Source organism: Staphylococcus sp. MI 10-1553 (assembly GCF_010365305.1).
Classification (GTDB): Bacteria; Bacillota; Bacilli; order Staphylococcales; family Staphylococcaceae; genus Staphylococcus.
On sequence record NZ_CP048279.1, the window covers coordinates 1,095,756 to 1,326,441 of the forward strand.

The 230,686-nt window shown below is 36.1% G+C and carries 242 protein-coding genes, 34 tRNA genes, 3 rRNA genes, 4 pseudogenes, 2 riboswitches and 1 other annotated feature (1 of these 286 running past the window's edge); of the genes and pseudogenes, 236 read left to right on the forward strand and 47 right to left on the reverse strand.

Annotated elements, in window-relative coordinates:
- The first annotated feature begins 139 nt into the window (after window positions 1-139).
- The 9 genes and pseudogenes from GZH82_RS04815 to dinB all read left to right on the forward strand — a co-directional run bounded on the left by GZH82_RS04815 (window position 140) and on the right by dinB (window position 7,600).
- Entirely contained in the window at window positions 140-1,024 is an 885-nt protein-coding gene (locus tag GZH82_RS04815) for an Rgg/GadR/MutR family transcriptional regulator (RefSeq protein WP_162681544.1), read from the forward strand.
- Window positions 1,025-1,096: 72 nt separating this feature from the next.
- On the forward strand, window positions 1,097-1,222 hold the full coding sequence (locus GZH82_RS14435) for a ryptide family R-Y-crosslinked RiPP peptide (RefSeq protein ID WP_275401869.1): 126 nt from the start codon (window positions 1,097-1,099) through the stop codon (window positions 1,220-1,222).
- A gap of 17 nt (window positions 1,223-1,239) precedes the next feature.
- The gene (locus GZH82_RS04820; protein WP_162681545.1) at window positions 1,240-2,631 is read left to right on the forward strand and encodes a radical SAM/SPASM ryptide class RiPP maturase; all 1,392 of its coding nucleotides are present in this window, start codon (window positions 1,240-1,242) and stop codon (window positions 2,629-2,631) included.
- Window positions 2,624-3,802 carry a ryptide export MFS transporter gene (locus tag GZH82_RS04825; protein ID WP_162681546.1) on the forward strand — a complete coding sequence of 393 codons (1,179 nt, stop codon included), beginning with the start codon at window positions 2,624-2,626 and terminating at the stop codon, window positions 3,800-3,802. The genes GZH82_RS04820 and GZH82_RS04825 overlap by 8 nt, the downstream gene beginning before the upstream one ends.
- Window positions 3,803-3,919: 117 nt before the next feature.
- Window positions 3,920-4,099 (forward strand): hypothetical protein, encoded by a 180-nt coding sequence (locus GZH82_RS13885; protein WP_203232848.1) that lies wholly within the window; start codon window positions 3,920-3,922, stop codon window positions 4,097-4,099.
- 679 nt (window positions 4,100-4,778) lie between these two features.
- A pseudogene (locus GZH82_RS14205) lies at window positions 4,779-5,480 on the forward strand (ATP-binding cassette domain-containing protein).
- Between the two features lie 159 nt (window positions 5,481-5,639).
- Window positions 5,640-5,786 carry a hypothetical protein gene (locus tag GZH82_RS04840; RefSeq protein WP_162681549.1) on the forward strand — a complete coding sequence of 49 codons (147 nt, stop codon included), beginning with the start codon at window positions 5,640-5,642 and terminating at the stop codon, window positions 5,784-5,786.
- Between the two features lie 93 nt (window positions 5,787-5,879).
- The gene (locus tag GZH82_RS04845; protein WP_162681550.1) at window positions 5,880-6,419 is read left to right on the forward strand and encodes a metalloprotease family protein; all 540 of its coding nucleotides are present in this window, start codon (window positions 5,880-5,882) and stop codon (window positions 6,417-6,419) included.
- Window positions 6,420-6,529: 110 nt separating this feature from the next.
- Window positions 6,530-7,600, forward strand: coding sequence for a DNA polymerase IV (gene dinB / locus GZH82_RS04850; protein WP_162681551.1), 1,071 nt, complete (start codon window positions 6,530-6,532; stop codon window positions 7,598-7,600).
- Here dinB and GZH82_RS04855 read toward each other — a convergent pair.
- Together GZH82_RS04855 and GZH82_RS04860 are read right to left on the reverse strand one after the other, a co-directional pair.
- Window positions 7,595-8,155, reverse strand: coding sequence for a 3'-5' exonuclease (locus GZH82_RS04855; protein ID WP_162681552.1), 561 nt, complete (start codon window positions 8,153-8,155; stop codon window positions 7,595-7,597). The two genes, dinB and GZH82_RS04855, sit on opposite strands and share 6 nt — an antisense overlap.
- 739 nt (window positions 8,156-8,894) lie before the next feature.
- Window positions 8,895-9,398, reverse strand: coding sequence for a ferritin (locus tag GZH82_RS04860; protein ID WP_162681553.1), 504 nt, complete (start codon window positions 9,396-9,398; stop codon window positions 8,895-8,897).
- A gap of 198 nt (window positions 9,399-9,596) precedes the next feature.
- Between GZH82_RS04860 and murT the strand changes: the two genes are divergently transcribed.
- From murT to GZH82_RS04940, 18 genes are all read left to right on the forward strand, one after another.
- Window positions 9,597-10,907, forward strand: a complete 1,311-nt coding sequence (gene murT, locus GZH82_RS04865) for a lipid II isoglutaminyl synthase subunit MurT (RefSeq protein WP_162681554.1) — start codon at window positions 9,597-9,599, stop codon at window positions 10,905-10,907.
- A 1-nt stretch (window position 10,908) separates the two neighbouring features.
- Window positions 10,909-11,634 carry a lipid II isoglutaminyl synthase subunit GatD gene (gatD, locus tag GZH82_RS04870; protein ID WP_162681555.1) on the forward strand — a complete coding sequence of 242 codons (726 nt, stop codon included), beginning with the start codon at window positions 10,909-10,911 and terminating at the stop codon, window positions 11,632-11,634.
- A 644-nt stretch (window positions 11,635-12,278) separates the two neighbouring features.
- Window positions 12,279-12,464, forward strand: a complete 186-nt coding sequence (locus GZH82_RS14210; RefSeq protein WP_238989650.1) for a lactococcin 972 family bacteriocin — start codon at window positions 12,279-12,281, stop codon at window positions 12,462-12,464.
- Window positions 12,465-12,489: 25 nt separating this feature from the next.
- Window positions 12,490-12,711, forward strand: a complete 222-nt coding sequence (locus GZH82_RS14215) for a hypothetical protein (protein ID WP_238989651.1) — start codon at window positions 12,490-12,492, stop codon at window positions 12,709-12,711.
- Between the two features lie 74 nt (window positions 12,712-12,785).
- Complete coding sequence (locus tag GZH82_RS14220) at window positions 12,786-13,445, forward strand: hypothetical protein (RefSeq protein WP_238989652.1); 660 nt, start codon at window positions 12,786-12,788, stop codon at window positions 13,443-13,445.
- A gap of 75 nt (window positions 13,446-13,520) precedes the next feature.
- Window positions 13,521-14,459, forward strand: a complete 939-nt coding sequence (locus tag GZH82_RS14225; RefSeq protein WP_238989653.1) for a DUF1430 domain-containing protein — start codon at window positions 13,521-13,523, stop codon at window positions 14,457-14,459.
- A 3-nt stretch (window positions 14,460-14,462) separates the two neighbouring features.
- Window positions 14,463-14,792: a YxeA family protein gene (locus GZH82_RS04885; protein ID WP_162681556.1), complete on the forward strand. Its 330-nt coding sequence runs from the start codon at window positions 14,463-14,465 to the stop codon at window positions 14,790-14,792.
- A gap of 553 nt (window positions 14,793-15,345) precedes the next feature.
- The gene (locus tag GZH82_RS04890) at window positions 15,346-16,044 is read left to right on the forward strand and encodes an SDR family oxidoreductase (RefSeq protein WP_238989692.1); all 699 of its coding nucleotides are present in this window, start codon (window positions 15,346-15,348) and stop codon (window positions 16,042-16,044) included.
- Window positions 16,041-16,544: a prephenate dehydratase domain-containing protein gene (locus tag GZH82_RS04895; protein WP_162681557.1), complete on the forward strand. Its 504-nt coding sequence runs from the start codon at window positions 16,041-16,043 to the stop codon at window positions 16,542-16,544. Before GZH82_RS04890 ends, GZH82_RS04895 begins: the two co-directional genes overlap by 4 nt.
- Window positions 16,545-16,717: 173 nt before the next feature.
- On the forward strand, window positions 16,718-18,253 hold the full coding sequence (istA, locus tag GZH82_RS04900) for an IS21 family transposase (RefSeq protein ID WP_162680792.1): 1,536 nt from the start codon (window positions 16,718-16,720) through the stop codon (window positions 18,251-18,253).
- Window positions 18,243-18,986: an ATP-binding protein gene (locus GZH82_RS04905; protein ID WP_162680791.1), complete on the forward strand. Its 744-nt coding sequence runs from the start codon at window positions 18,243-18,245 to the stop codon at window positions 18,984-18,986. The genes istA (GZH82_RS04900) and GZH82_RS04905 overlap by 11 nt, the downstream gene beginning before the upstream one ends.
- 15 nt (window positions 18,987-19,001) lie before the next feature.
- Entirely contained in the window at window positions 19,002-19,304 is a 303-nt protein-coding gene (locus GZH82_RS04910; RefSeq protein WP_162681558.1) for a cupin domain-containing protein, read from the forward strand.
- 1 nt (window position 19,305) lies between these two features.
- Window positions 19,306-20,058 carry an SDR family NAD(P)-dependent oxidoreductase gene (locus tag GZH82_RS04915; RefSeq protein ID WP_162681559.1) on the forward strand — a complete coding sequence of 251 codons (753 nt, stop codon included), beginning with the start codon at window positions 19,306-19,308 and terminating at the stop codon, window positions 20,056-20,058.
- Window positions 20,051-21,439 carry an ATP-grasp domain-containing protein gene (locus GZH82_RS04920; RefSeq protein ID WP_162681560.1) on the forward strand — a complete coding sequence of 463 codons (1,389 nt, stop codon included), beginning with the start codon at window positions 20,051-20,053 and terminating at the stop codon, window positions 21,437-21,439. The genes GZH82_RS04915 and GZH82_RS04920 overlap by 8 nt, the downstream gene beginning before the upstream one ends.
- 12 nt (window positions 21,440-21,451) lie before the next feature.
- Window positions 21,452-22,591 (forward strand): MFS transporter, encoded by a 1,140-nt coding sequence (locus GZH82_RS04925; RefSeq protein WP_162681561.1) that lies wholly within the window; start codon window positions 21,452-21,454, stop codon window positions 22,589-22,591.
- A complete protein-coding gene (locus GZH82_RS04930; RefSeq protein WP_162681562.1) occupies window positions 22,584-22,835 on the forward strand; it encodes a hypothetical protein in 252 nt (83 codons plus the stop codon). The genes GZH82_RS04925 and GZH82_RS04930 overlap by 8 nt, the downstream gene beginning before the upstream one ends.
- Window positions 22,836-22,893: 58 nt before the next feature.
- Window positions 22,894-23,724 carry a pyridoxal phosphate-dependent aminotransferase gene (locus GZH82_RS04935; RefSeq protein ID WP_238989654.1) on the forward strand — a complete coding sequence of 277 codons (831 nt, stop codon included), beginning with the start codon at window positions 22,894-22,896 and terminating at the stop codon, window positions 23,722-23,724.
- Window positions 23,708-23,878 (forward strand): chorismate mutase, encoded by a 171-nt coding sequence (locus GZH82_RS04940; protein ID WP_162681563.1) that lies wholly within the window; start codon window positions 23,708-23,710, stop codon window positions 23,876-23,878. Before GZH82_RS04935 ends, GZH82_RS04940 begins: the two co-directional genes overlap by 17 nt.
- Window positions 23,879-23,995: 117 nt before the next feature.
- On the opposite strand, the gene GZH82_RS14510 is transcribed toward GZH82_RS04940, so the two are convergent.
- Together GZH82_RS14510 and GZH82_RS04945 are read right to left on the reverse strand one after the other, a co-directional pair.
- Complete coding sequence (locus GZH82_RS14510) at window positions 23,996-24,100, reverse strand: ATP-binding protein (RefSeq protein WP_343236285.1); 105 nt, start codon at window positions 24,098-24,100, stop codon at window positions 23,996-23,998.
- A gap of 648 nt (window positions 24,101-24,748) precedes the next feature.
- Window positions 24,749-25,747: an FUSC family protein gene (locus tag GZH82_RS04945; RefSeq protein WP_162681564.1), complete on the reverse strand. Its 999-nt coding sequence runs from the start codon at window positions 25,745-25,747 to the stop codon at window positions 24,749-24,751.
- Window positions 25,748-25,844: 97 nt separating this feature from the next.
- On the opposite strand from GZH82_RS04945, the gene map reads away from it, so the two are divergent.
- The 5 genes from map to vraR all read left to right on the forward strand — a co-directional run bounded on the left by map (window position 25,845) and on the right by vraR (window position 29,466).
- The gene (gene map / locus GZH82_RS04950; RefSeq protein ID WP_162681565.1) at window positions 25,845-26,606 is read left to right on the forward strand and encodes a type I methionyl aminopeptidase; all 762 of its coding nucleotides are present in this window, start codon (window positions 25,845-25,847) and stop codon (window positions 26,604-26,606) included.
- Between the two features lie 97 nt (window positions 26,607-26,703).
- Window positions 26,704-27,093 (forward strand): hypothetical protein, encoded by a 390-nt coding sequence (locus GZH82_RS04955; protein ID WP_162681566.1) that lies wholly within the window; start codon window positions 26,704-26,706, stop codon window positions 27,091-27,093.
- 12 nt (window positions 27,094-27,105) lie between these two features.
- Complete coding sequence (gene vraT, locus GZH82_RS04960; protein ID WP_162681567.1) at window positions 27,106-27,807, forward strand: cell wall-active antibiotics response protein VraT; 702 nt, start codon at window positions 27,106-27,108, stop codon at window positions 27,805-27,807.
- Window positions 27,804-28,847 (forward strand): sensor histidine kinase VraS, encoded by a 1,044-nt coding sequence (gene vraS, locus GZH82_RS04965; protein WP_162681568.1) that lies wholly within the window; start codon window positions 27,804-27,806, stop codon window positions 28,845-28,847. Before vraT ends, vraS begins: the two co-directional genes overlap by 4 nt.
- Entirely contained in the window at window positions 28,837-29,466 is a 630-nt protein-coding gene (gene vraR, locus GZH82_RS04970) for a response regulator transcription factor VraR (RefSeq protein WP_014613482.1), read from the forward strand. The genes vraS and vraR overlap by 11 nt, the downstream gene beginning before the upstream one ends.
- Before the next feature lie 54 nt (window positions 29,467-29,520).
- Here vraR and GZH82_RS04975 read toward each other — a convergent pair whose 3' ends face one another.
- From GZH82_RS04975 to GZH82_RS04990, 4 genes are all read right to left on the reverse strand, one after another.
- Window positions 29,521-30,102 (reverse strand): beta-class carbonic anhydrase, encoded by a 582-nt coding sequence (locus tag GZH82_RS04975; RefSeq protein WP_162681569.1) that lies wholly within the window; start codon window positions 30,100-30,102, stop codon window positions 29,521-29,523.
- A 32-nt stretch (window positions 30,103-30,134) separates the two neighbouring features.
- Entirely contained in the window at window positions 30,135-31,481 is a 1,347-nt protein-coding gene (locus tag GZH82_RS04980; protein WP_162681570.1) for a YihY/virulence factor BrkB family protein, read from the reverse strand.
- 216 nt (window positions 31,482-31,697) lie between these two features.
- Window positions 31,698-31,985, reverse strand: a complete 288-nt coding sequence (locus GZH82_RS04985) for a YtxH domain-containing protein (RefSeq protein WP_014613485.1) — start codon at window positions 31,983-31,985, stop codon at window positions 31,698-31,700.
- Window positions 31,986-31,992: 7 nt separating this feature from the next.
- Window positions 31,993-32,451 (reverse strand): low molecular weight protein-tyrosine-phosphatase, encoded by a 459-nt coding sequence (locus tag GZH82_RS04990; protein WP_162681571.1) that lies wholly within the window; start codon window positions 32,449-32,451, stop codon window positions 31,993-31,995.
- Window positions 32,452-32,583: 132 nt separating this feature from the next.
- Between GZH82_RS04990 and GZH82_RS04995 the strand changes: the two genes are divergently transcribed.
- The 3 genes from GZH82_RS04995 to GZH82_RS05005 are packed head-to-tail and all read left to right on the forward strand — an operon-like array spanning window position 32,584 to window position 34,581.
- Window positions 32,584-32,787 carry a DUF1128 family protein gene (locus GZH82_RS04995; protein ID WP_162681572.1) on the forward strand — a complete coding sequence of 68 codons (204 nt, stop codon included), beginning with the start codon at window positions 32,584-32,586 and terminating at the stop codon, window positions 32,785-32,787.
- A gap of 21 nt (window positions 32,788-32,808) precedes the next feature.
- Window positions 32,809-34,041, forward strand: a complete 1,233-nt coding sequence (locus GZH82_RS05000) for an aminopeptidase (RefSeq protein ID WP_162681573.1) — start codon at window positions 32,809-32,811, stop codon at window positions 34,039-34,041.
- An 18-nt stretch (window positions 34,042-34,059) separates the two neighbouring features.
- The gene (locus tag GZH82_RS05005; RefSeq protein ID WP_162681574.1) at window positions 34,060-34,581 is read left to right on the forward strand and encodes an acyl-CoA thioesterase; all 522 of its coding nucleotides are present in this window, start codon (window positions 34,060-34,062) and stop codon (window positions 34,579-34,581) included.
- Between the two features lie 65 nt (window positions 34,582-34,646).
- On the opposite strand, the gene yfkAB is transcribed toward GZH82_RS05005, so the two are convergent.
- Entirely contained in the window at window positions 34,647-35,789 is a 1,143-nt protein-coding gene (yfkAB, locus tag GZH82_RS05010; RefSeq protein WP_162681575.1) for a radical SAM/CxCxxxxC motif protein YfkAB, read from the reverse strand.
- Between the two features lie 115 nt (window positions 35,790-35,904).
- Between yfkAB and GZH82_RS13890 the strand changes: the two genes are divergently transcribed.
- Both GZH82_RS13890 and GZH82_RS05015 read left to right on the forward strand, forming a co-directional pair.
- Window positions 35,905-36,066 (forward strand): SE1561 family protein, encoded by a 162-nt coding sequence (locus GZH82_RS13890; protein ID WP_019166471.1) that lies wholly within the window; start codon window positions 35,905-35,907, stop codon window positions 36,064-36,066.
- 75 nt (window positions 36,067-36,141) lie between these two features.
- Window positions 36,142-36,657 (forward strand): type 1 glutamine amidotransferase domain-containing protein, encoded by a 516-nt coding sequence (locus GZH82_RS05015; RefSeq protein ID WP_162683004.1) that lies wholly within the window; start codon window positions 36,142-36,144, stop codon window positions 36,655-36,657.
- A gap of 675 nt (window positions 36,658-37,332) precedes the next feature.
- Here GZH82_RS05015 and GZH82_RS05020 read toward each other — a convergent pair.
- Entirely contained in the window at window positions 37,333-39,078 is a 1,746-nt protein-coding gene (locus tag GZH82_RS05020; protein WP_162681576.1) for a pyruvate oxidase, read from the reverse strand.
- 200 nt (window positions 39,079-39,278) lie between these two features.
- Here GZH82_RS05020 and sgtB point away from each other — a divergent pair, with 200 nt between their 5' ends.
- The 5 genes from sgtB (at window position 39,279) to GZH82_RS05045 (ending at window position 43,732) form a co-directional block, all read left to right on the forward strand.
- Window positions 39,279-40,085, forward strand: a complete 807-nt coding sequence (gene sgtB / locus GZH82_RS05025) for a monofunctional peptidoglycan glycosyltransferase SgtB (RefSeq protein ID WP_162681577.1) — start codon at window positions 39,279-39,281, stop codon at window positions 40,083-40,085.
- Window positions 40,086-40,269: 184 nt separating this feature from the next.
- The gene (gene recX, locus GZH82_RS05030; RefSeq protein WP_162681578.1) at window positions 40,270-41,073 is read left to right on the forward strand and encodes a recombination regulator RecX; all 804 of its coding nucleotides are present in this window, start codon (window positions 40,270-40,272) and stop codon (window positions 41,071-41,073) included.
- A complete protein-coding gene (locus tag GZH82_RS05035) occupies window positions 41,066-41,380 on the forward strand; it encodes a YfhH family protein (RefSeq protein ID WP_162681579.1) in 315 nt (104 codons plus the stop codon). Before recX ends, GZH82_RS05035 begins: the two co-directional genes overlap by 8 nt.
- A gap of 15 nt (window positions 41,381-41,395) precedes the next feature.
- Complete coding sequence (locus GZH82_RS05040) at window positions 41,396-42,925, forward strand: ATP-binding cassette domain-containing protein (RefSeq protein ID WP_162681580.1); 1,530 nt, start codon at window positions 41,396-41,398, stop codon at window positions 42,923-42,925.
- 3 nt (window positions 42,926-42,928) lie between these two features.
- Window positions 42,929-43,732, forward strand: a complete 804-nt coding sequence (locus GZH82_RS05045) for a teichoic acid translocation permease (RefSeq protein ID WP_238989655.1) — start codon at window positions 42,929-42,931, stop codon at window positions 43,730-43,732.
- A 611-nt stretch (window positions 43,733-44,343) separates the two neighbouring features.
- Here the strand turns inward: GZH82_RS05045 and GZH82_RS05050 are convergent.
- A complete protein-coding gene (locus tag GZH82_RS05050) occupies window positions 44,344-45,321 on the reverse strand; it encodes a metal-dependent hydrolase (protein ID WP_162681582.1) in 978 nt (325 codons plus the stop codon).
- A gap of 90 nt (window positions 45,322-45,411) precedes the next feature.
- Here GZH82_RS05050 and mutY point away from each other — a divergent pair, with 90 nt between their 5' ends.
- From mutY to GZH82_RS05070, 4 genes are all read left to right on the forward strand, one after another.
- Window positions 45,412-46,455: an A/G-specific adenine glycosylase gene (gene mutY / locus GZH82_RS05055; RefSeq protein ID WP_162681583.1), complete on the forward strand. Its 1,044-nt coding sequence runs from the start codon at window positions 45,412-45,414 to the stop codon at window positions 46,453-46,455.
- A gap of 65 nt (window positions 46,456-46,520) precedes the next feature.
- Window positions 46,521-47,063: a nucleoside tri-diphosphate phosphatase gene (gene ntdP, locus GZH82_RS05060; RefSeq protein WP_014613502.1), complete on the forward strand. Its 543-nt coding sequence runs from the start codon at window positions 46,521-46,523 to the stop codon at window positions 47,061-47,063.
- A 186-nt stretch (window positions 47,064-47,249) separates the two neighbouring features.
- A complete protein-coding gene (locus GZH82_RS05065) occupies window positions 47,250-48,986 on the forward strand; it encodes an ABC transporter ATP-binding protein (protein WP_162681584.1) in 1,737 nt (578 codons plus the stop codon).
- A 326-nt stretch (window positions 48,987-49,312) separates the two neighbouring features.
- Window positions 49,313-50,890, forward strand: coding sequence for an FMN-binding glutamate synthase family protein (locus GZH82_RS05070; RefSeq protein ID WP_162681585.1), 1,578 nt, complete (start codon window positions 49,313-49,315; stop codon window positions 50,888-50,890).
- Window positions 50,891-51,492: 602 nt separating this feature from the next.
- Here the strand turns inward: GZH82_RS05070 and GZH82_RS05075 are convergent.
- Together GZH82_RS05075 and GZH82_RS05080 are read right to left on the reverse strand one after the other, a co-directional pair.
- Window positions 51,493-52,587: an FUSC family protein gene (locus GZH82_RS05075; protein WP_162681586.1), complete on the reverse strand. Its 1,095-nt coding sequence runs from the start codon at window positions 52,585-52,587 to the stop codon at window positions 51,493-51,495.
- Between the two features lie 93 nt (window positions 52,588-52,680).
- Complete coding sequence (locus GZH82_RS05080) at window positions 52,681-53,967, reverse strand: glutamate-1-semialdehyde 2,1-aminomutase (protein ID WP_162681587.1); 1,287 nt, start codon at window positions 53,965-53,967, stop codon at window positions 52,681-52,683.
- Window positions 53,968-54,049: 82 nt separating this feature from the next.
- On the opposite strand from GZH82_RS05080, the gene bcp reads away from it, so the two are divergent.
- From bcp to GZH82_RS05285, 42 genes are all read left to right on the forward strand, one after another.
- Window positions 54,050-54,508 (forward strand): thioredoxin-dependent thiol peroxidase, encoded by a 459-nt coding sequence (gene bcp, locus GZH82_RS05085; protein ID WP_162681588.1) that lies wholly within the window; start codon window positions 54,050-54,052, stop codon window positions 54,506-54,508.
- Between the two features lie 6 nt (window positions 54,509-54,514).
- Window positions 54,515-55,465, forward strand: coding sequence for a phosphoglycerate dehydrogenase (locus GZH82_RS05090; protein ID WP_162681589.1), 951 nt, complete (start codon window positions 54,515-54,517; stop codon window positions 55,463-55,465).
- A gap of 80 nt (window positions 55,466-55,545) precedes the next feature.
- Complete coding sequence (gene perR, locus GZH82_RS05095) at window positions 55,546-56,004, forward strand: peroxide-responsive transcriptional repressor PerR (RefSeq protein ID WP_162681590.1); 459 nt, start codon at window positions 55,546-55,548, stop codon at window positions 56,002-56,004.
- Between the two features lie 743 nt (window positions 56,005-56,747).
- A 16S ribosomal RNA gene (locus GZH82_RS05100) occupies window positions 56,748-58,298 on the forward strand.
- Window positions 58,299-58,402: 104 nt separating this feature from the next.
- Window positions 58,403-58,479 (forward strand) — tRNA-Ile (locus GZH82_RS05105).
- Between the two features lie 22 nt (window positions 58,480-58,501).
- Window positions 58,502-58,577: transfer RNA gene (locus GZH82_RS05110), tRNA-Ala, on the forward strand.
- A 290-nt stretch (window positions 58,578-58,867) separates the two neighbouring features.
- Window positions 58,868-61,789 (forward strand): 23S ribosomal RNA (locus GZH82_RS05115).
- A gap of 78 nt (window positions 61,790-61,867) precedes the next feature.
- Window positions 61,868-61,982: ribosomal RNA gene (gene rrf, locus GZH82_RS05120) — 5S ribosomal RNA — on the forward strand.
- Together the 16S, 23S and 5S rRNA genes with 25 tRNA genes alongside form the textbook arrangement of a ribosomal RNA operon.
- A gap of 12 nt (window positions 61,983-61,994) precedes the next feature.
- Window positions 61,995-62,070 (forward strand) — tRNA-Val (locus GZH82_RS05125).
- A 23-nt stretch (window positions 62,071-62,093) separates the two neighbouring features.
- Window positions 62,094-62,169: transfer RNA gene (locus GZH82_RS05130), tRNA-Thr, on the forward strand.
- 4 nt (window positions 62,170-62,173) lie between these two features.
- A tRNA-Lys gene (locus GZH82_RS05135) sits at window positions 62,174-62,246 on the forward strand.
- 4 nt (window positions 62,247-62,250) lie between these two features.
- Window positions 62,251-62,332: transfer RNA gene (locus tag GZH82_RS05140), tRNA-Leu, on the forward strand.
- A gap of 3 nt (window positions 62,333-62,335) precedes the next feature.
- Window positions 62,336-62,410: transfer RNA gene (locus GZH82_RS05145), tRNA-Gly, on the forward strand.
- A gap of 6 nt (window positions 62,411-62,416) precedes the next feature.
- Window positions 62,417-62,505, forward strand: a tRNA-Leu gene (locus GZH82_RS05150).
- 4 nt (window positions 62,506-62,509) lie between these two features.
- Window positions 62,510-62,583 (forward strand) — tRNA-Arg (locus GZH82_RS05155).
- A gap of 13 nt (window positions 62,584-62,596) precedes the next feature.
- A tRNA-Pro gene (locus GZH82_RS05160) sits at window positions 62,597-62,670 on the forward strand.
- Between the two features lie 22 nt (window positions 62,671-62,692).
- A tRNA-Ala gene (locus tag GZH82_RS05165) sits at window positions 62,693-62,768 on the forward strand.
- Window positions 62,769-62,805: 37 nt separating this feature from the next.
- A tRNA-Met gene (locus GZH82_RS05170) sits at window positions 62,806-62,879 on the forward strand.
- Window positions 62,880-62,904: 25 nt separating this feature from the next.
- A tRNA-Ile gene (locus GZH82_RS05175) sits at window positions 62,905-62,978 on the forward strand.
- An 8-nt stretch (window positions 62,979-62,986) separates the two neighbouring features.
- Window positions 62,987-63,079 (forward strand) — tRNA-Ser (locus GZH82_RS05180).
- A 17-nt stretch (window positions 63,080-63,096) separates the two neighbouring features.
- Window positions 63,097-63,170, forward strand: a tRNA-Met gene (locus GZH82_RS05185).
- A 14-nt stretch (window positions 63,171-63,184) separates the two neighbouring features.
- Window positions 63,185-63,261: transfer RNA gene (locus GZH82_RS05190), tRNA-Asp, on the forward strand.
- A 10-nt stretch (window positions 63,262-63,271) separates the two neighbouring features.
- A tRNA-Phe gene (locus GZH82_RS05195) sits at window positions 63,272-63,344 on the forward strand.
- Between the two features lie 7 nt (window positions 63,345-63,351).
- Window positions 63,352-63,427: transfer RNA gene (locus GZH82_RS05200), tRNA-Thr, on the forward strand.
- Between the two features lie 6 nt (window positions 63,428-63,433).
- Window positions 63,434-63,517, forward strand: a tRNA-Tyr gene (locus tag GZH82_RS05205).
- Window positions 63,518-63,524: 7 nt separating this feature from the next.
- A tRNA-Trp gene (locus GZH82_RS05210) sits at window positions 63,525-63,598 on the forward strand.
- Between the two features lie 2 nt (window positions 63,599-63,600).
- Window positions 63,601-63,673, forward strand: a tRNA-His gene (locus tag GZH82_RS05215).
- 15 nt (window positions 63,674-63,688) lie between these two features.
- Window positions 63,689-63,760 (forward strand) — tRNA-Gln (locus GZH82_RS05220).
- Between the two features lie 8 nt (window positions 63,761-63,768).
- Window positions 63,769-63,843 (forward strand) — tRNA-Cys (locus GZH82_RS05225).
- Window positions 63,844-63,857: 14 nt separating this feature from the next.
- Window positions 63,858-63,932: transfer RNA gene (locus GZH82_RS05230), tRNA-Gly, on the forward strand.
- Window positions 63,933-63,968: 36 nt separating this feature from the next.
- A tRNA-Leu gene (locus GZH82_RS05235) sits at window positions 63,969-64,052 on the forward strand.
- A 627-nt stretch (window positions 64,053-64,679) separates the two neighbouring features.
- Entirely contained in the window at window positions 64,680-65,738 is a 1,059-nt protein-coding gene (locus GZH82_RS05240; RefSeq protein WP_162681591.1) for a PTS sugar transporter subunit IIC, read from the forward strand.
- Window positions 65,739-65,924: 186 nt separating this feature from the next.
- Window positions 65,925-67,385 (forward strand): ABC transporter substrate-binding protein/permease, encoded by a 1,461-nt coding sequence (locus tag GZH82_RS05245; protein WP_162681592.1) that lies wholly within the window; start codon window positions 65,925-65,927, stop codon window positions 67,383-67,385.
- Entirely contained in the window at window positions 67,378-68,103 is a 726-nt protein-coding gene (locus GZH82_RS05250) for an amino acid ABC transporter ATP-binding protein (RefSeq protein WP_162681593.1), read from the forward strand. The genes GZH82_RS05245 and GZH82_RS05250 overlap by 8 nt, the downstream gene beginning before the upstream one ends.
- Before the next feature lie 158 nt (window positions 68,104-68,261).
- Window positions 68,262-69,392 (forward strand): tRNA epoxyqueuosine(34) reductase QueG, encoded by a 1,131-nt coding sequence (gene queG / locus GZH82_RS05255; protein ID WP_162683005.1) that lies wholly within the window; start codon window positions 68,262-68,264, stop codon window positions 69,390-69,392.
- Window positions 69,392-69,862 carry a tRNA (uridine(34)/cytosine(34)/5-carboxymethylaminomethyluridine(34)-2'-O)-methyltransferase TrmL gene (gene trmL / locus GZH82_RS05260; RefSeq protein WP_162681594.1) on the forward strand — a complete coding sequence of 157 codons (471 nt, stop codon included), beginning with the start codon at window positions 69,392-69,394 and terminating at the stop codon, window positions 69,860-69,862. Before queG ends, trmL begins: the two co-directional genes overlap by 1 nt.
- Before the next feature lie 192 nt (window positions 69,863-70,054).
- Window positions 70,055-70,654, forward strand: a complete 600-nt coding sequence (locus GZH82_RS05265; protein ID WP_162681595.1) for a 6-phosphogluconolactonase — start codon at window positions 70,055-70,057, stop codon at window positions 70,652-70,654.
- A gap of 20 nt (window positions 70,655-70,674) precedes the next feature.
- Window positions 70,675-70,836, forward strand: coding sequence for an SAS053 family DNA gyrase inhibitor (locus tag GZH82_RS13895; protein WP_203232849.1), 162 nt, complete (start codon window positions 70,675-70,677; stop codon window positions 70,834-70,836).
- Between the two features lie 122 nt (window positions 70,837-70,958).
- A complete protein-coding gene (locus GZH82_RS05270; protein ID WP_162681596.1) occupies window positions 70,959-71,402 on the forward strand; it encodes a hypothetical protein in 444 nt (147 codons plus the stop codon).
- Between the two features lie 229 nt (window positions 71,403-71,631).
- A complete protein-coding gene (gene fumC / locus GZH82_RS05275; protein ID WP_162681597.1) occupies window positions 71,632-73,017 on the forward strand; it encodes a class II fumarate hydratase in 1,386 nt (461 codons plus the stop codon).
- A 20-nt stretch (window positions 73,018-73,037) separates the two neighbouring features.
- A complete protein-coding gene (gene ppx / locus GZH82_RS05280; protein WP_162681598.1) occupies window positions 73,038-74,564 on the forward strand; it encodes an exopolyphosphatase in 1,527 nt (508 codons plus the stop codon).
- A gap of 75 nt (window positions 74,565-74,639) precedes the next feature.
- Window positions 74,640-76,808: an RNA degradosome polyphosphate kinase gene (locus tag GZH82_RS05285; protein ID WP_162681599.1), complete on the forward strand. Its 2,169-nt coding sequence runs from the start codon at window positions 74,640-74,642 to the stop codon at window positions 76,806-76,808.
- 188 nt (window positions 76,809-76,996) lie between these two features.
- On the opposite strand, the gene GZH82_RS05290 is transcribed toward GZH82_RS05285, so the two are convergent.
- Window positions 76,997-77,827, reverse strand: a complete 831-nt coding sequence (locus tag GZH82_RS05290; protein ID WP_162681600.1) for an RluA family pseudouridine synthase — start codon at window positions 77,825-77,827, stop codon at window positions 76,997-76,999.
- Between the two features lie 153 nt (window positions 77,828-77,980).
- Here GZH82_RS05290 and GZH82_RS05295 point away from each other — a divergent pair, with 153 nt between their 5' ends.
- The gene (locus GZH82_RS05295; protein WP_162681601.1) at window positions 77,981-79,105 is read left to right on the forward strand and encodes a GAF domain-containing sensor histidine kinase; all 1,125 of its coding nucleotides are present in this window, start codon (window positions 77,981-77,983) and stop codon (window positions 79,103-79,105) included.
- Window positions 79,105-79,731 carry a response regulator gene (locus GZH82_RS05300; protein ID WP_162681602.1) on the forward strand — a complete coding sequence of 209 codons (627 nt, stop codon included), beginning with the start codon at window positions 79,105-79,107 and terminating at the stop codon, window positions 79,729-79,731. The genes GZH82_RS05295 and GZH82_RS05300 overlap by 1 nt, the downstream gene beginning before the upstream one ends.
- Before the next feature lie 164 nt (window positions 79,732-79,895).
- Here GZH82_RS05300 and GZH82_RS05305 read toward each other — a convergent pair whose 3' ends face one another.
- Window positions 79,896-81,182 carry a dicarboxylate/amino acid:cation symporter gene (locus GZH82_RS05305; protein WP_162681603.1) on the reverse strand — a complete coding sequence of 429 codons (1,287 nt, stop codon included), beginning with the start codon at window positions 81,180-81,182 and terminating at the stop codon, window positions 79,896-79,898.
- 169 nt (window positions 81,183-81,351) lie between these two features.
- Here GZH82_RS05305 and GZH82_RS05310 point away from each other — a divergent pair, with 169 nt between their 5' ends.
- The 8 genes from GZH82_RS05310 to yhaM all read left to right on the forward strand — a co-directional run bounded on the left by GZH82_RS05310 (window position 81,352) and on the right by yhaM (window position 92,537).
- Window positions 81,352-82,260 (forward strand): cation diffusion facilitator family transporter, encoded by a 909-nt coding sequence (locus tag GZH82_RS05310; protein WP_162681604.1) that lies wholly within the window; start codon window positions 81,352-81,354, stop codon window positions 82,258-82,260.
- An 853-nt stretch (window positions 82,261-83,113) separates the two neighbouring features.
- Window positions 83,114-83,578, forward strand: coding sequence for an XRE family transcriptional regulator XdrA (gene xdrA / locus GZH82_RS05315; RefSeq protein WP_162681605.1), 465 nt, complete (start codon window positions 83,114-83,116; stop codon window positions 83,576-83,578).
- A gap of 567 nt (window positions 83,579-84,145) precedes the next feature.
- A complete protein-coding gene (gene ltrA, locus GZH82_RS05320) occupies window positions 84,146-85,432 on the forward strand; it encodes a group II intron reverse transcriptase/maturase (RefSeq protein WP_162683006.1) in 1,287 nt (428 codons plus the stop codon).
- A gap of 207 nt (window positions 85,433-85,639) precedes the next feature.
- The gene (locus GZH82_RS05325) at window positions 85,640-86,770 is read left to right on the forward strand and encodes a DUF445 domain-containing protein (RefSeq protein WP_162681606.1); all 1,131 of its coding nucleotides are present in this window, start codon (window positions 85,640-85,642) and stop codon (window positions 86,768-86,770) included.
- A gap of 88 nt (window positions 86,771-86,858) precedes the next feature.
- Window positions 86,859-87,203: a YlbF/YmcA family competence regulator gene (locus GZH82_RS05330; protein WP_014613544.1), complete on the forward strand. Its 345-nt coding sequence runs from the start codon at window positions 86,859-86,861 to the stop codon at window positions 87,201-87,203.
- Window positions 87,204-87,462: 259 nt separating this feature from the next.
- On the forward strand, window positions 87,463-88,650 hold the full coding sequence (locus tag GZH82_RS05335) for a metallophosphoesterase family protein (RefSeq protein WP_162681607.1): 1,188 nt from the start codon (window positions 87,463-87,465) through the stop codon (window positions 88,648-88,650).
- A gap of 3 nt (window positions 88,651-88,653) precedes the next feature.
- Window positions 88,654-91,578 (forward strand): ATP-binding protein, encoded by a 2,925-nt coding sequence (locus GZH82_RS05340; RefSeq protein WP_162681608.1) that lies wholly within the window; start codon window positions 88,654-88,656, stop codon window positions 91,576-91,578.
- Window positions 91,579-91,595: 17 nt separating this feature from the next.
- Window positions 91,596-92,537, forward strand: coding sequence for a 3'-5' exoribonuclease YhaM (gene yhaM / locus GZH82_RS05345; RefSeq protein ID WP_162681609.1), 942 nt, complete (start codon window positions 91,596-91,598; stop codon window positions 92,535-92,537).
- Window positions 92,538-93,093: 556 nt separating this feature from the next.
- Here the strand turns inward: yhaM and GZH82_RS05350 are convergent.
- The 5 genes from GZH82_RS05350 to GZH82_RS05375 form a co-directional block, all read right to left on the reverse strand.
- Window positions 93,094-94,050 (reverse strand): foldase protein PrsA, encoded by a 957-nt coding sequence (locus tag GZH82_RS05350; RefSeq protein ID WP_162681610.1) that lies wholly within the window; start codon window positions 94,048-94,050, stop codon window positions 93,094-93,096.
- A gap of 1,476 nt (window positions 94,051-95,526) precedes the next feature.
- Window positions 95,527-96,093, reverse strand: a complete 567-nt coding sequence (locus GZH82_RS05360; RefSeq protein WP_162681611.1) for a DUF3267 domain-containing protein — start codon at window positions 96,091-96,093, stop codon at window positions 95,527-95,529.
- 48 nt (window positions 96,094-96,141) lie between these two features.
- On the reverse strand, window positions 96,142-96,672 hold the full coding sequence (locus GZH82_RS05365; protein ID WP_162681612.1) for an HTH-type transcriptional regulator Hpr: 531 nt from the start codon (window positions 96,670-96,672) through the stop codon (window positions 96,142-96,144).
- Window positions 96,673-96,773: 101 nt separating this feature from the next.
- Entirely contained in the window at window positions 96,774-97,130 is a 357-nt protein-coding gene (locus tag GZH82_RS05370) for a YtxH domain-containing protein (protein ID WP_162681613.1), read from the reverse strand.
- 77 nt (window positions 97,131-97,207) lie between these two features.
- Complete coding sequence (locus tag GZH82_RS05375) at window positions 97,208-97,633, reverse strand: HIT family protein (protein ID WP_162681614.1); 426 nt, start codon at window positions 97,631-97,633, stop codon at window positions 97,208-97,210.
- Window positions 97,634-97,768: 135 nt separating this feature from the next.
- Between GZH82_RS05375 and ecsA the strand changes: the two genes are divergently transcribed.
- Both ecsA and ecsB read left to right on the forward strand, forming a co-directional pair.
- Window positions 97,769-98,506: an ABC transporter ATP-binding protein EcsA gene (gene ecsA, locus GZH82_RS05380; protein WP_162681615.1), complete on the forward strand. Its 738-nt coding sequence runs from the start codon at window positions 97,769-97,771 to the stop codon at window positions 98,504-98,506.
- Entirely contained in the window at window positions 98,503-99,717 is a 1,215-nt protein-coding gene (ecsB, locus tag GZH82_RS05385; RefSeq protein ID WP_162681616.1) for an ABC transporter permease EcsB, read from the forward strand. Before ecsA ends, ecsB begins: the two co-directional genes overlap by 4 nt.
- Window positions 99,718-100,290: 573 nt before the next feature.
- On the opposite strand, the gene GZH82_RS05390 is transcribed toward ecsB, so the two are convergent.
- Window positions 100,291-100,800, reverse strand: a complete 510-nt coding sequence (locus tag GZH82_RS05390; RefSeq protein ID WP_162681617.1) for an antibiotic biosynthesis monooxygenase family protein — start codon at window positions 100,798-100,800, stop codon at window positions 100,291-100,293.
- Window positions 100,801-101,109: 309 nt separating this feature from the next.
- Here GZH82_RS05390 and hemE point away from each other — a divergent pair, with 309 nt between their 5' ends.
- From hemE to GZH82_RS05460, 14 genes are all read left to right on the forward strand, one after another.
- A complete protein-coding gene (gene hemE, locus GZH82_RS05395; RefSeq protein WP_162681618.1) occupies window positions 101,110-102,144 on the forward strand; it encodes a uroporphyrinogen decarboxylase in 1,035 nt (344 codons plus the stop codon).
- A gap of 37 nt (window positions 102,145-102,181) precedes the next feature.
- Window positions 102,182-103,114, forward strand: coding sequence for a ferrochelatase (hemH, locus tag GZH82_RS05400; RefSeq protein WP_162681619.1), 933 nt, complete (start codon window positions 102,182-102,184; stop codon window positions 103,112-103,114).
- Between the two features lie 5 nt (window positions 103,115-103,119).
- A complete protein-coding gene (gene hemY, locus GZH82_RS05405) occupies window positions 103,120-104,523 on the forward strand; it encodes a protoporphyrinogen oxidase (RefSeq protein ID WP_162681620.1) in 1,404 nt (467 codons plus the stop codon).
- 262 nt (window positions 104,524-104,785) lie between these two features.
- Window positions 104,786-105,340, forward strand: a complete 555-nt coding sequence (locus GZH82_RS05410; RefSeq protein ID WP_162681621.1) for an RBBP9/YdeN family alpha/beta hydrolase — start codon at window positions 104,786-104,788, stop codon at window positions 105,338-105,340.
- Between the two features lie 672 nt (window positions 105,341-106,012).
- Window positions 106,013-107,299 carry a group II intron reverse transcriptase/maturase gene (gene ltrA, locus GZH82_RS05415; RefSeq protein WP_162683007.1) on the forward strand — a complete coding sequence of 429 codons (1,287 nt, stop codon included), beginning with the start codon at window positions 106,013-106,015 and terminating at the stop codon, window positions 107,297-107,299.
- 252 nt (window positions 107,300-107,551) lie between these two features.
- Window positions 107,552-107,623 (forward strand) — tRNA-Glu (locus GZH82_RS05420).
- Between the two features lie 109 nt (window positions 107,624-107,732).
- A tRNA-Met gene (locus GZH82_RS05425) sits at window positions 107,733-107,806 on the forward strand.
- A gap of 11 nt (window positions 107,807-107,817) precedes the next feature.
- Window positions 107,818-107,894: transfer RNA gene (locus GZH82_RS05430), tRNA-Asp, on the forward strand.
- A 10-nt stretch (window positions 107,895-107,904) separates the two neighbouring features.
- A tRNA-Phe gene (locus GZH82_RS05435) sits at window positions 107,905-107,977 on the forward strand.
- A 14-nt stretch (window positions 107,978-107,991) separates the two neighbouring features.
- Window positions 107,992-108,064 (forward strand) — tRNA-His (locus tag GZH82_RS05440).
- 19 nt (window positions 108,065-108,083) lie between these two features.
- Window positions 108,084-108,154: transfer RNA gene (locus tag GZH82_RS05445), tRNA-Gly, on the forward strand.
- Window positions 108,155-108,164: 10 nt separating this feature from the next.
- A tRNA-Asn gene (locus GZH82_RS05450) sits at window positions 108,165-108,239 on the forward strand.
- Between the two features lies 1 nt (window position 108,240).
- Window positions 108,241-108,312 (forward strand) — tRNA-Glu (locus GZH82_RS05455).
- A gap of 49 nt (window positions 108,313-108,361) precedes the next feature.
- Window positions 108,362-108,450 (forward strand) — tRNA-Ser (locus GZH82_RS05460).
- A gap of 62 nt (window positions 108,451-108,512) precedes the next feature.
- Here GZH82_RS05460 and GZH82_RS05465 read toward each other — a convergent pair.
- From GZH82_RS05465 to GZH82_RS05475, 3 genes are all read right to left on the reverse strand, one after another.
- On the reverse strand, window positions 108,513-109,559 hold the full coding sequence (locus GZH82_RS05465) for a tyrosine-type recombinase/integrase (RefSeq protein ID WP_162681622.1): 1,047 nt from the start codon (window positions 109,557-109,559) through the stop codon (window positions 108,513-108,515).
- A 135-nt stretch (window positions 109,560-109,694) separates the two neighbouring features.
- Window positions 109,695-110,714: an HIRAN domain-containing protein gene (locus GZH82_RS05470; RefSeq protein WP_162681623.1), complete on the reverse strand. Its 1,020-nt coding sequence runs from the start codon at window positions 110,712-110,714 to the stop codon at window positions 109,695-109,697.
- 14 nt (window positions 110,715-110,728) lie between these two features.
- Window positions 110,729-111,421 carry a helix-turn-helix domain-containing protein gene (locus tag GZH82_RS05475; protein WP_162681624.1) on the reverse strand — a complete coding sequence of 231 codons (693 nt, stop codon included), beginning with the start codon at window positions 111,419-111,421 and terminating at the stop codon, window positions 110,729-110,731.
- A gap of 196 nt (window positions 111,422-111,617) precedes the next feature.
- Here GZH82_RS05475 and GZH82_RS05480 point away from each other — a divergent pair, with 196 nt between their 5' ends.
- The 52 genes and pseudogenes from GZH82_RS05480 (at window position 111,618) to GZH82_RS05715 (ending at window position 148,153) form a co-directional block, all read left to right on the forward strand.
- On the forward strand, window positions 111,618-111,833 hold the full coding sequence (locus GZH82_RS05480; protein ID WP_162681625.1) for an XRE family transcriptional regulator: 216 nt from the start codon (window positions 111,618-111,620) through the stop codon (window positions 111,831-111,833).
- An 11-nt stretch (window positions 111,834-111,844) separates the two neighbouring features.
- Window positions 111,845-112,105 carry a hypothetical protein gene (locus GZH82_RS05485; protein ID WP_162681626.1) on the forward strand — a complete coding sequence of 87 codons (261 nt, stop codon included), beginning with the start codon at window positions 111,845-111,847 and terminating at the stop codon, window positions 112,103-112,105.
- 268 nt (window positions 112,106-112,373) lie between these two features.
- Entirely contained in the window at window positions 112,374-112,583 is a 210-nt protein-coding gene (locus GZH82_RS05490; protein WP_096636863.1) for a hypothetical protein, read from the forward strand.
- 13 nt (window positions 112,584-112,596) lie between these two features.
- Window positions 112,597-112,773, forward strand: a complete 177-nt coding sequence (locus GZH82_RS13900) for a hypothetical protein (protein ID WP_203232850.1) — start codon at window positions 112,597-112,599, stop codon at window positions 112,771-112,773.
- A gap of 80 nt (window positions 112,774-112,853) precedes the next feature.
- Window positions 112,854-113,060: a hypothetical protein gene (locus tag GZH82_RS05495; protein WP_162681627.1), complete on the forward strand. Its 207-nt coding sequence runs from the start codon at window positions 112,854-112,856 to the stop codon at window positions 113,058-113,060.
- Window positions 113,057-113,302, forward strand: coding sequence for a hypothetical protein (locus tag GZH82_RS05500; protein ID WP_162681628.1), 246 nt, complete (start codon window positions 113,057-113,059; stop codon window positions 113,300-113,302). Before GZH82_RS05495 ends, GZH82_RS05500 begins: the two co-directional genes overlap by 4 nt.
- Entirely contained in the window at window positions 113,295-113,780 is a 486-nt protein-coding gene (locus GZH82_RS05505; RefSeq protein ID WP_162681629.1) for a siphovirus Gp157 family protein, read from the forward strand. Before GZH82_RS05500 ends, GZH82_RS05505 begins: the two co-directional genes overlap by 8 nt.
- Complete coding sequence (locus GZH82_RS05510) at window positions 113,781-113,954, forward strand: NUMOD4 domain-containing protein (RefSeq protein WP_162681630.1); 174 nt, start codon at window positions 113,781-113,783, stop codon at window positions 113,952-113,954.
- Window positions 113,944-114,645, forward strand: coding sequence for an AAA family ATPase (locus tag GZH82_RS05515; RefSeq protein ID WP_162681631.1), 702 nt, complete (start codon window positions 113,944-113,946; stop codon window positions 114,643-114,645). The genes GZH82_RS05510 and GZH82_RS05515 overlap by 11 nt, the downstream gene beginning before the upstream one ends.
- Before the next feature lie 123 nt (window positions 114,646-114,768).
- Entirely contained in the window at window positions 114,769-115,992 is a 1,224-nt protein-coding gene (locus tag GZH82_RS05520) for a DEAD/DEAH box helicase (RefSeq protein ID WP_162681632.1), read from the forward strand.
- Between the two features lie 17 nt (window positions 115,993-116,009).
- Window positions 116,010-116,513, forward strand: a complete 504-nt coding sequence (locus GZH82_RS05525) for a DUF669 domain-containing protein (RefSeq protein ID WP_162681633.1) — start codon at window positions 116,010-116,012, stop codon at window positions 116,511-116,513.
- 28 nt (window positions 116,514-116,541) lie between these two features.
- The gene (locus GZH82_RS05530; protein ID WP_162681634.1) at window positions 116,542-118,848 is read left to right on the forward strand and encodes a phage/plasmid primase, P4 family; all 2,307 of its coding nucleotides are present in this window, start codon (window positions 116,542-116,544) and stop codon (window positions 118,846-118,848) included.
- 289 nt (window positions 118,849-119,137) lie between these two features.
- On the forward strand, window positions 119,138-119,446 hold the full coding sequence (locus GZH82_RS05535) for a VRR-NUC domain-containing protein (protein ID WP_162681635.1): 309 nt from the start codon (window positions 119,138-119,140) through the stop codon (window positions 119,444-119,446).
- A 196-nt stretch (window positions 119,447-119,642) separates the two neighbouring features.
- Window positions 119,643-119,804, forward strand: coding sequence for a hypothetical protein (locus tag GZH82_RS13905; RefSeq protein ID WP_203232851.1), 162 nt, complete (start codon window positions 119,643-119,645; stop codon window positions 119,802-119,804).
- On the forward strand, window positions 119,804-120,289 hold the full coding sequence (locus GZH82_RS05540) for a DUF3310 domain-containing protein (protein WP_162681636.1): 486 nt from the start codon (window positions 119,804-119,806) through the stop codon (window positions 120,287-120,289). Before GZH82_RS13905 ends, GZH82_RS05540 begins: the two co-directional genes overlap by 1 nt.
- A complete protein-coding gene (locus tag GZH82_RS05545) occupies window positions 120,286-120,537 on the forward strand; it encodes an SAV1978 family virulence-associated passenger protein (protein WP_162681637.1) in 252 nt (83 codons plus the stop codon). Before GZH82_RS05540 ends, GZH82_RS05545 begins: the two co-directional genes overlap by 4 nt.
- A 3-nt stretch (window positions 120,538-120,540) precedes the next feature.
- Window positions 120,541-120,726: a hypothetical protein gene (locus GZH82_RS05550; RefSeq protein ID WP_162681638.1), complete on the forward strand. Its 186-nt coding sequence runs from the start codon at window positions 120,541-120,543 to the stop codon at window positions 120,724-120,726.
- Window positions 120,723-120,980, forward strand: a complete 258-nt coding sequence (locus tag GZH82_RS05555) for a hypothetical protein (RefSeq protein WP_162681639.1) — start codon at window positions 120,723-120,725, stop codon at window positions 120,978-120,980. Before GZH82_RS05550 ends, GZH82_RS05555 begins: the two co-directional genes overlap by 4 nt.
- Entirely contained in the window at window positions 120,977-121,375 is a 399-nt protein-coding gene (locus tag GZH82_RS05560; RefSeq protein ID WP_203232852.1) for a hypothetical protein, read from the forward strand. Before GZH82_RS05555 ends, GZH82_RS05560 begins: the two co-directional genes overlap by 4 nt.
- A 2-nt stretch (window positions 121,376-121,377) precedes the next feature.
- Window positions 121,378-121,761, forward strand: coding sequence for a hypothetical protein (locus GZH82_RS05565; RefSeq protein WP_162681641.1), 384 nt, complete (start codon window positions 121,378-121,380; stop codon window positions 121,759-121,761).
- A gap of 1 nt (window position 121,762) precedes the next feature.
- Window positions 121,763-122,134 (forward strand): WDGH domain-containing protein, encoded by a 372-nt coding sequence (locus tag GZH82_RS05570; protein WP_162681642.1) that lies wholly within the window; start codon window positions 121,763-121,765, stop codon window positions 122,132-122,134.
- A gap of 19 nt (window positions 122,135-122,153) precedes the next feature.
- Entirely contained in the window at window positions 122,154-122,684 is a 531-nt protein-coding gene (locus GZH82_RS05575) for a dUTPase (RefSeq protein ID WP_162681643.1), read from the forward strand.
- Between the two features lie 63 nt (window positions 122,685-122,747).
- Window positions 122,748-122,975 (forward strand): DUF1381 domain-containing protein, encoded by a 228-nt coding sequence (locus GZH82_RS05580; protein ID WP_162681644.1) that lies wholly within the window; start codon window positions 122,748-122,750, stop codon window positions 122,973-122,975.
- Window positions 122,972-123,115, forward strand: a complete 144-nt coding sequence (locus GZH82_RS13910) for a hypothetical protein (RefSeq protein WP_203232853.1) — start codon at window positions 122,972-122,974, stop codon at window positions 123,113-123,115. The genes GZH82_RS05580 and GZH82_RS13910 overlap by 4 nt, the downstream gene beginning before the upstream one ends.
- A complete protein-coding gene (locus GZH82_RS05585; RefSeq protein WP_162681645.1) occupies window positions 123,115-123,291 on the forward strand; it encodes a DUF1514 family protein in 177 nt (58 codons plus the stop codon). Before GZH82_RS13910 ends, GZH82_RS05585 begins: the two co-directional genes overlap by 1 nt.
- A gap of 11 nt (window positions 123,292-123,302) precedes the next feature.
- The gene (locus GZH82_RS05590; protein ID WP_162681646.1) at window positions 123,303-123,725 is read left to right on the forward strand and encodes a transcriptional regulator; all 423 of its coding nucleotides are present in this window, start codon (window positions 123,303-123,305) and stop codon (window positions 123,723-123,725) included.
- Window positions 123,726-123,851: 126 nt separating this feature from the next.
- Window positions 123,852-124,229, forward strand: a complete 378-nt coding sequence (locus GZH82_RS05595) for a nucleoside triphosphate pyrophosphohydrolase family protein (RefSeq protein ID WP_162681647.1) — start codon at window positions 123,852-123,854, stop codon at window positions 124,227-124,229.
- Between the two features lie 5 nt (window positions 124,230-124,234).
- Complete coding sequence (locus GZH82_RS05600) at window positions 124,235-124,591, forward strand: HNH endonuclease (RefSeq protein ID WP_162681648.1); 357 nt, start codon at window positions 124,235-124,237, stop codon at window positions 124,589-124,591.
- A gap of 94 nt (window positions 124,592-124,685) precedes the next feature.
- Entirely contained in the window at window positions 124,686-125,156 is a 471-nt protein-coding gene (locus GZH82_RS05605) for a phage terminase small subunit P27 family (protein ID WP_162681649.1), read from the forward strand.
- Entirely contained in the window at window positions 125,156-126,859 is a 1,704-nt protein-coding gene (locus GZH82_RS05610) for a terminase large subunit (RefSeq protein WP_162681650.1), read from the forward strand. Before GZH82_RS05605 ends, GZH82_RS05610 begins: the two co-directional genes overlap by 1 nt.
- A gap of 11 nt (window positions 126,860-126,870) precedes the next feature.
- A complete protein-coding gene (locus GZH82_RS05615) occupies window positions 126,871-127,068 on the forward strand; it encodes a hypothetical protein (protein WP_162681651.1) in 198 nt (65 codons plus the stop codon).
- A gap of 5 nt (window positions 127,069-127,073) precedes the next feature.
- Window positions 127,074-128,345, forward strand: a complete 1,272-nt coding sequence (locus GZH82_RS05620) for a phage portal protein (protein ID WP_203232854.1) — start codon at window positions 127,074-127,076, stop codon at window positions 128,343-128,345.
- Entirely contained in the window at window positions 128,320-128,892 is a 573-nt protein-coding gene (locus tag GZH82_RS05625) for an HK97 family phage prohead protease (RefSeq protein WP_162681652.1), read from the forward strand. The genes GZH82_RS05620 and GZH82_RS05625 overlap by 26 nt, the downstream gene beginning before the upstream one ends.
- 78 nt (window positions 128,893-128,970) lie before the next feature.
- Complete coding sequence (locus GZH82_RS05630; protein WP_162681653.1) at window positions 128,971-130,194, forward strand: phage major capsid protein; 1,224 nt, start codon at window positions 128,971-128,973, stop codon at window positions 130,192-130,194.
- A gap of 15 nt (window positions 130,195-130,209) precedes the next feature.
- Window positions 130,210-130,368 (forward strand): hypothetical protein, encoded by a 159-nt coding sequence (locus tag GZH82_RS13915; RefSeq protein WP_203232855.1) that lies wholly within the window; start codon window positions 130,210-130,212, stop codon window positions 130,366-130,368.
- Window positions 130,369-130,377: 9 nt separating this feature from the next.
- On the forward strand, window positions 130,378-130,668 hold the full coding sequence (locus GZH82_RS05635) for a head-tail connector protein (RefSeq protein ID WP_162681654.1): 291 nt from the start codon (window positions 130,378-130,380) through the stop codon (window positions 130,666-130,668).
- Entirely contained in the window at window positions 130,649-130,981 is a 333-nt protein-coding gene (locus GZH82_RS05640) for a phage head completion protein (RefSeq protein WP_162681655.1), read from the forward strand. The genes GZH82_RS05635 and GZH82_RS05640 overlap by 20 nt, the downstream gene beginning before the upstream one ends.
- A complete protein-coding gene (locus GZH82_RS05645; protein ID WP_162681656.1) occupies window positions 130,981-131,358 on the forward strand; it encodes an HK97-gp10 family putative phage morphogenesis protein in 378 nt (125 codons plus the stop codon). Before GZH82_RS05640 ends, GZH82_RS05645 begins: the two co-directional genes overlap by 1 nt.
- A complete protein-coding gene (locus GZH82_RS05650) occupies window positions 131,355-131,717 on the forward strand; it encodes a hypothetical protein (protein WP_162681657.1) in 363 nt (120 codons plus the stop codon). The genes GZH82_RS05645 and GZH82_RS05650 overlap by 4 nt, the downstream gene beginning before the upstream one ends.
- 11 nt (window positions 131,718-131,728) lie before the next feature.
- Window positions 131,729-132,670: a major tail protein gene (locus GZH82_RS05655; RefSeq protein WP_162681658.1), complete on the forward strand. Its 942-nt coding sequence runs from the start codon at window positions 131,729-131,731 to the stop codon at window positions 132,668-132,670.
- Window positions 132,671-132,736: 66 nt separating this feature from the next.
- The gene (gene gpG / locus GZH82_RS05660) at window positions 132,737-133,183 is read left to right on the forward strand and encodes a phage tail assembly chaperone G (protein WP_162681659.1); all 447 of its coding nucleotides are present in this window, start codon (window positions 132,737-132,739) and stop codon (window positions 133,181-133,183) included.
- Window positions 133,184-133,224: 41 nt separating this feature from the next.
- The gene (gpGT, locus tag GZH82_RS13920; RefSeq protein ID WP_164905402.1) at window positions 133,225-133,368 is read left to right on the forward strand and encodes a phage tail assembly chaperone GT; all 144 of its coding nucleotides are present in this window, start codon (window positions 133,225-133,227) and stop codon (window positions 133,366-133,368) included.
- A gap of 15 nt (window positions 133,369-133,383) precedes the next feature.
- A pseudogene (locus tag GZH82_RS05665) lies at window positions 133,384-134,382 on the forward strand (phage tail tape measure protein); the annotation flags it as partial.
- Window positions 134,383-134,643: 261 nt separating this feature from the next.
- Window positions 134,644-138,510, forward strand: a pseudogene (locus tag GZH82_RS05670) (phage tail tape measure protein); the annotation flags it as partial.
- Entirely contained in the window at window positions 138,510-140,000 is a 1,491-nt protein-coding gene (locus GZH82_RS05675; protein ID WP_162681662.1) for a phage distal tail protein, read from the forward strand. The pseudogene GZH82_RS05670 and the gene GZH82_RS05675, both read left to right, overlap by 1 nt.
- A 15-nt stretch (window positions 140,001-140,015) precedes the next feature.
- A complete protein-coding gene (locus GZH82_RS14230; protein ID WP_238989658.1) occupies window positions 140,016-145,061 on the forward strand; it encodes a phage tail spike protein in 5,046 nt (1,681 codons plus the stop codon).
- Window positions 145,062-145,072: 11 nt separating this feature from the next.
- On the forward strand, window positions 145,073-145,222 hold the full coding sequence (locus tag GZH82_RS05690; protein ID WP_162680746.1) for a hypothetical protein: 150 nt from the start codon (window positions 145,073-145,075) through the stop codon (window positions 145,220-145,222).
- A 46-nt stretch (window positions 145,223-145,268) separates the two neighbouring features.
- Window positions 145,269-145,559, forward strand: coding sequence for a hypothetical protein (locus GZH82_RS05695; RefSeq protein WP_162681663.1), 291 nt, complete (start codon window positions 145,269-145,271; stop codon window positions 145,557-145,559).
- Between the two features lie 37 nt (window positions 145,560-145,596).
- Window positions 145,597-146,019, forward strand: coding sequence for a hypothetical protein (locus GZH82_RS05700; RefSeq protein ID WP_162681664.1), 423 nt, complete (start codon window positions 145,597-145,599; stop codon window positions 146,017-146,019).
- Window positions 146,003-146,398, forward strand: a complete 396-nt coding sequence (locus GZH82_RS05705; RefSeq protein WP_162681665.1) for a hypothetical protein — start codon at window positions 146,003-146,005, stop codon at window positions 146,396-146,398. The genes GZH82_RS05700 and GZH82_RS05705 overlap by 17 nt, the downstream gene beginning before the upstream one ends.
- A gap of 44 nt (window positions 146,399-146,442) precedes the next feature.
- Window positions 146,443-146,691, forward strand: a complete 249-nt coding sequence (locus tag GZH82_RS05710; RefSeq protein WP_020219676.1) for a phage holin — start codon at window positions 146,443-146,445, stop codon at window positions 146,689-146,691.
- 1 nt (window position 146,692) lies between these two features.
- A complete protein-coding gene (locus tag GZH82_RS05715) occupies window positions 146,693-148,153 on the forward strand; it encodes an SH3 domain-containing protein (RefSeq protein ID WP_162681666.1) in 1,461 nt (486 codons plus the stop codon).
- A 115-nt stretch (window positions 148,154-148,268) separates the two neighbouring features.
- On the opposite strand, the gene GZH82_RS05720 is transcribed toward GZH82_RS05715, so the two are convergent.
- Window positions 148,269-148,934: an NYN domain-containing protein gene (locus GZH82_RS05720; protein WP_162681667.1), complete on the reverse strand. Its 666-nt coding sequence runs from the start codon at window positions 148,932-148,934 to the stop codon at window positions 148,269-148,271.
- Window positions 148,935-149,615: 681 nt separating this feature from the next.
- Here GZH82_RS05720 and GZH82_RS05725 point away from each other — a divergent pair.
- The 5 genes from GZH82_RS05725 to GZH82_RS05745 all read left to right on the forward strand — a co-directional run bounded on the left by GZH82_RS05725 (window position 149,616) and on the right by GZH82_RS05745 (window position 153,496).
- Window positions 149,616-149,813, forward strand: coding sequence for a hypothetical protein (locus tag GZH82_RS05725; protein ID WP_162681668.1), 198 nt, complete (start codon window positions 149,616-149,618; stop codon window positions 149,811-149,813).
- A gap of 875 nt (window positions 149,814-150,688) precedes the next feature.
- A complete protein-coding gene (locus GZH82_RS05730; protein ID WP_162681669.1) occupies window positions 150,689-151,087 on the forward strand; it encodes a hypothetical protein in 399 nt (132 codons plus the stop codon).
- Window positions 151,088-151,389: 302 nt separating this feature from the next.
- On the forward strand, window positions 151,390-151,605 hold the full coding sequence (locus GZH82_RS05735) for a hypothetical protein (protein ID WP_162681670.1): 216 nt from the start codon (window positions 151,390-151,392) through the stop codon (window positions 151,603-151,605).
- A 646-nt stretch (window positions 151,606-152,251) separates the two neighbouring features.
- On the forward strand, window positions 152,252-152,443 hold the full coding sequence (locus GZH82_RS05740) for a hypothetical protein (RefSeq protein WP_162681671.1): 192 nt from the start codon (window positions 152,252-152,254) through the stop codon (window positions 152,441-152,443).
- 579 nt (window positions 152,444-153,022) lie between these two features.
- Complete coding sequence (locus GZH82_RS05745; protein ID WP_162680747.1) at window positions 153,023-153,496, forward strand: hypothetical protein; 474 nt, start codon at window positions 153,023-153,025, stop codon at window positions 153,494-153,496.
- Here the strand turns inward: GZH82_RS05745 and GZH82_RS05750 are convergent.
- From GZH82_RS05750 to GZH82_RS05760, 4 genes and pseudogenes are all read right to left on the reverse strand, one after another.
- Entirely contained in the window at window positions 153,476-154,096 is a 621-nt protein-coding gene (locus GZH82_RS05750) for an ATP-binding protein (RefSeq protein ID WP_162681672.1), read from the reverse strand. The two genes, GZH82_RS05745 and GZH82_RS05750, sit on opposite strands and share 21 nt — an antisense overlap.
- A gap of 10 nt (window positions 154,097-154,106) precedes the next feature.
- Window positions 154,107-154,508: a Mu transposase domain-containing protein gene (locus GZH82_RS14235; RefSeq protein WP_238989580.1), complete on the reverse strand. Its 402-nt coding sequence runs from the start codon at window positions 154,506-154,508 to the stop codon at window positions 154,107-154,109.
- Between the two features lie 75 nt (window positions 154,509-154,583).
- Window positions 154,584-155,303, reverse strand: coding sequence for an IS21 family transposase (gene istA, locus GZH82_RS14240; RefSeq protein WP_238989581.1), 720 nt, complete (start codon window positions 155,301-155,303; stop codon window positions 154,584-154,586).
- A gap of 162 nt (window positions 155,304-155,465) precedes the next feature.
- Window positions 155,466-155,717, reverse strand: a pseudogene (locus GZH82_RS05760) (Arm DNA-binding domain-containing protein); the annotation flags it as partial.
- Between the two features lie 600 nt (window positions 155,718-156,317).
- On the opposite strand from GZH82_RS05760, the gene ltrA (GZH82_RS05765) reads away from it, so the two are divergent.
- From ltrA (GZH82_RS05765) to GZH82_RS05775, 3 genes are all read left to right on the forward strand, one after another.
- On the forward strand, window positions 156,318-157,604 hold the full coding sequence (gene ltrA / locus GZH82_RS05765; protein ID WP_162683010.1) for a group II intron reverse transcriptase/maturase: 1,287 nt from the start codon (window positions 156,318-156,320) through the stop codon (window positions 157,602-157,604).
- 269 nt (window positions 157,605-157,873) lie between these two features.
- Window positions 157,874-159,073, forward strand: a complete 1,200-nt coding sequence (locus GZH82_RS05770) for an IS110 family RNA-guided transposase (RefSeq protein ID WP_343236286.1) — start codon at window positions 157,874-157,876, stop codon at window positions 159,071-159,073.
- Between the two features lie 272 nt (window positions 159,074-159,345).
- Window positions 159,346-161,037 (forward strand): IS1182 family transposase, encoded by a 1,692-nt coding sequence (locus tag GZH82_RS05775; protein WP_162681674.1) that lies wholly within the window; start codon window positions 159,346-159,348, stop codon window positions 161,035-161,037.
- Here the strand turns inward: GZH82_RS05775 and GZH82_RS05780 are convergent.
- Genes GZH82_RS05780 through GZH82_RS14245 form a run of 3 tightly spaced genes read right to left on the reverse strand, consistent with a single transcriptional unit; the run spans window position 161,026 to window position 162,826 of the window.
- Window positions 161,026-161,802 carry a DUF1828 domain-containing protein gene (locus GZH82_RS05780; protein WP_162681675.1) on the reverse strand — a complete coding sequence of 259 codons (777 nt, stop codon included), beginning with the start codon at window positions 161,800-161,802 and terminating at the stop codon, window positions 161,026-161,028. The two genes, GZH82_RS05775 and GZH82_RS05780, sit on opposite strands and share 12 nt — an antisense overlap.
- A 21-nt stretch (window positions 161,803-161,823) precedes the next feature.
- Window positions 161,824-162,273 carry a DUF6978 family protein gene (locus GZH82_RS14605; RefSeq protein ID WP_414715339.1) on the reverse strand — a complete coding sequence of 150 codons (450 nt, stop codon included), beginning with the start codon at window positions 162,271-162,273 and terminating at the stop codon, window positions 161,824-161,826.
- Window positions 162,274-162,319: 46 nt separating this feature from the next.
- Window positions 162,320-162,826, reverse strand: a complete 507-nt coding sequence (locus GZH82_RS14245) for a hypothetical protein (RefSeq protein ID WP_238989660.1) — start codon at window positions 162,824-162,826, stop codon at window positions 162,320-162,322.
- A gap of 13 nt (window positions 162,827-162,839) precedes the next feature.
- Between GZH82_RS14245 and GZH82_RS05795 the strand changes: the two genes are divergently transcribed.
- The 28 genes from GZH82_RS05795 (at window position 162,840) to GZH82_RS05925 (ending at window position 183,329) form a co-directional block, all read left to right on the forward strand.
- A complete protein-coding gene (locus tag GZH82_RS05795) occupies window positions 162,840-163,379 on the forward strand; it encodes a phage terminase large subunit family protein (protein ID WP_238989662.1) in 540 nt (179 codons plus the stop codon).
- An 8-nt stretch (window positions 163,380-163,387) separates the two neighbouring features.
- On the forward strand, window positions 163,388-164,800 hold the full coding sequence (locus GZH82_RS05800) for a phage portal protein (RefSeq protein ID WP_203232856.1): 1,413 nt from the start codon (window positions 163,388-163,390) through the stop codon (window positions 164,798-164,800).
- Window positions 164,784-166,136, forward strand: coding sequence for a minor capsid protein (locus GZH82_RS05805; protein WP_162681678.1), 1,353 nt, complete (start codon window positions 164,784-164,786; stop codon window positions 166,134-166,136). The genes GZH82_RS05800 and GZH82_RS05805 overlap by 17 nt, the downstream gene beginning before the upstream one ends.
- A complete protein-coding gene (locus GZH82_RS05810; RefSeq protein WP_162681679.1) occupies window positions 166,133-166,327 on the forward strand; it encodes an LSM domain protein in 195 nt (64 codons plus the stop codon). The genes GZH82_RS05805 and GZH82_RS05810 overlap by 4 nt, the downstream gene beginning before the upstream one ends.
- A 184-nt stretch (window positions 166,328-166,511) precedes the next feature.
- On the forward strand, window positions 166,512-167,102 hold the full coding sequence (locus GZH82_RS05815) for a DUF4355 domain-containing protein (RefSeq protein WP_162681680.1): 591 nt from the start codon (window positions 166,512-166,514) through the stop codon (window positions 167,100-167,102).
- Window positions 167,103-167,116: 14 nt separating this feature from the next.
- Window positions 167,117-168,049 (forward strand): sugar-binding protein, encoded by a 933-nt coding sequence (locus tag GZH82_RS14250; RefSeq protein WP_238989579.1) that lies wholly within the window; start codon window positions 167,117-167,119, stop codon window positions 168,047-168,049.
- 16 nt (window positions 168,050-168,065) lie between these two features.
- Window positions 168,066-168,389, forward strand: coding sequence for a phage head-tail connector protein (locus GZH82_RS05825; RefSeq protein WP_162681681.1), 324 nt, complete (start codon window positions 168,066-168,068; stop codon window positions 168,387-168,389).
- Between the two features lie 23 nt (window positions 168,390-168,412).
- Window positions 168,413-168,709, forward strand: coding sequence for a hypothetical protein (locus GZH82_RS05830; protein ID WP_162681682.1), 297 nt, complete (start codon window positions 168,413-168,415; stop codon window positions 168,707-168,709).
- Window positions 168,687-169,037 carry an HK97-gp10 family putative phage morphogenesis protein gene (locus GZH82_RS05835; protein ID WP_343236260.1) on the forward strand — a complete coding sequence of 117 codons (351 nt, stop codon included), beginning with the start codon at window positions 168,687-168,689 and terminating at the stop codon, window positions 169,035-169,037. The genes GZH82_RS05830 and GZH82_RS05835 overlap by 23 nt, the downstream gene beginning before the upstream one ends.
- A gap of 8 nt (window positions 169,038-169,045) precedes the next feature.
- Entirely contained in the window at window positions 169,046-169,432 is a 387-nt protein-coding gene (locus GZH82_RS05840) for a hypothetical protein (RefSeq protein ID WP_203232813.1), read from the forward strand.
- 17 nt (window positions 169,433-169,449) lie between these two features.
- Window positions 169,450-169,998 (forward strand): phage tail tube protein, encoded by a 549-nt coding sequence (locus tag GZH82_RS05845; RefSeq protein ID WP_162681684.1) that lies wholly within the window; start codon window positions 169,450-169,452, stop codon window positions 169,996-169,998.
- 53 nt (window positions 169,999-170,051) lie between these two features.
- Window positions 170,052-170,405 (forward strand): tail assembly chaperone, encoded by a 354-nt coding sequence (locus tag GZH82_RS05850; RefSeq protein WP_162681685.1) that lies wholly within the window; start codon window positions 170,052-170,054, stop codon window positions 170,403-170,405.
- Between the two features lie 68 nt (window positions 170,406-170,473).
- Entirely contained in the window at window positions 170,474-170,821 is a 348-nt protein-coding gene (locus GZH82_RS05855; protein WP_162681686.1) for a hypothetical protein, read from the forward strand.
- A gap of 12 nt (window positions 170,822-170,833) precedes the next feature.
- Complete coding sequence (locus tag GZH82_RS05860) at window positions 170,834-173,677, forward strand: phage tail protein (RefSeq protein WP_162681687.1); 2,844 nt, start codon at window positions 170,834-170,836, stop codon at window positions 173,675-173,677.
- 12 nt (window positions 173,678-173,689) lie between these two features.
- Window positions 173,690-174,610, forward strand: coding sequence for a phage tail domain-containing protein (locus GZH82_RS05865; RefSeq protein ID WP_203232857.1), 921 nt, complete (start codon window positions 173,690-173,692; stop codon window positions 174,608-174,610).
- A gap of 21 nt (window positions 174,611-174,631) precedes the next feature.
- On the forward strand, window positions 174,632-174,982 hold the full coding sequence (locus GZH82_RS05870) for a phage holin family protein (RefSeq protein WP_162683013.1): 351 nt from the start codon (window positions 174,632-174,634) through the stop codon (window positions 174,980-174,982).
- A gap of 18 nt (window positions 174,983-175,000) precedes the next feature.
- Window positions 175,001-175,948: a peptidoglycan recognition protein family protein gene (locus tag GZH82_RS05875; RefSeq protein WP_162681688.1), complete on the forward strand. Its 948-nt coding sequence runs from the start codon at window positions 175,001-175,003 to the stop codon at window positions 175,946-175,948.
- Between the two features lie 220 nt (window positions 175,949-176,168).
- A complete protein-coding gene (locus GZH82_RS05880) occupies window positions 176,169-176,714 on the forward strand; it encodes a hypothetical protein (RefSeq protein ID WP_238989663.1) in 546 nt (181 codons plus the stop codon).
- 18 nt (window positions 176,715-176,732) lie between these two features.
- Window positions 176,733-177,098 carry a hypothetical protein gene (locus GZH82_RS05885; protein WP_162681689.1) on the forward strand — a complete coding sequence of 122 codons (366 nt, stop codon included), beginning with the start codon at window positions 176,733-176,735 and terminating at the stop codon, window positions 177,096-177,098.
- A 473-nt stretch (window positions 177,099-177,571) separates the two neighbouring features.
- Entirely contained in the window at window positions 177,572-177,769 is a 198-nt protein-coding gene (locus GZH82_RS05890; RefSeq protein WP_162681690.1) for a hypothetical protein, read from the forward strand.
- A gap of 221 nt (window positions 177,770-177,990) precedes the next feature.
- Window positions 177,991-178,242 (forward strand): hypothetical protein, encoded by a 252-nt coding sequence (locus tag GZH82_RS05895; RefSeq protein ID WP_162681691.1) that lies wholly within the window; start codon window positions 177,991-177,993, stop codon window positions 178,240-178,242.
- A gap of 479 nt (window positions 178,243-178,721) precedes the next feature.
- A complete protein-coding gene (locus GZH82_RS05900) occupies window positions 178,722-178,910 on the forward strand; it encodes an XRE family transcriptional regulator (RefSeq protein WP_162680748.1) in 189 nt (62 codons plus the stop codon).
- Window positions 178,911-179,321: 411 nt separating this feature from the next.
- Entirely contained in the window at window positions 179,322-179,885 is a 564-nt protein-coding gene (locus GZH82_RS05905; protein WP_162683016.1) for a restriction endonuclease, read from the forward strand.
- A gap of 188 nt (window positions 179,886-180,073) precedes the next feature.
- The gene (locus GZH82_RS05910) at window positions 180,074-180,178 is read left to right on the forward strand and encodes a hypothetical protein (protein ID WP_162681692.1); all 105 of its coding nucleotides are present in this window, start codon (window positions 180,074-180,076) and stop codon (window positions 180,176-180,178) included.
- A 696-nt stretch (window positions 180,179-180,874) separates the two neighbouring features.
- Complete coding sequence (locus GZH82_RS05915) at window positions 180,875-181,090, forward strand: hypothetical protein (RefSeq protein WP_162681693.1); 216 nt, start codon at window positions 180,875-180,877, stop codon at window positions 181,088-181,090.
- 983 nt (window positions 181,091-182,073) lie between these two features.
- Window positions 182,074-182,403 carry a hypothetical protein gene (locus tag GZH82_RS14255; RefSeq protein WP_238989664.1) on the forward strand — a complete coding sequence of 110 codons (330 nt, stop codon included), beginning with the start codon at window positions 182,074-182,076 and terminating at the stop codon, window positions 182,401-182,403.
- A 12-nt stretch (window positions 182,404-182,415) separates the two neighbouring features.
- Entirely contained in the window at window positions 182,416-182,853 is a 438-nt protein-coding gene (locus tag GZH82_RS14260; protein WP_238989665.1) for a hypothetical protein, read from the forward strand.
- Window positions 182,854-183,224: 371 nt separating this feature from the next.
- Window positions 183,225-183,329 carry a hypothetical protein gene (locus tag GZH82_RS05925; RefSeq protein WP_162681692.1) on the forward strand — a complete coding sequence of 35 codons (105 nt, stop codon included), beginning with the start codon at window positions 183,225-183,227 and terminating at the stop codon, window positions 183,327-183,329.
- Window positions 183,330-183,719: 390 nt separating this feature from the next.
- Here the strand turns inward: GZH82_RS05925 and GZH82_RS05930 are convergent, their stop codons facing one another.
- Together GZH82_RS05930 and GZH82_RS14265 are read right to left on the reverse strand one after the other, a co-directional pair.
- A complete protein-coding gene (locus GZH82_RS05930) occupies window positions 183,720-184,274 on the reverse strand; it encodes a site-specific integrase (RefSeq protein WP_238989666.1) in 555 nt (184 codons plus the stop codon).
- 35 nt (window positions 184,275-184,309) lie between these two features.
- The gene (locus tag GZH82_RS14265; RefSeq protein WP_238989667.1) at window positions 184,310-184,555 is read right to left on the reverse strand and encodes a hypothetical protein; all 246 of its coding nucleotides are present in this window, start codon (window positions 184,553-184,555) and stop codon (window positions 184,310-184,312) included.
- A gap of 415 nt (window positions 184,556-184,970) precedes the next feature.
- Here GZH82_RS14265 and GZH82_RS05935 point away from each other — a divergent pair, with 415 nt between their 5' ends.
- Window positions 184,971-185,168: a P-loop NTPase family protein gene (locus GZH82_RS05935; protein WP_203232858.1), complete on the forward strand. Its 198-nt coding sequence runs from the start codon at window positions 184,971-184,973 to the stop codon at window positions 185,166-185,168.
- Between the two features lie 275 nt (window positions 185,169-185,443).
- Here the strand turns inward: GZH82_RS05935 and GZH82_RS05940 are convergent, their stop codons facing one another.
- Window positions 185,444-186,421: a leukocidin/hemolysin toxin family protein gene (locus GZH82_RS05940; RefSeq protein ID WP_162681694.1), complete on the reverse strand. Its 978-nt coding sequence runs from the start codon at window positions 186,419-186,421 to the stop codon at window positions 185,444-185,446.
- 1 nt (window position 186,422) lies between these two features.
- On the reverse strand, window positions 186,423-187,355 hold the full coding sequence (locus tag GZH82_RS05945; RefSeq protein ID WP_162681695.1) for a leukocidin/hemolysin toxin family protein: 933 nt from the start codon (window positions 187,353-187,355) through the stop codon (window positions 186,423-186,425).
- Between the two features lie 499 nt (window positions 187,356-187,854).
- Between GZH82_RS05945 and GZH82_RS05950 the strand changes: the two genes are divergently transcribed.
- The 11 genes from GZH82_RS05950 (at window position 187,855) to menC (ending at window position 198,324) form a co-directional block, all read left to right on the forward strand.
- Complete coding sequence (locus GZH82_RS05950; RefSeq protein ID WP_162681696.1) at window positions 187,855-188,403, forward strand: histidine phosphatase family protein; 549 nt, start codon at window positions 187,855-187,857, stop codon at window positions 188,401-188,403.
- 141 nt (window positions 188,404-188,544) lie between these two features.
- On the forward strand, window positions 188,545-189,615 hold the full coding sequence (gene ulaG, locus GZH82_RS05955) for an L-ascorbate 6-phosphate lactonase (protein ID WP_162681697.1): 1,071 nt from the start codon (window positions 188,545-188,547) through the stop codon (window positions 189,613-189,615).
- Window positions 189,616-189,642: 27 nt separating this feature from the next.
- Entirely contained in the window at window positions 189,643-191,070 is a 1,428-nt protein-coding gene (locus GZH82_RS05960) for a PTS ascorbate transporter subunit IIC (protein ID WP_162681698.1), read from the forward strand.
- 23 nt (window positions 191,071-191,093) lie between these two features.
- A complete protein-coding gene (locus GZH82_RS05965; RefSeq protein ID WP_162681699.1) occupies window positions 191,094-191,372 on the forward strand; it encodes a PTS sugar transporter subunit IIB in 279 nt (92 codons plus the stop codon).
- 12 nt (window positions 191,373-191,384) lie between these two features.
- Window positions 191,385-191,852: a PTS sugar transporter subunit IIA gene (locus GZH82_RS05970; RefSeq protein ID WP_162681700.1), complete on the forward strand. Its 468-nt coding sequence runs from the start codon at window positions 191,385-191,387 to the stop codon at window positions 191,850-191,852.
- 16 nt (window positions 191,853-191,868) lie between these two features.
- Window positions 191,869-192,507 carry a 3-keto-L-gulonate-6-phosphate decarboxylase UlaD gene (locus GZH82_RS05975; RefSeq protein ID WP_162681701.1) on the forward strand — a complete coding sequence of 213 codons (639 nt, stop codon included), beginning with the start codon at window positions 191,869-191,871 and terminating at the stop codon, window positions 192,505-192,507.
- Window positions 192,507-193,370, forward strand: coding sequence for an L-ribulose-5-phosphate 3-epimerase (locus GZH82_RS05980; protein ID WP_162681702.1), 864 nt, complete (start codon window positions 192,507-192,509; stop codon window positions 193,368-193,370). The genes GZH82_RS05975 and GZH82_RS05980 overlap by 1 nt, the downstream gene beginning before the upstream one ends.
- On the forward strand, window positions 193,363-194,058 hold the full coding sequence (gene araD, locus GZH82_RS05985; protein ID WP_162681703.1) for an L-ribulose-5-phosphate 4-epimerase AraD: 696 nt from the start codon (window positions 193,363-193,365) through the stop codon (window positions 194,056-194,058). The genes GZH82_RS05980 and araD overlap by 8 nt, the downstream gene beginning before the upstream one ends.
- A gap of 63 nt (window positions 194,059-194,121) precedes the next feature.
- On the forward strand, window positions 194,122-195,756 hold the full coding sequence (locus GZH82_RS05990; RefSeq protein WP_162681704.1) for a BglG family transcription antiterminator: 1,635 nt from the start codon (window positions 194,122-194,124) through the stop codon (window positions 195,754-195,756).
- 175 nt (window positions 195,757-195,931) lie between these two features.
- On the forward strand, window positions 195,932-197,335 hold the full coding sequence (menE, locus tag GZH82_RS05995) for an o-succinylbenzoate--CoA ligase (RefSeq protein ID WP_162681705.1): 1,404 nt from the start codon (window positions 195,932-195,934) through the stop codon (window positions 197,333-197,335).
- A gap of 2 nt (window positions 197,336-197,337) precedes the next feature.
- On the forward strand, window positions 197,338-198,324 hold the full coding sequence (menC, locus tag GZH82_RS06000; RefSeq protein ID WP_162681706.1) for an o-succinylbenzoate synthase: 987 nt from the start codon (window positions 197,338-197,340) through the stop codon (window positions 198,322-198,324).
- Here the strand turns inward: menC and yidD are convergent.
- Window positions 198,300-198,551 carry a membrane protein insertion efficiency factor YidD gene (yidD, locus tag GZH82_RS06005; RefSeq protein WP_162681707.1) on the reverse strand — a complete coding sequence of 84 codons (252 nt, stop codon included), beginning with the start codon at window positions 198,549-198,551 and terminating at the stop codon, window positions 198,300-198,302. The two genes, menC and yidD, sit on opposite strands and share 25 nt — an antisense overlap.
- Window positions 198,552-198,609: 58 nt before the next feature.
- On the opposite strand from yidD, the gene ytkD reads away from it, so the two are divergent.
- From ytkD to GZH82_RS06020, 3 genes are all read left to right on the forward strand, one after another.
- On the forward strand, window positions 198,610-199,080 hold the full coding sequence (gene ytkD / locus GZH82_RS06010) for an RNA deprotection pyrophosphohydrolase (protein ID WP_162681708.1): 471 nt from the start codon (window positions 198,610-198,612) through the stop codon (window positions 199,078-199,080).
- Window positions 199,061-199,837 carry an alpha/beta hydrolase family protein gene (locus GZH82_RS06015; protein ID WP_203232859.1) on the forward strand — a complete coding sequence of 259 codons (777 nt, stop codon included), beginning with the start codon at window positions 199,061-199,063 and terminating at the stop codon, window positions 199,835-199,837. The genes ytkD and GZH82_RS06015 overlap by 20 nt, the downstream gene beginning before the upstream one ends.
- A gap of 308 nt (window positions 199,838-200,145) precedes the next feature.
- Window positions 200,146-201,831, forward strand: a complete 1,686-nt coding sequence (locus GZH82_RS06020; protein ID WP_203232860.1) for a hypothetical protein — start codon at window positions 200,146-200,148, stop codon at window positions 201,829-201,831.
- A 124-nt stretch (window positions 201,832-201,955) separates the two neighbouring features.
- On the opposite strand, the gene pckA is transcribed toward GZH82_RS06020, so the two are convergent.
- On the reverse strand, window positions 201,956-203,548 hold the full coding sequence (pckA, locus tag GZH82_RS06025) for a phosphoenolpyruvate carboxykinase (ATP) (RefSeq protein ID WP_162681710.1): 1,593 nt from the start codon (window positions 203,546-203,548) through the stop codon (window positions 201,956-201,958).
- Between the two features lie 247 nt (window positions 203,549-203,795).
- Window positions 203,796-203,907: riboswitch (SAM riboswitch) on the forward strand.
- Between the two features lie 105 nt (window positions 203,908-204,012).
- Here pckA and metK point away from each other — a divergent pair.
- The 3 genes from metK to GZH82_RS06040 all read left to right on the forward strand — a co-directional run bounded on the left by metK (window position 204,013) and on the right by GZH82_RS06040 (window position 207,218).
- The gene (metK, locus tag GZH82_RS06030) at window positions 204,013-205,212 is read left to right on the forward strand and encodes a methionine adenosyltransferase (protein ID WP_162681711.1); all 1,200 of its coding nucleotides are present in this window, start codon (window positions 204,013-204,015) and stop codon (window positions 205,210-205,212) included.
- Window positions 205,213-205,299: 87 nt separating this feature from the next.
- The gene (locus GZH82_RS06035) at window positions 205,300-206,211 is read left to right on the forward strand and encodes an NERD domain-containing protein (protein WP_162681712.1); all 912 of its coding nucleotides are present in this window, start codon (window positions 205,300-205,302) and stop codon (window positions 206,209-206,211) included.
- Between the two features lie 170 nt (window positions 206,212-206,381).
- A complete protein-coding gene (locus tag GZH82_RS06040) occupies window positions 206,382-207,218 on the forward strand; it encodes an aldo/keto reductase (protein ID WP_162681713.1) in 837 nt (278 codons plus the stop codon).
- A 100-nt stretch (window positions 207,219-207,318) separates the two neighbouring features.
- Here the strand turns inward: GZH82_RS06040 and crcB (GZH82_RS06045) are convergent, their stop codons facing one another.
- Genes crcB (GZH82_RS06045) through GZH82_RS06055 form a run of 3 tightly spaced genes read right to left on the reverse strand, consistent with a single transcriptional unit; the run spans window position 207,319 to window position 208,363 of the window.
- Window positions 207,319-207,666, reverse strand: coding sequence for a fluoride efflux transporter CrcB (gene crcB / locus GZH82_RS06045; protein WP_162681714.1), 348 nt, complete (start codon window positions 207,664-207,666; stop codon window positions 207,319-207,321).
- Window positions 207,663-208,028: a fluoride efflux transporter CrcB gene (gene crcB / locus GZH82_RS06050; protein WP_162683019.1), complete on the reverse strand. Its 366-nt coding sequence runs from the start codon at window positions 208,026-208,028 to the stop codon at window positions 207,663-207,665. The genes crcB (GZH82_RS06045) and crcB (GZH82_RS06050) overlap by 4 nt, the downstream gene beginning before the upstream one ends.
- 32 nt (window positions 208,029-208,060) lie before the next feature.
- A complete protein-coding gene (locus tag GZH82_RS06055; RefSeq protein WP_162681715.1) occupies window positions 208,061-208,363 on the reverse strand; it encodes a hypothetical protein in 303 nt (100 codons plus the stop codon).
- A gap of 152 nt (window positions 208,364-208,515) precedes the next feature.
- Here GZH82_RS06055 and GZH82_RS06060 point away from each other — a divergent pair, with 152 nt between their 5' ends.
- On the forward strand, window positions 208,516-209,226 hold the full coding sequence (locus tag GZH82_RS06060; RefSeq protein ID WP_162681716.1) for a transaldolase: 711 nt from the start codon (window positions 208,516-208,518) through the stop codon (window positions 209,224-209,226).
- Between the two features lie 176 nt (window positions 209,227-209,402).
- Complete coding sequence (locus tag GZH82_RS06065) at window positions 209,403-209,852, forward strand: hypothetical protein (RefSeq protein ID WP_162681717.1); 450 nt, start codon at window positions 209,403-209,405, stop codon at window positions 209,850-209,852.
- Window positions 209,853-209,854: 2 nt separating this feature from the next.
- Here GZH82_RS06065 and GZH82_RS06070 read toward each other — a convergent pair whose 3' ends face one another.
- Both GZH82_RS06070 and GZH82_RS06075 read right to left on the reverse strand, forming a co-directional pair.
- Window positions 209,855-210,286, reverse strand: coding sequence for a competence protein ComK (locus GZH82_RS06070; RefSeq protein WP_162681718.1), 432 nt, complete (start codon window positions 210,284-210,286; stop codon window positions 209,855-209,857).
- A 2-nt stretch (window positions 210,287-210,288) separates the two neighbouring features.
- Complete coding sequence (locus GZH82_RS06075; RefSeq protein WP_238989670.1) at window positions 210,289-210,843, reverse strand: sigma-70 family RNA polymerase sigma factor; 555 nt, start codon at window positions 210,841-210,843, stop codon at window positions 210,289-210,291.
- A 131-nt stretch (window positions 210,844-210,974) separates the two neighbouring features.
- On the opposite strand from GZH82_RS06075, the gene GZH82_RS06080 reads away from it, so the two are divergent.
- From GZH82_RS06080 to ribH, 7 genes are all read left to right on the forward strand, one after another.
- Window positions 210,975-211,199, forward strand: a complete 225-nt coding sequence (locus GZH82_RS06080) for a hypothetical protein (protein ID WP_014613594.1) — start codon at window positions 210,975-210,977, stop codon at window positions 211,197-211,199.
- Between the two features lie 156 nt (window positions 211,200-211,355).
- Complete coding sequence (gene sagB / locus GZH82_RS06085; protein ID WP_162681719.1) at window positions 211,356-212,219, forward strand: peptidoglycan release complex glucosaminidase SagB; 864 nt, start codon at window positions 211,356-211,358, stop codon at window positions 212,217-212,219.
- 405 nt (window positions 212,220-212,624) lie between these two features.
- Window positions 212,625-214,193, forward strand: coding sequence for an FAD/NAD(P)-binding protein (locus GZH82_RS06090; RefSeq protein ID WP_162681720.1), 1,569 nt, complete (start codon window positions 212,625-212,627; stop codon window positions 214,191-214,193).
- 175 nt (window positions 214,194-214,368) lie between these two features.
- Window positions 214,369-214,503: riboswitch (FMN riboswitch) on the forward strand.
- Between the two features lie 144 nt (window positions 214,504-214,647).
- A complete protein-coding gene (ribD, locus tag GZH82_RS06095; protein WP_162681721.1) occupies window positions 214,648-215,694 on the forward strand; it encodes a bifunctional diaminohydroxyphosphoribosylaminopyrimidine deaminase/5-amino-6-(5-phosphoribosylamino)uracil reductase RibD in 1,047 nt (348 codons plus the stop codon).
- Window positions 215,695-215,698: 4 nt separating this feature from the next.
- Entirely contained in the window at window positions 215,699-216,328 is a 630-nt protein-coding gene (locus tag GZH82_RS06100; protein ID WP_162681722.1) for a riboflavin synthase, read from the forward strand.
- Between the two features lie 13 nt (window positions 216,329-216,341).
- On the forward strand, window positions 216,342-217,523 hold the full coding sequence (gene ribB, locus GZH82_RS06105) for a 3,4-dihydroxy-2-butanone-4-phosphate synthase (RefSeq protein WP_162681723.1): 1,182 nt from the start codon (window positions 216,342-216,344) through the stop codon (window positions 217,521-217,523).
- Between the two features lie 17 nt (window positions 217,524-217,540).
- Window positions 217,541-218,005 carry a 6,7-dimethyl-8-ribityllumazine synthase gene (ribH, locus tag GZH82_RS06110; RefSeq protein WP_275401876.1) on the forward strand — a complete coding sequence of 155 codons (465 nt, stop codon included), beginning with the start codon at window positions 217,541-217,543 and terminating at the stop codon, window positions 218,003-218,005.
- A gap of 658 nt (window positions 218,006-218,663) precedes the next feature.
- On the opposite strand, the gene GZH82_RS06115 is transcribed toward ribH, so the two are convergent.
- Entirely contained in the window at window positions 218,664-219,650 is a 987-nt protein-coding gene (locus tag GZH82_RS06115) for a proline dehydrogenase family protein (protein ID WP_162681725.1), read from the reverse strand.
- A 496-nt stretch (window positions 219,651-220,146) separates the two neighbouring features.
- Between GZH82_RS06115 and GZH82_RS06120 the strand changes: the two genes are divergently transcribed.
- The 4 genes from GZH82_RS06120 to GZH82_RS06135 all read left to right on the forward strand — a co-directional run bounded on the left by GZH82_RS06120 (window position 220,147) and on the right by GZH82_RS06135 (window position 223,277).
- Window positions 220,147-220,479, forward strand: coding sequence for a hypothetical protein (locus GZH82_RS06120; RefSeq protein WP_162681726.1), 333 nt, complete (start codon window positions 220,147-220,149; stop codon window positions 220,477-220,479).
- Window positions 220,480-220,620: 141 nt separating this feature from the next.
- Window positions 220,621-221,445 carry an alpha/beta fold hydrolase gene (locus tag GZH82_RS06125; RefSeq protein WP_162681727.1) on the forward strand — a complete coding sequence of 275 codons (825 nt, stop codon included), beginning with the start codon at window positions 220,621-220,623 and terminating at the stop codon, window positions 221,443-221,445.
- 160 nt (window positions 221,446-221,605) lie between these two features.
- Window positions 221,606-222,556 (forward strand): L-lactate dehydrogenase, encoded by a 951-nt coding sequence (locus GZH82_RS06130; RefSeq protein WP_162681728.1) that lies wholly within the window; start codon window positions 221,606-221,608, stop codon window positions 222,554-222,556.
- 310 nt (window positions 222,557-222,866) lie between these two features.
- Window positions 222,867-223,277 (forward strand): transcriptional regulator, SarA/Rot family, encoded by a 411-nt coding sequence (locus GZH82_RS06135; RefSeq protein ID WP_162681729.1) that lies wholly within the window; start codon window positions 222,867-222,869, stop codon window positions 223,275-223,277.
- A 650-nt stretch (window positions 223,278-223,927) separates the two neighbouring features.
- On the opposite strand, the gene mnmM is transcribed toward GZH82_RS06135, so the two are convergent.
- Window positions 223,928-224,491, reverse strand: coding sequence for a tRNA 5-(aminomethyl)-2-thiouridylate-methyltransferase MnmM (gene mnmM / locus GZH82_RS06140; protein ID WP_162681730.1), 564 nt, complete (start codon window positions 224,489-224,491; stop codon window positions 223,928-223,930).
- Entirely contained in the window at window positions 224,488-225,441 is a 954-nt protein-coding gene (gene mnmL / locus GZH82_RS06145) for a tRNA modification radical SAM protein MnmL/YtqA (protein ID WP_162681731.1), read from the reverse strand. Before mnmL ends, mnmM begins: the two co-directional genes overlap by 4 nt.
- A 152-nt stretch (window positions 225,442-225,593) precedes the next feature.
- Here mnmL and GZH82_RS06150 point away from each other — a divergent pair, with 152 nt between their 5' ends.
- From GZH82_RS06150 to GZH82_RS06160, 3 genes are all read left to right on the forward strand, one after another.
- Entirely contained in the window at window positions 225,594-226,769 is a 1,176-nt protein-coding gene (locus GZH82_RS06150; RefSeq protein WP_457853115.1) for an MDR family MFS transporter, read from the forward strand.
- A 69-nt stretch (window positions 226,770-226,838) separates the two neighbouring features.
- Window positions 226,839-227,030: a binding site (T-box leader), on the forward strand.
- A 47-nt stretch (window positions 227,031-227,077) separates the two neighbouring features.
- The gene (gene leuS / locus GZH82_RS06155) at window positions 227,078-229,492 is read left to right on the forward strand and encodes a leucine--tRNA ligase (RefSeq protein ID WP_203232872.1); all 2,415 of its coding nucleotides are present in this window, start codon (window positions 227,078-227,080) and stop codon (window positions 229,490-229,492) included.
- Window positions 229,493-229,518: 26 nt separating this feature from the next.
- Window positions 229,519-229,830, forward strand: coding sequence for a rhodanese-like domain-containing protein (locus GZH82_RS06160; protein WP_162681734.1), 312 nt, complete (start codon window positions 229,519-229,521; stop codon window positions 229,828-229,830).
- 568 nt (window positions 229,831-230,398) lie between these two features.
- Here the strand turns inward: GZH82_RS06160 and GZH82_RS06165 are convergent.
- Window positions 230,399-230,686, reverse strand: the 3' portion of a protein-coding gene (locus tag GZH82_RS06165) for a BaiN/RdsA family NAD(P)/FAD-dependent oxidoreductase (RefSeq protein ID WP_162681735.1). 969 nt of this gene lie beyond the right edge of the window; 288 of the gene's 1,257 nt are visible here — the last part of the coding sequence; its start codon lies off the right edge, out of view; its stop codon occupies window positions 230,399-230,401.

Consider the following 230,686-nt stretch of genomic DNA (forward strand, 5'->3'; position numbering starts at 1 on the left):
TGATTTCACCGCATATACAAAGCTCAATAGCTCATATAAAAAATTTTTTTATTACGGAGGGAAAAATGATGTAAAATTTAATGTTCTTGATACAACGTAAACATTTATTCGTAATTTCTATATGAAGTGGAGGTATCATATGAATAATTACGGCAAAACTTTCAGAAAAATAAGAAAATCTAGAGGTGTAAAACTTAAAGATATTTCAAAGATGGGGGTTTCAGTCTCTCAATTATCTCGCTTTGAAAAAGGTGAGACGAACTTAACCATTTCGAAATTTATATTAATATTAAATGAAATTATGATCCCATTGGATGAATTTATGAATGAAGCACATGATCTCCGAAACAATAGTTTAAATGAACGATTCGAACATTTGAATTGTTTTATTATTGAGAATGATATTTCATGTATGAAACAGTTATTACTTGAAGAAATAAAGAAAAATACACATAGAAGTCGTTTTTATCAGTTAAACTTGATACTCATTAAGATTCGTCTACAAGTTTTGACAGGAGAATTGTATTATACAAAAGAAGATTTGGCGAATTTGATTGATTACCTTTTTAGCACGGAATACTGGGGATATTATGAACTACATCTCTTTACTAATACTTTAGACGTTATAAATCATGAGACAATGATGCTCTTATCACGAGAAATAGTATCACGAACAGAGTCGTATAATAAAATACTATTGCATCGTCGAATGTTTTCAGCAATGTTGTTACATGGATATATGACTTGCATTGAAAGAGGAAAAATGAAAGATGCTTATTTTTTTGAAAAATGTATAGAGAGATGTGTGTTTACTGAAACAGAAATTTACGAAAAGCTTGTTTTTCAATATGCTAAACAATTTTGTATTTATAGCAAGTCATCTAGTGAGGTCGCTATCAATGAAATGAAAAAAATCATTGAAGTTATGCGTTTAGTAGAAAGTAATCATATAGCTTCTGTCTATGAAGCACATTTAAAACGTATTTTATGTAAAAAAAATATGCATATACGGGACAGTTTATAAAATGCTCTTAATTGTATATTACAATATCATTGTAAGCTTACAATAAAATTAATAATATCAGAGGTGGATAATATGATTATTGAGTTCACAAAAGAAGAATTGTTACAAATGCAAGCTATTGATGCGATAATGAAATCCTCTAACAGAGAATTAAATGAAATGAATGCGAGTAAGTATATTACGCGACGTCGATACTAATAAAAAGGTGATGGAATATGATTTATGAATTAGAAGAAGGTGTACTACGAAAAATAGAGGAAAGTAACAATCTTGAATTGGTTCCACTTACAACGATCTATCAACAGTCTATTAATGATGAATTTACCCTTTTGATTAATTCATTTAAAAATAAAGTGTTGATAGTTGAAAGTAAAAAAATTAAGGATAACACGTTGGAAATTGATTATAGATTACGTGATTGGTTTGATACACCTTCTTCTAATAAAAATCAATTTTCGTCAGATACTCTATATAATAAGGAAATGTTATCATCCTCAAAAAAGAAAATACAAATTTCTTTAGCAATTACTTATTCTTGTAATTTAAGATGCAGTTATTGTTTTCAGCAGAAGTATGATGATCTCGTTAGAAAACCGATGTCTTTAGAAGCACTTGAAAAAATTTTAGATAAAATTTCATTAATCCTTAATCAAAATCCAGAAGTAGATGTTACTATTGGGTTATTTGGTGGAGAACCACTATTGCCACAAAATGAAAAAATTATTGATAGAATTTTTCAATATTGTGTTGAAAATAAATTGAAGATAGACATTACTACTAACGGGATTTTTTTGCCTTATTTTGTCAAAAAGATAGTGATATATAGAAGTATTATTTCTGTTATAGCAATTACTATTAATACATTACCGAATAAATATAATGAGACAATTAAAATAACGAAAGTTGCAAATAATGTTGAGAAATTATTAGTGATTACTGATTTATTATTAGATTATAATTTAGTTATAGACGTAGGAACAAATTTTGATAAGAATAACTTAAGTGAACTATTGCTAATCTATCATTATTTTAACGACAAAGGGTATTTTTCAAAATCGAATTTTCATTGGAATATCGGAAGGGTTGATGATCGTCTTTTTGATACTGGTTATGATGAGTATATTGTTTCTGAGACTGATATACTTCTAGAGTTAATGAAATTACCTAAACAAATTCCATCAAACCTTCATGCAGGCTTTATTCAAACGTGCAAGAACTTAACTGATAAGTTGGACTTGTCTTTTAATGAATCCCAAATTAAAGGTACATATAATTACTGCTGGAACGTATCCCCTTATGATAGAGTTTTTTACATTGACAATGAACTTAATTTGTTTAGATGTACTGTAACAGTAGGACGCCCTCAATATATTCTAGGAAACTTAAACGATATTGATTTAATGAACTACCAACATGAAACGAAAAGCTTTTTAGATTATAAAGATTGTCAGATTTGTCATATAGGTGGTTTTTGTTCTGGTGGGTGTAAGTTGTCTGCTGATATTGATTTTGTTAAACAATGTAAAATGGAAAAAAAGGAATTTGAAAAGTTTGTGGAGACAATTTTGATTCCACAAGTAAGGGAGAAACTGAAGAGAAATGACTAAGGCGATTAAACAATTATTAATCTCTCAAGCAGTTAGTAATTTAGCAGATGTGTTTTTTAGGGTTGCAATTATAGCAAATGTATTTGTAATCACAAAGTCGGTCATTGCGACATCAACAGTCCCTATTCTTATTGGTTTATCCTCTTTTATCGCTAGTTTTTTAGTCCCTTTAGTTACAAAGAAAATAGCATTAAATCGGGTGCTTTCATACACGCAATTGGGTAAAACAGTGTTGTTAGCGTTGCTATTAGTGATGTTGTATTTTGGTGAAATGATTGATATTCCAATATTGTACTTTTTTGTGATTATGATTTCTATACTTGATGGATTTGCAGCACCAGTATCTTATGCAATTGTTCCAATCTATGCAACAGATCTAGGGAAAACCAATGCAGCGCTTTCAATGAGTAATGAAGGCGTACAATTAGTGGGATGGGGGTTAGGTGGATTATTATATGCCACTTTAGGTTTGATAACAAGTACGATAATCATTTTATGTTTATATATTATCTCCACAATTCTGTTTTTTGCGTTACCAGCTGTCAAAACAAAAATGATAGAATCTGAGACAAGTATAGAAACGATAACGAGAGGATGGCGCTTGGTGATTGTTGAGCCTAAATTACGATTTTTACTACAAGCGAATCTTTTAGAAATATTGGCAAATACGATTTGGGTGTCATCGGTCATCCTTGTATTTGTGACTGAATACTTGCATAAAGATGAAAGCTATTGGGGTTATACTAATACAACTTATTCTATTGGTATTTTGTTAGGTGCTGCCATTGTCTTTCGATTATCAGACAAAATACTTCAATATAAATGGCAAAGCATCTTGTTTTCTTTAATATTCATGTCAATCGTAACAGTTTTAATTATTGAATATACAGATGCTGTGGCTTTTTTGTTTTTTTCTTTGTTTATTGGTGTGCTTTCTCAGTTGAAAGAAGTAGCAGAGAGCGTTTTTCTACAGGAGACGGTGGATGAAGCAGATCTCGTCAATGTATATTCTGTAATTGAGGTCATCTCAACACTCGCATTTTCAGGTTTTGTTTTTGTGATGAGTTCAATCACAGATGTTTTAGGGGTGACATTCAGTTTTTGGATTGTCTTCTTCTGTTTACTATTGGAGTGTTTGCTTGTATTCAAAAATAGAAAGCAAATCGTCTGACATTTCTTATAAGCTTATTCTTCTAGTATTTATCGGTCTCGCTGTAGATATATCCTAAAATAGAGTATTAAAAAGATAAGAATATGAACAAAAATAAACGCAATGCTTTAACTTGATTTGGCTAAAATCCGTCTTATTCTAGGATTTATAAATGTTAGAGCTGAATGTAAAGATTTTGAAATGCTTTTTCCTAATCTTAATACTCAAATACTTAGAGGTACTATTACAATGTTAAAATCACTTGAATTTTCTACAAATGTAATTATATCAAGAGATTGGGGACTAAAAGAAGGGTGATATGATGGAAATATTTACTAAGATTATAATTTTTGTTATGGCTCAATTTTCTAATTGGATAGGAATACAAGGTATGTCTTTAAAAAAAGATAATAAAAGAACATTAGAGAAAACGAAATTGAAGAGGTAACGTGTTATAACAAGTTTTATAGAATATTTTTATTCAACGGGTAGTACATTATGAGGTTTCCTAGAAGTCCTTGGTTTGCTTTTGCTACTTTTTACAGATTGACTGGTGCTAAAGCTTGGGTGTTTTGGATAATTTGAGGACATTTTTTATCTTGATCTATAAAGAAATAAGTTCAAGATAATTATAGAATAAAATGGTAGGATTGTTGTCTTCACTCATGTTGTTAGCTGCCTGGAGTATTCGCTTCCTAACAGATGTTGAAACGGTATTTGATTAAAGAGGGTGAATGATTTGTCAGTATTAACACGTAAAGACATCAGATGTGAGGTGTGGGGATTATGATTTGAAGCGGATGATTTAACGATTGAGGAAGGCGATGTCATTGGCCTCATTGGAAAGAACGGGCCGGAAAGACGTGTTTGTTAAAAATATTAGCAGGACAGTTGAGCAATGATTCAGGTCACAACTCAGGCAATCCTCTAACCTATTATAGTGAATGGTGTATAGATGAGTACTTCAGAATATCGCATTGCTGGTGTCAAAACGAAGATGGATGTGAAACAAAAGAAGCTCCAGAAGAGTATTGTGCAACTACAGAATAGGTTAGAAGAGTTAAAACAACCAAATCGTGTTGAGGATAAATATGATATTTCTTTTTTATCACAACTTCATCGTTTACCAAAAAGGAAGATGATCATTCCAAGTCATGAAGCGAAAATTGGACAGCAATACTTATGGCATACCCCAACTATCCATTTAAATAGTGGTGATAAATTAGGAATTATTGGGAGAAATGGTGCAGGCAAAACAACTTATTTGAATGACATAGTTTCAGTTATACCCCCTACCTATAAAATTTGTTATTTTTGACAAAATCATTTTCAATTTTCAGATCCAAAGATGACAGTGTATGAAACGATTGTCGAAGCTACGAATGGGCATTTAAGCGAACATCATATTAGAACTTTGTTGGCATTGTTAGATTTTAAAAGAGACAAGGTTTTTCGATTAGTAGGAGATTTAAGTCAAGGAGAGCGCGTGAAAGTTTCATTATTGTCTCTCTTGGTTTCTGAGTCTGATATTTTGATTTTAGATGAAATGACCAACTTCTTAGATTTAAAGGCTATCGAAGCAATAGAAAAAGTGCTTGTTTCATATTCTGGCATACTGATATTTGTGAGTCATGATCAGTATTTTGTGCAACATTTAGCCACTTCGATTCTAGACATTGATACTTTTAAGGATATTTAGAAGTTATAGGGAGATTTGAATTTCCTATAGATCATACAATTATATAATGAGACACTTATGCGTTGTAGGTGTCTTTTTTATTTAAGAAAAGAACCAAATTACCACAAATGAACTCAAATCAATATCTATGCGTGCATCCAAATATTATAGATAAGAAGGATGTTTGTATTTGAAACAACAAAAAGTGTGTGTAGTAAGATTGAAGCATTTCAAAAAATGATGAAAAATGCTAAACTAGAAGCTGAAATGTGTCTTCAACGCCTAATGAATATGGAAGTGAAATGTACAATCCGATCGATGGAATAAATATAGGGCTCAAGACGTACAATTTGCTTACATCGTTTGGGTATAATAAGCGTGACCATGAAGTTAAGCGATACATCATAAGAGGGTGAATGCATGTATAAAATTGATCTATTTCAAAATCAACAGATCATGAAACGTTTTTTATTACTTCAATTTATTGTCATTCTTGCGTTTATTGTATTAAGTTATAAATGGTCGATGACGGCAGTTTCATTACAAGAACAACACCTTTTTACGAATATCTTAATAGGGGTATTAGGATTTTTTGTGGTGGTGTTATGTCATGAAGGTATAAAGATGATGTTGCTTAAAATGATGTCAGTCCAGTTACGCACATATCAAGTGAAAAACGGTGTCTTATTAACAGTTTTACCGCATTATTACTTCAACCGTATGACATTTTCGACCATCATGTTAATGCCCATTGCCTTAGTAGGGATGTTGTTATTTATTGTTTTTATTAATATGCCATACACGTCGATTATTTTTACGTTTGCGATTTATATGGGATATAGCCTATTGTCGTTATACTTAGTCTTTATAGCGTTAAAAGATAAAAAAGCACAATATTTTGAAATGACTGAAGCAGGTTTAGTGATTTATCGAAAAAAACCATCAGAACATTCAGCGTAATCATAGGATGGATCTTCCACGTTTTACTTGCGTGTGAAGGTTCTTTGTTTTTGAAAGGATAAATAAAATATGTGTTGTGAGTGGGCTATGTCTAGAGAGGAGGTTTTAAAGTGAAAGAACGGCGTATTATTCATATTGATATGGATTTTTTCTTTGCACAAGTCGAAGTGAGAGATCATCCGAATTTACGTGGTAAGCCTGTCATTGTTGGTGGTAAAGCAAGTGGCCGTGGTGTTGTATCTACAGCATCTTATGAAGCGCGCGCTTTTGGAGTCCATTCGGCAATGCCCATGGCGCGTGCACATCAACTTTGCCCTAATGGTTATTATGTGACGCCACGCTTTGAAGTGTATAAAGAAGCCTCACAACAAATTATGGAAATATTTAAAAGTTATACAGAACTGGTTGAGCCGCTTTCACTTGATGAAGCCTATCTGGACATCACTGAACTCGTACGTCCAGATCTCCCAGCTTCAAAAATTGCCCAATATATTCGTCGTGATATTTACGATAAGACACAACTAACAGCAAGCGCAGGGGTGTCCTACAATAAATTTTTAGCAAAACTTGCAAGTGGGATGAACAAGCCAAATGGGCTGACGGTAATTGATTACCAAAATGTGCATGACATATTAATGCAACTCGATATTGGAGCTTTTCCAGGTATTGGCAAAGCGTCTAAAGAAAAAATGCATGCGAAAGGGATTTATAACGGTCAAGACTTGTATGAAAAGTCCGAACGAGAACTGGTCAATTTGTTCGGTAAACGAGGACATCAGCTATTTCAACGTGTACGTGGCTATGATGACAGAGAAGTGGACGCCGAAAGAATTCGCAAAACTGTAGGTGCTGAACGTACATTTTCACTCGATACAAACGATGATGAAGAGATTTTACAAAGAATTGAAATGTTAAGTGATATAATTGCACAGCGTCTCGAAAAAATGAACCAGGCAGGACACACGATCACTGTTAAAATTAAAACGCATCGTTTCGAAAATTTTTCTAAGCAACACAGTTTAATAACACCGGTTAGAGATGCAGATGAAATATATCAAATTGCGTATGAATTGTATTATGAATTAAAAGAAGCAGAAGTCCCGATTCGTTTAGTTGGTGTGACGGTAGGTGGTTTGCAAGATGCCTTTTTTAGAAATATGACGATATATGACTTTTTATAAAATATCTTTATCAGTCAGTTGTTTGCCATAAACTTGGAGTACATTTTCAAGACTAGGATAGTGTTTCAGCAAACGATACGTAATCATTGCACAGGCTTTCGCATCATTTAAAGCATCATGATGGCCATGAAAATTAAGTTTGAAATAAGACATCAAATGTTTTAAACCGTGACGACGTGCAGATACAGTACGTTTCGCGAGTTGGTATGAACAAAAGTAAGTCATTGGTGGTGTGATGAGCTTTTCTGCTTGGATGCTGGCGTGCAAGACTGACATATCAAAGGCAGCATTATGTGCAACAACTGGTAAGTCACCTATAAATTGCATCATATAAGGATAAACATACGCAAAATCTGGCGAATGTTTTACATCATGTGCATGTATACCGTGGATTTCAGTATGACGTAATCCAAAAAAGTCATTAGGATTCACTAATGTATAAAAAGTTTCTACAATCTCATTGTCAATGACTTTAACCATACCGACTGAGCAAATACTCGTTCGTTTATAGTTGGCAGTTTCAAAATCGAGAGCGACAAAACTATTTTTTACCATAGCCTTACATCCTTTCAAAATGATAGATAAATATTAGCACATTTGGGCGAGAGTTAAAAATAGATGATGCTGAAGCGGTTTGTGGAAAAATGAATTACTTTTCATTCAATACATTTGATAACAATCGAGAAATGAGGACAAGTTAAGCAACATCTCGTCCAGTTTTGAATTCAATTGGGGGGATTTTTGTCAGAAAGTCATGTTCTATATCTGTAGGAAGAAAGGTTAGGGTACAATTGAGATTCCCTAGCCTTTTATGCGGAAAGTTAAATTTAGTCTGTAATGATTGTTTAAAGGAATAGGTCCATAAAATTAAATTTTCATCGCTTTAAAAGTTTGCCCTCATTGATTCACAGTCTTTTATATCAGATTGCAAAAATGAACGAGACTCTTGAGGGATAAACCAAAGACTTAAATATGATTTCTGATATTTAACAGCGACCACTGTTTATCGCAGTAGCTGTCTGACTTCTCAATGCTTGTACTTTTGAGAAGTCTAGTCAGCCTTGCGGGGGCAGTACGACGAAATCTTTGTTGCACATGAGATTTCTGTACTGCTCCCAAAATCCATCAACGTGTCTGCAAATGTAAAAGTTTAATCATAGCGTTGGTTAGTTGTAGGATCAGCCCCTAAGAACGCGAGCCCATAATGGCAACCGTGAACTCCAGAATTGTTATCAATGAGGGCAATTTGATTCATATACGATTTAATTGAATTACAAATGTATTAAACAAATGTTTATGCTTCAACTTCAAATTTACGTGCCGCTAATTCTTTTTCATAAAGATAAAGCGCATTTGAATCATCACCAATACGTTTTAAATAATCGATGTGTGTTTCAAACATTGATTCTTCTTCAACTTGTTCATCTAGAAACCAATTTAAAAATGAAATCGTCGCATAATCTTTATGTTCATGTGCAATTTCGGATAAATCATAAAAGCGATGTGTCACGTCTTGTTCTTGTTTTAAACCATCTTCAAATGTTTCAAGAATACTGTTGAACTCGACTTTTGGTGCATCAACCTGACTAAACACAGCTTTTTCACCACGGTCATTAATGTAATCATAAATTTTTTGACCATGAAAACGTTCTTCTTTTGCCTGTTGGATGTAAAAATTCGCAAATCCCTCGTACGAATGATAATCACAGTAAGAAGCCATCGCCATATAAGCATGTGCTGCAAAAAATTCATGGTTCATTTGACGATTTAATGCATTTAATAATTTTTCATTTAACATATCAATCACCCCTAAAATCTTTGGTATTTATCCATTGTACCCTATATTGCGGACAATATTCAAAAGAACGTTGTATTGAAAGCTTTTTTTATCGAAATGTACAACGGTAATCAGTCCATGTTGAGCAGTTATCTTTTTATTTGGTAATTTGTGTCACCATGATATAATATTGTAGGAAATCGGAGGAGAATTTTGAATATGAGACAATGGACAGCAATTAATATGGCAAAGATCGCAAGAAAAGCAAGTCGCGCAACAGGGCGTAAAGGGACAGATTTACCAGGTCAAGTTGCGCGCAAAATTGATCAAAATATTTTACGTAAATTGGCTAGTCGAGTGGATGAAGTTGTGTTTGTCAGTGGTACAAATGGTAAAACAACGACATCTAACTTAATCGGTCATACGCTAAAAGCAAATGATATCAAAATTATTCATAACAATGAAGGTGCGAATATGGCTGCTGGTATTACATCAGCTTTCATCGTCCAATCGACACCTCAAACTCAAATTGCCATCATTGAAATTGATGAAGGCTCTATTCCACGTGTATTAAATGAAATGACACCTACAAAAATGGTGTTTACAAACTTTTTTAGAGACCAAATGGACCGTTTTGGTGAAATTGACATTATGGTAAATAGGATTATTTCAGCGATTCAAAATAAAGGGATTCAGCTGTTATTAAATGCCGATGATCCATTTGTCACACGCTTAAAAATCGCAAGTGATCATGTCACATATTATGGTATGCAAGCCCATGCATATGACTTTGAACAGTCAACGATGAATGAAAGTCGATATTGTCCGAACTGTGGGTCATTACTGAACTATTCCCACATTCATTACAATCAGCTCGGTCATTATACATGTCATTGTGGCTTTAAACGTGAAACACCACAATATGAAATTTCTTCATTTACTGTGGACCCGTTTATTGAAATGACGGTCAATGACACTACGTTTAATATGAAAATTGCAGGAGACTTTAACGCATATAATGCACTTGGAGCCTATACAGTATTAAGAGAATTAGGTCTCAACGATGAATCGATTCGTAAAGGCTTTGAATCATACACATCTGATAATGGGCGTATGCAGTATTTCGAAAAAGGACAGAAAAAAGCACTTATTAATTTGGCGAAAAATCCTGCTGGCATGAATGCATCAATTGCTATGGGAGAAAAGTTAGATGAATCAAAAATTTATGTTTTGAGCCTCAATGATTTTGCGGCTGATGGTAGAGATACGTCATGGATTTATGACGCTGACTTTGAAAAGCTGAATGAGCAAACGATAGAAGCAATTATTGTGACAGGCTCACGCGCAGAAGAATTGCAATTGCGATTAAAGCTTGCGGAAGTGACAGCACCTATCATTTTAGAAAAAGATATTCATAAAGCAACTGCGCTGACGATGGACTACAATAGCTTTACGGTTGCGATTCCGAACTACACATCTTTAGCACCAATGCTTGAACAACTGAACCGTTCATTTAAGGAGGTTGATTAAGATGCATGAACTCACTGTCTATCATTTTATGCCAGACAAACTCAATTTATATAGTGATATTGGCAACATTATGGCGTTGAAATATCGTGCCAAACAGCGTGGGATTCATCTTAACGTTGTCGATGTGAATGATACTGAAAATGTCGACCTTTCTAAAGCGGATATTTTCTTCATCGGTGGTGGAAGTGACCGTGAACAAAGTTTGGCTACGGAGTCATTGCGCAAAATTAAAACGGAATTGAAAGCAGCGATAGAAGATGGGTTACCTGGCCTCACAGTTTGTGGAGGGTACCAGTTTTTAGGTGAAAAATATATTACACCTGATGGCCAAGAACTCGAAGGCTTACACATTTTAGACTTTTATACAGAATCTAAAAAAGAACGTTTAACAGGTGATATCGTTATCGAAAGTGATACATTTGGAACTATCGTTGGTTTTGAAAATCATGGGGGCCGCACGTATCATGATTACGACACATTAGGTACTGTGACACACGGTTATGGTAATAATGATACTGACTTTAAAGAGGGTATTCATTATAAAAACTTGTTAGGGACGTATTTGCACGGTCCGATTTTACCGAAAAACCATGAGATGACGGACTATTTATTGAAAGCTGCTGCAGAACGAAAAGGCATTCCGTTCGAGCCACTCCATATTGATAATGCGGAAGAAGAACAAGCTAAACAAGTATTAGTAGACCGAGCGCGAAAAAATAAAAGCTAAAGAAAAAGACTGAATAAAAAATTTTTGTATCTTAAATTTTATATTTCAGTGATTGCCATTATGGGTTCGCGTTCTCAGGTGCTGATCCTACAACTAACCAACGCTATGATTAAACTTTTACATTTGCAGACGCGTTGGTGGATTTTGGGAGTAGTACAGCAATCTCATGTGCAACAAAGATTTCGTCGTACTGTCCCCGCAAGGCTGACTAGACTTCTCAAAAGTACAAGCATTGAGAAGTCAGACAGCTACTGCGATAAACAGTGGTCGCTGTTAAATATCAGAAATCATATTTAAGTCTTTGGTTTATCCCTCAAGAGTCTCGTTCATTTTTGAAATCATTTTGCCCATTCAATAAAAAAATAAATGAGGGGGGTTTTTTATATAAAGGAATATTTTCTTGTTCGCTAAAGTATATATTTTCTCTTGAGGAGTAATAAGACGCAATAAGGGTGCATTAATGCAACATGATGATATTGTAAATATAGTTATAAAAATATATAATATATGTGTAAATTTATTAAAAAGGGGGGAGTAACTATGAAAAACAAATTTTTAAGTACATTTGCTGCAGGGTTATTAGTGGTTTGTATTTGTGGCACAAGTATAGTTAGTGCAAAAACTATCTATACTGACGGAGGAAAATGGAGTTATGGGTAGGAAGCGAGTATGTTTGGTCATATTATAGCCAAAACCATAGATATCATAGTTCGACCGCAATAGGGAAGTATGAATCAGAAAGTGGATTTACTGAACCTAGAGAAGAAGCTAAACCATCGGCAGAAAAACGATGGTGGTGGAGTAATGAATCATATTATAATGTTTACTAGTTACCAAGTTTTTAGGAGGTGAGCGATGAAGTGGATGAAACACTTTTTAGATGTGGTCACGCTCACACTAATAAGCTTATTTTTAATTCTTGTACTGTATGAAGAGGATAGCGAAATACTTACTGGAAATCGCGTGAATCTTGAAGTTGAAAGTTGGAACTATGAACATTCGAAAGCAGAAGTTTTTGAAAAGTTTGAGAAGGTTGCGAAAGACGCAGCGCAGATATTGCGATTATTAAAGTCGTAATAGTTCATAAAGAACACCAAGTCGATAAAGCAATTTATGCGTTTAAAAAGGCAAATCATCACTCAATAACACCGATGGACACCAAATATAGTTATCACCATTTAACGCATGATGAATTGATGCAGCGAGATGTACGTGGTGATTATTTCATATTAGATGATATTGCTAATAAGGAACAATTGAAAACAGCTTTAGAAAGTGTCGGTCTTAAGTTGAGGATTGGACCTGTACAATCATGGATAATCTATGGGGATGTGCTCATTAATCGAGGCGTGTTACTTCCTTTTGTTACGTTATTAATCATTTACGCATTATACTATTTACATGATGGGAGCCAGAATTTTAAAACATACGCGACGATGCGTATGCATGGATATCGCTTTTACAACTTATTTTTTCTGAATATTAAGAGTATTTTGTTAAGATGGTTCTTATTAGCGGTAGGTATTGGACTCATTTCGATAGGATTGTTGAAATGGTTAGGATTGGATGGGCAACTCGAGTATTTTGTAAGTCGTCTCATCGTAGTGGATGTTCTATTGTGGATGATTTTATCTATCAGTTCATTACTATCTTATTTCTTACTTATCAATATGAATGTCCTTTTAATGATTAAAGGGCTTAAGCCGTATCGATTACTGCACTTTATCAATTATGCAACAAAATTGAGTATGCTATTTATGCTCACGTTTCTCATTTTGCCAAACGTTAATCAAATGAAAAAGTTAGAATAAATTCAAGAAACAGAAGCATGGTGGGGTAAACTAGATGATTATTACACAATTGAGTTGAAACCCATACGGCGTAGTATGAACGAAGAGATGGAATTTGCGAAACGATATCATCAAATGTTTATATACAGTGAGCAACATGAACAAGCATTATTGATGAATCAAAATGTATTGTATGAACCAAGTCAAACAAATTATACGCCAGACGAAGGAAATGTGCTGTTTGTCAATCAAAACTTTGTTGATTTTTTTAAGTCTCAATTACGAGATTTACCGAATTTAGAAGACCGACCTGGACAAATAGAGTTGTATTTACCTTCTCAAGCTAAAAATGAAGCCTCAGCCATACGTGCAGATTTTCAGGATTGGGTGAACTATCAACTTCCAAATCCAGAATCAAAGACAAAGGTGCAAGTGACGCAGTTGAAAAATCCTTACGAAATTTATGCCTTCGATGTGCGCACTGGATTATCTACAGTCTATTTGAAATCCCCTGCGATTTTAATGTTAAATGCCAAAGACTTAACGGATGATTTTTATTATTCCACATTATCACAAGGTGAATTGATTTTTAAAAATTATGAAAATATTGTCCGTAATATCGACCGCTTTAATTTGAAGGATGACGTGCAAGGTGTAACCAATTATAAAGACAGCGTTATGAAAATGTATCGAGAAGCACAAACGAAATGGATGGTGTATAGCTTTTCTAGCGCAATCGCTATGGCAGTCTTGTGTATCGTCACGTTATTAGATGTATTGCATTACTTTGAACAGCACCGTCAATGGTTGCTCATGCGAAAAATGTTTGGCTTCAGACGTTGGCAAAACTATCGCAACTATATCATATTAAGTGGTTTATTTACTGCTCTTATTGGCGCGTTCTTATTTGAAAAGACACAAAATAGCAATGTGCTATGGATATTTGGCGTGATTTTGCTGTTTCAATTCGTCATTCAATGGACTTACATCCATTATTTAGAAAAACAATTTAATGTATTAATTAGGGAGGTGTAGGTAGTGAAGAAACTTATTTTAGTTGCGTTTGCTATTATTGTAGTGGCAGTGGGGTTATTTTTAGCTTTTGCACGTATTCCCTATGTCGATTATTTTAATCCCTTTCTTAAAAAAGAGACCTCTTATGCAGTAGTGCCATTGGGAACACAAACATATGTGGATATTCAAGCATATGATGAATCGGGCGAACCACTCAAATATCGTTTGAATTTCGGTGGATATGATGCCCAGTCTGATCATGTAAAAGTGATTCACAAAGGTAAATACGTCTTTGAAATCGAATATATTCATGACCTTTCAAAATGGCCTAAAGAGGTGAAAGTGACAGAATGATTGAATTGAAAAATGTGACGATTCAAAAAGGGAAACGTAGAGTTAATAGACAAAAAGAAACTCAATGATTTAGAAAAACGATATCTTAAGTGAGGTTCTATAGAATCAAAAAATAAAAGAATATATTAATTGGATATCTTTAAAAATTTTTAACTCTCCTTTTTCAAATCTATAGAGTAGATGGATTACAAATACCTTCGCGTAAATATTCTATAAAAATATTAAATGTTTACTTCTAAATTTCATTTTTTATATAGCATTATTTCTTCTTTTAACAACTTTATTTATGTATATTATAACTAAAATTTCAAAAAATGCGCATATGTGCATATAACTATATGATAATAATTTTATATATTCAAAGAAATTTTATAAAGGGGTGAAATTATGAAAATGAAGTTATTTTTTTCTAAAAGTTACTATTGTTTTTTTATTACCGTAATAGCGTTTGGTAATCCGATTATAGGAAATCATTTATGGTAGTTTCTAGATTAAAAAAACACATAGCTATTGGCATCTTATAATAGGAGGAAGTAAAGGGATTGGAAAATCTATTGCTAAAGAACTATTAAATAAAGGTGAGAATGTAATAATTGTTTCTAGGAATTCTAAATCCATAACATGTAATACATTTTGCGAAGATAGCAATATTTTGTTACTTAATTATGATATGAGTGAAATTGATAGTGGGTTTAAGATAAAAGACTTTTTAATCAGTAATAATATTCAAATTAAATCACTTGTAAATTGCTTGCCGGGATCACAAAGTAATAGAATTGAAGATTTTGAAAAGAAACACTTGATAAGCGCAATAGAATCTAAATTATATCCATATATTCATATGGTCTTATTGCTAAAGGACTCTTTTTGGGGTAGCGGAAGTGTAGTTAATATTATAGGAACAAATTGGAAACATCCTGATTCAAATATGTTTATAAATAGTATGGTTAACTCGGCTATCGTTAATGCTACAAAAAATTTAGTTGTAGAATTAGCAGAATATAATGTGGTAATTAATAATATACATCCTGGATTTGTGAAAACAGAAAGATTTGGTATGTATATCGAGCATCATTCACGTATAAATAATTTAACTGAAGATGAAACAATTAATATTATAAAAAATAAAATTCCTTTAAAACAGATAGGGAAGACAGAGGAATTAGCCAAGTTAGCAGTTTTTTTAATAGAGAGTAAATATATTACCGGTCAAAATATTAATTTTGATGGAAGTTATAATAATTCACTATGAAAGAGAATGAAAAATATATAATTGCAACTTTAGGCCCTATGGGAAGTAGTTCGTATTATGTAGCTAATAAGTTACAAAAAGTGAAGGAGATTATCTTATTTGACACCTTTGAAGAGGCGTCTGATGCGTTATTAGATAACAAATGTGACAAATTATTAGTTCCACATGCTTATCCAAATATAAATAATTTTTATATGAATCCGAAACTTAGAGTAATTAAAACTTTTATTGAAAAAACTCCTGTTTATGGAATTGCTACTAGACTATCTAATAAGAATGACGATATAAGTAAAATAGTTACACATACTGCCCCCGTACCTTTACTAGACTATTACAATGTTCATTACAATGGCCAATTAGTACTAGCAAATTCAACAAGTGAAGCTGCTAAATTAGTAGCAAATAAAACTTATGATTATTGTATAACAAATGAAGAAGCATTGAATAGATATAATTTGAGGAACTATGCCTGTGAAAACAACGCTCTAACAGTACCATAAAAACGCAGTAAATGAGACCACCCAAATCGCATTTTCCAGTCGCATTAAAAACGCTAATTTGATACCACCTGAATAAACTCCTTACTGGAGTTTATTTTTTTACGCTTATTACTACTTTTTAATGATATAAAAATACTTGTACACTTTGTACAAATTTTTTTTGGAGGGATTTTATGCCTAATTATTTAGAAATTATTAGACTACATGAGTTGTCATTTAGTCAAAGGAAGATTTGTGAAAGCGTGGGTTCAGGTAGGACTTTGGTAAAACGAACAATTGATATTGCTAAGGAAAATCAATTATCGTATCAGATATTAAGAAATTGGGACATAGGAAGAATATCAGATATGTTTGATGTTAGAAAAAATCAATCAAAAATGAAATTTAAAGATAATGATTTTACGATGCCTGACTATAAAGAGCTTTCAAAATCATTATCCCAACCTGGTGTTACTATGAAATTACTTTGGGAGGAGTATGTGCATGCTTGTCGTTTAAATAATAGGGCTTACTATCAATTAACTCAGTTCAGAAAGTACTTTAATGAATACTTATCAAAACAATCTTTTTCAGAAATAATTCGTCATAAAGCTGGAGAAAGAGTTGAAGTTGATTGGGCTGGTTCTAAAATCCGTTGGATTGATCCTACAACAGGTGAAGTTATTTATGGGTATTTGTTCGTTGCTGTCTTACCTTTCAGTGGATATGCATTCGCCTATGGTTGTACCGATATGAAACAAGAAAATTGGATAAATGCACATGTGGAAATGTTTAATTATTTTAGAGGTGTTCCTACTTTACTTGTATCAGATAACTTAAAAACAGGAGTGATTAAAAACTCAAAAACAGGTATCATACTTAACCGTAGTTATGAGGATTTAGCCACTCACTTTAGAACAATCATAATGCCAACACGCGTTCGTAAACCAAAAGATAAAGCTACAGTAGAAAATACTGTTAAGCAATTAACAACTTATATCATTGCCAAGATGAGAAACTATCAATGTTTCAGTATAGAACAATATAACAATCTCCTGCTAGCAGAATTAGAGAAATTCAATAAGAAACCTTTTCAAAAGAAAAAAGGATCTAGATTTTCCTTGTTCGAAGAACATGAACGCAGTGCACTTCAGAGTTTACCAGCCTGTAAATATGAATTCTGTGAGTATAAAACAGCTAAAGTTTTTGCTAACTCACATATAACATATAAGAAGCATAACTATTCTGTTCCTCATCAATATATTGGCGATACTGTTCAACTTAAAATTTCAAAAAATACTATTAAGATATATAAAAATGAAACATTATTATGCGAACATTCAACTCTATATAAACATCCTGGTGGCTATACTTCTATTAACGACCACTTTCCTACTAATAGTAGCACACATGGTGAGTGGAACAGTAAGAGATATTTAAAATGGGCATCTAGAATCGGACCTAATACAAGAATTGTTGTGGAGAAAATGTTCGAGGAAGGTCCTGAGCAGCGTCACTATAAAAGAGTTCATTCCTTATTAAAATTGGCAGACAAATATACAGATCGCACTCTGGATAATGCCTGCCTAATCTCCTTAGAGAAATCAATGAATCCTGGATTTAACTTAATAAAAAATATATTATCAAGTGGAGCTTTCCAATTAAATTCTAACAGCGGTAATGCTCCTGAACAATCATTTTTAAGAGGAGCTAATTACTATGATAAATAATAAAGAAAGATTAAGTAACCTAACAAGATTATTAAGAGAAATGAAAATGTCTGTTATGGCAGATCATTTAAGTGATATCTATACTAATCAAAGTAATCAAAACCTATCCACTTTAGATATATTAGAAAAAATAATAATAGAAGAATCAGATACTAGATTAAGGAATAAAAAAGAGAGATATAGAAAAGCTGCGAATTTATCTGTGATTAATGCAAGATTAGAGAATTTAATCTATTCATCCAAAAGAAAATTGAAACCTGAAACGATTGAACAGCTATCTACTAATGACTATATTCTTTACAATAATAATGTCATTATTCAGGGCGCCACCGGCACTGGCAAAAGCTATCTAGCCTGCGCATTAATCAACCACGCAATTGACAATGGACATACAGGGTTATTTTTTAGAATGACTGATTTACTAAGTAAATTACAACAAGCTGAATATAATAATACGTTGGATAGATTATTAAAGAAACTTGGAAGAGCTGATATTTTAGTAATTGATGATTTCTTATTAACTAATACAACTGAACAAGAACAAAAGTATTTAATGGAAGTGTTTGAAATAAGAAGCCGCGAAAAGTCATTAATACTTTGTTCGCAAATGACTTCTGTAGAATGGCATAAGAAATTAGGCGGTGGAGCCATCGCAGATGCGATTTTAGATAGAGCTGTATCAAAGTCATATAAAATATTTTTAGAGGGTGAATCATTGAGAAAAATTAAATAGTAGTACTGGTACCAAATGGCCGATTTATGTGGTACTGAAAAACGCGATTTACATGGTCCCGTAAATCGCGTTTTTATGGTTCTATTAGCGCGTCGTATGCAGCCTGAACACAAACATAAGAATAAGCAAATAGGAGTGTGTATTGGTGGTGAATATGACATGTTTATAGAAAATGAAAAATGTCATATGAAGTTTGGGCAGGTATATTTCTGCGAATCTAGGGAAACGCATAGTGCTGTAAATAATGAAAATACTAATTCAAAATCAATTAATATTTTTATGCCTCCAAGATATAATCGAATTGAGAAGGATAAATAGTATGAATTTTCATGACAAAGTTGTAATAGTTACCGGTGGATGTTCAGGAATTGGTCTAGCTACCTCGATAAAGTATAAAGAAAATGGAGCAAAGGTGTATATATTAGACATAAATGAAGATAAAGGTAAAACTCTTGAAAAAGAATACCATAATATAAAGTTTATAAATACAGACTTAACGAACGAAAATCAATGTAAAAAAGCAGTAGATTATATTTTTAAGAATGAACGTCAAATTGATGTATTGGTTAATAATGTTGGAATAGAGATAGATGAAAGTATACATGAGAGTACCTATGAGAAATTTGACAGAGCAATGAAAGTCAATGTGTATAGTATGATTTATATGACAAAATTAGTAATAAAAATAATGATGAATCAAAAAATGGGTAACATAGTTAATGTTTGTTCAGTGGCGGGAAGGATAGCATGGCCACACATACCACTATACAATACAACTAAAGGTGCAGTTTTACAATTAACTAAATCTGCTGCATTAGAATATGCTAAGTACGGTATTAGAATAAATGGTGTTAGCCCGGGACTAATATTAACGCCGTTAAATGTAGAGTCATTTAAGAAACAAGGAAATTATAGTGAAGTCATAAAGGAAAAGTTGAAGGCAATACCGCTTGGTGTTATAGGAGAACCTAGTGATGTAGCAAATTCAATAATATTTTTATCAGATGATGAAATGTCAAGATATATTACGGGTACAGACTTAGTCATAGATGGAGGTTATTCTATTGTTTAAAAATCGAAAAAATATATTAGTATTAGCTGATTTAGGAGGATGTCCACCTCATTATTTTTATGAAAATATCGCGCAGAATTACAATATTGTATCTTACATTCCAAGACCATTTGCGATCACTAAAGACCATTTTGATTTAATTAACAAGTACTCTATAGCTGTTATTCAGGAAGAATCGTATTTTGAAAATATCTCATCATTTACAAAAACAAATGATGTATATTGGGCTATGGATGAACATAATTTTAGCTTAGAAGAAGTAGTGAATAAATTAATTGAGTTGTCTAAAATGTTCAATATACAAGCAATTACAACAAATAATGAACTATTTGTTGAGCCAGTAGCTGTGGCTAGTAAAAAGTTGGATTTAAAAGGTGCGGGGTCAAAAGGCGCGAAAAATGCAAGGGATAAATTTTTGATGAGGCAATGTTTTAATAATTCGAAAGCTAGGACGGTTAATTGCAAAAAAGTAGATGATCTTAATGACTTAATTATTGCCTCAAAAGAATTAGGATTCCCCTTTATATTGAAACCAACATACTTAGCCAGCTCTTTGGGTGTAACTTTGTTCAAGGATAGTAGCGAGTTAGAGCAAAAATTTAATGAATTAAAAAAGTTTGTAGATACTCTTACTGTTCCAAAATCGGTTAAGCCATCATGTATATTCATAGCTGAAGAGTATTTAGTAGGAAATTCTAGCGAATGGTATGGTGTGGAAGGGTATGGGGACTATGTAAGTATAGAAGGAATAATGAAAGATGGTCAATACTATCCCATAGCTATAACAGATAAATCACCTCAGATAGGATTTACTGAAACTTCACATATTAGCACAAGTGTATTAAGCGCAGATAAGCAAAAATTAATTATTGAAGCTGCAAAATATGCAAATGAAAGCTTAGATTTGGAAAACTGTGCTACTCATACAGAAATGAAACTGCTTCCTAATTTAGAAGTTGGTTTGATTGAAACAGCTGCTCGTTATGGTGGTTGGAATATAATTCCTAATACATCTAAAGTTCTTGATATTAATTATCCAAAACTACTAATAGATGTACTTACTTCAAATGTAAGTGATCAATATCTAGAAAATATAATAGCCAAAAAACCAAAAAAATTTATTTCTGATTTTCATATTTACCTAAAAGATGGTGAAAATGTAAATACAGATATTATATTTGAAGGCTTAGAAGATACAAGTCAATATATCAATCAAGATGTGAAAGTTAATAAATATGATGAGATACCTAAAAAGACAATTCTTAAATATGAAGATTTTACTGCATTTAATAGTGTTGCTTTTTATGAATTAGAGAGTGCAAATAGTAATTCATTAGTACAGACTATTAATAATATTAGAAAGAATATTAATTTTAAATGAGTAGGTGATTAAATGAAATATAATTCAAGGAATATGCTTTGGGGACAATCTTTGTCTTTTATGGGTGATTATTGTATACTTCCAGCATTACTCATTATGTCAACTTACTATGAAAATAAATGGATGACTTCTGGTGTGGTTATTGCCAGGAGTCTTCCCCTAATTATTCAGCCATTCGTTGGTCATTTTATTGATAGGATGGATAAAATAAAAATTATGGTTATAACAGACATAATCAGAGCTATATTATTTTCTATACTATTGGTAATACCATTAGGTGAAAATCCTATTCTATTTATATCCATACTGTTTCTATCGTATTTTGCGGGTATATTTTTTAATCCAAGTAGACTTGCGACCATGTCTCTACTAGGTGAGGATATTAAAATAGTTAATATATTATTTGCACGCTATACATGTGTATTTATAACTGTTGGAGCATTATTAGGTGTATTATTTGTCTATATTGGTAACATAAAGTTATCAATTTTGCTTAATGTAATAACATTTTTAATTTCAGCTTTTTTTCTATACAATATTAAAATACCAAAAACAAAAAATAGAATTGAGTCGATAACTTCTAGGGAATTATTTAAGGGGTTTAGCCATATTGTAAATAATAAATATATATTTAATGCTATATATACTATGTTTTTAATGGCATTAATGTGGGGGATTATATATAGTTGGTTTCCCATTATTGGTAGTAAATTAGATGAAGATATAGGAACTTTTCTAATAACTATAGCTATTGGAATTGGTGGTTTATTTGGATCTATAATTGTCTCTAAAATTGGGTTTAATTCTAAAAAAGGTATCATATTATTTTCACTATTTAGTATTGGATCGTTATTATTTTTTATATTAAGTCCAAATTTTTTGGTTGGGTTTTTAACGGCTATAATATTTTTCGCTAGTATGGAGTATGGTGAAGTAATTGCAAAGGTAAATGTTCAAGAAAATGCGGAAAGTATTTATCAAGGTAGAATATTTTCTGTTTCGGAATCTATAATAGGGATTTCTATTTCAATGGGTTCTATTCTGATAAATATATTTACGACTAAAATAGTAAGTATAATGGTTGTAATATTAGTGTTATTTTATTTAGTAAATTCAATCATTATATATAGAGAGAAGATTATAAATGAATAATTTAACATTTTCTGACTATTTTTATGAGATATCTTCAACTTCTTATGATGGAGAAAAAAAATTAATAAATTTAGGACAGGGTAATCCACATATTAATATTGAAAAAGAAGCATTGCAGTTGCTTAAAAGATTAATAGACAATCCTAAATCACATATATATCCTCAAGCAAGTGATGAGAATATATTAAGAGAATCTTTAATGAAAAGGTATAATAGCTTATATAATATAAATATAACTACCTAAAGATATAACAATAGTTAGTGGAGCTAAAAAAGCATTTTACTTAATATGTAATGTTTTATTGGACGACAGATCTAAAGTTTTACTTATAGATCCAGCATATCCTGATTATCAGAGAGCTATATTAAATTTCACTCAAAATATATATAAATTAGATGCCAATAATAGACTACCTAATGTATCTGATATTGAAGAAATGGTGAGATCTAAAGGAATAAACGTCATTATTTTTAACTATCCTAATAATCCAACAGGTACAATAGCTAATACAGATTTTTGGGAAAGAGTTCATAATTTATCAAAAATATATAACTTAAAAATAATAAATGACTTTACATATAGTGACTATGTCTATACAGATACATCTAGCAGTATGTTTAGTTCTTTAAATAATGTAAGCAATGATTATATGTATGAAATTTATTCATTTTCAAAGAATTTTACTATTCCTGGATGGCGAATAGCAGCAATAATATGCTCACAAAGAAATATAGAAAAAATTAATTTTTTAAACAATATAATGGAATCTGGGATATTCACACCAATGATTATAACTCTCAATCAAATGATCTTATCTAATCAAAAAAGAGTAAAAGTTAGTTTATACCATAAGAAAGCTAAGTTACTTTGTAAGAAAATACAAACACTAACAAATTGGGAATGTAGTGTACCTGATAGTGGAATGTTTCTATGGATAAAATTAAAAAATATTAATTCTTGGGAATTTTTTAAGGAAAAGATGGAAAATGAGAATTTAATTATATTACCAGGTATACTGTATGGTGAAAAATATATTAATTTTATAAGATTATCACTAAATTTTAATTTACACGAAATAGATGAAATTATCACTAGATTAGTAAATGGAGAAAAATATGATGAGATTAGCTAATATGAGAGAGAAAATAAATGAAATAGATGAGGGTATAATTCATTTGCTGAATGAAAGAATGAATATATCCAAGATGATTGGAATAGAAAAAAAGATAATAATATTAAAGTGGAAGGTAGATTTAGGGAAGATGCTATTATTGAAAAGCTTTTAAATATTAATAACTTAGATGATGATTTTATTAAAGATATCTATAAAGTCTTATTCAAATGTTAATAGCGGTTTGAATATGATGTTTTATGGCGGTTTGAAAATGTCGTTTTTTAGCGGTTTAAGAATGATGTATGTTTAAACTTTTTGCGCTTTTATAATCTTTAAGTCGGTATGAATCCCCTGTTATTTTAAATATTTTTGAATGATGAATGAGTCTATCAATTTAATAGTCAATGATAAATGATATGATTATCAAAAAGCACCACACTAATGAAATCATATCATCAAATACATCATAACACCTTATTCAAAAAAAGAAAATTGAACGGTATAGTTCAGTGATGTCAATTTTAATTAACATGCCCTTGACAAATCGTATTAAGAGACTGGGACATGACGCTATCCCAGTTTTTTATACATAGATTAAAATAATATTGATTTAATTTAGTGAAATATTTTGATGAATCTTATATCAGAACTAGCTTTCATTTGGTGTATTTGATGGCATGTTGCCTAATGGCTGAGACTCCTGAGGGATAAATCAAAGGCTTAAATGTGGTTTCTGATTATTAACAGAGACTACTGTTTAACGCAGTAGCTGCCTGACTTCTCAATGCTCGTGCTTTTGAGAAGTCTAGTCAGCCTTGCGGGGGCAGTACTACGAAATCTTTGTTACACATGAGATTTCTGTACTGCTCCCGAAAATCCAATTTGCCTTCACTTTAATTTATCAAACTTAGGCAAATCTAGTTGAAGCTTCAGCGCCTCGGAGAGCGAAGTCATAATGGTAATCATGAAAATCAAAATTGTTATGAGAGCAATTGCAGAAATATGAAACGTAAGATCATATAAATTTTTTATATCAACGCTGTTACTTCACTTTATAACGCAACAGTAAAATACGATAAATCAACAAAATCTCATAAATGGTATGACTTTTAACTTGGTTGTCATCAAACTCATTCAAACCTTTAACCGAATTCTTCAATGTCGAAGCTGCTTTTTTCTCCGGTTTAAACGTGCCGCAATTAAAAATTTGGTCCATCCGCTGTGATATCGAAATCATCGCTATTTTCTCTTCGTCTGTAAAAATCATCATCGCATCATTTGGTAAATAAATAATATTCGACAAATGTGTAATCATCAGTCGATTTTCATGCGCACGATTCGTCAAACGTCTTAAACGCAACCATTCATCGGATTGACTGCGACTTTTATGATAATTTAATTCATCTTTTTGATATCCCAGTAATTCTTCAATACGTGAGTTCAATACATGTAACTTTTGTACCGCTTGATCACTTTTTTTAGAGTGAAATAATCCGATGACAAGTTCTTTCATACGCGTATCAAATAAATGATAAATTTCACGTTCTGATTTTTCGATAAGGACATCGATTTGATCGTAGTATTTCGGTGGCAAAATGATAAAGTTCACCAGTCCGGCTGTACCTAATCCTATGAAGGCTGTTAATAAGCGTGAAAAAAAGTTAAAATAATAATCTTCGTGTATATCTGGAATCATTGCTAAAGCGGTAAGTGTCGCAACCGTTATCCCGACGTGTAAGTTCAAGCGAATACAAAGTAAGATTGTCAAAGTTGCAGTTAAACCATAAGTGAGCGCTGAGTCATCACCTAAAAAGTAAGTACAGACGACAGCGATAAATGCACCAATGACTGTTGCTGGAAGTCGTTTGTAACCTTTTCGAATGGAAGCTTTAACTGTAGGTTCTATTGTCACTACTGCTGATAATATAGCAAAAATGGGGTTAAGATTCAGTGATAAGCAAAATAATGCAGTTAAAAATGTAGCTAAACCGGTTTTAATCGTACGGGCACCTACTAAATTTTTGTACCATTTTTCCTTCATAATTCAAAATCTCCTGTTCCATACTTCATTATTAGTATATCAAAATTTTTTTGTTATAATAAGGACTGTATAAACTTTTAGAAGGAACGGGATAACAATGATAGTAAAAACAGACGAAGAATTACAGGCATTAAAAGAAATAGGCGCGATTTGTGCTGAGGTTCGTGATACAATGCGTGAAGCGACTAAGCCAGGCGTGACAACGAAGGAACTCGACCAAATCGCTAAAGATATGTTTGAACAAGCGGGTGCTATTTCTGCCCCGATTCATGATGAAAATTTCCCTGGACAGACATGTATTAGTGTTAATGAAGAAGTCGCACACGGGATTCCAAGTCAACGTGTCATTCGTGAAGGTGACTTGGTGAATATTGATGTATCAGCATTGAAAAACGGTTATTACGCGGATACAGGCATTTCTTTCGTTGTAGGTGAAACGAGTGAGCCGATGAAGCAAAAAGTATGTGACGTTGCAGAAGAAGCTTTTGAAGCCGCAATGAAAAAAATTAAGCCTGGATCTAAAATCAGTCAAATTGGTAAAGCAGTTCATGCTGTCGCGCGTAAAAATGATCTGACTGTTATTAAAAACTTAACAGGTCATGGTGTAGGTCAATCTTTACACGAAGCCCCTGCACACATTTTAAATTATTTCGATCCACATGAAAAAATGTTATTAAAAGAAGGGATGGTACTTGCCGTTGAGCCGTTCATTTCTTCTAATGCGACATATGTGACTGAAGGTAAAAATGAGTGGGCGTTTGAAACGAAAGATAAAAGTTATGTCGCTCAAATTGAACATACTGTCATTGTGACAAAAGACGGTCCTGTACTAACAACAAAAATCGACCGCGATGAATAGTTTCGGACTTAAGTCTTAATGGGAAATGGTTCTGTAGCCTATTATCAAGGTTATAGAACCATTTTATAATAGGGGTAACGTTAGAGGTGATTCTAAAATGTTACAACTATTAAAAAGCTATTTCGAAAGGTTTTTTCATGATGTTTATCAACAACTGTTTCATCAATACTTGAATCGATTAGATATAAAAATTCAAAACATTGACTGTGCTATGGCTTATATCGAACGCAAAAAATGTCAAATGCGGATGATGATTGACAGAAGAACGATTGAATTGGAAAATAAATATATCGACTTAATGAATGAATATCATCTCTCAAGTGCGAAAGTGATTGAGGGTGGAGACATCAATTCGATTAAAAGTGATTTGAATGACATTGAAAAAGAGTATGCGCAATTGGAAAATTACTTCCTCAAGTTAAGAGAAGATAAAGGTTTGATGAAAAAGGAATGTGATTTTGTTCAATCTTTAATGTATGCATACTAGAAAGGTGGAAATATGACACAAAAATATATTTCGACCGAATTACTCATTATTTTTACTGCACTGATGATTATTGCGAACCTTTACTATATCTTTTTTGAGAAAATTGGGTTCCTCTTCGTATTATTATTAGGCAGTATTTTAATGTATGTCGGTTATATTTACTTTCATAAAGTGCGTGGATTACTATTCTTTTGGATTGGCGCATTAATGATTTTATTTACATTATTATCAAATAAATACACACTCGTCATACTGTTCTTATTTATGATTATCGTTGCGGTGCGCTATGTGATTTACAAAAGACGACCACTTGAAATATTATCAACAGAAGACACTACGCAAACACCTTCATTCATAAAACAAAAATGGTTTGGCGAACAAAAAACACCAGTCTATGTTTATAAATGGGAAGATTTGCAAATTCAACATGGGATTGGTGATGTTGTTGTGGACATGACCAAAGCGGCGAATTTAAAAATGCAAAACCATGTCGTCATTCGTCATGTTGTAGGAAAAGTGCAAGTCGTGGTACCACTCAATTATAATGTGAATTTGAATGTGGCTGCATTTTACGGCAATGTCACTTTAGATCAACAGCGTTTTAAAGTTGAAAATAATAACATTTTGATGCAATCACGGTATAAACCAGAAAACTATACCGTCAACATCTTCGTCTCAACATTTATAGGTGATGTTGAGGTGGTTTATCGATGAATCACTACGTCCGAGCGATAGGTTCGATGCTAATTCTTGTATATAGTATGCTCACAGCGTTTTTCTTTATTGATAAAGTGTTTACAAATATTATTTTCTTTCAAGGCATGTTTTATACACAAATTTTAGGAATTCCTGTTTTTATCTTTTTGAATTTAGTCGTCATTTTTTTATGTATTATTGTGGGCAGTGTGTTAGCTTATAAAATCAATCAACAAAATGATTGGGTCAAGCAGCAAATCGTTCGTGCTTTTGAAGGCGAAACAGTAGGAATCAATGACCAACAACTTGAGCTGTACAATGAAACGATTGAATTGTATCAAGCACTCGTCCCATTGAATCAAGAATTGCATAAAATGCGGATTAAAACACAAAATTTAACGAATGAAACGTATAACTTAAATGATTTAAAGGTGAAAAAGATTATTGAAGATGAACGACAGCGTTTAGCACGAGAATTGCATGATAGTGTGTCGCAACAACTTTTCGCGGCAAGTATGATGTTGTCTGCAATCAAGGAAACGGATTTAGCATCACCGTTAGATCAACAAATTCCAACGTTAGAAAAAATGGTTCAAGACTCACAACTTGAAATGCGCGCACTGTTACTTCATTTGAGACCTATAGGATTGAAGGACAAATCGTTAGGTGAGGGGATTAAGTCGCTCGTGACGGATCTACAACGCAAAGTGCCCATTAAAGTTGTTCAAGAAATTGATGAGTTTGAAGTGCCTAAAGGAATTGAGGATCACCTCTTTAGAATTACCCAAGAAGCGATTTCCAATACGTTACGACACGCTGAGGGGACGCAAGTAACGGTAGAATTACTTAACCGCAATGATTATTTATTGTTGCGTATACAAGATGACGGCATTGGATTTGATGTCGATGATAAGTTAGAACAAAGTTACGGATTAAAAAATATGCGCGAACGTGCAATAGAGATTGGTGCCACGTTTCATATCGTCTCATTACCTGATGCAGGGACGAGAATAGAAGTGAAAGCACCACTTGAAAAGGAGGAACAGCATGACAATTAAAGTATTATTTGTTGATGATCATGAAATGGTACGTATAGGGATTTCAAGTTATTTATCAACACAACCCGATATCGAAGTTGTGGGGGAAGGCGCCTCAGGTAAAGAAGCGATCGCAAAAGCCCACGAACTCAAGCCTGACTTAATTTTAATGGATTTAGTGATGACTGATATGGACGGCGTTGAAGCGACAATGCAAATTAAGAAAGATTTGCCACATATTAAAGTCGTGATGCTGACAAGTTATATTGAAGATAAAGAAGTGTATCGTGCATTAGATGCCGGTGTAGATAGTTATATTTTAAAAACGACAAGTGCAAATGATATTGCGGAAGCAGTACGTAAAACGAGTCGTGGTGAGTCTGTATTTGAAGCGGAAGTATTAGTGAAAATGCGCAATCGAATGAAGCAACGCGCGGAGTTATATGAGTTGTTGACTGAGCGTGAGATGGAAATTTTATTATTGATTTCAAAAGGCTATTCGAACCAAGAGATTGCAAGTGCGTCACATATTACGATTAAGACGGTGAAGACGCATGTGAGTAATATTTTAAGTAAGCTTGAGGTGCAGGATCGTACGCAAGCGGTCATTTATGCTTTCCAACACGGCTTGATTGAGTAGGACAAATAAACAAAGGAGCTAGGATATGACGTCCCAGCTCCTGGTCTATATTATTTAATTTTGATATGTTTCAGCGCGTTCGTAACCGTTGTGCACAAGGTCTAATTCACCGGTATGCGGGTCAATGACAAGTCCATGAACAGGCACTTTATTATCAAATAGCGGATGTTCATAAATCATTTCAATGTTGTGCTTCACGTTATCATAAACATCGTCAAAGCCTTTTAAAAAGTTGGAAACATCGATGCCAGAGTAATTAAGAATATCGATCACTTGTTGGTCGACACCGCGCTCTTGCATCGTTGTCATCACTTCCTCGACATTAATATTCCCCATGCCGCAATCTTTATGTCCCATTATAATAATTTCTTCTGCACCTAAAGCATAGATGCCTACGAGTAAACTTCTCATTGTTGAACCGAATGGATGGCTAATCGTAGCCCCTGCATTTTTAACGACTTTTAAATCTCCATTATTGAAACCGAGTGCTTTAGTTGATAAATCTTGCAAACGTGTATCCATACAAGTGAGTAATACCGCTTTTTTTGAAGGTGTTTTACTTGTTGTATAAGCTTCGTACGCTTTATTCGCCACAAATTCTTCGTTGTATTCTAAAATGTGTTCTAGTAATGTCATTAGACTTCCTCCCAAGATTTGTACAGCGTTGATTAATCTTTTGTTGTTTTAATATGCTTTGAACGACCTGTATTCGTGCGTTCGACTTCTTCTGGTTCTTTGTATTGTGGTGCACGGTTTGTTGACGTTGTAGCTTCATGTTGTTCATGTATTGACTTAGAATCCGTGTCTTGTGCTTTATCGATATGGTGCGTGTCGTTCGTTTCTTTACGATCATCCACTTGTTTGTCTTCTTTTTCACCATAGTTATTATGCGCTTCGGCTAACGCTTCTTCATCTTGAGCTTCAAGTTCATCATATGTTTCTTCTTCAGGTGTTTTTCCTTTAATGACTTTACGTTGATGAACAATAGCGTTGATTTCAGCACCAATAATTAAAATAAAGCCAGTGATGTACAACCATAACATTAAGACGATAACGCCTCCGATACTGCCATATGTTTTAGAGTAGTTGGCAAAGTTTGATACGTAAAAACCAAATGCCAATGAACCTACAATCCATACAATCGTTGAGAACAGGGAACCAGGAATAACAGATTTAAATCTAATTTTCACATTTGGTGCTAGTGTATAAATAATTGTAAAGACAATAAGTACAGCTAATACAGGAAGGGCAGTACGTAACAGGCTAAAGACCCAACGGACTTGCTCGTCAAGGCCTAATGGTCCGAATAATAAGTTACCGATTTGCTCACCAAACGTAAATAAGACGAGTGTGAGTGGTAATGTCATACCAATTAATAATGTGAAGAAAATAGCTAACAATTTCGATACGACAAAGTTACGACTATCTTCTACATCATAAGCGACGTTAAAAGCGTTCATCATCGCAGTCATCCCATTAGATGCTGTCCACAATGCTAAGATCAACCCGACTGAGAGTAGACCACCACTTGCATTACCCATGACATCATCAATAATACCCGTAATGATGGAAGCCGTTTCTGCAGGTGCATTGTTTGAAATTTGTGCTGTAATCGTATCGCGATCAATGTTAAAGAGCGGTACGAGTGATAAGATGAAAATCAACATTGGGAATAGCGACAACATAAAATAATAAGCGAGTTGTGCGGCTAATCCAGATGCATCATCTTTTCCGATACGATAAATTAAATAGCTAAAAAAGCTCGGACGATCCGTATATTTGGCTGGTTTGTTAATTCTTGAAACGAAAAATGTTTGATTTTCTTTTGGCGCTTCTTTAGATTGAAACGGTTGAGGCTTTACGAATTTGTGTTTTTTGTCCGTTTCACCTGTAGCATCTCCTTTTCGATCAGGAGAGGGCGCTTCTTCTTTTTGATTTTGATCATTATCGTCATTAGAAATTGTATTTTTGATTTTATCAATGAAGCCTTCTGACTGTTGTTCGTTTTTAGACATAGCTAAACTCCTTATCTTAAAAATTAAAAGGGGGCAATCTACAAGGCATCATAAAATGTGCATTGAAATTGCCCCAGGGTATGACAGACGACATCAAACATATGAACGACATATAAAGTCAATGCATTGAAATGTTAACGTATCAATGTGAGTCATATCAGGTGCTCGTACTAAAGATGTCATTGTCATCCAACGATTAATCTAACAATGTTTAGATTAAAGACCAATTTGTTTGTTGTTTTTGCGTTCCATAAACGTATCTTTTGCATTGCGTAAAGAACGTTCTAATTCTGGATTATTACGACGAATTTCGTCAAACGTATTTTTCCAGTATAATACTTCATCTTTCACTTGAGTGAACTTAGAAGGTTGGCTTGAACGTTGACCCGTTTTAATGTTGTTCACTGAAGTTTTCACAGAACGGCGTGTGTTTTTGTCGATTAACGCAATCGCACCGCCAACTGTAGCCCCAATTAAGATTCCAGGTAATAATTTGTTTTGCATAATGATGTTACCCCTTTCGCGTGTCTTTAAGAATATGGTCTATTAAATGATCCGTTGATGATTGTATCATTTCATAAACGCCTTCAAAATTATTTGTGTAATATGGGTCTGGAACGTCTGTTTCATCCATATCACTGAATTCAAGCAATTTGTACAACTTCCCTTTAAGATGAGGATTAATATCTTTAATATTATCTACATTGCTTTGATCCATTGCAATAATGTAATCAAAATCATCCGTTTGTGTAAATAATTCGCTAATCATCCCATCGAAAGGAATGTCATGTGCTTTTAAAATATTTTGTGTACCTTGATGAGGGGGTTCACCTAAATTCCAGCGACCTGTCCCTCTCGAGTATACTTCAATGTCGTCAATATTGCGATTCTTTAGACGTTGGCGCATGATTGCCTCAGCCATAGGAGATCGACAAATATTACCTAAACATACAAAAGCAACTGTTGTCATGTAGATAACCTCCATGTTCTAATCTATATGCCCATTTTAGCCTTTTTTAAAACAATTCGAAAGTGATAGCGACAAAAATTTTTCAAATATTCATCACTTTGATAAAATATTGGAGACGAAAGGATGAGATAAATGTCAAAAACTATTGAAGAAATGATTATAGAAATACGCGATCGTTTGAATTTAGTTAACCCGGGATTAATTGATCCAGAAAACTATAGTGAAAATGATCGTGAAGATATAGAAGATATACACGCGTTTGTCACTTCGAAACGTGAATTTACACCACGTGAAATGACAGGTATTACTGAAGCATTAGGTGATATTCGCAAGTAATTCGAATGGGGAGGTTTTTATATGACAATTGAGAAACGATTACAACAATATGCTAAATTACTCGTACGTGTAGGGATGAACGTACAACAAGGTCAACCTGTATATATTCGTACATCTGTAGAAACTGTTGACTTCACACGTTTAATTGTAAAAGAAGCTTATGCAGCAGGGGCATCAGATGTAAGAGTGAAATATGAGGATCCTCAAGTTAAGCGTCTGACATACGAAAATGAGCCGACATCATTTTTTGAACAAGAGGTCAAAGGCTATGATGTGGATGAACGCATGGATTACGTGAACCGTGGTGCATGTATGCTAGCGTTGTTATCAGAAGATCCAGATTTGTTGAATGGCATTGATTCTGACAAATTAAAGGCGGCACAACGTCAATACGCAAAAGCTTTTAAACCTTATATGATTGCAGCACAAAAAAATAGTTTCCCGTGGCTTGTAGCAAGTTATCCTTCTCAAGCATGGGCAAACCGTGTGTATCCTGAGTTAAATGATGAAGAAGCGATGGCGCGATTTTTAGAAGATATTTTAAGTATTGTACGCGTTGATGGCAATGACCCAATCGAAAACTGGGAAAAGCATGCGAAAAACTTAAAATCACGTGCTGCGATGTTAAATGACAGAGCTTATACAGCGTTTCATTTCGTTTCAGAAGGGACGGACTTACATATTGGCTTACCAAAAGGCCATATTTGGGAAGAACCGATGAGCTATACAGAAAAAGGGCAAGGCTTTATTGCTAACATTCCAACTGAAGAAGTGTTCACTGCACCTGATTGCAACAACGTAAACGGCTATGTCACAAATAAATTACCGCTCAGTTATAATGGCACAATTATTGACGGTTTCACATTGACGTTTAAAGATGGTGCTGTTGTTGATTTTGAAGCAGCACAAGGAGAAGCAGTTTTAGCGGATTTACTCGATACAGACGAAGGTGCACGTCGTTTAGGTGAGGTCGCATTAGTGCCAGATGATTCACCGATTTCAAATAAAAACACTATTTTCTTTAATACATTGTTTGATGAAAATGCATCGTGCCATATCGCTTTAGGTGCCGCATATGCGTTTAATTTGCAAGGCGGGACTGAAATGACGGCAGAAGAACTGAAAGCCCACGGTTTGAACGATTCTTTAACACATGTGGACTTTATGATTGGTAGTAGTGATCTTAATATTTACGGCGTACTTGAGGATGGTACAGAAGAACAAGTATTTAAAGATGGAAATTGGGTTAATTAAACATATTGAGGTGACGACATGGCAAAAATAGATAAAAAAGCGATGCAAGATTCGAAAGTTTATAAATCGAGACAAGTGTTTCCACAAGATACAAATCATCTCGGGACGTTGTTCGGTGGTACGATGATGGCAAATATTGATGAAATTGCGGCAATTTGTGCAATGAAACATGCGAATCAAACTGTCGTGACGGCTTCTACAGATTCAGTAGACTTTTTAAAACCGATTCGTAACGGCGACATTTTAACGTATATCGCGATGGTTTCATATTCAGGTAGTTCATCAATGGAAGTTTGTGTTCAAATTTTAATTGAAGATATTCCGAACAATAAGCAAGAGTTAGCAGCACTCAGCTTTTTAACTTTTGTAGCATTGGATGATGATGGAAAGCCAACACAGGTGCCTGCAGTATATCCTGAAACAGATGCAGAAAAATGGTTTCATGAAACAGCTGAAGCACGTGTGGCACGCCGAAAAGCACGTCGTAAAGAAAGTAAACAAACACTGCAATTTATTTCAGAATTAGAATTTAAGCAATAATCAATAGAAAGGCTGGGAAACGTTGATATGCTCCCCAGCCTTTATCGTACTCATGTATTGATTATTCATGATTGATTAAAAAGTGTGTGCATGCGTGCTTCTTGTGCTTTAAAATCAACATTTGGATAGTACATATTTTTAACAAGAATGTTCGGTCCAAGACATTCAAATTTTGGACAATGACAATTAATCGCCTGAGCTAACGGACTATCCAACCATCTTTGGAATACATCAGTCAATTGATCATGACGAATATTAGAAATCGTTCCTGTTTCATCACCAAAGTCTGTCACAATGACGTTCCCTGTAAACACATTCACATTTAAACGACTGCGACCATCTGGATCATTACGTATCGTGACGTTCGGTGCTTGTTTTAACTTTTGACGTAACTTCGCATCTGCTTCATCTTGCAAACAAGGGAATATCGGCAGTGTTCCAAACAACATCCATGTATTTGGATTACGCACATCTAATAAATGCGAAATGGCTTCTTTCATCGTTTTCAAATCGAGTACTTCCAATTGGCTCGCAAAATCAGCAGGGTACATCGGATGAATTTCATGGCGTTGACATTTCATATCGTTCACGACTTCGCGATGAATAGACGTGAGATGTGGATAGGTACTTTTGTTTAACATCGTTTCTGCTGAGACGAACATGCCTTGCTCACTTAAAGTACGTGCGTTTGAAATCATTTGTTCATACAATTTCAATTTCGCTTTTAATGGCGGTTGCTTTTCCATCGCACCGAAGCCGACTTCAGTAAATGTATCAATCGTGCCCCAATTGTGTGAAATATGTAGCACATCAATATATTCTGCAATATCCAAGTAACGGTCTAACGGTAAAGTTAAATTCGAATTTAATTGGACGTATATGCCACGTTGATAAGCGTACTTTAATAATGGTTTAACCACTTCACGAATTGATTTTTTTGAAAACACGGGCTCGCCACCTGTAATAGAAATCGTACGTAACGTTGGAATCTCATCTAAACGTTGTAAAATTAATGACATCGGTAATGTATCGGGGTCTTTCGTTTGTAATGTATAGCCCACAGCACAATGACTACAGCGCATATTACACAGATTCGTTGTCGTGAATTCAACGTTGCTCAGCGTCAATTCATCGTATTGTTCTATATCTGTATAAGGCTCCCACGGGTCATTAAGTATTGAAATAGGCTCCTTTTGGGTCGTTAACATTATTAAAAACTCCTCATCTTAAAATACATGATCATTTGATATTTACCATTGAGGAAAATCAAATTCATGTTAATATAACTATGACAACTGCAATTATAAAGGAGAATCATAAAGTATGAAAGAGCCACAAACTATGAATCAAGTGAAAGAGAGACTTTCTCAATTTTTAGAAGAGATTGAACATGCGGATCCGAACGAGGTTGATGTCGCGGATATCGACGAATGGATTCACCTATTAGACCAACTTGAAGCGAAAGTGAATCAATTACGTAAATAAATATGGGTCAATATGTTTGAACGATATACTTTGGGGTATACAGTGAAATAGATATTGAAAAGAAAGGTGATGCAAATTATGGCAAAAGTAGCTGTATTATTAGCAGACGAATTTGAAGATGTTGAATTCACTAGCCCCAAAGAAGCACTTGAAGAAGCGGGCCATGAAACGGTAGTGATTGGTACAACTGCCAATGCTGAAATTGTAGGTAAACATGGGACTAAAGTGACTGTGGACCTATCTATTGCTGATGCAAAACCAGAAGATTACGATGGTTTATTATTACCAGGTGGATTCTCACCAGACTTATTGCGTGGTGATGCAGAACAAAGATTTGGTACTTTCGCGAAATATTTCTTAAAAGAAGATTTACCATCATTCGCAATTTGCCACGGACCACAAATTTTAATCGACACAGACGAGTTAAAAGGTCGTACTTTAACTGCTGTGCTTAATGTACGTAAAGACTTATCTAATGCAGGTGCAAACGTTGTTGACGAATCAGTTGTTGTAGATAAAAAATTAGTAACAAGTCGTACGCCTGATGATTTAGATGACTTTAACAGAGAAATTGTAAATCAATTTAAATAATAAATGGTTGATTGAGAGCGAGCGCTAGAGTTTCTAGTGTTCGCTTTTTTAGCTTTTTAATACATATCTTTACATCGGTATTGTATGAGGCATTTCCGAATGCAGAATTAACCCTCGCGTTCTTAGGAACCTAGCCTCAACTAAACTCAGCTTGATTGTAGTGTACATTAGAAGGAAGCTGAATTGGATTTTCGGGAGCTGTACAGAAATCTCATGTGTAACAAAGATTTCGTAGTACTGTCCCCGCAAGGCTGACTAGACATCTCAAAAGCGAACGCATTGAGATGTCAGACAGCTACTGCGTTAAACAATAGTCACTATCAAAGTGGAAAGTGATTACTTCAGTTAGCATATATCCCTCAAGAGTCTCGGAAAGTTCTTGCAATCTATAGTTACACCTCAAGTGTTAGATTTAAGCGTATTAAAAATACTCATTTCTCATTTTTAAATAGTCTCAAGAGCTTGCTAGGACTGTGTGATGTTTTACAGGTCGCTTAAATTTTGCCAGTTCTTACATTTTTGGTAAAGTCATATGAACATGAAATAATAAACTTTACGCTAACGCATACTTTCTTAAATATAAGATTAAACGTAAAAGTGGAAATCCGAACTCAAAACAGCCACAAAAAAACAGCACAGGTAATTTCACCCATACTGTTTGAATATGAAACGCTCTTATAAGAAACGTCTAACTGCAGTTGTTAATGATGGCATTTCGTTAAAGATAAATTTGCGATCTTCTGTTAAACTACGGTATGCCCATTTTGCATAATTAATCGCTTGTTCAGGTACGATTTTACCTGGAAGTGGCGCAGCATTTTTATCTACATACACATTGACGATTGTCGGTTTGTGTTGTTGTACAGCAGTTTGTACGATTGAATCGATGTCTTTCGGATCTTTCAATGTATAACCGACACCGCCACAAGCTTCTGCAAATTTCGCGAAGTCAATATCACTAAAGTCGATACCGTACTCTAATTCGCCAGCTTCTTGTTGTTCATATTTAATAAATGAAAGTTCGCTGTTATTAAGGACGAACAACACCATTGGTAAATTGTATTGTACCGCTGTTGAGAAGTCTTGCATAACCATTTCGAACGCACCGTCACCTGTAATACCAATCACTTGACGGCCAGGGAAGGCGATACGTGACGCAATAGCTGTTGGAAGCGCACAACCCATCGTACCGAGCCAGCTTGAAATGATGAAGTGGTTGTTCACACCTAAATTCAAGTAACGTGTTGACCAAACAGTTGATGTACCAACGTCAGCTGCAATGACCGTATCATCAGTCATGACTTTATTAATCGCATCCATCAATCGTTCAGGACGAATAGGTATAGCATCGTTATTTTTATCCTCAGTCATCCAACCTTTCCAAGTTTCACGATGGTCTAACATTTCATTTAAGAATGGTCGTTTTTCGACAGGTTGAATTGCGTCTGTTAATGCGCGTAATGCCAGTTGACTGTCCCCAACGATAGGTGCATCGACATCGAAGCGGTGACCGATTGCTTCTGGGTTTTCATCGATTTGAATCGCTGGAATGTTTTTCTTCGGTAAATAATCAATATACGGATAGTTCGTACCTGCTAAAATGAGCAAGTCCGCATTTTGCATTGCTTGGTAAGATGGTTTTGAACCAATTTTACCGAGGTTACCGAGATTATAAGGATGGTCATCACCTACAATAGTTTTGGATGGCAACGTCACGATAGTTGGAATTTTACCTTTTTCAATGAATTGACGTACTTCTGCTTTTGCATGGTCTGTCCCTTTACCGACTAAAATGACAGGGCGCTTACTTTCATTGAATAATTGTGCAGCGCGTTGAATTTCGTGATTTAAGGGTTGACGACGTTCTGGTACGTAAGGGTCAACTTCTGTAGGGAAATTGTCCTCAACTTTTGTATTTAAAATGTTGTTTGGTAAAGTCAGCACTGCAACACCTTTTTCACGGTATGCGGTACGAATCGCTTCGTCAACAATTTCGAAAATACGTGTAGCATCACTGTCTTTCAATTGATAGTTGTAAACCGCAACATCTTCAAACAATTTTGGTAAATCCACTTCTTGGAATGCTTTTGTGCCAAGTTTATGACTATCTGCTTGTCCTGACAATACAAGTTGTGGCACATTATCCATTTTTGCATCGTACATCCCGTTTAATAAATGGATGGCACCAGGTCCACCGATTGCAAGTGAGACTGCAATTTTACCAGTTAACTTAGTATAAGCGGCTGCTGCTAGACTTGCGACTTCTTCATGACGCACGTGAATAAAGTCAATATCGTTTTCAGCTGTTTTTAATCCATCGACAACAGCATCGATAGAGTCACCTGGAATACCATATACATGATCAATATCCCATGCTTTTAATGCTCTTACTAAAGCCATATTTGCTTTTACTTTTCCCATAATAATGATTACTCCTTCTGTTTCGATTCTCTTTATGACAGTTACATACCCATTTTTCCACGTTCAGTAACAATCTTCAATGTTCGTGCTCAAGCTCGTTCTACAGACTGATTTTTGCCGAAACATATAGCATATTTTTGAAGGACTTGGTAAACTCACATTATTAAGTGATTTGAAAATGAGAAAGTAGGTCATCATGTATGAAAAGAAGAGACCGAATAGCCAAGCAGTCCAAGCACTCACCTCACAATGAGCCGCATCACAATACGTATTACCAGCCTGTCGGACAACCGCCTAAGAAACAAAAGCCACGCCGTATTTTTCGCACGTTATTGTTGCTGATTGTTTTAGCGGGTGCGTTATTTATTGGCATGATGTATTTTATGGCACAGCGCGCGGATATAGATGCGTTAAAAAGTATCGAACAAAAAAGTGGTTATGTCAGTGCTTCCCAAATGCCAGATTATACAAAAGGGGCATTTATCGCTGTAGAAGATCGTCGTTTTTACAAACATTCAGGTGTAGATTATCGAGGAAGTTTACGTGCGATTTTTGCATCGGTACGTGACCGCGATCGTCTGCAAGGTGGGAGTACGATAACACAGCAACTTGCCAAAAACTATTATTATGACAATCAACAGACCGTGACGCGTAAGTTAAAAGAAATGTTTGTCGCAAAACGGATTGAACGTCATTACGATAAAGATGAAATTTTAAGTTACTATATGAATAATATTTATTATGGTGACAATCATTATACAATTGAATCTGCTGCGAATTATTATTTTGGTGTCACAACAAATGAACAAAATTATACATTACCGCATATTACTGTGTTACAAAGTGCAATATTAGCAAGTAAAGTCAATGCGCCTTCTGTATACAATGTGAATGACATGTCACCTTCATTTATTAATCGTACAAAAATGACGTTAGAAAAAATGAAGCAACAAGAATTTATTAATGAACAACAATATACTGAAGCGTTGCAACAACTTGGTGCTTAACGTATGAATATGGCATAATAAGGTCATGAAGTGTAGAGGGAATACGAGGCAACTTGTTATTTTTATGACTGCACAGCTTTAATGTTGGTCACGATGCTATCATCAGAGTGGGGTAGAGCATTGGAATCTAATTTCATTTTTAGATTTTAGCTCTACTCTTTTTGTTATTTAAAGGAGTGAAACGATGTCAAAAATCACTAAAATTGAAGTGCAAAAATATAATCATGAGCGTTTTAACATTTATATTGATAATGCATTTGCGTTGGGCATTTCAATAGATACGTTAGTGGCATTTAATATTAAAAAAGGCGATGAAATGGACACAGCGGAACTCAAAGCATTGGCCCAACGTGAGCATCAACAACAAGCGAACAATCATGCCATTCAATATTTGTCCTACCGTAAGAGAACACGTAAAGAAATTGCCACACAGCTGAGAAAAGAAGGTTTTGAAGAAGACATCATTCATGAAGCAATCGCCTATTGTGAGCGTCTCAAACTCATTGATCATCGCGATTATATAATCAGTTTAAAAAATACAATGCTACGTACGACGGATAAAGGACCGGAAGTATTTCGTCAAAAGTTACATCAAGCAGGGATTGAAGCGGATTTGATAGAAGAAGGAGTCCGTCTATACGAAGAAGAACAACCATTCGAACGTATTGTAGAAATTGGTCAAAAAATAATGGATCAAAAGAAAGGACCCACTTCAAAAGTAAGAGTGAAAGTACAACAATCTTTACAGCAAAAAGGATTCTCCCTAGACACGATATTTAAAGTGATTGATGCATTAGATTTTACACAAGACCCAGAAACTGTGGATAATTTATTGCAACGTGATTTAGAGAAAGTCTATAATAAATATCAGAAGAAATATGAAGGAAAGCCTTTATATATGAAAACGGTTGAGGCATTATTAAGAAAAGGGTATCCGTATGACGATATCCAACGAAAACTGACAGAAAGTGGTATTGATCATGATTGAAAAACGTTTAAGCGACATGGATAGACAAGAAATTTTACATGTCATCCAGACGAGTAAAGAGAAAATGCGAAAAGCTGAAATGAACGGCATCATGAATGAATATGATGTTTATGCGAATAAAGTAGTCATTGCAGAAAGCTATTTAATCGACACGAATGAAATTGAACTTGGTAAAATTTACCACCTAAAAGATGGAACAGGAAATGACTTTAAAGTCGAACGTCTCAAAGGCGTATTCGCATGGGGCTACCGCATTAATGGGGCGGAAGCTGAAGAAGGTTTACCAATTTCATTATTACAAATATAGAAGGGACTTTAGCGCATGGGGAGTTCAATTGTCTTGAAGATGATTAATGTCACACATTATTATCGTAATCAAAAAAAGCAAAATGTGCTTAAACCTTTTAGTTATCAACCAGAAGATATTGAGTTGAACAACATTTCTCTACATATTTATGAAGGTGAAGCGTTAGGGATTATCGGTGAGGCTGAATCATCTAAATCATTAATTGGTGAAATTTTAGCTGGAACTGTCGAACCTGATAAAGGAAGAATCGCACGTGCAGCATCAATGTTTTATGCGAATATGAATCAAAAATCAGTTGAAAATATTTTAGTGATTGACTATGTAAAAGATGTCATTCAACTGTATCCTTACGATGCACCTGAACATAAAGCAACACAAGTGATTAAGTATGCGCATTTAGATGGTGTGCAAAATCAACGGGTCAAAGATTTAACAGATACACAATATGCGCAGTTGTTATTCAGTTTAGCACGCGCATCAGAAGCGAAAATTGTGATTTTAAGTCATATATTGAGTGATTTAGATGAAGGTTTTTTTGAAAAAGCAAAAGTGATGGTAGAAGATTATATCGACCGCGAATGGACTTGGATTGCGATTGACAATGATGTAGAAAAAGTGAAAGCAGTGAGCAACTATTTAGCATGGATTTCACACGGTCAAGTGCGTAAAGAAGGCTCGATTAAACAAGTGCTGCCTTATTTTCTGTCACATCAACGTGATATGGCATCGTTAACGACAGCAGAAGAACGTGAACACTTTGATGAAGATTGGAAGCGGAATCGTTCACGCATGCCAGAACTTACATATAATTTTAGACGTATCGAACGTTATCGACACGCGCAACCCCCAGCCTTTTTATCGCGGATATGGACGTGGTTGGCACTGTTTTTTATTGGCATGTGTGTGGCAGGTGTATTGATTTTTACCAATTTAGGCAAAATTGCGAGCGCACCATTGGCCACACAAGCAACAATTTCGAAATCGACATCTGATCCATACGTTGATAAATTAGCTTATGGCATTGTAAACGACAGTGAAATGAATATTACGCCATTAGACAATAAAGGTAAAGAAGTGCAGTTACCACACTATGCAGTAGCGTCGATTACGGGTGAGAATAAAACGACGTACCGTATTGAAGTGGATGGCAAAAGTTATAAAGCAAACAAAGATAAATTTCTTTATTTAAATCCGGCAGCACTTTATAAAGAAGTCGATCGTAAACAGTTAGAACCTTATATGAAGGATAACTATATTAACTATGTCGATTACTTTAACAGTGCACTTCATCAATCACATAAAAAGGTGAATGAAACACTTGTGCCTGAACATCAACAACGATTTGTAGAACCGATTGTAGAACAGCCGATTTCAATGTTGTTTGATGACCGCGATCATTTACTCGGCTTTACATTTCCAATCGTGAAACAAGACAAATTTAGAGATGAATTTAATATTAAAACCGATATTTGGATGAGCAAAACAGATGCAGGTTATTTAATTGCCGATCTCAAACATTCCAAATGGATTTATATCGAATTGTAGGTGATGAGCGTGTTAGAAAACTTAATTCATTTTTTCCATAATCGAACAAGATTGTTTAGACACAGTAAATATCGCCTTCAAAAACATCGTAAATGGACAGCATTAACTTTTTTAATCGCATTCGGTTTAATGGTTTTCACCGCGATTGCTTTTCAATTTTTAGATATCGTGGAAGTGACACAAGCGACCTTTGATTATCGCCTGACAGGGCTCGTCGCTTTTGGTGTCATATGGGTTGCGATTTATATTCATTATCGCTTCTTTCCTAGAGATTATTATGTGACGCGTCACTTTAATATGAGTCCATTTTTCCATATTGTTTTGTCGAGCGTGATGAATACCGTCATATTAACTGTATTAATGAGCGTCATGGCTTGGTTAAAACCTTTGAATACAGATACGACGTGGGTAGGCGTATTCTTTTATAGTGCGATGTCGTTCATTTTTATCTTCATCATGTCATATTTACTTGGTTTAGTGTATGTGCTCTATCCAAAGTTAGACCGCGTTTTTATATTGATCATGATTTTGACATTTTTACTCGTGCCAATTCTTTATATTCCACCTAATAGTAACGGTTGGGTGACACATATTATGATGCTGAACCCGATGTATTATTTAGTCAATGGGATGCAACAAGCTGTTATCGTTGGCCATGAAGCCATGAATCATCTCGGTTATCATCTTTATTTCATGTGTTTCATTGGACTAATAATTGTCTTCTGTTATGCATTAAAAGATTATGTATCACAATTAAGACCAAACGAACACCATCAATCAGAAGGACAAAAAGAAAAAGCAGAGTAAAACAATAAGCTGTGAAACAACGACATCACATCGTTGAACACAGCTTTTGTTTGATGTTATATACATGATAGGGGGAGGCACATTTTTAATTATAAGATAAAGGGATATGAAGCTTTAACGAAGCACCATGAATACAAGTTGTTATTTGAATTAAATAAATGTGCATTGTTGCGATATTCAAAGATTGTAAGAACAATTCTTCAATTTCAAAATAAAAAGCCTTTTAAAATTGCAAATCAGGCGAGACTCCTGAGGGATAAACCAAAGACTTAAATATGATTTCTGATATTTAACAGCGACCACTGTGTATCGCAGTAGCTGTCTGACTTCTCAATGCTTGTACTTTTGAGAAGTCTAGTCAGCCTTGCGGGGGCAGTACGACGAAATCTTTGTTGCACACGAGATTGCTGTACTGCTCCCAAAATCCACCAACGCTTCAATTAATGTAACAGTAAAATCAAAGCGTTAGTTGAAGTTTCAGTGCCTAGGAATGCGAGCCTAAAATGGCAATTAAAAAAGGCTATGAATCGATATTGTAAAGAATTGTGCTTTCAATCGTAAGGTTGTATCTGAACATCATGCAACTTTAAATGATTCTATACGACTCTGTATTAATGTGCGAGTAATTTTTTCAATAACTTCTCCTCACTAAACACCCAGCCTGTATACGAATGCTTCACTTTCAACTCTTGATCAAGATGTAAAACCGCCACAAACTGATAATGACCATCCTTCAAATAACGCAAATCAATAAAACGCAACTCAGTCGTATAAGAATCAACCTGTCTCACATGCCAACGATAGATAGAAGAAAAGTTCAGAAAAGCTTTCACATTTTTATCATATTGCGCATATTTCATAATCGCATCACTTGGAAAAGGCTGACGCTCCACCTTGTCACTAAACACAATATTACGTCCATAACTGCGACCGACATAATCGTATTTTTCAGTTTGAATTGCAATACGCCATTGCATAAAGCGAAGGGTCGGCGCTACAAAAACTTTAATCGGTGTACCGAGATGTTCCACTTGATTTAAAGCTTGTTTTTTTAACCAACTGCGCATTTGAAATCTTAAGATATAATACACAATGAGAATGATTAAAACTGGAATAAATACGACATAAGGGTGTACACCTATGGCCCAAATGGCGATACCAATGAGCAAAATCATAAAAATAATCGGATCAAATGTATTAATGACACTCAGTTGAATCCATTTACTCGAAAAAGGCCGCAATGCCTGTGTGCCATATGAGTTGAAAATATCAACAAACACATGGAGAAATACAGCGAGTTGTGCCCATAACCATACATGTAAAGGGTCGACTTGTTTGAAAAAACTATAGACTAGTAAAGTTAACAATAATGGCCAAAGTAAAGTAAAAGGAATAGAATGTGTAATGCCTCTATGATTTGAAATATATGTTGCATTATCTTTTAATTTTAGTACAGTATCACTATCAGGAATTAATGAACTCGCAATCAGTACAGTTGCCGTTGCAGCGAAGTTTCCGCTCATGGCAGCATCCGTCGTTGCGATTGCTGTAAGTCCAACGCCTATCGCGATGTGTGTGGCTGTATCCATAATGTCTCACTCTTTTCAATATAACGTAACTTTATTATAGTCGATAATTGAAATGAACAAAAATCATTAATATGTACAAGGAGAATTGAAATGTTAGATGAACTTACATTCAAGCCACATTTATTGGAATGGTTTGAAAAGGAACAACGGCAAATGCCTTGGAGAGAAACGAAAAATCCATATTATATTTGGATCAGCGAAGTGATGTTACAACAAACACAAGTCGATACGGTCCGAGATTATTATCATCGTTTTGTTGAAGCGTTTCCGACAATTGAAGATTTGGCAAATGCGCATGAGGACGATGTATTAAAACTTTGGGAAGGTCTCGGATATTATAGTCGTGCACGTAATTTTCATACTGCCGCAAAAGAAGTCGTCGCATTTCATGATGGAAGCATGCCGCAACATCCGGAGACATTTTTGAAATTGAAAGGTGTCGGTCCATACACACAAGCAGCTGTGATGAGCATTGCTTTCGATTTACCGTTAGCGACAGTGGATGGGAATGTCTTTCGTGTATGGTCGCGTTTAAACGATGATGCACGTGATACAGCGCTTCAGTCGACAAGAAAAGCTTACGAAAATGAGTTGGCGCCTTATGTTGAACAGCAGTCAGGTGATTTTAATCAAGCGATGATGGAGTTAGGGGCACTCGTGTGTACACCTAAAGCGCCACTTTGTATATTTTGTCCAGTTCAAATGCATTGTGAAGCCTACGAACGCGGGACAGAATTAGAACGTCCTGTGAAAACGAAAAAGTTGAAGAAAAAAACATTGAATTTTGATGTGTATGTCATTCAAAATCAATCAGGAGACTATTTAATAGAACAGCGTACAGCGTCATTATTAAAAGGCATGTGGCAGTTTCCAATGGTTGAATATGGTGCGACTCAAGCTATAGAAAAAACGTTAGACGTCAATAATTTAACGATTCAACGTAAAAATGTTTTGAAAGTGAAACATCAATTTACACATTTGACATGGTATTTAACTGTACATACTGCAACGGTGGATGAAGCAGCATCGATCATCGCAAAAGGAAGACGATGGATGGCACCCGCTGAAAAGGATGACTACTCTTTTCCAGTTCCAATGACTAAAATATTTAACGCTATAAATGAATCGGAATAATTAAGTAATAGGATTGGAATATGATATAATAACGAGGTGAATTTTTAACAAGGTGGTGTGAGAAGTTGGTCAAATCGTGTATACCTCGCGAAGGGGAATCGATTAAAATTCAATCTTATAAACACGATGGCAATATACACCGTGTATGGTCCGAAACTACAATTTTAAAAGGAACAGCAGATGTCGTCATCGGTGGTAATGATCATACGCTTGTGACCGAAAGTGATGGCCGCACTTGGGTAACGCGCGAACCTGCAATTGTCTATTTCCATTCAGAATATTGGTTTAATGTCATTTGTATGTTTCGTGAAGATGGCGTTTATTATTATTGTAACTTATCGTCGCCTTTTGTTTGCGATGAAGAAGCTTTAAAATATATCGACTATGATTTAGATATTAAAGTTTATCCAAACGGCAAATATCATTTATTAGATGAAGATGAATATGAACAACATATGAATCAAATGAATTATCCAAAAGATATTGATATGATTTTAAGACGCAATGTTGATATTTTACAACAATGGATTGAGCAGAAAAAAGGACCATTTGCACCTGATTTTATTAAAGTGTGGCGTCAACGATTTCAAAAGGTGAAAAACTTTTAAAGTATCATGTCGTATGTAATTGAATAACAACACCGATTGGCAATGACAATGTAATACGGGAGTGAGACAACTGATATTGTTCTTACTCCCGTTCAATTCGTCATTCAAAGAGACGTGCGAAACTTATTTTATACATGATACATATGTGAGCAATGATGACGTAGGATAATACTGGGGGGCGTTTTTTTGATAAGACGATATTTAGAGTTTGTAAAGCCGTATAAATGGCTGATTGTTGGCACGATTATAGTCGGGATATTGAAGTTTGGTATTCCGTTGCTGATTCCATTATTAATCAAATATGTCATTGACGACGTGATTAATAATGCGGCTTTAACAGTAGATGATAAGTTAATGCGTTTAGCTGTGTCTATGCTCATTGCGGCGTTTATTTTTGTAGTGGTACGCCCACCGATTGAGTTTTTTAGACAATATTTAGCACAATGGACAAGTAACAAAATTTTATATGATATTCGAAAAAAATTGTATGATCATTTACAAGCATTAAGTTCAAAGTTTTATGCGAACAACAAAGCAGGTGAAGTGATTTCACGTGTCATTAATGATGTTGAACAAACGAAAGATTTCATTATGACGGGTCTCATGAATATTTGGCTTGACTGTATTACGATTATTATTGCGTTATCGGTCATGTTTTTCTTAGACGTTCAACTGACATTAGCAGCGATAGTCGTCTTACCTTTTTACATTTTAACGGTCTATTTCTTTTTCGGCCGTTTAAGAGCACTGACTCGTGAACGTTCACAAAAGCTCGCTGAAACACAAGGCTTCCTTCATGAACGTGTCAATGGGATGGCAGTCATTAAAAGTTTTGCGATTGAAGCGAACGAAGCGAAAAATTTCGATCAACGCAACACAAATTTTTTAAACAAGGCCTTTAAACATACACGTTGGAATGCTTATTCATTTTCGGCTATCAATACTGTGACAGATATTGGTCCATTAATTGTTATAGGTTACGGTGCTTATTTAGCCATTACGGGATCCGTGACAGTGGGGACACTTGCGGCATTTGTCAGTTATCTCGAACAACTTTACGGACCTTTACGCCGTCTCGTGTCTTCTTTTACAACATTAACGCAAAGTTTTGCATCAATGGACCGTGTTTTTCAATTGTTTGATGAGCCTTATGATATAAAAAACACACCACAAGCTAAAGCGATTCCGATTCGTGAAGGGCATATCGAAATAGAAAATGTGTCATTTAAATACAATCCAGAAGAGCGGAATGTACTGAACCATTTGAATTTAGATATACAGCATGGTGAAACAGTCGCATTTGTCGGTATGAGTGGGGGCGGAAAGTCAACCTTAATCCATCTTATCCCTCGCTTTTACGATGTGACAGAAGGATATATTAAAATTGATGGCCATGACATTAAAGATTTCGATACGGCAAGTTTAAGACGACAAATCGGCATGGTGCAGCAAGACAACATTTTATTTTCCGATACAGTGAAAGAAAATATTTTGCTCGGCCGTCCAGATGCGTCATTTGAAGAGGTCGTGGAAGCGGCGAAACTGGCAAATGCCCATGAGTTTATTATGGCATTGCCTCAAGGTTATGATACGGAAGTCGGTGAACGTGGTGTGAAGCTTTCAGGTGGGCAAAAACAACGATTATCGATTGCACGTATTTTCTTAAATGATCCGCCGATTCTGATTTTAGATGAAGCAACAAGTGCGTTAGATTTAGAAAGTGAAGCAATTATTCAAGAAGCGTTAGAAAAGCTGAGTCATGACCGGACAACGATTATTGTAGCGCATCGACTTTCAATGATTACCCATGCAGATAAAATTGTCGTCATTGAAAATGGTAAAATTGTTGAGCAAGGTTCTCATGAGGCGTTAATGCAACGAGAAGGCGCATACCGTCGACTTTACTCTATTCAAAATTTATAAATGAATCATAAATCTATGAGTAGTAGAGGCTGGCAAAACTTAATTTCTAGCCTCTTTTTTTGATATTTGTTATCTATAATGTGACTGCTAAAAGAAAATTGATAAAATTAAATTTGAAATCAAATGGAATAATCTGAATGCGCAACGCAATAAGAACAAACAAGTTTTAAAATTATCTTTATTAGAAAAATCAATAAATGGAATGTTTGAACTGAGCATGTGCCTAGCGGTTATCAATCAAGTTATTTCCAACTTAAATCGGTCATCTCAGTCAATGTCGTCCTATATTTCATGTATAATGACAGAAAAAGGGAGTGGGGGTTACAATGACTTTTTTAACTGTACTTCAATTAATTATCAATGCTTTATTAGTAGGTATATTAGTCATTGCATTTATCGCATTTATTGCGTTTTTAATTTTTGATAAACGACAAAAGCAGCACAGTGTATTACGTAATTATCCTGTGCTAGCACGTGTGAGATATTTTTTAGAACATATTGGACCAGAGATGCGTCAATATTTATTTTTAAATGATAATGAAGATAGGCCTTTTTCGAGAATGGAATATCAAAATATTGTCATTGCGGGCAAATACAACTCAAGAGGGGCGAGTTTTGGAACTCAGAAAAATTACGACACCGGTTATTTTATTAATAATGCCATGTTTCCAACGCAAAAGCATCAGTTAATGGTCGACAATGCGGAGTGGATTTCCACATTCATTTACCAAATTAAAAGTGAAACATTGTTTAATCGTTCAGAGCATATTCGTGCGAAAGAAATTGAACCTTTTTATTTGGCGCCCGAACATTATGTCAAAATAGGGGAACATGTAGCACATCCATTTTACGTTAAACGTTTAGTTGGACAGTCAGGCATGAGTTACGGTGCGCTAGGTAAAAATGCGATTACAGCACTTTCGAAAGGGTTAGGAATGGCAAATACTTGGATGAATACAGGTGAAGGGGGCTTATCCGACTATCATCTTGCCGGTGATGTTGATATTATTTTCCAAATTGGTCCTGGTTTGTTTGGTGTCAGGGACGAGCAGGGACAATTCGACCCGAATCATTTCATGGAAGTTGCACAACGTCCTCAAGTTAAAGCATTTGAAATTAAGCTGGCACAAGGGGCTAAAACACGAGGCGGTCATATTGAGGGTAAAAAAGTGACAGAAGAAATTGCCAAAATTCGTAAACTTAAACCTTATGAAACTGTCGACTCGCCGAACCGTTTTGACTTTATTAATAACGCGTACGATTTATTAAATTGGATTGATGAACTGCGAGAAATGAGTCAAAAACCAGTGGGCTTTAAAATGGTACTCGGTAGAAAAGACGACTTTAAACAATTGATTGATGCTATGCAAACATTAAACATTTATCCCGACTTTATTACAATTGACGGTGGTGAAGGTGGGACAGGTGCAACGTTCCAAGAATTGCAAGATGGCGTGGGATTGCCATTATTTACAGCCCTTCCTATCATTGACGGTTTACTAAAAGCGCATCAGTTAAGAGATAAAGTGAAAATTTTTGCATCTGGAAAATTAGTTACACCTGATAAAATTGCCATCGCGTTAGCATTAGGGGCTGACCTTGTGAATGTTGCAAGAGCGATGATGATTAGTGTCGGTTGTATTATGAGCCGTCAATGCCATAAAAATATTTGCCCAGTTGGTGTTGCAACGACGGATCCTAAAAAAGAAGAAGCCCTCGTAGTCGATGAAAAACAATATCGTGTAACGAACTATATTACGAGCTTGCATGAAGGGTTGTTTAATATCGCTGCAGCGGTCGGTGTGAAAAGTCCAACTGAAATCGGTCCTGAACATGTGACGATTAAATATCAGAACGGCGAAATTGAATCGATTCATCAATATCAATTAAAGTTGATTGATTAAATTTGAATATGAGACATAAAAATTTTTGATGCTATTGATGTAGCATTGTGTAACTTGCCCCTTCTTCCTTCGATTTGTGGGTTTTGATTGCTTCATGGCTTCGCGTTTCCTAGGGGCTGATCCTTCAACTCACTAACGCTTGATTAAACTTTTATATTTGTTGATGCGTTAGTGGATTTTGAGAGCAGTACAAAAATCTCATGTGCAACAAAGATTTCATCGTACTGCCCCGCAAGGCTGACTGGACTTCTCAAAAGCATGCTTTTGAGAAGTCCAGTCAGCTACTGCGTTAAACAGCACCCATTATTAAAGTAAAGAAGAGACTGTTAGCAGTATGCACACATTCCCTCAGGAGTCTCCATCTTCTGGGCAATCTTACATCGAAATATAGTAAACTAAGGGCAAGTTTATGAAATCAAGAAAAGTAATAGCATCAATTTTTGTCTCCAATTCATCCTCATTTTTCGACTGTTTTATAATCAATCATGAATCATAAGTATATGTGAAGATAGAGGCAGAGAAAAGTGAATCTCTCAGCCCTATCAATGTAGAAAAAGCTCGAACAAGGTGATGTTCAAATCATCTTGCTCGAGCTTTTAATGTTATAAATCAAAATCCTCTTCAATAATATCGATATCAGGATCAGTGTTATGGTATTTAAAATAACTGACACGTAAACGATCCAAATGCTCTATATTGTAGCGATACTCTTCTAAAGCTGAAATGATATGCATAATGTTAGCGTAAGAAAAGTTTTTAGGCTCTGAATCTGTCACGACTTCTTCTTTAAAAGCAGTCATGATGTCTTTTTTTAACGGATTGGGAACAAAACGTTGATCTAACGTGGCATCAAACTTCGCCTTTTTCGTAATACTAATTAAAATCTGTTCATGAAATTGTGTGAGTTCATCAATTTCTAATTTAATTTGTAGTAACAACGCATGATTTAAATGCACCAAATCATTTTGATAACGATTCATTCTTCTGAGCACGTCATATGCATCACGTGTCGACAAGACGATTTCTTTAAATAAAATCTTCTTACGTGTTTGTGCGAAGACTTGTTTCTTTGTATAGACACGTTCTTCTTTATAAAATTCAAGTAACTGCTCAAGTTTTACAATACGTTGACGTAAATTTTCTAAATCTTGCTTCACATAATTAAATTCTGTCGCATCATTTAACACTAAATTAAACCACTTAAAAATATCAGTCGAAATGTTCAATGAGTTGTAATATATTTTCGTCTCAAACTTTGGTGGTAGAAATGTGAGATTAACGATGAATGAGCTGATGACTCCAATCATCACAAGTGAAAATCGGTAAAAGGCTGAGATATAAAAAGAGCCGTCATGTTGTCCCATAATGACCAGTGCTGTCACTGTAGCTAACGTTGCAACATGCGCGATTTTCATTTTAAAGAGTAATGCGATTAACAAAATGACTGTCGCACCCATAATAATGATATTGTTACCGAAAATGGTCACCATAGCTACAGCGAGGAGGGCACCAATGACATTACCTTGGAATTGGTCGACAATCGTTTTAAACGTCCGGTAAACGCTAGGCTGCATGGCGACGACCGCTGCAATTCCTGCGACAGTCACCATCCCAGCGCTATGAGGTAACAGTGAGGCAATCGAAACCGCAAGTATAATGGCGATACCTGTTTTTAAAATTCTAGCTCCCAGTTTCAAATCATCGCGCTCCTTTGGTTAAATTAAATCCTGAATAGTGAATAGGTTTAATCATGTTATACACTGTTACATTGCAAATTTCAATAGCGAAGTTTACAATTGGCTAAATGCATAATCCGCAGCAGCAATCGTTTTGTCGATATCTGCTTCAGTATGCTCTGTCGTTAAGAACCACGCTTCATATTTCGATGGTGCTAGGTTAATACCTTGGTGTAACATCAGTTTGAAAAATTTCGCAAATTGTTCACCATCAGAAGCATCGGCTTGTTCATAGTGTGTAACTTTTCCATCTGTAAAGTATACTGTTAACGCACCGTATACACGATTGATAGTTGCTTTGACTTGATATTTATCAATGGCAGCTTGTAATCCGGCTTCTAATTTTTCACCGAGTTGATTTAATTTTTCATATACACCAGGTTGTTCTAACACTTCTAACAAGGCAATACCAGCTTTCATTGATAATGGATTACCTGCCATTGTCCCTGCTTGATAGGCGGGGCCGAGTGGTGCTACTTGTTCCATAATATCTTGACGACCGCCGTAACCACCGATTGGAAGGCCACCACCGACAATTTTACCGAAAGCTGTTAAATCAGGATAAACACCTAGTAAATCTTGTGCGGCACCGTAGTGAAAACGGAATGCAGTAATGACCTCATCGTAAATGACTAAGCCGCCATATTCATGCGTCACACGGTTTACTTCTTCTAAAAATCCAGGTTGAGGTTCGACCATACCAAAGTTACCAACAATTGGTTCAACTAACACGCCAGCTACTTGATTGCCCCAATGTTTCATTGCTTCTTTAAAAGATTCAATATCATTAAATGGCACCGTAATGACTTCTTGAGCCACACTTTTCGGTACACCTGCTGAATCAGGAGAACCAAGTTGAGACGGACCACTTCCTGCAGCAACAAGTACTAAATCAGAGTGACCGTGATAACAGCCAGCAAATTTGATGATTTTATCTCTATTTGTATAAGCACGTGCAACACGAATCGTAGTCATCACTGCTTCTGTCCCTGAGTTTACAAAGCGCATTTTTTCTAATGAAGGAATGGCAGCTCTCAATTTACGTGCAAACGCTATTTCTAATTCTGTTGGTGTACCGAATAACACACCAAGGGCAGCTTGTTCTTGGATTGCTTCAGTAATATGTGGATGGGCATGTCCAGTAATAATAGGACCATATGCTTGTAAGTAGTCGATATATTCATTGCCATCAACGTCGTATAAATAAGCCCCTTTACCAGACTTCATCACAACAGGCGCGCCACCACCGACAGCTTTATATGAACGAGACGGTGAATTGACACCCCCTAAAATATATTCATTGGATTGTTCTTGTAATTCTTCGCTTCGATTAAAATTCATAAATCAACCAACCTCTTTTAATTTAATATTTTTCTCTATTATCGTATCATAAAATGAGAAGATATTAGAAAGAAGGGTTGTTATGTTAAAAAAAGGTGACACATTTCCAGACTTCCAATTAGAAAATCAAAATAGCGAACAAATTTCAAAAGCTTCATTAAAAGGACAAAAAGTAATTCTCTATTTTTACCCACGAGATAACACACCCACATGTACTACAGAAGCATGTGACTTTAGAGATAATATTGCATACTTCAATGATTTAAATGTGCAAGTTTATGGTGTGAGTGGCGATTCAAAACGCAAACATCAAAATTTCATCGAGAAACACCAACTAAATTTTGATTTATTGGTCGATGAAGATTTTCAACTTTCAGAAGCGGTCGGTGTCTATCAACTGAAGAAATCTTTTGGTAAAGAATCAATGGGCATCGTACGGACAACTTTTGTCATAGATGAAGAAGGTAATATTATTGATGTCATCGAAAAAGTAAAAGTCAAAGAACAAATGGCACAGTTAAAAGAAATCTTGGAAGGGTGATCGTCCATGTTAGTCGTAAGCTTAATGCGTTTAGATGATCAAGAAGTAAAGTTACAAGAAGCATTTCCTAATGTTGACTTCAAATTTTATAAGCATCCCTCTCAACTGCCTGAAGAAGTACAACAACAAATGGATGTGCTGATTTCATATCATCCAGAAGTTGATGAGGCTTTTATCGAAAATGCACCACAATTAAAATGGATTGCTTGGTATGCGACAGGGGTCAATCCTTTACCATTTGAAATACTCAAGAAAAGAGAGATTCAATTGACCAATGCAGGTGGTGTACATGCACAACAACTTACGGAATTTCTGTTTGCGTACATATTAGATGATTACAAAGAACTGAAAGCAATTTATGAAGAACAGCAAGCGCGCATTTATAACCATAAGCGTGTTACACCATCCGTTAAAGATCAGCACATCTTATTTTTAGGTACCGGAAAGATTCCACAACGCGCAGCTCAAGTAGCGCAAACATTAGGAATGAAAACGATAGGATTAAATACAACAGGTCATGCGGCAGACCATTTTGACGAGACATATGCCATTTCAGAACGTCAACATGTCTATGAAAAAGCGGATATCGTTGTGAATTTGTTACCGGAAACTGTAGACACACGTTATTTATTAACAGCAGAAGATTTTAAAGCGATGAATCAACGTACATTATTTGTCAATTTAGGTCGAGGTACGATTGCAAAAGAAGCGGTCATTGTCGATGCCTTAAAAAATAAAATGATTCGTAAAGCATATTTAGATGTATTTGAAAAGGAGCCGCTTGAATCTAATTCAGAACTCTACCAGTTGGATAATGTATTTTTAACACCACATATTTCAGGCAGTCACGTAGATAACAAAAAATTAGCTACTGATATTTTTTCTAACAATTTAAAATCTTTTCTCAATAACGGCGATTTGATTGAGAATAATGTTAATATTGATAGAGGATATTAGATAAATATTGACAATAAAAAGGTAAACCATATATATTATTAAGTAAGAATTATTCTTAATAAGAAAGACGGGTGAACCTAATGACTGCTGGATTGGAATCTCATGATCATCAATTAAAAGAGTCAATAGCGTCTTTACGTGAAGCAGGCGTGCGTATTACACCGCAACGTCAAGCAATATTAAATTTCCTCATCAAAGCGGAATCACATCCGACTGCTGACGAAATTTATCAATCATTATCACCTGACTTCCCAAATATAAGTGTTGCAACAATTTACAATAACCTTAAAGTATTTAAAAAGACAGGCATTGTTAAAGAGTTAACATATGGTGATGCTTCAAGTCGTTTTGATTTCGACACACAGAATCATTATCATGTCATCTGTGAGAAATGTGGTAAGATTGTTGACTTCCACTATCCATTGCTCCATGAAGTTGAACAACTCGCGCAACATGTAACAGAATTTGACGTCACGCATCACAGAATGGAGATATATGGTGTTTGTCAATCGTGTAAAGAGGCTGAAAAAGAATTATAAGTGATTGAAGGCTTATTCAGAAAGCGTATGAATGATACGTTTTAATGAATAAGTCTTTTTTGTTTTTAAGTTTTGGTAATTATTTTCGGCTAATGATGAATTGATTGTCTTGAAAAGCGATTGTTGATTTAGATGATAAATCTTACAATGGCTGACAACATAGTGAAAATGTTTATGATTATGGTTGAAGAAAAATATAGGATATGTGAGTCAGCCGCTATAGAATTGGGTGGAGATATAATTGTTTAAATTGATTCAAAAGATAATACAATCACTGTTTAAAATGTTTTGATGTAAAAATAACTCTATACGTGTTAGTTTTCAAAAACATAGTAAATTTGATTAAAAATAACGGCTATTTTTGTGTTGACGATGGTGGTTCTACTTGGTAAGATAAGGAAGTCGTTTCAAGGAGATTGTTAAAAATAATTCTTCCATGTTGAACGCATGTAAATGAATGATTAAAAGTGTAAAATTAACGCTTGAAACTTTCTTCACAACATTATAAGATAATAAATGTTGAATAAGACAACAACTTATTAACAAAGAATTAAAAAAACTTTAAATTAAATCTTGACACAGAATTTTGTTTGAAGTATAATGAATTCTTGTAACAGCAAAAAGCGAACATTGAAAACTGAATGACAATATGTCAACGTTAATTCCGATAATTTGAGTACTTCAAAAGTACTTTCAAGAGTGATTGACTTAAACAATCAACGAGCTATATCAAGCTTACTTCTTTTATGGAGAGTTTGATCCTGGCTCAGGATGAACGCTGGCGGCGTGCCTAATACATGCAAGTCGAGCGAACAGATGAGGAGCTTGCTCCTTTGATGTTAGCGGCGGACGGGTGAGTAACACGTGGGTAACCTACCTATAAGACTGGAATAACTCCGGGAAACCGGGGCTAATGCCGGATAACATGTTGAACCGCATGGTTCTACAGTGAAAGACGGTCTTGCTGTCACTTATAGATGGACCCGCGCCGTATTAGCTAGTTGGTGGGGTAACGGCCTACCAAGGCGACGATACGTAGCCGACCTGAGAGGGTGATCGGCCACACTGGAACTGAGACACGGTCCAGACTCCTACGGGAGGCAGCAGTAGGGAATCTTCCGCAATGGGCGAAAGCCTGACGGAGCAACGCCGCGTGAGTGATGAAGGTCTTCGGATCGTAAAGCTCTGTTGTTAGGGAAGAACAAATGTGTAAGTAACTGTGCACATCTTGACGGTACCTAACCAGAAAGCCACGGCTAACTACGTGCCAGCAGCCGCGGTAATACGTAGGTGGCAAGCGTTATCCGGAATTATTGGGCGTAAAGCGCGCGTAGGCGGTTTTTTAAGTCTGATGTGAAAGCCCACGGCTCAACCGTGGAGGGTCATTGGAAACTGGAAAACTTGAGTGCAGAAGAGGAAAGTGGAATTCCATGTGTAGCGGTGAAATGCGCAGAGATATGGAGGAACACCAGTGGCGAAGGCGGCTTTCTGGTCTGTAACTGACGCTGATGTGCGAAAGCGTGGGGATCAAACAGGATTAGATACCCTGGTAGTCCACGCCGTAAACGATGAGTGCTAAGTGTTAGGGGGTTTCCGCCCCTTAGTGCTGCAGCTAACGCATTAAGCACTCCGCCTGGGGAGTACGGTCGCAAGACTGAAACTCAAAGGAATTGACGGGGACCCGCACAAGCGGTGGAGCATGTGGTTTAATTCGAAGCAACGCGAAGAACCTTACCAAATCTTGACATCCTTTGACCGCTCTAGAGATAGAGTTTTCCTCTTCGGAGGACAAAGTGACAGGTGGTGCATGGTTGTCGTCAGCTCGTGTCGTGAGATGTTGGGTTAAGTCCCGCAACGAGCGCAACCCTTGAGCTTAGTTGCCATCATTCAGTTGGGCACTCTAAGTTGACTGCCGGTGACAAACCGGAGGAAGGTGGGGATGACGTCAAATCATCATGCCCCTTATGATTTGGGCTACACACGTGCTACAATGGACAATACAAAGGGCAGCAAAACCGCGAGGTCAAGCAAATCCCATAAAGTTGTTCTCAGTTCGGATTGTAGTCTGCAACTCGACTACATGAAGCTGGAATCGCTAGTAATCGTAGATCAGCATGCTACGGTGAATACGTTCTCGGGTCTTGTACACACCGCCCGTCACACCACGAGAGTTTGTAACACCCGAAGCCGGTGGAGTAACCATTTGGAGCTAGCCGTCGAAGGTGGGACAAATGATTGGGGTGAAGTCGTAACAAGGTAGCCGTATCGGAAGGTGCGGCTGGATCACCTCCTTTCTAAGGATAATATACGGAATATCACCATTAGGTGATAAGCGGATTAACGTGACATATTGTATTCAGTTTTGAATGCTCGTTCATTGAGAATTCAAAATTCAAATGGGCCTATAGCTCAGCTGGTTAGAGCGCACGCCTGATAAGCGTGAGGTCGGTGGTTCGAGTCCACTTAGGCCCACCATTTAAAAGTTAAATAATATTTTGGGGGCTTAGCTCAGCTGGGAGAGCGCCTGCTTTGCACGCAGGAGGTCAGCGGTTCGATCCCGCTAGTCTCCACCATTTATATCATTTGTACATTGAAAACTAGATAAGTAAGTATAGATTTTACCAAGCAAAACCGAGTGACAAGCGTTTAAAAGCTTGAAACAAAAATTATCGCTAGTCGTCATTTGACGACTCACATAATTAATAACTGGTGATGGTAAGCATCGTATTTTGATTGCACAAACGTTGATGAAAACGCTTGTCAGTCAACGCATTTCTTGATGAGCGCAGTGAAGTTTACTTTTCGTAAATGAACAAGCAAAGAAAGAAATAAGGAAGAATGCGAGCGTTTATCATAACGTTTAGATTAAGTTATTAAGGGCGCACGGTGGATGCCTTGGCACTAGAAGCCGATGAAGGACGTTACTAACGACGATATGCTTTGGGGAGCTGTAAGTAAGCTTTGATCCAGAGATTTCCGAATGGGGAAACCCAGCACGAGTTATGTCGTGTTATCTGCATGTGAATACATAGCATGCAAGAAGGCAGACCCGGAGAACTGAAACATCTTAGTACCCGGAGGAAGAGAAAGAAAAATCGATTCCCTGAGTAGCGGCGAGCGAAACGGGAAGAGCCCAAACCAATAAGCTTGCTTATTGGGGTTGTAGGACACTCTGTACGGAGTTACAAAAGAATTTGTTAGACGAATAACCTGGAAAGGTTAATCATAGAAGGTAATAATCCTGTAGTCGAAAATGAATTCTCTCTTGAGTGGATCCTGAGTACGACGGAGCACGTGAAATTCCGTCGGAATCTGGGAGGACCATCTCCTAAGGCTAAATACTCTCTAGTGACCGATAGTGAACCAGTACCGTGAGGGAAAGGTGAAAAGTACCCCGGAAGGGGAGTGAAAGAGAACTTGAAACCGTGTGCTTACAAGTAGTCAGAGCCCGTTAATGGGTGATGGCGTGCCTTTTGTAGAATGAACCGGCGAGTTACGATCTGATGCAAGGTTAAGCAGAAAATGTGGAGCCGTAGCGAAAGCGAGTCTGAATAGGGCGAATGAGTATTTGGTCGTAGACCCGAAACCAGGTGATCTACCCTTGGTCAGGTTGAAGTTCAGGTAACACTGAATGGAGGACCGAACCGACTTACGTTGAAAAGTGAGCGGATGAACTGAGGGTAGCGGAGAAATTCCAATCGAACTTGGAGATAGCTGGTTCTCTCCGAAATAGCTTTAGGGCTAGCCTCAAGTGATGATTATTGGAGGTAGAGCACTGTTTGGACGAGGGGCCCCTCTCGGGTTACCGAATTCAGACAAACTCCGAATGCCAAATAATTTAACTTGGGAGTCAGAATGTGGGTGATAAGGTCCATATTCGAAAGGGAAACAGCCCAGACCACCAGCTAAGGTCCCAAAATATATGTTAAGTGGAAAAGGATGTGGCGTTGCCCAGACAACTAGGATGTTGGCTTAGAAGCAGCCATCATTTAAAGAGTGCGTAATAGCTCACTAGTCGAGTGACACTGCGCCGAAAATGTACCGGGGCTAAACATATTACCGAAGCTGTGGATTGTCCTTTGGACAATGGTAGGAGAGCGTTCTAAGGGCGTTGAAGCATGATCGCAAGGACATGTGGAGCGCTTAGAAGTGAGAATGCCGGTGTGAGTAGCGAAAGACGGGTGAGAATCCCGTCCACCGATTGACTAAGGTTTCCAGAGGAAGGCTCGTCCGCTCTGGGTTAGTCGGGTCCTAAGCTGAGGCCGACAGGCGTAGGCGATGGATAACAGGTTGATATTCCTGTACCACCATGATTCGTTTTAAGCGATGGGGGGACGCAGTAGGATAGGCGAAGCGTGCTGTTGGAGTGCACGTCCAAGCAGTGAGATTGAGTGTTAGGCAAATCCGGCACTCTTAAGATTGAGCTGTGATGGGGAGAGGAACTTGTTCCTCGAGTCGTTGATTTCACACTGCCGAGAAAAGCCTCTAGCTAGAATAATGGTGCCCGTACCGCAAACCGACACAGGTAGTCAAGATGAGAATTCTAAGGTGAGCGAGCGAACTCTCGTTAAGGAACTCGGCAAAATGACCCCGTAACTTCGGGAGAAGGGGTGCTCTTTGAGGTTCACGCTTCGAAGAGCCGCAGTGAATAGGCCCAAGCGACTGTTTATCAAAAACACAGGTCTCTGCTAAACCGTAAGGTGACGTATAGGGGCTGACGCCTGCCCGGTGCTGGAAGGTTAAGAGGAGTGGTTAGCGCAAGCGAAGCTACGAATCGAAGCCCCAGTAAACGGCGGCCGTAACTATAACGGTCCTAAGGTAGCGAAATTCCTTGTCGGGTAAGTTCCGACCCGCACGAAAGGCGTAACGATTTGGGCACTGTCTCAACGAGAGACTCGGTGAAATCATAGTACCGGTGAAGATGCCGGTTACCCGCGACAGGACGGAAAGACCCCGTGGAGCTTTACTGTAGCCTGATATTGAAATTCGGTACAGTTTGTACAGGATAGGTAGGAGCCTTAGAAGCGTGAGCGCTAGCTTACGTGGAGGCATTGGTGGGATACTACCCTAATTGTATTGGATTTCTAACCCGCAGCACTTATCGTGCTGGGAGACAGTGTCAGGCGGGCAGTTTGACTGGGGCGGTCGCCTCCTAAAGAGTAACGGAGGCGCTCAAAGGTTCCCTCAGAATGGTTGGAAATCATTCATAGAGTGTAAAGGCATAAGGGAGCTTGACTGCGAGACCTACAAGTCGAGCAGGGTCGAAAGACGGACTTAGTGATCCGGTGGTTCCGCATGGAAGGGCCATCGCTCAACGGATAAAAGCTACCCCGGGGATAACAGGCTTATCTCCCCCAAGAGTTCACATCGACGGGGAGGTTTGGCACCTCGATGTCGGCTCATCGCATCCTGGGGCTGTAGTCGGTCCCAAGGGTTGGGCTGTTCGCCCATTAAAGCGGTACGCGAGCTGGGTTCAGAACGTCGTGAGACAGTTCGGTCCCTATCCGTCGTGGGCGTAGGAAATTTGAGAGGAGCTGTCCTTAGTACGAGAGGACCGGGATGGACATACCTCTGGTGTACCAGTTGTCGTGCCAACGGCATAGCTGGGTAGCTATGTATGGACGGGATAAGTGCTGAAAGCATCTAAGCATGAAGCCCCCCTCGAGATGAGATTTCCCAACTTCGGTTATAAGATCCCTCAAAGATGATGAGGTTAATAGGTTCGAGGTGGAAGCGTAGCGATACGTGGAGCTGACGAATACTAATCGATCGAAGACTTAATCAAAATAATGGTTCATAAGGTAATGCTTGTGATAAATATACTTACTATCTAGTTTTGAATGTATAACATTCTACAACTTAATCTGGTGCCAATGGCAAAGAGGTCACACCTGTTCCCATGCCGAACACAGAAGTTAAGCTCTTTAGCGCCGATGGTAGTCGGACTTACGTTCCGCGAGAGTAGGACGGTGCCAGGTTAATACATAATCGGAGAATTAGCTCAGCTGGGAGAGCATCTGCCTTACAAGCAGAGGGTCGGCGGTTCGATCCCGTCATTCTCCACCATTTTAAAAAAATGAATATGAGTAGCCGGCCTAGCTCAATTGGTAGAGCAACTGACTTGTAATCAGTAGGTTGGGGGTTCAAGTCCTCTGGCCGGCACCATGATGAGCCATTAGCTCAGTTGGTAGAGCATCTGACTTTTAATCAGAGGGTCAGAGGTTCGAATCCTCTATGGCTCACTTTGCGGGTGTGGCGGAATTGGCAGACGCACTAGACTTAGGATCTAGCGCCTTACGGCGTGGGGGTTCGACTCCCTTCACCCGCATATGCAGAAGTAGTTCAGCGGTAGAATACAACCTTGCCAAGGTTGGGGTCGCGGGTTCGAATCCCGTCTTCTGCTCCATTATTTGCCGGGGTGGCGGAACTGGCAGACGCACAGGACTTAAAATCCTGCGGTGAGAGATCACCGTACCGGTTCGATTCCGGTCCTCGGCACCAATATGCGCCCGTAGCTCAACTGGATAGAGCGTTTGACTACGGATCAAAAGGTTATGGGTTCGACTCCTATCGGGCGCGCTACATTACCTTACGGGAAGTAGCTCAGCTTGGTAGAGCACTTGGTTTGGGACCAAGGGGTCGCAGGTTCAAATCCTGTCTTCCCGATATCTTTTAAAATTATTTATATGGGGGCTTAGCTCAGCTGGGAGAGCGCCTGCTTTGCACGCAGGAGGTCAGCGGTTCGATCCCGCTAGTCTCCACCATTTAAATTTAATACTAATACAATTTACAACTACATAAGGCGGCGTAGCTCAGCTGGCTAGAGCGTACGGTTCATACCCGTGAGGTCGGGGGTTCGATCCCCTCCGCCGCCACTAATTTTAGTTGAAAACATTATTAGGACCTTTAGCTCAGTTGGTTAGAGCTAACGGCTCATAACCGTTCGGTCGCAGGTTCGAGTCCTGCAAGGTCCATATAATTCGGAGGAATACCCAAGTCTGGCTGAAGGGATCGGTCTTGAAAACCGACAGGGGCTTAACGGCTCGCGGGGGTTCGAATCCCTCTTCCTCCGCCATTATTATTTTCTATTACCGCGGGATGGAGCAGTTCGGTAGCTCGTCGGGCTCATAACCCGAAGGTCGGTGGTTCAAATCCGCCTCCCGCAATATTATTTATAAGTGGTCCCGTAGTGGAGCGGTTTAACACGCCTGCCTGTCACGCAGGAGATCGCGGGTTCGATTCCCGTCGGGACCGCCATTATTAAAATGGTTCAGTAGCTCAGTCGGTAGAGCAAAGGACTGAAAATCCTTGTGTCGGCGGTTCGATTCCGTCCTGAACCACTTTTTTGCCGGCCTAGCTCAATTGGTAGAGCAACTGACTTGTAATCAGTAGGTTGGGGGTTCAAGTCCTCTGGCCGGCACCATGTCTTGGAGGGGTAGCGAAGTGGCTAAACGCGGCGGACTGTAAATCCGCTCCTTCGGGTTCGGCAGTTCGAATCTGCCCCCCTCCACCATATCAATAGGGGCATAGTTCAACGGTAGAATAGAGGTCTCCAAAACCTTTGATGTGGGTTCGATTCCTACTGCCCCTGCCATGGCGGTTGTGGCGAAGTGGTTAACGCATCGGATTGTGGTTCCGACATTCGTGGGTTCGATTCCCATCAACCGCCTTTATTTAAAATTAATGGGCTATAGCCAAGCGGTAAGGCAACGGACTTTGACTCCGTCACTCGCTGGTTCGAATCCAGCTAGCCCAGTTACTTTTGGCGGCATAGCCAAGTGGTAAGGCCGAGGTCTGCAAAACCTCTATTCACCGGTTCAAATCCGGTTGCCGCCTCCATTGATATGAAACATGCGGGAGTAGTTCAATTTTTAGAACACTTTCCTTCCCGGAAAGAGGTATAGGTGTAAGTCCTATCTTCCGCTCCATTTTTTCCAATAACATATTGGTTTTTTTTGTATTATGCCGGTGTGGCGGAATTGGCAGACGCGCGGGACTCAAAATCCCGTGTCTTCACAGACGTGTCGGTTCGACCCCGACCACCGGTATTCATAACCGTTATTTACACATCATAGCACATCAGAAACCCTGTTATTACGGGGTTTCTTTTTATGAGGCGGCACCCAAATGGCACAGGCTTGATTCTCCAATGGCACGTGCTAATCATTCACTCTTTCCCTTGTGGCAGTAAAGGCGAGAACTATTATGATTATGTAATGAATGAAGTCAATTTATTTCCTTTTTCTTGATCTTTCTTAAATATGTAGTGAAAAGATAGACGTACAAGGTCCGAGCAAGTTACCTACATGAACTTTTTTAGATAAACAACAATACACATCTTGGACACGTTAGCGATTTCGCATGTCCATGTGTCCAAAAAAACAATGTTTATTTAACCGTAGTTTCCATTATACATAGCAATCACATCGAATCCTGCTTTAAAACTTCTTAATTCTATGTCTAGTAAAGAACCAGTAGTAATTCTTGGTTTTAAATTTACTGCTACTAACATTAAACCCATTTCATTTTATCTTAAAAATCTCAATAAAAATAAACCATCAATCATAACCCTTTAAAGTATTGACGAATATTTTAAGAAATTTTCAGAATAATGTTGTGCCATAAGTTCACTTATATTATGATTAACCTATTCTTATAAGCGGAGGGTTGCGTAGATGGCGACAAATCAAATTAACAGCAAGCAATTTTTTAGCGTTATTTTAAATGCGGTAGGGGCTGGTGTTGTAATTGCGTTACTTCCTAATGCCTTTCTAGGTGAATTGTTGAAGTTTTTTAAAGACGGTCAACCAATTCTTGAAATGATTTATCAGGTTGTTTTGGTCATCCAATCATTTATGGCATTTATTATTGGGGCACTCGCTGCACATGCCTTCAAATTTTCTGGGCCAGGGGTAACATTTGTAGGAACTTCTGCGATGATTGGATCAGGTGCGTTACAGTTTAAGAATGGTGCGTTTGTATTACATGGTATTGGTGACATAATTAACGTCATGCTGATTGTTATGATAGCGTGTCTCATGTTTATTCTATTGTCAGGCAAATTAGGATCATTAGAGATTATCGTGTTACCCGCGTTAATTCCTGTGACTTCTGGAATGATTGGTCTCATGACATTACCTTATGTGAGTAAAGTGACACAATCATTAGGGCATTTAATTCATACGTTTACAGAACTTAATCCATTAATTATGAGTCTTTTAATTGCGATTACATACGCATTATTGATGGTGACACCGATTTCACTTGTAGCAATAGCAACGGCAATATCTTTAACAGGTTTGGGAAGTGGTGCTGGTAATATGGGTGTTGTAGCGGCTTGTGTTACGTTTTTAATGGGATCGATGAAGGTCAATAAACTGGGTGTGAATATCGTGTTATTGTTTGGTGCGGCTAAAATGATGATTCCTGTTTATTTCAAACATCCTATTATTATCATCCCGTTAATTGTTAATGGTTTCGTAGCGGGTCTGATTGCATACTTTGTGGGGATACAAGGCACACCGATGTCAGCAGGTTTTGGCTATTCAGGACTCGTTGGACCGATTAATGCGTTCAACCGTTTAGAAGGGGATCCAATCATGAATATTTTCTTATTATTGATTGCTTATTTCGTAATTCCTTTTACAGTGGGGTGGTTTGTGCATCAATTGAGTAAAAAAGTGTTACCAGGTTATCGAGATGACATTTATCATTTTGAAGTACTAAAAGAATAAATGTTGAATCGTCATACATGTATTTGAAATTAATAATAGCAAAATGAATAAAACATCAAGCAACGATACAAAGTTGTTTGATGTTTTTTTGATATTTACAAGGCTACCGAAAAATTTTCAAAATATTATTGCATAAACTTACATATAAATGTATAATAATCGATAATATAGGAAGGAGGCAATGTAATGAAGTATTTGGGGAAAATGATGACAATCATGTTAATAGTCGTATTTTGTATTTCGGGAATTCCCGCGAAGTATGATGCCCAAGCTGCAAGTGAGGATCAGTGGGATGTCATTAAAGATCGTGGAGAATTGAGAGTGGGGCTATCTGCAGACTATGCGCCGATGGAATTTGAAAGAACAGTGAATGGTGAACGAGAATATGCAGGTATCGATATTGAATTAGCCAAAAAAATTGCGAAAGATAATGGGGTTAAATTAAAAATCGTCAATATGCAATTTGATAGTTTGCTCGGTGCGTTAAAAACTGGAAAAATCGACATGATTATTTCTGGGATGACACCGACAGCTGAACGTAAAAAAGAAGTGGACTTTTCCGATAACTATATGACGGTAGATCAAAAAGTTGTTGTTCGAAAAAAGGATAAAGATAAATTTAAAACGTTGAAAGATTTAGCGCATCATCGTATTGGGGCGCAAAAACAAACGACACAAGAAGAATTAGCGCAAAAGGAAATTGAAGGTGCGGATATCCAATCGTTAACACGTTTGCCTGAAGTGATTTTATCTCTTAAAAGCAACAAAGTAGATGCGATTGTCATGGATAGTGCAGTAGGTAAAGCTTATTTAGCACAAAATGAAGAATTAACGTTCTCAGATGCTTCATTTGCAGATTCTGAAAAACCAACTGCCATTGCTGTTCCGAAAGATTCACCCAAGTTATTAAAACGTGTAAATCAATCCATTGCAGACGTCAATGATCACAATTTGATAGCGAAATATGAAAAAATCGCTGCTGATGCGATGCAAGATGATGGTAGCTTTTTAACAAAATATGGCGCATTTTTCTTAACAGGTATTAAAAGTACGATTGTCATTTCGCTTATCGGTGTGATATTAGGGGCAGTATTTGGTTCAATGTTTGCGTTGATGAAAATTAGTACAATTCGACCGTTAAAATGGTTTGCATCAGCGTATATCGAATTTTTACGTGGCACACCGTTACTTGTACAAGTCTTTTTAGTATTTTTTGGTACAACAGCAGTGTTAGGTTTAGATATTTCAGCATTTATTTGTGGAGCCATCGCATTGGTGATTAACTGTTCGGCCTACATTGCAGAAATTATTCGTGCAGGGATTAATGCCGTAGATAAAGGTCAAATGGAGGCGGCACGTAGTTTAGGTTTAAGCTACAGTCAAACGATGAAGTCAGTCATTATGCCTCAAGCGATTAAAAAGATTTTACCTGCATTAGGAAATGAGTTTGTGACAGTGATTAAAGAGTCTTCTATCGTCTCTGTGATTGGTGTCAGTGAAATTATGTTCAATGCACAAGTTGTACAAGGGGCGTCATTTGATCCATTCACACCATTATTAATTGCCGCTGTGCTGTACTTTATTTTAACATTCACGCTTTCACGTTTAATGAGCTTTTTAGAAGGGAGAATGAGTATCAGTGATTAAAATTTCAAAGTTAAATAAATCGTTTGGTCAAAATGAAGTGTTAACAGGTATTGATTTAGAAATTGCACAAGGTGAAGTGGTCGCTATCATTGGTCCTTCTGGAAGCGGGAAAAGTACATTATTACGATGTATGAATTTATTAGAAGTTCCTACATCAGGGCAAGTCATTTTCGAAGGACGTGATTTGACAGATAAGGGCACTAAAGTGGATGAATTACGTCAAAAAATGGGCATGGTATTTCAAAATTTCAATTTATTTCCACATAAAAAGGTCATTGATAACATTATGCTAGCGCCGCAATTATTGAAAAAAGGGGATGCACAACAATTAAAAACGCGTGCACTAGATTTATTATCGAAAGTAGGTTTGGAAGATAAAGCAGAAGCCTATCCGAATCAATTGTCGGGTGGACAAAAGCAAAGGGTTGCGATTGCTCGTGCGTTAGCGATGGATCCTGACGTGTTGTTATTTGACGAACCTACATCAGCATTAGATCCTGAAGTGGTAGGAGAGGTATTAGCAGTAATGAAATCACTCGCTAAAGAAGGGATGACAATGGTTGTGGTGACGCATGAAATGGATTTTGCGAAAAATGTGAGTGACCGCGTAGTATTTATGGCAGATGGTGTTGTCGTAGAAGATGGGCCACCGCATGAAATTTTTGAAAATCCACAACATCAACGTACACAAAACTTCTTGAAGCGTGTGTTAAACTAAATTTAAACGACAAAGAGCTAGGAATGTAATTGATTCCGGCTCTTTTTTAGTTGAAGTATCAAATGATGTTTATGAGTTTCCGAGCTTCAATGGAATAATTCCACGCAATGACAGTCAGATATGTTAAAATAACATGGTGATTTTAAAGAGGTGACATGATGAATGTACGGGCATTGAAAGAAGAGATAATCGCATATGCACATACAATAGGCATCAATAGTATTGGTTTTACCACAGCAGATCCTTTTGATGAATTGAAACAAAAGCTTGTCGATTATCATGCAAAAGGATATGCGTCAGGTTTTGAGCCGTCTGTTATCGCTTTACGCACAGCGCCGAAATTATCTTTACCGACTGCACGTTCAATTATTGCGATTGCTGTTGGATATCCGAATAAATTAAAAGGTGCGCCTAAAAGTGTTCGTGGTGATCGTCGAGGCATGTTTGCACGCGCTTCATGGGGGCAAGATTATCATTCGATTATGCGGCGACGTTTAGATGATTTGGCAGCTTTTATTCAAAGTAAAGTACCAGATGTAGAGCTCATGTCAATGGTGGATACTGGTGTGCTGTCTGACCGTGCCGTTGCAGAACGTGCGGGGCTTGGCTTTGTAGGACGCAACGGCTTTGTCATTAATCCTGATTTAGGTACGTGGTCGTATTTAGGAGAAATGTTAGTGAGTATTCCATTTCCACCTGATGATCCTATTATGGATAGTTGTGGCGATTGTACAATTTGTGTTGATCGTTGTCCTACTGGCGCGCTCGTTGGTAATGGGCAATTGAACAGCCAGAAGTGTATCAGCTTTTTAACACAAACGAAAGGCTATTTACCGGATGAATATCGTTATAAAATCGGTAATCGTCTGTACGGTTGTGATACGTGTCAACAAGTGTGTCCGAAAAATCGAGGTATTAATACGGAACAAGACGATATACATCTAGAGCCAGAAATTTTAAAACCACGATTAGTACCATTACTAAAAATGAATAATAAGACGTTTAAAAATACATTTGGACATCTTGCAGGCGCATGGAGAGGTAAAAAGCCGATTCAACGTAATGCGATTCTTGCACTGGCGCATTTTAAAGAAGAAACGGCAATACCAGACTTAAAAGATATGGCTGAAACGGATCCGAGACCTATGATTCGTGCAACGGCATTTTGGGCAATTGGTCAAATTTTAGGTGATGCAGCAAAAGATTATGTGATGTCACATTATGACAATGAACTTAAAGAAGTCCAAGTCGAGATGATTAAAGGATTAGAAATGAGGAGAGATGAATAATGCCAATTCATGTAGTTTTATATCAACCAGAAATTCCTGCTAATACAGGGAATATTGCACGTACATGTGCAGCGACTGACACACATTTACATTTAATTCGTCCGTTAGGTTTTAGTACTGACGATAAAATGTTGCGACGTGCTGGTTTAGATTATTGGAAATATGTATCGATTACATATTACGACAATATTGAATCATTTTTTGAACAAACAGAGGGCCAATACTTTTTACTTACAAAGTTTGGTTCTAAAAGTCATACGTCTCAAGATTTTTCAAATGTTGATGAAAACTATTATTTTATTTTTGGGAAAGAAACAACAGGATTACCAGACTGGGTGAAAGATAAGTATGATAATACAGCGTTACGTATCCCGATGAACGAAAATGTACGTGCATTGAACCTATCTAATACTGCAGCGATTTTAGTTTATGAGGTATTAAGACAGCAAAATTATCCAAATTTACAATAGATATGGACGAATTTCATAGCATTGTTCATAGTTTGGGGTTTGGACAAGAACAATTGCGTAAAAAAGGTTATAATTACGATAACGGAGAACCTTTCGAATGTTCCTCATTTTTTAATGTTTTAATTGATGTTTAAAATGGGTATGTAATTATTAATGTAAAAGACGAGTAGGACAATAGAGGAGTGTACGATAATGGCAATGAATTTTAAAGTATTTAAAGATGCAGAAACAGCAGCAACTTTCACAGCAGATATCTTAAGAAAACAGTTAAATAATAATCCGACATCCATTGTAGGCGTTCATTTAAATCAAGAAGAAGCACCGGTATTAGATGCATTAAAAAAAGATGTCGATCGTCATAGGGTTGATTTTAGTCAAATTCATGTATTGGATTACGATGCGCAACCATCATATTATCAAGCATTAGGTGTCCCAGAAAAACAAATTCACCACGTTCCAGAAGATGAAAAAGTGGAAGAATTTATTAAACATCACGCAAAAACAAAAGATAATAAAGGTAAATTGACGTTACAAGTCGTGACAATCGATACAGAAGGTCAAATTGGTATTCCTATGAATGATGCATTATTACCAGCGCGTGAAATTATTGTTGTCGTGACAGGTGCGGTGAAAGCGGAACAAGTGAAGAAATTATACGAAGAAAATGGTAATACGACATTTATTCCGTCAACATTAAAATCACATCGTATGGTTACTGTAGTCCTTGATGAAGCGGCTGCACAAGGTTTACCTGAAGATGTGCGCAATTACTTTACTTCATTGTATGCATAAGAGAAGAGGTGAAGGGCATAATGAAAGAAGAACAAAAGCATTATGACAATGAAATGGTTGATAGTTTTGATGATGTCGTGGAGCTCGGGAAAGAAATGGAACAAATTTCTGAAGCGAACGATGAAGACAAACTCGATCAATCACATGATTCAAAAGTGCGTTCTGATAAAGACACAAAATAGAAAAATAATGAGAAGGCTGGTTTATCATAATGATGGTCCAGTCTTTTTATTTTCTTTAGTGTACGTTGAGACAAATATGATAAAATGGGAGCGTGTTTAAAAAATGATGAAAGGTGACATACATGAAGTTACATCAGAAATGGATTATGTTAATTATTATTTCCACAATCATCAACTTGTTATCGATTAAAGCCTTCCCATTGGTGTTAGGGACGTTATATTTACCGGTATTATTTAAAATTGTGCAACTCCAACTGAACTTATCCAATGGTTTAGTCGACGATGCACAATCACACGTTCAAACCTTTGTGAAAACGAATCAAAAAGGTATCGTCATTAGTGTCATTTGTTGTATCGCGATGACTGTCGCATTGACGATTTATTTAGATGATTTTTACAATCAATTCAGTGGCTTTTTAGGTGTGTTAATCCGAATCAGTCCGGTCACAATGGTGATTGGCCTCATTTTGTATATTTTAGCAGCTATTGCAGTCGTACAAGCTGTGAAACACAAATTTATGCATACTGAAATGGAAAAAGTTAAAGAAACACCTTCAAATGAATAAATTATGGATTGTTTTCATTGAATCATGCCTTTGTAGAGACGATTGATTTTATATTTCAATATTTTACTTTCACTCATTGTAGGAATAAGACTGGGAAATTAAGTTTTCTCAGCCTTTTTTATTTAGAGAAAAAACGCAATTGCACGCCAATGTTCATTGAATGGCGATTTCGTTTAATGCTATAATTTAAGTGACAAGAATATTCAAAAATTAAAGGGGAGCGAGAGATATGTCAGTAAGAATTGAACATGATACATTTGGTGAAATTGAGGTACCTGCAGATAAATATTGGGGCGCTCAAACACAAAGAAGTAAACAAAATTTTCCAGTTGGCAAAGAAAAAATGCCAATTGAGGTTGTATATGGTTTCGCGCAATTAAAGCGTGCAGCTGCATTAGCCAACAATGAGTTAGGAAAGTTAAGCGATGCGAAAAAAGGTGCGATTGTATATGCTTGTGATCGTATTTTAGCAGGTGAATTAGATGAACATTTTCCATTAGTTGTATGGCAAACAGGAAGCGGTACACAAAGTAATATGAATGTGAATGAAGTTGTGAGCTATGTGGCGAATGAATACTTAAAAGAAAACGGTAGTAACGAAACAATTCACCCGAATGATGATGTCAACAAGTCACAAAGTTCTAATGATACATTCCCAACAGCAATGCACGTTGCACTGTATCATGAAGTGGAAAAACGTTTAGAACCTGCATTAAGAGGATTGCGTGAAACGTTCTACAAAAAAGAAAATGAGTTTAAAGACATCATTAAAATTGGTCGTACACACCTCCAAGATGCGACACCGATTACGTTAGGCCAAGAAATTAGTGGTTGGCGCTATATGTTAGACGTGTGTGAAAATTTATTGGCAGAATCTAAAAAACATATTTTAAACTTAGCCATTGGTGGCACTGCAGTCGGTACTGGCATTAATGCACACCCTGATTTTGGTACAAAAGTTGCAGGCTATATTGCAGAAAATACTGGTTATCCATTTGTATCATCTGAAAATAAATTCCATGCGTTAACTGCACATGATGAAGTGGTTCAATTACATGGTTCACTCAAAGCACTCGCGGGTGACTTAATGAAAATTGCGAATGATGTGAGATGGTTAGCTTCTGGCCCTCGTGCAGGTTTAGCAGAGATGTCTATTCCTGAAAACGAACCAGGTTCATCGATTATGCCAGGTAAAGTGAATCCAACACAATGCGAAATGTTAACAATGGTCGCTGTACAAGTCATGGGTAACGATACAGTAGTAGGATTCTCAAGCTCTCAAGGTAATTTCGAATTAAACGTCTTTAAACCTGTCATTTTGCATAATACGTTACAATCCATTTATTTATTAGCAGACGGTATGGAAACATTCAATCAAAACTGTGCAGTAGGTATCGAACCTATTCCTGAAAACATTGATAACTATTTGAACCGTTCATTGATGCTAGTGACTGCGCTTAACCCACATATCGGTTATGAAAAAGCAGCAGCCATTGCGAAAAAAGCGCATAAAGAAGGATTGACATTAAAAGAATCTGCAATTCAGTCAGGTTATGTGACAGAAGAACAATTTGAGGAATGGATTAAACCAGAAAATATGGTCCATCCGAAATAGTATGGAGGCAAGTTTTAAACATGGAACGTAACGGTTTAATAGATATAGGTTCAAACACGATTCGCTTAGTGATTTTTCAATACGATCCGAAAACAGGATTAAACGAAATTCAAAACATTAAAACACCGGCACGATTAAGTCAATATTTAGATGATGAACAAAATATGACGCAAGAAGGAATCGATGTTTTAACGACAGCACTTAGAAGTTTTAAAAAGGTAGCGACAGATTTTGAAGTAGAACATTTGTATCCGATTGCGACAGCAGCTATGCGTCAATCCAAAAACCAAAAAGCGATTTTAAAACATATTCAACAAGAACTTGACCTTGAAATTATTATGATTCCTGAAGAAGATGAAGCTTTTTATGGATCTTATGCAGTCACGCACACGACAAGTATTCGAAATGGGATTACTGTCGATATTGGTGGGGGCTCAACAGAGTTAACGCTATTTATAGATAAAAAAATTAAAGAAGCCATCAGTTTTCCGTTCGGTGTTGTGACATTAACGCGGCAGTTCTTTGAAGGAAAAGAGCATAATGATAAAGATGCGATTAAGAAAATGGAAAAGTTTTTGAAAAGTGAATTTGCCAAAGTGTCATGGATACAAAATCAGCACATTAATTTAGTCGGTATTGGTGGTTCTGCGCGTAACTGTGCTCGCATTCATCAGTCTTTACATCAGTATCCTATCGCGGGTGTCCATGGCTATACGATGGAACAAAGTGATTTAAAAGAAGTATTTCAAATGCTCAAAAAATTTTCACGTGATACTTTAACGACTTTAGATGGGTTGAGTCGTGATCGTGCAGACATCATTTTACCTGCCGTATCCGTATTTAATGTGTTATTCGACATGATTGATGCGACAGCGTTCACTTTTTCAAGAAAAGGGATACGTGAAGGTTTCATTATGAATCAAATTGCTAAAAAGTATCCAAAAGAATTTAATAAAACCAATGTTCTACAAGATGCGTTACGTCATTTAGCCAATGAGTATAAAATCGAGGAAAGTGGCGCCAATCAACGTGTGAAGCTAGCCGAATCACTATTAGAACAGTTGGCGAAAGAGAAAAAACTTAAAATTGATCAAGATTTAAAACAAGTTTTTCTTGAAGCGGCGTATATTTATTATTTAGGTCGATTTATTGATTCAGATTCGAGTTCACAACATACGTATTACATTATCGCAAATTCAGGGATTAACGGCTTATCACATAAAGAGCGTGTGCGACTGGCATTACTCGCAAGCTTTAAAAATAAAACGTTACTCAAATTGTATAGCGAAGAGACAAACTGGTTTTCTGATGGTGAACTGTCTGACATTCAAGCGTTAGGGGGCATTATCAAATTTGTAAATGCATTAAATATCTCTAATACGAACAGTGTCCAAGAAGTGAAATTACAGCCGTCAAAAGAAGGTTACGACTTGTTTGTCAATCATCATGATGAATCGATTGCCGAATCTTATCAATCTAATCGACAAAAGAAACATATCGAAAAAGTACTCAAAACAAAGGTTAATATTATTTTTACAAATGCTTAAATTATAGCCCATTTATTTTATGTTACGCTAAATAGGGACTTGCGCTATGTTTTGTAGAATATTAATGGGGTGACAATGAAAGTGACTATTGAAAAAGGAAATTTGGACCTGAACCATCCAGATTATTATAACAATCGTGAAGTCAGCTGGTTAGACTTCAATTACAGAGTATTACAAGAAGCCTGTGACGACCAAAACCCATTACTTGAGCAACTTAAGTTTATTGCGATTGGGAGTGCAAATTTAGATGAATTCTTTATGGTGCGCGTGGCAGGATTAAAAGACCAAGTTAAAATGGGATTCGATAAACCTGAAAATAAAGCGCAGTTAACACCGCAACAACAGTTAAAGACTATTGAACAGAAAAATTGCCAGAACGTTGCTTTTCAATACCATCGTTTCAATGCGTTAGTTGAAGCATTGAAAACGTATGATGTGTATTTATGTAAACCGGATGTATTAAATGAAGATATGCGGAAGCAACTTGAACGCATCTTCTTAAATGATATTTTGCCGACATTAACACCGTTAGGCATTGATGCATATCGACCATTTCCAAAACTGAACAATAAAACATTAAACATTTTTGTCGATATTGATACTGGTGATGAAATTAATTCAGCAATCGTTCAAATTCCGACATTATTAAACCGTTTTATTACAATTAATGAAGGAAATCGTCAATATATCGTTTTAATCGAGGATATGATTTCCTTTTTCATGGGTCATCTTTTTAAAGGATATGAAATTCTGAATACGTATGCGTTCAGAATTACAAGAAATGCCGATTTAACGATTCATGAAGATGGTGCCGAAGATTTGTTGATAGAAATTGAACGCTTTTTAAAAGAGCGTAAAAGTGGTGCAGCGGTGAGGTTAGAAATCGATTATCGTGAACAACAAGAGATGCAAATTGATTGGTTGATTGATACGTTAGAATTAGAACCTCAAGATGTATATTATACGAATGGTCCACTTGATTTAACGATGGTATTTGAGTTGGTTGATCATTTATCTCATAAATTGAAAGACTTGACATACGAGCGCTATACACCACAAGTGCCGCAATCTTTAGGTAATGACAATGTGTATGATTTGGCGTTGAAACGTGATATTTTCTTCCACCACCCGTATGAATCGTTTGATCCGATTGTTGATTTTATTACGGAAGCATCTGAAGATCCGGATACATTGGCAATTAAACAAACGTTATACCGTGTCAGCAGTGATTCGCCGATTATTGAAGCACTTAAAAATGCCGCTGAAAATGGTAAACAAGTCACGGTATTAGTGGAGTTAAAGGCGCGTTTTGATGAGGAAAACAATGTACACTGGGCAAAAATGTTGGAAGAAGCGGGTTGTCACGTCATGTATGGAATGACGCATTTAAAAACGCACAGTAAAATTACATTGGTCGTTAAACGTGTCAATGGTACGCTCGTTCCTTTTGTGCACTTAGGTACAGGGAATTACAATGATAAAACAGCCAAATTGTATACGGATATGGGAATTATTACAACAAATCGAGAAATTGGAGAAGACGCGATGAATTTCTTCAATTATTTGAGTGGTTATTCCATGAAACCGGATTATCAACAATTGATCGTGGCACCATACGAAATACGTGACTTATTTATTGAACGTATCGACGAAGAAATCGAAAGCCATCGTCAACACGGAAACGGTAAAATGATGATGAAAATGAATTCATTGACGGATAAAGCGTTGATTAAAAAGTTATATGAAGCATCACAAGCAGGTGTACAAGTTAAATTAATTATTCGTGGGATTTGTTGTTTGAAACCTGGCATTCCTGGTATTAGCGAAAATATTGAAGTCGTCAGTATCGTCGGACGCTTGTTAGAACATTCTCGTATTTATTACTTCTATAACAATGGCGATGAGAAAATATATTTATCTTCTGCCGACATGATGACGCGAAATATGATTAAACGTGTTGAAATTTTATTCCCAATTTTGGACAAACGTATTGCGAAAAGATTGGTAGATTTTATGCACTTACAACTTTCTGACAATCAAAAAGGGCGCTATCAAGATGCTTCAGGTGTGTATCATTATGTTAAAAATGATTTAGCACCGATCAATTCACAAAAATATTTAATGCGTGAAGCACAAGACTTTGGGTTAGCATTGTCCAAGCAAAATATGATTGAGACAGGACAACCCGTACGCGCAAAAAGAAATTGGATGGACCGTGTTAAAGGGCATCTGAAGCGGAAATAATGAACAGTATAAAAAGGGGCTTGGACATGGGCGTTGTCTAAGCCCCTAAAATATTTAAACCTTTGAAGATATAACAAAAAATGTGAAACCCTAATAGCAATTATTATTTTCAGAATTGTTATCAATAAGGCAATAGTCTAAAACGATAGCATGTAAAACAATTAAAACTTTTCACCTAGATTCATCATTTATTGTTCAATATCATCAATCGTCACAGAAATAGGCTGTTGTGTGATTGGATGCGTCATTTCAATTTGATAACTTTCAAGCTGTAATTGACGTAATTTCGAATCACTATATAATGGATCACCTAGTACAGGATAACCAATTTCAGCGAGATGCACACGAATTTGGTGTGTACGACCAGTATCTAACTTTAACATCACTTCACAAACACCTTCTTTAATCATTTCAGAAGACAAGATATGTGTGACTGCCCGCTGACCGGTAGGAGAGACACGACGCTTATTCGGATGGAATTTATCCTTGCCAATCGGTAAATCAATCGTTTGTGGTTTAATTGGCAACAAACTTTTCACTTGTGCTTTATAATTACGATGAATGTCATTATTTTCCAACATACGATCTAATATTTTTTTAATCATCGGATGTTTCGCCACAATAAGTAAGCCGACTGTCTCTTGGTCAAGACGATGAATAGGCTCAACATAGGGGTGATTCAAAGTATAAATGACATGATTCATTAATGTATTACTTTCTTTTAAATCGTTCGGATGTGTTTTAACGCCCTTAGGTTTGTAGACAATTGCTAAAAAGTCGTCTTCATAAGCGATTTGCGCATAACGATAGCTCGGTAAATATTGACTTTTTGCGTCTTCATCAGGAATATAAATTTCGTCACCTGTATGGACGATTGTTTGTAAATTTGCAGTTTCATCATTCACTGTGATAGATTTTGACATATTCAACGTATGCAACTCTTTTTTGGGCAATTGTAATGTTTTAAATATGTCACGAATGGATTGTTCATTAAATGTATCGGCAACTTTAAATTTCATAAAATCCTCCTTAATTTCTTTTATCATAACACAAATCGAATGGCTATTGATGGTTTTATTCATTGAAACAACGTGTATAATAGAGTTAAATGAACATTCATGCACGAATAGAAATAGGATGATTGATGTGAAGCAAAGAGTGGAGTGACAATAATGGAAAAACCAACAAGATTGGCGCTATTAAAGGAAATTGCCGAGTTCCTTAACGAAGAAACTGAATTACAATCCATGCTAGACGGCGCATTAGACTCTTTAATTAAAGGAAGCGATTTTACGACAGGATGGATATTTTTTATTGATGAAGAAGGTCACCATACATTAGAGTCACAGTATTCATTACCTTCAGCTTTAACGAATCGCCAATGCCATTATATGAAAGAGGGGACATGTTGGTGTGTGCAAGCGTACCATAACCACAAATTAACAAAAGCCTCCAACATCATCAACTGTTCGCGCATTAATTTAGCCAGTCGTGAATTTGTGATAGAAACTGAAGATATTACCCATCATGCGACGGTACCTTTACGATCTGGTAATGAACAATTTGGACTGTTGAATGTCGCAACGCCCTTTACAACACATTACTCGGATGAAGATCTCGAATTGTTAGAATCTGTCGCATTTCAAATCGGTTCTGCGATAAAACGAATTGATTTGAACAATCAAGAGAAAGAAGCGGCACGAATTAATGAACGTAACCGCTTAGCTCGAGATTTACACGATTCGGTTAATCAAATGTTGTTTTCTTTAAAATTAACCGCACACGCAGCAGGACAAATGACGCAAGAGGAAACGTCGCAACGTGCGTTTATGCAAATTGAACAAACGAGTCAAAACGCTGTGAATGAAATGCGCGCGTTAATTTGGCAGTTAAAACCTGTGGGCCTAGAAAAAGGGCTTGTTCATGCATTAAAAAATTACGCAAGTCTCATAGGTCTAGATATTGATGTGACGGTAAAAGGGCTCATTGACTTGGAAAATAAAATTGAGACCCATCTGTATCGTGTCATGCAAGAAGCGATGAATAATACAAAAAAGCATGCGGAAACGAATCATATGGATATTGTGCTGAACCAAACGGACGAATATCTGATTGTAGAATTAAAGGATAACGGTGTTGGTTTTGATGTGACTCAAATTGATTCAGCCGAAAAACACGGATTGTCGAATATGCGACAACGGATTAAATTTTTAAAAGGAACAATAAATATGACAAGTAATCAAGGAACAGAAATTACAATACGACTACCACTTCAACAGCCAAGGGAGGGACAATAATGCCTAAAATTGCACTTGTGGATGATCATTTTATAGTTAGGCAAGGATTAGAATTTTTACTTTCGACACAACCAGAGATAGAAGTTGTAGGAAGTTTTGGGGAAGGGCAAGCACTTTTAGATGCATTAGCAACAAATCAAATCGAACCAGAACTCATCCTTGTCGATTTGGTAATGCCTGAAATGAACGGAATTACGTTAATTCAAAAACTGAAGGAACAGCATGCAGACATTAAAATATTAGTACTCACAAGTTATGTAGATGAAGAGCATGTCATGTCGGCGATGCAAGCAGGTGCAGACGGTTATGAAATGAAGGATGTCGAACCGGAAGCATTAATGACCTCTATTGAGATGGTTTTACAAGGTGACAAAGTGATTCATAAAGATGCGCAACAGGTGATGGATACTGTCATTACGAAGCCTCATATGTTGAATAAATTGTCCAAACGGGAAACCGAAGTGCTGAAAGAAATGGCGAAAGGGAAGACGAATAAAGAAATTGCTGAAACATTGTTCGTATCAGAAAAGACGATTAAAACGCATGTGAGTCATATTTTCTCTAAATTGGAAGTGACTGATCGTACACAAGCAGCCATATATGCCATGGAGAATCATTTAGTGTAATGAAAAAGCATTTATCTAAAATTAAAAAGCAGCTATCTTAAAAAGTTGTCGTTAATTTTGTTTTTGTCAAATAGCGTTAATAAATTTTTCTCCCAATATAAAAGGAGTAAATTAAAAAACCAACATTTCTAGTTATCTTTAGAAACGTTGGTTCTTGTATTATTTTATTCTACATGCATATTGCCTTTAAGTTTTTTACCTTCACGTTCTGATAAAATCAACGCACATGCTGCATCACCAGTAATGTTTACTGCTGTACGTGTCATATCTAATAAACGGTCAATCCCTAAGATAATACCAATAGCGGCAGGATTTAAACCTACTGCAGTCAACACCATCGCTAACATGATGAGTCCTACACCAGGGACGCCGGCTGTTCCGACAGATGCAATAACGGCTACAGCAACAACGGTAATGAGTTGTAGAACTGTTAAATCCGCACCAGATAATTGCGCAATGAAAATCGTAGCGACACCTTGCATAATGGCTGTTCCGTCCATATTAATTGTTGCCCCTAAAGGTTGAACGAAAGATGCAATTTCTGGTTTTACACCCATTTTTTTCGTACATTCCATTGAAACAGGAAGTGCTGCGTTTGAACTTGAGCCCCCGAAACCAACTGTAATTGCTGGGAAGAAACCTTTGAAAAATTCAATTGGGCTACGACCCGCTAAAAACTTCACTGCGCCACCATATACGACAAAGAAATGAATAAAGAGCGCGGCTAATACAACGATAAAGTATAAACCGAGTTGTCTGATTGCACCAAAACCTGCTCCAGTAAATGCATGTGCCACGAGTCCAAATGTACCGATTGGCGCAAAAACATTCATTACCATTGATATAATATACATCAGGACTTCATTAAATTGTTCGAAAAACTGATGTACAATTCGTCCTTTTTCACCTACCATCATAATACCGATACCGATGAAAATCGCAAATGTGATAATCTGAAGCATATTTCCTGTTGTCATTGACTGAATCGCATTTTTCGGGAAGAAATTAATTAAAGTTTGATCAAATGTTTGGTTGATTGGAGAAGCCCCGGTCGCCTTTTGATCATCCAATTTCTTTTGATATGTCGTAACTTCCTCTGTCTTTAATAAGTCTGAATGGCCAGCACCTGGTTTAACTACTAATGCTAAACACATCGCTAAAGTTATCGCAATAGCTGTTGTCGATAAGAAAAAGACTAGCGTTTTTAAGCCAATGCCGCCTAATAATTTTGGATCACCGACACCAATCACACCGAGTACAATCGACACGAATACAACTGGTACTACAAGCATAAAGATCAGATTTAAAAAGATTTGACCGATTACATTAAAAATATATTGATCGATAAATCCGACAACCTTAGATCCGACATAGAAATTGAAAATCGAACCTAACGCAATCCCTAAAATTAATGCTATAATAATTTTCACTGTTAATCCTTTAAATTTCATATTCACTATCCCCTTTATTGTTATAACAACATTATAGTCTGAAAATTAACAATATTGCAATCATTATTTTATAGTTTTTACTAGATTTATCCCACTTTTCATAGGATAATAGAAAAGTTAGAGAATTACAGTTTTAAAACTTTATCAATTATTTTTAGAGGTGTTTTCGTTGCAATTAGAATATAAAATTTCTCAAGCTAAAAAAGGCGCAACACTAAGCATCATTACTTATACATTTTTAACAATATTAAAAATTGCATACGGATGGTTAGCAAATAGTCATGGTTTAGTGGCTGATGGTGTTAACAACGCGACAGATGTTATTAGTTCTATTGCTATACTTATCGCACTTCAAATTTCCATGAAGCCCGTGGATAAAAATCATCCTTATGGTCATTATCGTGCGGAATTTATCGCATCACTCATTGCTTCATTCATTATGTTTGCGGTGAGTATTCAAGTTATTATTACCGGAGTAAAGCATTTTTACCTAGGAGAATTCGTTCAGCCAAGCCAATCTGCCATTATCGTCGGTATGATTTCAAGTATTGTCATGTTTGCTGTATTTATTTTTAATCGTAATCTTTCTAAAAAAGTAAACAGTAGTGCTTTGAGAGCAGCAAGTTATGATAACCTTTCGGATGCGCTTGTGTCGATGGGTACAGTGATAGGCGTTTTAGGCGTTTATATGGGGGTGCCAATGCTCGATACGATTGCAGCGATTGTGATTGGTTTGCTCATTATGAAAGCGAGTATCGATATTTTTAAAGAGACGGCTGTCACGCTCACTGATGGCTATGATGAGGAAGAACTGGCACAAATTCAACATATCATTTCTTCAATTCCTGGCATTAAAGAGATTCGTGATATTAAAGCGAGAAGTCACGGTGTTATTTCATTTATTGACGTCACGATAGCTGTTGATCCAAATTTAAATGTCATCGAAAGTCATGAAATATCAGATCATATTGAGTCAAAATTACAGGCACGGCTAGGTGAGGTTGAAACGATTGTACATATTGAGCCTTATTTAATCACTGATGTTGAGAAAAAGAATATTCATAATCGAGAGTTATAAGCAAAGTGAACCATTTTTAATAGCAAAATGAAGGGCCTAGCGAATTGAGTTGTTAGAGCCCTTTTTTATTGTATTTTAACGAAGAATCGTATAAGGAAGCTCTTCATTTTTAGAATGTATTTGAGTTCGACTGTTGTTGAGCTAGCCCTTTATTTATCTGCTTATACAAGTTTATATTCACTATTTTAACGAGTTTACTTTTGAAAAGAAGCGGTATATACTATAAAAATTAGTTATCACAAGCAAGAAATAGGATAATAAGTTTAACTAAAGATTTCCTAATACTTTTACGATATAACTGAATCTTGTATGATCACATCTTAGTCACTACTTATATCTTAAGTTAAATATGTGTAATAAATCGTAATCCCTCCAAATTTTCAATAGCAGTACACTCGATTTGTGGTATACTATAATTCTTGAACTCATATTTACGGTACAAGCCTGTTTTATTAATCATATTCATCTATCGTACACGGATACACATATTCATCATTGAAATCTAATAAAAATACATAAAACTATTTTAATATAGATTTGATTGTCTTATTAAAATAACACTGGTTATTGTAAATTGTGTTTAAGAAATGAATTAAATGTGAGATAAAGCATTCTTGATTTTTTAAGCTTTATGGTGCATTAAAACGCTTTGATTTACTGTTTAAGTGTTCTAATAAAATAAGTTGAATTTTTGCGACAATTGCGCATTTTTCTGATTTGAGATGGTTTTTTTAAATGTCACTTTTCATTTGTCGCATTTTGTATTAATATGTAATTTGTGTTTCAAGAATTGTGTAGAATTGCAATGCTTGTGTGCGGATAAATTTTTATTTAAGAAAGGTAGTCATAATAAATGGATAGACAAAGTTTTACTGAATTAATTCAAAGCAAGTTCAAGATGGTACGTATTGAGGCAGGTTATACACAAGATACAATGGCTCAAACGATCGGCCTATCTAAAAAAACATTAGTACAAATTGAAAAAGAGCGTGTGTTACCAAATTGGACAACATGTGTATCTATTTGTGCATTATTTAGAGATTCTGAAGTATTGAACGGTACATTCGGTTGCGATCCTTTAGAAATCGTTCAAACTATTTCAAGAAACCAAGCAGCTTACCCTAGATATTCAACAGTAAGTGATATTTATTGGGATACACTTGCAAGCAAAAATGGTTACATCTTACAAACAAACAAAGTAAGCGAACTTTACCGTATTCTAGATGCAGATAAACAACCTATTTTTGCATCACCAAAATTGAGAGAAGCTGAAACTTACTTCCAACGCAACGTGAAAGAAGAGCTTATTCGTGCATAATTTAAAATAAATGATAAAATGTGGGAGCATCAACAAACGAACTGTTGCGTGCTCCTTTTTTAGTGCGCTCGGCATGGGTAACACCTTGACGGTGAAAGTCCGTTACAGGCTTGGTAGTAGGAACTGTTAGCGAAAGACAAGGGTGTCCATTGTGAAGTGGAATCTGAAGGAAGTCGGACGCAAACACTCGCACTGACGAACAGAAACATCATACTAAGGCTATGTGGAATGGATGAATCTGCTAAACAAGATGAAGTCCTATACTACCCGAGTTCTATATAGTAAATGATGCGGTGACATGAGTGGAAAGGGGTTACACCTTACCCGGGGAGGTCTCATCAGCGGTATTTCTACCGTAGTAACAACGAATGATGAGAAGTCAGCAGAAGTCATAGTAGGGAAAATGTACCGAAGGACTGAACAATATTCAATACAAAGTAAAGATTGGAGGTTATAGATTTACGACGTACAGAATACGGTCTTAACCGGCAACTTATGGAAGGATAAGTAGTGGAACGAAAAAGAATACATAAGTGTGTACAGTAAATCTTAGGTGAAATGAAAGAAATGTATCGTAAGTCTTCATCTCTGATGGAGCTTGTTGTAAGACCTGACAACATAGAAAAAGCTATCAAGAAGGTAAAGAAAAACAAAGGTGCTCCTGGAATTGACGGCATGAAAGTCAGTGAACTCCATGCCCACTTTGCGCAATACTTTTCGCAGATAAAAAAGAAACTGCTTGATGGTACTTATCAACCTCAAGCAGTTCGAAAAGTTCAAATTCCCAAACCAAACGGGAAAATGCGTGTGCTTGGTATTCCTGTCGCTAGAGACAGAGTGATACAACAAGCGATTAGACAAGTGATTGAACCCGGCATCGACCGAACATTTTCAAATCATAGCCATGGTTTCAGACCTCATCGTAGCACAGGAACAGCACTTAAGCAATGTGCTGCCTATTACGAAGAAGGCTATAAAATAGCTGTGGATTGTGATTTGAAACAGTGCTTTGACATGTTGAATCATGATAAGCTCATGTATTTGTTCGAACGCCACGTTCAAGATAAGTCAATTTCTAAATTTATCCGTAGAAGTTTACAAGTGGGTGCTATTGACCTATCTGGCGAAGTCGCAGAAAGAAAGATAGGTGCGCCACAAGGGGGCGTTATCTCTCCCTTACTATGTAATATCTATCTACATGAACTGGATAAAGAACTCGAAAAGCGTGGACACCGTTTTGTACGATATGCCGATGATTTTGTTATCTTTGTACGCACAAAACGTGCAGGTGAACGCGTAATGACGAGTGTAACGAAATTTATTGAAAAGCAACTGAAGTTGGTTGTCAATGAAGAGAAAAGTAGAGTCGGAGCAGTTACACGTTTAAAGTTTTTGAGTTGTCTAATAACCAAGGTCAATGGGGTTTATTGTTTCAGACCGACTACGGAAGCAAAAAGAAATTTAATACGCGCCTTAAGGAAAATAACGAAACGAAATAGACCTGGTACCTTTAAAGAGATTATCACTGAAATCAACCAAGTAACACGAGGTTGGATAAATTACTTTGGCAGAGGTTTTATCAAAGGATTTATTGAAACTACGCAATCTTGGCTAAACCGCCGACTTAGACAACTCATTCTTAAACGGTGGAAAAGAGTAAGAACTCAATATAAGATGTTACGCCAATATGGTCTTGACCATAGAAGTGCAATGAAAATCGCACAGTCTCGCAAAAAGTACTGGCGATTATCGAATACGCATGAGGTTCATCGTGCACTTACAACAAAACAACTCTACAAGTGGGGACTGATACCATTAGCCCAGCTTGCAGAGTTGGCTTACGCAAGGTATTGAACCGCCGAGTACGGAACCGTATGCTCGGTGGTGTGAGAGGACGAATAGTTAGTTAATGGCTATTCTCCTACTCGATTAAGGAAATGATGTTTAACCCAGTTGTTTTTGGGTCATATGGTTAGATATGTATGTGACTGGGGAGCAACAATGACTGGATAGGTCTATTATTGTTTGATTCCAGTTGAAATTTAGAGGAGAGATGTATATATGCAAGCGATTTTAGTCGTATTGTTTATGATCGTGATTGGCGCTGTTATTGGTGGCGTCACGAATATGATTGCTGTCAAAATGTTATTCCATCCATTTAAGGCTTATCACATTTTTGGTAAGCGTGTGCCTTTCACTCCGGGGCTGATCCCGAAAAGAAGAGCGGAAATTGCTGAAAAAATTGGACAAGTTGTTGAAGACCATTTATTAACTGAGTCTTTAATGAGAGAAAAGTTAGAAACGCCTGATATGCGAGCGACTGTGCATCGTGCCGTTTCACAACAAGTGACAGCGTTAGAAAAAGATCATGTGACGGTGCAATCTTTAGTGGAACGATTTGATATTGATGTCGTTAAAGATGGCGAAAACTTTGTTGAACGTTTTACGAAACAAAAGTTGAACGAGAAATATCAAAAATATCAAACAGACAAAATTGCAGAACTGATTCCTGCAAAAGTGATGGCTGAGATAGATCATAAAGTGAGCACATTAGATACTTTGTTACTAGAGAGAGTGCGTATTTATTTAGAATCTGAAAAAGGTTATGACGATATTTTAGAAATGTTAGAGACGTTCTTTGTTGAAAAAGGTAAAATTGTGTCGATGCTCCAAATGTTTATGACTAAAGAAGCGATAGCAGAACGGATTCAGAGAGAATTAATTCGTTTAACGACACATTCTAAGGCGCGAAGTATTTTGGCAACACAAATTCAAGCAGAATATGAAAAATTAAAGCATGACACGTTACAAGAATGGATTAAACCAGAACATATGGCTGATATCGAAGCACAAGTGAGTGCATTTGTGTTAAAGCAAATGGATTTAACACAACGCGCACATATGCCGCTTAAATCGCTTGTACCACACCTGTTTGAGATGTTGCATGATAGAGGCATCGATCGTATTACAGATTTGATTCTCGATACTTTAGCACAACGTCTATCAACCATTTTGAAACAAGTGAATATTCGCGGATTAATTGAAGAGCAAATTAATCGTTTTGACCTAGATTATATTGAACGTTTAATTTTTGAAATTGCGAATAAGGAATTGAAATTGATTATGTTACTTGGCTTTATTTTGGGAGGATTGATTGGATTTTTCCAAGGATTAATAGCAATCTTTGTATAACACTATAAAATGTGGTATCGTAAGCTAGGAAAGAGGTTGAAAGAGACAGAATTCAATCTTAAACTACACAACTCAAGGAGAGATTAAAATGGCTGTAAATTTATATGATTACGCAAACAAATTAGAGCAAGCTTTACGTGAAAGTGATGAGTACAATGCAATTAAAGATGCATACGCTAAAGTAGAAGCTGATGAAAATTCTAAAAAATTATTTGATGCGTTCCGTGAAACACAAATGAACTTCCAACAAAAACAAATGCAAGGTGAAGAAATTAGCGAAGAAGATTTACAAAAAGCGCAAGAACAAGCGCAACAAATCGAAAAAGATAGTAATATTTCTGAGTTAATGAATGCTGAGCAAAAAATGAGCCAAGTATTCCAAGAAATCAACCAAATTATTGTTAAACCTTTAGACGAAATTTACGCTGACTAATAAAAATAAATTATTGTAGAAACGAGTTTGAGATGGTATGTCTCAAGCTCGTTTTTTTTAGATTAACCGAATTAGTGATGCACCATTCATATTTTTTATCTCATTTACCTTTATATTCAATTCTACGGTGCTAAAAAAAGTTAACCATTTCAATAATACTTAAATGAGACGCGCTTTAAATTACGAAAATATGATAAAATAAATGAATACGAAACATGCATACATAGATGAAATTTGATGATAAAAGGAGAATGCTTGAATGGTTAAGTTTTTGCATTGTGCAGATTTGCATCTCGATAGTCCATTTGCATCCAAGCGCTATTTAAATCCGACAATTTTGAAAGATGTTGAAAATAGTGCATACGAAAGTTTTAAGAATATTATTGACCTTGCGTTAAGAGAAGAGGTCGATTTTGTCATAATTAGTGGAGATTTGTTTGACCAACACAATCGTACTTTAAAGACGGAAGTGTTTTTAAAATCTCAATTTGAACGTTTGCAGAAAGAACAAATTTTTGTCTACATTGTACATGGAAATCACGATCCTTTATCGGATGAAACTAAAACGAAATGGCCTGAAAATGTGACTGTATTTTCAAATCAGGTCGAAACATACCAAGCGATTACGAAAACGGGTGAAACGGTGCATCTTCATGGTTTTAGTTATGAAAAACGTGAAAGTTACGAAAATAAAATTGATGCCTATCCGACGAATGAAAATCGCAATGTTGTACATATTGGCGTATTGCACGGGACTTATAGTAAATCTGAAGCTTCAGATCGTTATACGGAGTTTCGATTGGAAGATTTAAATGCGAAATTATACCATTATTGGGCTTTGGGTCACATTCATTTAAGACAACAACTGAGTGATCTGCCTGAAATTCATTATCCTGGCAATATTCAAGGTCGTCATTTTAAAGAACAAGGCGAAAAAGGCTGTTTAATTGTGGAAGGCGACCATGTTGCGTTAAAGACACGCTTTGTACCGACACAATTCATCCGTTTTGAATCGGCAACGTTAGAAACGGAAGATGTAAGCCAACAAGCGTTATTCGAACTTATTCAAGACTTTAAAGATAGTGTCAGACATCAAGGTCGTGCGTTTTATCGATTACAGCTGAATATACGCGGCGATGAAATGATTTCACCTCAAGTTTTAGAACAGCTAAAAGTGTTATCCACAGAATATGAAGAAAATGAACGTCACTTTGTCTTAATTGATGAATGGGATGTCCGTTACATTGATATTCGTCAAAAATCTATTATTCAAGAGTTTCCTGTAGAGTTACTTGAGCAAGATGATGTGTATGAGCGTGCAGTAAAAGATTTGTATATGAATCCGAAAGCCTCAAAATATTTAGAGAGCTATCAACAGCATGATCGTAAAGCGTTGGTTGCACGTGCAGAAGCCATCATTGAAGCCGAGTTAAAGGGGGGCGATTAACCGATGAAAATTAAATCAGTTGAAATTTATGGTTATGGTCAATTTGTCCAACGAAAAGTGGAATTCGATCAATATTTTACTGAAATATTTGGACAAAATGAGGCAGGTAAATCGACACTTCAAGCATTTATACATTCGATTTTATTTGGCTTCCCAACGAAAAAGGAAAACGAACCGCGTCTTGAACCACGTATGGGCAATCATTATGGTGGGCGTGTGACGTTAATTTTAGATGACGGTATGGAAGTGGATGTGGAACGTGTCAAAGGCCGTGCCCAAGGGGATGTCAAAGTTTACATGCCTAATGGAACGATTAAAGATGAAGAGTGGTTAAAAGCGCAGTTGAATTACATCAATAAAAAGACGTATCAAGCGATTTTCTCTTTTAACGTTCTAGGGCTTCAAGACATTCATAAGCATATGAGTGAGGTCCAATTACAAAACTTTTTAATGCAAGCAGGTGCACTCGGTTCTACAGAATTTATCGGTATGCGTGAACTGATCAATCAAAAGAAGCAAGAACTTTATAAAAAGTCAGGTCAAAATCCTGAAATCAACCGTAAAATTGAAGAAGTTCGTAACTTGGAGTATCAAATCCGCGAAGAATCAGCAAAAATGGAATCGTATCAACGTTTGACTGAAGACCATGAAAAGGCGACACGACGTCTTGACACATTAAAACAAAACCTGGGCCAATTAACAGCATTGTTTGAAGAAAAGCAAAAAGAAGTGGCTTTAATCGATCAAGTTCAAGAATGGAAAGGATTAGAAGCGGATTTAAATATTGAACCGTTAGAGTTTCCAGAAAAAGGGATTGATCGCTATGAATTGGCGAAAGTTCAAGTGGATCATTTAGAACGTGATATCGGTTTACGTGTTGAAAAACAACAACAATTACAAAATGAGAATGAGCAGTTGTTTGTGCCTGAAAAATCACTTTATCAAAACTTTGAATCCATCGCGAAACAAGAAGATCGTGTGAAGCAGCAGGACATGGAATTGAAACAAAATGAGCGAGAATTCAATCAACATGAGATGGAAATTGAAAGTTTGAAGTCTCATATCGGCTGGCAAGAGCTGCATGATGATGTCGATTCGAGTGAGGCACAAAAAAGTTTTGCGAGTGAGACGTTAAAGCAAAAGCAAGAAAATTTACAGACCTTACAACAACTGAAAAAGATGCAGGATGATTATCAAATTGAAACGGTGTCTTTTGAGGAAGAACTGCAACATTTAACTGGTCAGTTAGTTGATGACGAAAACTTCGAAAAGAAAAAAGTCTATGATCAACGGCTGTTAGAATTGAACGAAAAGCGCAATCTGTTTGATAAGATGAAGGCGTCTTTTGAACAAGAAACGGAACAAAAACAACAGCAACAACGACGCATTAGAGGAGCATCACTCTTCCTAGCTATCATTTCTATTGCGTTTGCCATCTGGATGTTCGTCACAGAAGCGATGGTGGCAGGTATTGTGTTAACTGTAATGGCCATAGTGTTTATCATTGGTATGACATTATTCCGTTCCAAACCAGTTGGATATGATACACAATTTTCTGAAGAGCTCGCCCAACTAGAACAAGAAGTCGAACAACTTGAAGCGGAATATGATTTAGACTTTGATTTATCGACACAATATCAGTTGCGTGATCAAATTGCACAACGTCAACAACAATTGGCAATTTTAAAAACAAAAGTACGACACGCAAATACACAATATGAAGATACACATACTGCATGGATAAATGCAACGAACAAGTTACAACAATTGAAAGCGTCACTTCACTTGTCTGAAAACTTGTCAGATGAACTCCTTGTCGATGCGATTCAGACGATTCAAAAGATCAAAGACCATCAACAATATCTCGTAAAATTGCATGAAACGTACTTAAAATTAAGTGAATCATTGGAAACATTTTATACAGAAGTGAATGACAAAATTGGTTCAGTATTTAAAGAATTTGATAGAAACACACTGTTCCATGATGTGCGAGAATGGTTAAAAACAACGAGTCAAGATATGACGCGTCATGAACATAATACTGAACAATTAAACTTGTTAGAAAATGAACTGAAACATTTGAAGCATCGTTTAAATGAAAATCACCAAGAAATTCAAACTTTGTTCGGTGCGATTGGTGCGCTAGATGAGGAAAGTTATTATAAACATCACGAACGCTATCAACGCTATCATGAACGTTTAGCACGTTTTAATGACTTGACACACTTCCTTGATAACCAAAACTACGGCTATGAAAAGAGTTCTAAATTAAGCGAGAAAACAACGGCGCAACTTGATGAAGAATATCAAAAGTTATCTCAACAAATCGATACTTACAACGAACGCTTTTTGGAAGTACAAAGCGAAGTGAGCGACTTATTAGCGCAAATGAATCATATGGAAACGGATGATACATTGAGACATTTACGTCATCAATATCAACTTTTAAGAAATCAATTAAATGAAAGTGCTGAAGATTGGGCGGCGTTAAGCTATCTCGAAGCATTAGTAGATGAACATATTAAACAAATTAAAGATAAACGATTGCCGCAAGTTGTAAATATTGCGACAGATATTTATAATGATTTAACGAGCGGTCAATATGTACAAGTTACTTATGCGAATGAGCAAGTCATGGTGCGTCACCAAGATGGTCAAATGTACCACCCAATTGAATTGAGTCAGTCGACGAAAGAGTTGCTTTACATTGCACTCCGCTTAAGCCTTATTCAAACATTGAAGCCGTACTATTCGTTACCGATTATTATCGATGACGCTTTTGTACACTTTGATGCTGAACGTAGAGTGAAAATGATGAAATATTTAAGAGACATGTCTGAAGAGTATCAAATTCTTTACTTTACATGTTCACGTGATACCAATATTCCAGCAAAACAGCTTGTCACGTTAAATAAGATAGATAAATAGAATGGGAAGGCGTTAAAATGAGAAATATTGAAAAGCTACAACCTGGAGACACGGTGAATCACTTTTTTCTCATCCATCGTGCGACTCAAGGCGTAACTGCGCAAGGTAAAGATTATATGACGCTTCACTTACAAGATAAAAGTGGTGAAGTAGAAGCGAAAGTTTGGACAATTACAAAAGAAGGTATGAATCAATTAAAGCCTGAGCGTATTGTGCATATTAAAGGCGATATGATCAATTACCGCGGTCGCAAACAAATGAAAGTGAATCAGTTTCGACTTGCGACTGAAGAAGACGGGTTACGTACGCAAGACTTTATCGATGGGGCACCGATGTCTCCTGAAGAAATAAAAGATGCGATGCAAGATTACATTTTCGAAATAGAAAACGCACCTTTACAACGTGTGACGCGTTATTTACTGAATAAACATGAAGATAGTTATTTTGTGTATCCAGCAGCGAGTACACATCATCACAACTTTGTAAGTGGTTTAAGTTATCACGTTTTGACGATGTTAGAAATTGCCCGTCAATTATGTATCATTTATCCAGAACTGAACAAAAGTTTGTTGTACAGCGGTATTATTTTACATGATATGGGGAAAGTAAGAGAGTTGTCCGGTCCGATTGCGACATCATACACATTGGAAGGGAATTTACTCGGTCATATTTCAATCGCAAGTGATGAAGTGGCAGATGCAGCTCGTGAGTTGAATGTAGATGGTGAAGAAATTCTGTTACTCCGTCATCTCATTTTGTCACATCATGGTAAATTAGAATATGGCTCACCTAAATTGCCTTATGTGAAAGAAGCGGAAATTCTAAACTTTATTGATAACATTGATGCACGTATGAATATGTTTGAAAAAGCGTTTAAGAAGATTGATAAAGGTCAATTCACGGAGCGCATTTTCGGATTAGAAGGACGTCAATTTTATAAACCTGAAAAGTTGGATTAATCAATAAATGTTTTGACGCGCTCATGCATCGTATTTGAATATAGTTCTCCTTATTCCTTTTTAAATTTTAACAATTGCCATCATGGATTCGCGTTCCTAGGGGCTAATCCTTCAATTAAATTCGGCTTGATTGAAGTGTAAACACTGGATAGATGCCGAATTGGATTTTGAGAGCAGTACAGAAATCTCATGTGTAACAAAGATTTCGAGGTACTGCCCCCCGCAAGGCTGACTAGACTTCTCAAAAGCATGCGCATTGAGAAGTCAGACAGCTACTGCGATGAACAGTAACCACTATCAAAGTGATTAGACGTGATATTGTTTTTTACCTTTCCCTCAGGAGTCTCGCCCATTTGAGCAATTGAACTTCAAAGACAGTAAATGAGGGCAAACTTAATTGCACCCGAGCCTCGTTTTATCAGTTGTAATTTCCAAAGTAACTCAATTTTTATAGGAGAGATATTCGGGTGAGAGGAAACTCAGCCAAGTTTGAAATCTATACTAAAAAGGTGCGGAGACTAAAATAGTTGTCTCGCACCTTTCCTTTTTCGCGCAATTACATGCCTAATTGACCGCCTTGTGATGATTGTTTTTTCAACGCATCTGGATTTAAAATATTATCCTTGATGGCTTTTTCCACATCACGATCTTTATAATCAACATTATATTCGTCAAGCAAATCTTTATAAGCGTCTGTTAAGATTTTAGGGTCTTTTTGTAATTTATTTTGAATGATTGTTTCTTTTAGTTTAGATTTCTCTTTATCAAAATCATCTTCTTTATCTGCACGAATGATATGGTAACCATATTCAGTTTTAACGACATCTGAAATTTGGCCATCTTTCAATTTGAACAGTGCTTCTTCAAACGGTTTAACCATTTGTCCTTTGATGACATAACCAAGGCTACCATTTTTATCTTTTGTTGAATCCATCGACTCTTCTTTTGCTAACTTGTCGAAGTCTTTAGGATTTTTATCGAGCTTCTCTTTAATCTCATCAATTTTTTTCTTAGCGTCTTTATCTGATAAGCCTTCTTTATCGTCTTTATCTTGTTTGACTTTAATTAAAATATGAGATGCTTTTTTCGTATTATCTTTAATTTCTTTATCTGAAACTTTGACTTTTTCATTTAACAACTCTTTTTGGTAGCTAACCAATTTACGTTGTTCTTTATAATCGTCAATCGTCATACCTTGTTGTTTCAGTAAACTTTCAAATTGCTTTTTACCACCATATTTTTCAATTTCTTCGTCAGTTTCTTTATCGATTTGTTTTTGATCGACCTTATCGTTATATTTTTTCTCTAAAATTTTATTCAATAATACTTTAAATGATTGGCTTGCGATTTGATCATTACCAATTTCTTTTAAAACGTCTTCCACTTTAACGTCTCCCGCTTTAGAAGTAATTAAGGTTTGATCTTTTGAAGTAGGGGCATCATTTCCACATGCTCCGAGTAATACTGCACTTGCTGTAATAGGAATAAATAATTTTTGTATGCCTTTCTTCATCTTATGAGCTCCTTTATATGTAATTAACACACATAAATATTACCATAATGTCTTTCAGCAACCAATGAAGAAGGGCAAAAATACGACTAAAAGATGAGCACGTGTTCATATTTATAACATTTTTAATGAATAATTGTGTTATTCCATGCCAATGATGATGTAGTGTTCATGCCTTATCTCAAATTATGATGATTGTGCATTTGCTGATGTTCATTGCTCTCTTAACAATAATGTTGCTGAAAAACCTACAAGTAGTAAGAGTGCTGCAAGATAGAAATCGATTGCCATGGAACCAGTCACATCCGTTAAAAAAACCAGTGATATATGGTGCGAGAATAGAAGCAGTCATACCGATAAAGTTGTAAACACTAAGCGATGTCCCTAATGCATTTTTAGGCGCATTATTTGCTACGACTGCAATTAACACCGGATTTGTACTAATCTTTCCGAAATACCGGTTTTCGTCTTCCTAATTTATCTGAAAGCCAACTAAAGAATAAAGATCCTGAAATTGCTGCCCATGGTACGAGTGATGCGACAAAAGCAACTTGTGCGCCGCTAATCCCTCTTTATGATTCTAAGTAATAATCAGAAAAAACCTTAAATTGAACAAAAGATAATGATATACGTTAAATTCAGATTGCGATTTTTAAGCAAGTTCGACAATTTAAAAGGTGCTAAGTTGTCTTCTTGTTGCACTTGATGTCGAGGGTGCTCTTTAATAATGTGATACATTAAAAATGCGATGATTAAAATAGGATAGCCACAATGAAAAATGGTGTTCTCAAACTCATCCCCATTTCAGAAACGGTAATGCTTGAGATGAAATAGCCGATAGATGTTCCGAAAGCCATGCCACTATTAATTAAAGCATGCCTAATGTTCCGGTATCGCTTCTGAAGATAGTGCATATTGTGGACTGTAGAACATCTCTTAAGCTAATCCAACAATGACCCATGCGATGACCAATAAGATATAACTCGGCATCAATCCTGTAATAACCATAAAAATAAAAAGAGGGGAGTAATATTTTTTCTGCCTATTTTATCTCCCATGATACCTGTGGGAATTTGGGTCGCTGTATAACCAATAAAGAATAAACTCATTATTAAACCTAATTATGCATTGTTTAACGTGAATTCTGTTTTAATATGACCCCTAAGCGAATTTAAAATTGTTCGTGCTGCATAAATAACTAACCAACCTAATGTAAAAACGGCAACAAGACTCATCTAATAGCGTGGCTGAACTTGATTTGCTTTGTCATGATTCATAATCATCACTCCTTCAAAAAACTTTCACCTAAAGGGTAACGAATCATGCACGCCTAAGCATTATCAAAGCTACCCATTTTTACGTCATTTTTTAATCATTTTAGCCAAATTTTGATATGGCAGCATACAGAAAAGTATGGGGGAGATACATTTATTGACGCAAAACAAAAAAGACTGATACATTTCAAAAAGTGAAAATGTATCAGCCCATATTGATATGTTTTGAATGTTCATTGTGTACTAACAATAGGAAACCATTTTGATGTTCTTCGACGTAATGCCCTTGACGAACTGAAAGGATAACTTTTAAGTAGAGTATGTCCATTACAGAATAACCAGCATTCAATGCTAATAAAAACATAAAGTAATGGCCATACTCAGGGTTTGCGCGTGCTACAAGGATACAAATGATTGTAATCACTATGAGTGGCATGATGAGACATATACAAAAAAAAGACTTGCGTATTGGACGATCAAGATAAATATTGTATAATGGCAGCCACGATTGACGTATTAACTTGTGAACTCTTAAATATTTCAAGTAAGGCAATATCGTAATAATATGAATAAGTTTGTGAATGGGATATAAAAATAACATTAAGACAATAAACAATAGAAAGTTTTGATCTGTAAATGGTACATCAGAATAATAATGAAACATTTCAAAACTAACAAAAAATGTGATAACAACCGTTACAAAACTTATAAAAGCAATACGAGGTAAACCAAATCTTGAATGGACATCAATTGAACGCAAACAGTTTAACATTTACAAGCTCCTTTGCTATCAGTAATATAACGTATTATCTACCTGAAATTACTGTTCGTCAAGCAAATTTTCTCGAATATGATTTTGACATAAATTCACGTCATTAATAAAGTCTTTACCGTGCAATTTAGCAACGAGATAGTGAACATCACTAAAGCTTGGAAGGTGGAACATTTCAGTTTGGAAATCTTTTGAAGCATTGTAGATTTTATTTTGTTCTTCGTCATATTGTTCGAAAATTTCATCTACTAAAGCTTTACCTTTATCCGTTAAAGTAATGTACGTATTCCTCTTGTCATTGTGGTCTTTCTCCATGTTAAGCAATGCTTGTTGTTCTAGGCGCTTTGCAAAATTATATGCTGTTGAAACGTGCATTACACCGTATTTAGATATGTCTGAAATAGTTGCGCGACCAAAAGCGTATAGAGTTAATAAAATCAGATGTTCATTCATGGCGATACCCGATTTTTTTAACCAACGCTGCCAATCGCTTTCGGCATTTTTCCATAGAACTTTAGATAACATGGCAATTTTATGTGTGTAAAGCATTCCCTCAATTTGTGCTTGTCTGTCATTCATAATGCTAGACTCCTTTCTTAGACTATAAAAAAGCATGATACTGTATTGTACCATGCTTTAACGTCATTATATCGAATTATGTTCTTTCAAACACTAAAAAATTATTTTTTTGTTGGAAAATTTGTCATTTCTTCGCCACGATTTTGTAGATTTTCGATATGTGATTGAAGTTGTTTAATATTTGGATCGATGTCAGCTTTAAATTCACCAATCATCGTTTTCACTTCATCACCAATTGAGCTAGCAAAACTTTGGCTTTCATTTTTAATTTGAGCGATATAACGTTTAATATCATGGATACTATTTTTCATCGTATCGACTTCAAGTTCAAGTTCTGTTTTAGGTCGTGCCGCTTTTGGATTGGCGATACGCGTTTGACCATCTCTCGCAACTAAAGCTACACCTAAACCTGTTGCCACACCAGCAACAACGCCTAATGTCATTCGAACGATTTTCATAATTTTCCTCCTCGGACAATTTTCTTTTATATATACCCATTTGTTTATAAAATATGCGGTTTAAGAATAATTTAATCTTATTCGATGTTTGAAGCAATTTGAGTAGCAATGTCTGCCTTTTGTGCATCATCAATTTGAGATTCATTTGTTTCCCAATGATAACCGAAGCCATCGATGTCATTTTCATAACGTGGAATTAAATGAAAATGAATATGGAAAACGGATTGTGATGCATATTCGCCATTGTTTTGAATGACGTTTAAGCCGTCTGGGTTAAATGTTTTCTTAATCGCATTCGCCACAATCGGCAATGCTTCTCCGATATGTTTCATCGTTTCAGCATCTGTTTCATAAATGTTTGGTGACGGCTTTTTAGGAATGAGTAATGTATGGCCTTTAGAAACTTGAGAAATATCTAAAAATGCATAGACATAATCATTTTCGTAAACTTTAAAACTTGGAATGTCGCCGGCAATAATCTTTGAGAATATCGTTTCAGTCATATAGATTCCCTCATTTCTTGATTTAGTTTTATTATAGCACGTGTGACTGTTCATGTAACGATATTATCAAATGTCTATTAAATAGCAATGGCAATAGTATTTTTGATACAATAACAGTTATGGAGGTGCAGATGAATGACTGTACAAATTAAAAATTTAACAGGCGGTTATGGTAAAAAGCCTGTCATTAAAAATATAAATTTTGAACTCACAGATGGAGAAATTGTTGGTTTAATCGGCTTAAATGGTGCGGGTAAAAGTACAACAATCAAACATATTTTAGGATTGTTGACGCCGACTGAAGGTGACATGTCGATTTCAGGCATTCATATTAAAGATGATATACATGCATATCGACAACATTTATCGTATATTCCAGAAGCACCTGTCATTTATGATGCGCTTACGTTAAAAGAACACCTTGAAATGACAGCGATGGCTTATGGTATTGACTACGATACAGCGATGGAACGCGCAATGCCCTTATTGAAGGTGTTTCGATTAGAAGATCAATTACACATTTTTCCGAGTCATTTTTCTAAAGGGATGAAGCAAAAAGTAATGATTATTTGCGCGTTTATTGTAGAACCAGATTTTTACATTATAGACGAGCCATTTTTGGGCCTTGATCCGATTGGAATACAGTCGATGCTTGATTTGATGGCATCTAAAAAAGAAGAAGGTCGTACAGTGTTGATGAGTACACATATTTTAGCGACTGCTGAACGTTATTGTGACCGTTTTATTATATTAGATCAAGGTGAAATCGTCGCGATGGGGGATTTGGATGCGTTACGTCAACAAACAGCGATGCCACATGCGACGTTAGATGAAATCTACATTCATGTCACTAAAGGAGCACAATCCTCATGAAAACGGCAAGACAACTTTTTCGAGAGCGTTTAAATGCACAACGAAAAGAAAAAAATTACTATAACAAATTTATTTTCAACGGCCATTTTTCAGTGTTTCTCGTCATATTATTAGGTGCGTTTATATTGGGATATGGTCAATGGTTAAAGCATGTACCTGAAGGAATCAATTACATGCTGTGGGTATCCATTGTGTTGTCCATCACATCCATCTTTCCATTAAAAACTTTGTTAGAAGATGCTGACCGCTTATTTTTACTTCCGTTCGAACGTCAAATGAAAGTGTACATACGTGACAGTATCATTTTTAGTTATTTATCAAGATTGCCATTACAAATTTTAATGCTTATTGTGTTTTACCCATTAATAAACACGGTTTATCCAGAACGTATGGCGAACTTCATTGTGACCATTGTTTTAGCCATCATTTTACCGTTAGCAGGATTATGCTTAAAGTGGGAATGGTACCGCTTTAGACTTGAAAACTGGTCTGTTCAACTCGTACTGTTCATTTTCAACCTTGGTGGCTACTATGTCATGTTGTCGGCCTTTGATTTGTCAGTTGTCATCGCAGTCATGGGCATTATCGTTTTATGTTTATTGCTGAACAGATTGAATGTTAATCAGCTGTTTCCATGGGAGGCAATGATTAAGCAAGCCCATCAACATCGTATCAACTATTATAAATTTGTGAACATGTTTACCGACGTCAAAGGAATGCAAGAACAAGCAGTCCGTCGCCGTTATCTTGATTTCATGTTAAAAACGCCGAAACCATTTGATGCGACACAACTCTATCCATTTCTATTTAAACGTAACTTTTTACGTGGCAAAGACGCATTAAACATGACATTGCGTTTAGTGATTATATGTACATTAATCATGGTCTGGCTAAACCATCCATGGGTCAATGCGGTCATTGGTAGTTTGGCGATGTATATTATCGTGTTACAAATGTCACAATTTTATACTCAAGAAGCGTATAGTTTATGGCCGCAAGTTTGGCCGGTGTCAGAATTGTATGTCATAGAAGGTTACCGAAAGTTTTTACAACAAACTGTACTTATCATAGGTATCTTATTCAGTATCGTATATGTGTTACTACATGTGACTCAGTTTTATTTCGTCATCTTCTTTTTTATCGTCGGTTATTTAACCATCCGCAGTACGATTAAGAAATTAAAATATCAAGAAAGTTTATTGAAGGATTAAATAAAATGGTTAAACGTAGAAACAGGCTGTGACATAATAATTTTTGATGCTTTTGATGCAGTGTTTTGTTTAACTTGCCCTTTCCCTACAATTTGTGTTTTTTGATTGCCCTCATAGCTTCTCGTTCTTCTAGGAGCTGAACCAATAACTAACCAACGCTTTGATTTTAATATTACATTTGTTGAAGCGTTGGTGGATTTTGGGAGCAGTACAGAAATCTTATGTGTAATAAAGATTTCGTAGTAATACCTCCGAAAGGCTGACTAGACTTCTCAAAAGCATGCGGTCAGACAGCTACTGCAATAAACAGTAATCACTATTTAAAGTAAAGAAGTGACTGTTAGCAGTATGCACTGATTCTTCAGGAGTCTCAGTCTTTGGGCAATCTTACTTCAAATCGTAGGAAACTGAGGGCAAGTTTATGAAATCAAGAAAACCAATAGCATCCATTTTTATGTCCCATTCATCTTCATTTTTCGACTGTTCTATCATTTTTAATGAATCATAAATCCAAGAATAGGATAAAGGCTGGGAAAACTTAATGTCCCAGCCTTTATGTCCTAGACTGTTTTTTTAACATTCCTCTTTAGAAATTGGATAAAAGAATTGTTCTAAATATGAAGCGTGTGTACTTGATGATCCTGCAAGTGGGCGAACAGCTTCTTTAGAAAAATGTTCACGGAATGCAGAAGATTTTTTGTAGTCTTCATATGCTTTACGTGACGAAAATCCTAACAATACTTTATAAATATTGCTTTGTAAAGGTTTTAATAATCGGTAAGTATTGAAACCATCATATTCATCTAAATGAGGAAGGTAACTCTCTAGTTTCTTTTCCAACTGATATTTATGATCTTCAGTCGTCGGTATTGATATTAACGCATGAAAATCATCATTTGAAATTGAACCAAAGCGTGTTAAGACGCGAAACTTTTTAGGCTGTTGAAAAATAGTCTCGCCATTTGTCTCCTCAATCATGACAGATTGGTCGTTACCAGAAAAAATAAATAAGTCATGGTTTTCGTTGTTGAGTTGGATTTGATTTAAATATCCGTAAGTACCATATGTGATATAAAATTTCATGGTGTTTTCCTCCTTGTTTCATTTATTATAAGTTTTTCTCACTTAAATCACCACTAAAAAATACCTAATTCCCCTTAACTTAAGCGACTATTTTTGTACGATTTATTCATGTCATATGATTCATAAAATACGCTCTAAATATACATGAATAAGGGCAAGAAAATCATGTCAAAATTGCAAGGCAGCATTGTCGACATCTCTCAGTCAAATGTACATTTTAAATTTTTATGACATTTGAGCCAGATACTGATGGTAGGGGGACTTGATATGATATATTAATGAAGAATGACGTTGTTTAAGGAGGAACATATGGGTACGACAAAAAACGATACAATTTTGCGTGCGATTAAAGGAGAAGCAGTCTCTCATACCCCTGTTTGGTTTATGAGACAGGCGGGACGTTCACAACCAGAATATCGCAAATTAAAAGAAAAATACTCACTTTTCGACATTACACATCAACCAGAATTATGTGCTTATGTCACTGCACTACCGGTTGAACAATACAACACAGATGCAGCGGTATTATATAAAGATATAATGACACCACTAAAATCAATCGGTGTAGACGTTGATATTAAATCTGGCATTGGACCCGTGATCGCTAATCCGATTCGACAAATGTCTGATGTGGAAGCATTAGGTCAAATCAATCCAGAGCGCGATATCCCTTATGTTTTAGACACAATCAAATTATTGACTGAAGAAAAATTAAATGTCCCATTGATTGGTTTTACAGGTGCGCCATTCACTTTAGCGAGTTATATGATTGAAGGTGGCCCATCTAAAAACTATAATCAGACGAAAGCACTTATGTATAGTGATGAAGCGACATGGTTTAAATTAATGGACGTGTTGACAGACATGTCGATTCGTTATGTCGGTGCACAAGTGAAAGCGGGTGCACAACTCATTCAAGTGTTTGATTCATGGGTAGGGACTTTGAATCAACCGGACTATGACTACTATATTAAGCCGTGTATGGAAAAACTGATCACAGGGATTAAAGCTTACAACGTCCCTGTCATTATGTTTGGCGTTGGGGCAAGCCATTTAATAGAGTCGTGGAATGCTTTACCTATCGATGTCTTAGGGCTAGATTGGCGTACATCGATTAATGAAGAACGTGCCAAAGGGGTTTCAAAAGCATTACAAGGCAATTTAGACCCAAGCATTTTATTAGCACCGTGGGAAGTCATTGAAGCACGCTTGAAACCAATTTTAGATCAAGGGATGGCACACGGGCGACACATTTTCAATTTAGGTCACGGCGTCTTTCCTGAAGTGAAACCGGAAACGTTAAAAAGCGTGACTCAATTTGTGCATGACTATACAAAGCGTTAATTTGCAAGAATCGAGTATATAAAGGACGGATTAAAAGATGAAAAAACAAATAGGATTATTAGTGATGGCATACGGGACACCTTACCAAAAGAGTGACATCGAACCGTATTATACCGACATTAGACACGGTAGAAAACCATCCGAAGAAGAGTTGAACGATCTCATTTTACGCTATGAGGCGATTGGGGGGCTGTCGCCGTTAGCAGGAACGACTGAACGTCAAGCAGAAGCAATTCAGAAGGCGTTAAATGAGACTTATGAAGATGTTGAATTCAAGTTGTATATCGGATTGAAACATATTCACCCATTTATTGAAGATGCTGTTACACAAATGAATGAGGATGGTATTAAAGAAGCAGTAACAGTCGTTTTAGCACCGCATTTTTCTAATTTCTCAATAGCATCATATAATCGTCGTGCTAAAGAAAAAGCCGATACGTTTGGCATTCAGTTGCATCATGTTCAACATTATTATCAACAGCAACAATTTATCGATTATTGGACGATGCGTGTTAATGAAACTTTAGAAAATATTCCACAAGAAGAACGTGCAAAAACAGTTCTCGTCATATCAGCACACAGCTTGCCTGAAAAAATGATTAAAGAAAGTAATGACCCGTATCCATTTGAACTTGAAGATACAGCGCGTTTAATTCAAGAACAGTCAGCGATTGAACATGTTGCGGTCGGTTGGCAATCAGAAGGCAACACAGGTACACCATGGTTAGGACCTGATGTTCAAGATTTAACACGTGACTTATTCGAACAAGAAGGGTATCAACATTTCATTTATACGCCAGTTGGTTTTGTTGCAGAACATTTAGAAGTGTTATACGACAATGATTATGAATGTAAAGTTGTTTGTGATGCGGTCGGCGCAACATATCATCGCCCACCTATGCCTGACACGCACCCATTGTTTATCGGTGCAATTGTGAGTGAAATTACAAAAATTTTCCCGAAAGCGTGAGAAACATGACAAATGTAGCAATCATTGGTGCGGGTATTACAGGTTTATCGAGTGCGTACTTTATTAAACAAACGTATCCGCATGTGAATGTAACGATTTATGAAGCAACAGATCGACCTGGTGGCAAAATTAAAACGGTGCAACGCGATGGCTATACGATAGAACTTGGGCCCGAATCTTATTTAGGTCGCAAAACGATAATGACTGAAGTGGCCAAAGCAGTAGGGATGACAGATGATGATATAGTGACTAATAAAACAGGCCAGTCTTATATTTTTGCCAATGATACATTATATCCGATTCCAGGTGGTGCCATTTTAGGTGTACCGACTGATATCAAACCATTCATGTCAACAAAACTCATCTCAATGAAAGGGAAGTTTCGCGCATTAAAAGACTTAACGATTAAACCGATTGAGATGGAAAATGAAGACATGTCGGTAGGTGAATTTTTTAGAACACGTCTCGGTGACGAAGTACTCGAAAATTTAATTGAACCGTTACTGAGTGGTATTTATGGTACAGACATTGATGCGTTAAGTTTAATGAGCACGTTTCCGAACTTTAAAGCATTAGAAGAAGAACACGGCAGTATCATTAAAGGGATGCAGCACGTCAAAAAGGAACGTCAACAACAGGCACAACATAATCAACAGGGCCCACAAGGCCAGTTTAAGCAATTTAGAAATGGTTTGAATGACTTTGTGAACAAACTTGAAAAATGGCTTAAAGCGCATGATGTGACATTTCATTTTGAAACACCCGTGCATGATTTAATTGGGACACAAAAGGGGTATTATGTTGAGTTAAATGACGAAACGCGTACATTTTATGATGGCGTCATTGTAGCAACCCCACATCAAGTGTTTAGAGAGTGGTTTAGTACTGATCCGATGTTTGATTATTTTTCTGAATTAGAAGCATCGTCTGTCGCCACAATAGTCTTTGCGTTTGATGAAGCCAATATTGAAAATACGTATGATGGCACAGGATTTGTGATTGCGAGAACGAGTGCGACGGATATTACTGCATGTACATGGACTACCAAAAAATGGCCACATACGACACCAGAGGGCAAAGTACTCATTCGCGCATATGTAGGCAAACAAGGTGACAACATCGTCAATGAAAAAACTGATGAAGAACTGGTAGCAATCGCCAAAAATGACTTACAACAAATGATGACATTTCATGGGGATCCTGACTTTACAATTGTGAATAAAATGTCATTTGCGAGTCCTCAATATCATGTCGGTCATATTGCTCGAATTAAAGCAATACAACAACATATTTGTGACAATTATCAGCATTTGCAAATAACAGGTGCACCGTTTGAAGCGGTTGGATTGCCAGACTGTATTCGACAAGCAGAAACTGCAGTCAAACAATTGTTGTCACGAATTGGATAAATGATAAGAAAAAGCTGCGAGATGTTGCAGCTTTTTTCATTTATTACATTTTAACGCTGATTGTGACTGATCATATTTTTAATACGTATAAAAGCATTTGTGGTCTTTGTGTATGACTTAACTCAAATGTGAACTTAATTTTTAAAGTTTTGTGATAGCACTCTATTATTTGACGATTTTAAAAATTTATGTTTTAAAATGGATATCTCTATTTATGATATGATAATGATGTTGAATCTATAGAAAGAAGGCGTATTGTATCATGACAAAGCTATATATTGTGCATGGTTACCAAGCCGATGCATCGAAGCATTGGTTTCCTTGGTTAAAGGAAACACTTGAAATTGAAGGCCATGATGTGGAAGTACTCAACTTACCTAATTCACATGAACCTAATGTTGAAGAATGGCTTACATATATGCAACAAGCAATTCCAGAAGTTGATGCTGATACCATTTTCGTTGCACATAGTTTAGGTGTCATTACAACTTTGAAATTTTTAAACGATCTGGACGTATCGAAAGTAGGGGGCTTAGCGATTGTTTCTGGCTTCAAAGATAAGTTAGAAGGGATAGAAACTTTAGATGACTTTATCGAACAAGACATCGATTTTGAAAAGCTTAAGCATAAGATTATTAAACGTTTTGGGATTGCTTCTAAAACAGACGATATCGTGCCGTATACATTAACAGCTGAATTGTGTGAGGCACTTGATGCTAAATTTTATTTACAAGAAGAGGGTGGTCATTTTATTGAACAAGATGGCTATGATACATTTCTGTTCTTGAGAAATAAAATATTAAAGAATTTCGATTAAAATATGGCAAATTCGTAAATGTATACCAATTCGCTTGCTTTTTTAGGTGAGCCTAAATATAATGTAGGTGTAGGATACAATTCTACATAATATTTGTATTCTCCTAATCATGTTTAAGATTCCATTTACTCTCAAGGTCCTCCTTTCGCCTTGAGAGTCTTTTTTTAGTGCGCCCGGCATGGGTAACACCTTGACGGTGAAAGTCCGTTACAGGCTTGGTAGTAGGAACTGTTAGCGAAAGACAAGGGTGTCCATTGTGAAGTGGAATCTGAAGGAAGTCGGACGCAAACACTCGCACTGACGAACAGAAACATCATACTAAGGCTATGTGGAATGGATGAATCTGCTAAACAAGATGAAGTCCTATACTACCCGAGTTCTATATAGTAAATGATGCGGTGACATGAGTGGAAAGAGGTTATACCTTACCCGGGGAGGTCTCATCAGCGGTATTTCTACCGTAGTAACAACGAATGATGAGAAGTCAGCAGAAGTCATAGTAGGGAAAATGTACCGAAGGACTGAACAATATTCAATACAAAGTAAAGATTGGAGGTTATAGATTTACGACGTACAGAATACGGTCTTAACCGGCAACTTATGGAAGGATAAGTAGTGGAACGAAAAAGAATACATAAGTGTGTACAGTAAATCTTAGGTGAAATGAAAGAAATGTATCGTAAGTCTTCATCTCTGATGGAGCTTGTTGTAAGACCTGACAACATAGAAAAAGCTATCAAGAAGGTAAAGAAAAACAAAGGTGCTCCTGGAATTGACGGCATGAAAGTCAGTGAACTCCATGCCCACTTTGCGCAATACTTTTCGCAGATAAAAAAGAAACTGCTTGATGGTACTTATCAACCTCAAGCAGTTCGAAAAGTTCAAATTCCCAAACCAAACGGGAAAATGCGTGTGCTTGGTATTCCTGTCGCTAGAGACAGAGTGATACAACAAGCGATTAGACAAGTGATTGAACCAGGCATCGACCGAACATTTTCAAATCATAGCCATGGTTTCAGACCGCATCGTAGCACAGGAACAGCACTTAAGCAATGTGTTGCCTATTACGAAGAAGGCTATAAAATAGCTGTGGATTGTGATTTGAAACAGTGCTTTGACATGTTGAATCATGATAAGCTCATGTATTTGTTCGAACGCCACGTTCAAGATAAGTCAATTTCTAAATTTATCCGTAGAAGTTTACAAGTGGGTGCTATTGACCTATCTGGCGAAGTCGCAGAAAGAAAGATAGGTGCACCACAAGGGGGCGTTATCTCTCCCTTACTATGTAATATCTATCTACATGAACTGGATAAAGAACTCGAAAAGCGTGGACACCGTTTTGTACGATATGCCGATGATTTTGTTATCTTTGTACGCACAAAACGTGCAGGTGAACGCGTAATGACGAGTGTAACGAAATTTATTGAAAAGCAACTGAAGTTGGTTGTCAATGAAGAGAAAAGTAGAGTCGGAGCAGTTACACGTTTAAAGTTTTTGAGTTGTCTAATAACCAAGGTCAATGGGGTTTATCGTTTCAGACCGACTACGGAAGCAAAAAGAAATTTAATACGCGCCTTAAGGAAAATAACGAAACGAAATAGACCTGGTACCTTTAAAGAGATTATCACTGAAATCAACCAAGTAACACGAGGTTGGATAAATTACTTTGGCAGAGGTTTTATCAAAGGATTTATTGAAACCACGCAATCTTGGCTAAACCGCCGACTTAGACAACTCATTCTTAAACGGTGGAAAAGAGTAAGAACTCAATATAAGATGTTACGCCAATATGGTCTTGACCATAGAAGTGCAATGAAAATCGCACAGTCTCGCAAAAAGTACTGGCGATTATCGAATACGCATGAGGTTCATCGTGCACTTACAACAAAACAACTCTACAAGTGGGGACTGATACCATTAGCCCAGCTTGCAGAGTTGGCTTACGCAAGATATTGAACCCCCGAGTACGGAACTGTATGCTCGGTGGTGTGAGAGGACGAATAGTCAGTTAATGACTATTCTCCTACTCGATTGGTTGTTTGAGTGGTGATTTTAACTCGTATGACGGGTGGAAGGGAAGTTAATTCATCACTTTAGGTATGTTTTTGCTAAAAAGTATTTAAATTACACATATTTTTAATGGGAAGATGTTGACGTTTTTAATGGTTAAATATATACTTAAAAAGTCCTTTACAATTCTAATGATTTGGCTCCTTGGTCAAGCGGTTAAGACACCGCCCTTTCACGGCGGTAACACGGGTTCGAGTCCCGTAGGAGTCATCACAACTTTTTAATTTGAAATTTTTATTTTAAAAAAATTAAAAAATTGTTGACATTAGATTGATAGTTTGTTATGATGGTTAAGTAAGTGATTTACAAATACTATTATCGCGGGATGGAGCAGTTCGGTAGCTCGTCGGGCTCATAACCCGAAGGTCGGTGGTTCAAATCCGCCTCCCGCAATTTTTATAAGTGGTCCCGTAGTGGAGCGGTTTAACACGCCTGCCTGTCACGCAGGAGATCGCGGGTTCGATTCCCGTCGGGACCGCCATTATTAAAATGGTTCAGTAGCTCAGTCGGTAGAGCAAAGGACTGAAAATCCTTGTGTCGGCGGTTCGATTCCGTCCTGAACCACTTCTTAAATCACGGCGGTTGTGGCGAAGTGGTTAACGCATCGGATTGTGGTTCCGACATTCGTGGGTTCGATTCCCATCAACCGCCTATATCGTTTAATTTTTATGCGGGTGTAGTTTAATGGCAAAACCTCAGCCTTCCAAGCTGATGTTGTGGGTTCGATTCCCATCACCCGCTTCATTGTTATTCCACAGTAGCTCAGTGGTAGAGCTATCGGCTGTTAACCGATCGGTCGTAGGTTCGAGTCCTACCTGTGGAGCCACGGCCCCTTGGTCAAGCGGTTAAGACACCGCCCTTTCACGGCGGTAACACGGGTTCGAGTCCCGTAGGGGTCATACAATCAGAAGTGAAATATCGCTTCTGATTTTTTATATTTTATAAGGTGGAGAGTTGTCCGAGTTGGCCGAAGGAGCACGCCTGGAACGCGTGTAGGCGCCAAAAGCGTCTCGAGGGTTCGAATCCCTCACTCTCCGTAAACTATAGCTTGAAACCATTGGTTTAATGAGATTTATGAAAAGCAAGTGTCAAATATGTGTCAAGAAAATAATTCTCTGACACGTTGACCTTGCTCTTTTTTATGTTCGTCGAGCAGATGGGAATAAATATCAAGAGTAATAGATATTTTATAATGTCCTAATCTTTTACTTATATACTCGATTGGTATTCCTTTCGAAAGTAAATACGATGTGTGAGTGTGTCTTAATGCATAAGGTGTTATTGAATCGTCTTTTAAACCTACTTCTTTTTTTGCATGATTAAATGCTTTAGATACAGCACTATGACTTAATTTGAACAGTTTACCATCAACACGCTTAGGTAACTTAGCCAACTTAGATTTAATAAGTTTTATGTCTTTTTGAGCAACTTCTACAAAGCGATCAGCATTGGCTGATTTAGTACCTCGTAAATGTATAATGCCTTCTTTCTCATTTAAATCTATATCTATCATATTTATTGCATCGCTATATCTAGCTCCAGTAATTGCTAAAATAAAAAGAAAAATATAACTTTCTTCATTTCGTTTTTTAAAATATTCAATCAAATTTTCGTATTGTTTTATTGTCATAAATTTTGTAGCTTCTTCTTTTGATTTTTTCGTTCCTTTGACTTCCACATTATAGGTAGGGTCCTTTTTTAAATAACCATCATATAATGCATCACGCAAACAACGAGATAAACAGCCATGCACTTTTCGTACAGTTTCATCAGTATGACCCTCACCGTAATCATTTAAAAATTTCTGATACTCTGTTCGAATAATATTTTTTATTAACATACCTGCACCGAAATATTTTTCAAACAAAATAATAGAACGTTCATACCAATAATATTGGCGCTTAGATAAATTTTTCTTATTTTTTATCACAAGCCAATCATTGTAATACTCCTTAAATGTTTTATCGTCAATTGCATTTCCATCTTCTAAATCGCGTATCAATTGTTGTGCTGCATTAACCGCCTCAGCTTTAGTTTTGAATCCTGATTTACGTTTCTTGCCTGATTTAAAAGAGGGGTGTTTGACGTCGTATTGCCAGGACGATGACGTTTTATTTTTACGTTTTGTTACTGTAAATGATGCCATTTTGTAGTTCCTCCTCAAAAAAAGTAAAAAATAATAAGGGTACGGCAAGGTACCCATGTATATTATTCGAAACTTGAAACTATAAGACTTTTCACTTTACCCTCATCGTCTAGTGATAAAGTGACGTAATAATCCTTATTTAAAGTAAGATATTTCCAATTTTAAACCATAATTTTTTTCTTTTGTTACTATCTTTTCTTCAATATAATCAAATTCTTTATATTTTCCACCATAAATATAGGCTGTACAATCAACTATGTTATCTAAATAATCGTTTAAGGATTCTGCATTCTCTTTAGGAATATATCCAACAGTGAATTTACCGTACTCGTTAGAAATCATAACCTTTATAGCATTAGAATCATAAATGTTATTTGGTTCTTTTTTTAAATAAACTCCCGGAACACTTTCGTAACTAGCTATTTCAAATAATTCACCGCCTAATTCCAGTTCCTCTATTAATTCGTTTCCTCTTAAATCTTCATACAAGAAAATAAATTCTTCGTTCTTTTTCATAGAATTTATCATTTTTTTCAATTTATTACGTCTATTATCGTAATTTAAACCAACTACGATAAAGGATTCACGAAGAATGTTGTCGGTCGTTTTCTCGTCATTTATTGAATCATGGTTTTCCACATTGTTTTGTGTTACAACAGGGGAATTGTCTTTTATTTGTTGAAATTCTGAATGGTTAGTATATAAGTTTGTCGCTAACGAATCTTTGTTTGATTTTAAGTTATTTAATTCTTCTTTTAATAATTCGATTTCTTTTTCTTTAGTACGTAATAAATCTTTTTGTGTTTCTAGAGTTGTTTTTTGTTCGTCCAGCGCTTGAGATAAAACTTCTATAGCTATCACAGATTCAACATTAGTAAATTTAAAAATTAAATCCTTAGATGAATTGTCATAAGTTAAATAGATGTTATTAGATGTGAAAGTTTTTTTAGATGTCACAGAATTTATATCAGACCATGGAATTACATATATAAAATCCTTTTTCTCACACACGAAGGCTATCTCTTTAAGAGAAGATATAATCGAACCGCTATATTCAACTCCCTGGAAATTTGTTGTTCCCGTTGTTTCTATAATAGTTTTAAAATCAGCGAATTTATCCAAAAAATATTTCTTATCCCTTTGTTTAGCTTTCATAAATGACCATCTCCTTACAGTATAACTTTTCCCGCTACTTTAATATCGTGACTACTATCAAAATGTAAGTCAGGATATTTTGAGTTCAACGAAACTAAACGTATTCCTTTTTCGTTGATAAATACCTTTTTTAAATAAGCTTCACCATCAATAACAAAGATACCGATTTGACCACTATTAATTTGTTTCGTTTTATCAACAAAGATAATCTCTTTATCTTCAAACATAGGCTCCATTGAATCACCGTTGACCTGCAATGCAAAGTCGTGATTAGGTATGTGTCCGTTGTACTGTGTTGTGAACTCTACACCATCTATTAACGTTTCTCCGGTACCTGCTGAAGCATAACCATAAACGGCGACCTCTTCTGATACTATGTTGTTTGAATTGATATGTAAGACTTTGTTGTTTTGTTCATCTAATTGTTCAGTAGCGTAGTCTAATACACGCTTTTGACGGGAAGGTGTGAGTTGGATTAATGTAGTTATTGAGTCGCTAACTAACGTATCATCAATCCCCATCAAGTTTTCTGGTTTAATATTTAACCCTTTACAAATTTTAATTATATTTTCTACTTTAGCATTGAACACTCCTCTTTCTAATATAGAACGAACTGTCGTATAAGCTAACCCTATTTCTTCTGAAAAAGCTTTAACCGAACCGGATTTTAATTCCATTAAATGTTTTAAATGTTTTTCTTTTTCCAATTTTGGTTACCTCATTTCTAAAATATACTTATATAATAACATGCGAAAAATCGTATATCAAGGCAAAGGAAATAAAAAAATACGAAAATTAGTATTGACTAGGCACGAAATTTCGTATATAGTGTACTTAAGCACTTCGGCAGTGCTAATTTTTAAAATTTCAAATACGAAAATTCGTATAATTGGAGGAGGTACAATGTTGACCAATTTAGAAAAAGTTAGAAAACAGAATAAAGTATCTCTGGTGGATATCGCAGACTTATTAGAGGTTCGATATCAAACGGTATCAGATAAGATTAACGGTATTTCTGATTTCAAATTTGGAGAAGCGTTACTTATTAAAAATACTTTCTTTCCAGAGTATGAAATTGAATATCTGTTTTCAAGAGAAAAAGAAAAAGTCACAACTTAAAGGAGGACACTATGAACGAAGAAGAAAAAAATAAATTTCTATCAATATTGAATGACAGCAATTATCGAATGACCATTGCAAGTTTACTGATAATAGCAATGGAAGAAAGAGATTCTAATTTCAATCGGTCAGTCGGCTATCTCATAAATTCTTTAAACGAAAATAACCGACCAACAGAAGAGGCTAAAACAAAATCGATATTACCAACGCTGTTATCGATACTAGCAATGACAATGTCGATAGTAGCAGTGGTATTGCAAATTTTAAATTAAAGTTTTCGAAGAATTCTCTACCTTCATCAGAGATATAGACGTAATCGTCATGAATAGGAAAATAACCGTCAAAATCCACAATTTTTTGATAGATGTAATTTTTGTTTAATAAACGATCAGTAGTTCTATTATCTTTGTATTTCAATTGGCCTTTAAGGTAAAGCGAAAACAAGTAACAGTACATTTTAAAACTCATACTTCTCACCTCCTTTCGCCAGGAGATAAGAAAAGTATAGCACAACGAAATTTAAATAAGGAGAAAAGAAAAATGGAATTTATCGGATTTGCAGATGCACAAGAATTTATCAAAATTAGCGGTATTTCTGAATGGCATCTTGAACATGAAGTATATGCAAATGCAGATTTCAGAAAGACGTGTATGTTCAGATTCGGAAAAGGCGGTAAACGCTATATCGAGATTGAACCAGCGCTTAAATTTATTAAAGAAAACATTTTAATCAGAGAAACGGACTTATAAGGAGGTGATTAAAATGAAAAACATTATTGCATGGTTCATGACGGTTGCCGTCGCATTTGTACTAGGTACAGCGCTTGCTTTTGTAGGTGTGTACTTTACCACAATCTTATTTGTGCTAACTGTGGTTGAAATCATCACATACTACGGTACCTACTACACAATCGAAGCATTAAAAAAGACTGAGTGCTAGCTGCAACTAGCAAACAGTCGAAGTAATAAAAAATATTTTTTTATGGATTAATTATACCACAAATCATAGGAGGAACCATCATGTCAGAAAAAATCAAAGTATCCTACACAGAATTTAAAAATTTAATCGCTTCTGAAACTAAATTAGAACAGGAAAATCAGGAGCTTAAAGAAAGAATTGAGATTTTAGAGGGTCTTTATAAATTTAAGTCCGAAGAAGCCGAAAAATTAAAGAGAGAATTAGACAATTGGACTCTCGAAGATCACGAGGAGGAACCCGTATTTTGACTAAATCAGAAGCTTTAAAAATAGCAAATCACATCAACAAGTTGATTTATAAATCCAACAAAACAGCTTCATTAAGATTTTCAATGAGAAACGGAAAACCCGAAATTTCATTCATATATGTCGTCGAATTTGGACGTGCTAAACATATAAAAATTTCAAAATGGTTCACCGAAGAACTCGTTGAAGAAGCAATTAAAGAAATTGAAAGAATTTTGAAAGAGGAGGCGTCATTTGATGAGTAATTTATTTGACCTTAATCAAAACGAACTCACAATTTTAGAAATGCTGGAAAATGAAGAATTAAGTTTTGATGATGTAAAAGACACATTAGACGCAATTCAAGACGAGCAAAAACGTAAATATGATTCTATGCAAAAGATGGTTCTATCGTTAAAAGGTGATGTAAATACATTAAAAGAACGTGAGACGGCACTTAATAAACGTCGTAAATCATATGAAAACAAAATCAAATCACTTCAAAATTATATGCTTGAATCAATGAAGTTTAAAGGCGAAACGAACTTTAAAACTCAGGAATTCACATACTTCATTCGTAAATCTGACTTAACTCAGATTGATGACGAAAGTGCAATACCTGATAAGTACAAAGTAGAACAAGCGCCTAAAATAAACAAAACGCAAATAAAGAAAGACATTAAAGCAGGAATTGAAGTTAAAGGTGCATCGCTCATCGAGAATGAAAGTTTAGGGGTGAGATGATTGGAAGTATGGAAACCAATTTTAAACTATGAGGGTTTATATGAAGTGAGTAATACAGGAAAAATAAAGAGTTTAAAGAAAAGTATCATCATGAAACCACCTACAAATAACAGTGGTTATAAAACAAAGGTCAACTGTGGGGTTGGTTACAGGAGGATGCATCATGACATTTAACATAAAACCAGCATCAGAAATACAAAAAAAGAAAATAACTTATTTATTATATGCACCTCCTGGAACCGGTAAAACACATACGATCAATTTTTTAGAAGGTAAAACATTATATATATCTGTAGATAAAACAGAATACCCACTAAGAAATAATCCGGATGTAGATATTTTAGATTTTAATACTCACGAGGCTTGGAATGAATATGCTGAACTAGCAAAGTTTTTAAAAGAATCAGACTTATCGAAGTACGAAAATATAGTAATAGATAACATTTCTGAATTGTTTAGAGCGATGTTAGCAAATTTAGGAAGAGACGGACGAAATCAAAGAGTCCCAGAAATGAGACATTATCAACAAGTAGATTTCTTCATAATTGACAGTTTTAGATTTATGCAATCACTGGGCAAGCGTCTCGTTTTTTTAGCGTGGGAAACCACAGAAGAATTTCATTCGGAGGGTGGTCAAATTCTCACTAAAACTGTGCCGGATATTCGGAAAACTATACGTGATAATATCGCAGGACTGTGTCAAGTAGTTGCAAAATTGAAGTATAACGAAAAGACAGAAACAAGAGGTTTTTACTTACAAGCTACAAATAGTATTTACGCTAAAAATCAGTTAGATAGCAGAAAACATTGTCTGCAAGATGAATTATTTAACGTTGGCGGGGAGGTGGTCAACAATGGCGACTAACTTCCAACTGAGAGATTACCAAATTGAATTAATTAATGGATTATATGATTCGATTGGAAAAGGTAATCAAAACATTATGGTACAGTCGCCTGCCTGAATGCAGGAAGCGGTAAGTCTGTCACCATGTCAGAGGTAGCAAGGCGTGCGACTGACAAAGGCAATAGAGTGCTGTTTTGCGTACACAGGATAGAGTTAGTGAACCAAATCAAAAACACGTTTCGATTAAACAATGTTGACATGGATCTATGTCATGTCGGAATGGTTCAAACAATCAAGAATCGTGTCAAACGTGGTGCAGAACCTGAACCGTCAATCATCTTAGTGGACGAAGCGCACCACTCATTAGCAAAAACGTATCTCGATATATTCGAGGCGTTTCCCGACGCGTATGTGTTTGGCTTCAGCGCAACACCATGTAGATTAAACGGTAGAGGTTTTACAGACGTGTTCACTGATTTAATACCTGGTAAAACAGTTAAATGGTTAATCGACAACAAACGATTAGCACCGTTTAAATATTATTCGGTGAATTTGCTCGACGCTAATCAATTAAAAACAGCTAGCACAGGTGACTACCGTTCTGATTCAATTACAAACGCGATGAAAACGACAATTTATGGTGATGCCGTTGAAAACTATAAGAAGTTTGCTGACGGTAAGAAAACTATTATCTACACTCACAATGTTGAATCGAGTAAGCAGGTTGCAGAAAAGTTTAATCAATCAGGTTATAAAGCGTTGCAAGTTGATGGTAAAACACCTAAATCTGAACGTGATGCAGCAATGGCAAAATTCAGAAATAACGAGGTTAATATACTCGTTAATGCCGAGTTGTACGGCGAAGGTGTAGACGTGCCAGATTGTCACTGTGTCATACTGCTACGCCCTACTAAATCACTGACGTTATTCATTCAGCAGACTATGCGTGCGATGCGTTATCAAGAAAACAAGACAGCAATCATCATAGATCATGTAGGCAATTATCTTACACATGGGTTACCTACAACCGAGCATGACTGGCATGAGCATTTTAAAGGCGTTGATAAAAAGAAGCGTGAAGAGAATACTGTTATGGCTAAACAATGCCCAGAATGTTTTAGTGTAGTAGCTTCTACACACTCGGAATGTCCATATTGCGGGCATGAATGGAAATCAGAAGAGCAAGCATTACAACAAGATTCAGAAACAGAATTAGAAGAAATTACAGAAGAAACATTTATCAAATTAAATTTTAAAGAACCTAAAGACTGCAAGAGTATGAAAGAGTTATACGAATTAGCTAAAAACAGGGGTTATAAACCTGGTTGGGCATACTTTCAAGGCAAACATTTAGGACTAATCAAATAAAAAGGAGATTTTAAATTATGACAAACTTTACTTTAAATATGGAGGATACTTTCGATGGAGGTATCCAAGATGGGACTTATGAAACGGTGATTACAAAGTGTGAGGAAAATGTAACGCCAGGTGGAGCAGAACACGTAGACATGCGCTTAACAATCAGAAATGACGTAAATCAAAAATATAAAAATAACGTTATTTTCCATAAGATTTGGAAAGCAAAAGCAACTGGTAAATACGACATGCGATTTTTCAACACAATCGGTGCAGCGGCACAATTGCAACAAGGTAAAGCATATTCGTCAATTGAAGAATTATTCAATGACTACTTAGGCAAACCAGTTAAAGTCACAGTTAAAAACGAAACTTCAGAATATAACGGCAACACTTATGAAAATCTAAACGTTAAACGTTGGGATAAAACAGCGTTACCGGAAATGACACATCAATTTAAAACTACCGAAGACGGTGAGAATCCATTTGCAGGTGGAGAAGTTAATGTTGATGATGACGACTTACCATTTTAATTCGTAAATAAAAACAAGGAGGGTTATTATGTACGACAATATACCTTACGAATTAAAAGAATTAGATCGTTGGTGTTGCTTCAAGATTGAGCAAGGTACAAACGGGCGTAAAACAAAACGCCCTTATAACCCCCTTACCAATCAAATGGCGAAGTCCAACGACGAAAATACATGGGTATCGTTCGAAGATGCCGCAAGTCTATCTATCAATTATGACGGTATTGGTTTTTTCTTCAAAGAACCATATATCGGTGTCGACCTAGATGGTGTCGGTAAAGAAATTACCGAATATTTAGAAAATGAAGAAGCCGAAAACATTGTTTCGGAATTTATAGAGATACTCGAAACCTATGCAGAAATCAGTCCATCGGGAAGCGGTATTCACTTAATTGTTAAAGGTGAATTACCTGCAAAAGGTCGCAGACGTGGCAATGTAGAAATTTATAATCATGGTCGATTCTTCACGATGACAGGCAAACACATTGGTGGATATAACCGCATTAACGAAGATGAGATGAATAAACTATCCTACTTACACAGTAAATACATTCTAAAGCCTGATACAGAAAAGAAAATTATTAACACCAACAAAGGATTCGGCAATGATTTATCAATAGAACAGATTATCGATATTGCTAAAAAATCTAAAAATGGTTTACGTTTTACTACTCTATACGAGGGGGATTGGTCACAATTCTACTCATCACAATCAGAAGCGGACCTCGCATTCTGTAACGACCTAGCGTTTTGGACCGCACGTGATCCACACAAGATGGACGCGATTTTCAGAAAATCAGTGTTATACCGTGATAAATGGGATGAAACTCGTGGTGAAGATACGTACGGCAATATCACAATTTCAAGAGCAATAGAAAGTTGCAGCAACGAGTTTATTCCTGAAGTTTCACCCGATAACGATTTTCAGATTTATGTCATGGAGCAAGACGTTAAGCCTGCAAAGAAAGACAAGCGTTATTCATACGATGACACGGGCAACGCTGAACGATTACGTGATTATTACGGCGATTACATTCGATACAACTACACAGCAAATGCATGGTTTTACTATGACGGCAAGCGTTGGAAAAAAGACGATGCAGGTAAGATGAAGCATCTTGTGGATAAAGTTGTGAATAAGTTGAAAGACGAAAAATTGTACATCAGTGATGATGTGGACGAAGAAGATATGAAGAAGTACCGATATCGACACTGGAAAGATTCACGTAACCACAGTAAAAAAGTGAACATGATGAAAGAATGTCAGCACTTGTTGCCGATTCATCATCATAATTTTGATACGGATTTCACACTTTTTAATACTCAAAACGGTTATATCGATTTAGCTACCGGAATGCTACACGAACATGAGAAAAACAAATTCTTTACAAAAATGAGTAACACAGAATACACAGATAATGCTGATTGTCCGATATGGTTAGACTTCCTAAATGACATATTTTTAGGAAGACAAGAATTAATTGATTATATCCAACGAGCAGTCGGTTACTCATTATCAGGTTTCACATCAGAACAAGTGCTATTTGTTTTATACGGTAATGGTCGAAATGGTAAATCAGTATTTTTAGACATCATGAATGAAGTTTTTGGAGATTATGCAACGAACATTCGACCACAAGCAATCATGGCCGGTAAAAATAATTCTGACGCATCACCTGAAATCGCCAAACTCGATGGCGCTCGATTCGTTACTACTACAGAACCGAATGAGGGTGACCGATTTGACGAGGGATTATTAAAACAATTAACCGGTGGTGACAAGGTGTCAGCACGACGATTATACGAAAACGAATTCGAGTTTACACCACAGTTGAAACTTTGGATGGCAACGAACCATAAGCCATATGTTAGAGGCACTGACGAGGGAATATGGCGAAGATTCGTCATCATACCATTCGAAAAGCAAATACCGCTTCATGAAGTTGATAAGGATCTAACACAGAAACTTAAAAAGGAACTGCCTGCAATCATTAAGTGGTGTGTTGACGGTTACCTTGAGTGGCAACGTCTCGGACTTGCTGAACCAAAAATCATCAGAGAGCAGAGAGAAGAATACCGTACAGAAATGGACCCTATTGAGATGTTTTTAGATGAGTGTTGTAGAAAAAGAAGCGAAACATCAAGAGTCAAAGGTAGTTTACTATTTCAGGCTTACGATATGTGGGCGAAAGAGAATCATCAGTACCGTATGACTAGTACTAAATTCGGTAAAGAAATGAAGAAAAAAATAAAATGGAAGCCCTCAAACGGAATTCAATATTTAGGAATAGAACTTTTGAAAGAGTACAACCCTAATTTTATAAAACTCAACTTGTAATTTTACATTGTGGAAGGGTTATTGGAATAGTTTTGGAAGAGTTTTAGAAAAACCCTTCCAGTCTTAAAACGTTGGTATAAAGCCTTTTATATTACTTTTATTTCTTATTTGGAAGAGTTGGAAGAGTAATAAAAGAAAAGTAAATAGATAAAAAGAAATAGAAATAGTATTTAAAAAGTTTCCTGAAACCCTTCCAACTAATAAAAACTCTTCCAAACCATTGGGAGAGTAAGGAAGTAGCGATATTTTAACTACTCCTAAACCCTTCCAACTATTACGGAGGATACAAATGACAGAACAAGACATTCAAAACTTAATCAGAATCGCAGTGTCAAAAAATAATATGATTTTCAGGGCTAATGTTGGAAAAGTAAAAACAGCAGATGGAAGAATCTTTGATACAGGGTTGCCGCCAGGTTTTTGTGACCTATTCGGTTTTAGACCAGACGGAAGAATATTTTTTATTGAAGTAAAAAAACCAGGTGGCAAAGTTAGAGAGGTGCAAAAACACTTTATAGAAGTTGTTAAACGTAACGGTGCTATTGCAGGCGTCGCATACAGTGTGGAAGATGCCCTGAAAATTATCGAGGAGGGCTAATCATGAATTGTATTTTTGGAAAGAAAGCACAGAAGTATACAGAAACAACAGTTGACTACTATGACGAGCTGAAAACAAAAAGCGCTTATCGAAAATATAAAAACAGTCGCAAAGATAAATCGCACTTAGATAAATATCCGCAGTTCGTTAAACCAAGCAGATTTTACAATTATTTACTTAGCAAGGTGATGTGGAGATGAAAATTAGAAGCGTAGACAGACGAATTGTATTAACTGATGACCAAGTTAAAGCTATGGAAAAGAACGGATTAAAACGCAGCGACGTATACAACAGGATATTTGGGTTAAATTGGCCTGTTGATAAAGCAGTCAGTAAACCGGTAAGGGGGCGTAATTAATGGAAATTAAAGAATTGAAAATCGGTGATGAGGTGCAAGTTGTATTTGGTTCACAACGTATGAGAGATGCAGATGATGAGAAATGGGTTTATGAGCCATATTTTGAGAATGGAACAGTTGCCAGCGTGGGCGAATACGGTAAAAATGCGAAAGTCGAATTTAAAGACGGTAGCTTTACTATTATCGATGAAGACACAGAGTGGTACCTGATTCCAAGCAGCACGGAAGTTGCTACACACGAAGCATCGGAAATAAAGAAACCACATCATTATATGTTCGAAAATGGTACTGAGGCCATCAAAATTATCAATATGATTGTGAAAAGGTATAAACAATCGATTGTCGCAGCACAAATCTATAACGCAATAAAATACATCATTAGAGCGCCTTTTAAAAATGGGATTAAAGATTTGAAAAAAGCAAAAGAAAGTATAAATTTTGCTATCAAATTTTGGGATAACAAAGAGATGGAGTATAAAGAATGACAGACAAGCCACAAGCAAAATCTTACTTAAAACAATACTTTGGTACAAAGCGTTATTTATATCAAGACGGGCGTAAAGTAGCGCATATGCACGTTGTTAATGGTGTGTATTTGTTGCATGGTCATTTCAAAACTAAATTCACAAGATTGAAATTAGAGTTTGATAATAAGCAAGAATTTTATGACTATCTTAAAAAACATGAATTACATTTTGAAGAATCTAAACAGTTAAGTTTTTTTGAGGTGTGATAAATGATTTTATCTAACAGTGTAAGACAACGCTATCGCACTGATACAGCAGGCAAATCAGCGACAGAAATTAATCAGGAATTATGCAAACGTGGCGTAAAAGGTTTTGTTGTTAATGTGAATCACAATCGCGTAACGATGTTAGTAGAGAGACGTGATGTAAAACGGAATAAGGAGTGTATGAGATGAGTACCAATTTAGAACAAGCGTTTTTAGGTCGTGTTGAGTTAATCGAGAATAAACCGTTGTTTGATGGTGTTCAATATATCTTTAAGACAGTTACAGGTAAAAAGCTAAGTGTGGTTAGACACAAATTTTCACACGGAAATGAGATTGGGCAAGGATTATATGAACTTGCAGATATAACGAACGGAAAAGTTGATGTCGTTCAAGGTTATTTGACACCAGAAAGAGTGATTGAAATTTTAAAGGAGGAACGATGATGAAAATTAAAACTAAAAAGCAAATGACGTTACCACAGTCGATTGAATGGGCGTGGGAGAACGGTATTAAGAATAAAGGTTTTGTTGGAAGTAAAGGTGGGAGAGTGGAATTTGACTCTAAAGGTTGGTTCAAAACTTTAATGATTGTAGAACCGGACGAAATTTTTACTATCGAAGTCGAGGAAGAAATCACGGAGAGAACTATAATCCCTAATTTATTAGAAGTGTATGAGTTTGAGGGAGAATTAGTTTTTTTACCTCAAAAAGAAAAGACTATAAAAGACCTGCTAGAAGAATCTGCCCTTGAAGAAAATGTTACTACTAAAACTTTCTACCTTATACACGATGATGGGACGCTAACGTTAGTTTGGAAAGACGGAAAATTGGTGGAATAAACATGAAAAAATTATTAGGCAGACTCTCAAAAATGGAATATACAATCGAACAGGTTAAATCAGAACGAGATTCACTTATAAAAGACATAGCTAACCTGCGTATGCAGCGTGATGACTTGCGCAAAGAATGCGATGAGCTTATTGTAAGTAACCACAAAATTATTCAAGATAATGCTAAGTTACAACAACAGAAAGAACATTATAAGGAAATTTGGGGCTCTTTAAGGAAGGAATATTTTGAATCATACAAGCGTGATATTTCACTGCCTACGCATGAAAGAAATGTAGTAAAAGAACAACAAAAATTATCATTCTTGTATATGATGGATATTTTGGAAGATACTACACACCTACAAGAGTTTTTAGATGAAATGGAGGACGAGTGAGATGGAAGAATTTGCCACTAATGATTTAAACATTCACATTCAACAATTAAAGGAAAAAAATATAATCAGTACAGAAGACATATCAGACGGTTATCATACTTTCGGACAATTGTATCACGATAGAGCAGTTCTATTTGCAGTAATCCTGAACACATATAAAGGAAAAGCTTGGAAATCGAAACAACATGATGACGGAACAATGTTTGACGGAATGTTTATTGTTGGCATCACAACACCACAAGGACATTACACATATCACTATGATTTAGAGTATTGGGATATTTACAATGTTAAGGAAGTAGAAAAAGCGCCAAAATGGGACGGACATACTCATGAAGATATTAATAGATTATTCGGACTAATTAACAATTAAAACAAGGAGGAAACAAACAATGACTAATCAATTAACAGTAGAACAGTTAGAAGAATTACTAACGATACAAAACGAATTCGACGATAGAATACCGACATTAAACCTAGATGATAGCAAGATTGCATACGTGGTTGAGTTTTTCGAATGGTTTAACACGTTGGAGACGTTTAAAAATTGGAAAAAGAAACCAGGCAAACCTTTAGAAACACAACTTGATGAACTTGCTGACTTGTTAGCATTTGGGTTGAGCATTGCGAATCAACAAGTAAGCGATATTAATCATATTTTAGATTATATCGAAGATGGGGATTATCACGAATATATTGAAAATATAGATGTAAACTTCAATGATAAAGATATTGTTTATGAATTTATGAATGGTATAGATGCATTATATACTGGGTGGTTTAATGTCCAATTATTTTTACCGTTTGCAATTGCAATCCAATACTACACTATCGACGACCTTATCACAGCATACAAAAAGAAAATGGAGCGTAACCATGCAAGACAAGACGGAACAGCAGACGCAGACAAAGGATACGTCTAAACAGGTCGAATTCGACCACTTTAAAAAAGACATACTAACTAGAGTGAAAGAGGTGCTTGGGAAGTGACACAGTATTTAATTACTACATTCACAGACTCAACAGGTCAAAGCTTTACTGAAGTGACTAAAGCTAGGGAGAATCAGAAGTTTACAGTTGTGTTAGCAGAAAGTAAAGAGGAAGCGTTAAGGACGTATAGACGACAGATTTTATTTGACGCTCTTCGATTAGTGTCAAAGGGTTTCAAAGATTTTAGAAATGAATTTAAAAATTGGAAAGGTGACAAGCAATGAAATACATCATCACAAGCGCAGTGATTCTCTATGTCGCTTATCAATACTATATCAAACGTACTGCTAATGACGACATAGACACATTTAACCTATACGATCATATCGATTTAAATAATATTCGTGCGGAGGTGTCGTACTAATGTGGATTATCATATCGGTAATACTCGGATTAATAGTATTGATAGTATTGGCAGACAATAGTCTGTTACGTAAAGAGAACGAGACCCTAAAGTATACCAATATCTATTTAAGCGTTAAGTTTAAAGACGATGTCGATGCTAAAGAGTTTGAACGCTTTATTAAAAAATATAAATAACGGAGGAGAACATGACTGATATTAAACCTGGAACATTTCGCTATATAGAATCAGAAATATATAATCTTGAACATACAAAGCAAGACATTCAACGGTTGCGATTAGAAATACTTAATCCAACTCAACCCGTCGATAATAATATCATCTATGGTCCGCTTCAGTCAGGAGAACCTGCAAGAACAACAGAAATTATGGCAACGCGGTTAATGACTAATAAGATGCTGCGTAACCAAGAAGAGATGGTACAAGCAATCGAACGCACGTATAGCAAACTATCAGATGAATACAAGAAAGTTATTTATCTGAAATACTGGGCATCTAAAAAGTATAAGATGGAACACATTGCTGATGAATGTCATATGCATAGAAATACAGCTGGTAAGATAAGAAAGAACTTTGTAAAGGCTGTCGCATTGGAAGTAGGAATGAAATAACTGTGTGCGTAGCGTGTGCATAGAGCGTATTATTTAATGATATTATAGTAGTGTGGAAATCAAAGACATACTATATTATTCGAGGACTGGGATATATTCCTGGTCCTTTTTGTTTGGAGGTAAACAATGGAGCTGAACAAATACCAATCACTTAAGAAACCGTCAGACAAACAATCACACTTGCTTTTGTTGATGCATTCGGTTGGTGAGTTATCTAATGTATATCAATTAGATGATAACGATATAGATCGTTTAACGTTAGTACTAGGTGATGCGTTAGAACATATCACATGTATAGCTACATTAAATAACATCTCGCTAGATACTGTTGCAGGATTGAATGTGAATAGCTATCAACCTGAGTTACACAAAGTGATTAACAAAGGTGATGCGGTTACTTTTAATAAACAGAAGTATATCGTACATGATGTGATTGGTAATCAAGTATTAATTGCTAACCAAACAAACGATTTAGTAGTAGATATTAAAGACATTGGAAGGTGATTGTATTGGCAATCATGAGACGGTGTAATCACCCAACATGCAATACATTAATTAGTCACAACGAACGTTATTGTGATAAGCACAAAACGTACACAAACGATAAATACAACGATGTACGACAGCGTAATGATCCAGAATATTTAAGGTTCTATAAATCAAAACAGTGGCAGAATATGCGTGAATTAGTGATGATAGAAAATCATTACTTATGTAAATCGTGTGGGCGACAAGCGGACGTTGTAGACCATATTATACCGACAAAAGTAGATTGGTCGAAAAGATTAGACAAAAACAATTTACAACCATTGTGCAACGAATGCCACAACAAGAAAACGAAGAGAGAAGTCCCCCGCAGCAATTGACGGGGGTGGGGTGAAAGGGACAAGAGAACGGCGCCCACTCTTCTTCTCAAAGATTTCCCAATATTATTTAATTTTTAGTAGGAGGTGCTAATTTATGGCCGGTAGACCTAAAAAACTGCTCAATAATTCAACTAGAAATAACACCAAAGAAGAAATTTTAGAAAAAGAAAAGCAAGAAGCCGAATTAAGTAAGTTTTCAAAGATAAACGCTGAACCACCCGACTTTTTAGACGATATTGCAAAAGAAGAATATCGACGTGTAATTCCTTACATGCAAGAATTGCCTATTTCTAATTTAGATCAAGCACAACTAGCACAGTATTGTAGTTTCTATAGTGATTTTGTACAAGCGAGTGAGTTGATAACTAGAACAGGCGGTGTGGTTATTGAAACGGAAAAGGGTTCAAAGGTCAATCCTGCATTCACTGCAAAAGAAAAAGCAGGAACTCGAATGCAACAAGCAGCAAACACATTAGGATTAACGATTGATAGTCGTTTGCGTATCGTTGTGCCTGAAGAAAAAGAAGATGATGACCCATTTAAAGAATTTGTGAGTGATGACTAATGATTGACTACACGACTCTTTACGCACAAAAAGTTGTTAATGGCGATATATTAGCCAGTAAAAAGAATATAGCTGTTGCTAAACGCCATTTAAATGATTTGAAAAACCCGCCAGAGGGTTGTTATTGGGACGTTGAGAAAGCGAACAAAGCTATTAAGTTTATTGAGATGTTACCAGACCCTAAAACGAACGAACCTATGCCACTAATGCTATTTCAAAAATTTATTGTAGGTAGTATTTATGGTTGGCGTCGTAATGGGAGATACAGACGATATACAAAGGGCTATATTAGTATGTCGAGGAAACAGGGAAAGTCACTTACTGTTAGCGGAATTTCATTAAACGAATTACTTTTTGGACAATATCCTAAGTATAACCGGCAAATTTACGTATCATCTTCTACTTATAAGCAAGCACAAACTATTTTTAAAATGGCTAGTCAACAAATCAAGTTATTGCGTTCGCAAAGTGATTATATCCGTAAATCTACTGACGTTCGTAAAACTGATTTAGCACACATTGCGTCAGAAAGCGTATTTGAGCCACTATCAAACAATCCTGATGCTGTGGACGGTAAAGACCCAACTGTCGCAATTTTAGACGAGCTGGCGAGTATGCCGGACGATGAGATGTATTCACGTTTTAAAACAGGTATGACATTACAGAAGAACCCTCTCACTCTCTTAATTTCGACAGCGGGCGACAATTTGAATAGTCAGATGTACCAAGAATATAAGTACATTGCTAAAATTCTTTCAGGAGAAGTTAAAGCTGACAATTACTTTGTTTATTGCGCTGAAATGGACTCGGAGGAAGAAGTTAACGATGAATCACTGTGGGTTAAAGCGATGCCGTTACTTGAATCTGATGAGCATAGGGATACAATTCTACGTAATATTAAATCAGATATTCAAGATGAGTTAGAAAAAGGCACATCATTCCACAAGATACTGATTAAAAACTTTAACTTATGGCAGGCAAATAAAGAAGATAGTTTGATTAATATTAGCGAATGGGAATCAGTCGAAATTAATAAAAATGACTATAACCTTTACGGGCGTGATGTTTATATTGGTGTCGATTTATCACGTTTAGATGACTTGACTTCTGTTGGTTTTATTTTCCCAAACGATAATGAATCGGTTTTAATCGATAGTTATTCGTTCATAGGTTTACGAACCACATTAGAACAAAAAGCAAAGCGAGATAAGATTAATTATGAATATATAGTTAATCAAGGAGAAGCGGAAACGACGACATCAGAAAGTGGCATGATTGATTATAAACGTGTGATTGAATACATTTTGCAAGTTGTTGAGGAATATGACTTAAATGTTATTGCTGTTTGTTATGATCCATGGAATGCGCAGTCGTTTATCACAAGTTTGGAAACAATGATGATTGACTGGCCATTGATCGAAGTTGGGCAAAGCTTTAAAAGTCTATCGCAAACTATCAAGCAATTTAGAATGTGGGTAGCAGATAAAAAGGTACGTCATTTTGGAAATCATCTTCTTACTGTTGCAGTTAATAACGCGGTATTGATGTACGATGGTGAAGATAATGTAAAAATCAATAAGAAATTGAACAGGCAAAAGATTGACCCTATTATTTCGGTCATTACTGCATTTAGTGAGGCGAGAATGCATGAGTTCGAGACGGATTGGTCATCTATTTATGAAAGTGATGAGTTTGGTTTTTAGGAGGTGGCATCATGAATTTTGATAAAATATATACGTTTTTAAAGTTACTGGTTGCTAACATTGTTGGTATCCTTTTTTTATTGGGATTGATTACGGTTAATATTGCAGTTTATTTTGGTTATGGACTTGTAATTGGTTTAATTGTTACAGGTTCGTTCCTTATTTTAATCGCGCTGATTATTGACCGTGAATCTAAAGAAAGGAGGTAAATTGATTGGGTATTTTCTACAGAGAAAAACGTGAATTACAGTATAACGAAGATGATTTGCAGATGATGGTACAAACTTTACCAGGCTTTCAAGGGCAACCGATACGGAGCTATACAGACGTTGAAGCTATACAACACAGTGATATTTTTACCGCTGTCATGATGATTGCATCTGATTTAGCGCGTATGCCGATTCGCTTAACGAATAATGGCGAGATTGATTTTAATAACAAAATCACAAAACTTTTAAATATACGTCCTAATCCTTTTTATAACGGCTATATTTTTAAGTTAGTCGTGTTTGCTAACTCTCTACTTACATCGCATGGATATGTCGAAATATCGAGAGATAACAAAGGGAACCCAGTTAATCTTGCGTTTCGTAAGACATCTGAAATCGAGTTGAAATTGAGTCCATCTGGTCGTTATTTTTATGAATTTAAAAAAATAGATGATAACGGAAAATCGACATCACGCAAAATCAAATTCGAAGATATGCTTGATATTAAATTCTACTCGCTAGATGGTATTAACGGATTGTCGTTACTTGATACATTGAGCAAGACTATTGATTCTGATAATAACGGTAAAGACTTTCTAAACAACTTTTTAAGAAACGGTACACATGCAGGCGGAATACTCAAGATGAAAGGTGTGCTTAATGATAAAAAAGCACGCGAGAGAGCTAGAACAGAGTTTCACAAAGCATTTAGTGGTACAAAACAAGCAGGTAAGGTTGTTGTATTAGATGAATCGATGACTTTTGATCAATTAGAAGTTGATACTGAAGTTTTGAAATTGATTCGTGAAAATAAATCATCCACACGTGAGATTGCAGGCGTGTTTGGCATACCGTTGCATAAATTTGGTATTGAAACAACGAATATGAGCATTACAGACGCAAATTTAGACTATCTATCCACACTTAAACCTTATACAACGTGTGTATGTGCCGAGTTGAACTTCAAGTTTAACGATGAATTTACTGACGTTATACGAGAGTTCAAGTTTGATACAACTGAAATACGTGTTGTTGATGAGAAAACACAAGCTGAGATTGATAAGATTAATCTTGATAGTGGTAAAACGAATATCGATGAAGTGCGTATACGTGATGGATTACCACCCGTTCCAGGCGGTTATGGTAGTATCCACCGTGTTGATTTAAATCACGTCAACATTGAAATGGTTGATGATTATCAGATGAATAAATCACGTGGCACTGATAATAAATTGAAAGGTGGTGAGGAAAATGGAGAAGGAGACGAGAACAGGTAATATCGTTGAGGTTCGTTCTAATGATGATAATGACATGTTTATCGAGGGCTATGCTTTAAAATTCGACACATGGTCAGAAAATTTAGGTGGTTTTAAAGAAACTATCTCAAAACAAGCATTAGAAAACACTGATTTATCAGACGTACGTTGTTTAGTCGACCACTTACCATCTCAAATTATCGGTAGGACGACGGCGGGTACACTCGATTTAACTATTGATGACACAGGTTTGAAATATCGTTGTAAGTTACCAAACACAACATTTGCGCGTGATCTATATGAAAACATGCGAGTGGGCAATATTAACCAATGTTCATTTGGTTTTATGCTTGATAGCGACGGCGATGAAATGCGTTTCGATGAAAAAGAAGGTATTTACAAACGTACATTAAAGGCAATCCGAGAACTTACAGATGTGTCTGTTGTAACTTATCCCGCTTATAAAGATACAGACGTAAAACCTGCATTGAGAAGCATTGAGAACTTCGAACATGAAAAACGCAAAAACGAAATTAGACAAAGAATTGAAAAATTAAAAATTCGGTGAAGTTGAACACCGTAAAAAATACAACCATAAGACGTTTTAGACGTCTATTTTTTATGCAAAATTTTAGGAGGAAAATAAATGGACAAAATTCAAATCTTGCTTGGAAAAATTGAAGATACCAAGCGTCAAATTGATTTAAAAGTTAAATTTGCAACACGCGCACTTGATAATGATGAATTGGAGAAAGCTGAACAGTTGGAAGAAGAAATCTCTAACTTACGTTCAGAATTAAAAGCGAAAGAAGAAGAACTTGCCTCATTAAAAGACGAGGACGATAACACAGAATCAGATACAGTAACGGCTACTGACGAACGTTCTACTCGCTCACAAAATTTCAACGCTTTTGATTTAGGTGTTATTCCCGAAACTAAAGTAACGTCACAAGAAGTTCGTGATTTTACAGCTTATCTTGAATCACGTAACGACATTAAAGGTGGTTCATTAAAAACTGACTCAGGCTTTGTAGTAATCCCCGAAGAAATCGTTACAGACATCTTAAAGTTGAAAGAAGTTGAATTCAACTTAGATAAGTATGTAACAATTAAAAAAGTTACTAATGGATCAGGTAAATATCCAGTAGTACGTCAATCAGAAGTTGCAGCGTTACCGGAAGTTGAAGAACTTGCAGAAAACCCTGAACTTGCTGTAAAACCTTTCTTTGAGTTAGCTTACGACATCAAAACACGTCGTGGATATTTCCGAATTTCTCGAGAAGCAATCGAAGATAGCAAAATCAACGTGTTACAAGAATTGAAATTGTGGTTAGCACGTACAATCGCAGCAACACGTAACAAAGCAATCATCGATGTAATCCAAAAAGGTGGTAAAGGTGAAAAAGGCGAACAAACTAAATTAGAAACAATCCCTGCTACTGGTATCGATGGATTAAAAGACGCTGTTAACTTACACATCAAACCGAATTACGAACACAACGTTGCAATCGTATCACAAACAATGTTCGCAAAATTAGACAAAGCGAAAGACTTGTTAGGTAACTACTTAATCCAACCTGATGTGAAAGAGAAATCTCAACAACGCTTATTAGGCGCTAAAATTGAGATTTTACCAGATGAAATGCTTGGAGAAAAAGGTAACGAAAAACTTATTTTCGGTAACTTAAAAGACGCATTAGTGTTATTCGACCGTTCTCAATATCAAGCGGCTTGGACAGATTACATGCACTTTGGTGAGTGTTTAATGGTTGCAGTGCGTCAAGACGTACGTATTTTAGATTACAAATCCGCAATTGTTATTGATTATAAAGACCCTAAACCGCAAGAAGAAGAAGTTCAATCAATCTAAAGGAGTGGCTAAACAATGGCTAAATACAAAGTATTGACTAGCTATAAAGACAAACAGCTCTCTCGTGTTCTGAATGTAAATGATGTGGTTGAAATGACTGTAAAGCGTGCAAAAGAAGTCAATGAGAATTTGAAACCTAAAAACGGCATTCTAGAACGCATTGATAATAAGTAGGTGATTGCAGTGATTGATCTCGAACTATTAAAAAAGCATTGTAAAATCGACCATAATTTTGAAAACGACTTACTGGAAATGTATTACGAGTGGGCAAAACAGGATATAGCAGCAGCAATCACTGATGACCTTAATTGGTTAGAAACGCAACCGCTTTTTAAAGCTGCTATATTCCCGCTCACTGCTTATTATTATGAAAATCGAATCGCTTATACTGAGCGGAAATTAGACTATGCACCGCATATGGTTTTGAGTGTAGTGCATAAATTGAGGGACGCATATGCGGTTCGATTCGAATAGATTAAATGAGCGTGTAACGTTTTATGAAGATATCAGTAAGTCGATAAAAGGATTACCGCAAAAACCAATTACAAAAGAGTTATATAGTTGTTATGCATCTGTACAAGACGCGAAAGAGTCTGACACACAGACGAGTATTCAAAACAGTACAGAATTCATCAAAACAATTATTATACGCGATCCACGCGGTGATTATAATCCAACAAATAAGCATTACGTATTGCATGATGGTAATCGTTATGATGTGGTTTATGTCAAAAAGGATTATCAAGATAAATCATTCATACGTATTTATTGTAAGGTCGTGATTTGATGCCCGCAAAAATTAGTAGAAACGATATAGAACAAGGTCTTATGCGTCAACAACTTAATTTCAAGGCTAATCAAAAGCGTGTATTGCTTGCAGGAGCAATGTCATTGATACCCGCTTTAAGAAAAAACACGCCATTGAGCGATAGAAATAAACACGCTAAAGACCATATATCAGTATCTAATGTAAAAACAGATAAAGACAGCGGAGAAAGTTATGTGACGATCGGTTATACAAAAGGTTATGCGCATCGTATACATGCGACAGAGTTTGGAACAATGTATCAACAACCACAGTTATTCATTACAAAAACAGAAAAAGCAAACAGAGATACAGTATTTAAAGCGATGTCTACTGCTTTTAGGAGGTTGAATAAATGAATATTACAGAACTGATTTACGATACCATTGTTCAAAACGAAGATATAACCATTGATGATAATGTTTTTAGGTATGTCGTACCTCAAAACTTCCACACACATACTGACAAGCCTATTGTAAGGATTGTTCCGCTACCCTATCACTCTGATGAATATGCTGATGATACCGAATTAACGAGAGAGTATGACTTTCAAATAGACATTTGGTGGTCATCAGACGAGCCATACGAGCAAGCAGAATTGATTGTACAAGCATTAAAAGATATAAATTTCAAAACTTATTATAGAGAACCTTTGTACGAAGTCGAGACTCAGACGTTTCGGGAAATTATTCGTGCAAACGGTTCTCTTTTAATTTAGGAGGAAGATTAATGGAAAAATTAAAATTAAACTTGCAACATTTTGCAGAATCAACTGGCGTATCTGGTATCGCTATTGGTGTAACTAACTTTTATTGGGCGCCGATCGAAACTGATACAGATAAAGAATGGGAAGTTAAAGGCGGACATCGCACACGATTCTTGAAAGAAATCGAAGTTGACCGTCCACAAGAGACTGAAGAAGAGTACGGTGACAACATTGTTGCTGCAACTGCCGTTTCAAACGGTAAATTATCAGTTAAAACGACGTTCGTATCGATTCCGGCTGAGCAAAAAGCGTTTTTGGCAGGTGCTAAAAAAGGTGAAGGCGGTTTTAAATATGGTGCAAACGATATTCCGCCAGACGTGGCAGTTGTGTTTGAACGTACAAATCACGATGGTTCATCTGAATGGGTCGGTTTATTCAAAGGTAAATTCACACGCCCGTCATTAAGCGGACAAACTAAACAAGACAAAGTTGAATTCCAAAATGATGAGGTTGAAGGCTCATTTGTTGACCGTTTGTTTGATGAATCATCACATGTAACTGGATTCGACAAAAAAGGCGAACATAAAGGACGCGACTACGTTTTCACTGAAACATTTGGTAAAACGTTTGATGAATTTATCAAAGATTTGAATCAGGATCTAGAAATGGAATCGGTGGAAAAAGCGATGCCGGGAAAGCAGAATGAGGAAAGCGTTAGAAGTGTAACACTTTCCAAAGAATCTACTACAATTAAGAAAGGTAAAACTGAACAATTAGTAGTTACTACTGCTCCTGTGGGCAAAACAGTTACTTATCGAGTAACGGAAGGTAGTCAGTTCATCAGTGTGAATAACAGTGGTTTAGTTACGGCTAAAGCAGTAGGACGCGGTGTAGTTACAGCTACATCAGGTAACCAAAGTGACACTATTAGTGTCGAAGTACAAGACGAAGTACAATCTATCTAATTTAAGAGGGGGCTACCCCTCTTTTATTTTTGCGCAAAAATAAAAAAATGAAAGTAGGAATCTAATATGGCGAGACCATCAATTGAATTAATTACTGGATACACAAAAGCAGGTAAACCACAGACAAAAAAATACTTAGCAAAACCAATCATTACACTATTCGACACAATTCAAGGGACTAAATTAGCAAAAAAAATGCAAAACTTTTACGCGGATTCTGATTTTAAAGAGTTGACGGAAGAAGAATACGCAAGTTTATCAGAAACAGAAAAAGCAGAATACAACGACAAGTTGCAAGAACAAGAGAAGAGAATGCTTGAAATGTTTGATGCGATTGAAGAAATTACGACTTTTATTGCAGAAATGTTTGGCAATCAATTCACATCAGAAGAATTACAAAAAGGTTTAGAAAGCGGGGATAAAGGTTTTGAGACGCTTTCTGAAGTTCTAGGCTCACTAATTGCAGGAGATGTGGACGAAACAAAAAAGTTCGTGACCGAGAACACGAAATAGACCCTGATGACCTTACACCAGAGGGACAATATAAAAATTATATGAAACTAGCAAAGAAGTTAATTGAAGAAGGCATGGACCCCGATAAAGTCGCGAACATGCCTATTCACTTCTTTTTAAATATTGTCGCGTCGGAAGTAGAAACAAAGAAAAAGGCTAAAAGTTTTGCAGAAATATTTGGCTAGAAAGGAGGTTACGCTATGGCAAATCCTATAGGTAATATGGTCATACGTGTTGACTTGGACGGCTCAGGCTTTAATAAAGGCATTGCAGGTTTAAACCGTCAAATGCGAATGGTCTCGCGTGAGATGAGCGCTAATTTATCACAGTTTGGACGCTATGATAAATCTTTAGAGAAATCAAGGTTGAAAGTTGAGGGATTAACTAAGCGTCAACAATTGCAAACACAAAAAGTTAAAGAATTAAAGGCACAATATAATCGTCTATCCGCTGAAACCGGAGAAAATAGCGCTAAAACACAAGCTGCTGCTGCTAAATACAATCAAGCTTATGCAGAGTTAAATAAGTATGAGCGAGAGTTACAAGAAGCAACGAACGAAATGAAAAAGATGGAAACGCAACAACGTGCTTTGAATACTTCTATGGGAAAAATCGGTTCAAATTTATCGAAATGGGGACCGAAATTCCAAGAAATCGGACGTAGTATGCAGTCCATTGGTCGTAACATGAGTTTGTATGTAACTGCTCCAGTTGTAGCCGGTTTTGGTGCGGCAGCAAAGAAAAGCATAGACTTTGACGACTCTATGCGTAAAGTTAAAGCCACATCGGGTGCAACAAGCGGAGAATTCCAACAACTCCGCGATAAAGCGTTGGAAATGGGTGCAAAAACTAAGTTTAGTGCCAGTCAATCAGCAGAAGCTTTGAATTACATGGCCTTAGCCGGGTGGGATACCAAAGATATGCTTAACGGTATCGATGGCGTCATGCAGTTAGCGGCAGCTTCAGGCGAAGATTTAGGACAAGTGAGCGATATCGTAACTGACTCGTTAACAGCATTCGGTTTGAAAGCTAAAGATAGCGGTCACTTTGCTGATGTGTTAGCACAAACAAGCTCTAAAGCAAATACTGACGTTCGCGGTATGGGTGAAGCCTTCAAATATGCAGCACCAGTAGCAGGGGCGTTAGGATACACTGTGGAAGATACATCAATAGCCATTGGTTTAATGAGTAATGCGGGTATAAATATGCTCGAACACACAGTAATGTGTGCGTAGAAATCGGTGAATTCGGTAGAGGTTAAGGTGGTAAAACACTATATTAATACCGAGCCAAGCGTGTGAACGTTCAAAAAGTAACACGAAGGTGTAGAGACTAAAAGTTGAACTAGAACAAGTAATAATACTTTCACGAGCGCCGATTATCCTATTAGGATAAAGATATAGTCCGACACTCAAAGGAAACTTTGAGATTATAGGGTAAACTCCTATAAATAACTGTTGATTAAAGGTGAAAAAGCAGGTACAGCATTACGTACTATGTTTACTAACCTAGCAAAACCTACAAAAGCGATGAAAAACCAAATGGACGAGTTAGGTATATCCATTACAGACAGTCAAGGTAACATGTTACCTATGCGCGACGTTATGGATCAATTGCGTGGTAAGTTTAAAGGCTTGTCTAAAGACCAACAAGCAAGCGCAGCAGCTACGATTTTCGGTAAGGAAGCGATGAGTGGTGCATTAGCTGTTATTAATGCTTCTGATGAGGATTACAAAAAATTGACGAAGTCTATCGATAATTCAACAGGTGCATCTAAACGAATGTCCGATGAAATGGAAGGCGGTATTGGTGGCTCTATTCGAAAGATGAAATCAGCTTTTGAGTCACTCGCGATTAGTATTGGTGATGTGTTAGCCCCTCATATACGTAGATTAGCTGACCTTTTAGCAGCATTAGCAACAAACTTTACTAATATGCCTGGTTTTGTAAAAACGGCAGTTGTTGGTTTTGGTTTGTTTGCAGCTGCATTAGGACCGGTCATTCTAGCAACTGGTTTATTCACTTCAGCAATAGGAAGTATCGCAGGTGTTGTAGGACCTGCGATGTTAGCGGTGTCTAAAGCGGGCGGAGTTATGGCTTTATTAGGTACCAAAGCGCCATTAGCAGCGAAAGGTTTAACGCTTGTCGGCGGTGCGTTTAAATTTATGCTTGGTCCAGTCGGATTAGCAATTTCCGCAATTTTTGCTATCGGTACAGCGTTCGTTATTGCTTATAAAAAATCTGAAACATTCAGAAGCATTGTAAATAAAGTAATCAATCCAGTTGTTTCAGGTTTCAAAGGTCTTTGGAATGTAGCAAAAAACGTTTTTGATTCATTGAAAAATCTCTTCTCAGGAAATTCCTTACCTACAGTCGATTTACTATCCAAAATCATGCCTAAAGAAACAGCAACCAAAGTCTCAGCAACTTTAATGCAAGTGAGACAAACATTCATCAACGCATTCAGTGATATATGGAATTTTGGTCAGGAAATAGGTCGAAAACTTACTTCTTTCTGGAAAGAAAATGGTGATGATCTAATTCAAGCATTCGTGAATATTGGCAACTTTTTTAAAGGTTTCTTTGTTGAACTTAAAAATTTAATAGGTCCTAATTTACGTGAATTAGGTACTTTAGTTAAAACGGTATTCATGAATGTAATTGTGCCGACAATCAAAATAGCAATGCAGATTATTTGGAGTGTCATGAAATTTTTATGGCCACTTATAAAGACATTGATTGTGGATACTTGGAATAATATCAAGGGGATTATAAAAGGCGCATTAGACGTTATATTGGGTATTGTTAAAGTTTTTAGTGGCATTTTTACAGGTCAATGGGGCAAAGCATGGTCCGGTGTCAAACAGATTTTCAGTGGTGCATTAACGCTAATTTGGAATTTGATTCAATTATGGTTAATAGGTAAGATTCTCAAAGTGGTAAAAGTATTTGCAGGATTGTTTAAAGGTGCATTCAGTGCTCTATTCAAAGGCGCAAAAAATATTGTAACATCATCACTTAAATTTATTTGGTCGATAGTTAGCAATATTTTTGGAAAAATTTCTTCATTCACACGTAATATTTTCGGTAAACTTTCTAATTTTATAAAAAATATATGGAGTTCGATTCGTGATTCAGTGGTGAATATAGTAAAATCGCTTTGGTCTCGAATACGAAATATCTGGAATTCTTTATATAAAGGTTCTCGCAATACTTTTAATAATCTGAAAAAATGGTTAACGAATTTGTGGTCATCGTTAAGGAATAGGGTTGTTGACACAGTATCGAATATGTGGTCTCGAATCAAAGGAATTTTTAACAATTTATATAGCGGGACACGCAATATTTTTGATCGCGTCAGAAATTCGATAGTTGATAAGTGGCGCTCCATTAGAAAATCCGTAACTGATATTGTCTCAAAATTATGGGGTTCGGTGCGACGAACTTTTAATAATATGTCTGATGGTTTACGTAATATCATAGGAAAAATTAAAGACCATATAGGTGGTATGACAGGTGCCGTTAAAAAAGGGATAAATGGTTTGATTGATGGTCTAAATGGTATTGGTAAACATTTAAGTCTACCTAAGATACCTAGATTGTCAACCGGTACACAACGTATTAACAGACACGTCAAAACAACTCATGACGGACGATTAAAAGAAGGTACTATGGCAGTTGTAGGTGACAGAGGTCGAGGAAATGGTAAAGGTATTGATGGTCGACGCGAGTTGATTCAATATCCGAATGGACGCACAGTACTCACACCTGCAAAAGATACAACGACATGGCTTCCTAAAGGGTCACGCGTTATTAGTGGTAGTCAAAGACAAGGTATGACTGGTATACCTAAATTAAATATAGGTACTTGGTTCGGTAATGCTAAAAACTGGTTGTCAGAAAAGGCGAGCTTTATTGGTGGCAAGGTTGGAGATGTAAGTAAATGGATTACAGATAAAATCGGTGACGTTATGGACTTCATTGACAATCCAGGAAAACTACTAAATAAAGTGTTAAGTGGTTTAGGTATTAACTTCGATTCCATTACTAAAGGCATGGGCATTGTTGGCGACATTACTCGCGGTGCTTGGAAAAATATTAAAAAGGCAGCAACGAAATGGATTGAAGAAGGCTTCAACTCAATAGGCGGAGAGTTTGTCGGTGGTGTTTTAGACCCTGATAAAATCAATTACCATTATGGTCATACTGCTGCGTACACAGCTGCAACTGGTCGTCCTTTCCATGAAGGTGTCGACTTCCCGTTTGTTTATCAAACTGTACGTACACCTATGGGCGGACGTGTGGCTAGACAAGCATTTATGCCAGGCGGATATGGTAACTGGGTTAAAGTTATTGGTGGAGCAATGGAATTAATCTTTGCTCACCTCAAAAACTTCAGCAAAACACCAGCAAGTGGAAAAACTGTCAAAGCTGGTGACGTTATCGGTTTAACTGGTAATACAGGTTTTAGTACAGGGCCACACTTGCATTTCGGTATTAGAAAAAACGGAAGAGACATTGACCCTGAGCCTATTTTGAGAGAAGCAAAACGGAAAGGTAAATTAGGTGGCATGGGTGGCGGTAAAGGTTATCCTGCCGGCTCAGGTGCAGCATATGCAAGTCGTGTTATCAGTCAAGCGCAGAGTATTCTTGGTGGTCGATATAAGTCACGTTACATTCACGAACAAATGATGCGTGTGGCTAAACGTGAGTCAAACTATCAACCTAACGTAGTAAACAACTGGGATATCAATGCTTTACGTGGCGATCCATCACGTGGGTTGTTCCAAATTATTGGAAGTACATTCCGTGCTAATGCAAAACCTGGTTACAATAATTTTAGCAATCCATTGCATCAAGCAATCTCAGCAATGCGATATATCGTTGCTCGTTATGGTTGGGGTGGATTCAAACGCGCTGGTGACTATGCTTACGCGACAGGTGGATTAGTTCACAAAGGATTATATCAATTAGGAGAAGAAGGTTACCCCGAATGGATTATTCCAACTGATCCATCACGTGCTAGTGACGCAGCAAAATTATTAGCGTTAGCTAGTAAGGATATTAGCAAAAATAAACGTCCGAAAAACTTTAATAACACTACTATCGGAAATGACAACGACAGTAACAGTAAACTTGAAAGCAAGCTAGATACTATGATTGGCTTACTGATTAAGCTAGTCGGAAGTAATGAGGAAATCGCAGACAAAGACTATACTCCTATTATTGACAATTTCGGATTGAAAGACTTTATCAATGTAATAATGGATAAGCGTGAACGTGATAAGTCACGTAAAGGTAGATATGGCGGAGGTGCTTTAATTTAATGAATGACACAATTTTAGTTAATGGTAAGTCACTTCCGTGGCTTTATGTACAAAGAGGGTTTAAAATACCCTCTTTTAATTATGAAGTGAAAACAGATGCAGTAAGTGGACGAGCAGGCAGTGTGTTCAAATCTAGGGAATTATCAGAACATAGATTTGATTTGCCGTTAGTCATACACAATGATTATCTTGCTCATAGCGGCATAAAATCGCATGACGATATTTTAAGTGAATTAGTTGAGTTTTTCGATTTTGATAAATCTGTAAAACTCCAATTTAAATCAAAAAAATGGTACTGGAACGTTTACTTTGAGGGTCCATTAGAAATAAACAGTAAAACTGAAAACAATATTAATGTTGTAACAATCAAAGTCGTTCTCGCTGATCCATACAAATATGCTGTTGAAGGAAGTCAAAACACAGCGATTAGCGACGCCGTTTCAGTAGTTAATTCTGGAACGACAGACACACCAATTATTGTGGAAGCAAGAGCGTTACAGAATTCCAATTATTTTATGATTTCAAAAGGCGACGAGGATTATTTCATGATTGGTGATGACGACTTAGATAAGCCGTTAAAAGATTATTCGCCTTTGATTTTGGAGGATGAATTCAAAACTTTAAACGGTTGGACAAGGATAGCAAATGGTAACATCGTCGATAATATTTTAGGTGGCATTGTTGGAGGCACATATAAGCTTGAAAAAAATAAAGAAGGCTTTGAATTAGCAAGTTTTCCCGAAGGTAAAGATTGGGTCGGAGCGCAGTATAAAAAAGGTTTTTCTAAAAGCCTTATCGATTTTAAGATAATTGTTAAAGGGATAATTTATCAAAAAATTAAAGGGGCTGGTAAGATAGCTTACCACATTTACGACACCGATAACCGTTTAATAGCTGTACTAGGCTATTTAAATTCTGCTGAGACGTCGGCTAATGGTAAATTTATAGTTAGTTTGTTTAATCAGAGCGGTGACATGATTAAAATTTTTGAAGCAAGAAACGTACCTCTCGTTAATAAAATGGAAACGTTAATTATATATATGTCATTAGAACGTATCTCCACCAATTTCAGAATAAAGGTGTGGTTATATCATCATGAAAAAGACGCTAATCGTACCAAACCACTACAAATTGCCGATAAAACGTATACAGATTCAGGAAATTTTTATCAACGTCCTGTAGCATCAATTGGTGTTTATGAAGCTAAAAATGGAGCATCACCACGTATGATGAGAATGCATCCTTTAGGCATTTATCTTTATCAAAAACTACCTAAACCCCCAAGTGCTCGTGACATGATTATAAAGAAAGGCGATCTAATAAGAATTGATACTCATACACAAAATGTACTTGTCAACGAAGAGTCGTTCTTGTCCGAAAAAATGTTTGGTAGTAATTATTTCAATGTTGATAAAGGACATACAGAACTCGTTATTAATCCGCCTGGAATTTTTGATACAACTGTGAAATGGCAAGACAGATTCTTATAGAAAGGAGGTTATACATTGATTCATGTAATGAATTTCAAAGGTGAAATCGTTGATTTTATATCACAATCAGATAGTGCGGTAATTCAAGCGGTGCATAAACGTGATATTAACGAACGTATGGAAACGTTTGATTTTACGATTTTATCTGAACGTACAACTCACATGCAAGAGCGTAATCGGATTATCATACAAGATAAAAACGGACAATACCGTGAATTCATTATCGACAGAATTTCGGCCGATATAGACGGTTATACTGAGGTTGAAACGGTCGCGTCATATCTTGAAGATATAACGAAAGCACGTCCGTATACACCTGGTAAACTAGAAAAGATGACAACAAAACAAGCGTTATCCGATGTATTGAAAGATACGGGTTGGGAAGTGTCTGACGCTACTGAATATGGTGGATTACGTACAACATCATGGACATCTTATCAGACACGTTATGACGTGTTGCTTCAATTGTGTACGACATATGGCATGATGGCAGACTTTTATATAGAAGTTGGTTCGAATCGCGTAGACAAACGTCTTGTCGTACTACGGAAACGCAATCCTTTATTTAAAGGCAAAGAAATAACATACGGCAAAGACTTAACAGGTTTAAAACGTATTGTCGACTTCTCAGAAATCAAGACAGCATTGTTGTGTGTTGGTCCCGAACCCGAAGAGGGAAAAAAGCGTGTTGAATTAGTCGTTAAAGATGACGAATCTCAAGCGAAATACGGCTTACCTGGTCGATATAATTGGGGAATATACGAACCTGAAACAGAAGACCAGAACATGACTGAAAAACGTTTGCGAACTTTAGGTACAACAGAACTCAATAAACGTAAGTCAGAGGGCATCAGTTATGAAGTAACTGCAATAGATATTGAAAAAGAGTATAAACACGAAATCGTTAATCTAGGTGACTTAGTACGTATTAAAAACCGAGATTTCACACCACCTCTTTATGTAGAAGCTGAAGTTATATCAGAAGAATATGACTTAATCAGCAAAGATGTGACGTATGGCTTCGGTACGTATAAAGAATTTAAAGAAAGTGATTTAAGAAGCTCATTCGACAGAAAAATAGACGCTATTCGACAAAAGTTAAGCGATGGTTTATCAAACGTTAATACAATTGTTAAAGAATCGATCGAAGGCGAATTACAGTATTTTGAACGTAAGATATTAAAAGGCGATACACCACCAGAAAAACCAGTTAATGACTTACTTTGGTTAGACACAAGTAATCCTAAAGTAGCTGTATTACGTCGTTACTGGAACGGTGAATGGATTAAGTCATCAGCTGAAAATGCTTCTGATGTTGGCGCTGTTACTCGTGAGCAAGCACTATATAGTGAATTAAGTAATACATTCGTAAACTTAACGATACAACATAGTCGACTGATACATGAAGTGTCTGACGTTTTAGAATCTGAATATCTTGTTGATACCGACATAAAAGCAAAAGTAAATAGCAAATTGAACGATACAATTGGTGTATTCAACGAGATTAAGCAGAGTTTAGATAGTATGACGAGTGAAACGGCCACAATCGGAAAACTTGTTGATACACAAGCGCTATTTCTTCAATATCGCGAAAAAATGCAAGCATTATACAACACGATTGAAAACGCAAAAATCGCGATTGATGAGCGTTTTAAACTTTTGCAATCACAATATACAGATGAGAAATACAACGAAGCTATGGAGAAAATTGCAAGTGCTTTACCAGGTGGCAACTGGAACGCTGAAACAGGTCAGCTGACTGGAGATATCCCGAATGAGGAACGTTTAAACGAACTTGAAATCGGACTACAAGAAACTTTTGCATCTCAAATTAACGGCGCTAATCAGCTTTTAAAAAATCAAGTCGACGCAGAGTTGTTACAGTTAAAAGATGAAATTACATTGTCAGTTCATTCTGTTAATGAAAAAATTGATGGTTTAGGTGACGGTGTGAATTTGCTTGATTCGTATAACTCAAGCCGTCCGGTTTCTATAAATAAAGACATCGTTTCAACAAAATCTTTTCAAGGAGAATACTATGCTACAAAATTATATACCGCTGATTATCTAAAAACCATATTAATCCCAGGCGAAACCTACACATATTCTTATGAAATGGAAATTGTAGGACTATCTGAAAAAGAGGTCCCTTATACTAAAAAACACGGGATTATTTTTTATAGCAGTTCAGTTGCTAAAGATAGAATTATGTCTTATCAAGATGTTGAGAGGACGATTGGAAATAAAATCAAGTATACTCGCACATTTGTAGCGCCTGTAATAACAGACCATAGATTCGTTGCTTATGCAGGTTTTTACACTGACGACGGTACGCTTAAATATCCAATAAGTTCGAACTTAGTAGAAATAACAAATTTTAAACTCGAACGAGGTACTAAGGCAACACCTTACACCGAATCGATTAATGACAGATTAGAACCTATCAAAATACGCACGACAGAAGCTGAAAACAGCATTAAAGTGTTACAAGATAGTTTACTACTCACAGCAACAAAAGAGGACGTACAACGCACGTTAGACGACCAGTTAAAGCCATTAAAAAATGAAGTGAATGAACAAAAAGCACAACTACAAATCATGTCTGATTCAATTGACAGTAAAGTAAGTCAATCAGACTATACAACAGATAGGAACGGTATTGTTGAACGTTTAAACAGCGCTGATTCTCAAAGACAACAATTAAGCAATCAGATTAGTGATAGAGTGACGATTAGTGAGTATCAAAGTGGTATTGAGGACACTAAACAACAAATTAACAGCAAGATAGACTCAATAAGTATCGGTGGGGAGAATATTCTTGATGGAACTAAAAATTTTACAGCACCGTTTTTAACTAACCTTATTGAAAAGTATGGGCTGAGAACAAACGGAGAACTTATCTCTTTAGATTATGACTCTGAAAATAATCGCATTGCTTGGACTACAAGACAATTAAACATTGATGTGCTACCAAACACTGATTACACATTAAGTTATGATGCTAAAACACACGATGGAATCGAACAAGGTGTAGCATATACACCTATTATGCGATTACAAGACGATGGTTCTCAGTTTAATCCTTCAAAATATATTGCTACTGGAGATACCTATAAAAATACAACAAACGAATTTAAACGTTATTCTTTCACATTCAATACTGGAGAAACTAAAAAAATAAATATTTATTATACTTCTAAGAATGTTAATTCCTTAGTTCAAATCAAAAAAGTCAAATTAGAACAAGGAAATAAAGTAACGTCATATTCTGAATCGCAAAATGATATTAATGAACGTATTGTTAAAGTACAATCTGATGCAGAAATGTCCGCAAAAGCATACGCAGACGCACAAGACGCGTTACGTAAAACGGAAGCACAAGCATATGTCGATGGCATTGTTTCAGCAGAGGAACAACGAGCGATAGCTGATGCGCAAGCGAAGTTAGAACAAGCAAAAAAAGACGCTAAAGCTAAAGCGGATAATGCCGAAAATCTTGCTAAGCAACACGCTAATACCGTATCGACTAACGCTGAGACCAAAGCGAAAGCATATGCAGATAGCAAAGTACAACAAGTAAATCAAACACTTACAACTCACGAAACACGCTTAACTCAAAATGGTAAAGATATTGCGTTAAGAGCAACACAAGAAGAGCTCAATGCAAGTAAAAAAACATTATCACGTGTAATTGCTGATTTAACTGTAAACACCACAACAGGATTAACGCTATCATATGACGAAAATGGTTCGATACAATCGCACACGGTTGGGCCTGATGGGATTAAACTCGACACCTCAAAATTCGTTATTAATGACGGTGATGTTATCGTTCAAAATGGTATCACAACAATTAAAGATGCATATATCGATAAGCTATTTAGCAAACAAGCTACAATTGAGTATTTAAAAGCAACTGACATTGACTTAAATCGTGCTACAATAAGTGGCTCAAAAGACGGGGAATCAACCGTTTTAAGTGGTGGAAAAATACGTTCTACAGGTTCATTTGCACGTACTTTTCCACAAGGTAGTGTTACTTATGAAGCCTTCACGGAATCTTGGAATGGGGTTTACCGTTCAGGATTGATTTCTAAACAATTTGGAAATCGAAAATTAACAAATATTGAGCGTTGGCTTGCTTTAACCGATAAAACAATAACAACTCAAAGGGAAATACACAGCATGTCTCCGGACAAGCGTGGCGCCCGTTTTATCGATTTTTTTGCGGAAGAAACATATAGCAGTGATGTGTTTGGTCAAGGTATGCACGTTTATTCTGGACAAGATTTAAAGATTGAAGCAGGTTATCGTTTATCTTTTGAATCTTCAAATTCATGGTATACACAATTTTTAAGCGGAGGTGTGGAAGTTGTTAATGATGGTGCTAGCTTAGTTTTAAAACGTCAAAGCGGGTTTACTTCTCAAGCAGGTATCGGTGGACAATATATTATATTACAAGCTTATGATGGTGCTGAACATGGGCATTTAGGTATTCTTTCTAACAATAGACATCTAAGTTTAAAATCGTCTTTTGGAGAAGTGCATTTAAGAGGCAACCAAGTAAAAGCACTTAATTCTGAGGGTACATCACTTACATCGATTACTGCATCGGATTTTGATATTTCTGGCGTAGGACGGGTCGCTTTTGAAAACGGAGATGCGTATTTACAAGGTCAAACAGGAGTGAGGTTTACGAGATATAAATCGAACACTTTTATTACTGCACAAGCAAAAGATTTTGTAAAAGCATCTTCTAGATATTTAAAAACTAACATCGAAGATTTAAAAGATGGATTAGAAACAATAAAAAAACTAACCCCCGTGAAATACGATTATATTAGCGATTTACAAGAGGGTAATACAGATGGTGACATTGGTTTTATTGCTGAGGATAGCCCCTCTATTTCAGTAAATAATGGCAAAGCGATTAGTGTTCAGAAAATTGCTACATGGGCGATTTTAGGAATACAAGAATTGTCAAAAGAAAATAAGGAATTACAAGAAGAAATTGCAGATTTGAAAAGTAAATTTGATATTTTGTCAGAGGTGATTAAATGAATTTAGAAAACATGGATAAAAACCAACTATTGAACGAAGTAAAATATTTAAATGCCTTAATTCAAACTTTAGTAAGCAAAAATGCTGAATTAACATTAAGTGTGGCAAATTATGAAACACAAGCAAGATTGAATACAGATAATGAAGCGTCTGACGAATAAGTTAGGCGTTTTTATTATATATAAAATTATTTAGGAGGAATTTATTATGGAACAATTTACAGAATTTTATTTAGTAGAGGTTAACAAATCAGGAGAAGAAAGCGCATTAATGCAGAACTATTCAAACAGCTTCGTTCGTGGTGCATCACCTGCAAATGCGTATAAGTTTAAAGACGAAGAGCAAGTTAAAAAAGTATGTGCAATGCAAAACATGCTTGCTGGAATTTTTAACAACGGTACAAAAACATACTATGTTAAGCAAGATGTGACACGTGAAAAATTTAAAGAAGATGGTCAGAAATACGAAGAACTATCAACGAGAGAAGAAACAAAATAAACCTCTAAAAAATTAGAGATAGAGGAGGTATCGTTATTTGAAAAAGCAAACTTTTAGTGAAACGATTGCATTTGTTTTAATTTTCGGCTTAGGCGCTTTTACTTTTGTAAGGGCGCTTTTTTGGTCTTATGAACAAAACGAAGTGCTCAACGACTCCGAGTTTTATACCAAATTAAATGAAGTGATGCCGATTTGGCTTTGGGGCGTGTTGTTAATGATTGCGTCGTTGATTTTGATGTTGTCAGTATTCTTTTTGCCTAAACAACCATATAACAACGTCTGTAATTACTTGCTTATGTTCGGTGGTTTTTCAACTGCTATCATGTATTTTTTGATGACAAGTGCAAGTATATTCAATGCGATTAATTGGCTTACATGGGCGCAATTTGCTGTCTTAACGGTTGTGTGTGGTGCGATTGGTTTTCTTGGAGGTGCGGCGATTTATGAGCGTAGAAGATAAATTCGTGTTACGGCACGAATGGGAAAAGTCTCGTGGAAAGATTTACGAAAAGATTAATGAAAACGATCGTAAACACACAGAAGCACTGAATAAATTAGAAAAAACAGTTGATAGACAGGTTTTATTACAACAAAGTGCATTTGAATCACAAAAGCGCTCAGAAAAACACCTCGAAACATTAAACGAGACAATGCTCAAATTTGGCAATGACTTTACGGAGATTAGATTTAAAGTGCAAACACACGATGAAAAGTTAGAAGATATTTCAAACGACATCTCAGAAAAACAAAAAGGAAATGTTCAAATTACAACGACGATAATTACAGGCATTTTTGGCGTTATCATGGCAGCACTAGGCATAGCGCATTACTTTTTTTAAGGTCGGCACTGATGTGTCGGCTTTTTATTTTAGGAGGATTAAATATGGAAGATAAAATCAAACAATTTATAGCGCTAATAGGTGGCTTTGTAGGTGCTTTATATCTGGCGTTACAAGCTAGTGGAATCAGTGCGGAATGGATTAATCCGCAAGCAGTAGATGCGTGGATTAACGTATTAAATACAGGTGTGCCATTAACTTTAGTGGCGTATGGCGTGTGGAAGAATACATTTATCGTTAAAAAGTCAGCGCGTGAACAAGAGGAATACTTGAAAGAGAAAGGGCTGAAATAGCATGTTAACAGCTATTGACTATCTAACTAAAAGAGGTTGGAAAATATCGTCTGACCCTCGCGCATACGACGGCTATCCTAAAAATTATGGATACCGCAATTATCAAGAAAACGGTATTAATTACGATGAATTTTGCGGTGGGTATCATAGAGCATTTGACGTGTATTCTAACGTGACTGATGATGTGCCAGCTGTAACGAGCGGAACAGTTACGGAAGCAAATGACTACGGTAATTTTGGCGGTACATTTGTCATTAAAGATGACAACGGCAATGAATGGATTTACGGGCATCTCGTAAGGGGTTCAATGCGTTTCGTTGTTGGTGACAAGGTGAATCAAGGTGACATTGTTGGTTTGCAAGGCAACAGTAACTATTACGACAATCCTATGAGTGCGCATTTACATTTACAATTACGTCCTAAAGATGCGAATAAAGATAAAAAATCTCAAGTGTGTAGCGGATTAGCGATGGAGAAGTACGACATTACAAAATTAAATGCAAAACAAGATAAATCTAAAAATGGGAGCGTGAAAGAATTGAAACACATTTATTCAAATCACATTAAAGGTAATAAGATTACAGCGCCGAAGCCTAGTATTCAAGGGGCGGTTATTCATAATGACTATGGAAGCATGACACCGAGTCAATACCTACCTTGGCTTTATGCACGTGAAAATAACGGTACACACGTTAATGGTTGGGCAAGCGTGTATGTGAATCGTAATGAAGTTTTATGGTATCACCCAACCGACTATATCGAATGGCATTGTGGTAACCAATGGGCAAATTCTAATTTAATTGGTTTTGAAGTGTGTGAGTCATATCCTGGGCGAATCTCAGACGCGTTATTTTTAGAAAACGAAGAAGCAACGTTAAAAGTAGCTGCGGACGTGATGAAATCGTACGGATTACCAGTAAACAGAAACACGGTTAACTTACACAATCAGTATTTTGGTACTTCATGCCCACACAGATCATGGGAATTGCATGTAGGTAAAAACGCACCATATACTACTGCAAATAAAAACAAACTGAAAGATTATTTTATTAAACGTATTAAGCATTATTATGATGGTGGCAAGTTAGAAGTAAGCAAAGCAGAAACTATCAAACAATCTGACGTTAAAAAAGAAGTTAAAAAACAAGAAACAAAACAAGTTGTTAAGTCAACAGATTGGAAGCAAAATAAAGACGGTATTTGGTACAAAGCTGAACATGCTTCATTTACAGTGACAGCAAATGAGGGAATCGTTACGCGTTACAAAGGTCCTTGGACTGGCCACCCACAAGCAGGCGTATTACAAAAAGGTCAAACGATTAAGTATGATGAAGTCCAAAAATTTGATGGTCACGTGTGGGTATCGTGGGAAACATTCGAGGGTGAAACGGTATATATGCCAGTGCGCACATGGGACGCTAAAACTGGTAAGGTCGGCAAATTATGGGGAACAATTAAATAAAGCATGATATACTATGTATATCCACGACATGAAAGGGTAGCCGTAATGGTTACCCTCTTTTTTTGTGTTCTGAAATTAGAAAAAACAGCAAAGCGTGAGAGTAGCTAATAACTCGCTACTTTTTTGAACTTTTAATGTTAACATCTTCATTGGAGAGTTTACTTACAAAGTCAGCATGTTTCAATAAGTCACTGTTAATTTTTTTGTTTCCAATTTTAATTAGTCTAATTTGTATTCCTTCACGTCTTGCTTGTTTTAAAGCCGGAACAAAGTCGGCATCGCCTGTAACTAAATAGATTCTATCAACTATATTATTATTTGATAACCAAGCTACGTCTAAACCGATTTTAATATCTACCCCTTTTTGCTGAAAATCTGGAGCAAAGTCGTTATCAGTAAGTTTTAATGTATCTTTTATTGTACCTTCTCTTATCTTTTTCAATACTGGTTCTTTTAGCTTCCAGCCTCTAAACATTGTTTCTCCTAATCTCATAGCAATATAATCAAGTTGCGAAAGATCTTGTATCAATTCACTAGAATATTTATTTATTTTTGATTCGGAAAAATCAATTTTCTCTTTGGAAATAGGCTTTTCAACAGTTTGTTTATTTGGGCTACCTTGATAATAAAAAATCCTAAAAAGTTCTTCCTCTTTTTCATTAATCAAATTAGTTAAGAAGTTATACTGTGAACTTAAATCAGGATATTGCGTTGTATTTTGAGCGTCTCTTATTCGGTGTAATAAGAATTGGCCATCAACTATTATTGCTACTTTTTTCATTTTTTCCCCCTTGTCTACAGAAAAAGCTCTGCCCACGTATAAAAGTTTGGCAGAGCTATAGGTATTTTATTGTTTTGAGGTCTGTATGCGTGACCTTTATATAAATATAAGGAATAATAAGTTTTTTGTCAACAATTTATATCCCCTTTCTAATTTATCTATACGTGTCACTGAATGGTTTTGTTATAATTAAATTGAAATAGCGGTACACATCTGCGGAGTGTACTTGAGGTCAACTGTTGCGACGGTTACCTATTTACCCGCCACACCCTAACCGGTGTGGTATTTTTTATGAGAAAAATCAAAAAATTAGTGAAAAAGGGGTTGTGTTGTCACGGTTCTCGTGATATAATGAATATAGAAATTAGGAAAGGGGTGAAGAAATGAACCGAGTCGAGAGAGAGGAAGCTCTCAAAGAAAAAAAGATAAGGCGTTATAAGGACATTACAGAAATTGTGCGAAATGTAATGGCTATCCTCATAAGCCTTATCACAATAATCAAAATGATAGTCGGGGGTTAATCCCCCCCCTCGACTTCATTATATAATGAGGTGATAAAAATGACAAATAAACAGAAAGATATTATTGCGATATTCTTTAACATAGTAATAATCTTGTTATGCTTCTTTGGCATTGTGTATATGTTAAGTAATTAATTATCGACTCGGTTCATTTTAAAATATGGAAAAAGAAATATTGACAAAAGTTAAACAACTTCTTGAGAATCAAACAAGCTATAAGATTTCTAAAGAAACAAAGCTACCATACCAAACAATTCAGGATATAAAAAACGGTAAAACTAAATTATTAGAATCAAAGTTTAAAACTGTAATACGTTTATACAACTATCAAAAACGCCTCGAGAAAGAAAAAGAATAATAAAACACCCCGCCTGCAATAGGTGGGGTGAAAGTGTCAAACGCGTGTCAATTTAGTCTATTTTTGTCTAGTTTAGTCACAAAGTTAAAGTGATGAAAAGCCGATAATCACGCTGTTTCAGTGCTAAACACAATATAAAGGTTTTCCCTCACTCTCCGTAAAGAGCCGAAAAAGTTTAAACTACTTTTTCGGCTCTCTTTTTACATATAAGCTCAAAACGCTGTCATATCAAGTATTTGAGACTACTTCATTAAATACATAGAAAACAAAATTTAACTATACTTAACTTAGTTTTTAAAATTTTTGGTCACAATGTGGTTAATGGCAGGCATAAAAACCGCGAATTTAGTCACAAGGTTTGTATAATTTAGTCACAAGAGGTGAATTACCTCATTTTTTAACAATATCGGTAAGTTGGAAACCAGTTGAACAAGTAATATTTTGTATTAGATTTACATAAGCATTTCAAAGTACTTATGAAGTATTCACAAGTCACATCAGATCTTAGATGTTGCCTTGTGCCAGCTTGCATGAGTACATTTATCAATGCAGTAAATCCAATATACAAACCATTACTCAAAATTATTAGCACTTAATCACTTCGAAAAGGGGGAAGTGATTAAGTGCTTTTTAATGTTAGTAACCAGTTTATTCTTAATTGATTTCAGTTAAATTGATTAAGCACCATCCTATAACAACAAAGTGATTGTAATGTCTATTGACATATACAAACAATCACTACATAAGCCTGCTAAGGGTCAAGATGAACGAATTACATTCGCCCTGCACGCTTCTTCTTGTTGTTATTTGGATTAAGCAAATCAATAAATAACTGAAATCAAAACAAATTATTAAAAAAACTGGAGGGGTTCAGCATGAACACAACACAATTCATTATTTATTCCGTAAATGACGTTAAGAAGGTAGCAGAAAATATCTCACTGTTTCAGAAAAAAGAATATGGAGATAATTCAAACGTCATAGAAATCATTGATGAATTAATGAATAAAGGAAGATGCGATATTGCATATACGGAACTTGAAAATGGAGAAGGGGAAATTCAAGTATATTTAGACTTTAAAAACTTTAGACTTGTTAGGGAAATCACTTTTTATGAACTCCCTTTACCGATGATGATTAAAGAAATTCAAGATTTAGAATCGATAGAAGAAATGATATTAGAATCCGAAAATTTGAATTTTGATGAATTAGTATCATGTAATGTTGATTATGCTGAATTGAATATAGAAGAATTGAAAAGTCTCACATTGTGAGGCTTTTTTTATTTGCACTTAATCCTTCCATCCGATGATTGAAAGGATTAAGTGCTTTTCGTTATGGTAACCAGTTTATCCTTAATTGATTTCAGTTAAATTGATTAAGCACCATCGTATAGCAACAAAGTGATTGTAATGTCTATAGTCATAAACAAACAATCACTACATAAGCTCGCTAAGGGTCAAGATGAACTCATTGCATTCGCCCTGCACGCTTCTTCTTGTGGCTATTTTGATTAAGCAAATCAATAAATAACTGAAATCAAAATCAAATTATTAAAAAAATGGAGGGGTTCACCATGAACTATCAAGAAATTAAAAACATTTTAGAAAATAGTGAGGTCAAGGAAGTAGTGAAAGCTATATTTGCATATGAAACAGGTGAAAAAGATGAATCTTGTTTAAACTACTTAACAAATTATTTTTTTGAGGGGGATATGGAAAGCTTTCTAGATTGTGAGATTAGAGAGTTACAAATGGAGTGGAACTGGCAACGAGCTGTAAATAAACAATAAAAAATTTTTAAATTTAATGAAAGGGGGTGATGCCTATGCTGATAAAAAATATATAAAGAAAGGGGGTGTTATCGGTGAACAGACTTGAACGAAAGAAGCGAGAACAAGATGAACAGTTTGAAAAAATAAAAGTCGTATTGAAAATTATCAATACGACTTAATAACAATCTGTAACTTCTTATTTCATGTTACACATGGATAGGTTCTCACACATAGGGGTTGCCCCCCTATGTGTTCTTTCTTCATTATATCAAAGGAGGGATACGATGAAAAGTGATTCAAAAAAAGTTTTAGTTATAATGGTAATATTAACTGTCATCAATGTTATTTTAGCGTTTTTATAAATTACAAAATATTTGAAAAGCACTTAATTCATGTATAAATAAATAGACTAAGTGCTTTTCGTTATGGTAACCAGTTAATTCTTAATTGCTTTCAGTTAGATTGATTAAGCACCATCCTATAACAACAAAGTGATTGTAATGTCTATTGTCATATACAAACAATCACTACATAAGCTTGCTAAGGGTCAAGATGAACGAATTACATTCGCCCTGCATGCTTATTGTTGTTGTTATGTGGATTAAGCAAATCAATAAATAACTGAAAACAAAACAAAATTATTAAAAAAATGGAGGTCAAAATAATGTTAGTTACTAAAGAAGAATTTAAAGCCTTAGATATCAAATCAGTATTTGAGAGTGGGAATAACTTCATTAAAATAAAAGACGGTAAGCATGCAATCTATCATGTCAATGGGAAATATCAAGTTGTAGAAAGCGATAAACTTTATCCAACAAAGCGAATACCAAAATATATTAAAACAAAATTAGCTTAAAATAGTAAGGAGGAAATTAAAATGAAAAAGTGGTCTCAATCAATAATAAATCAAAAAATAACCATCACTAGCTTTGGAGAATGTGATGGTTATTTAACAGCCAAATATTAATCCACCGTCTTTTTAACGGTCTCACCAAGGCAAGGCACTTAATGTGTGTTGCCTTTTCTATTTATAAATTACCATATCAACTTCATTTTGTCTAATACATTAGATGAACCAATTCGAAAACAGCTTTCTACAATAGTATATGTAAAGTGATTTTTCGATGCACGAGAATGCTGTATATACAATAAACAAAACTCAAGAATAATTATTTAAAAAAGAAGGATTCAGATGATGAATAAAAATGTTGCATAACGTAACAGGGTTTGATATAATTTTTTTGTAATGAAGAGACGGCCACTCGGGGCAGTCATAAAACAATATACCAGAGTTACAAGAGACGGCCACTCGGGGCAGTCATAAAACAATATACCAGAGCGAAAAGAATCAATGATTATTGAAATATCATAATCATTGATTTAAGAAAAAGAGACGTTCATAGCGTCTCTTTTTTTATATAATTGGAGGATTATTATGGATATTTTTTCTTTAAATCAAGCTTTTTTTAGTGAAAAATTTAAAAACAAATCCGAAGTAGAGCACAATAAAAATGGAACACGCCCTTATTACTATTCATTTAAGTATAACAATCAAAATATATGTATACCTTTAAGGTCAAACGCTAAAAAAACACCAAAACGTTTTAAATTGGGATTAAAACATCTGGAAAAAAATAGAATTGCTCCAGCTGTAGATTCAACTAAAATGATAATTTTAAGTGATCAGGAAATAGAGGAAAATAAAAGAGAAGTAGTAATGAATAGACGGACATATAGATTTTTAGAAAAAAATGAAAGTTTAATAAAACAAAAGTTTAAAAACCACATAGACGATTATGTATCAACTGTTGCAAATGGAAATAGAGATGTCAATAGCGGTTTGAAAATGTTGTTTTATGGCGGTTTGAAAATGTCGTTTTTTAGCGGTTTAATAATGACGTATGTTTAAACTTTTTTCACTTTTATAGTCTTTAAGTCGGTAGGAATCCCCTGTAATTTTAAATATTTTTGAATGGTGAATGAGTCTATCAATAATGGCTGCTGACGCTATTTTGTTACTAAATGAATCCCCCCAACTAGAAAAGGGGATATTCGTCGTTATGATTGTGGATTTCATTTCATATCTGAGTGACATCAATTGATAGAAGAGATCCGCCTGTTCTTTTGAGATGGGTGTATAGCCTATCTCATCAATGATAAGCAGTTCAATTCTGTTTAATTGTTTTAAAGTTTTATTGATTATTCCTTTCTTCTCTAGAAAATGCATGGATTTTAATGTAAGTACTTCTTGTTTATTAATACTTGGTTGAAACGTAAAATCAAAGTCACTTAAATATTTAATCTTAGGGAAACGTGCTAACTGAATAGCACGTTTAAATTTTTGTTCAGCTTGATATTCTACTTCCTTTTCCGTCAACTCAAGTAAAATTTCAGTTAAAGATTTTTGATTCTTGGATAGTGATTCTAAATACTTCGGATAATAGTCTTTAATCATTTTTAGATTGAGCTGTTGAAAGTTTTCTAATAGTTTTTGATGGTCTGTATACATATCTGTTCTCCTATACCTCGTCATATTTTAATAATGAATCTTCGATATAACTAAGAATTTCTTGATCGTCTTTATGCTTGAGTACATCAGACTTCAAGATCTCACACATATCTTCGGTAACATAATTGAATTTCTTTTCCGATAAATGATGCGTTCTAATTAACTCGGCATCAAAGTAGATTGATAACTCGTCAGTCAATTCATTAAAGATTAATTGAACCTCCTCTCCAATGAATTTTGTAGGTACTGAATATTTACCTTTTCTAAAATTAACCATCGACTCTTTAGAAACGATTCGAATGCATTCATCTTCGACATAGGTGTCTAATAACTGCATATTAAACGGGTTCAATAGATGTTTTTCTTCAGAATTGAATAAATCAATGGGATAGCAGTCAGTTGCTTGGGACATTTCGTTATGGTTCATTTCATGACAAAAGTGATTGACAAGACTGATAAGTTCAACAGCGTCATAAAATTCATAATCTTAGGGCCTTAAACGCTGTTCCACAAATTTAGCTAAAGATTCAACAGAGCCCTTGGTTTGTGGTCTATAAGGCCTACACGCGATGGGTTCAAAGTTTGCATCTTTACTAAATTGATGGAAAAGGGTGTTAAATACAACTTTTCTATATTGCGTTCTAGGACGATCAACGACCGTTTTCATATTATCAAACCATATCTCCTTAGGAACGCCCCCGGTGTACTCAAATGATTCTTTCAAACATTGAAATAGTGTATCTTGTTTTCTATCCCAAGTTAATGTGATATACTTCATTTTTGAATAGTGTAGAACGTAAAGAAAGATATTGAATTGATAACGTTTGCCAAATTTATCATGCATGACCATATCTTCTTTCCAGTCTACTTGAGCAGCTATACCAGGGCGTGTTTCTACCCGTATAGTTGCTTTTTTAATTTCCTTCTCTTTCTTATTCTTACAATATTCTCTAAGAATCGTATACTTGCCTTCATATCCTTTTTTAGAAATATATTTAAAAATCGCCATAGCCGTACAACCCAACTCTAATTTTTCGTCTATGAGCGTTTTATAAGGTTCTAATTTTGATACTCTCTTTGTCGTTTTCCTTGTTTTTAATTTTTTCAACTCATTTTCTTTCCCAGCCTCGTAATATTTTTTGACTGTCCTTGGATCGCAATGATACTGTCTACCTAGCTCAGCGTAATTTGGTTTTATGCCTTTCATAATGTAAAATGACACTCCTTCGTATATATCATGTCTCAATCAAACAACCTCCATTCAAAGATTGAGTTAAGACATGATTATATATTTTAGAAAATAAAAAATGTAGGAAAAACAGCATTTTCATTCCGCCATTTTCCTACATTTTATAACCGCCATTTACAATTGGCGCTCAGATAAATTTTTCTTATTTTTTATCACAAGCCAATCATTGTAATACTCCTTAAATGTTTTATCATCAATTGCATTACCATCTTCTAAATCACGTATTAATTGTTGCGCTGCATTGACTGCTTCAGCTTTCGTTTTGAATCCTGATTTTCGTTTTTTTCCTGACCTAAAAGAGGGGTGTTTGACGTCATATTGCCAAGACGATGTCGTTTTATTTTTACGTTTTGTTACTGTAAATGATGCCATTTTGTAGTTCCTCCTAAAAAAAGTAAAAAAATAAACATACTAAGATTAGCTGTGAAGAAATTTATGACGATAGATTTCTTCACAGCTATTTTTTAGTGCGCCCGGCATGGGTAACACCTTGACGGTGAAAGTCCGTTACAGGCTTGGTAGTAGGAACTGTTAGCGAAAGACAAGGGTGTCCATTGTGAAGTGGAATCTGAAGGAAGTCGGACGCAAACACTCGCACTGACGAACAGAAACATCATACTAAGGCTATGTGGAATGGATGAATCTGCTAAACAAGATGAAGTCCTATACTACCCGAGTTCTATATAGTAAATGATGCGGTGACATGAGTGGAAAGGGGTTACACCTTACCCGGGGAGGTCTCATCAGCGGTATTTCTACCGTAGTAACAACGAATGATGAGAAGTCAGCAGAAGTCATAGTAGGGAAAATGTACCGAAGGACTGAACAATATTCAATACAAAGTAAAGATTGGAGGTTATAGATTTACGACGTACAGAATACGGTCTTAACCGGCAACTTATGGAAGGATAAGTAGTGGAACGAAAAAGAATACATAAGTGTGTACAGTAAATCTTAGGTGAAATGAAAGAAATGTATCGTAAGTCTTCATCTCTGATGGAGCTTGTTGTAAGACCTGACAACATAGAAAAAGCTATCAAGAAGGTAAAGAAAAACAAAGGTGCTCCTGGAATTGACGGCATGAAAGTCAGTGAACTCCATGCCCACTTTGCGCAATACTTTTCGCAGATAAAAAAGAAACTGCTTGATGGTACTTATCAACCTCAAGCAGTTCGAAAAGTTCAAATTCCCAAACCAAACGGGAAAATGCGTGTGCTTGGTATTCCTGTCGCTAGAGACAGAGTGATACAACAAGCGATTAGACAAGTGATTGAACCCGGCATCGACCGAACATTTTCAAATCATAGCCATGGTTTCAGACCTCATCGTAGCACAGGAACAGCACTTAAGCAATGTGCTGCCTATTACGAAGAAGGCTATAAAATAGCTGTGGATTGTGATTTGAAACAGTGCTTTGACATGTTGAATCATGATAAGCTCATGTATTTGTTCGAACGCCACGTTCAAGATAAGTCAATTTCTAAATTTATCCGTAGAAGTTTACAAGTGGGTGCTATTGACCTATCTGGCGAAGTCGCAGAAAGAAAGATAGGTGCGCCACAAGGGGGCGTTATCTCTCCCTTACTATGTAATATCTATCTACATGAACTGGATAAAGAACTCGAAAAGCGTGGACACCGTTTTGTACGATATGCCGATGATTTTGTTATCTTTGTACGCACAAAACGTGCAGGCGAACGCGTAATGACGAGTGTAACGAAATTTATTGAAAAGCAACTGAAGTTGGTTGTCAATGAAGAGAAAAGTAGAGTCGGAGCAGTTACACGTTTAAAGTTTTTGAGTTGTCTAATAACCAAGGTCAATGGGGTTTATCGTTTCAGACCGACTACGGAAGCAAAAAGAAATTTAATACGCGCCTTAAGGAAAATAACGAAACGAAATAGACCCGGTACCTTTAAAGAGATTATCACTGAAATCAACCAAGTAACACGAGGTTGGATAAATTACTTTGGCAGAGGTTTTATCAAAGGATTTATTGAAACTACGCAATCTTGGCTAAACCGCCGACTTAGACAACTCATTCTTAAACGGTGGAAAAGAGTAAGAACTAAATATAAGATGTTACGCCAATATGGTCTTGACCATAGAAGTGCAATGAAAATCGCACAGTCTCGCAAAAAGTACTGGCGATTATCGAATACGCATGAGGTTCATCGTGCACTTACAACAAAACAACTCTACAAGTGGGGACTGATACCATTAGCCCAGCTTGCAGAGTTGGCTTACGCAAGGTATTGAACCGCCGAGTACGGAACCGTATGCTCGGTGGTGTGAGAGGACGAATAGTCAGTTAATGGCTATTCTCCTACTCGATTAGTTGTAGAGAGAAGTAGATCGCGCAGTCCCTTGGATCTTTGAATCCGTAATGTAAACTGATCAGCTTTACTCTCCTTTTGAAATTCGATTGAAGTATGTTGGGTTTTAGAAACCGTGTATAGGAAAATGAAATGAAAAAGGCTAAGTAAAGTTAAAATCTTCTCAATTCAATAGAGAAAGGTATGATTTTTATTAACTGTTTAGGTATTGATATCAGTAAGTCAGAAAGTGTGGTCGCACATTATAAGGATGAAGTTTTCGTTAAAGAATTGGTCATTCAAAATAATCAAAATGGCTATCGTTATCTTAAAAATTATATCAAGCATCTTGATTCCCTGTTTATCCTCTTTGAATCAACAGGTGTTTATTCAAGAGGTATGAAACACTTTTGTGAAATTCACAAAATAAATTACTTAGAAATGAACCCCCTAGAAGCCAAGTTTAAAACAAATTCGTTAAGATCATGGAAAACAGATAAGTCAGACGCACATAAACTCGCACTTCTTGCCTTTAGAATGAAAGATTCAAAGGTACAACGTCATCCTGAAGAGATCTACTTTGAACTGAGAGAACGTGCGCGCTTTCACTTAGAAATGGAGATCAACCAAAATTGTCTCAAAGTTGAGTTAGTCGAAACACTACATCAAACATTTCCAGGGTTAGAAAAGTTATTTACTAACAGATATTCAAAAATCGCATTAAATATAGCTAAAGCATTTCCTCATCCTGATTATGTAAGTATTTTGACTCATGATGAATTGGTGGAAAAAGTACTTCATTCAACTGATAAAGGCATTTCAATTAAAAAAGCGCACAAGTATGCCAAAAAATTAATTGAAATAAAGAATAATAGTTTTCCGAATGTGCGCAAGTCTTCTTTCCTCCTACAAAAAGTCCAATACTTATGCGACAAACTGCTTATTGGGATAGAAGAAATGAAAGCATTTAATCAGGAAATGATTGATTTAGCTAAAAATACAACTGAGTTTGAAAATATTATTTCAATTCCTGGCATCGGAGAACTCACAGCTACATTGCTTATTGGGGAACTTGGAGATATTAGAGAATTCAAAACAAATAAACAACTGAATGCATTTGTAGGCATTGATATTAAACGTTACCAATCAGGAACTTCAAAGAGTCGAGATACGATTAATAAAAGAGGAAATAAAAAAGCAAGGCGTTTATTGTATTTAATCACTATGAACATTCTTAGGGGAAGAAATCATTATCAAAGCCATATTGTGGATTATTATTATAAATTAAGAGAGCAGCCTCATGGGAAACCCCACAAGACTGCCGTAATAGCGAGTATCAATCGCTTATTAAAGACCATTCACTACTTGATAGTCAATGATAAATTATATGATTATCAGAAAGCACCACACTAACGAAACCACATAATCATATACATCATAACACCTTATTCAAAAAAGTAAAAATTGGACGGTCTAGTTCAGTAATGTCAATTTCACTTATTGAACCCTTGACAAATCGTAGGAATAAGGGGCTGGGACGTAATTCCTGCCCTCTTCGCTAAAAAAGCTCTGATTAGATGTAAAAAAACATTTAATCAGAGCTTTTTTAGATATTATTTAAAAAAATAAAGCACTTCCTGTATAATTATTAATAACGACAAAAATAATAGACAGGGGTGCTTTATATGTATAAAAATTATAACATGTTTCAACTTACACTTCCAATAGAAACTGAGATGTCTTTTCCAGAAAATGATATTGTATTTATTATTAACAAACTTGTAGAATCTATCCCCCAAGAAGCGTTTAATCCATATTATAGCCAAAGAGGTCCTTCATCATACCATCCAAAAATGATGTTAAAAATCATACTTTATAGTTATGCCCATTCTGTTTTTTCAGGACGAAGAATCGAGCATCTGTTAAAAGATAGTTGCCGAATGATGTGGCTTGCGCAAGGTCAAACGCCAACTTATAGAACCATCAATCGCTTTAGAGTGAACCCCCATATGATGGAATTTCTACATATTTTATTTGTCGGTTTAAGAGCACAGTTATTAGAAGATAAACTCATAACAGAGGATGTCATTTATATTGATGGCACAAAAATAGAAGCAAATGCGAATAAGTACACATTCCAGTGGCTGGCTAATACGAAGCGTTTTAGTCAGTCTGTCATTGAAAAATCAACGGCTTTATATGAGCAACTCGTTTCTGAAGAGATTATTCCTGAAATCAAACGTGAATCTGGGCATGAATTAACAAGTGAAGAACTGAATCAAATAGAGACGCATTTAGGTCATAAAAATGATGCGCTCACGTCTGAAATTGAAACGACTCAAGATGTAGAGACAAGAAAAACCCTTAGAAAAGAAAGAAGTAAGGTGAGACAAAGTAAGAAAGCCATCCAAGATTTTAAAGACCGTAAAATCAAATATGACAAGCAAATGGAAATTTATGGTGACAGAAAAAGTTATTCAAAGACCGACCACGATGCGACCTTCATGAGAATGAAAGATGATCATATGAGAAACGGCCAATTGAAACCGGGTTATAACCTACAAATCGCAACCCATAATCAATTCGTTTTAGCTTTTGGTGTTTACAGTTATCCAGGTGATACAAGAACGCTCGAACCATTTTTAAAATCCATCCACAATTTATATGGTGACATTCCAGAGTATATTGTGGCAGATGCGGGTTACGGAAGTGAATACAACTATACCATGATACTCGATGAATTTGAGAAAACACCTTTAATCACTTATAGTATGTATCTCAAAGAGAAGCAGCGCAAATATAAAAACAATCCATTGATTACTGCTAACTGGGAATACCGTGAGATAGATGATTACTATATATGTCCTAACAAAAAGGAATTACATTTCCAAAGTTACAGAAAGAAAAGAGATGGATACGGTATTCAAAGAGATTTTAAATTATATGCATGTGAAGAGTGTGTGGGCTGTCCATTACGAAGTCAATGTATGAAGCAAAGTACGAACCCCAACACAAATAAACGCTTATTTAGAAATTTAACTTGGGACTATTTTAAAGCCTTCACAAATCAACAGCTTTCAGATCCAAAGACGAAACACATTTATCAAAAGAGAAAGATAGATGTTGAATCAACTTTTGGAAATCTGAAGGCTAATTTGGGTTTCCAAAGATTATCGGTTCGCACAAAATCAAAGGTTGAGTGTGAACTTGGCATCGCACTCATGGCAGTAAATATACGAAAACTAGCTAAAATAAGTGCTCGTTTTCGTTCGTTAATAAGAAAAAAGCCGTCAAATTCTAAAAAAATGAATTTTGACGTCTTTTTCTTAAAGGAGCTGAAGGTCTATGTCCCAGCCCCTAAAATATTAAGATTTTAAAGTTGAAATAATTTTTTCTTTATCTGACCAATATAATATCGAAAGATTTTCATGTTCTGCAGCCTGGAGAGCTTTATCACTAATAGTGTGGTCTATATCATTAGCTATAATAAACATTCTTGGCAATAAATTATTCCTAGATGGTCTATTATCTTTTACATCTCTATACATATAAACATCGTTGGTAACTTTATTGAAGTCTAAATTATTTGCGAAGTTAATGAGTTTTTCTGATTGGGATTTCGTTCCCGGTAAAATGTAATCGATAGAATACTTTATACCTGATTCACCGGCTACTGACACTTCAGCAGATCCTGCTATATCTTCTTCGTATAGAAAGTTAAACACATCTTCATAAAACATGGATGAAACATTATTTCTAGAGGTTATGGTAAGATCATAAATTTTTAGAATACCTTGAATTAAATCGTGTTTAGATTGAGCGAAACTCTCATTTTTAACATGAGCGATAATTTCCTCGTTTTTTAAACTTAAATTAAATTGATTTAATATGCTTTGTATTATTCTATTTCTAGCTTTAGTATTTGTGTTTACATTAGACATCTTTAGTTCGTTTAAAGTTAAACCATCATCTGATAATATGATTGAGCCATCAGGACAAAAATCAGCATATATTCTTATGAAATCATTTAAGTGGTTTCTAAACGGCGTGGTAATTTCTGTAGTACTATCTAACTCTTTATATTTATAACTTTGTTTTAACCAGTTAAAATAATCATTCATCATTTGTTCGATAGTTTCCATTATTTATCCCTCCGTTTCATTCTACAATAAGCTTGGTTCTATTATAACATTATCACGCTTTATATTAGTGTAATCCATAAAAAATTCCAATGAGTCTATAAGCTCATCTACTAAATTTATATTTTCAATTTCTTTTAATGGAATAGCTATACCACCATTATCATATTCATCAGTAATAATATGTATATGTGGCGTGGGTATTCTTTCGTAATTCGGTGGGTTAGCGTGATCGCTTCCATTAACATCAAATCTGATCATATTACTTTTATAGTTATTACTATTTAATATTATAGTTAAATTATGAGGGTTTCTATGACCACCTTTATTAATTATAAGTGTAAATTTCTCTGTATCATCAATAATGTGAAACAGCTTATGTTTAGTTTGTTCGCCAACAACAGGTATATTAACTATATTATTTTCGAAAACTTTTATTTTTTTAAGTAACTTTTCATATAATTCTCTTTCCATCCCTCAACCTCCATTTAAAAAGGGTAGGCGTACTACCCCTGAATAGTTAATCTTTTAAACTCGATATAATAACGCTTAGAACTTGCCCTTTATCACCTAGAACATAACTGACATAGTAGTCTTTATTTAATGATTTTGAGTGATATTTTTGTTTAATATCACTGATATTTGAAACAAATTCTGCATCATCTGCCATATAATCACGCGCATGTTGATTCAAAAATTCTTTATCTATGTTTCTATCTACAGGAAATTTACCAAAAGACTTTTCTGCCTGAAGTATGTTGTCAGTATCTCCTAAAAGGTAGGTTGTGCCGTTTATCACCACCATGCTTTTTTCCGCGTCGTGTGGCTCAGTTAATTTTCCATACACGGTATTGTCCTGTGGTGTTGCTGCTACTGTTTCAGTCGACTCTTTTTCTTCTTTTTCTGACTCTTTTTCTACTTTCTCAGCTTTTTCAGATTCTTTTTCGGTTTCTTTTTTATCGCTCTCTGTTACTTTTGTGTCTTCAGTTTCGTCATCATCTGAATGGCTGCCACATGAGCCAAACAATAATAGTAATACGATGACGCAAGATGAATTGAAACAGATACCGATGAAACAATATTTTTGTGGTGTTGACTGGGGATATGAGCATTATGGTGTGATTGTTGTGTTTGGTATGGGCTATGATGATAGATTTTATTTAATTGAGGAGCACGCAAAGCAGCACGCTTTCATTGAAGAATGGGTACGTATCGCGCATGACATTAAAGCGCGGTATGGTGATATTCCTTTTTATTGCGACTCAGCGCGTCCGGAACACGTAGCTAAGTTTCAAGATGAGGGCATCAATGCGGTATATGCAGATAAGCGGATTATGCGCGGTGTGGAGTTAGTGGCGCATTACTTTAAAAATGATAAGCTTAGAATTTTATACGACGCTTGTCCTCGATTTGCCTCAGAGATTTATAACTATGCGTGGGACACTAAAAAAGATTTACCGATGAAAGAATACGATGACGTGATGGATGCGATGCGTTATGCGTTACTCACGTTTGTAGAAACATTCGAACAAAGAAGTGTTGAAGATGAAATTGATTTAATTCAACAATTAGGAATTTAGGTGATAGAATGCGGTTTAAACCTGACAGTAATTTAATATTTACGTGTAAAGACGTTGATGATTTGTTAGCCAAAAATGGTGAAAAATTGTTAACGTTTTTTAATTTACATCGAGATCAGCAACGTCCTCGATTACAAGAGCTGCTCGATTATTATTTGACGAATAATAAGGGAATCAATCAACGTCCGGGACGTGATGAACCATACGCGGATTATCGTATTGCGCACGCGTTTGTGAAGAATGGTACGGACTTTATTCGCGGTTATATCGGTGGGAATGAAATCACATTCCGCGATGAGCAATATGCTGATGAGATTCAACACATTAATGACATTAACGATGCACATGTTGTTAACGTTGAGATTTTAGAAGACTGTATTATTTATGGACGCGCTTATGAGATTGTGTATCGTAATACGGACAATCAAGACATCTTTAAGCGGTTAGATCCAAAAAATGTGTTTGTGATCTACAGTGACGACATTGAAGTTGAACCTCTTGCAGCAGTACGGTATCGGTCTGAAAAAATAAACGGTAAAGATGTGACGCTGATTGATTTCTATACCGCTGATTATCGTGCTTATTTTTACGTGGATAATAACCGTTTAAGAGAACGTGCAGATATGCCACAAGAGCTGAATATGCATCATATGCTACAGATTCATGAGTATAATGCGAATCGGTTCCGACAGGGTGTGTTTGAAAATGTACTCGATTTAATCGATGCGTATGATTATGCGGAATCTGATACGGCTAACTATATGACGGACTTGAATGATGCGATGCTAAAAATTGAGGGGCATTTAGACTTAGATATTGAAGAGGCTAAAAAGATGCGGAAGTCCCGTATTATTTTAGCAAAAACAAAACCTGATGCATCCGGCCGTATCGGTAATGCGAATGTCGATTATATTTATAAGCAGTATGACGTTGCTGGCGTTGAAGCATACAAGAAGCGTATTCAAAAAGACATCCACAAGTTTACGAATACGCCTGATTTATCCGATGAACATTTCGGTGGGGTGCAGTCGGGTGAGGCAATGAAATATAAGTTATTCGGACTTGAACAGTTACGCGTGACGATTGAAAGACAACTGACGAAAGGCTTTAAACGTCGGTTTGCGATTATTCAAAGTGTGCGGAATCACTTGAATGATAATGTCGATTTTACGGATATGCGTATTGAGTTTAAGCCTAACATCCCGCAATCCTTAGCAGAATATGCAGATATCTTTATTAAGCTTGGCGGTCGCGTGAGTCAAGAAACGTTGTTATCGTGGTTACCGAATATTGAGAATCCTAAAGAAGAACTTGAAAAAGTGAAAGCGGAGGAGCAAGAGACATCGGATAGTCATCATTACCACGACGCCATGCCTGTGCAACAAGAGAAAGCGGATATAAACAATGTCGAACTTGAGTGATTACTGGTTAGAGCGCGCAAAAATGTTCATCCAGTCTGAAACATTAGAAGATGCTGCAAAGGTTGCTGAAATTGAGCGCATTGTGGCGATGATGTTTGCGGATATCTACAAAAACTTGTTGGCCTATTATGGGAAGCTTGCGACAGCTGAAGGGATTGACTGGCGAGAAGCGAAAAAGATTGTGGATGCGTTCGATGTTGAAATGTTTCAAATGCAAGCAAAAGCCTATGTTGAAAATAAAGACTTTAGTGAAAAAGCGAATGAAGAGCTGAAGCGTTATAACACGACCATGTATGTGAATCGTGAGCAGTTGTTAAAGCATGAGCTCGGTTTGATTGTGACGAAAGCCTATGCGGAACAAGAGAAAGTGGTGAATCATCACTTACAAGATAGCGTGACACGTACACTGAAACATCAAGCAGGTATTTTAGGTGCGGATGTGCATGTAAAGCAGTCAGATGTTGAAGCGATTGTGTATTCTAACTTTGGCAAGCTGAATTGGTCTGAGCGACTCTGGAATAATCAAGATGAACTCAGAAAAGATGTTGAGCGGATGGCAAGCCATGTGATGTTACGTGGGCGTCATCCGTATGAGTTTGTGCCGGAGATACGTAAGAAGCAGAAGCAGACAGTCGCTAATACAAAAAGGCTATTGATTACCGAAGCTGCACGCGTCCAAACGGAAGCACAGAAAATGCACTATTTAGAAACGATGGGCGACGATGCCGAATATGAGTTTGTGGCGAAACGTGATGAAAAGACGTCTAAAATCTGTCGTCATTATGATAAAAAAGTTTTTAAAGTGAAAGACATGGTACCTGGTGTCAATGCCCCGCCGATGCATCCCCATTGTCGAAGTACGACAGTGCCACATGTAGGCAACTGGCGTGATAAGTTTTTCAAAGATAGACAAGGGAAGTACAGGGTTGAGTACAAAGAAGTTTTACAAAAATTAGCTAAAGAAGACATGACGGAAGCTCTTGAAAATGGTAAAATAAAAAAAGAATTAAACGTAGATAAACAGAACCGACACCAGTTAGGTCATCAATTGTATGAAGCATATAAGAAAAAGAATTTACAAAAAGGGCTTCCAATACCAAGCTTTACGATATTAGACAATGATGAACTCAATGCGTTAATAATTCAAAAAGCTGGTAAGGGTCGTTTAATCACTAGTGACACAGGTGAATGGAAGAACAAAGAAGTCATTGATTTTGGCAGGGTTATAGGAAAAGATTATATGGACGGTAGATTTATAGAAACAAGATTAGGGACTGTACACTATTCAAAAACAGGCACCCATGTTATACCGAACGGAAAGGATGAGGCACAATGAAATTGTGGACATATGTAGGAGAAAATGCAATTGTAGAATTGATGAATGGTAAAAAATTTGTGGGTAAAGTTACAAATTTTGAAGATGAAATAGCTAATAACAGTGGAGAGAATTCTATACACTTCGATGATGGTATAGGGTTATATGATTTCGATGAAAGTGAAATTAAATCAATTGAAATTTTAGAATAAGCACCGGATGAAACAGTAAATCAATCATCCTGGTGCTCTTTTTATACTCAATTTTAAGCTACTGTGCTGCAGTGGCTATTTTTTATGCCCAAACCATGCTTATGGCGTTAAAAGATGCAAGTGTAGTCCAAACCATGCAATGACATTAAACTTGCAAGAGTAGATTTAAATGAGGTGCGAAAATATGAAAGAACAATGGTTCAAGTTGAAGTTACAATTTTTTAATGATGCGGGTACTGAAGAAAATACGGAAACAGATAATACTGTAGAAAATAGCGATTCGACTGAGGAAACGAAAGATACGGAACAGTTGACTGAAGCGCAATTGAAGTTAGTGAATGATCGTGTGAATGCAGAGATGCAACGACGTACGAAAGAGATGCGTCAACAGATTCAAGATGAGTTAGCTGAGAAGCAAAAAGAAGCTGATAAATTGCGTAAGATGAACGCCGAACAAAAGCATCAATACGAGCTTGAAAAGGCTGAAAAAGAACGTGATGCATATAAGCAACAACTTGAGTCATACAAGATGCGTCAAGAAGCGATGGCGATGTTTAGTGAGGCAGGCATGCAAGCCCCTGAATCTTTATTGAATATGGTCGTTCAAGATACAGCTGAAGCAACAAAAGAAGCTGTAGATAGCTTTGTTTCGATGGTGAATCAAGAAGTACAGCGTCAGTTAGAAAGTAAAGCGACACAAAGCCATGTTGTTGGGAATCATGTGACGACACCGAAGCTTGAAACTGATGAAGCGTGGAAAACATTTTTAAATTAAGAAAGGTTGATTTGATGATGAAATTCAATTTACAATTTTTTGCTGATACGGGTACAGGCGGGACTGCAACACCTGCAGCAGCAACACAAACGAAAGTGGCACTGGGTGAAACGAAATTAAAGGACAAACACACTGGCATTGTAAAAACTGTGACAGATGCGAAGTCGTATGCGACACCTGCATTGATTACGGATGATGCGATTTATATGGAGGGGCGTTCATTCACTGTGATGAAAGGTGATGTGGCTGAATTACGCGACTACGACCGCACGCAAGCGAACCATATGGACAGCCCGAAAATTACTGAACGCACGTACTTCTTAGACCAAGAGAAGTATTGGGGTCGTTTTATCGATAAGCTTGATAAACGTGATACTGAAGGTAATATCGATGTGAACTATGTGGTTGCACGTCAATCGGCTGAAGTGGTCGCGCCTTATTTGGATAACTTACGCTTTAAAAACATTGCTCAGAATGCGAAAGAACACATTGCGGTTGCTGCGAATCGTGAGTACGATGCGGTTTTATCAGTCACTGAAAAGATGACGGACGATATTGCGCCTGCAAACCGAACATTATTCGTAACGCCTGCTTTCTACACTAAAATTAAACAGCTTGTCATTCAATTGCCACAAGGGGATAACAAGCAACAAGTGTTAAGTCAAGGTGTACAAGGTAAGTTAGATGGCTTTGTTGTTGTCGTTGTACCGACTAAGTTCTTACAGGGCGTTGAGGCGATTGCGGTTGCAGGTCAAGTGTGTGCGTCACCGCTTCAAGTGAACGAGACGAAAACAAACAGTAACATTCCTGGTCGCTTTGGCGAATCAGTTGAACAATTGCTTTACACTGGTGCGTTTGTACCGGAAGAGTTACAAAAATTCATCTACACACTTGGTGGTACTGCTGTAGCGCCTAAAAAAGACGGTAAAGACGCTCATAAAAAATAATTAGTGGGTGATTGAGATGAAGGCTTTTGTGGATAAAGTCAAAAACCGTATTGGCATTGATGATCACTTACAAGACAAGTTGCTTTATGAAATCGTCACCAACGTTGTTGACGAGTTGAAATTACGTTTACCGAAAGAACAAGCGTTTATTCCGCAACCCCTTTACTTTATTGTGATTGAGGTTGCGGTGAAGCGTTATAACAAGGTAGGTTCTGAAGGTATGGTGTCGGAAAGTGTTGAAGGTCGTTCAATGTCGTATGAAGAAGACGACTTCAAGCAATATGACAGCTTCATTAATAAGTTTTTTGATGATGGCTGCGGTGAGGTGTTGTTCTTTTGAGGTTTTCAAATCGTGTCATGTTGGTGACAAAAAGACGAAAGCGGTACAACCCTGACACCAATCAATATGAGCGTGAGACTGTGAGACATGAAACGCTTGTTTGTAATATCAACCCATTGTCGCCATCAAGGACATCACTGTTATTCGGTGATGTCTATAAGGCGATAAATGTGATTCGTTTGAATACGGTTGTGGATTATAAACCGACACATGCTTTAATAGACGGGGTGTGCTATGCAATAAAAAAGCGTGTGGATAGTAGGAGACAAACGACCTTTTATGTTGAGGAGGTTGTGAATGATGAAAATCACGGGCGTTGATGATTTAAAACGTGTACTTAAAAACATGTCTGACATTGATGATGATGTGAATTTGATTATGACTGAAACTTGTAAAGAAGCGCCGGGAATCGCCGTTGAAAATGCACGTGCTGTCATGGTGAAAGGCTATTGGACGGGGAATTTAGCGCGTGAAATAGAGAGTGACATGCTTGATTCGCTGTCCTTTATGCTCATCTCAAACGCAGCTTATTCGGGATTTGTGGAATACGGTACGCGTTACATGGAGGCTGAACCGTTTATGCGTCCGACGAGTAAACAGATGGGTGAACAGTTGCGTGATGATTTTATGCGCTTGTTGAAAGGTTAGGTGATGTGATGTTATCACCACAATTACAACTATATAACAAAGTGTTTAAGCAATTATTGAAGTATGGTGTACCAGTGATTGATGTAAAGGATATCGGACAAACCCTCCCGTATCCTTTTTTTGTTGTGCAACGGATGAATGTGAAAAAGTCGTTTTTGGCGTTTGACCGTTTTTCAAGTGAAGCGACCTTGTTAATTCACGTGTGGAGTGTTGCGGACGACGAAAGTGTGCATGATGATGCTGTTAGTTTTGCAGAAAGTGTCGTGTCAACGCCGATTGAGTTAGACGGCTATGATGCGATGCCTGACAATATCGATACACGTTTTATTGTTGATACGACAACGAATCAATTACTGAATCATACGGTGATAACTGCAGATTATAAAATTTATTAAGAATGGAGTGTTTATGAATGGCTGATTTAGTAAAAGGTAAAGACCTTTTAATTTTGTTACGTGAAAAGGGAAAAGCTGAAGCTGCTAAGAAGTTGATGCTCGGTAAAGAGTACAAAAAGAGTGTTGAGAGCGATGGCGATACTGTTGACACGTTTGACGGCTCATTTACGACTGGCGGGACGAAAAAGACGACATTTAGTGTAACGGTGTTAATGTCGCGTGAAGATTCACTACCTGAAGAAATCGAGAAGGGATTAGGTGAAACGGTTTATGAGATTTGGCTTGCGGATAGTAAGAACGTTGGGCGTGAGACAAATGCGAATAAATATAAATCGGAGTATATGCAAGGTGTCTTTAAGAAGTTTGATTTAAAAGGTGAAGTCGGTGGCATTGTGGAGTATGAAGTGGAATTTAATGAATCGGGTGGCGGTACAAAATACGGTTATGCGACGTTACCTGAAGAGATGAAAGCGAAATTGACGGCTGCAGGTTATCGATTCCACGATACCACTGCTGCAGACGCAGTGACAAATAGTACTGGCAATGCAGAAGTTGAAAATGAATAACGAGACGGGTTTAATGCCCGTCTTTTTTATTAAATTTATGAGGTGAAAGCAATATGGTATCTGTTTTAGTTGATAATAATGAGGTTGTTTTACATTTTGGTTTAGGTGAGTTAATGGCGTTAGACCGTGATTTAGGTTTTGAAGTGAAAAAGGTAAAACTTGGCTCAGGTTTAGGTTTTTTAGTGCCTAAACTTGAAGAAGGCGATGTCGTTGGATTAGCAATAATGTTGAAAGCAGCAACATCAAGACAGCCGTATCCTTTAAAAACAGAAGCACAATTGGAAAGTGCGTTAGTGTATGCACATGAAACATACGGCTCATTTGAAGCATTTGGTAAAGTTGTTATCGAGGAAATGGGGAAGCATGTTTTAACCCAAGACCTCATCAAAAAACACCAAAAAGACTAAGTCATGATGATGATGTTTCAGAACAACATGCTATCGTCGCAACGTATGACTATATTGTCGTGACGTGTATGAGTACATTGGGCATAAAGCGGTTGGATGAAATTAACGATATGACATTAGCAGAATATCATTACCGCGTTTTTGCCCAAGAATTCATTGAACTAAAAAGAGAGTATGAGCGTGTGAAGCAGGCTTTTTTAATTCGATATGCGAATGCGACCAAAAATGTCGGGACGAAAGATAAGCCGAAAGAAGAATATTACTTTAAAAGTGAAGATGACATTTTGAACTACAAAGCATGTTATTACAAACTTTGGAATGGTGAAAATTGGGGATACACGCAAGAGGTTGAAAACGTGTCTGAAGATGATTACAAGTTACTCTCTGTGATTTCAGACATTAACAATATGCTGTAAGGAGGTGGAGAGATGGCAGAAGATGTATATAAGGTTAAGGCGATATTTGAAGCGCACACAGAAAGATTTAAAAAAGCGATTGATTCGGCTTTAAATACGATTGAGCGTTTTGAAAAAGTATCAAAAGCGATTGATGATGTCACGCTAGATGCTGACGCAAGCCGTTTGAATGAAGTGGTCGACAGAGTAAATGCAAAACTTGAAGCGCTCGAACACGAAAAAGCAACGGCGCATCTTGATGCAAAGGATAAAGTAAATGAAAAAGTTAATAAAGCTAAGTTAGCACTTGACTTTATTAATAATAAACGTGCTCAGGCGGCATTATATTTGAAAGATCGTTTGTTTAATTCGAAAATCGCAAAAGTAAAAACTGCACTCAAAAAGTTAGATGCTTCAAATATTAGTATTAAACTTAATATTGATAATGGAGTGGCCACTGCTAAAGTGCTTGCTTTTAAAGCGCGTTTAAGAAGTATTCCAAATCGTATTAAGTCAAAGATTATTGTAGATGTCGATAATAAAAAAACGACTATCTTTGCGTTAACTTTAAAAAAGATGAATGAAAGAGCTAATAATTTTAATCAACGTATGGATGCGCTCGCAAATTCAATTCGTACTTTTGGAACAGTGGGTCAATATGTGGTGCGTGGGATGATGATTTCTTCTTTTTCGGCACTTATTCCTGTTATCGCAAGTGCGATACCGGTTGTTATGGCAGTAGGTAATGCACTTGGTGTCGTAGGTGGCGGCGCATTAGGTATGGCAGGTGCTTTTGGTGTTGCTGGAATCGGGCTTGTTGGTTTTGCTGCAATGGCAAAGACAGCTACAAAAATGCTCGAAAAAGGGACAATCGCAGCGAGTGAAGCGACATTCGGCTATCAATCAGCATTAAAAAATTTAAAATCGGTTTGGCAAAGTATTATTCGACAAAATGCGACACACATTTTTGGTGCAATGCGCAATGCTCTTAACGGAGTATCGTCAGCAGTTCAGCAGCTAGAGCCATTTTTGAGCCGTGTTGCAAGTGTTGTTGATAAGAATACAGAAGCAATGAATAACTGGATTCAAAAATCAGATACTGCCAAAAAAGCTTTTAAAGAGATAGACTCAACAGGTGTTAAAATCTTTTCGAATTTATTGAGTGCTGTTGGCCGTTTTGGTGACGGGTTGGTCAACATATTTACACAATTTATGCCTTTGTTTCAATGGGTATCTGAAGGGTTCAATAATATGGGGCAAGCGTTCCAGAAATGGGCAAATAAGGTGTCTACTGAAAAAGGTATTCAAAGGTTTATTGCTTACACTGAAAAGAATCTGCCTGTGATTGGGAAGATATTTGGCGATACGTTTTTAGCTATTATCAATCTATTTAGGGCGTTTAGTGGTAATTCACAAGACTTATTTAAAACGTTATCTGAAATGACGGGGCGTTTTAAAGCTTGGAGTGAGACAGTAGGTCAATCTAAGGCGTTTAATGATTTTATGGAGTACATTAAAACAAATGGTCCTATTGTTGCATCCTTAATTGTTAACATTATCAATGCGTTGCTGAAGTTTGGAGAAGCAATGGCTCCTATTGGCGCTGTCGTGTTACAGATTATTAATACTATCGTTCAGTTTATATCCAATTTATTTGAAGCACATCCTGTGATTGCTCAAATTATTGGTGTCCTTATCAGTTTGTTTGGTGCTTTCATGTCACTTTATCCTGCTGTTGAAGGGATTGTGCTTGCGGTAATGGATATGATGGACGTCATCTCCCTATTGACCGGGCCGATTGGTATAGTAGTTGCTGCAATTGTTGCTTTGGTCGCTGTTTTTGTTTATCTGTTTAATACTAACGAGACTTTCAGAGCAAAAGTGATGGAAGTTTGGAATCATATTGTGACGCTTATCACTGATGCAATAAATATTGTGTGGGAATTTGTGATGAATATTTTTGGCACTTTAGTGGCGTGGTGGAATGAAAACCATGATTTGATTTTACAAACTGCATTAACGGTTTGGGGTTGGATTAGTACGTATATTATGGTCATGCTTGAAGCCGTGCAAGTGGTCGTTCAAGCGGTTTGGCCGATAATTACTACGGTGATTTCGACTGCGATGGATGTTATTTTGAGTGTCATTAAATTAGTGATGCAGCTGATAACAGGTGACTGGTCAGGTGCTTGGGAGACGATTAAGAGTATTGGTTCTAAGCTTGTATCAGGCATTGTGAGTTTAATTACTAATATTTTTAATGGTTTTGTAAGTATTGTGTCATTTATTTGGAATCGTCTTTTATCACTTGCGCATAGCATTTTTACGAAACTTCGAGATAAGATTGTTGAAAAAGTTGAAAAGGCTGTTTCTGATGCGCGAAACAAACTTCATGATTTTGTCGAAAAATTTAAAGAAGCGGGAAGTAATTTAATTAAGGGGCTTGTCGATGGTGTTAAAAATGCGGCAGGAAAATTGATTGAAGCTGTCGGTGGTGCTGTTGGTGGTGCAATTGATAAGGCGAAAAAGCTACTTCATATGAAATCGCCATCTCGTGTGTTTAGGCAAATCGGTGAGTTTATGATGGACGGTGCGACTATTGGTGTTGCAGCGCGTGCAGATCAATTTATCGATTCTGTTGGCGATGCTGCAAAGCGTGCGGTGGATGTGTTTAATCCGAACTTAGATGTTGGTGATATGGTTGGTGATTTGTCTGGCACGGATGCACGTCTTGTGTCTAATGTTGTGCACAAACATGAATTTGACGCACGTCCGCATCAGCGTGTGGTACGTGTTGAGGTGCAACTGGATAATGATGCGATGACTGCTATTGTCAATGGTAAAAATGCGGATAATGATGCGACATTCGAATTTTAAGGAGGTGGTTTTGTGGATGTTCAGATTACAAAACTTGATGGGACGTCCTATTTTTTAAGTGATTATGACATTCATGTGTTGGATTTTGTAGTTGAAAGTATGGAGTATGAAGATAAATATGCCAAAATTGACGGGTTACATGGTCGATACCTTGTAGATTCTGTGTTTGATAAGCGTAAGATTGGTATTCCGTGCATTTTCATTACAGAGAATAACTCAGATTATGTTAAACAAAGGACGATGCTTTATAGTATTGTGCAAGATACTGAGCCTTTTTATATTCGAGAGTTGCGTAAGCGTGTTAAAAATCAATACCATTTTCATGATACGGTTGCAGCTGATCGCGCTGATTCAATGGGTGATGCTGAACATTTTGAGCAGTTTGTTGATGGCAAGCGGTATTTGGTGAAGTTGAGTAACGTGTTAAAGCCGACGCAGACAAAATTTTCAGGTCGTGTTGAACTGGAATTTGAGACGGTTAAATTGCCGTTTGCTGAATCAATTGGAACGAGTAATGATTTAGAAAAACGAGAATTTAATGACATGTGGTCAGAAGACATGAAAATTAATTTTGATGACCTATCATACACGAAGTATACTTTTAAGCATGTCAATGACGGTGAGGTATACTATCACGGTAATGTTGCATTAGACCAATTCAATATGTATTCTGTTGTAACGATAATTATCGGTGAACGTACTGATTATTTTAAATGGTCGTTGAATAATGGAACGGTCATGTACATTCGTGGTATCACATTAAATCCTGGCGATATTATTACGTATGACGGTGTACGTGTCTATCGTAATGGTGAGCCTATATTACAATATGCGGGGATAGAGATTCCTCGTTTTAAACCTGGTTTTAATCACTTTAAATTTAATCAACTTGTTGCGCATGTCAATTTTGATATGCGCTTTTATTTTAAGTAAAAGGAGGGCTCATATTGTTTGATGATATTGATGGGGTTAGATATTTTAACCGGCGTTGCGAAGGCGCTAAAAAATAAGAATTTATGGAGTCATGCTTCGTTTTTTGGTTATGCTAGGAAGCTATTGATTTTCTGTATTGTTATTTTAGCTAATATGATTGATCAAATTATTGGTACGAACGGCGGTATTGTGATGGTGACGTTATTCTTTTACATTGCCAATGAAGGACTGTCTATTGTAGAGAATTGTGCTGAGATGGGTGTTTTAATTCCTAAACAGATTGCTGAGAAGTTAGCAATAATTGGGAATGATGAGCATAAGTCAATTATGCATGAGTTAAAAGAAGAAATGTCGGATACAACTAAAAAATGATAAGAAGGAGGTTACAAAATGGTTAAAGAAAAAATCGGTACATGGAACGGTGTACCCGTATATACGGATTTTTTGCCAATTGGGACACGTCGAAGCGGTCAAAGGCTCGTAAGTGGGAATCCTAAATTTGCGGTGTTTCATGATACAGGAAATAGGGATAGCACCGCTCAAAATAATGTCGATTATTATCGAAATACGTATAATATCGATTGGGCTTATACTGCATCAGCGCATGTGTTTGTGGACGATAAAGAGTGTATTATCTGTATTCCAGTGACTGAAAAGGCATGGCATGTATTGTATGATACGCCTATCGACAATAATTGGTACGGTGATGATGCGAATGATATCGCTTTTGGGTTAGAAGCTTGTTACTTTTCTGATAGGAATAGAACACGTAAGTCATTAGACAATGCGTGTCGTATTATGGGTGCGTTGTGTAATTCTTGGGATATTAACCCACGTAATGAAATGCCAGGCCATCAAGATATTCAGTACGATAAGCAAGATCCAGGCAATATTTTGGAAGCAGCGGGTTATGGCAGGCACGACATGCATATTATTGATGATTTGGTCGTTAAGTATATGAATGGAGATGCACCAGTGCCGAAAGTAGCCAAAACAGTGAGTCAGCCGAAGCAAGGTAAACCGCCTAAAACGGTGTGGGCATGGCATGGTATTTTCACTGCTTATGAAGATAACGACGATGCGATTGTCGTACGTCGCGCATTTGGAATGGATAAGGAAGAAGTGGACAGTGGTTCATGGATTTATCCAGGTGAATATGTAGTATTTGATCAAGTGATTAAAGATGTTAAAAACAAGATGTGGTGGATTCGCTTTAAGTATCAAGCGGATGGGGCTAATAAGAAGGATAATTTTTATATGCCGATTGGAAAAATTACTGATAAAGAAGGAAAATTGTTGAAAGAAAAAGCATTGTGGGGAAAATTAGAGGTTAAATAATACGTTAAAAAGTTCATACTATATTATATTTAAGGGTAGTCATTGCGGCTGCCCTGTTTTTTTATGCGTCAAGAAAGTAAATAGTGTTTTAGTTTCTTAACGCTATACATATTTCGGTGATAAATCATGGAACATTAAATTATTTAATTATTATTTCAAGTGCGCCCACGCCAATAAATTACTTGTAATAAGATTAAACTATGTTATGGTTAGAATCGGGATGTTATTAAAACTTGGGAGTAAAATTAAAACTAAGGAGTTTTTAAATTTGAAACTAAGAAAAACATTTGGATCATTGTTAGTGAGTGCAGTTTTATTAATGGAGATAAGTCCATTAGCAGATGCTAAGGCAAGCAATGTGAACAGTCAGACTTTTAAAACAGCCAATGATAGTACGGAAGCCAGATATGTAAGTGTCGATGGAGTTAAAATAAATAAAAATCCTGATTTGCCTATTAACCCAGAAGCGCAAAATCGAATTGGGGCTACAAAGATTGTTAAGACCGCTATTAAATTAATTATTAACAATAAAAGCAAGGCGGTTGCAGTGGTAGAAAAAGTAGGTGGAAAAAAAGCGGCTAATGCTTTTAATAAAGCATACACTCCTTTAGTAAAAGAGTTAAAGCCTTTGTTGAAATGGAGTGAAGTCCCTGCTAATGCAGTTAGGGATGCTGCTATTAGAGCGGGTCGTGCAGCTGGTTTATCTGAGTCACAAACCCATACTTTAGGAGTGACTTTAAAGGAAGCCATATCTTGGTTATTTTAATATATTTAGGAGGTTTATATGTTAAAAGAAAAAGAAAGTTTTAGATTACTTTATCAAGCTATACGCGAACTAGCAAATAAAATTGGAGATAATCAATTAGAAACTAATTCTGTTAGCTTATTATTGCTAGATTTCGATTTCGATCATGACGTTTTCGATAAATTATATTCGTCATTTTTAAAATATCTAGATAAAGTTAACTTGGATAGTATAAGTCACGGTGAACTTGTAGATTTAATAGATACTGCTCTTCCTGAAGGTAGAGAACTTAATACATTTATAAAGAATAAAATAATAATTGGTTTTGCTAATAATTATTTTCCAGAACTACAAGTATTAGCAGATAATATAAAATCTGATATGGGAAGTTTATTAAATCAATAATTCGATTTCTAAACAGTATTTAAGGTCAACTGTTGCGACGGTTGTCTATTTACCACCACACCCTAACAGGTGTGGTATTTTTTATGAGAAAAATCAGAAAAAGCTTGTGAAAAGGGGTTGTGTTGTCACGGTTCTCGTGATATAATGAATATAGAAATTAGGAAAGGGGTGAAGAAATGAACCGAGTCGAGAGAGAGGAAGCTCTCAAAGAAAAAAAGATAAGGCGTTATAAGGACATTACAGAAATTGTGCGAAATGTAATGGCTATCCTCATAAGCCTTATCACAATAATCAAAATGATAGTCGGGGGTTAATCCCTCCCTCGACTTCATTATATAATGAGGTGATAAAAATGACAAATAAACAGAAAGATATTATTGCGATATTCTTTAACATAGTAATAATCTTGTTATGCTTCTTTGGCATTGTGTATATGTTAAGTAATTAATTATCGACTCGGTTCATTTTAAAATATGGAAAAAGAAATATTGACAAAAGTTAAACAACTTCTTGAGAATCAAACAAGCTATAAGATTTCTAAAGAAACAAAGCTACCATACCAAACAATTCAGGATATAAAAAACGGTAAAACTAAATTATTAGAATCAAAGTTTAAAACTGTAATACGTTTATACAACTACCAAAAACAACTCGAGAAAGAGAATGAATAAAACCACCCCGCCTGCAATAGGTGGGGAGGGCGGTCAACCTAAATTCTGCACCCACTTTTCTGAAATTTCGTTTTTGGGTGCAGAGAAATAATTCTCAATATGTTTGTATGTGTTAAAACATTGATTTCACTAGCTTTTAATACCTAAAAAAATGTTATATATCCCAAACAGAACTATCAAGCTTAATTCTAGTGATGATAAGTCAAAGGAGGGGAAAGTTTATGATCGCAAAAAGAACGATAAAAATAAATTACAATAAAGATTCTGACACACTTTATATAAACTTTGAAAGACCTCTTAGTAGCACACATGATGAAGTCGACACAGAAGAAATTATTTTAGGTGTATACAGGGTTTATAATGAAATTATACCCTCTGTAACTTATCGATATGTAATACTTGACTACTCTTATCAAAACAAGGAAGAACTTGAAAGTCTGATTGGAATACAGTTGCCGCTAAACTTCAATTAAGTATATTTTTTTATAAATAATTGAAAATAATTGGCTGTATCTAATAAATGAAAGCAAGAAACTGTTGCGACGGTTACCTATTTACCCGCCACACCCTAACCGGTGTGGTATTTTTTATGAGAAAAATCAAAAAATTAGTAAAAAAGGGGTTGACTACGTTAGTAATCTAACGTATAATATAAGTATACCAAATAGAAAGGAGGGAAAAATAAATGAAGAAACAAAAAAAGCTCAAAAGCTTTAAGTTCTCGATAAAACTTAACTTGGCGGTTATCGTAATCGAGATAGCTTTTGAACTAAACTAAATAGCGGGAGGGTAACCTCCCTTTCAAATTTAGTATATAATGTTCTTCGTTTATTTGCAAACTATGAAGATAAAATATAGTGTTAGAAAAACGAGCAGAAAAGAAAAATTCGAATTTATAGCAGGTTTGCTATTTGCAGTATTGTTGATATGTATAGTAAAGGCGGTGTTTTGAATGAGAAATGAAATCATAAAACTACTTAATTCTAATATTAGTGCATACAAAATTAGTAAAGACACAGGCGTGAATGAAGCGACTATTAAGCAATTAAGATTAGGGAAGTCTAAATTAGATCGGTTAGGTTTATTGAACGCTGAAAAACTTTACAACTACCAAAAACAACTCGAACGAGAAAATGAATAAAATTACCCCGCCTGCAATAGGTGGGGTGAAAGTGTCAAACGCGTGTCAATTTAGTCTATTTTTGTCTAGTTTAGTCACAAAGTTAAAGCGTTGAAAATGCGATAATCACGCTGTTTCAGTGCTAAACACAATATAAAGGTTTTCCCTTGCTCTCCGTAATGAGCCGAAAAAGTTTAAACAACTTTTTCGGTGTTTTTTTGTTTTAAGTCTCAAAACGCAGTCATATCAAGGGTTTAACGCTACTAAATTAAATAAATAGAAAACAAAATTCAACTATACTAAACTTAGTTTTTAAAATTTTTTGGTCACAATTTGGCTAATAACGAGCGTGAAAAACGCAAATTTATTCACAAGATTCGTATCATTTAGTCACAAGCAATAAGCATAAGAAAGAGTGTATGAGGATTATGAATGAAAATCTATAAAGAAAAGAAACTTCAAAACCTATTGAAAAAATCTAATATGAAAGATATAGATAGAATGCGTGGATTAGATTTTGAGCTTTATTTAAAAGTTTTATTTAAAGAAATAGGTTATAAAGCGATAACTACAAGTGGCATTCATGATTATGGCGCAGATTTAATCTTAAAGAAAAATAACCATAAAAGAGTAGTTCAGGCCAAAAGATATGATTATAAAAAGAACGTATCTATATCGGCTATCCAAGAAATATTTGCTTCACGTTATTATCATCAAGCGTATGAGTGTTGGGTAGTAACAAATAGCTTTTTTACCAAAAGTGCTGTTAAATTAGCCAAAGCGTGTAATGTGCATTTGAAAGATAGGTACCAACTAGCACAATGGATTAATCAAATCAACCTGAACCAAACTCCAAAGCAAATCGTTACTAAAAATATTGATAATAGACATTGCCCAAAATGTGGAGGGAAAATGAAAATGCGAAAAAATAAACTAGGTAATTCGTTTGTTGGTTGTTCAAATTATCCAAATTGTATGTATACAGAATCTTTATGAATGAGTAGTGAAATTGTGTGTTGTTTTGATAATATAATTTAAAAACCAACTCAATATTAATTATTTGAAGATGGAATTAAATATAATTTTGTAGACAAATTATTGAGACCACTATAAAATAAAGAGGTGAGAAAGTTAGATAGATGGTGGCTAATCTCTTGATAAAGGGGTGATGCCTATGGTTATAGTTGTTACTCCTCGAAAGGATTAGCATGTCTGATTTTGAAATGCTGATGGTTGTATTAACAATCATTGGCTTAGTATTAATCAACAATAAAAACCAAAAAAAATAACCATCACTAACTTTGACGAGTATGATGGTTATTTTATAATCATTAAATTACAGCCACCGTCTTTTTAACGGTCTCACTGAGGCAATGCACTTAATGTGTGTTGTCTTTTCTATTTATAAATTAACATATGAGCATCATTTTGTCTAATACATTAGATGAACCAATTCGAAAACAGCTTTCTACAATATACATTCTGGTGCATTGATACACATATAGTTTATTGTAAAGTGATTTTTCGATGCACGAGAATGATAATCTCAGCGTGGTATTAAACAAATGTTAGAGAAATAACTCTATATGAACTACCGTTACCGATAATGATTAAAGAAATTTTTGATGATTAAGTGGCATGCAACGCTGATTATGATGAATTAAATATAGAAGAATTGAAAAGTCTCACATTGTGAGGCTTTTTTTATTGCACTTAATCCCTCCGATTAATGTAGGGATTAAGTGTTTTTCATTATGATAACCAGTTGAATTACTAATTGAGTTATGGTTTGTCATTGATTTACTGACGCATTTTAAATCACTCATTTCGCTTTTGCAAGTGTAAATGCACAAAATCTGATCTCATTGAAGGGGAGATATCAGATATTGCACTTGCTCAAGCTCTCATGAGCGCTTTTTGTCAATGCTGTAAATACAATTTACAAACCAACTCAATAATTATTAAAAAAACTGGAGGGGCTCAATATGAACTATCAAGAAATTAAAAAAATCCTAGAAAATAGTGAAGTCGAGGAAGTGGTAAAAGCTATATTTGCATATGAAACAGGTGAAGAAGATGAATCTTGTTTAAACTACTTAACAAATTATTACCTTGAGGGTGATATGGAAAGTTTATTAGATTGTGAGATTAGAGAATTACAAATGGAATGGAACTGGCAACGAGCAGTAAATAAACAATAAAAATCATTAAATTTAAGGAAAGGGGGTGATGCCTATGCTGTTCAAAAGTTTTTAAAGGGAGGGGGTGTTATCGGTGAATAGGATTGAACGAAAGAAGCGAGAACGAGATGAAAAAACTGTAAAAGCTAATTTGATACTTTTGTATCTAAACATAGCTCATACAGTTTTAGAAACTATAAGTTTATTAACTTGTTCTCACACATAGGGATTCCCCCCCCCTATGTGTTCTTTCTTCATTTTATCACAGGAGGGATACAATGAAAAGTGATTCAAAAAAAGTACTAGTCATAATGGTAATATTAACTGTCATCAATGTTATTTTAGCGTTTTTATAAATTACAAAATATTTGAAAAGCACTTAATCCATCTGGAAATGAGTGGACTAAGTGCTTTTTATTGTGATAACCAGTTTATTCTTAATTGTTTTCAGTTAAATTGATTAAGAAAGCGCTTAATACAAAAATATGATTAGGTGCTTTTCTATTTATAACCAAGTACGATGAGTAAAGTTTTATAATTGATTTACTGATGCATTTCAAAGCGCTCTCGATGCATCCACAAGTCACATCAGATTTCAGATGTTAACTTGCGCCAGCACGCAAAGCTTATTTATCAATGCTGTAAATGCAATATACAAAACATTACTTAAATTTTTAAGCACTTAACCATTCCTAAAAACAAAGTGGTTAAGTGCTTTTTAAATATTGCTAAAAAACGAACGTAAGTAGAGATTCTATATATCATATTTACGAGAGTTTAAAAAGAAATCCTAAACATTGCATAACATGACAGGTATTGATATAATATAGTCAAGAAAAGAATCGGCGTTGTGGCGCAGATATAAAAATTAATACTGCACGAACTAGAATCGGCGTTGTGGCGCAGATATAAAAATTAATACTGCACCGAAAGAAACAACTATTATTGTTTTAAGGAGGCGTATTTTACGCCTCTTTTTTATTAAATTTATGGAGTGAATAACAATGGAAGTTGTTCGTTTAAATCAAAACCTATTTAATAAATTACGAGGTAAGGAAATATCAAGCAATAAAAATGGTTCAAGACCATATTATTATTCTTTCAAACGCAATAATAATAGAGTTTGTATACCTTTTAGAACAAATGCACAAAAGGTACCTAATAAATATAAAGTTAATTTAGGAGGCGAACAGCCCGATAAACTCAATTCGGCTATCGATTTAACAAAATCTATAGTAATTAGTAATGATGAATATCTTAATAACAGGTCAAAAGCCAAAATACCACAAAATGTTAATAATTTTTTAAAGCAGCAAGCACTAGCTATTGAATAAAAATACGATACTATGTCTAAAGATTACATAAAAGCAAAAGCTAGTTTAAGTCAGATACCTTTAGTTAAATATTCAACTATGCAATACTTTCACAAAGAATTAAATATTCAAGATAGTATTGATAATCAACAAACTAAAAATGCTATTAATGAATTGATAACTAATGGAAGATCAAATAGATATAATAAATTACAATCTTCTCTGCCTAATGAAAAATTAGATTTGCTAGATGATTATGAAACTCTATACGAGTTTAAAAGTTTAACAGACTACCCAGCTAAAATAAATTTTAATGATATTGATAATCCTTATTTAGAAGTTGAGAAAAATAACAATCACTTTACTTTGTCTGCGTTAACTATTAAAAATGAACCTGAAAAGTATGTCAAAGTCTTTTTGAATTATGATATAGAGAATCAAAAAAATAATGATGTTGATTTAGATTTGTAAGGCCTAAGATTTTTGATAATGCCCTGTTTATTAGCGACAAAAGTAAGATCAATATTATATGAATAATCAAGGTCAAAAAGATAGAATCCAGCTAGTCAAAGAGTTTTACAACATACAAAAATAACACATACCTAAAAAAGCACTTAATCCATTGGATATTCTGTATTAAGTGCTTTTTGATAACCAGCTGGATCTGTTGGTAATTATGCCAGCAACCATGAATTAGAAACCAACCCAGTATCAATTGTTGAAAAGGGTATTAAATATAATTTTGTAGACAAATTATTGAGACCACTATAAAATAAAGAGGTGAAAAAGTTAGATAGATGGTGGCTAATCTCTTGATAAAGGGGTGATGCCTATGGTTATAGTTGTTACTCCTCGAAAGGATTAGCATGTCTGATTTTGAAATGCTGATGGTTGTATTAACAATCATTGGCTTAGTATTAATCAACAATAAAAACCAAAAAAAATAACCATCACTAACTTTGGCCGGTTAGATGGTTATTTTTTAATGTCAAACTATAGCTACCGTCTTTTTAACGGTCTCATCAAGGCAATGCACGCAGTGTGTTGCCTTTTCTATTTATAAATTAACATATGAGCATCATTTTGTCTAATACATTAGATTGAACACCGAAAAATAGCTTCCTGCAATAAGTAATATGGTGCATTAAAATGTACAACTGGTCCGTAAATTGATATCTCAATGCACGAGAATGATAATCTCAGCGTGATTTTTCATAAACTGAAATAAAAAAGACTCTACAATACATAATTAGCATTGTAGAGGAAAAAAAGACTGGGTATGACTTATATGAATACAAATATAATTTATCATAATATGCATTTTAAAGCAATTTTATTTAACTATCAGATAGTCCTTGAAGGTGTTGTATAAGTGATTCATCTTCAGCATCTTCATATTCTTTTAATAGATGTGAATAAATAGTGAGTGTTGTATGTATATCCGCATGACCAACTCTTTTAGATATATATTGAATCGTCATCCCTTGTGCCAGCAAGTAGCTACAATGTGTATGTCTTAATGATTTAAGCGTATAATGCTGTAACTTATTTTTGATGCAGAAATTTTTTAGTACATCATTAACTGCCTTATAAGATATAAAATTGACTTTGTTATGGAATATGTAACCATTTTGATTTTTGGGATGCTCTTCAAGTATTTCGGAGATGTACTTCAAGTCATCAAGCGGAACTTTGATTTTACGTTGAGAGTACTTATTCTTTCTATCATCAAGAAAGATTGTACTATTTTCTAAATCAAGATGTTCATATCGTAATTCACGCACGGGTCTAAAGCGTGATCCTGTGATAATGAGGATAAAAATACATAAATAGGAGAGATGCTTTTTTCCTTTCACATGTTTTAACAATAATTTTAATTCTTCTAAAGTCATGAATTTTTCATCCACAACCTGAGATGCTTTAAATCCTAGTGGTTTTGCGTTTTTTGTAGGATTGACTTTAATAAGCCCCTGATCGATGGCAGATTCAAATGCTTGTAATACTGTACAAAAGATATTTTCTGGCCAACATCAAACCCCTCAACTAATTCAGTTTGTTTAAGGCTCATTGCAGTCATTGCTAATTTTTTTGATATATAACCGCCTTTTCTATATCTTTTTCCTTTGTAGTAAAAGTCGTATTGGTATGTGTTGCCTCTTTTCGTTACTCTCATAGAATCACCTTTTATAGACATAATTTTGTTGATAAGTATATATAATACATTTTTCGCGTTCAAGTATATTTTAAAATTTAATTTGTAATAACATTTAAAATGCACGAACAAATACAAACGAAAGAAATTCAAAAATGAGCACATTCGTTCATATTTTTAAGAAGCGAAAGCAAATGAAAATCAATAAAAAAATTGCACAATATTTTTGATACGCATGCTAAAAGGGGTGTTTTTCACGTGATTTGAAATCTGCAAGAGAAATAAAAACTGGAATATGTCCTAATTTGCGTTTTAAGGTACCTACAATTTTATTAAATCGGTCTTTTTAAACCTTGGATTTAGCCAACTAGAAATGAATACGAAGAAGATTAATGAATGAAGTGGAGGAGAAGCGACTAAACTTAGTATTGCCAGATTGTTATTAGAACCTTCCAATGTATTAATTTTAGATGAACCTACTAATTTCTTGGATATTTTCACGATAGAAGCGCTTGAAAACCTTTTAATCAGCTACAAGGGCACAGTCATCTTTACAACACATGACCAAGCCTTTGTCGACAAAGTAGCCACACAAGTTTGGGAGATTAAAAATGGTCGCCTACATAGAAAATAAGTTCTAGTCTCAGCAGAAAATCACTTATTCTCATCACCATGCTTTGAAGTTTTAGATGATGGTAGCGTCATAAGTGATTTTTTAATGAGTACATTAGAAGAATAAGAAATAGGAAAATAAAATATACCCCATAAAGTGAGTAATAGTCTCATTTTGGGGGTATATTCCAATGCGTTACTTTCAATAATGATTTGATGTTTTAACTCATTAAAAATAAGCTATGGAAGAAAGATTTATTTCTAAAAAGTATAGATTATTGATAAATCTAATGCACGTTATGCAGGATTTTTCTCATGCGTTTTTGTGTCGATCAGATTGACTGTATGTGCTTTCCAGTCAACTTCATAAATCGAAGTGAATATAGCATTTCTTTGATTTTTATAGTTCTGACCTGTCCAATGAAAGCCATTCCAGTAATCTGTATAATTATCTAATTCTCTTTGATAAATGATTGTGATTTTTGATTTTTTAGCATCACTAGGTTTATGTGACAATACACTTAAAAATTCAGGATTAAAATTACCTCTTGCTAAAATTGGCATTTGATATGTTGGTAAGAAGTTTTGACCCGCGTTTAATTTACTTTGTCTGCCACCTAAAAATAATTCATTGCCGTAAATTTCATGGTAGCTATCTCGACCATATGGGCCCCAACCGCTGTTCATTATTTTATTTGCTTCAACATCCCAACCAATTGTTTTGTTATCAGTGTGTTTATTGATAGTTGTTCTATAACTTTCTTGTTTATAATTAATTGTTTCTGAAAATGACTCATTTCCATTTAACCCACCTGCTAAGCCTTTCGAGATACCAATATCTCCTCCAAAAGAGTAGCCTAGTGTATTTTGAACTTGAAACTCCTCATTTTGATTTTTAGGTGCATAGTCAACAACATTGACACCTTTTGCATCTGTATTGATTAAGATTGTATATTTAGCGCCCCAATAAAAATTTGAAAAGTTATAATCGTTGGGGTTAGGAGCTTGATAGCCTGAGTTAATATTACCTGCAGCTTTTAGGACGAGAGTATCCTTATCATAGTTTTTATCTTCAATAAAATTAAAAGTTAAAAGTTGAGAAATATTTAATTTATCAGAATCTGAAGTCGCAGTTGTCTTATACAAAGTGATTTTGTCGTCTACTTTTTCCTTAGATACAGGCGTAATTTGATTAGCAGCATAAGCAGAATTAGAAAATAACATAAATGCCACAGATGTTGCTGTAACGACTTTTATCAATTTGTCCATTTTCATTTTAATTATGCCCCTTTACTTTAATTTCGTGTGTTTTCCAATTCACTTCATATTTAATGACAAGGTTTCTATTCACCAATGCATTATGACGTCTTTCAGCGAATATGCCAGTTCGTGTGAAGAAAGTTGCGTAAGTAATGTCTAGGTTTCGACCATAAGCAATTTCGAATTCACTTGTGTCGCCTTTATCTTTTTCATGAGAGACAGTTGCGATAAACGATGGATTAAAACCACTATGAATTAATGGTGGTAAGTTATCGTCTGATACAAAAAAGTCTCTCGCATTAGGACCAATTGGACTTCTTACAAACAAGTGACTGTCGTATGCAGATAATTGTCCATCTTCAGAATTAAATGCATTTGCTTTAACTTCCCATTTAATATTTTTTGAATTTTGTTGAACGACTTCACTAATATAATTTTGTTGATTATAGCTAATTTTTTTTGCATAGTTAAATGCGCCTTTACCATTAATTGATGGTGCACTTTGGAAATTACCGCCAATCGTATAACCTAGTGTTTGACTTACATCTATGGTCTCAATTTTATTCTTTGGAAGATAATTAATTAATGAGACGTTCGGATCACTTGTTTTTAAAGCGATATTATATTGAAAAGGCCAAAGCAATCTTTTCGTAGCTTCATATCCTTTTCCTTTTACATCAGTGAAACTCGTTCTCGAATTGATAAACCCTTGCATTTTAATAATTAATGCATCTTTGTTATATTTGGGGTCTTTAACAAAGTCGAATTGAATGTTTTGAGTCACACCCCATTTTTTACTACTCACATCCTCTGTTCTTTTAATGATTTGTGCTCCTTCGCCGATCTCTTCTATATTGCTTGCGGCTGTGGCTCCTTCACTGTAAGGGGTAATCAGTGGAAGAACTAAGCTTATAGATAGTGTTGCGGCTAATAATTTGTTTTTTACCATATGAACCACTTTCTTTCTATTATGTACTTTTGATGCAATTTCATAATAATATATTTGTCTGAAATTTAAAATTAACTATTTATTAAAAGAATAGTAAACAAAATATATGTAAAATAGACACATTTTATACAATTTGATGAAAACACGTTCGTTAAAGGAAAGCGAGGTTTTGAAGGTCTAAATCAACTACGGTATTATCAATATATGCGGATAGCAAAATTTTGCTTAATGGTCAATTAATGAACTATAGTTTTTACTATTATCATAAATTTCGTTTTTGAAAATTGATACATGATTTACGGAAATATTAATTATTTATTAACTCTACACATATTTAATATTGAGTTGCCACATTTTCTCAAATAGGAAGTTTGATGTTAACGATTTAAACTTTCTTATCAGCAAAGAATATTTGAGGCAACCTTTCTTAAGTGAAAAATATAATACATTATATAACATGGAAGTAGAGGCAAAAGTATTTATGAAAAGGGACATCAATATGGTAAAAACAGTTTATTTTGTAAGACATGCGACGAGGGATCATACGGTGAAGTCAGATACGGCGCCACTATCAGAAATAGGGAGACGAGAAGCGGAAAGACTTGTGGATTGGTTTGAAGGGAAGTGCATCGATGCCATTTACTCGAGTCCGTATGCGCGTACGATTGAAACTGTAGTACCGCTTGCAAGTGTTGCTAACTTAGATATTCAAATAGTAGAAGGTTTGAGAGAACGCGTCATCGGTGAATGGGTGGATGATTTTTATACATATGCTGCCAAACAATGGATGAATTTTGATTATCGATTACATGGTGGGGAGTCGTTGAAACATGTACAGCAACACATCGTACCGAGTTTTCAAGACATTTTGTCACAAGAGACAGGTGAGACAATTGTGATCAGTGGTCATGGTACGTCACTCGCTGTGCTCTTTCATTCATTGACGGATGGGGCATTTGCTTATGAACAGTTCAAACAGATGACAATGCCTGATGTTTATACTTATAAGGTTGATAAGAAAGCTTTAAAACGTGCATATTTGAACTAATGTATGCTTAAAATTGAATATTTTTATACGCGAACAGTCCAGTGATGTACATGTTTTTTGTGCATATATTGGACTTTTTCTTTTATAACAATAGGCATAAACTGAGAACAAGTAAGCGTTTACATATTTTGAAAGGAGTGCATGACTTTGAATCATATTAATGAAGTAACGAAGGAAAAGTGGATTTTGAGTACTTTTCCGGAATGGGGCACTTGGCTCAACGAAGAAATAGAAAACGAGGTTGTGGAAGAAAATACTTTTGCAATGTGGTGGTTAGGTTGTACGGGAATTTGGTTGAAATCTCACGAGAACACGAATATTTTGTGCGATATGTGGTGCGGAACAGGTAAGCGTACACAAAAAGTTGGGAAAATGAAAAAAGGTCATCAGATGCAACGAATGAGTGGTTGTCAAAATCTACAACCGAATTTACGTGCGCAACCTTTTGTCATTGATCCGTTTGAGATTAAAAATGTGGATGCTTTAGTGGTGACGCATATTCATTCAGATCATTTGGACATCAATACAGCGGCTGCAGTGATGCAAAATACTCATGAAGATGTACCATTTATTGGTCCTCAAGAAGTGGTCAACACATGGAAAAAATGGGGTGTGCCTGAAGAGCGATGTATCGTCGTTAAGCCGGGTGATTCCGTACAAGTGAAAAGCATTGAAATTCAAGTGTTAGAAGCGTTTGACCGTACCGCACTTGTAACAGCCGATCCTTCTGTAACATTGAAAGGTAAGTTACCTGTTGATATGGACGAAATTGCGGTGAACTACTTATTCAAAACGTCTGGCGGCTCACTGTACCATGCGGGTGATTCACATTATTCGAATACGTTTGCGAAACACGGTAATGCACACGATGTCAACGTAGTCATTGGTGCATTTGGTGAAAATCCAAGAGGTATTACGGATAAAGTAACGTCTGTCGATATGCTTAGAATGGCGGAAAGTTTAAAAGCGGATGTTGTCATTCCAGTGCATCATGACATTTGGACGAATTTCCAAGCCGATCCTAAAGAGTTGTTATTACTATGGGAGTTTAAACGTAAAGTATTAAAGTATCAATTTAAGCCTTACATTTGGCAAGTTGGTGGTAAATTTGTATTCCCGAAAGATAAAGATGATTTAGAGTACCATTATCCACGTGGTTTTGATGATGTATTCTCTACAGATACCGATTTACCATTCCCATCATTTTTATAAGCCATATGCATGATAGGAGGGAATCACATGCAAATATTTATGAATGGGTTTACGTGGTTTAGTAACAATATTTTATCTAAACCGGAATTTTTCATAGGCATTATTGTATTTATTGGTTACGCATTATTGAAAAAGAAACTTTATGAATGTTTTGCGGGCTTTATTAAGGCAACAGTGGGTTACATGATTTTAACGGTAGGTGCAGGGGGATTAGTTGCGACTTTCCGACCGATTCTTGCAGGTTTAGGGGAACGCTTTGGTTTGAAAGCGGCAGTTATTGACCCTTACTTTGGCTTAAATGCAGTTGATGGTGCGTTGAAGTCAATTGGCTTAACGACGTCATACACGATGTTAGCGCTATTGGTTGGCTTTTTACTCAATATCGTTGTCGTGTTATTACGTAAATTTACTAAAATTAGAACGCTATTTATTACAGGGCACGTCATGGTACAACAAGCTTCGACGGTAACTTGGATTATTTTCTTAGCATTTCCAGAGTATCGCAACTTTGTCGGTGCGATTTTAGTCGGTATTATCGTAGGGCTATATTGGGCTGTAGGTTCAAACTTAACTGTTGGTCCGACACAACGTTTAACGAATCATTCAGGGTTTGCGATTGGTCATCAACAAATGTTTGCGATTTGGCTCGTTGATAAAATTGCGCCTAAAATCGGTAATAAAGAGAAGAACTTGGATAATATTAAACTGCCAAAGTGGTTGTCTATTTTCCATGACAATATCGTTGCTACAGGGACACTGATGTTACTTTTCTTTGGTACGATTTTAGTCATTTTAGGTGAAGACTTCTTGCGTCATTTAGATCCTAAAAAGTTCCCAGAGACTTTATCTTTTATGACTTATGTCGTTTCAAGTTCGTTATCGTTTGCAGTATATCTTGCAATTTTAATGATGGGTGTGCGGATGTTCGTTGCCGAGTTAACACAGTCTTTTCAAGGTATTTCAAACAAAATCCTGCCTGGTTCACTCCCGGCAGTTGACTGTGCAGCGTCCTATAACTTTACACCTCAAAATGCGATTTTATTTGGTTTTATTTTCGGCTCTATCGGACAATTTTTAACGATTCTCGGTTTACTTGTGTTCCATTCACCAGTGTTAATTATTACCGGATTCGTACCTGTGTTCTTTGACAATGCCACAATAGCAGTGTTTGCGAATAAAGTCGGTGGCACACGAGCTGCCATGATTTGTTCGTTTATTTCTGGTGTTTGTCAAGTCGCGATAGGTGCCATTGCAGTTGTCATTTTTCAACTGTACAAATTTGGAGGATGGCATGGCAATATCGACTTTGAATTAATTTGGCCAGGTTTTGGTGCGTTGATGCAACATTTTGGTTTGGTTGGTTATGTGGCGATTGTCATTATTTTATTAATCATTCCACAGTTACAATATCGTCGTGCTAAAGATAAAGCAGCTTATGATACAGGGTTCGAATAAGATGAAGAAATGAGGGAAATATCATGTTGAAAATTTTAGCAGCTTGCGGTAATGGTATGGGGAGTTCGATGGTCATTAAGATGAAAATTGAAAAATGTTTACGCGAATTAAATGTCAATGACTTTGTTGTAGATTATTGCAGTGTAGGTGAAGCGAAATCACAAGCGAGTAGTTATGATGTCGTTTTTGCGAGCAAACATTTGATTCACGAGTTAGAAGGGCGTACTTCTAGCAAATTGCTCGGTTTAGAAAATTTAATGGATGATGAAGAAATTAAAGAGAACTTAAAAACTGTCATTTAAAGGTGATGTGCGATGTTATCGTTTAAAGAAAGCTTAATTACAGAAAAATCGATTTTGTTAAATCAACATGCGGACTCATGGGAAGAAGCGGTGCGAATTGCGACGCGTCCATTAGTTGAAAGTGAAGCGGTGAAACCAGAATACGTTGATGCCATTATTAAAAGTACGCATCATTATGGGCCATATTACTTATTAATGGAAGGGATGGCAATGCCACATGCGCGTCCTGAAGATGGTGTGAACAGAAATGCCTTTTCATTGGTAACATTTGATACGCCGATTCCATTTTCGGATGGCAAGCCTGCACAAGTGTTTGTCGTACTTGCGGCGACGTCTGCGGAAATTCATACAAGCATTGCGATACCTCAAATCGTTGCGGTTTTTGAAATTGAGAACATTATTGAAAAATTAACTTCGGCGACTTCAGTTGAGGATGTATTCGCCATTATTGATCAAGCTGACATGAGTCAATATTTATAAAATTGGAGGTCTAGCAATGGGATTACCGTTATTACAAATTGCTTTAGATAATCAAAATATTCCAGATGCGATTACAACAATTCAACAACTTGGTGATGTCGTTGATATTGTAGAAGTGGGAACGATTTTATGTTTACAAGAAGGAAAAGCAGCTATTGAAGTGATGCGTGCGCTTTATCCTGATAAGTGCATACTTGCCGATACGAAATGTGCAGATGCGGGTAAAACAGTCGCTCAAAACTGCAAAGATGCCGGTGCAAACTGGATGACGGTCATTTGTTCAGCAACACTACCTACTATGGTGGCTGCACGCAAAGTGATGGATGACTTACAAGTTGAACTATATGGCGACTGGACATTTGAACAAGCACAACAATGGTTGGACAATGATATTCAACAAGTCGTCTATCATCAAAGTCGAGATGCATTGTTAGCAGGCGGAACGTGGTCAGATGCAGACTTGGATAAAATTCGTCGACTGATTGAGATGGGCTTTAAAGTTTCTGTTACGGGTGGATTAGAACTTGATACGATTGAAAAATTTAAAGGCTTAGATGTGTATGCATTTATAGCGGGTCGCAGTTTAAGAGAAGCAGCTTCACCACATCAAGCGGCTTTAGATTTTAAAGCGGAAATTCAAAGGGTGTTTGGATAATGATTTATTTAGGCATTTATGAAAAAGCATTACCCAATCAAGTCGACATTGAGGACCAATTAAAAATGGCTGAGGATTTAGGATTTCAATTTTTTGAGTTGTCTATTGATGAGACGGATCACCGGTTGGCACGTTTAGACTGGGGACAAGATAAAATTAACAGCATTGTGAAGGCACAAATCGACACAGGTGTTGCCATTCAAAGTATGTGCTTAAGTGGTCACCGCCGTTTTCCGTTTGGTTCCGCTGATGCATCTAAGCGTGAAGAAGCGATGGTCATCATGAAAAAAGCTGTCCAACTTGCACATCAACTCGGCATTCGTGTGATTCAGTTAGCAGGCTATGATGTGTATTATGAGACGAAAACAGCAACTTCGAGACGTTTGTTTATCGAAGGTGTACGTGAAGCATTAAAAATAGCTGCAGAAAAGCAAATCATACTGGCTATCGAAATTATGGACGATCCATTTATGTCGAGTTTAACGAAATATATGGGGATTAAAAACGAAATCCAACATCCGTTATTGAAAGTGTATCCAGATATCGGTAATTTGTCAGCGTGGCCCGAAAACGATGTGAAGAAAGAGTTAGCATTAGCGGCGCATGAAATTGTAGCGGTTCATTTGAAAGATACACGTGCGGTGACAGAAACTTTCGAAGGTCAGTTTAAAAATGTCCCTTTTGGAGAAGGTTGTGTTGATTTTGTGAATGCATTTCGTGAGTTAGAGGCAATTCAATATCATGGACCATTTTTAATTGAGATGTGGTCAGAAAATGCAGCCGATCCACTAGCAGAAATTCAAAAAGCTAAAAACTTTATTATGGAACAATTAAAAGAGAGTGGTGCATATCAACATGAATGATGCAATTATCAAACAACATGTTTATGAAGCGAATATGCAATTACCTAAAAATAATTTGGTAAAATTGACTTGGGGAAACGTCAGTGTGATTGACCGTGAAAAAGGTATCATCTGTATTAAACCAAGTGGTGTGCCGTATTCAAAAATGAGACCTGAAGATATGGTGATAACTGATTTAGATGGGAAACCTTTTGATAATCAATTAAAGCCGTCATCAGATTTAGCGACACATGTCTACTTATACAATCATATGGACAATGTTCAAAGTATCGTCCACACTCATTCGTTACATGCGGTGGCTTATGCACAAGCCGGGCGTGATATTCCGGCATATGGCACGACACACGCAGATACGTTTTATGGTCCGGTACCGTGTACGAGAAGTTTGACTAAAGAAGAAGTAGCGACGGATTATGAATTGAATACAGGCAAAGTCATCGTAGAAACATTTGAACAAAGACAAATTGATCCGGTAGCAATACCAGCAGTGATTGTGAATCAACATGGCCCATTTATTTTTGGCACATCTTTAAAGAAAGCAGTAGAACATACGATTATTTTAGAAGAAGTTGCTGAAATGGCAATGAAATCTGAAGTGTTAAAGCAAGATATGAATGAAATAGATGGGTTTCTATTAGACAAACATTATTTTAGAAAACATGGTGCCACTGCTTATTACGGTCAATAAAACAATTAAGACATTCCTTTTCACATATAAAGTCTGATGATATTGAAGGAAGTGTGATTTCTGATGGTTGATTTCGATAAAAAATTGTTGTGCTTTTTAGATTACTTTAAAAAGCGACAAAAGTTTAAAAGTGTGAGTCAAACTGCGAAGGCCATTGGTGTATCGCGACGTATGATTTATTACTATATTAACAAATTGAATGACATTCTAAAGTTGTCAGACATGTCTCCAATATCAAAAGATGACGAAGGATACTTTTATATTGAACCGTTGCAGTCTACAGTGATTGAAACTTATTTTCATCATAAAGCATCCACGACGAATTACATTTTTAAGAGGGCAGAACGTATTATTTTGATAGCATCCGCCATTTTGTTAAGTCAAAAAGTGCTCAGGGTGAAAACGTTTGAAGACTATTTTGATGTGAGTAAAAATACAGTCATTAGCGATTTGAATGAAGTGAAAAAATGGTTGGCTCGCTATCAAATCCCTCTTTTAAATGATAAAAAGCAAGGGTACTATGTCGATACAGCTGTTAATTTTGAACGCAATGTCATTTATGAAATGATTAAAATGATCGAAATTGAAGATTATCATGCGTTATTTGAAAATATGCTGACATTCAATCAAGAAGCTTGTCTTATTCATCAATATCAGTCGTTTGAATATGAATTTTATCGTGCTTTTGATCAGTATGAACATATGTTACATAAAAAGATATCGTTATCTAATAAGCGGATTTTATGTCGATGTTTATTTTTAACGCTCATTTTTCATTCGGAGCGACCCATTGCATTGGAAATTCATCAAGGTCAAATGATTGAGAAACGTTTAGAATATTATATTAGCCAACAGTTAGTCGAGAAATTGAAAGACAATATGCCGACGATAGCGACCGAAGTCCATTTTATTGCGATTCAACTGCTTTGTATTAGTAAAGATTATGATTTTTATTATGATAGTGAAAGTTTTAAAGATTTGATGTGCATTAGTGAGATGTTTATTGATGCATTTGAACGTCAAACTGAAATTCATTTTAATGATAGAGCTGTATTTGTCGAGCTGATTCAAACGTTGATGAAAGTTGTTTATTACAGACAATTTTTTGGTTATGCGGATCGTTGTAATGTGACAGGGGAAATGGATAAGGAAATTAAAAATTGGTCGAAACTAACCGCACAAATTATGGAACAACTGTCGCAAACGCAGCAGTTTCAACAAAAATTTAGAAGACCTTTAAGTGTGTCAGATTTATCAGAGTTTGCTTATACGATTCAATCATTATATATTGAACATCAAACGCCTGAACATCATATGGACATTATAGTCGTGACGAATATTTCTAAAGTGGAACAACGTATTTTGTATACGAAATTAAACGACTTGTTGCCGATTGGTCATTTTCATGGGCCATATTCTGAACGTGAAGCGACATTGTTGTCTCAAAACTTTGATTTATGTATTACGACATCTACGTATTACAATCATCCGAACTGCCAAACGATACATATCCATAAATATTTGACTTTGAAAGATTATGAGACACTTTATCAATTGAAACAATATCGCTTGTCTTTGCAACAACGTAAATCCGAAATATTTCAGATTATTGATAATGAACAATTGTCGAAAGAGGAAAAATTTAAATATATCGAACAGTTATACGAAACGAAAATGCGATTGCAAAAGGAAATGTAGTGATTGCGTTGAACAACTGAATGACATTGATTTGAGGTGTGAACAACGACTTTACTCAAGTAGTGAAGCATCGTTGTTTTTTATGTCAATTTGATAACTCAATTTTATACGATGCAAGTTTATAGGATAAGGTCTATAATAGATGTAATGAATCTTTGTTTTTGGGGGGACACATATGGAACACTGGCTCGTTCAAAAGGCCAAACAACATCCAAACAAGATAGCAATCCAAACGATGAATGAAACAATCACATTTCAATCGTTATTGCACCGAGCGACGATAAAAGGAGTGCAACTCAAACAATTACAACGTACACGGCTCGGTTTATATTTAGATAATTCATTGGAAGCGGTGATTTTAATTCACGGCGCTTGGTTATATGATATCGAAATAGCACTCATCAATAACCGTTTAACACCATTTGAAATTGATCGTCAAATGGCGTCGATTGGTGTCGATTTAATTGTGAGTACAGCAGAGCCACAAACATTAAACACATCAACCCTTGTGATACAATCTGATAATCTTGAAATGCCAACAACGGATTTAAATATGGCAGTAGACACGTTTGATTTTCATCTACAAAAGATTGCTTCGATTATGTTTACATCTGGGACGACTGGCCCGCAAAAAGCAGTACCACAAACGTTTGAAAACCATCGTATGAGTGCAGCGTCATGTCGGGAAAGTTTAGGTTTCTCTCATGATTCCAAATGGCTGGCGGTGTTACCGATTTATCATATTTCTGGGTTAAGTATTTTATTGAGAAGCGTCCAATACGGTTTTACGGTCTTTTTACTCGAAAAATTCAATACGGAGACTGTGATGGAACTGTTTCGAACTGAAAGGATTACACACGTATCGTTAGTGCCGATTACGTTAATGCGACTCATGGAACAAGGTTTGGATCAACCTTATGATTTGGAAAAAGTTTTGTTAGGTGGCGCAAAACTCGACGGGCAGTTTATTCGTCAAGCGTTAGACCGACAATTGCCTATATATAATTCGTTCGGGATGACGGAAACGTGTTCACAATTTTTAACTGCTGATCCGACGATGTTACAACGCAATCCGAATACAGTAGGGCATGCAAGTTCGGACATTGCACTTAAAGTAGTTACACCAGATGCCAATGGTCACGGGGAACTCTATGTTAAAGGTGGCAACGTGATGCAGGGTTATTTGTATCCTGAAAATATGAACCATGTGTTTGATGAAGAGGGCTATTTCAAAACAGGGGATATTGCGAGTGTCGATGAACATGGTGACGTTGTGATTTATGACCGCCGTAAAGATTTGATTATTAGTGGTGGAGAGAATATTTATCCTTATGAAATTGAGTCTGTCGCGAAGTCACATCCGTTTATTGCCGATGCGATGTGTACAAGTATTACGGATTCGGCATGGGGGCAACGGCCTATTTTATATGTTGTCACAAGGCAATGGGTGTCAGATATTGAATCATTTCTTGAAGCCCGTTTAGCGAAATATAAATTACCCGTGCATATTTATTTTGTGAAGGCATTACCTTATACAAGCACTGGGAAACTTCAAAGACGGATATTAAATGAGGGATGACCATGCAATTAACTGACATGCAATTTTATCTTTATGAACCATCATTCATCTATCCGATTCATACGCCGAAAGTGACAATGACACACCGAAAAACATTGTTTGTGAAATGGACGGATGATCTGCAACAATCATGGTTTGGGGAATGTAATGCGTTTGACACAGCTTGGTATCATCATGAGACGATTAACGATGTGATGCATGTATTAAAGATATGGTTTGAAGATGTACGAGGTCTTGATTTGAAGTCATTTGTAGAGGCGCAACAGTGTGTGGCAAGGTTAGATCCATACCCGGCTGCTCGTGCGACAGTGATGATGGCATTGTACCAAATGTTTCACAGCCTCGAATCGTTTCACGTGCCAATGACGCTGACGATTAATGGCGACTTCACGCAACGGATGATGCGACTCGATGGTGTAGGTCGGATTAAAATCAAATGGACGCCACAAATCATGGACCAAGTGAAAATGTTAGCGACGATGTATCCAGATATTCCGATTTCGACTGATGCGAATCAAACGTTAACAGAATTGGATACCGAGACGTTAAAGCGATTAAAACCGTATCTTGCATTCATTGAAGAGCCTTTCGAAACATTGGATGTCGAAGCGGATTATACCCATTTTCCATCGATTGCACTCGATGAACATGCGACAAGTCTCATAACGACAGAACAGCTCATTCAAAATGCACATATTCAAACCGTCGTATTAAAACCATTTCGTTTAGGTGGGATGGATCGTGTGTTAGACGCAATGCAAGTGTTGCAAGATAAAGGGATTCGTGTCGTGATAGGTGGTATGTATGAATGTGGCTTGAGTCGATATTTTACAGCATGGCTTAGTCAACGGGGCGATTACGCAGGAGATGTGACGCCGGAAGGGTTTTATTTTGAGCAAGATGTGACAAACAATGCAGGCCGGTTGCACAACGGACAGTTATATTTCGAACCGCCCGTAGTGAATCAGTCTTTATTATTACCGTTATGATGATGAGATGATTTTTTTAATGGTACAGGATCAAAGCCGCCTTTATGAAACGGATGACATTTTAAAATGCGTTTCAAACCGAGCCAACTTCCTTTAAGTGCACCGTGAACTTGTATCGCTTCTAATGTATAATTGGAACATGTTGGATAAAAACGACACGAAGGCGGTGTCAGTGGCGAAATGAAACGCTGATAAAAACGGATAGCGTAAATAAACAGTGTTTTCATAGTCCAATCCTCCTTCAATCAATCATATTGTAACACAGAAAGAAAGGGCGTATGGGGCGTGAAGTTTACAGATGAAAATCAGCAAACCGTCATTTTAACGTTTAAAAATGATGCTGATGAAAAAGATGGGGGTCATGTGCTAGCGTTACCTATTTATGAACAACAATTGGTATTAACACAACATCAACAACGCGGCATTGAATTTCCAGGTGGTAAACGTGAAGCAGGTGAATCAAGTTTAGATGCATTAAAGCGCGAGTTGTATGAAGAAACGGGCGCTTTAGCTGAACATATTTATTATATTGCGCAGTATGAAGTGCAAGGAGAACATGATTGTTTTAAAAAAGATGTTTATGTCGTCATCGTTAATGCGATAGATTGCGATGTGCACTATCACGAAACGATGGGTCCTATTTTAACCCGTTCGATAGATGCGATTGATGAAGCGGATAAAAGTTATTTATTAAAGGATCCTGCCATATTACGATGTGTCGAAAGGATGAGAGCACTTGGCTTTTATCAAGAGTAAAAAAATGCCAGTCTTTATAGAAAATCACAAAATAGAAGAATGGACGTACGAGGTCAATGGCTTACATGTGAAAGGTCTAAATGTAGCACCTCATCAACCTGTGAAACGAATTGTCATGTATTTGCGTGGCGGTAAAGGTCAAGTCGGTCGTGTACGTCTTGCGAGAATGTTGCAATTTATTACGCCAGATACCTTGGTGTTTGCGCCGTATTATCGTGGTAACAACGGGAGTGAAGGGAACGATGATTTTGCAGGTGCGGATTTGGCGGATGTCACGGTTGCAGCAGACATGTTAAAAGCACGTTATCCAGAAGCTTCATTACATCTCGTCGGTTTTTCACGTGGCGGAATCCAAGGGTTGTTGACATTCCAAACCGTTTCGGCAGATAGTTATATCATTTGGGGTGGTGTGACAGATTTACATTTAATGTATGAAGAGCGCGTGGATTTAAGAGGGATGCTCAGAAGAATGATTGGTCACCCTAAAAAAGATATCGCAGCTTATGAGTCGCGGAATGCATTGAGAGACATTCACGCGGATGCGCCACCCATTTTCATTGTTCATGGTGGAAAGGATATACAAGTTGGCATTCATCAAGCTTACTTTTTAGAAGAACATCTGAAAAATGTGGGTGCACGGTATGATACTTTCTATCAGATGAAAGAAGGGCATGTGCCCCGTCCGCCAGCGATGAAACATGTTCTAGAACGTATTCAACAATGGATGACTGATATCGAAAAAGGCACAAAATTTTAAAATATACACGTCATGTGAATGTCGTAAAATGAGCAGAGAAACTGAGCGGCTCATTTGAAAAGACAGGGGCATGACGTGTTTTATTTTGAGATGTAAAGGTTACGAGCATGGTTTAGCGCATTAAATTGAGATTCGATATTGCTAACAGGTGTTGCCTTGTTATAATAATATTGAGTAAAATATTATTTTGAAGTGGATTGATATTGTCAGTTGCATCATCACACATTGCGTGCGATGGCCAAGTGAGTATCGTCAATTTCGTATTGTCTCGAATCGTTTTGGTGTCGATATGAGTCTGCTTGGAGGTTATGATGAGGAGAAAACAACAAAACTATATTAGTGATGTACATACGCTTAAGACCTATTTGAAAACAGTGAATGGGTTTCGTGATTACTGGATTGGAACGGCTTTTTGGGACATAAAAAATTCAAAAAGAATTATTACAATTGAGGCTCCGCGTTTCGACTCAAATGAAAAGAACGATGTCACCTTAGTATGGGAGTTGACTGTATATGATAGTGGTTCTTCTAGTCAAATGATAGAAGACATCTACGCACAGCCTTTAACTGAATTGATTTTGGATGGCAACAGAATAAAGTTTCAGTTTGCTGACGGCTATTATAGTTTTAAGTTTGGTGCTTTAGGTTTAAGAATTCCAATTAGATCTAAAGAGGATTCTTATTTAGAAATTCAACGAGTTAATCTAGAATATTTTATAAATTTATTGAATAATGGTATGAAACTTGATAATTTGGCTTTTTCATTTAAAAGCGATAATAATGATGTTTGCTATTTTATCGGCTGTATAAATGGGGAAGAAAACCCTTATTCGGAATTTTTTTCCGACTATTCAGAACTAAAAACATTTGAAAACGTTGAAGAACTGTTTAATTCGAATATTTTTAATGGGAAGTCGTTGAAAGAACGATGGACAGAAGTGTTAATTGACAGTATAAATGGTATTCAATTTGGTGATTGGTTGACACAATTTAATGAGGGCTTAAAAATCAATCTTTATGAAGCAAATGACAAAATAATAATCAATGGTGTGGAATTAGATGGTTGGATTGATCAAAGTAAAATTTGTCATACTTGTGGAGTAAGCTCATGCTATTTCTTTGATTTTGATGCATATTGTTGTCCTACATGTAATATTTGGTTGACTAATGATGTTGGTGTTGAGAAGCGACCACTTGAGCCGGAGTTATTATGGAAACCGCATAAACTACTACCGTTTTGTCAAGTAAGGTTTTCTCCATATGAAAAGGTTTATATGTATTATAGTCCAAAACAAAACCTTTCTCCTTGGGAATGGGTTTTAGTCCCAGTAGGTAAAAAACACATTGAAAGAGAAGCACAAGTGATTAAAGCTTTTAAAAGTCCAGCTCACCAACTGCCAATTTCACTCAATAAGGTGAAGACAGTTTTGCAAAAATTACCGAATCTTGCTGATGAAGTGTCGGAAACTTTAAATGAATTACTTGAAAAGGGGAAGGTATGTAATCTTTCGAGTAAAAAGAATTTAGTGGATGTCAATGTCGCTTATGATGTTTTAAAAACACCTTTAGGGCATTTTTGGTTAGAGTTAAATAATCAGCCAATTCAAATGTCTATTAACACTGTATATCCGAAACCGAATACGATACTTTTTGTTGAAGGTGTTTATCGGATGAAACCTTACCGACATGAATTTGAGGATTTTCAACACCTCAAAATTTGTACAGATGTCAATATTAGAAAAGCCAGATACATTGACCGATTTGGAGATAATATAAACGATGGTGCTCGTTGGCAAATAGGAAAATATGATATAGGAATAGCGGCACGAGTTGAAGATTGTGTAAAAAGTGATGTAAAAACAACTGCTATGAAAATACCTTATTATTTTAAATGGAATAAAAAATATAAGGAAATGTATGGATTTACAGTTGTTTGGAAATATTACAAGTCAGATATCAATTACAACTTTATGTGGCATTTTTATTGGTTTTAGAATTATTTAAGTACATTGCTAGCATCAGAAGAATAGATAGGCACTAAAATACGACAGCTCCAACCAAATAAAAAGTAGTGTCATCTCTTGTCTAACAAGAAATGAACACTGCTTTTTTTAATGACTATTCTGCTGATTGACCTTTAAATCCACCTGCTGCTTCTAATTGTTGGGCATCCTCGCCAAATTTTTTGAAGTTCTCTTTAAAGCGATTGACAAGGTTTTGTGCTTGTTCTTCGTATGCAGTTGGGTCTGTCCATGCGTTTTTAGGTTGTAAAATTGTTGTTGGGACATCTTCAATTTCAGTTGGAATCGATAAACCGAAAATGTCGTCTTTTTCAAATGTAGCTGTTTTTAATTTACCGTTAATCGCTTCATTCACCATTTTACGTGTGTATTTTAATTGGATACGGTTACCGACACCAAATTGGCCACCTGTCCAACCTGTGTTTACAAGGTATACATCAACATCGTGCTTGTCGATTAAGTCACCTAATAATTCAGCGTAGACTTCTGCACGTAATGGTAAGAATGGTGCACCAAAGCATGTTGAGAATGATGGTTGCGGCTCTGTAATACCACGTTCTGTACCTGCCAATTTAGATGTGAAACCACTTAAGAAATGATACATCGCTTGGTCTTTATCTAATTTTGAAATCGGTGGCAGTACGCCGAACGCATCTGCTGTTAAGAAAATAATGGTATTTGGATGTGACGCTTTGGAAGGTAACACAATGTTATCGATATAGTTGATAGGGTATGCGGCACGTGTATTTTCAGTGTATTTGTTGTCATCAAAATCAATGTGACCGTGCTCATCAACGACTAAGTTTTCTAACACTGTTCCGTAACGGATAGCGTCAAAAATTTGTGGTTCTTTTTCTGCAGAGAGGTTGATTGCTTTCGCATAGCAACCTCCTTCAATATTAAATACACCATTTTCATTCCAACCGTGCTCGTCATCACCAATTAATTTACGATTTGGGTCTGCTGAAAGTGTTGTTTTACCTGTACCAGAAAGGCCGAAGAATAATGCGACGTCTCCTTTGTCACCTACATTGGCAGAGCAGTGCATACTCATAATACCTTGTTGTGGCAATAAATAGTTCATAATAGAGAACACAGATTTTTTCATTTCTCCAGCGTATTCTGTACCACCAATTAAAATGATTTTATGTTTGAATGAAATGATGACAAATGTTTCAGAACGCGTGCCATCTACTTCAGGATCTGCTTTAAAGCGTGGTGCAGAAATAATCGTGAAGTCCGCTTTAATTTTTGATGCTTCTTCTTTTGAACTTGGCTTAATAAACAAGTTTTGAGCAAATAGATTATGCCATGCAAATTCGTTGATGACTGTGAGTTTCAGTTGTGATTCTTGGTCACTCCCTGCATAACCGTTGAATACGAACAATTCGTCTCTTTCATCTAAGTACTTCACAACTTTTTCATAAAGATTTAAGAATTTTTCTTCTGAGATCGGTTGGTTAATGGAACCCCAATCGATATCGTCTTTAATTTGTGGATTATCAACAATGAATTTATCTTTTGGAGAACGCCCCGTATACTCTCCAGTTTTCGCATTGATTGCACCTAATTCTGTCAGTTCGGCTTCATTTCTCTTTAAAATTTTGTTGTACAATTCAGTCGTTGTGAGTTGAAAATGTGAACTCGGCTTGTTAGCTACTGTTTCAATCGCATGTTTGTCGAATGACATGATAATATCCCTCCAAAGTAGTTTCGGCAATGTAAGCCTTTACAATTAAAGAGTATAACATATTCGTTAAATAATCCCTACTCAATGAAGAAAAAAATTAAGATAAAATAAAGAAAGTAAAGTAATGTTACATCAAAGTAGAAAAATAAATGTAAACGACAAAGATGTTTCACGCATCATTTTGAAAAGGGCGGTAAGATGAAATTGACATCGGTATTAAAGTTTTGTAATATGATTTTAACGGATTCTCTTATCCTGAGTGGTGGAGGGACATGGACCCTATGAAACCCAGCAACCTCTTTTAACGAAGAAAGGTGCCAAACCGTTTGCAGACACAATACTTGTCTGAACGATAAGAGCGAATGGACGTTAGAGCCTTCACTCTATTTTATAGTGTTGAAAGGCTCTTTTTTATTGAGCTCAGATAGAGAATGTTCGTAATACATAACAAAAAGGAGTTTATTATGACTTATAACAGACGTTTATTCACTTCAGAATCAGTTACTGAAGGTCATCCAGACAAAATTGCTGACCAAATTTCAGACGCAATTTTAGATGAAATTTTAAAAGGAGACCCGAATGCGCGCGTGGCTTGTGAGACGACGGTAACGACAGGGATGGCTTTAATCGTTGGTGAGATTACAACTTCAACTTATGTTGATATTCCAAAAGTCGTTCGTGAAACAGTAAAAGAAATTGGATACACACGTGCGAAATATGGTTATGACTACAAAACGATGTCTGTCTTAACAGCGATTGATGAACAATCACCTGATATTGCACAAGGGGTCGACCGTGCTTTAGAATACCGTGAAGCAGGAAACGAAGAAGTATTAAACACAGGTGCAGGTGACCAAGGTTTAATGTTTGGTTTCGCGACGAATGAAACAGACACATTCATGCCATTACCGATTGACTTGTCTCATAAATTATCGAAACGTTTATCAGAAGTACGTAAAAATGGTACTTTAGATTATTTACGTCCAGATGGTAAAGTCCAAGTCACAGTGGAATATGATGAAAATAATCAACCGAAACGTATTGATACGATCGTAATTTCAACGCAGCATCACGAAGAAATTGAACTTGAAAAAATTCAAAATGATATTAAAGAATTCGTTATTTATCCGACTGTAGATAAACAATTGTTAGATGAAGAAACAAAATTTTTCATCAACCCTACAGGCCGTTTCGTTATCGGTGGACCTCAAGGAGACGCAGGTTTAACAGGTCGTAAAATTATTGTTGATACTTACGGGGGGTATGCGCGTCACGGCGGCGGTGCATTCTCTGGTAAAGATCCGACAAAAGTAGACCGTTCAGCTGCGTATGCGGCACGTTATGTCGCTAAAAATATTGTAGCAGCTAACTTCGCTGATAAATGTGAAGTCCAATTGGCATATGCGATTGGGGTGGCACAACCTGTTTCGATTGCCATTGACACATTTAACACTGGTAAAGTAAGTGAAAATGTATTAATTGAAGCCGTAAGACAAAATTTTGATTTACGCCCAGCAGGTATTATTCAAATGTTAGATTTACAAAAGCCGATTTATAAACAAACTGCGGCATACGGTCACTTTGGACGTAATGATGTGCAATTGCCATGGGAACGTACAGATAAAGTTGAAGTTTTACAAGAAACAGTCAATGCATTAAAATAAATTTCTTGATGATAACTATCGCTAATTTTATAGTTATTTAATATAATAGAAATAACTGTAGAAAAGTGATAAAGGAAGGTATTGCTCATGACACAATTTGGTCCAATGGAAATCGGCCTCATTGCTGCGATTGTTGTAGCAGCATTATTCTTTATTTTGTTTTTAGTGGCATTGAAAAGCAAAAAGAAAGCGAAAGAAACTTATGCGAATCAATATCAAACAAAACAAGATAAATTAACACACGAACATCAAGAAGAACTTGAAAAAGTCCGCATCGACAAGAAAAAAGCAGAAACGCGTCATAAAGAAGAATACGAAACAATGGTATCTTCAAAAAACAGAGAAATCGATGCACTGAAACTATTCTCTAAAAATCATAGTGAATATGTGACAGATATGCGTTTACTTGGCATTCGTGAGCGTTTAGTCAAAGAAAAGAGAATCCGTCCAGAAGATATGCATATCATGGCGAATATCTTTTTACCAACGAATGACTTAGAAGACATTACACGTGTCAGTCATCTCGTTTTAACACGCACAGGCCTTTATGTAATTGATTCAGAATTGTTAAAAGGGCATGTTTATCAAGGCATCAGTCAACAGCAATTTTCTGACAATCCAATGATGGAACAAGTGTTTAAAACGTTGAACTTAAGCCCACAAACGCCGCAAACAGTTGTTTTAGATCAAAGTGAAGCATCTCAAAATGCATTGTCAGTTGTGGATTACACAGACCGTTTAGCCCATGTGGAAGCTTTAGCTGTGAAGTTACAGCACGAGTTAGATTTGAAATATACACCAACACCTATTTTATATTTCAATCCGCGTCATGAAGATGATGTCACAATTTCAAATTATGCGTCACAAGGTGTTACAAAAGTATTGGTAGGTCCGGAACAACTGAATGAGTTTTTCAATCGCTTTGTGTTCCACGGACGGATTCAATATGATGTGAACGATTTACAATATATTATGGACGAAATTGAATCATTTAATTAAATATCATTAGGGCTGGAGTGTTATCTCCGGCTCTTTTTGTTTTGTTGAGACGGATTTAAGTGTAAAGATTCAAAAGTATGGGTCATCATGTATATTTGTAGGGTGTATTGATTGCGCAATGGCGTCACGATTCGATACGATAAGGTTAGATTACAAAGGAGCGATGACATATGAAACATGTAACGTTTTACAATGGCAATCAAATGCCTCAAGTGGGTTTAGGAGTCTTTAGAGTTGAAAACAATGATACTGCAAAAGAAGCTGTCAAACATGCGATTAAAAGTGGCTATCGTAGTATTGATACTGCGATGATTTATCAAAATGAAGAAAAAGTGGGCGAGGGGATTCGTGAAGCTTTAGCAGAAACGGGTTTAACGCGCAAAGATTTGTTTATTACTTCAAAATTATGGTTAACTGATTACGGTCGTGAAAATGTTGCAGCGGCATATCAAGCTTCATTAGACCGCCTTGGACTCGACTATTTAGATTTGTATTTAGTGCATTGGCCAGGATTAGATGAAGATGTCATGATTGATACGTGGAAAGGTATGGAAGATTTATATCACGATCAAAAAGTGAAAAATATTGGTGTAAGTAACTTTAATGTGGAACATTTGGATAAGTTATTAGCAACTTCACGTATTAAACCAGTCATTAACCAAGTGGAATTCCACCCATATTTAACACAAAAACGTTTACGCGTGTATTTAGAAGCGCAAAATATCCATTTGGAATCTTGGTCGCCATTAATGAATGCACAAATTTTAGAAGATGATACTGTAAAACAAGTGGCTACCGAAGTTGGAAAGTCACCCGCACAAGTCATTATTCGTTGGAACGTGCAACATGGTGTTGTAACAATTCCTAAATCAATCACACCAAGTCGTATTGAAGAGAATTTAAACGTATTTGACTTTGAATTATCACTTGGTCAAATGGAAGCATTAGATGGATTGAATGAAGATCGTCGTATCGGACATGATCCGTTACATTTTGATGGGAAGTAATTTTCGACGTTTCGTAAATATAAATTTGTGATACATCAAAAGCAACGTTGCATCAATACAGTAACGTTGCTTTATCTTTTATGCATAAGTATTTAAATGACTACAACTGCATGCCGATGAAACAGAGTACAAAACAGCCGACAAATTGGAGGGTACTATACAAGATCAATCGGCCCCACATTTTTGTATTCAACATATAGAGCAGTTCCAAAGTTAATGTTGAAAATGTCGTGAAACCACCGAGTAAACCTGTAATCATCAATAGCTTTAATTCAGGTGATAACAATGTGAGGTGATTGAAATAACCGATACAAAACGAACCCATAAGATTAACGATTAAGGTCGCGATAGGGAATGACGTGTTCATATAACGTGATGTTGTCGCACTGATGAAGGCGCGTAATACAGCTCCGATTCCACCACCTAATGCCACTAATAACATATTCATGCATGCACACCCCCTAATTTGTACCCTAAGAAACAACAGATGAGACCGCCAGAATAACTGAACAATCCATATATGATTAAAGTCAACCAGTCTAACTGTTGTGCGAGTGTGACAAGTTCTAATTGAAAAGTGGAAAATGTCGTTAAAGCGCCTAAAAATCCTGTTGTCAGACCTTGTTTAAGCTTCGGATGGTTTGTGTTCCAATGATGAAGGCGTTCTGTGAAATAGCCCATTAAAAAGGCACCTACCAAATTTGCAATGAAGGTGCCTATCGGTAAATGATATCCAATTGTTATGAAGCTCGTTTGCCATCTCAATAGTGCACCTATGCAACCACCTAAAAAGATTAAAATATACTTCAAAATATCACCATTTCTCTTCAAATTTCTTTATTTTAAATGATGCCAAATGTGTAAAGTGAAGCAAGAAGATGTAACACTAATACGATGAGTAGTAACAATGGTTGAATTTTAGAGGCTTTATGGATCCAATTTCGACGCTCTGGTAAATGTTTAATAGATTTGTCAGCAAAACGAATGGCTAACAATAATATTAAACAATTGACGACACTACATACAAAAATGAGTTTAATAATAGATGTGAAGTGTGCGTTAAGTAACGGATTAAGCGTATTAAAATAGAGACTGATTAACATTAACAACACGGATAAGTAAAAGTATTTCTTAGATTTAGACATCGTATGCCTCCTTTTCGTATCGCTTGTTATCATATCACATTTTTGAATTCATTTGCATCTGGTTAAAAATATTGTAAGCGTAAAAATGGCATTGAGGACATAAAAAATGTTATAACTTTAGTATGATAATAATATCAAGGAGGCACAATTAAATGGCTGATTTAAAAGTACGCGTGTTTGCTGATGGTGCAGACATCGAACAAATGAAGAAAGCATATCAAAATAAAGAAGTAGACGGTTTTACTACAAACCCAAGCTTAATGGCGAAAGCAGGCGTGAAAGATTACGTTGAATTCGCTAAAGAAGCAGTTGAAGCGATTCCTGATGCTTCTATTTCATTCGAAGTATTCGGCGACGACATGGAAACAATGGAAAAAGAAGCTGAAATCATCCAACAATTTGGTGAAAACATCTTCGTTAAAATCCCTGTTGTGAACACTAAAGGGGAGTCAATGATTCCACTTATCAAAAACTTATCAGCTAAAGGCGTAAAACTTAACGTTACAGCTGTATACACTATCGAACAAGTTAAAGAAATCACTGAAGCTGTAACTGCTGGTGTTGAAACATATGTATCAGTATTCGCAGGTCGTATTGCTGACACAGGTGTAGACCCAATGCCATTAATGAAAGAATCAGTTGAAGTGACTCACAGCAAGGAAGGCGTTCAACTATTGTGGGCAAGCTGTCGTGAATTATTCAACGTCATCCAAGCTGATGAAATTGGTGCAGACATCATTACTTGTCCTTCAGATGTTGTTAAAAAAGTATCAAACATCGGACGTGACATCAATGAATTATCTGTAGACACAGTTCAAGGTTTTGCTAAAGACATTAAAGCTTCAGGTCTTAGCATTTTATAATCTGACAGTCACATCATTTACAAGTATAAAATAAAGCACATGTGCGTGGGCTGAAATCTAGTCAAGTGTAGATTTCAAAACCCACACGCATGTGCTTTTTTTAGGTGAATGGCGCTTGAAATACATCTCAATTTTAGCTATGCTTTGTGAAGTAAAACGACATAAAGGAGTCTATTATGCGAAAAGACGTATTTGAGTATAAAGTGAACAAAGAGTTGTGGTATCTCAATCGACGCGAAAAAAATACGTTAACACAATATTTTGAAAAGCATCGTGTTGAGACAATTCAACAACAATTTTCGACACCACGACGTTTTGTGAATCATTATTTGCAACATGAAATTTTTGGGACGCGTATCGTTTCATCGGGTCATTTAGTGACATCATTAGTCGGCTTGCTTGTTTCGAATATTTTGTTACTAGGTTTATTGATTACTGGCTTGCTACTCAGTTTAAGTGCGGTGAATTACTTTATCCAACCTCAAGTGACCCTATCTATGGGTACCGTGATCGCTATTTTATTCGGTGCGATAGTATTAATGATTGCGACGGTTTATTTTATGAAACGTGTTAATGCTTTTTTCACCAAAAGATTGTTATTGTATAAATTTAATAAAGTGAATTAAAGTTACATTAATGCTGTGAGTAAATAACCATCTTTCCATTTTCGAACGAATTGATTTAAAGGCATTGGGACAATGAGTGACAAGTTGTTGTTAAAATGAATGCGTGTGTCTTGTTGATGTGATGAAGCGGCGATGACTTGTGTGACATTAATATAATATTGAATGGCTGCGCGTTGTGATTGGAGGGGGCAAAGAATCAGTGACTTGCTTAAAAATATGGGAATCATTTGATGTACCTTCAACGTCTCGCTCGCAATTTTTTGTTGCGTACGCACGTCTCTTTGAAATCGATAAGCCAGTTGATCAATAAACTGTTTCATCGACATTTGGCTTTGTTGTTCATGTGTGAGATGTTGAATGACCAACTGATGTTCTAACGATTCCGACGATTTAATATAAAGTATGTTTTCATATTGTGGTTGTGTTACAGTCATGGTTAAAATCCTTTCTTTAAATCATCTTGTGTTAATGCTTGTTTGATATGGCGAAAGGTGGCAATTTTATATTTACGAATCGTGGTAGCTGACACTTGCATCAACTGTTGAATTTCTTTTTGCTGATAACCTTGCAAATAGAAGCGAAACCAAGTGCGATGTGTCGGCTTTAATGTTTGAACGACATCATCAAGTAACCAATACAAATGTGATGATGACATTGCCTTCAGTTCATTCGCTGACATATCAAGCGGTATCGTTGTAAATTGCGTATGTGCCGAGCGTAATAAATCAATCAAATAATATTTCAGTTGATAATTGATATACGTTTTAAAAGATTGATTAAAAGTCGCATCATATGTCATTGAGAGTTCCCATAACCGTATCAACAACAATTGGAAGTATTCATCATAATTATACGAAATTTGATGCTGATGTAGTAAAAAATGTATGAATTTATAGTATTGGGCATAAAGTGTATCAAAAACGATATGAATCACTCCTTTCCTGATTTGACCGGTCAATGGAGTTATACCATAGCGAAATGATTGTGACATTTTACTTTTTGTGCTATTTTATGTTTAATACAAGAATTAGACATCGTTTTATAGCTATTTTTTTAATGAAATGATGTATAAGTAATCAATTACAACATTTCGAACATAACAAATGAATAGAGGAGGTTATTATGGATTACGAACATTTAAACTTAGAGCATTTTTTTGCGCGTAATGACGATTTGGACATCATTAGAGATCGTTCAGAGTTCGTCATGATTAATAATATGACAAAAGAAATGATGTATCGTGACGGCGATGTAGAAGGTACGATAAACCTTGCACGATATTACTATAAAAATCGTTCTCAGGCAGCAAGTTTCATTATGATGGATTACCACCGTGAAGAAAAATAGTAATGAATTAGTTTACATATTCATTACTATTTTTTTATGAATTTGTAACAAGAGATGAAACCAATTGTACAGAGTCGTGTAAGGTGGTAAAATTTGAAGTCAAGCGAGTAAATTTAATTTATGTAACAATATGAAACATTCTGAAGAGGTGTGTTTATGAGAAAGCACAAGAAAGGTTCCATCCTTGCTGTCCTTGCATCTTTAATTATTGCTGCAGCTGCAGGTTTTTTCTTTTTCAAGATGATTGAAGATCAAATATTCTTTAAAAGTGTTGACCAAGTTGAAAGAGTTGAAAAGTTAGATGTGACGTTAAAACAAGCATCTGAAAAGCAAATTGACAACTACACTAGCCAGCAAGTTTCAAATAAAGATCATACAAATTGGCGTGACGCTTCAGATTCGGAAATTCGTAAAGCGATGGATAGTTCATCTTTTATGGATGACAAGCGTCAGAAATATCAATTTTTAAATTTGTCAAAGTATCAAGGTATTGATAAAAATAGAATTAAACGGATGTTACGAGACCATCCGACATTGTTAGCGCATACTGATGATTTTGTGAATGCGGCGAAAGAAAAACAAGTCAATGAAGTGTATTTGATTTCACATGCACTTTTAGAGACAGGTTCAGTCGTTTCTGAATTGTCAAATGGTGTTGAAATCGATGGAAAAAAATATTATAACTTTTATGGTGTCGGTGCATTAGATGAAGCGCCTGTTAAAACAGGTGCAGAATATGCGAAGAAAAAAGGTTGGGATACACCAGAAAAAGCAATTAATGGTGGTGCGGCGTTTATTCACGACCACTACTTATCCAATCCGAACCAAAACACGTTATATAGTATGCGATGGAATCCAAAAAATCCTGGTGAACATCAATATGCTACAGACATTAACTGGGCTAAAAGTAACGCGGTGATTATGGCGGATTTCTATAAAGATATGAAAACGGAAGGTAAATATTTTAACTGGTACGTTTACAAAGATGATAAAAAGCATCAAGATGGTCATAACTATTAGATACGTCTTTATTAAAAATTGAATGAAAAGGTTGAGTTGTCACGGTATTCGTGTGAGCGACTCAACCTTTTTTATTATGCACTCATATGAGATTACTCAGCTTTATTGTTACGACCGAGTACAAAAAATAATATGATAGTTGAAATGATAACTTTTACAATCATTTTTAACATAGTACGCACTCCTTTATGTCTCAAGTGTACTATGAGTGTGAATCGTAATCAAAATAATTGCGTGATGTCAACAATCTCTACTGTTCAAACTTTGATGCGCGCTCCTTGTCATACATCATTCACTAGTCAAACTGAATCGATGTGATAGTAAAACGTAAAATAATTAATTAATAGGTGTCATTCAGGGTATAATAGAGAGGAAATGTACAAATTAGAGTAAGGATGGTGCAAAATGAGAGTAGCCATTGTTGGAATGGGAACAGCAGGTGTGAGCGTTTTGCGACAGCTCGTTAAATATAAGCAATTTAAGAAAATTGAAGTAGATTTATATGATAATGCTTATAATATGGGACAAGGTGAACCTTTTCAAAATGATAGTGAGGACTTTTTAATTAATGTGCCTGTTGACCATTTATCATTAAACATCGATAACATACTAGAATTTAGAGAATGGTATAACGAACAAGACACTTTTGATTACGGTGATGCTGATTATTTGCCGAGATATGTATTTGGTCACTATATGAAAAGTTATTTAGAACAATTTGACACAACATTTGATAATGTCAATGTTATTAAACATGAAGTGACGCATATGTATATTGAAGAGCAAGAAAGTGAAATTATCCCTAAACGTATTGTCGTATGTACAGGGGACGATGTAGATTCATGTCAAAAATATGATTATGTATTCTTTACGATTGGTACGATGTCTTACAATGATCCATTTGGTTTGAAAGGACAAAAAGGTTACATTCATTCACCTTATCCTGCCAATCAAACGTTAGCTGAAGTAGATGATGACGATGCTGTGGCGATTATTGGGACAGGATTAGCGAGTCTAGATGTCGTACGTCACGCTTTAAGTCATCATCAGCGTATGCCGATTGTGATGGCGAGTCGTAGCGGTAAATTGCCAAGTGTGCGTGGAACGATGCAGGATATTACCTTTCAATTTTTAACGGTCGAAAATTTTGATGCGTTGAAGGCAAAAAACATGGGCATCGTTCCTTTAGAAGACGCGGTTGCATTGTTTAAAAAAGAGTTTGAAGTGCGAGACATTCCATTAGAAAAATTATTGAAACGCCGTAAATATGATACGATTCGTGACTTGAATTATGATTTGAACCATCCAGAAGAAGTCGGTGCATTACAAAGTGTATTTGAAACGTTAAAAGAAAATATGGATTGGATTTGGAATAGTTTAAGTCGTGAAGATCAAGAACAATTTATTAATAAATACCATCGCTACATGAAAGAAAATACAAATCCAATGCCTAGAGAAACAGCACAATTGTTAGTGGAAGAAATCAAAGCTGGCCATTTACAAGTGTTGTCTGGTTTGGAGCATGTGCGTCATTTTTATGGTAAATATCGTTTGCGCTTTAAAAATGTTCATGAAGAAATGAAAATGGATGTCATCATTAATGCGACGGGTCCGAAAAAATATTTGAGTCAATTAGATGATGACGATGCATTACTTCTAGATGTGGCGAACCGTCAAATCGTCCAAGCGCATCCTCTTGGTGGGATTCAAATCGTGCCGTCAACGAATGAAGTCATCAGTCCATTGTACGGCACATTGAACAACATGCGTGCGATTGGACAAATGACAAACGGTGTCAACTTTGAACGTAATGGTGTGACCATGATTATTCAACAGGCGGTCAGTGCGGTAGAAAACTTATATGACACCTATAAAGCAAAAAAGGCATTAGAAAAAGAAGCACGCAAACAACAGAAGAAAGCGGAAGAAAAAGCAAAAAAGAAAAAAGAGAAGAAGAAAAAGAAGAAAAAGTAAGCGCTCTGTTTAGGACGAGCAGTGCTTCAATGTTGAGTTAAAACACAATATTTTTAATTGATGATGATGATAATTTGATGTTCAATCAATTGTAAATTTAAAAGAGATACGATACTATAGACGCATGGACTTTTTACAGGTCCATGCGTATCTTTTATGCACAATACAATTTCATATATTCTTTCGGGGCTGGGTGAAATTCCCAACCGGCAGTAAAACATAAGCCTGCGACCCGTATCATTGATTTGATATGGCTGATCTAGTGAGAATCTAGAGCCGACAGTGAAAGTCTGGATGGGAGGAAGAATAGTGACGACATTTTTTCACATACGATATGTGAGTTTATTTGTCGTATCCAAATTTTGAATGAAAAAGAATCAATGTGTTTTGATCACTTTTCATACATCCTACCACTCGAAGTCGACAATCGAGTGTTTTTTATTGAGGTGAAAGTATGAACCATTATTTAGACTATGCGATACAATTGGCTGAAATGACGCAAGGCCAAACTGGAACGAATCCAGCAGTTGGTGCGGTCATTGTGAAACATGGGCGCATCATCGGTTTCGGTGCACATTTAAAAAAGGGTGAGCGCCATGCAGAAATTCAAGCGATTGATATGGCAGGTGCACAACATGTCAAAGGCACAACGATTTACGTCTCACTCGAACCTTGTTCACATTACGGCAGTACACCACCATGTGTACAACGTATCATTGACACTGGCATTGCGAAAGTTGTCTATGCTGCCAAAGATACGACGCTACAAGAAACAGGTCATGGCATGATGGTGCAACATGGCATTGAGGTGGAATATCGTCCACATCCACGTGCTGAACAATTGTATGCCGATTTTTATAACAGTAAAGAAGAAGCATTGCCCATTGTGACAGTTAAGGTGAGCGCCAGTTTAGATGGCAAACAAGCGACGGATGATTTTGAAAGTCAATGGATTACTTCTAAACAGGTAAAGTCGGATGTTTTCCAATTAAGACATTCACATGATGCAATATTAACTGGCAATGGCACACTGACACACGATAATCCAAGTTTAACGACACGCATAGAAGACGGTCATCATCCAGCGAAAGTGATTTTATCGCGCTCTGGTAAAATCAACTGGGATGCACAGCTCTTCCAAGATCGCGTGACACCGATTTATATTTATACAGAAAATCAAGCACTCACTTCATCATTGAATCATGTTGAAATTATTCAGCAAGCCGAAATTCAAATTGAAGATGTGCTCAAAGATTTATATCAAAAAGGTTATGGTCATGTCCTTGTCGAAGCAGGCCCTAACGTAACTTCACAATTTTTAGCGTCTCGTTTTGTGACGCACTTCATCCTATATTTAGCCCCGAAAATCATAGGTGGTCAAGGTGTGAATCAATTTTATCGAACAGAATTTGTGACCCCTTTAAACCAACTACCACAATTTGAAATTGTACAAACTGACATAATAGGTACCGATTTGAAACTGCAAATGCAAAGGAAGTGACAACATGTTCACAGGTATCGTTGAAGAGGTAGGTACAATTCAACACATTCAAAAACGTAACCCTACAACAGCACTGACAATTCAATGCAAAAAAATATTAGACGATATGCACGTTGGTGACTCAATTAGTGTGAATGGTGTATGTCTAACTGTGACGCGTTTTGATCAACATAGCTTTACAGTGGATGTCATTCATGGAACAGAAAATAAAACCTATTTAGCAGATTTAAAAACGAATGATTCGGTTAATTTAGAGCGTGCATTATTAGCTACTGGCAGATTAGGTGGCCATTTTGTACAAGGTCACGTCGATGGTAAAGGCGTGATTCAACACATTCAAACATCTCAAAATGAATGGATTTATACAATTAAAGCTGAACCTTATTTACTTGATCAAATGATTCCACAAGGGTCGATTGCTGTAGATGGTATCAGTTTAACGGTTTTTAAAAAATATCGAGATCGTTTTGATATTCATTTAATTCCAGAAACACGTAAAGCAACAATTCTTGCTAATAAAAAACAAGGTGATTCGGTGCATTTAGAAACAGATATGCTTTTTAAATATGTCCAAGCCATCACAAAAGAAAAATCACAGCTGTCAGTAGAAGAATTATTGAATGCAGGTTTTTAAGGAGGGGCGTTACATGCAATTAGACAAAATTGAAGAAGCGTTAGAAGCATTGAAAAAGGGCGACATGATTATTGTCATTGATGATGAAGACCGCGAAAATGAAGGCGACCTCGTTGCGATTACAGAGTGGATGGATGATAACACAATTAATTTTATGGCGACACATGGTAGAGGCCTCATTTGTACACCAATTACAGCAGAGATTGCTGAACAAGCTGGTCTCGATAGTATGGTCAAACATAATCGTGATCCCCATGGCACAGCGTTTACACAAAGTATTGACCACGTGCAATCGACAACGGGTATTAGTGCTTTTGAGAGAACAGCAACAGCGAGAGCATTGATAGATGATACGATGACTGCTGAGACATTTCATCAACCAGGTCATATTTTTCCATTAATCGCTAAAAAGCATGGTGTCCTTGAACGTCGGGGCCACACAGAAGCGACAATTGATTTAGCGAAGTTAACAGGTGCACGTCCAGCCGGTGTGATATGTGAAATTATGAATGATGACGGGACGATGGCAAAAGGTGAACAATTAGAGCAGTTTAAAGAGCAACACCATTTGAAAATGATCTCAATTGAAGACCTTGTTGTTTATATTAAAGCGCAACGTCCATTGATTTCAGTGGAAGCGAAAATTAAATTGCCAACCCAATTTGGTGAATTCGACATGTACGGTTTTACTTCAAATATCGACGGTGAAGAACATTTAGCACTGGTCAAAGGTGACATCCAACCCACGATGAATGTCCGTGTCCATTCCGCTTGCGCAACAGGTGATATTTTTCATAGTGAACGTTGTGACTGTGGTGAACAGTTAGAAGCGTCAATGGCATATATCCAACAACACGGTGGCATGTTGCTGTATTTGCCTCAAGAAGGGCGTGGCATTGGCTTAATAAACAAACTAAAAGCTTATGAATTGATTGAACAAGGTTATGATACCGTTTCAGCGAATGAAGCACTTGGTTTTGAGCCGGATTTACGTGATTATGGCATGGCAGCTCAAATATTAAAATATTTTAATATTACAACCGTCAATTTATTAAGCAATAACCCTGAAAAATTATTGGGATTACAACGCTATGGTATTCAAATTGGCGAACGTATACCCGTCATCACTGAAACAAATGTGCATAACTATGATTATATGCAAGTGAAAAAATTACAAATGGGTCATTTAATTTAAATAGAGGAGGAATTATGATGAAATTCGAAGGTCAATTAAATGGTAAAGGTTTAAAAATTGGAGTTGTGGTGAGTCGTTTTAATGATTTAATTACAGGTCGTTTATTAGATGGTGCACAAGATGCGTTGAGAAGACATCAAGTAGCAGAAGATGATGTGGATGTTGCATACGTACCAGGCGCATTTGAACTCCCTATCGTCGCTAAAAAAATGGCGCAAACAGGCAAATATGATGCTGTCGTGACATTAGGATGTGTCATTCGTGGCGCAACATCTCACTATGATTATGTTTGTAATGAAGCAGCAAAAGGCATTGCGAAAGCGAGTGATGATACGGGGGTACCAGTCATTTTCGGTGTATTGACGACAGAAAATATTGAACAAGCGATTGAGCGAGCGGGTACAAAAGCGGGCAATAAAGGTGCTGAATCAGCAGTTGGTGCAATCGAAATGGCGAACTTACTACGACAAATGTACGCTTAATCGACGTCAAATGCGCTTATTTAAAATAGACGAGTGACGTCTTTGCAGATAAAACCAAGATAAAAAAAGGAAAGGGGGGATGGGACATAAAAATTTTGATGCTATTGATGCAATATTTTTGTTAAACTTGTCCTCCCTATGATTTGTGGTTTTTGATTGCCTTCATGGCATCGCTTTCCGAGGGGCTGACTCTTCAACTCAATACGCCTTGATTGAAATGAACACTTGATGGAAGCCGAATTGGATTTTGGGAGCAGTACAGAAATCTCATGTGTCACAAAGATTTTGTAGTACTCCCCCCGCAAGGCTAACTAGACTTCTCAAAAGCCTACGTATTGAGAAGTCAGACAGCTACTGCGATAAACAGTAATCGCTATTTAAAGTAAAGACGTGACTGTTGACAATATGCACTCATTCCCTCAGGAGTCTCAGCCTTCTGGGCAATCTTAGACCCAATACAGCGAAACTGAGTGCAAGTTGATGAATTCAAGAAAATCAATAGCATCATTTTTTTATATCCCATTCACCCTCATTTTCCGACTGCTTTAAAGTCATGAATGAATCATAAATCTCTGAATGGATTAAGGCTTAAAATTTTCTACGTCCCAACCCTTTTTCTATGATAAGCGACAATCATAATAATGAAATGTTAGATTTATTAATGTTTGCGTTTCAAAATTTTACATAATGTAAGCGCACCTAATGTCACGCCTGCAACAGAAATTAACGCTTTTGGCTTCACAAACTCTTTAAGCGCCAATGTGATATTTTGAGGTCTTTCTGCCAAACGACGCATGAAATAACCAAACCAATCATCACCAAAAGGTACATAAATAGTGAAATTGTAACCTTCTTTTGCGATTTCTTCAGCGAGTTCAGATCTAAAGCCATAAAGCATTTGGAACTCAAATTTTGATTTATCAATATTATGTTTTTCAACAAAATCTTTAACATGATTAATAATGTGATGATCATGTGTTGCAATCGACGTAAAGTTTTTCGCAGTATGTAACCGTTTTTCAATTAAGCGAATATAATTTTCATCGATTTCTTCTTTTGCTTGATATGCAATGTAAGGTGATTCTTTATATGCCCCTTTAACGAGTCGTAAGCGTAAGTCTGGATATTTATCAATCAATACGTCTGCTTTAAATAAATAAGATTGAATTACAGTACCGACATTGTTGAACTCAGGCTTTAAACGATCTAATGTTTGTGTAATATCAAATAAACTATCATATTTTTCTGTGTCAATGTTGATATGCATGTGATCGTATTCTTGCGCTTTAGAAACGATTTGATGTATGTTGCGATATGAAAGGGCACGGTCAAATTCACTACCGAGCTGACTCAGTTTGACCGACATGTGTGCGTCTAATTGATGTTCATGAATCGCTTCCATCACTTTTAATATATTATTTTTCGCTTCAATAGCATCTCGTTCGTTATTCACAAATTCACCGAGATTATCTACTGTAACTGAAATATTTTTCTCGTTCAGTCGTTTAATCGTTTTAATCACATCATCAATTGTATTCCCCGCGACCACTCTGTTTGCCCCTAGTGAAGGCCCAATGGTTTTCGCTACTGAATTTAAAAATGCATTATTAGACAATGCGATAAAAAAGTGTTTGACTAAGGCCATGCTAAATTCCTCCCATTATGTTTCTGTTGTAATATCAGTGTATCATGAACAGATAAGGGAAGAAAACGTTTTCATATCAAAAGGTGCGAATTTTATAAAGTCGAGTGGTTACGCTATCATTCAGTCATCATTCAATGTGAAAAAAGTTATAAAAAGAGTATTCATAATGCATGATTCACTGGTGTACTTCTATCGTAATAGGCTCTTGAGCGATCGCTGCGATAAGTGGTGTACATAAGAAAAGAATGATGCATAACAAACATTTATAAACGAGCTTCATCATGAACTCCTTTAATCTGACTTTGTTTATTTACAATATAGCACGACGATGTCAAGTTTTGATGAAATCACTGTGAAGTTCTTCTAAAGATAATAAAATACAGTTATGAATATTAATATAGTGTAAATGGCGTGACTGAATCTTTACGATATCTTTAAATGACGGGCAAGTAAATCATGGTAAAATAAAGTGAAATCTTTTTAAGGGAGATAGACAATGTTTAGAGATATGACATTCTACATTTTTGGGACGCAGTTAGACACATTTGTGCAGTATTTTATATTTGAACTGATTGTATTGGTCGTTATCGGATTAATTATAGGTATTTTAACAAAGAAAATTTGGCCAGTTATTGTCGTAATTGTGGGTTTGAATGTAATAGATGTAGGAGTTTTAGCGCAATTTAATGTAAGCCAAGGCGAGGGAACATTCTTTGGACAATTGATGTTACTCTTAGTGGCAAAATTTTTCCCTACATTTTATGAGATTTTATTAACTATATTATTATTACGTGTGAGTTGGATGCGTAAAACATTTAAACTTGTATAAAATGAACGCAACACGTGAAATGGTTGTGGCGATATGTCATGACGGATTCACGTGTTTTTTATGTTTTTAGTCGCGATGAATGGGGGAGTCACGCTATAATAGATGTTATAATACATAGAATTAAAGGAAGGATAATGGAGTATGTGGAAATGGGAAACTGAAGGTGAGGCTAAAGGGGTCATCGTCATTGTACACAATATGCTAGAACATACAGGACGTTATGCCTATGTCATTACTCATTTGAAACGCAATGGCTACCATGTCATTATGGGCGATTTGCCAGGACAAGGCCAAACTTCGCGTATGAATAAAGGGCAAATCCAAAACTTTGAAGTCTACCAAGAGCGCGTGTTGGAATGGGTTGAAATCGCTGAAGAATATCATTTGCCTATTTTTATGATTGGCGTCGGATTAGGTGGTTTGATTTGTTTAAACTTATTAGAAAAAGTGCAATTGGATATAGAAGGTTTAATTTTACTTTCGCCACTCCTAGCATTTCAAAAACATTATAAAACGCGTAAAAATATTTTAGTGTCCAACATTGGTGACGTTTCAAAAGGGACAAAGTTTGATATAGGTATTGAAGCTGAGGCACTGACACGAAATTCAGAAGTACAAGAAGAAACTCGAAATGACCCGATGATGTTAAAAAAAGTGAGCTATCATTGGTATAAAGAAGTTGTACGTACAATGAAAGATACAGCTGATCATCTTCATAAATTAACGGCCAAACCGATGTGCATTATGTACGGGACAGCTGATCAAATTTCGGATACTGAAGTGACACATCAATTATTGCAATCATTGAATTTAGATGAAGTTTATTTTAAAGCGTGGCCTGAGCTTGCACATGAAATTCATAATGAACCTGAACGTGAAGCCGTAATGCGTTATATTTTGAGCTTTTTAAACAATCGGGTGTATGCGGCAGGCTATTTAGTTGAAGATGAAAATAGCCTTAAATAAGTAAAAAATATACAAAAAGTATAGGATGAACGATTAATTTTCGTTTGTCCTAAAAATTCATCGTTGAAAGAAAATGGAAAACGTGTTAAATTATATATGTGAAAATAATCACAAGTAATAAATAGTGAACAAATTTGGCATAGTTAGGAGAGTGTTTTTCATGAAGACAAAAGGTAATAAAGTGGTATTAGTAGGTAATGGTGCAGTGGGTGCAAGCTATGCCTTTACAATGATGAGTCAAGGTGTAGCTGATGAACTTGTTATTATCGATATCAATAAAGATAAAGTACTTGGAGATGTATTAGATTTAAACCACGGTGCACCGTATGCAGATTCCCCAGTTAAAGTCGTAGCAGGTGAATATTCTGACTGTGGTGATGCAGATTTAGTCGTGATTTGTGCGGGTGCGCCTCAAAAAGTTGGTGAAACACGTTTAGACTTAGTAGAAAAAAATGCAAAAATTTATAAAGATATCGTGACATCAATTATGGATAGTGGCTTCGATGGTATTTTCTTAATCGCAGCGAACCCAGTAGATATTTTAACTTACGTCACTTTAAAATATTCGGGCTTACCAAAACACAAAGTTATCGGTTCAGGTACAATTTTAGATACAGCACGTTTCAGACATTTAATTAGTGAAGCGTTCGATGTAGCTCCAGCAAGTATTCATGGTTATATCATTGGGGAACACGGTGACTCAGAAGTACCAGTATGGTCAGGTGCAACAATTGCAGGTGTTTCAATTTATGATCAATTGAAAAATGATCCTGAAAAAGCACATTTAATTGAAGATATTTATGTGAATACACGTGATGCAGCATATGACATCATTAAAGCAAAAGGTGCGACATACTACGGCGTGGCAATGGGATTAATGCATATCTCAAAAGCTATCTTAAAAAATCAAAACATCGTATTAACAGTGTCAAGTTACTTAGAAGGTGAATACGGTCATGAAGGTGTATACACTGGTGTGCCAACAGTGATTAACGGTGAGGGTGCTTCACGCGTCATTGAAACACCATTAAATGACGAAGAAAAAGAAAAATTCGCTAAATCTGTTAAAATCTTAAAAGATATGCAAGATTCTATTTCTCACCTTTTCTAATAAAAATAATAAATAAAGCAACTTTTAAATGGTCCTATCTCTTCTTGTAGAGAGTAGGGCCATTTTATTTGCTGAGAATAAATCCCCACAACTTTAGTATATGAATAATTGCTTTTATTTCGAACTCAGTAATGCACTACAAAATAGGGCTATAACTTAAATAAGCGATTGCAAAAGTAAATAATTTGAAGAAAATGTTCTACAACTTCAAATTTTAAAATAACAAAGTATTACTAATATATTAAATATGATTAGTTTTCTATTTTGTGGGTACAAATAAACGATAGGTAGCAAAGAATGGGGGGGTATTATGATTGAAAAAAATAATTATAAAGTGAGCGATATCATGCTCCTTGACCAACTGCAAAAAGAAGTTGAAGACATTTTTGAAGAAATTGAGGGAAAATATCGTTTATCAAAAGAAGAGTTTTTGATTTTACTGACACTTTGGGATCAAGGTTCGATGACATTAAAAGAAATGGATAACTACGTGAAAGTTAAGACTTACAAACGTACAAGAACTTACAACAATTTGGTAGAAATGAAATGGATTATTAAAGAGCGCCCGACAAACGATGAAAGAACCGTTATTATTCATTTTAATGAGGATAAAGAAGCGGACAAACAAGACTTAATTAATTTTACATGTATGGAAATCGAAAAAAGAGATGCACATTTGAGAACATTATTAAATGATATTGTAAACGGCTGTGATATTTAAGGACTAATGCTACTCTCATTTGACATCTAGATTTAATCCACCCATTCTGATCAAAGCTAATAAGAATTGAAGAGGTACAAAAGCCCGCAATTCCAGGCATCACCAAAGACAACATTGAATTAAAAAGAGAGTGCAAATGAAAATAAAATATTCATACTACCTATCATAAAACCAACGCTTCCCAAATGGGTACTGTCGTTGGTTTTTACTCGTAGTGATTAACGTAAATTTAAAATAAAATACATATGCTTTAATTCACCACATTCACATCTCACTCACACTGTCATATGAGAGAAGTGATAGATAGATTGTTGTTTATGTTTACTTGAAGCGGTATGTTCAATTTAGAAAGAAAAAAGGATGCTTCCCTCTACTTATAAAAGTAGCGCAATAGAAAAGGAATCGGGTCAAGACTCCTGAGGGATGAGCTGATCCGGAAAATCCACCAACGCTTCCGCTACAAATGTAACAGTAAAATTAAAGCGTTGGTTAATTAGAGGGGCAGCCCCTAAGAAGCGCGAGACCCAGATATCCATCTATTGAGCGTTACATCAAAAGGAGTGGCGCATCGTTTTACAATTTAAATATGCAATCCTTCTACAAATTTAAAATTCTTCACATCTTCTACAACACTTCAATCTCAAATGACACTAAGCTCTTTTCTCAAGCGCAATCACATATGGCGGTCGATTTTGTTGATTAATAAACTCATACTTCAAAACATGTGCACGTTGTTGATCAAACGCTGCCAATTGCTTCAACAAAGTCTCACTTTCTTCCGCACCTTCTTCATGGCCAGGATAAACGACTAAAACGATAATGCCTTCAGGTTGTAATACAGCAAAAATCGTTTGTACAGCAGCGAGGGTTGTCGCTGATTGTGTGACGATAGATTTGTCGCCTTTCGGTAAATAACCTAAATTAAAAATGGCCGCATGTACTTGTGTAAGATGTTCGTCTCTAATATATTGTGTAATCCATTCGTGCCCCGTTAGAAATAGGGAAACATTGTTGTAATCTTGAACACGTTGTTTTGTATTTTCTATTGCTTCTTGTTGAATGTCACAGCCATAAACATGACCATTTGGGACAAGGTCTGCTAAAAATTGGGTGTCATGTCCGTTACCACATGTTGCATCAATGACAACACTTTCTGGTGTGGTATGACTACGAATTAATGTTTTGGCGAAAGGTAAAATACGTTCGACTATCATATGCGCACCTGAGAACTATAAGATTCGCCTTGAACAGTACCACGACGTTCAAGTTCTGCGTCAATATCATTTAATACTTCCCATTTATTGACACTCCACATTGGACCGACCATTAAATCGATAGGACCATCACCTGTAATACGGTGGACGATCATTTCTGGTGGCAATTGTTCGAGCTGATCGCAAACGAGTTGAATGTATTGTTCTTTCGTCATAAATTCGAGTAAACCTTTATCATATTGCTTCATCATGGGTGTGCCTTTTAATAGATGTAACAAATGAATTTTAATACCTTGGACATCCATTTGAGCAACAGCTTTTGCAGTTTCCATCATCATGTCATAATCTTCACCAGGCAACCCATTTATAATATGTGAACATACATTAATGTTGTGACGGCGTAATTTTGCGACCCCTTCGTAATAACAGTCCATATCATGTGCCCGGTTGATTAAGTCAGATGTTTCTTGGTGAATGGTCTGTAAACCTAACTCCACCCATAAATATGTACGTTTATTTAATTCGGCTAAATAGTCCACAACGTCATCTGGTAAGCAATCTGGACGTGTACCGATAGATAATCCGACAACACCCGGTTCTTTTAATGCAGCTTCAAATTTTTCTCGTAATACAGCAACGGGTGCATGTGTATTAGTAAAGGCTTGGAAATATGCAATGTATTGACCTTCATGCCATTTTTCGTGCATTTTATTTTTAATCTCTTTAAATTGCACTTCGATAGCGTCGGCACGGTTACCAGCAAAGTCACCACTCCCTGCTGCTGAACAAAAAGTACAACCGCCATGTGCAACAGTACCGTCTCTATTAGGGCAATCAAAACCACCATCTAAAGCAACTTTAAATATTTTTTGACCAAATTTATTTTTCAGATGATAATTTAAAGTGTGATATCGTTTCTTTTCAAAAGCATATGGGAAATAAGTGCCCATCACAATCTTCCTTTCGACTTTCTATGTTTAAACTGTTTTTATCATATCGTATTCGTCATTTTTCTTAAACAGTATTTGAAGATTTTAACATATTTTCATCATAACGTGTTATAGTGTGAGCTAGAGAGAAAAGGAGTGAAACATCAGTGAATATGCCTAGAGAAATATGGTGGCTCGTCATTGGGATGGCGATTAATATCACAGGTGCGAGTTTTTTATGGCCGTTGAATACGATTTATATGAATGAGGAACTCGGCAAATCATTAAGTACTGCCGGACTGGTACTGATGGTCAATTCATTTGGAATGATTGTAGGAAATTTACTTGGTGGGACATTGTTCGATAAACTTGGAGGCTATCGGACAATTATGTTAGGCACGATCGTGAGTTTGTGTGCCACCATTTTATTAAATTTCTTTCACGGTTGGCCTTGGTATGCTATTTGGCTCATTATGCTCGGTTTTGGCGGTGGTATGATTATCCCTGCTATATATGCGATGGCTGGAGCAGTGTGGCCGCAAGGGGGAAGACAAACGTTTAATGCGATTTACTTAGCACAAAATATCGGTGTTGCATTAGGTGCAGCGCTAGGTGGTTTTGTTGCTGAACTGAGCTTTAATTACATTTTTATGGCGAATTTGGCGATGTATGTTATTTTCTTCTTTATCGCGTTATTTCAATTTAAAATAGATTATCAAGCGACGGTTAAACATCAAGAAACGTTGGAAAATGTGGCGCATATTCAAAACAAGAAACATTTCACAGCACTCATTTTATTATGTGTGATGTTTGCGTTATGTTGGATTGCTTACGTACAATGGCAAACAACCATTGCTTCATTTACACAAAGTATCGGTATTTCTATGAGTCAATATAGTTTGTTATGGACAGTTAACGGTGTGCTCATTTTAGTGGGACAACCTTTAATATTACCGATTATTCACCTCATTAAAGGGCAACTGAAAAAGCAACTTTACTTTGGATTAGTCGTGTTCATACTGTCATTTTTCGTGACAAGTTTTGCGACATCATTTTCAATTTTCGTTGTAGGGATGGTCATTATGACATTTGCAGAAATGTTCGTTTGGCCTGCTGTACCGACGATTGCTAACAATTTAGCGCCTAAAGGTAGAAAAGGGGTCTATCAAGGGATTGTGAATTCCGCGTCAACAGTGGGAAAAGCTTTCGGTCCGTTAGTTGGTGGGATACTCGTCGATGTATTCAATATGCAAATCATGTTTTTGTCTATGATAGGTTTACTCCTAATCGCCATGGTATTCCTTTCGATTTATGATAGAAAAGTTGATCAGAAAACGTTATATCGTTAATCACAGTAAATGACACTTGCATCTTTGTGCTAAATTGCATAATATAGTAGTTGATTATGAATTAAGCATGTGGTCGTGCTGTACTGGAGTAGTATCTTAAAAGGGTTTCCACAGAGAGTTAGTGGTGGTGCGAACTAACGAAAAACTTTAAGTGAACTTGCCGATAAATAATGAAAAATAAATGACATCTCTTACTATTTAAAATGAAGTGCACTTCCAGGAGTGAATGAGGGTGGTACCGCGGCAAAAGTCGTCCCTTAGCATATATGAATAGTTTGAGGTGTCTTTTTATGAATGAGGAGGATTTAATTGTGAGTTACAATCATCAAGAAGTCGAAAAAAAGTGGCAAACGTATTGGCTAGAGAACAAAACGTTTAAAACAGAAGATAATATCGGGCAGAAGAAATTTTATGCGTTAGATATGTTCCCTTATCCATCAGGTGCAGGGCTACATGTGGGGCATCCAGAAGGTTATACAGCAACAGACATTTTGTCACGTTATAAACGTATGCAAGGTTACAACGTGTTACATCCTATGGGGTGGGATGCGTTTGGATTACCTGCTGAACAGTATGCACTTGATACTGGAAATGACCCATCGGCATTTACAAAACGTAACATTCAAACATTTAAGCGTCAAATTCAAGAACTTGGCTTTAGTTATGATTGGGATCGTGAAGTAAGTACGACAGACCCTGAATATTATAAATGGACACAATGGATTTTTATTCAACTTTATAAAAAAGGATTAGCTTATATTGATGAAATTCCGGTGAACTGGTGTGAAGCGTTAGGTACAGTTCTATCTAATGAAGAAGTGGTAGATGGTGTATCAGAACGTGGTGGCTATCCTGTTGTTCGACGCCCGATGAAACAATGGGTATTGAAAATTACAGAATATGCGGATCGTTTACTTGAAGACTTAGATACACTCGATTGGCCTGAGTCGATTAAAGACATGCAACGTAACTGGATTGGCCGTTCTGAAGGGGCAAAAGTGAACTTTAAAGTCGAAAATATTGACACACCGATTGAAGTATTTACAACACGTCCAGATACGATTTACGGTGCAACATTTTTAGTGTTAAGTCCTGAACATGCTTTAGTGAACCGGATTACGACACCGCAACAATATGAAAAAGTAAAGCATTATCAAGATGAAGCTGCGAAAAAATCGGACTTAGAACGTACAGATCTTGCGAAAGAAAAGACAGGTGTCTTCACAGGGGCCTATGCGATTCATCCATTTACAGGTGAGCAAGTTCCTATTTGGATTGCTGATTATGTGTTAGCTTCATATGGTACAGGGGCTGTGATGGCAGTTCCAGCACATGATGAAAGAGACTACGAATTTGCAACAACATTTGATTTACCAGTTGTGACAGTCATTGAAAACGATGCAGAGACACCATATTACACAGGTGACGGTCCACATGTTCAGTCTGGTGAATTAGACGGTCTGAACAATGAAGCGGCGATTGCAAAAGCCATTGCGCTATTAGAAGCTAAAGGTCTTGGAGAGAAGAAAGTGAATTATAAACTCCGTGACTGGTTATTTAGTCGCCAACGTTATTGGGGTGAACCGATTCCGATTATTCATTGGGAAAACGGCTCAATGACAACTGTACCGGAAAACGAATTGCCATTATTACTTCCTAAAACAGATGAAATTAAGCCTTCAGGTACAGGTGAATCACCACTTGCAAATATTGATGATTTTGTGAATGTCGTTGATCCTGAAACAGGTATGAAAGGTCGTCGTGAAACTAACACAATGCCACAATGGGCGGGTAGCTGTTGGTATTACTTGCGTTATATCGACCCTAATAATGATCAAATGTTAGCTGACCCTGAAAAGCTCAAACATTGGTTGCCTGTTGACCTTTATATCGGTGGTGTTGAGCATGCCGTGTTGCACTTATTATATGCACGTTTCTGGCACAAAGTTCTTTATGATTTAGGAGTTGTCCCTACATCTGAGCCTTTCCAAAAATTATTCAACCAAGGTATGATTTTAGGTGAAGGTAACGAAAAAATGAGCAAATCAAAAGGTAATGTTGTGAATCCAGACGATATCGTTCGTTCACACGGTGCCGATACTTTACGTTTATACGAAATGTTTATGGGACCGTTAGAAGCTTCAATTGCTTGGAGTGAAAATGGTTTAGATGGTTCACGTCGATTCTTAGATCGTATATGGCGTTTATTTTTAACTGAAGCAGGACAGTTAACGGCTAAAGTGATTGAAGATGACACACCAGCATTACAAACGGTGTACCATCAAACAGTTAAAAAGGTCACTGAAGATTTCGAATCATTGAGCTTCAATACGGCGATTAGTCAATTGATGGTCTTTATTAATGAATGTTATAAGGTTGAACACATTTCTAAAGCCTATGCAGAAGGTTTTGTGAAAATGTTAGCACCTATCGCACCGCATATCGGTGAGGAAATATGGTCAATTTTAGGACACGACACAACGATTACTTATCAACCATGGCCAAGTTTCGATCCATCGTTATTAGAAGAAGATGTCGTGGAAATCGTCGTTCAAGTGAATGGTAAAGTACGTGCTAAAATCGAAATCCCGAAAGATATGAGTAAAGAGGATATGGAAGCGACAGCGCTAGCCAATGACAACATTAAAGCTGCAATTGAGGGTAAAGAGATTAAGAAAGTCATTGCAGTTCCACAAAAATTGGTGAATATTGTCGCAAAATAATGATGAATAAGGGAGCGTAGAGGATAATGAAAGAAATGACTACAGATGAATTAAAAGAGATTGTTTTAAGTTCAGAACCGGTAAATATTATCGATGTACGCGAAGATGAAGAAGTTGCAATGGGGATGATTCCTAATGCTGAACATATTCCGATGAATGACATTCCGGATCATGTAGATGATTTCAAAAAGGACACGACGTATTACATCGTTTGTGCTGGCGGTGTGAGAAGTGCGAAAGTGGTTGAATTTTTGAATGATCATGGGATTGATGCGGTGAATGTTGAAGGTGGTATGCGTGCTTGGGGCAATGAAGGGTTAGAGTTTAAGCGTATTTAAGATATGATGATGCACTGTTATTGTCGTATGGGGGGACCATGCGATGATAGCAGTGTTTTTTTGTGTTTTGGATTTGTTAAACATTTCGAAATCTTTAGTTTTAAATTTCTTGATTGCAGCACTTGCCTTCGAGGGGCTAAACCTTTAACTAACGCTCGATTTAACTGTTACATTTGTTGAGGCATGAATGGATTTTCGGGAGCAGTACAGAAATCTCATGTGCAACAAAGATTTCGTTGTACTGCCTCCGCAATACTAACTAGACTTCTCAACAGCAAGTGCATTGAGAAGTCAGACAGCTACTGCGTTAAACAGCAGCCACTTTTAAAAATAAAAGTTATAATTTTGTTTTCAACTTTACCCCACAGGAGTCTTGCAATCTTCTTGGTATGAGAGGAACGGAAGTATCAACAACAACAAACCACCTCATCATATCTCTTTTAACTAAGGGGGGAGGGAGTATGTGAAGGTGCAATCATGTTTGCGTTTCAATGGATATATGAATAAAAACACCCCATCTCGTTAGCTATTTTGAGATGGGGTGAATGCTATGGTGTATGGTTAATTTTTATTCTGCAAGGCCGGCGAAATAGCCTGCGACGAAGCCTGTGACAAGGGCACTCGTAATATTGTAACCGCCCGTATATCCATGAATATCCAATACTTCACCACATAAATACAGACCAGGTGTGATTTTAGATTCCATAGTTGTTGGAACGATTTCTTTGATTGAAACGCCACCACCAGTCACGAAAGCTTTTTCTAACGGTAACGTGCCGTAAACTTCGAAAGTAAATGCTTTGAATTGATGTGCGAGTGTACTGAGTTGTTGTGCGCTGATATGATGATACGTCGT

Bases quoted from the DNA above. Each gene is read 5' to 3' on its own strand.
- GZH82_RS05555 (WP_162681639.1), top strand. From the start codon at position 120,723: ATGAGTACCAATTTAGAACAAGCGTTTTTAGGTCGTGTTGAGTTAATC.
- vraS (WP_162681568.1), top strand. From the start codon at position 27,804: ATGAATCACTACGTCCGAGCGATAGGTTCGATGCTAATTCTTGTATAT.
- istA (WP_238989581.1), bottom strand. From the start codon at position 155,303: ATGAAAGGCATAAAACCAAATTACGCTGAGCTAGGTAGACAGTATCAT.
- ppx (WP_162681598.1), top strand. From the start codon at position 73,038: ATGGAACGTAACGGTTTAATAGATATAGGTTCAAACACGATTCGCTTA.
- GZH82_RS05480 (WP_162681625.1), top strand. From the start codon at position 111,618: ATGTTGACCAATTTAGAAAAAGTTAGAAAACAGAATAAAGTATCTCTG.
- GZH82_RS05715 (WP_162681666.1), top strand. From the start codon at position 146,693: ATGTTAACAGCTATTGACTATCTAACTAAAAGAGGTTGGAAAATATCG.
- GZH82_RS05930 (WP_238989666.1), bottom strand. From the start codon at position 184,274: ATGACTTTAGAAGAATTAAAATTATTGTTAAAACATGTGAAAGGAAAA.
- GZH82_RS05240 (WP_162681591.1), top strand. From the start codon at position 64,680: ATGGCGACAAATCAAATTAACAGCAAGCAATTTTTTAGCGTTATTTTA.
- hemY (WP_162681620.1), top strand. From the start codon at position 103,120: ATGACAAATGTAGCAATCATTGGTGCGGGTATTACAGGTTTATCGAGT.
- GZH82_RS05735 (WP_162681670.1), top strand. From the start codon at position 151,390: ATGAACTATCAAGAAATTAAAAACATTTTAGAAAATAGTGAGGTCAAG.
- GZH82_RS05800 (WP_203232856.1), top strand. From the start codon at position 163,388: ATGCGGTTTAAACCTGACAGTAATTTAATATTTACGTGTAAAGACGTT.
- GZH82_RS05630 (WP_162681653.1), top strand. From the start codon at position 128,971: ATGGACAAAATTCAAATCTTGCTTGGAAAAATTGAAGATACCAAGCGT.
- GZH82_RS05305 (WP_162681603.1), bottom strand. From the start codon at position 81,182: ATGAAATTTAAAGGATTAACAGTGAAAATTATTATAGCATTAATTTTA.
- GZH82_RS05330 (WP_014613544.1), top strand. From the start codon at position 86,859: ATGGCTGTAAATTTATATGATTACGCAAACAAATTAGAGCAAGCTTTA.
- GZH82_RS13915 (WP_203232855.1), top strand. From the start codon at position 130,210: ATGGCTAAATACAAAGTATTGACTAGCTATAAAGACAAACAGCTCTCT.
- GZH82_RS05835 (WP_343236260.1), top strand. From the start codon at position 168,687: ATGATGAAAATCACGGGCGTTGATGATTTAAAACGTGTACTTAAAAAC.
- GZH82_RS05300 (WP_162681602.1), top strand. From the start codon at position 79,105: ATGCCTAAAATTGCACTTGTGGATGATCATTTTATAGTTAGGCAAGGA.
- GZH82_RS06130 (WP_162681728.1), top strand. From the start codon at position 221,606: ATGAAGACAAAAGGTAATAAAGTGGTATTAGTAGGTAATGGTGCAGTG.
- GZH82_RS05640 (WP_162681655.1), top strand. From the start codon at position 130,649: ATGCGGTTCGATTCGAATAGATTAAATGAGCGTGTAACGTTTTATGAA.
- GZH82_RS05575 (WP_162681643.1), top strand. From the start codon at position 122,154: ATGACTAATCAATTAACAGTAGAACAGTTAGAAGAATTACTAACGATA.
- GZH82_RS05515 (WP_162681631.1), top strand. From the start codon at position 113,944: ATGACATTTAACATAAAACCAGCATCAGAAATACAAAAAAAGAAAATA.
- GZH82_RS05795 (WP_238989662.1), top strand. From the start codon at position 162,840: ATGACGCAAGATGAATTGAAACAGATACCGATGAAACAATATTTTTGT.
- GZH82_RS04825 (WP_162681546.1), top strand. From the start codon at position 2,624: ATGACTAAGGCGATTAAACAATTATTAATCTCTCAAGCAGTTAGTAAT.
- GZH82_RS05975 (WP_162681701.1), top strand. From the start codon at position 191,869: ATGGGATTACCGTTATTACAAATTGCTTTAGATAATCAAAATATTCCA.
- trmL (WP_162681594.1), top strand. From the start codon at position 69,392: ATGCCAATTCATGTAGTTTTATATCAACCAGAAATTCCTGCTAATACA.
- ribD (WP_162681721.1), top strand. From the start codon at position 214,648: ATGAACCATTATTTAGACTATGCGATACAATTGGCTGAAATGACGCAA.
- gatD (WP_162681555.1), top strand. From the start codon at position 10,909: ATGCATGAACTCACTGTCTATCATTTTATGCCAGACAAACTCAATTTA.
- GZH82_RS06040 (WP_162681713.1), top strand. From the start codon at position 206,382: ATGAAACATGTAACGTTTTACAATGGCAATCAAATGCCTCAAGTGGGT.
- GZH82_RS05705 (WP_162681665.1), top strand. From the start codon at position 146,003: ATGAGCGTAGAAGATAAATTCGTGTTACGGCACGAATGGGAAAAGTCT.
- GZH82_RS05645 (WP_162681656.1), top strand. From the start codon at position 130,981: ATGCCCGCAAAAATTAGTAGAAACGATATAGAACAAGGTCTTATGCGT.
- GZH82_RS05375 (WP_162681614.1), bottom strand. From the start codon at position 97,633: ATGACTGAAACGATATTCTCAAAGATTATTGCCGGCGACATTCCAAGT.
- GZH82_RS14605 (WP_414715339.1), bottom strand. From the start codon at position 162,273: ATGGAAAGAGAATTATATGAAAAGTTACTTAAAAAAATAAAAGTTTTC.
- GZH82_RS05970 (WP_162681700.1), top strand. From the start codon at position 191,385: ATGTTATCGTTTAAAGAAAGCTTAATTACAGAAAAATCGATTTTGTTA.
- GZH82_RS05000 (WP_162681573.1), top strand. From the start codon at position 32,809: ATGACAATTGAGAAACGATTACAACAATATGCTAAATTACTCGTACGT.
- crcB (WP_162681714.1), bottom strand. From the start codon at position 207,666: ATGAATATGTTATTAGTGGCATTAGGTGGTGGAATCGGAGCTGTATTA.
- GZH82_RS04840 (WP_162681549.1), top strand. From the start codon at position 5,640: ATGTTTGTATTTGAAACAACAAAAAGTGTGTGTAGTAAGATTGAAGCA.
- GZH82_RS06065 (WP_162681717.1), top strand. From the start codon at position 209,403: ATGCGAAAAGACGTATTTGAGTATAAAGTGAACAAAGAGTTGTGGTAT.
- GZH82_RS05005 (WP_162681574.1), top strand. From the start codon at position 34,060: ATGGCAAAAATAGATAAAAAAGCGATGCAAGATTCGAAAGTTTATAAA.
- GZH82_RS05360 (WP_162681611.1), bottom strand. From the start codon at position 96,093: ATGTTAAACTGTTTGCGTTCAATTGATGTCCATTCAAGATTTGGTTTA.
- GZH82_RS05070 (WP_162681585.1), top strand. From the start codon at position 49,313: ATGACTTTTTTAACTGTACTTCAATTAATTATCAATGCTTTATTAGTA.
- queG (WP_162683005.1), top strand. From the start codon at position 68,262: ATGAATGTACGGGCATTGAAAGAAGAGATAATCGCATATGCACATACA.
- ltrA (WP_162683010.1), top strand. From the start codon at position 156,318: ATGTATCGTAAGTCTTCATCTCTGATGGAGCTTGTTGTAAGACCTGAC.
- GZH82_RS05775 (WP_162681674.1), top strand. From the start codon at position 159,346: ATGTATAAAAATTATAACATGTTTCAACTTACACTTCCAATAGAAACT.
- GZH82_RS05905 (WP_162683016.1), top strand. From the start codon at position 179,322: ATGAAAATCTATAAAGAAAAGAAACTTCAAAACCTATTGAAAAAATCT.
- GZH82_RS05990 (WP_162681704.1), top strand. From the start codon at position 194,122: ATGGTTGATTTCGATAAAAAATTGTTGTGCTTTTTAGATTACTTTAAA.
- GZH82_RS14220 (WP_238989652.1), top strand. From the start codon at position 12,786: ATGGACACCAAATATAGTTATCACCATTTAACGCATGATGAATTGATG.
- sagB (WP_162681719.1), top strand. From the start codon at position 211,356: ATGAGAAAGCACAAGAAAGGTTCCATCCTTGCTGTCCTTGCATCTTTA.
- GZH82_RS06120 (WP_162681726.1), top strand. From the start codon at position 220,147: ATGTTTAGAGATATGACATTCTACATTTTTGGGACGCAGTTAGACACA.
- araD (WP_162681703.1), top strand. From the start codon at position 193,363: ATGAATGATGCAATTATCAAACAACATGTTTATGAAGCGAATATGCAA.
- GZH82_RS05370 (WP_162681613.1), bottom strand. From the start codon at position 97,130: ATGAAAATCGTTCGAATGACATTAGGCGTTGTTGCTGGTGTGGCAACA.
- GZH82_RS05860 (WP_162681687.1), top strand. From the start codon at position 170,834: ATGGCAGAAGATGTATATAAGGTTAAGGCGATATTTGAAGCGCACACA.
- GZH82_RS05885 (WP_162681689.1), top strand. From the start codon at position 176,733: ATGTTAAAAGAAAAAGAAAGTTTTAGATTACTTTATCAAGCTATACGC.
- GZH82_RS05815 (WP_162681680.1), top strand. From the start codon at position 166,512: ATGAAAGAACAATGGTTCAAGTTGAAGTTACAATTTTTTAATGATGCG.
- GZH82_RS13895 (WP_203232849.1), top strand. From the start codon at position 70,675: ATGAAAGAAGAACAAAAGCATTATGACAATGAAATGGTTGATAGTTTT.
- GZH82_RS04930 (WP_162681562.1), top strand. From the start codon at position 22,584: ATGAATAATTTAACATTTTCTGACTATTTTTATGAGATATCTTCAACT.
- GZH82_RS05560 (WP_203232852.1), top strand. From the start codon at position 120,977: ATGATGAAAATTAAAACTAAAAAGCAAATGACGTTACCACAGTCGATT.
- GZH82_RS05890 (WP_162681690.1), top strand. From the start codon at position 177,572: ATGGAAAAAGAAATATTGACAAAAGTTAAACAACTTCTTGAGAATCAA.
- GZH82_RS06070 (WP_162681718.1), bottom strand. From the start codon at position 210,286: ATGACTGTAACACAACCACAATATGAAAACATACTTTATATTAAATCG.
- GZH82_RS05335 (WP_162681607.1), top strand. From the start codon at position 87,463: ATGGTTAAGTTTTTGCATTGTGCAGATTTGCATCTCGATAGTCCATTT.
- GZH82_RS05690 (WP_162680746.1), top strand. From the start codon at position 145,073: ATGGATAAAAACCAACTATTGAACGAAGTAAAATATTTAAATGCCTTA.
- GZH82_RS05535 (WP_162681635.1), top strand. From the start codon at position 119,138: ATGACAGAACAAGACATTCAAAACTTAATCAGAATCGCAGTGTCAAAA.
- GZH82_RS05505 (WP_162681629.1), top strand. From the start codon at position 113,295: ATGAGTAATTTATTTGACCTTAATCAAAACGAACTCACAATTTTAGAA.
- GZH82_RS05245 (WP_162681592.1), top strand. From the start codon at position 65,925: ATGAAGTATTTGGGGAAAATGATGACAATCATGTTAATAGTCGTATTT.
- fumC (WP_162681597.1), top strand. From the start codon at position 71,632: ATGTCAGTAAGAATTGAACATGATACATTTGGTGAAATTGAGGTACCT.
- GZH82_RS05550 (WP_162681638.1), top strand. From the start codon at position 120,541: ATGATTTTATCTAACAGTGTAAGACAACGCTATCGCACTGATACAGCA.
- GZH82_RS05900 (WP_162680748.1), top strand. From the start codon at position 178,722: ATGAGAAATGAAATCATAAAACTACTTAATTCTAATATTAGTGCATAC.
- GZH82_RS06100 (WP_162681722.1), top strand. From the start codon at position 215,699: ATGTTCACAGGTATCGTTGAAGAGGTAGGTACAATTCAACACATTCAA.
- GZH82_RS05610 (WP_162681650.1), top strand. From the start codon at position 125,156: ATGATTGACTACACGACTCTTTACGCACAAAAAGTTGTTAATGGCGAT.
- GZH82_RS14215 (WP_238989651.1), top strand. From the start codon at position 12,490: ATGAAGTGGATGAAACACTTTTTAGATGTGGTCACGCTCACACTAATA.
- GZH82_RS05270 (WP_162681596.1), top strand. From the start codon at position 70,959: ATGAAGTTACATCAGAAATGGATTATGTTAATTATTATTTCCACAATC.
- GZH82_RS05540 (WP_162681636.1), top strand. From the start codon at position 119,804: ATGGAAATTAAAGAATTGAAAATCGGTGATGAGGTGCAAGTTGTATTT.
- GZH82_RS05285 (WP_162681599.1), top strand. From the start codon at position 74,640: ATGAAAGTGACTATTGAAAAAGGAAATTTGGACCTGAACCATCCAGAT.
- mnmL (WP_162681731.1), bottom strand. From the start codon at position 225,441: ATGGGCACTTATTTCCCATATGCTTTTGAAAAGAAACGATATCACACT.
- GZH82_RS05810 (WP_162681679.1), top strand. From the start codon at position 166,133: ATGAAATTGTGGACATATGTAGGAGAAAATGCAATTGTAGAATTGATG.
- GZH82_RS05880 (WP_238989663.1), top strand. From the start codon at position 176,169: ATGTTATTAAAACTTGGGAGTAAAATTAAAACTAAGGAGTTTTTAAAT.
- GZH82_RS05825 (WP_162681681.1), top strand. From the start codon at position 168,066: ATGAAGGCTTTTGTGGATAAAGTCAAAAACCGTATTGGCATTGATGAT.
- GZH82_RS05340 (WP_162681608.1), top strand. From the start codon at position 88,654: ATGAAAATTAAATCAGTTGAAATTTATGGTTATGGTCAATTTGTCCAA.
- GZH82_RS05080 (WP_162681587.1), bottom strand. From the start codon at position 53,967: ATGAATTTTAATCGAAGCGAAGAATTACAAGAACAATCCAATGAATAT.
- GZH82_RS04905 (WP_162680791.1), top strand. From the start codon at position 18,243: ATGATAAATAATAAAGAAAGATTAAGTAACCTAACAAGATTATTAAGA.
- GZH82_RS14210 (WP_238989650.1), top strand. From the start codon at position 12,279: ATGGAGTTATGGGTAGGAAGCGAGTATGTTTGGTCATATTATAGCCAA.
- GZH82_RS14255 (WP_238989664.1), top strand. From the start codon at position 182,074: ATGGAAGTTGTTCGTTTAAATCAAAACCTATTTAATAAATTACGAGGT.
- GZH82_RS05490 (WP_096636863.1), top strand. From the start codon at position 112,374: ATGGAATTTATCGGATTTGCAGATGCACAAGAATTTATCAAAATTAGC.
- GZH82_RS05390 (WP_162681617.1), bottom strand. From the start codon at position 100,800: ATGAAATTTTATATCACATATGGTACTTACGGATATTTAAATCAAATC.
- mnmM (WP_162681730.1), bottom strand. From the start codon at position 224,491: ATGATAGTCGAACGTATTTTACCTTTCGCCAAAACATTAATTCGTAGT.
- GZH82_RS05035 (WP_162681579.1), top strand. From the start codon at position 41,066: ATGATTGAAAAACGTTTAAGCGACATGGATAGACAAGAAATTTTACAT.
- GZH82_RS04915 (WP_162681559.1), top strand. From the start codon at position 19,306: ATGAATTTTCATGACAAAGTTGTAATAGTTACCGGTGGATGTTCAGGA.
- GZH82_RS13890 (WP_019166471.1), top strand. From the start codon at position 35,905: ATGAAAGAGCCACAAACTATGAATCAAGTGAAAGAGAGACTTTCTCAA.
- GZH82_RS05470 (WP_162681623.1), bottom strand. From the start codon at position 110,714: ATGAAAGCTAAACAAAGGGATAAGAAATATTTTTTGGATAAATTCGCT.
- GZH82_RS14250 (WP_238989579.1), top strand. From the start codon at position 167,117: ATGATGAAATTCAATTTACAATTTTTTGCTGATACGGGTACAGGCGGG.
- GZH82_RS04895 (WP_162681557.1), top strand. From the start codon at position 16,041: ATGAAAGAGAATGAAAAATATATAATTGCAACTTTAGGCCCTATGGGA.
- GZH82_RS04955 (WP_162681566.1), top strand. From the start codon at position 26,704: ATGTTACAACTATTAAAAAGCTATTTCGAAAGGTTTTTTCATGATGTT.
- GZH82_RS05350 (WP_162681610.1), bottom strand. From the start codon at position 94,050: ATGAAGAAAGGCATACAAAAATTATTTATTCCTATTACAGCAAGTGCA.
- GZH82_RS05695 (WP_162681663.1), top strand. From the start codon at position 145,269: ATGGAACAATTTACAGAATTTTATTTAGTAGAGGTTAACAAATCAGGA.
- GZH82_RS14435 (WP_275401869.1), top strand. From the start codon at position 1,097: ATGATTATTGAGTTCACAAAAGAAGAATTGTTACAAATGCAAGCTATT.
- GZH82_RS06135 (WP_162681729.1), top strand. From the start codon at position 222,867: ATGATTGAAAAAAATAATTATAAAGTGAGCGATATCATGCTCCTTGAC.
- menC (WP_162681706.1), top strand. From the start codon at position 197,338: ATGCAATTAACTGACATGCAATTTTATCTTTATGAACCATCATTCATC.
- map (WP_162681565.1), top strand. From the start codon at position 25,845: ATGATAGTAAAAACAGACGAAGAATTACAGGCATTAAAAGAAATAGGC.
- GZH82_RS06125 (WP_162681727.1), top strand. From the start codon at position 220,621: ATGTGGAAATGGGAAACTGAAGGTGAGGCTAAAGGGGTCATCGTCATT.
- GZH82_RS05465 (WP_162681622.1), bottom strand. From the start codon at position 109,559: ATGGCATCATTTACAGTAACAAAACGTAAAAATAAAACGTCATCGTCC.
- GZH82_RS05020 (WP_162681576.1), bottom strand. From the start codon at position 39,078: ATGGGAAAAGTAAAAGCAAATATGGCTTTAGTAAGAGCATTAAAAGCA.
- GZH82_RS04910 (WP_162681558.1), top strand. From the start codon at position 19,002: ATGGCCGATTTATGTGGTACTGAAAAACGCGATTTACATGGTCCCGTA.
- vraR (WP_014613482.1), top strand. From the start codon at position 28,837: ATGACAATTAAAGTATTATTTGTTGATGATCATGAAATGGTACGTATA.
- GZH82_RS04860 (WP_162681553.1), bottom strand. From the start codon at position 9,398: ATGTTAAATGAAAAATTATTAAATGCATTAAATCGTCAAATGAACCAT.
- GZH82_RS05940 (WP_162681694.1), bottom strand. From the start codon at position 186,421: ATGAAAATGGACAAATTGATAAAAGTCGTTACAGCAACATCTGTGGCA.
- GZH82_RS05295 (WP_162681601.1), top strand. From the start codon at position 77,981: ATGGAAAAACCAACAAGATTGGCGCTATTAAAGGAAATTGCCGAGTTC.
- ribB (WP_162681723.1), top strand. From the start codon at position 216,342: ATGCAATTAGACAAAATTGAAGAAGCGTTAGAAGCATTGAAAAAGGGC.
- GZH82_RS04925 (WP_162681561.1), top strand. From the start codon at position 21,452: ATGAAATATAATTCAAGGAATATGCTTTGGGGACAATCTTTGTCTTTT.
- GZH82_RS14235 (WP_238989580.1), bottom strand. From the start codon at position 154,508: ATGTCCCAAGCAACTGACTGCTATCCCATTGATTTATTCAATTCTGAA.
- GZH82_RS06055 (WP_162681715.1), bottom strand. From the start codon at position 208,363: ATGTCTAAATCTAAGAAATACTTTTACTTATCCGTGTTGTTAATGTTA.
- GZH82_RS05050 (WP_162681582.1), bottom strand. From the start codon at position 45,321: ATGGATACAGCCACACACATCGCGATAGGCGTTGGACTTACAGCAATC.
- GZH82_RS05875 (WP_162681688.1), top strand. From the start codon at position 175,001: ATGGTTAAAGAAAAAATCGGTACATGGAACGGTGTACCCGTATATACG.
- GZH82_RS05485 (WP_162681626.1), top strand. From the start codon at position 111,845: ATGAACGAAGAAGAAAAAAATAAATTTCTATCAATATTGAATGACAGC.
- GZH82_RS05365 (WP_162681612.1), bottom strand. From the start codon at position 96,672: ATGAATGACAGACAAGCACAAATTGAGGGAATGCTTTACACACATAAA.
- yidD (WP_162681707.1), bottom strand. From the start codon at position 198,551: ATGAAAACACTGTTTATTTACGCTATCCGTTTTTATCAGCGTTTCATT.
- GZH82_RS06160 (WP_162681734.1), top strand. From the start codon at position 229,519: ATGAAAGAAATGACTACAGATGAATTAAAAGAGATTGTTTTAAGTTCA.
- GZH82_RS04990 (WP_162681571.1), bottom strand. From the start codon at position 32,451: ATGACAACAGTTGCTTTTGTATGTTTAGGTAATATTTGTCGATCTCCT.
- GZH82_RS06060 (WP_162681716.1), top strand. From the start codon at position 208,516: ATGGCTGATTTAAAAGTACGCGTGTTTGCTGATGGTGCAGACATCGAA.
- GZH82_RS04845 (WP_162681550.1), top strand. From the start codon at position 5,880: ATGTATAAAATTGATCTATTTCAAAATCAACAGATCATGAAACGTTTT.
- GZH82_RS05520 (WP_162681632.1), top strand. From the start codon at position 114,769: ATGTCAGAGGTAGCAAGGCGTGCGACTGACAAAGGCAATAGAGTGCTG.
- GZH82_RS05090 (WP_162681589.1), top strand. From the start codon at position 54,515: ATGTTAGTCGTAAGCTTAATGCGTTTAGATGATCAAGAAGTAAAGTTA.
- GZH82_RS05845 (WP_162681684.1), top strand. From the start codon at position 169,450: ATGGCTGATTTAGTAAAAGGTAAAGACCTTTTAATTTTGTTACGTGAA.
- perR (WP_162681590.1), top strand. From the start codon at position 55,546: ATGACTGCTGGATTGGAATCTCATGATCATCAATTAAAAGAGTCAATA.
- GZH82_RS04820 (WP_162681545.1), top strand. From the start codon at position 1,240: ATGATTTATGAATTAGAAGAAGGTGTACTACGAAAAATAGAGGAAAGT.
- istA (WP_162680792.1), top strand. From the start codon at position 16,718: ATGCCTAATTATTTAGAAATTATTAGACTACATGAGTTGTCATTTAGT.
- GZH82_RS14260 (WP_238989665.1), top strand. From the start codon at position 182,416: ATGTCTAAAGATTACATAAAAGCAAAAGCTAGTTTAAGTCAGATACCT.
- GZH82_RS05950 (WP_162681696.1), top strand. From the start codon at position 187,855: ATGGTAAAAACAGTTTATTTTGTAAGACATGCGACGAGGGATCATACG.
- GZH82_RS05655 (WP_162681658.1), top strand. From the start codon at position 131,729: ATGGAAAAATTAAAATTAAACTTGCAACATTTTGCAGAATCAACTGGC.
- GZH82_RS05740 (WP_162681671.1), top strand. From the start codon at position 152,252: ATGTTAGTTACTAAAGAAGAATTTAAAGCCTTAGATATCAAATCAGTA.
- GZH82_RS05410 (WP_162681621.1), top strand. From the start codon at position 104,786: ATGACAAAGCTATATATTGTGCATGGTTACCAAGCCGATGCATCGAAG.
- recX (WP_162681578.1), top strand. From the start codon at position 40,270: ATGTCAAAAATCACTAAAATTGAAGTGCAAAAATATAATCATGAGCGT.
- GZH82_RS06090 (WP_162681720.1), top strand. From the start codon at position 212,625: ATGAGAGTAGCCATTGTTGGAATGGGAACAGCAGGTGTGAGCGTTTTG.
- GZH82_RS06020 (WP_203232860.1), top strand. From the start codon at position 200,146: ATGATGAGGAGAAAACAACAAAACTATATTAGTGATGTACATACGCTT.
- GZH82_RS05980 (WP_162681702.1), top strand. From the start codon at position 192,507: ATGATTTATTTAGGCATTTATGAAAAAGCATTACCCAATCAAGTCGAC.
- GZH82_RS05325 (WP_162681606.1), top strand. From the start codon at position 85,640: ATGCAAGCGATTTTAGTCGTATTGTTTATGATCGTGATTGGCGCTGTT.
- menE (WP_162681705.1), top strand. From the start codon at position 195,932: ATGGAACACTGGCTCGTTCAAAAGGCCAAACAACATCCAAACAAGATA.
- GZH82_RS05495 (WP_162681627.1), top strand. From the start codon at position 112,854: ATGTCAGAAAAAATCAAAGTATCCTACACAGAATTTAAAAATTTAATC.
- GZH82_RS13910 (WP_203232853.1), top strand. From the start codon at position 122,972: ATGAAATACATCATCACAAGCGCAGTGATTCTCTATGTCGCTTATCAA.
- mutY (WP_162681583.1), top strand. From the start codon at position 45,412: ATGTTAGATGAACTTACATTCAAGCCACATTTATTGGAATGGTTTGAA.
- yfkAB (WP_162681575.1), bottom strand. From the start codon at position 35,789: ATGTTAACGACCCAAAAGGAGCCTATTTCAATACTTAATGACCCGTGG.
- GZH82_RS13900 (WP_203232850.1), top strand. From the start codon at position 112,597: ATGAAAAACATTATTGCATGGTTCATGACGGTTGCCGTCGCATTTGTA.
- GZH82_RS05780 (WP_162681675.1), bottom strand. From the start codon at position 161,802: ATGGAAACTATCGAACAAATGATGAATGATTATTTTAACTGGTTAAAA.
- GZH82_RS14265 (WP_238989667.1), bottom strand. From the start codon at position 184,555: ATGAGAGTAACGAAAAGAGGCAACACATACCAATACGACTTTTACTAC.
- ltrA (WP_162683006.1), top strand. From the start codon at position 84,146: ATGTATCGTAAGTCTTCATCTCTGATGGAGCTTGTTGTAAGACCTGAC.
- GZH82_RS14225 (WP_238989653.1), top strand. From the start codon at position 13,521: ATGAACGAAGAGATGGAATTTGCGAAACGATATCATCAAATGTTTATA.
- GZH82_RS05570 (WP_162681642.1), top strand. From the start codon at position 121,763: ATGGAAGAATTTGCCACTAATGATTTAAACATTCACATTCAACAATTA.
- GZH82_RS05590 (WP_162681646.1), top strand. From the start codon at position 123,303: ATGACTGATATTAAACCTGGAACATTTCGCTATATAGAATCAGAAATA.
- GZH82_RS04945 (WP_162681564.1), bottom strand. From the start codon at position 25,747: ATGAAGGAAAAATGGTACAAAAATTTAGTAGGTGCCCGTACGATTAAA.
- GZH82_RS13905 (WP_203232851.1), top strand. From the start codon at position 119,643: ATGAAAATTAGAAGCGTAGACAGACGAATTGTATTAACTGATGACCAA.
- GZH82_RS05965 (WP_162681699.1), top strand. From the start codon at position 191,094: ATGTTGAAAATTTTAGCAGCTTGCGGTAATGGTATGGGGAGTTCGATG.
- GZH82_RS05710 (WP_020219676.1), top strand. From the start codon at position 146,443: ATGGAAGATAAAATCAAACAATTTATAGCGCTAATAGGTGGCTTTGTA.
- GZH82_RS04855 (WP_162681552.1), bottom strand. From the start codon at position 8,155: ATGGTAAAAAATAGTTTTGTCGCTCTCGATTTTGAAACTGCCAACTAT.
- GZH82_RS04975 (WP_162681569.1), bottom strand. From the start codon at position 30,102: ATGACATTACTAGAACACATTTTAGAATACAACGAAGAATTTGTGGCG.
- GZH82_RS05045 (WP_238989655.1), top strand. From the start codon at position 42,929: ATGAGCGTGTTAGAAAACTTAATTCATTTTTTCCATAATCGAACAAGA.
- GZH82_RS05895 (WP_162681691.1), top strand. From the start codon at position 177,991: ATGATCGCAAAAAGAACGATAAAAATAAATTACAATAAAGATTCTGAC.
- GZH82_RS05840 (WP_203232813.1), top strand. From the start codon at position 169,046: ATGTTATCACCACAATTACAACTATATAACAAAGTGTTTAAGCAATTA.
- murT (WP_162681554.1), top strand. From the start codon at position 9,597: ATGAGACAATGGACAGCAATTAATATGGCAAAGATCGCAAGAAAAGCA.
- GZH82_RS04985 (WP_014613485.1), bottom strand. From the start codon at position 31,985: ATGCAAAACAAATTATTACCTGGAATCTTAATTGGGGCTACAGTTGGC.
- GZH82_RS05585 (WP_162681645.1), top strand. From the start codon at position 123,115: ATGTGGATTATCATATCGGTAATACTCGGATTAATAGTATTGATAGTA.
- pckA (WP_162681710.1), bottom strand. From the start codon at position 203,548: ATGTCATTCGACAAACATGCGATTGAAACAGTAGCTAACAAGCCGAGT.
- ltrA (WP_162683007.1), top strand. From the start codon at position 106,013: ATGTATCGTAAGTCTTCATCTCTGATGGAGCTTGTTGTAAGACCTGAC.
- GZH82_RS05870 (WP_162683013.1), top strand. From the start codon at position 174,632: ATGATATTGATGGGGTTAGATATTTTAACCGGCGTTGCGAAGGCGCTA.
- GZH82_RS05525 (WP_162681633.1), top strand. From the start codon at position 116,010: ATGACAAACTTTACTTTAAATATGGAGGATACTTTCGATGGAGGTATC.
- GZH82_RS04980 (WP_162681570.1), bottom strand. From the start codon at position 31,481: ATGTCTAAAAACGAACAACAGTCAGAAGGCTTCATTGATAAAATCAAA.
- GZH82_RS05675 (WP_162681662.1), top strand. From the start codon at position 138,510: ATGAATGACACAATTTTAGTTAATGGTAAGTCACTTCCGTGGCTTTAT.
- GZH82_RS06150 (WP_457853115.1), top strand. From the start codon at position 225,594: ATGCCTAGAGAAATATGGTGGCTCGTCATTGGGATGGCGATTAATATC.
- hemE (WP_162681618.1), top strand. From the start codon at position 101,110: ATGGGTACGACAAAAAACGATACAATTTTGCGTGCGATTAAAGGAGAA.
- ulaG (WP_162681697.1), top strand. From the start codon at position 188,545: ATGACTTTGAATCATATTAATGAAGTAACGAAGGAAAAGTGGATTTTG.
- xdrA (WP_162681605.1), top strand. From the start codon at position 83,114: ATGGATAGACAAAGTTTTACTGAATTAATTCAAAGCAAGTTCAAGATG.
- GZH82_RS05850 (WP_162681685.1), top strand. From the start codon at position 170,052: ATGGTATCTGTTTTAGTTGATAATAATGAGGTTGTTTTACATTTTGGT.
- yhaM (WP_162681609.1), top strand. From the start codon at position 91,596: ATGAGAAATATTGAAAAGCTACAACCTGGAGACACGGTGAATCACTTT.
- sgtB (WP_162681577.1), top strand. From the start codon at position 39,279: ATGAAAAGAAGAGACCGAATAGCCAAGCAGTCCAAGCACTCACCTCAC.
- hemH (WP_162681619.1), top strand. From the start codon at position 102,182: ATGAAAAAACAAATAGGATTATTAGTGATGGCATACGGGACACCTTAC.
- GZH82_RS06080 (WP_014613594.1), top strand. From the start codon at position 210,975: ATGGATTACGAACATTTAAACTTAGAGCATTTTTTTGCGCGTAATGAC.
- GZH82_RS05040 (WP_162681580.1), top strand. From the start codon at position 41,396: ATGGGGAGTTCAATTGTCTTGAAGATGATTAATGTCACACATTATTAT.
- gpG (WP_162681659.1), top strand. From the start codon at position 132,737: ATGGCGAGACCATCAATTGAATTAATTACTGGATACACAAAAGCAGGT.
- GZH82_RS05750 (WP_162681672.1), bottom strand. From the start codon at position 154,096: ATGTATACAGACCATCAAAAACTATTAGAAAACTTTCAACAGCTCAAT.
- GZH82_RS05565 (WP_162681641.1), top strand. From the start codon at position 121,378: ATGAAAAAATTATTAGGCAGACTCTCAAAAATGGAATATACAATCGAA.
- GZH82_RS04940 (WP_162681563.1), top strand. From the start codon at position 23,708: ATGATGAGATTAGCTAATATGAGAGAGAAAATAAATGAAATAGATGAG.
- GZH82_RS05915 (WP_162681693.1), top strand. From the start codon at position 180,875: ATGAACTATCAAGAAATTAAAAAAATCCTAGAAAATAGTGAAGTCGAG.
- vraT (WP_162681567.1), top strand. From the start codon at position 27,106: ATGACACAAAAATATATTTCGACCGAATTACTCATTATTTTTACTGCA.
- GZH82_RS05530 (WP_162681634.1), top strand. From the start codon at position 116,542: ATGTACGACAATATACCTTACGAATTAAAAGAATTAGATCGTTGGTGT.
- GZH82_RS05805 (WP_162681678.1), top strand. From the start codon at position 164,784: ATGTCGAACTTGAGTGATTACTGGTTAGAGCGCGCAAAAATGTTCATC.
- ecsB (WP_162681616.1), top strand. From the start codon at position 98,503: ATGAAAACGGCAAGACAACTTTTTCGAGAGCGTTTAAATGCACAACGA.
- ribH (WP_275401876.1), top strand. From the start codon at position 217,541: ATGAAATTCGAAGGTCAATTAAATGGTAAAGGTTTAAAAATTGGAGTT.
- GZH82_RS05615 (WP_162681651.1), top strand. From the start codon at position 126,871: ATGAATTTTGATAAAATATATACGTTTTTAAAGTTACTGGTTGCTAAC.
- GZH82_RS05855 (WP_162681686.1), top strand. From the start codon at position 170,474: ATGAGTACATTGGGCATAAAGCGGTTGGATGAAATTAACGATATGACA.
- GZH82_RS05625 (WP_162681652.1), top strand. From the start codon at position 128,320: ATGGAGAAGGAGACGAGAACAGGTAATATCGTTGAGGTTCGTTCTAAT.
- GZH82_RS04995 (WP_162681572.1), top strand. From the start codon at position 32,584: ATGTCAAAAACTATTGAAGAAATGATTATAGAAATACGCGATCGTTTG.
- GZH82_RS05945 (WP_162681695.1), bottom strand. From the start codon at position 187,355: ATGGTAAAAAACAAATTATTAGCCGCAACACTATCTATAAGCTTAGTT.
- GZH82_RS05720 (WP_162681667.1), bottom strand. From the start codon at position 148,934: ATGAAAAAAGTAGCAATAATAGTTGATGGCCAATTCTTATTACACCGA.
- gpGT (WP_164905402.1), top strand. From the start codon at position 133,225: ATGAAACTAGCAAAGAAGTTAATTGAAGAAGGCATGGACCCCGATAAA.
- GZH82_RS05595 (WP_162681647.1), top strand. From the start codon at position 123,852: ATGGAGCTGAACAAATACCAATCACTTAAGAAACCGTCAGACAAACAA.
- GZH82_RS05745 (WP_162680747.1), top strand. From the start codon at position 153,023: ATGGATATTTTTTCTTTAAATCAAGCTTTTTTTAGTGAAAAATTTAAA.
- GZH82_RS05730 (WP_162681669.1), top strand. From the start codon at position 150,689: ATGAACACAACACAATTCATTATTTATTCCGTAAATGACGTTAAGAAG.
- ecsA (WP_162681615.1), top strand. From the start codon at position 97,769: ATGACTGTACAAATTAAAAATTTAACAGGCGGTTATGGTAAAAAGCCT.
- GZH82_RS05650 (WP_162681657.1), top strand. From the start codon at position 131,355: ATGAATATTACAGAACTGATTTACGATACCATTGTTCAAAACGAAGAT.
- GZH82_RS05265 (WP_162681595.1), top strand. From the start codon at position 70,055: ATGGCAATGAATTTTAAAGTATTTAAAGATGCAGAAACAGCAGCAACT.
- GZH82_RS05605 (WP_162681649.1), top strand. From the start codon at position 124,686: ATGGCCGGTAGACCTAAAAAACTGCTCAATAATTCAACTAGAAATAAC.
- GZH82_RS05725 (WP_162681668.1), top strand. From the start codon at position 149,616: ATGGAAAAAGAAATATTGACAAAAGTTAAACAACTTCTTGAGAATCAA.
- metK (WP_162681711.1), top strand. From the start codon at position 204,013: ATGACTTATAACAGACGTTTATTCACTTCAGAATCAGTTACTGAAGGT.
- GZH82_RS04815 (WP_162681544.1), top strand. From the start codon at position 140: ATGAATAATTACGGCAAAACTTTCAGAAAAATAAGAAAATCTAGAGGT.
- GZH82_RS06035 (WP_162681712.1), top strand. From the start codon at position 205,300: ATGACACAATTTGGTCCAATGGAAATCGGCCTCATTGCTGCGATTGTT.
- GZH82_RS05960 (WP_162681698.1), top strand. From the start codon at position 189,643: ATGCAAATATTTATGAATGGGTTTACGTGGTTTAGTAACAATATTTTA.
- GZH82_RS05545 (WP_162681637.1), top strand. From the start codon at position 120,286: ATGACAGACAAGCCACAAGCAAAATCTTACTTAAAACAATACTTTGGT.
- GZH82_RS06115 (WP_162681725.1), bottom strand. From the start codon at position 219,650: ATGGCCTTAGTCAAACACTTTTTTATCGCATTGTCTAATAATGCATTT.
- bcp (WP_162681588.1), top strand. From the start codon at position 54,050: ATGTTAAAAAAAGGTGACACATTTCCAGACTTCCAATTAGAAAATCAA.
- GZH82_RS05290 (WP_162681600.1), bottom strand. From the start codon at position 77,827: ATGAAATTTAAAGTTGCCGATACATTTAATGAACAATCCATTCGTGAC.
- GZH82_RS06075 (WP_238989670.1), bottom strand. From the start codon at position 210,843: ATGTCACAATCATTTCGCTATGGTATAACTCCATTGACCGGTCAAATC.